This window comes from Streptomyces coelicoflavus, assembly GCF_045041415.1.
GTDB lineage: Bacteria > Actinomycetota > Actinomycetes > Streptomycetales > Streptomycetaceae > Streptomyces > Streptomyces coelicoflavus.
This window is the reverse complement of sequence record NZ_CP108218.1, coordinates 1,308,160-1,536,692: the sequence shown is the minus strand read 5'-3', so window position 1 is coordinate 1,536,692 and position 228,533 is coordinate 1,308,160. Positions and strand designations below refer to the sequence as shown.

The following is a 228,533-nucleotide window of genomic DNA, read 5'->3' as shown; positions in this document are numbered from 1 at the left end:
CGCTCGACGCGAGCCGTCACGTGACGTTCGACTTCGTCGTCCTCAAGGGCCGGGATACGGCTGCGGAACACCGCTCGGGCGTAGCCCTCGGTCTGAAGCAGCCCCGGCAACACCTGGTTCTCGTAGGAGGAGATGACGATTGCCTCCCGCTCCCTGTCCAGATACTCCTCCGCCCACAACGGGACCAGATCCACCTCCGGCATCTTGCTCAACGCGATCGACAACGCCCCCTTGGTCTGAAGGAGTTCGTCGAGCTGCTCGGCGAGATCCGGCTTCAGCGGGCGTCGGCCCTGTTCGATCGACGCGATCTGCTGCTCGCCGATGACGAAGCGATCACCCAGGGACCGCTGGGTGTGCCCCGCCGCCTGCCGGTAAAGCGCGAGCAGCGCGCCCACCATCTTCATCGCGGAGGCGTTCCTCCGTGTCGTCGTGCCCATGAGGTCGAACTCCCCACCCGCGCGCGTACGTTCACCAACGCGCACCCGTACAGCCCGGATGTACGGCCATGCGCACTGTCCCATCATGACCACGGAGCGTGACCCTCGTCACGTGAACAGTGAAACTCCACCCTCGTCCCCACGCGAACGCCTCTACCGCCGCGAGCGCCGGTCCGTCCCCGCCGCGCGGGCGTTCGCGAGGGAGACGCTCGCGGACTGGGGCGTGCGCGGGCGCGCGGACGACGTGGTGCTGTGCGTCAGCGAACTGGCGACCAACGCCCTGCTGCACGGCGTACCGCCCGGCCGGGGCTTCCTGCTGCGGCTGTGGCTGCTGCCCTGCGGGGACGGTGTACGCGTCGAGGTCCACGACAGCGGGGACGGTGTGCCGGCGGTGCCGCTGGAATCCGGCGGGTCGGACGAGGGCGGGCGCGGGCTGCTGCTGGTGTCGGAGCTGGCGGACAAGTGGGGCGTGACGGAGCGGGAGCCCGGCAAGGCCGTGTGGTTCGAGTACGGCGTCCCGGCGGACTGACGGGGCACACCCGTCTGCCCTCGGGGGCCTTCACCGGATCTCCACGCTCCGTCACGTGCGACGCGTCAGGCCCAGCAGCCGTTCACGGTCGCGGCGAGCCCGTCCATCGCGTCCTTGATGTCGCTCGGGTCGGCCGTCGAGTTGTTCTCGATGAAGGAGAAGATCCGCCAGTCGCCGTCGTCGGTCCGGGTGACGCCGCTCAGGGCGATGGCGCCCGTCAGCGTGCCGGTCTTCGCGTGCACCTTGCCGACGGCGCACTCGGAGTTGGGGTCGTCGAAGCGGCCCCACTCCGGGCCGAGGCTGGCACCGGCCTCGCCGGAGACCGGCAGGCCCTCCAGGATCGAGCCCAGGGCGGGGGACTCCGTGATCGCGTCGAGGAGCTGCGCGAGGGTCGCGGCCGGGATGCGGTCGGCGCGGGAGAGGCCGCTGCCGTCGTGCATCTCGAAGTTGTCGAGGGAGATGCCGTACGAGCTGAGCACCTGGCGGACCAGCGCGGTGCCGGCCTCGAAGGTGCCCGGCTTGCCCAGCTCCACGGCCGACATGCGGAGCAGGGTCTCGGCGATGTTGTTGTCGCTGGTCTTGAGCATCTTCTTGACGATGTCCGACAGAGGCGCCGACTTGTGCTGGGCCACCGGCACGTCGGACTGCTTCGCCGTCGTGCGCGACACCTCGCCCTCGACCGTGATGCCCTGCGCGGCGAGCTTCTTCGCGAAGACCTTGCCCGCGTCGATCGAGGTGTCCTGGACGGCGGCACCGTCGACGACGAGGGAGCGGACCGGCGCGACCTCGGTGGGGTAGTAGCCCTCGTTCCAGCCCTCGGCGAGGCTCGGGTCGGCGAACAGGCTGTCGTCCACCCGGACCTGGACGTCGGTGCGGCCGGCCGCCTTGAGGCCGTCGGCGGCGGTCCTGGCCAGCTCGGCGACGTCGTCGCCCGTGAGGGTGCGGTCACCGCCGCCGACGAGGGTGAGGGTGCCCTCGCCGTACACGACCTTGGTGGTGAACTCGTGGTTGGCGCCCAGCAGCGTCAGGGCCGTGGTGGCCGTGGCGAGCTTGGCGTTGGAGGCCGGCATGAGGGCGGTGGAGCCGTTGTGGTCCCACAGGGCGGTGTCCGAGTCGGCGTCGAGCACGACGCCGCTGACATCGTTGCCCAGACGCTCGTCGGCGAGGCGCTCGTTGAGGTTCTCGACCAGCTGCGCGTCGTCGGCGGCGAGGTCGTCGACCGAGATGCCCTGCTGCTGCGGGGCGCTGCCGTCGGCGGCGAAGGCGGAGGTCCCGGCCAGCGTGGCGGAGGCCACGGGCACGGCCATCGCGAGCACGAGGGCCCGGCGTGCGCCGACGCGGCTCACTCTTGCTTTGCGGTGCCTGCGCCGCCCGCCGGGGGCGAATGTGTGCGTGGGGGTCTCGTCCGGCGTACCAGTCATGAAGTGAAATCCAAAGATCGGTTACTTCGTTCTGTGGGGGTGAAGCGCTGGGCACGCTACCAGCGCCATATGAAGGGCACGGACGGAAACTGACGGGATGTGAAAGTCCTGCGACCGAATCGCGGAACGGCTGTCCAGGGGATCGCGTGAAAGGGGATCCCCCGGCGCCGGACGGGCAGTGCCGCTGCCCTTCAGGGCGCCGGGACACCGGATTCCGGGGCATCGCCGCGCCACCGCGCCCGCACCGCCCAGCCACCGGCCACCGTGAGGGCCGCCACCGCCCCGGCGGCGATCAGCCGTCCGAGCCCGGAGCCGGTCCCGCTCACCGGCACCGCGGCGGCGGCCGCCACGACGCCCGCTCCCGCGCAGGCCGCCAGCGCCTCGAACCACGCACGTGCGGTCCCGCGGCCCCACCGCCACGGCCACGTCTCACTCGTCACCAGGTAGGCGACCAGCAGTACGACCACGCAGCCGGCCTCCCACCAGGCCGGATCGCCGAACGCCGCGACCACCACCACGCCCGCCGCGAGCAGCGTCGTCCGGTGGCGCAGCAGCCGGGCGGACCAGCCGGCCGCCACCGACGGCCGCCGGTCGAGCGAAGGAGCCGCCCACGCCGCGAAGGCGATCGCGCCGACGAGCGGCACCGCCTGACCCGCCGTGGTCACCGTCGCCCACGGCCGCCACGCCAGCACCACGGCAGCCACCGCGATCACCCGCACCGGCACGGTGCCGATCCAGTACCCCAGGTACTCCCGAAGGCCCACCCGGGACTCCAGCGCCGTCATCCCGCGCGCCCCCTTCCGCCGACCCGCCCCGACAGCAGCGGCGCCAGCGCCAGATCCAACGACTCGCCCGCCGTGTGGCGGAGCACCGGCACCCCGCTGTCCCGCAGGGCGAACCGCATCGCGTCGCGCTCCGCGCGCCACAGCCGCAGGCCCAACTCGCCCGTCTCGTCCCCGGGTTCCACCCGCGGGTCGCCGCTCGGGATCTCCACGACGACCGGGCGGCGCCCGCGCGCCTGGACGTCCCGCAGCACCGACAGGATCCGTGCGTCGCTGAGCGGGGTGAACACGTACACGAGGGCGCCCTCCGGCAGCGCGGGCGGCGGGACCCGCTCCAGCCCGTCACCGCCGAAGGTGCGGTCCTTGCGGACGTCGAGGACGCTCTCGACGATGCGGTAGAACGCCGCGTCCCCGGTGCCCGGCGTCAGCCAGCGGGTGGTGCCGCCGGTCGAGACGACCCCCACCCGGTCATGGGCGCGCAGATAGGCCCGGGTGAGTCCGGCGGCGGCGCGTACCGTCTCGTCCAGGGAGGACAGCCCGGTCACCGGGTCGACGACGTCCCCGAACGCGTCGAGCAGCATCACGGTGTCGGCGGCCCGCTCGGCGGCGAACCGGTGCAGCTGCACGGCGTCGCGCCGGGTCGTCGACGGCCAGTGGATGCGCCGTTGCCGCTCCCCGGGAACCCAGGGCCCCACCCCGACGACCTCGACGCCCTCCCCGGGCTGCGGCGAGGCGTGCTCGCCGAGCCGCTGCGGCAGCCGTACCGGGATCGGGGTGAACCTCGCCTGTGCGGCGTGCGGGAACACCGACACGTCGGGGGCCTCGACCCGCACGGTGCGGCGCACGGTGCCGCCGGGGTCGTACACGTCGAGGTCCACCGGGCCGAGCGACCAGCGGCCCCAGGTCGACGCCGTATGACGCAGCGTCACCGAGGACCGGCCGACGGCCACCTCGTCGAGGCGCAGGCCGGGACCGAGCGTGACGCCCGGGTCGAGGCGCACGGCGTTGCCGTCGTGGGCCACCTCGACGCGGACGGTGACCGTGTCACCCTCGAAGCAGCGCCTAGGCTCGACGGTCACCGACGTCTCGACGCGGCGGGCGGGGGCGCGGGGCAGCGCCAGCGCGAGCAGGACCAGCGGCGCCGCCGCGAGTGCGAGCAGCCAGCCCCGGCCGGTGAGCAGGGCGGCGGCCAGCGCCACGGCGGCCACGGTCAGCAGGCGCAGCGTGCGCTCGCCCGGACGCGGACCCCCGGCCGGCCGGGGCGGCGGGGGCGTCGGCGCGGTGCGGCCCTCCAGGGCGCGGTCCACCAGCGCGTCCGGCCGGGGATCCGGTGCCGGTACCGCCTCCGGTACCGTCCCCGGTGCGGACGGGGTCACGACGGCACCGAGGCCGTACGCCGTGTCGTCGGCGTACCGACGCTGTCGACCAGCTCGCGCAGCACGTCGTCCGTGGACAGCTCGCGCACCCACAACTCGGGTCGCAGCGACACCCGGTGGGCCAGCGCGGGCACCGCGAGGTCCTTGATGTCCTCCGGGACGACGTAGTCGCGGCCGTCGAGCACGGCGCGGGCGCGGGCGAGCTGGACCAGGGCGAGTCCGCCGCGCGGCGAGGAGCCGATGCTGATCTGGGGGTGGCCGCGGGTCGCGCCGACGAGCGCGACGGCGTACTCCAGCAGGTCGTCGTCGATCTCCACCCCCTCGACGACCGCCCGCCACGCCAGCACGTCCTCCGGTCCCGCCAGCCTTTCGAGTACGGCCTCGGGCGCGGCCCGGTCGATGCGGGCCCGCAGCATCGCCAGCTCCTCCGGGGCGGTCAGGTACCCCATCCGCACGCGCAGTTGGAACCGGTCGAGCTGGGCCTCGGGCAGCGAGTAGGTGCCCTCGTACTCCACCGGGTTGGCGGTCGCGATCACGAGGAACGGGTCGGCGAGCGGCCGGGTCTCGCCGTCCACGGTCACCTGCGACTCGGCCATCGCCTCCAGCAGCGCGGCCTGCGTCTTGGGCGGCGTCCGGTTGATCTCGTCGGCGAGCAGGAGGTGGGTGAAGACCGGGCCCGGGTGGAACACCATCTCGCCGGTGCGCTGGTCGTACAGCGGCGTCCCGGTGACGTCGGAGGGCAGCAGGTCGGGCGTGAACTGGATGCGGCGGAAGTCCAGACCGAGGGTGGTGGCGAAGGAGCGGGCGAGGAGCGTCTTGCCGAGACCGGGCAGGTCCTCGACGAGGACGTGACCGCCCGCCAGCACGGCCAGCATCACCTGCTCGAGGGCGTCCTGCTTGCCGACGACGGCACGGCCGATCTCGCGCAGTACGGCACCGGCCTGCTCGCCGACCTGCTCGGCGGTGCGGAGCGGGGGCGTGGAGGTAGTCGTCACTTCGCTTGGTCCTTACCGGTACGGGAGGTGCGGGTGCGGGTGCGGGTGCGGGTCGGGGCGTGGTCGCGGGGTGCGCCGAGGGCTACGAGGCGGTCGACGAGGCGGCGCAGTACCTCGACGGGTACCGCGCCCCCGGGGCCGCTGTCCGGCGGCACGGGCCCCAGCCACGGCCACAGCTCGGGGCCGACCAACTCGGCGGCCCGCTCGGGCTGGTGCTCCAGGGACACGTGGTGGTGCTCGGCGAGCGCGGCGGCGTACAGGCGGCGCAGTTCGATGCGGAGCACCGCGCGGTAGTACAGGGCGCCGTCGGGTCCGGTGGAAGTCTTGACGTTGCGCCGCCACTCGCCCATGCCCGGGGCCCGGGTCCGCAACAGCCGCACCTCGTCCCGGTACGCGGAGTCGACCGCGCCCGCCCCGGTGACGTACCGGACGACGAGCACGGCCACGGCGACGATCAGCGCCACCAGCGCACCGGCCGCCGCGGGGCCGTCGAGGAGCAGGACGAGCAGCAGGCCCGAGCCGGCGACCGCGCCGCCCAGCAGCCCCAGCCGGGACAGCGTCAGCATGTCCTGCCCCGGACCGTCCTCCAGGAACCGGTTCACCGCTCGGCCTCCCCGTCCCGGACCGGGTCCGGTGCCCGGTCCCCGAGCAGGGACGCGATCTCCTCCAGCGCGGCGGCCGCGGCCGCCCGGTGCGCGCCGTCCATCGGGTGCGAGGAGTAACGGGCCTCGCGGAAGAGGGCGGTGAGGCGCGGCCCTGCCGGGCCCGGGGCGAAGCCCGCGTCGGCGGCACGGGTGAGCAGGTCGGCCGGACTGTCGGAGGCCTGCCGCCGCACACCGGACGCGGCGAGGGCGTCCTCCATCGCGGCGTAACAGGCGATGACGGCGGCCCGGGCGTCGTCGTCGGTGCCGGCCAGGGCGCGGCGGCCCGAGTGCACGGCGGACAGCAGCAGTCGCGCGTCGTCGTCCTGCGGCTCGGTGCTCCCCAACGGGCCCGGACGGTACGGCAGGCTCAGCCGGTACCTGCGCAGCCGCCGTACGACGGCCACCACGACGAGCACGACGACGACCGCGGCCAGCACGACGAGCACGAGACGCAGCGGCAGGGAGGAATGGTCCCCCGAACCGGGCGGGCGCTCCTGGGGCGGGGGAGTGGCGAACGTCGGTTCGGGGACCGGCTCCGTCGCCAGGGGCGGCGGCGGGCCGGGCGTGCCGTCGCCGGTGGAGAACCGGTGCAGGACCAGGGCCAGTACGCCGACGACGGCCGTCGCGGAGAGCAGCAGGGGCGCGGCGGCCTCCCGCAGCCGTTCCTCGACCGGCGGCAGGTCCATGCGCTCCGCGCCGAACCGGGGGCGAAGGCGCCGGACGGCCGTCCAGACCCCCGCCGTCCAGGCGGCGGACGCCCCGATCGCGACGATGCCCCACTGGCCGAGCGGCCCCCGGCCGGAGTGCAGCAGCCCCTCCGCGGGCCGCAGCGCGAGCGCCGCGACCGCCAGGGCACCGACGACTCCGACGGCGACCACCGCCCCCGGCGCCGCGCGGTGTCCGGTCCGCCCGCCCCGACCCATGCCGTTCGCTCCCCCCGCTGCCCCGTCGAACCCGTCGCCCCCGAACGCCTGTTCAGCGCCATCTTGGCACATGCCGCACCGGCCTCCCGGGGCAGCGCCTCCGCGGCCGAGGCGATCGACCGCGGCGCTCCCGGCGGCGGCCCGTGCCGGTCAGCCCCGGTAGCGGGCGCGGCCCACGGCGGCGGCCACCGTCAGCGGGACGGTGAGCACCGCCGCGGTGAGGAACAGGCCGTGGTAGGCGTGGCGTTCCGCGGGACCGGCGGCGACGGCGCTGGCCAGGGCACTGCCGACGTAGAGGGCCACCCCGAACATCGCGACCCCGGTCGCACGGGCCGCCGGGGACAGCACGGTGGCCCAGGACTGGATCGTGGAGTGCATGAACGACCAGCCGCCGCCCAGCAGCAGGGCGCACACCACCAGCGCGGGCACCGACCGGTCGGCCGCGGCACAGCCGAACGCCACCGTCATCTGCACCCCGCCGGCCACGATCAGCCGGACCGGCGTCCACCGCCCGACCAGCCGCTTGACCAGCTGCGCCGCGGCCATCGAGCCCACGCCGTACAGCGCGGTCACCGCACCGGCCAGGGCGGCCGAGGCACCCTGGGCCTCCAGCGCCGGCGCGAGGTACGTGAGGAAGCCCAGCAGCACGGCGCCCTCGAACAGCGCGACGGCCATGACGTACCACTGCCAGCGGGAGCGCAGGACGACGGCGAAGGGGGCGAACAGCGCGCCGGGCTCCGCGCGCGGCGGTTCCGGCAGCCGGCGCAGGGCGACGACCAGATAGGCGGCGATCAGGCCCGGCAGGGCGAAGACCACGCGCCAGCTCGCGTAGTGGGCCAGTACCCCGGCGACGACGGTGGCCACGGCGGTGCCCAGCGCGAAGGCGGTCATCAGCTCGCTGAGCGGCCGCTGGCGTACCGCGGCGGGCACCGTGTCGCCGACGTAGGTGATGGACGCGGCGATGGACGCGGCGAAGCACGCCCCGGCCACGACGCGCGCCACGATCAGCACCGTCGCGCCGGGCGCCAGCACCGAGGCGAGCGCGGCGACGGCGGCCCCGGCCAGGGAGATCCGCATGACCCGCACCCGGCCCAACCGGTCGCTCGCCAGGCCCCAGACCGGCTGCATCAGGCCGTAGGCGAGGAAGTAGCCGCTGGCGGCGAGCATGACCGTGGTCAGCGGGACGCCGAGCCGGGTGCCGATGACCAGCAGCATGGGGGTGATGCAGAACCGGTCGAAGTTGCTGACGAACCCGGCCGTGCGCAGGAGCCGCAGGGTGGCCGCGGGCATGGGCGCCGCCGGGCGCGCGGAGGCCGGGTCGGCGGGGCCGGCCGGAGGCGGTGCGGAGGTGGTCGGTGACGAGTCGGCCGGGTCCATGGGAGTGCTCCTCGGGTGGTGGTCGCCGGACGGTCCGACCGGCCTGTCCAGCTCATCACCGCGGCCGGCCCGCCCGGCCCCGCAGCCGATTACCCTTGCTCACAGCCTGGGGCGCGGTGCGTCGCGCCGGCCCGGGCCGGTGGCGCGGGGAGAACCGAGGAGGACCGAGGACGTGAACGGCGGGGGAGCCGGCGACCCGCGGCGCGAGCTGGGAGCCTTCCTGCGCTCCCGCCGGGAGCGGCTCGGGCCGGCCGACGTGGGGCTGCCCGGCTCACCGCGACGGCGCACCCCGGGCCTGCGGCGCGAGGAGGTCGCCGGGCTGGCCGGCGTCAGCGCGTCCTGGTACGCCTGGCTGGAGCAGGGCCGGGTCCGTACGTCGGAGCAGGTGCTGCGGTCGTTGGCGCGGGCCCTGCGGCTGAACGCCGACGAAACCGCGCACGTGCTGTCCTTCGTCGAACGGGCCGCGCCGGCCGGGCCGCCGCCGGGATGGGTGTCGCCGAACCTGCTGTCGCTGGTCGAGTCGCTGGCACCGCATCCGGCCGCAGTGCTCGACCCGCACTGGGACCTGCTGGCCTGGAACGCGGGCTACTCGGGACTGCTGACCGACCTGGCGCGGCTGGCGCCCAAGCAGCGCAACCTGCTGTGGCTGGTGTTCCGCTGGCCGCCCGCCCGTACGCTGCTGGCCAGTTGGGAGTCCGAGGCGCGGAGTCTGCTCGGCCAGTTCCGGGCGAAGGCGGCCCGGCACCCGCAGGACGGCCGGTACGCCGAGATCACCGGGGAGCTGCTGCACGACCCGGACGCCGCCCGCTGGTACGGCCGCCGGGAGACGGCGGCGTTCCACCCCGCCGTCCGCCATTTCCGGCACCCGGTGGCCGGTGATCTCCGCCTGCGGTACGTCAAACTCGCTGCCGTGGACGAGCCCGGCCACCACCTGCTGGCCTACCTGCCCGACGACCGGGCGACGGAGGAGGGGCTGGAGCTGCTCGCAGGGCAGCGGTGACGGCCCGGCCGCGCGGGGGGCGGCTGCCGGGCCGTCGGGTGCACCGGGACGGGCGGCGTCAGGACGTGAGTACGGCCTTGATCACCGACCCGTCGGCGACCGCGTCGAGCGCGTCGGCGTGCCGTTCCAGCGGGAACGGCGTCACCAGCCCAGCCAGGCCGAACCGGCCGGTGAGGGCGGGCAGCAGCCGCACGTACTCGACGAGATGGGCACCGGTGAAGGCCCAGGAACCGACCACGTCGAGTTGCCGGTGGACGATCTGGTGCGGGTTGAGCGTGGTGTCCCCGGCGTCGGTGTACTGGCCGATGACGAGGTAGCTGCCGCCCCGGCGCGCCAGGCCCAGGCCCTGGCCGACGGCGGCCGGCACACCGGCGCACTCGATCACCAGGTCGGCGCCGTCCCCGCCCACCGCGGCCCGCGCCCGACGCAGGACCTCCGCGGGGTCGTCGGCACCCGCGATGTCCAGGTGGACGTCACCGATACCGGCGTCGGCGGCCCGCTCCAGCCGGCCGGCCGGGCCACCGACGACCACCACCTTCGCGGCCCCGGCCAGCTGCGCGAAGGCGGCGGCCGCCAGCCCCACCGGACCGCTGCCCTGCACCACCACGGTCTCCCCGAGCCGCACCGGCCGCCTCTCGAACAGCGCGTGCGCCACGGTGGGCCCGGCGCAGGCCAGCGACATGGCGGCCAGCGGGTCCGTGCCGTCGGGCACCTTGATCACGGCGGTGCCCGGCTGGAGCACGATGTGGTCGGCCCAGGCCCCGGACAGCTCCGGCCCGTCGGCCAGGGCCCGGTTCACGCCGTAGGTGCGGCGCCGCTCGCACAGGGTCGGCTCACGGTGCAGCCGGCAGGGCGGGCAGACCCCGCAGGAGATGGAGGAGGCCCACATCACCGTGTCACCGGCCGCCAGTGGTGTCCCGGCGGCGTCCCGGTCGGTGCCGGGCCCCAGCTCCCGTACGACACCCAGTCCCTCGTGGCCCAGGACGAGGGGGACCGGGATGTCCAGGTGGCCCTGGCACAGGTGCAGGTCGGTCCCGCAGACACCGCCGTAGCCGCAGGCCACGACCATGCCGCCGGCGGGCGGCCCGGGCAACGGGAACGTCCGCAGCGACAGCGGCCTGCCGAACTCCTCCAGGACGACGGCGCGTCCGGTGGCGGCGGACGTCGCGGCGCGGGCGGTCACGACGCCACCGCGCACGGCACCTGGGAGAACGGGGCCGCCAGCGGGCGCAGCGGCGCGGTGTCCCGGCACACCACGTAGTCCGGACGGGGCTCGCCCTCCGGCCGCGGAAGGTTCCCGGTGTCGTTGTAGGTGGCGATCAGCAGCCGGCGTGCGAACGGCGACATGTTGGGGGACGAGCCGTGCACGATCTCCGGGGAGAACAGCACGACGGAGCCGGCCGGACCCTTCGGGCTGGTCATGCCGTGGCGGTCCACGTACTCCGCGAGCTGCCCCGGCGACAGCGATATGTCGTCCGGGTCGAGGTGCTGCTCGGACCTGGCGGACGCCGACCGGCCCTCCCGGACCAGTCCGCGCCGGTGCGAGCCGGGCAGGAAGATGACCGGGCCGTTGAACTCGGTGACGTCGTCCAGGAAGACGCCGATGTTGACCTGGCGCGGGGCGGGCAGACCGTCGGCGATGCGCCACGCCAGGAAGTCCTGGTGCCAGGCCCACTTGTCGCCGCCGAAAGGCGGTTTGGCATTGATCTTGAACTGGTAGACGTAGACGTCGTCGCAGAGCAGTTGACGCACCGGTGCCAGGATCCGCGGGTCGCGGACCAGTCCGGCGTACTCCTGCTGCCGCTGGTGCGAGGAGTAGACGGCGCGGACCTCCGTGCCGCCGTCCTCGGTCACCACCTGCGGCCCGGGGACCTTCGCGTCGCGCTCGAAGGCGGCGCGCAGTGTCTCCACCTCCTGAGCGTCGAGGAGGGATTCGAGCATGAGGAAGCCGCGCTCGTGGTACTCGGCGGCCTGTTGCTGGGTCAGTCGCATGCGCTTCTTCTCCTGGTTGGTCGGGGGACGGAGGACGGGGGGACGGGGGACGATGCGGAGGTCATCCCATGAAGTGGCCGCCGTCGACGACGAGTTGCTGCCCGCTGACGTAGCCGCTGTGCGCGCTCACCAGGAACTCCAGGGCGTCGGCCATGTCCTCGGCCGTGCCGAGCCTGCCGCGCGGAATGGTGTCCAGGACGGCGCCGAGCCGTTCCGGGTCGTCCAGGCGGTAGCGCTCGGTCACCTCCTCGGTGTCGGTGAACCCGGGCAGCAGGGCGTTGACCCGGACGTGCGGGGCGAGTTCGAGGGCCAGGCACCTGGTGAGCTGGAGCAGGCCCGCCTTGCTCGCGCAGTAGTTGGCGCCGTCGGCGCGGGGCCGGATGGCCGTGGTGGAGGCGACGTTGACGACGCTGCCCCCGCCGGCCTCCACCATCGCGGGGGCCAGTGCGCGGGTCAGGTGGAAGGGGCCGGAGAGGTTGGTGGCCAGGACCGTGTCCCAGTCCCGGTCGGTCATCGACAGGAACGGTCGGTCGCGGTTGACACCGGCGTTGTTGACGAGCACGGAGGGTGCCCCGTGGCGGGTGGTGAGCGACGCGCAGACCGCCCGGACCTCCTGCGGCCGGGCCAGGTCGCAGCGCAGCGCCTCGATCCGGCCGTCACCGGCCTTCTCGGTCCGCCGCGCGGCGTCGTCGTCACCGCGGTAGAGGGCGACCACCCGGTGGCCGAGGGCGGCGAGCCGGAGGCTCAGCGCCCGTCCGATGCCGCGGGTGCCGCCGCTGACCACGGCGAGGGTCATGACACCTCGGCGACGAGGTCGCCGCGCTTGAGACCCGAGCCCGCGGGCACCTCGGCCGGGTCCGAGCCCAGGCCGGCGACGGCGTTGTGCTCGTCGACGAACACGACGTCGGGGACGAAGGAGGCGGCCTCCTCGTCGGTCATGGCGGCGTAGGCGATGAGGATGACGAGGTCGCCGGGGCTGATGAGCCGGGCTGCGGCTCCGTTGATGCCGAGGACGCCGGTGCCGGCCGGGCCCTCGATGACGTACGTGGACAGCCGGGCGCCGTTGTCGATGTCGACGATGTCGACCTTCTCGCCGGGGAGCAGGCCGGCGGCGTGCATGAGGTCGGAGTCGACGGTGACCGAGCCGACGTAGTGCAGGTCGGCCTGGGTGACGGTGGCGCGGTGGATCTTCGACTTCATCAGGGTGCGGTACATGCGGACTCCTTCACGGGGCGGGGGAGACGGACGGAACGGTGCGGGCCGGGGAGGCCGGGTCAGACCGGCCAGGTCGCGTAGCGGCGCATGCCGTACAGCAGGGGCGCGGCCTCGGCGGCCGGGACGTGGGTCTCGGTGTGCAGGACCTCGCCGATCACGATGGTGTGGTCGCCGGCCGGGACCGTCCGCGCGACGCGGCACTCGGCGGTCGCGTGGGCGTCCTGCGGCAGTACCGGCAGTCCGGTGAGCAGCCCGGGCCGCCAGGGGACGGTGGTGAACCGCTCGGCGGCCGGACCGGCGAACGCCTGGGCGGCGCGTCGCCCGCTGCCGTGCAGGAGGTTGACGGTGAAGGCCCCGCGGGCGGCGAGGACGGGCAGGGTGCTTCCGCCGGCCGCCGCGCACACCAGCAACTGCGGCGGATCGAGGGAGACGGAGCACAGCGCGGTGCAGGTGAAGCCGTACGGTGTGCCCCGCGCGTCGGCCGTGGTGACGACGGCGACCCCGCCGGGGTGCGAGCCCATCAGGGCCCGGAAGGCGTCGTGCGGCACGGCGTGTTCGTCTTCGGCACGGGGCGCGGGGGGCATCGAGGCCGTGGTGCTCGCGGGGGTCACCACGAGAAGGTCCGGGCGTCGTAGAGGTTGACGCCGGTCGCGGCCTTTCCGAGGTACTCCAGGCACTCGTGCGGCTTGGCCGGCATCACGTGCGCGAACTGGACCTCGCGGATCAGCCGTTCCAGCGTCTGACCGCGGCTGACGGCGGCCGAGCCGCACAGCCTGAGCGCGTCCTGGGCGAGTCGCGGGCCGGTCTCGCCCACGACGTACTTGGCGGCGTGCACCATGGCGTTGGCCTCCAGGCTGCCGCGTTCCGCGGTGACCAGGTCACCGGCCTCGTGAACGAGGGCGCGGGCGGCCCGCAGACGGGCGGACATCCGGCCCAGTTCCTGCTGCACGACGGGTGAGCCGGCGCGGCCGGGGGCGGCGGTGACACGGTCCACGGTGTGCCGGTAGAGGGCCTCCGCCATGCCCAGGTAGGCGCCGGTGTAGCCGGCGAACATCCAGTGGGGTTCGCGCACCACCTTGAACAGGGACATGCCCTCGACGCCGAGGTAGAGGCGGGAGCGGGGCACGATCACCTCGTCCAGCGTCATTGGCGCGGTGCTGGTGCCGTACATCGCCGACATGTGCCGCACCGGGCCGAAGCCGACGCCCGGGTCGTCGGCGGCGACGACGAAGTGCGAGACCTCGGCGGTCTCCTCGGCGTCCCCGTCGGCGGCGGCCACGACGTAGTAGTCGGCGGCGCCGGCCAGGGACACGAAGTCCTTCCTGCCGTTGAGGACGTAGTGTGTGCCGTCGTCGGAGCGGCGGTAGCGGGTCCGCATGCCGCGGAGCTTCGCGCCGCGTCCGGCCTCCGAGGTGGCGGAGGCGAACATCTTGCGCCCGTCCACCACCTCGCCCAGCATCCAGGTCCGGAAGGCGTCGGCGGCAGGGGACAGCCGGGTCCCGGCGGCTTCGGCGAGCGCGCCGATCACCACGTGGTGCATGTTGAAGCCGAGGGCCGCGGCGCCGTGGTGCGCGCCGAGTTCGGCCAGCACCCGCCAGTAGTCGCCGAAGCCGAGGCCGGCGCCGTCGGCTTCCCGGGGCACGAGCAGGGCGAGCAGCCCGGACTCGCGCAGGACGCGGTAGGCCTCGTGGCCGTCGTCGTCCGCGGTGTCGGTGCCGGCGGCGAGCGGGGCGATCGCGGAGCCGGTGTCGGCGGCGAGTTTGAGGAGATCGTCGAAGTGGGTCGGCAGCGTCATCGATGTCCTTGGGGGGTCGGTTCCCGGCCGGTGGGTGGGTCGTCGGCCGGTCGGGTCTCGATCGGGCGGTTGCCGACCGGGTCGGATGCCGGCCGGTCGGGTGTCGGGCCGGTCGGATGCCGGCCGGTCGGGTGTCGATCGGCCGGTTGACGGGTGAAGGGCCGTCGTCCCGTCAGTTCTCGACGGGCAGGCCGAGTTGCCGTGCCACGGCCACCCGCAGCAGGTCGTTCGGACCGGCGTAGGTGAGGGCCGCCATGGGGCTCGACAGGTCCGCGGCGAGGTCGAAGCCGGGCAGGAAGGCCCGGACTCCGGACAACGCGGTGGCGTGCTCGGTCATCCGCACGTAGTCCTCGGACACGGAGATCTTGGTGAGGGCGGCCTCGGCGGCCAGCTGCCGGGCGGGAGTGCCGGCGTCGAGCCGGGCGGCCATCGCGTACAGCTGGACGCGGGAGCGGTGCAGCGCCAGGGCCATGTCACTGACGCGTGCGGCGACCTGGTGACTGGCGCCCATGCGCCGGCCGAAGTGGTCCCGTCCGGCGGCCCACTCGACGGTGCGCGTCAGCAGACGGTGCATCGGGCCGAGGGCGTACCCGAGGATGACGGAGCGCTCCCAGGCGGTGGTCGAGGCCATCACCGCCAGCCCGGAACCCTCCTCGCCGAGCAGCGCGCCCGCGGGCAGCCGGGCGCCCTCGAAGATCAGCTCCCCCATCGGCACGGTCGGCAGCGCGGTCTTGGCGAAGGTCTCACCGCGCCGGACCCCCGGGAGATCGAGGGGAAGGAGGAACGCCGACAGCGCGAACGGTGAGCGTCCCCGGGCGGTACGGGCGAAGACGATCGCCCGGTCGGCCACGGGCGCCGCGGTGATGAACGTCTTCGCGCCGTCGAGCACGAAGCCGTCGGCGTCGCGCACGGCGCGGGTCTCCATCGAGAACGGGTCGCTGCCGCCCCCGCGTTCGGTCAGCGCGTGGCAGAGCAGGGTCCGGCCGTCCTGGACGTCGGCGACCGCGTCCCAGGCCGCTGCCGGGAGCGTGGCCCGCAGCGGGAACTGCATCCCGAAGACCTGGGAGGCCAGCGCGTAGCACAGGCCCGGGTCGACCCCCGCCAGCCCGATGCCCTCGATCACGGCGAGCGCGCGGGTGACCGGACCGGGCGCCGCGGCGTCGGGCGGGGCGAGGCGGAGCACACCGAGGTCCGCCATCGCCCGCCACCCGGCGGTGAAGTCCGCGTCCCGGATCCGCTCCGCCACCGGCGCGGCCAGGTCCCGGTGGGCGTCGACGACCGCTTCGGTCTCCGGTGCGCACGAGCGCGGTGCCGCGATGGTCGTCGCGCTCATGGGCGGCCCTCGACGGCGAGGCTCTCGATCGCGGCCCACAACGCCTTGGGGCTGCGGAAGTTGGCGGCGACGATCTCGGTGTCGGGCAGGGTGACGCCGGCCTCCTTGTCGAGCGCCGCGACGATCTCCATGATCGCCAGCGAGTCGACCAGGCCCATCTCGAGGAGCGGGGTGTCGGCGGTCAGGGAGCTCGCGTCCTCGCCGGGGCCCCAGGTGATGCGGCTGCCGATCAGGGCGCAGAGTTCTTCGACGCTGTTCATACGGTGACGTCCTCCGGGTGCGCGGGGCCGGCCGTGCCGCTCAGGGCGCGGCGGTCGACCTTTCCGCTGGTGGTGGTGGGCAGGGTGGTGAGCGGTACGACGCGGTCGGGCAGCATCCGCTTGGGCAGTACGCCGCGCAGCGCGGCCAGGACCTCGTGTTCGGTGGCGTCCGTCTGCGCGTAGGCCCAGATCTCCCCGGTGCGGGAGCCGTCCGGACCGTCCGGGCCGTGGGAGCCCTCCTTGGCGACGACGGCGGCGGTGACCACCTGCTCCAGCTCCAGGACGGCGTTCTCCACGTCCATCAGATCGATGCGGTGGCCGCGCCGCTTGACCTGGTGGTCGCGCCGGCCGCGCAGCAGCACCTGTCCGTCGGGCCGCATCCGGCCGAGGTCACCGCTGGCATAGGCGCGGCGGGCGACGCCGTCGCGGAAGACGGCGGTGACGGTGGGGTCCTCGGGCGCCCCGCCGCGCAGGTAGCCCTGGAAGACGACGGGCCCCGCGATGTGGATCTCGCCCTCGCCGTCCGTGGGCCGGCCCTCGTCGTCGAGCACGTCGACGTGGACGCCGTCGATGCCCCGGCCGATGGGCAGTTCCCGGCCGGCCGTCCAGTCGGCCGGCACCCGGTAGTAGGTGCAGGCGTTGGTCTCGGTGGGGCCGTACAGGTTGTAGAACGGCACCCCGTCGAACAGCCTCAGGTACCGCTCGAGCAGTTCGGGGGCGAACGGCTCCCCGCCGAAGGCCGCGATCCTCAGGGTGGCCGGCGGGGCGTCCGCGACACCGCCCTGCTGGAGCATGGCGTGGTAGAGGGACGGTACGGCCATGAAGGCGGTGACGCGCTGTTCGGTCAGCCACGCGACGACGTCCCGCGGGAAGACCCGCAACGGGTCCGGCATCAGGACCGTACAGGCTCCCGCGGCGGCGGCGCTGAACAGGTCGAAGGTGGTCAGGTCGAAGGTGAGGGCGGCCTGCGAGCCGATCCGGTCGTCCGGGGTGAGCCCGAACTCGCGCGCGGCCCACAGCGCGTAGTGCGCGACGTTCTCGTGCGAGAGCAGGACGCCCTTGGGCCAGCCGGTGCTGCCGGAGGTGAACAGGATGTAGCCGCCCCGGTCGGCCGGCGGGGGCAGTGGCGCGGGCCGCTCGTCGGGGCCGAGGCAACGCAGCAGGTGCAGGCCGTGGTCGAGGGCCTCCGCGGTGGCCGGCGCGTCGTCGCGGGTGCGGCCGTCGCGGGCGCGGACCACGGCCCGGCGGGCCCCGGTCAGGGTGCGGTCGACGGTCAGCAGCGCCGACAGACCCGCGTTGCGGATCATCCGGGCGGTTCGCTCCGGCGGGTCCGCGGTGTCCAGCGGTGCGGCCACCGCGCCGGCCCGCAGCACCGCGTACAGGGCGACGACGGTGGCGGGGGTCTTGGGCGCGTGGACGCCGATCCGGTCGCCGGGGGCGACGCCGGTGGCGGCCAGCCGGGCGGCCAGCGCGTCGACGGCCCGCTCCAGCCGGGCGTACGTCCAGCTCTCGCCGGCGCCCTCCAGGGCGGTGCGCCCGGGGTGGTCGCGTGCGGCGCGGGCCAGCAGGGCGTCGAGGCGGGGCGCGGTCGTCGCGGTCACCGGCCGGCTCCCGCGGACGGTATCCGGTCGGTGTGCGCGGTGTGCGCGGAGGGGGCGGCGGCGGCGAAGGTGGCGGGTTCGGCGAGGAACCCGCGGACGGCGTCGACGACGAGTCCGGGCCGGACCAGATGGGGGTAGTGGTCGCAGCCTTCGGGGACCAGGCGTACGAACGGGCCGTCCACCGCGCGTTCGACCGCGTCGACCTGGGCCAGGGTGCCGTACTCGTCCGCGTCGCCCTGGATCGCCAGCACCGGTGCGGTGACGTCGAGTTCGTCCTCGATGGACCAGTCGCGGAAGGCGGGCGACAGCCAGACCCCGCTCCAGCGGTCGAACACCCCTCGGGGGTCGTCGTGCACCATGGCCAGCTTCCGGGCGAGCGGACCCGCCGCGTAGGAGGCGCGGGCGTTCTCGATGCCCCGGCGGTTCTCCTCCTCGAAGTACAGGTGCGGGCCCATCCCGACGACGGCCCGTACCGGGTGCGCCGACGCGTGCAGCAGCGCCATGGAGGCGCCGTCGCTGTGGCCGACCAGGACGGGGCGGCGCATGCCCAGCGCGTCGAGCAGCTCCGGCAGCACCTCGTGGGCGTGCTCGTGCATGTAGCGGTCGGTGCGGGGGAGCGGGTCGGGTCCGCTGCCGCCGTGGCCGTGGCGGGAGTAGACGAGGGCGCGGCGTCCGGTGGCGGCGGCGAGCTGGGCGGGGAATCGTCCCCAGGCCGCGAGGCAGCCGAGTCCGCCGTGCAGGAAGACCAGGGGGGAGAGGTCGGAATTGCCGTCGATGACGACGTGTTCCAAGGGACCGTTGCGCATGGTGATGACCGGCACAGCACAATCCTTCTCAGTGTTTACGGTGGCGGAGCGGGCATTCGGGCAGGGCGCGCGGACGGCGCGCCGTGCCGGGACCCGGTGACGCGGCCGAGGCCCCGGCAATGCGCCGGGAAGCCGAACGGAAATAGTTGAGGGAATAACCATCGGGGGTGGCGGACATCGCGTCCGCAGGACGGCCGGGACGCCGGTGCCTTTACTCGCCCTTTGGTCGATCTTTGCGCCATGTCGATTGACGGTGCGCGTCAATATCGCTGCACAGTAACCCCGTTGCCGTCGAGCGCACGGTCCGCCCGGCGGCACCACGAAGACTAGACGCCGCGCAAGGTGTGGGAGAAATGACGTTACCGAACCACCTATACGCTCAACGAATGAATGTCGAACTGCGTCACCTCCGTTGCTTCCTGGCCGTTGCCGAGGAGGGGGGTTTCACGGCCGCCGCACACCGGCTGCATCTCGCCCAGCCGACCCTGACGCGCAATATCAGGACACTTGAGGAGTCTTTGGGCGTGCGGCTTTTCGAGCGCACCACCCGCAGAACGGAACTCACCGGCAAAGGGGAGGCCCTGCGGGAAGCCGTCGTCCCGCTCCTGCGTCAACTCGACTCCGCGCTGACCGACCTGCGCAACGGGGACACACTGCGCGTCGGGTTCAGCTGGGGACTGCCCGAGGGCCTGTCGCGGCTCGCCGCCCGGTTCACGGAGGCGACCGGCACCGGGGTCGAGTTCATCCGCTGCGACACCCCCCGGGCCGGACTCGACACCGGCCGGGCGGACGTGGCCCTGCTGCGCAGCACGCCGCTGCCGAAGGGGCTGCGGGGTGTCCTCCTCTACGAGGAGCCGCGCAGTGCGGCCGTCCCCGCCGGCTGGAAGCTGGCCGAGCGCAGCGAACTCGACTGGGCGGAGCTGGCCGGGCTGCCGCTGATCGTCAACACCGTCAGCGGCACCACCTTCCCCGACATGTGGCCGGCCGGCAGCCGGCCCGTGGTCGGCTCCGAGTGCCGCAACTTCGACGAATGGCTGGAGCAGGTCGCCGTGGGCCTCGGCGTGGGCACCGCACCCGTCTCCGCCGCCCGCCGCTACACGCACCCCTCCGTGCGCATCATGCCGCTGACCGGCGCACCCACCGTGCCCGCCTACCTCACCTATCCCTCGCACGGTGCCCACCCCCAGGCCGCCCGCTTCACCGACCACGCCTGGCGCGCCGCCGAGGAGTTGCAGTCGGCCTGACCGGCGGCCGGGACACGGGGCCGCGTCCGCGGCCCCCGAGCGGCGTCTCATCACGATTCGTGATCGTGGCCAGAGCGAACTGCGTCTTGGACGGCCCCGCACCCGGTGCTGGACTTGGACCACAGCGACTCCCCGGCCCACGGCGCCGGGGCGTACGCCGTTCGTCCGCAGTCCAGAACGAGCCCCGGAGCACGTCATGCCCCTGATCCACGTGCAGCAGACCCCCGGCAAGACCGCCGAGCAGAAGAGCGAGCTGGTGCGCGCCCTGACCGACGCCTATGTGAGCGCCACCGGCAGCAAGCCGGAGAGCGTGTGGGTGACGGTGCAGGAGATCGCCACCGACAGCTGGTCGATCGGCGGGGACACCCTCGCCGCCCGCGCCGCCAGGAGCTGACGGCCCGCAGCCGCCGTTCCCGCCGGGAACCGTCCCCCTCGTTCCCGCCGGGAACGGCGTTCCCCTTCGCAGAGAGTCGCCATGAGAACCGCATCGACACCGGTACCGAGACCCGCGCGGACGTCCTACGGGCTGCTGCTGGCCGTGCTGTGCTCGCTGAACGCCGGTGGTCTGTTCGCCTCCGACATCAACCTGCCGGGCGTGCCCGACACCGCGCAGGCCTTCGGTGCCCCGGTCGCGTCCGTGCAGTGGACGTTCAGCGCGTTCATGATCGGCATCGCCGTCTCGCAGGCGGTCTACGGTCCGATCTCGGACGCGTACGGGCGCAAGCGCGTCATCGTCTTCGGGCTCGGCCTGTTCGTCGCCGCGTCCCTGGTCTGCGCGGCGGCCCCCACCATCGAGGTCTTCGGGGCGGGCCGCCTGCTCCAGGCGCTCGGCGCCGGGTCCGGCATGGTGCTCGGACGGGCCGTGATCAGCGACCTGTACGAGGAGAAGGACGCGGCGAGGACCTTCGCCACGGTCATGCCGATCGTGGGTGTCTCCCCGTCCGTCGCGCCGTTGATCGGCGGCTATCTGACCTCGTACGTCTCCTGGCGGGCGCCGTTCGCGGTGACCGCGCTGATCGGGCTGGCGACGCTGGTCGTGATGGTCGCGCGCATCCCGGAGAGCCTGCCGCCGCAGCGGCGCAGCAAGCACCTGGCGGCCACGCTCAAGGGCTACCCCGGCCTGCTGACCCGCCCGCTGTTCTGGGCCTACACCGTCAACCTCGCTGTCGCCTACGGCGGTTACTTCGGCTACCTGGCCGCCTCGCCGCTGGTCTTCCAGAAGATGGGCCTGGCGACCGAGACGACCAGTTACTGCTACATCACCGTCTCCGTCGCCTACGTGGCGGGGAACCTGACCTCGCGCGCCCTGGTCCGCAGGCGGCGCATCGACGAACTGCTGTGGGCCGGCCACGGGTTCTTCCTCGCCGGCGCGCTGCTGATGCTCGGGCTGGGACTGAGCGGCGCGGGCGGGCGGTGGGGCCTGCTGGTGCTGGTCTTCATGCCGGTGATGACCTTCGGCAACGGCTTCCTGCTCCCGCTGTCGATGAGCGCCGGGGTGACGGCCTTCCGCACGACGGCCGGCTCGGCGTCCGGGCTGATGGGTGCGCTGCAACTGCTCGGCGCCTCGCTCGGCATCTACCTGACCAGCAGGCTGCCCGCCGGTGACCTCCTCGCGCTGGGCTGGTTCGTGCTGGCCGCGTCGGCGGTGGGCGTCGTCCTGTTCGCCCTGTTCCTGTGGCTCGCGGCCCAAGGACGCGCGACCGGGAGCCCCCGGTCCGACGACACCGCGACCGCCCCGCCGGTGGCGACCGCCGCGACCGGCGCGGGCGAGCGTCCCAAGGAGGTTCAGGAGGCCGTCGCCGAGTAGAAGGACCGGACCGGTTCCGTCGCGGCATCGGCGAAATCCTCACCGAACCGCCACCCGAAGAACCCGTCGTGTCGCGCTCCGCCGTGAGCGGCCCTCCTGGGGGAGGTGCCGCTCCGCGGTATGCGAGGATTTCCCTCGCGGCGCCCCCACCCGCCTGTGTTCGGCATATTCCGTAAAGGGGTCGCCGGCCGCAGAGGGGGACACCGTGGAACTGCGTCAGATTCAATACTTCGTCGCGGTCGCCGAAGACCTGCATTTCGGCCGCGCGGCCGAACGCCTGCATATCGGCCAGCCCGCGGTCAGCCAGCAGGTGCGCCGCCTGGAGCGCGAGCTGAGCGCCGAGCTCTTCGACCGCTCGGGCCGCACCGTCACCCTCACACCCGCCGGCCGGGCACTGCTGCCCGAGGGCCGTGAGGTGCTCAGGGCGATGGACTCCTTCGCCGCGACGGCCCGGCGGCTGGCCGCCCAGGGCGACGCCACCTTCCGCGTCGGCATCAGCTCCGCCCTCGGCCGGCGGCTCGACGACTTCCTGGACGCGCTGCCCGACCGGGGCGCCGGGACCCGCTTCGAGTTCCAGACCCTGGACGCCCACACCCGGCTGGAAGAGGTGCGTGCCGGACGCCTCGACGCGGCCTTCGTCCGCGGCCTCGAAAGCGCCCCTGGCCTGCTGCTTCTCAGCCTCTGGCAGGACCCGCTCGTGGTGGCGCTGCCCGCCGCGCACGCGTTGGCCGGCCGGGACCGGCTGCGCCTGGCCGACCTGGCCCGCCTGCCGCTGCGCATCGCCCCCCGCGCCGAGAACCCCGTGCTCTTCGACACGGTGGTCCTCGCCTGCCGCAAGGCGGGTTTCGAGCCCTCCCTCGGCCCGCCCTCGACCGGTCTCCAGGAGACCCTCGCCGAGATCGGCGCGGGGGCGGGCGGCTGGATTCCGATGTACCCGGCGGCGGCCGGCACCGTCTCCTCGCGCCGCGTCGCGGTGCTGCCCCTCGACGGCGAGCCCGTCGCCATTCGCATGTCCCTGGCCCTGCGGGCGGACGCGGATCCCGAACGGCTGAAACTGCTGACCGAAACCAGTGCACGCGTGCGCGGGAAGTCCGCGGGTAAAGAGACCTCCGCCTGATTCTTTACCCGGGCATTAAGGTCGCGCTCGCATCGTGGGATAGCGTGTCCCGTGTCGAAGAACTTCCTTCAGCATGACGCTGGTTGAATACCGAAGTTCTTCGCGGTTTATCAACGGGGTGATGCGGAGCGGGTCCATCGGGACCCCCCGCAACAGAATGAACGGTTTCCCAATTCTTTGTCGGCCCGCGCGGAAAGCCGCGCGGGCCGTCGCCCCGCCTGCTGCATGCGCCATTCATGGAGGGGTAGAAATGGTCATCAATCTTGATGTGACGCTGCGCGACGGCGGCTACCGCAACAACTTCGACTTCCCGCTCGACTACGCACGCCACCACGTCCGGGAGAGCGTCGCGGCCGGCATGGAGTGGATCGAGATCGGCTACCGCAACGGCTCGTTCAAGCCGCGCCCGGGCATCGGCCGGACCGGACTGGGCGCGGACGACTACATACGCGCCCTCGCCGAGGTCGTCCCGCCGGAGCACCTGTGCATGATCGTGCACCCGAAGAACATCACCGAGGAGGACCTGCCGCGCATGTACGAGGCGGGCGCGCGCATGGTGCGCTTCTGCCTGCCCTCCGGTGCGCCCGAGGCCGGACTCGCCCTGCTCGCCCAGGCCGTGGACCTCGGGTTCACCACCACCGTCAACATCACCCGCGTCAGCCAGCTCGACGGCCGCCGCCTGGCCGAACTGGCCGCCATGTCGGGCGACTCGGGCGCCGACGTCGTCTACCTGGCCGACTCCAACGGCAGCATGCTGCCGCGCGAGGTCTCCCGGCTGGTGACCCTGGTCCGTTCGGTGACCGACGCGGCCATCGGCCTGCACGCCCACAACAACCTCGGACTGGCCCTGGCCAACGCCATCGCCGCCGTGGAAGCGGGGGCGACGTGGATCGACTCCTCCGTCCTGGGCATGGGCAAGGGGCCGGGCAACCTCGTCACCGAACAGTGGCTGGCCTACCTCGGCCGGCGCGGGCGCACCGAGGGCCACGACCTGGGCCGGATCCTCGCCCTCGCCCACCGCATGGAGGGCGAGTTCGCGGAAGCCGCCCCCTCCCTGCCGCTGCCCGACCTGGTCCTGGGCCACTTCGACCTGTCCGTCGAGGAGCGCGCCAAGCTCCCCCAGGGCCGTATCTCGGACGCCTTCTCGGCGGCCCGCGAACTCACCGCCACCGGCGCCCGGTGACCCGGCCCGGACCACCGTCCGAGCCCACGCACGACACGGCGCCGGTCCCGGCCCACGCCGTGCTGGGTCCGGCCGGCGCCCCGCGCCACGCGATCGTCCTCGCCCCCGTCCTCGCCCGGTGGGACCACGGCGCGTTCTTCCGGCGGATCGCCGGCCCGTTCCTCGACTCGGGCCACCGGGTCACGATCCACGACACCCTGTCCCTGCTGCGCGACGGCGACGACCTGGGGAGCCTCGTGCACCGCTGGGCCCGGTACCTCGCACCGCGGGAGGACCCGGGCCCGGCGTCCGGCGCGCACGGTCCGTCGGGGCACGCGCCCCCGGACGTCCTCGTCGGCAACGCCCTGGGCGGCGCCGTCGTCCAGGGCATGCTCGGCGAGGAGTGGACCCACCGGGCCAAGGTGCTGCTGCTCTCCGGACCCACGGTCGCCGACCACCGGCTGAACACCACACTCGAACGCATCGCCGCGACGGCCGACGCCGAGGGCCTGCCGGCGGCCACCCGCCTGCTGGAGGACGTGGTGCGCGGACCCGACGAACCGGCCGCCGCCGCCCACCGGCGGCCCGCCGCGCCGAACGCCCCCGCCCGCACCGCCGCGCCGGCAGCCCCCGCCCGCCCCACGGCGGCCGACGAACCGGCGGCGGCCCGCCGGCTGGCCGCCGGACTGCGGCTGCTGCACGACGCCGACGCCCGGCACCCCGTACGGGACTTCCCGGGCCCGCTGCTGCACGTGTACGGCGAACGGTCCCGGCTCGTCGGGCGCGAACACCTGGCGACGGGACCGCTGCCGCACCACCGACTCGTCGCCGTACCGCGGGCCGGGATGCGCCCGCACGCCGACCGGCCGGACCTCGTCCGGCACACCCTCACCCGCTTCCTGGGAGCTGAACTCACATGAACCGCAAGACCGTCGCCGTCCTCCCCGGCGACGGAATCGGACCGGAGGTGCTGGACGCCGCGTTGCCGGTGATCGACGCCCTCGACCTCCCCCTCGACCTCGAATTCGGCGACATCGGCTGGGAGTGCTGGCGCGCCGAGGGCACCCCCGTCCCGGACCGCACCTGGGACCTGATCGACCGCAGCGACGCCGTACTGCTCGGCGCCACCACCACCAAACCGCGCGGCGAGGCACTGGCGGAACTCGCCCCCGAACTGCGCGCGAGCGCACCGCGGTACGTCTCGCCGATCATCCAGCTCCGCCGCCGCCTGGACCTCTTCGCCAACCTGCGCCCGGTGGAGAACTACCTCGGCGGCACCACCCCGTACCGCTACTGCGTGGTGCGGGAGAACACCGAGGGCCTGTACGCGGGGCTGGACTTCAGCCCCGTGCCCGACGCGCTGTGGCCGCTGGTCGCCGACCACCCCAACGTCCGCCGCTCCACCCGCACCGGGGCCGCCGCCTCCGTCCGCCTCCAGACCGCGCACGGCCTGGACCGCATCCTGCGCTTCGCCTTCGAGACCGCCCGGGCCCACGGCTACGGGCGCGTCACCCTCGCCGACAAGCCCAACGTCCTGCGCGACTCCAGCGCGTACGTCCTGAACCGCCTCGAAGACATCGCCGGCGACTACCCGGAGATCCCGTACGAGGTGCTCAACGTGGACGCGGTCGCCCTGTGGATGACCCGGCGCCCGGAGCGGTTCGGCGTGATCGTCGCCGAGAACATGTTCGGCGACATCCTCTCCGACCTCGGCGGCGGCGTCATGGGCGGACTCGGACTGGCGCCCAGCGCCAACATCGGCGAGAACGGCAACTACTTCGAACCGGTGCACGGCAGCGCCCCCGCCCTGGCGGGCCGGCAGCGCGCCAACCCCACGGCCGCGTTCCTCACCGTCGGGCTGATGCTCGACCACCTCGGGTTCACCGAGGCGGCGGGCGCGGTCAAGGACGCCGTACGGCACGTCACCCGCCGGCGCGACCGGGTCACCTACGACCTGGGCGGCACGGCCACCACCGCCGAGGCGGCCGAGGCGGTCGTCGACGCCTGCCGCGCGCTCCCGCAGGCCCCCACCGCGGCCGTCGTCACCGTCGGCGACGAACTCCTGCGCGGCGACCTGGAGGACTCCAACGCGGGCCACGCCTCCCGCCTGCTGGCCGAACGCGGCATCCCGGTCCGCGCCCGGCACACCGTGGGCGACGACGAGGCCGGCATCGCCGACGCGGTCCGCTCCTGCCTGGGCCGGGACGACGTCGTCGTGGTCATGGGCGGACTCGGCCCCACCTCCGACGACGTGACCCGCGCCGCCGTGGCCCGGGCGCTCGGCCGGCCGCTGGAACACCGGGAGGAGGCCTGGCAGGCCGTCGTGGCCCGCCTGACCCGCTTCGGCGTCGCCGTCCACGACGACAACCGCCGCCAGGCGCTGTTCGCCGAGGGCGCCGAACTGCTGCCCAACCCCAACGGCACCGCCTGGGGCTGCCGCGCCGAGACGCAGGGCAGCACCGTCTTCATGCTCCCCGGCCCGCCGCGCGAATGCCTGCCCATGCTGGAGGAGTCGCTGCGCGACGGCCTGCCCCACATCCCCCGCCCGCCCGAGACCACCACCCTCTTCCGCCGCACCCTCGGCGTCATCGAGGCGGACGCGGCCGCCCTGGTCGACGCCCTGGTCAAGGAGTACGGCGGCCCCGCCAGCACCGCCTACCGCTGGCACTACCCCTACGTCGACATCCGCGTCACCTGCCCGCCCGAGGACGCCGCGGACCTCGCGCGGCGCCTCGACGCCACGCTGGCCCGCCACGTCGTCACCGACCGCGACCGCACCGCCGTCCAGGAGCTGGCGTCCGTGCTGGACGAGCACGACGTCGTCCTGGACGTGGACGACCGGCTGACCGGGGGCCTCTTCGCCGCCGAACTGGCCCGCGCCCGCGCCACCGGCGACGGCTCCCGCTCCCTGCGGGTCACCCTGTCCGGCCGATGGGACGGCGGAGACCGGACGACCTACACCGGCACTGTCGCCCTGGACTGCACGGTGCACGACGGGACGGACGAGCGGACGGACACCCTGACCGTCCCCAACCGGGGCGCCGAAGTCACCGCCTACGCCGCCCAGTACGCCGCCTGGACCCTCACCCGGCACCTCACCGGCCACCCCCACCCGAAGGACCCCGCATGACCACCGCCACCGCACCCTCTGGTGACACCGGCGAGCTGCGCCGGAGGCTCGCGCGGCTGGACACCGCCGCCCTCTCCGACGCCATGGACAGCCTGCGCACCCCGCCGTGCGTCCTGCCGGGCATCCGCCCGCGCACGCCGGGCACCCTCGCCTGCGGCCCGGCCTTCACCGTCCGCTACCGCCCGCTGGACCCCGACGCCCGGGGCTTTCGCAACGCGGCCGACTACATCGACGAGGTACCGGCCGGCTCCGTCGTCGTCGTGGACAACGGCGGCAGCCTCACCTGCACCAACTGGGGCTCCCTGCTCAGCTCCGTCGCCCTGCACCGCGGCGTCTCGGGCACGGTCGTCCACGGCTCGGTGCGCGACGTGGCGGAGAGCCGCGCCGCCGGCTACCCCCTGTTCAGCACCGGCGTCACCATGGTCAGCGGCAAGAACCGGGTCGTCCTGGACCGGACGGGCGTGAGCGTGGACGTGGCGGGCACCACGGTCGACCCCGGGGACTGGATCGTCGCCGACGACAACGGCGCGCTGCGCGTGCCCGCCGCGCTGGCCGGAGAAGTCCTGCGCCGCGCCGAGGCGGTCGACCGCACCGAGGCACGCATCCGCGCCGCCGTGCTCGACGGCGACCGGCTCGACGGGGCCCGCGCCCGCTTCGGCTACGCGCGCCCGTGGGAGGACGAGGACGGGGGCCGCCATGACGGCCGCTGACGGCGGGGCGCGGACCGCCCGCTTCGTCGACGTCCACTACCACTGCGGCCCCGACGCGTATGTGCGCCGCCACACCGCGACGGCCGCGGCCGCGCGCTACGCCGAGCACGGCGGCTGGGTCGTCCTCAAGAACCACCTGGGATCCACCGCCGCCCAGGCGTGGGAGGCCCGGCAGCAGGGCCTGCCGGTCTCGGGTTCGATCGTCCTCAACGACCTGGCCGGCGGCTTCGACCCCAGGGCGGTGGAACAGGCCGTCGTCCAGCACGGCGAGGACAGCGGCCTGCGGCTGATCGTCCACCTGCCCACCGTCACCGGCCGGGCGCACCGCAGCCGCCTGACCCGCACCCCCTCCCACCCCCTGCTCGCCGGCGGCCAGCGTTCGCTCACCGTCACCGACGACAGCGGCACGCTCCGTCCCGACGTCCGTGAACTCCTGCGCGCCGCCCGGGACCTCCCCGTGGTCGTCTCCACCGGACACGCCGACGGCCACGAGGTGCGGCTGCTGATCGAGGAGGCCGTACGGCTCGACCTGCCCCGTCTGATGCTCAACCAGCCCGCCAACCCGATGACCGGGCTGACCTGCAAGGACCTCGCCGATCTCGTCGGCGCGGAACAGGTCTTCACCGAGCAGACCGCCCTGACCCACCTCCTCGGCTACCAGCCCTGGAGCGATCTCGCCGACGTCCTGACCCTGCTGCCGAGGGTCGTCTACAGCTCCGACCTGGGCCAGCCGTCCCAGCCGGACATCACCCCCTGGCTGACGCAGAGCGCCGAGTGGTTCGAACGGGCCGGCCTGACCCCGCGACGCGTCCAGGAGGTCACCCGGGACACGCCCCTGGCGATGCTCTCGCTGTGAGTCAGTACGAATCCGAGGAGGGCGCCGACGCGATCGACCTGATCGCGTCGGGCCCCACCCGGCAGCACCCCCCGACCAGCCGGGCCCCGGCCGCCCGCCACTCCCGCACCAGCCGGGGCGCGAACAGGGAACGCCCCCGCCAGGCCCGCGCCCGCGCGTCCCAGACCTCCCCGCTGTTGGGGTAGGCGACGACCGGCTTCCCGGTGACCCGGGCGGCGGTCCGGACCGCGCCGGACACGTCCCCGGGAGCACAGCAGTTGACGCCGACCGCGACCACCTCCTCCGCGTCGGCGGCCAGGGCGAAGGCCTCCTCCAGCGGCCGGCCCGCGCGGGTACGGTCCCCGTCGACGGTGTACGACAGCCAGGCGGGCACCCCCAGACCGCGCACCGCCCGCAGCAGCGCCACCGCCTCGTCGGTGTCCGGGACCGTCTCCAGCGCGAGGACGTCCGGCCGTGCGGCGGCCAGGACCTCCAGACGGGGCCGGTGGAAGCGTTCCAGCTCGCCCACGTCGAGCCCGTACCGACCCCGGTACTCGGAACCGTCCGCGAGCATCGCCCCGTACGGTCCCGCCGACGCCGCCACCCACCGGCGGCGGCCCGCCCGGCCCGCCGGGCCCACCCGCGCCCGGCGGGCCGCCTCCCGGGCCGACTCCACACTGAGCGCCAGCAGTTCGGCCGCCCGCTGCCCGCCGATGCCGCGCCGGGCGAAGCCCTCGAAGGTGGCCTGGTAGCTGGAGGTGATCACCACGTCGGCGCCCGCCTCGAAGTAGGCGAGATGGGCCCGCGTGATCGCCTCCGGGTCGTCGGCGAGCAGCCGCGCCGACCACAGCGCGTCGCCCAGGTCGTGCCCGGCCGCCTCCAGCTGGTTGGACAGCCCGCCGTCGAGCACGAGCGGGCCCGAGGCGAGGGCGTCGGCGAAGTCGCTGGTCATGCCACGAGGCTACGACGAGCCCACCCGGGTTCCGGGCCCTTGTCCCCCGTGCGAGCTACACACAGGTGTCCACCGTGAGGTGACGATCTCCGGCCGCCGGATCCGTAGCGTCCATGGCAGCCCGCGGCACTCGAGTCACGGGCCCTACCAAGGAGTTCCCGTGAGATTCGTGTGGCAGTTCCTGGCCGTGCTGGCGGCCTACGCCCTCGGCGGCATCGCCGTCCAGGCGGTGAAGGACAACGACTGGCTCACGCTGGTGGTCGGTCTCACGTCGGCCGCGCTGGTGGTGTTCGTGTACGCCTGGGTGGTGCGGCGGACCGAGCGCCGGCAGGCCCTGGACGTGGCCCGGGAGGGCGCCGCGGCCAAGGCCGGCTGGGGGGCACTGATCGGCTTCGGACTGTTCGGGGCCGTCATCACGAACCTCTTCGCCTCCGGGTACTACGAGGTCGACGGGCTCGGCTCGGTGCAGGGGGCGATCGGGCTGGTCGGGTTCATGGCCGCCGCCGCCGCGACCGAGGAGGTCGTGTTCCGCGGGGTCCTGTTCCGGATCATCGAGGAGCACATCGGCACGTACCTCTCGCTGGGCCTGACCGGCATCGTGTTCGGCCTCATGCACCTGCTCAACGAGGACGCCACCCTGTGGGGCGCCCTGGCCATCGCCGTCGAGGCCGGCTTCATGCTCGCCGCCGCCTACGCCGCCACCCGCAACCTGTGGCTGGTGATCGGCGTGCACTTCGGCTGGAACTTCGCCGCGGGCGGCGTCTTCAGCACCGTGGTCTCCGGCAACGGCGACAGCGAGGGCCTGCTCGACGCCACGGTGTCGGGCCCGAAGCTGCTCACCGGCGGTGACTTCGGCCCCGAGGGCAGCGTGTACTCGGTGGGCTTCGGGGTGCTGCTCACCCTGGTCTTCCTGTGGCTGGCGCACCGGCGCGGGAACATCGTGGCGTTCGGCTCGCGACGGCGTGCCGCGGGTGTCGACTCCGCGGCTACACTGCCCCGGTGATCGATCGCCGAGGGATCGTGGAGCGGTGGCACCGGCTCGACGTCACGGTCCGGGACCTCCCGCTCGGGATGCTGCTGCTCCTCGCGTCGCTGGTGCCCTCGCTCCAGGGGCAGGGCACGGAGATCGGCGGCCTGCCGACCCGCCCCGCCGACGCGCTGGCCGGGGTGGCGGCCGTCCTCCAGTCCGTCCCCCTGGCCGTGCGGCGCCGGTGGACACTGGTCTGCCTCGCCCTGGTCTCGGTCGGCTTCGCCCTCGACCAACTCCGCGGCTACCACCTGTTCGCGGGCGCCGCGCTCCCCATCGTGCTGATCAACGCCGGCTCCCACCAGGAGAAGCACCGGCGTGCCACGCAGATCGCCGGCACCCTGGCCTACGTGGCCATGGCCGTCGGGCTGAACGCACGCGGCGGCGACGAGACGCTGGTCGAGTACGTGACCTTCTACCTGATCCTCGCCCTGGCATGGGGCGTCGGCGCGTGGATGCGCTCCGCGCGCGCCGCGGAGGACGAACGCCGCAGGCGGGTCGCCGAGGACGCCCGCACCGCCGAACGCACTCGCATCGCCCGTGAGTTGCACGACGTCGTGACCCACCACGTCACGGCGATGGTCGTCCAGTCCGAGGCGGCCCGCTACCTGACCGCCGCACCCGACCGGCTCGACGAGACGCTGGCCGCCGTCAGCGACACCGGCCGCCGCGCCATCACCGACCTGCGGCACCTGCTCGACCTCCTCAACCCCGACCACGGCACCGCCGAGCCCAGGACGCCACCCGTCGGCCGGGTGCTCACCCTGGTCGAGCAGACGCGCCGGGCCGGGCAGCCGGTGGAGTTCACCGAGGAGGGCACCCCGGCGGCGGCCACCGGCAGCTCCGACCTCGTGGCCTACCGCGTCGTGCAGGAGGCCCTGACCAACGCCCTCAAGTACGACCACGGCGCCCAGACCTCCGTCCTGGTGCGCCACGGAGAAAGAGAGATCACGGTGGAAGTGGGCACGGACGGCTCCGGCACGGGGGCCGCGTCCCCCGGCGGCAGCGGGCGGGGCCTGGCCGGCCTGCGGGAACGCGTCGACGTACTGGGCGGCGAGTTCAGCACGGACCGTCCGGGGGGCGGCGGATTCGTCGTCCGGGCCCGGATACCCGGGGGGAGCACGGCATGAGCGCGCCGGTCCGGGTCGTGATCTGCGACGACCAGGCACTGATCCGCACCGGCCTGGCGACGATCGTCGACGCCCAGCCCGACCTGGAGGTGGTCGGAGAGTGCGGGGACGGGCAGGCCGGGGTCGACCTGGCACGCGAACTGCGCCCGGACGTCGTGGTGATGGACATCCGCATGCCGGTCCTCGACGGCCTCGAAGCGACCCGGCTGCTGGCCGGCGCCGGGGTGCAGCACCCCGTCAAGGTGCTCGTGGTCACGACGTTCAACCTCGACGAGTACGTCTACGAGGCGCTGCGCGCGGGCGCCAGCGGCTTCCTGCTCAAGGACGCGCCCCCGGACCGGCTGCTGCACGGCATCCGCACCGTGGCCATGGGCGCGGCGCTCCTCGACCCCGACGTGACACGCCGCCTCGTGGGCCGCTACGCCGCCCGGATCCGGCCCGCCGAGGGCGGCACGACCCGCGACATCCCGCTCACCCCCCGGGAGATGGAGGTCCTGCGCCTGATCGCGGACGGGCTCTCCAACAGCGAGATCGCCGCGGCCCTCGTGATCAGCCCCGAGACCGTCAAGACCTTCGTCTCCCGCATCCTCACCAAGCTCGACCTGCGCGACCGCGTCCAGGCGGTCGTCTTCGCCTACCGGCACGGGCTGGTGACCTGAGGCCCCTACCGGCCGCTCAGCCCTGCAACCTGCCGCGCATCTGCGACAAGCGCCGGTCGAAACGCGCGTTGTACCAGGCCAGCCAGCCCAGGAAGACGACCCCGAGGCCTAGCATCATCGTTCCGGCGCCGACCGAGCCGGAGACGTACCACAGGGCCGACGTGCCGAAGAAGATGAGGGCCAGCACGGGGAACGCCCACCAGCGGTGGCGCCGCAGCCGCTCCTGACGCGAGTCGACGAACGCCGCCATCGCCCGCCGCCGCTCCGGGTCCCGGGGTGCCGGCCCGCCCTTGAGGATCCGCCGCTCCATGGCGGGCACGTCCTCCGGTTCCGTACCCACCCTTCCGGCGTCGCGCACCCGCCGGCGGCGCACCCACCACACGATCCAGGCGGCGGCCGGCACCGCGCCCACCAGGGCCGACGGCCACGCCGTCACGCCGTGCAGGACCAGCTGGACCCCGACGCCCACGGCCAGGGCGGTCCCGCCGATGCCCCACAGGCTGTCCTGCCACCGCAGCCGCGGACGGTCTTCGCTTCTCTCTTCGCTCGCCATGTCACCTTCCATGGAGAAGACGTGCACGTACAGTGCCGACCGGGTACCCGTGTTCCCCCGGAACACTTCGGCCGGCGCCGAACCAACCGGGCCCTAGCGTGCGGGACATGAACCACACGCCAACCGTCACGACCCCCCGCACGCCCGCCGCCGCGGTCACCGGCATGGTCGACCACGTCCTTGCCCTGGCCGCCACCTGGACCCGCTGGGACGGTCGGCCCGCCCACAGCGACGGGCGCGTCCACACCCCGCACAAGGCGATCCGCCGGGTGGCCGACCACATGATCGACCACCTCGCGGAACTGGAGGCCCGGCTGGCGGGGGAGGAGACGCAGCCCGACCACTGGCACGCCTCCGCGGTCACCACGGACGCCGACCGCGCCCGCTTCACCGGCGAGGACCTCGACGAGGCCCGCAGCCGCCTCACCCGGCTCGCCCGGATCTGGGCCAACCGCCTCGACGCGCTCACCGACGAGCAACTCGACCACTCGCCCGGCGAAGGCTGGAGCTTCCGCGAACTCGCCGTCCACCTGACGGAGTCCGTGTACTACGCCGACTCGGTGGGTGACCTGTCGTGACCGCGTTCGGCCGGCTCCACCGCCCCGGCGAGCCGTTGCTCCTCCCGTGCGCCTGGGACCACGCCTCCGCGCTCGCCCTCGCCGGGCAGGGCTTCCGCGCCGTCGGCACGACCAGCCTCGGCGTCGCGGCGGCGGCCGGGCTGCCCGACGGGGCGGCGGCGACCCGCGACGAGACCCTGCGGCTGGCCCTCACCCTCGGCTCGGCCCCCTTCCTGCTCTCCGTCGACGCGGAGGACGGGTTCAGCGACGACCCCGACGAGGTGGGGGAGTTCGCGCGGCAACTGGCCGCGGTCGGCGCCGTCGGCATCAACCTGGAGGACACCCTCGGGCCCGCCGCCCGGCACGCCGCGAAGATCGCCGCGGTCCGCCGGACCGCCCCCGGCCTGTTCGTCAACGCCCGTACGGACACGTACTGGTCGGGCGACGGCGACTGGTCCGACACTCTGCGGCGCCTGGACGCCTACCGCGAGGCCGGAGCCGACGGCGTCTTCGTCCCCGGCCTCACCGATCCCGCCCGCATCGCGTCCCTCACCGCCCGCTTCGACGTCCCCCTCAACCTCCTGTACACGCCCGCCGGCCCCGCCCTCGCGCACCTCGCCGACCTCGGCGTGGCCCGCGTCAGCCTCGGCTCGCTGCTCTACCGGCGGGCGCTGGGCGCCGCCCTGGAAACGGCCGCGGACCTCCGGGCGGGCCGGGATCCGGGCGGTCCGGCGCCGACGTACGACGAGGTGCGGGCGCTGACCGGCTAACCGGCGGCCCCCTCGCACTCCCCGTCCCCTTCCGCCCGCGGCCAGTTCTCCAGCGCCACGTGCAGGGCGTCGACCGCCTTGTCCCAGGACGCCCGCACGTCGCGCGGGGCGCCGAAGCCCCCGGAGGCCTCCAGCGCGCAGTAGCCGTGGAAGGTGGAGCGCAGCAGGCGTACGGCGTCGGTGAGGTCGGGTTCGGTCAGGCCGTAGGCGCGCAGCATGCCGTAGGTGATCTCGGCGGTGCGGCGCAGGGCGGGGGAGTCGGCCACCAGGGCCTGGTCGACGCGGATCTGGGTGGCGGCGTAGCGGCCGGGGTGGCGCAGGGCGTACGCCCGGTAGGCGCCGGCGAAGGCGGCCAGCGCCTCCTTCCCGGCCCGGCCTGCCACCGCCTGCGCGATCTCCTCGATCAGCTCCCCGCCGGCCAGCAGGGCGACCCGGACCCGCAGGTCCTGGAGGTTCCTGACGTGCGTGTACAGGCTGGCGTCGCGCACGCCGAAGCGCCGGGCCAGGGCGGAGACGGTGACGCCGTCGAGGCCCTGCTCGTCCGCGAGATCGGCGGCGGCCGCGACGACACGCCCGGTCGTGAGGCCGAGTCGGGGCACGGGACCACCTCCCCAGTGACGGCGCCTCCGGCCGACCGGGCGAGGAGGCGGAAGACCCGGACCCGAGGGGCTCCGGGTGCCACCCTATTACGCCGTCCCGGCACGTCCCCCTTGTTGCCCGCCCGGACCCGGCGCGGCTAGTTTTCCCGGCACCGTGTCCCCCTCCGCCCCCACGTTCGGAGCCGTGCATGACCGATCCCGTCCTCCGCCGCGCCGAGGCCCCCGTTCTGGTGGGGCGCACGGGAGAACTGCACGCGGTACGGGACGCGCTCGCGCATCCCCCGGCGGTGGTGCTGGTGGAGGGCGAGCCCGGCATCGGCAAGACCCGGCTCATCCGGGAGGCCCTCGGGCACGCCTCGGTACGCGGCCGGACCGTGCTGGCCGGGGGCTGCCACCCGCTGCGCGAACCCTTCCCCTACGGGCCGGTGTTCGAGCTGCTGCGCCGCCTGGAGGGCCGCCTGCCCTCGGGACTCAACCCGGTGTGCGGGGCGCTGCGGCCCTATCTGCCCGAGCTGGGCGACCGGCTGCCGCCCGCGCCCGAGCCGCTCGCCGACCCGGGCGCGAGCCGGCACCGGCTGTTCCGGGCGGTGCGGGCGCTGTTGGACCGGGTCGGCGGCGCCGTGGTCGTCGTCGAGGACCTGCACTGGGCGGACGAGGGCACCCGGGACCTGGTGCGGTTCCTGGTGGACGACCCGCCGGCCGGACTCGGCGTGGTGCTGAGCTACCGCCGCGAGGAACTGCCCGGCACCGGACTGCCGCTGGGCCGCGCCTACCGGCAACCGCCGGGCACCACGGCGGTCCTGGTACCGCTGGGCCCCCTGGACGTACCGGCCGTGCGCAGCATGACCGCGGCCCTCACCGGCAACGCCCGGATACCGGCCGCCCTCGCCGAGGCACTGCACGAACGCACCGCCGGCATCCCCTTCGTCCTGGAAGAGGTCGTACGGTCCCTGCCGGGAGGCCTGGACGGCGCGGACCCGCTGGACGCCGTCGGCGTACCGACCCGGCTGCACGAGGCGATGGCCGACCGGATGGCCCTGCTGTCCCCGGCGGCCACCGCCTGTGTGCGGGCCGCCGCGGTGCTGCGCGTCCCCTCCGGCGAGGAGCTGATCGCGACCGTGACCGACGCCGGGACGGACCGGGACGGCGAGCCCTGGGCGGGGCCCGCGCTGCGCGAGGCGCTCGCCGCCGGCGTGCTGCACGAACTGGGGCCCGACCGCTACGGGTTCCGGCACACCCTGGCCCAGCAGGCCGTCTACCGCAGCATCCCGGGACCCGCCCGCCGCGCCCTCCACCGGCGGGCCGTGCGGGCCCTGGACGGCGTCCGGCCGCAGCCCGTCGTGCACCTCGCCTACCACGCCAAGGAGTCCGCCGACACCGCGGAGTGGCACCGCTACGGAGAGGCGGCCGCGCGGGCGGCACAGCGCATGGGGGACCTGGCCCTCGCGGTCCAGCTGCTGGAGGACCTGCTGGCCGACGCCCGCCTGGCACCCCTGGCGCGGGCCGAACTGGCGACCCGGCTCAGCCGCGCCGCCGTGCACAGCGTCTCCCACCGGCACGCCGCCGAACTGCTGCGCCGCATCGTGCAGGACGACCGCCTGCCGGACCCACTGCGCGGCGAGATCCGGCTGAACCTCGGCCTGCTGCTGCACAATCACGCCGGCGACTACGAACAGGCCCGCGCCGACACCGAGATCGCCGTCGAGGAACTGCGCGCCCGCCCCGCCCTCGCCGCCCGCGGCATGGCGGCCCTCGCGCTGCCCGGCTGGGGCGACCACCCCTACCCGGTGTACGAGCGGTGGGTGACCCGCGCCGAGGCCCTCGTCGCCGAGGAGGCCGAGGAGGCCGGTGAGGCGGACGCGGGACTGCGGATGGCGGTGCGCGGCAACCACTTCACCCTGCGCGCCGGCCGCGGCGACCCACGCGTCTGGGAAGAGGCCGAACAGGCCCTGCGGGAGGGCGAACGCACCGGACCCGAGGTCCGTATGCAGGCGGCCCGCACCTGGGGCAACCTCGCCGACTACGCGGCCTGGCTGGGCCGGGACACCCTGGCCCGCCGCTACTGCCGGGAGGCCGAGCGCCTCGCCGACGAGCAGGGGGCGACGTTCGTCGCGGGCATCGCGGCCGGCACCGGACTGCGCCTGGACTGGCACGGCGGCCACTGGCGGGAACTGTCCGCGCACGCCCACGGCATCCTGCGGGACAACCCCGGGGTGGCACCCGTCGCCGCCGACGCCCAACTCGTCCTCGGCCAACTGGCGCTGGCCCGGGGCGAGTGGGAGGAGGCGGCCGCCCGGCTGGACGCCGCCGGTCTCGCCGACCCGGACAACGCCCCCGCACCGGTCCTCGCGTCCGCGTCCGGCGCCCGCGTCCGCCTGCTGCTCTCCCGCGGGCAGACCCACGCCGCCTGCGCCCTGGCCGACCGGGCCGTGGCCCGCGTCCGGCGCAAGGACATCTGGGCCTGGGGTGCGGAACTCACGCCGATGGCGGTGGCCGCGTACGTGCGGGACGGGCGCCGCACCGAGGCGGAGGGGGTGGCCGGGGAACTGGCCGCCGGTGTCGCGGGCCTGGACGTGCCGCTCGGCCGGGCCGCCGTGGACGCCTGCCGGGGCATCCTGGCCGCCGCCGGCGGACGGCACGAGGACGCCGCGCACGCCTTCGCCGCCGCCCGTGCCGGATACGCCGCGCTGCCCCGGCCGTACGCCGCCGCCCGCGCCGGAGAGGCCGCCGCCCGGGAGGCGCTGGCACTGGGCGACCCGGACACGGCGCCGGACATGGGCGTCGTCGCCGAGGAGTTCGCCGCCCTCGGCGCCACCCGGGACGCCGCCCGCTGCCGCCGGGTGCTGCGCGGCACCGGCGTGGTGACGCCCTCCCGGCGCGGACGGCGCGGCTACGGCGACGCCCTCTCGCCCCGCGAACGCGAGGTGGCCCGCCTGGTGTCCCTCGGCCACACCAACCGGGAGATCGCCGACGTGCTGTTCCTGTCGCCGCGCACCATCGAGCAGCACGTCGCGAAGGTGCTGCGCAAGCTCGGCGTCTCCTCCCGGGCCGACGTGCCGGCCGAGGTACCGGCCGACGTGCGGGCCGGCGGCGCGTCGAATACGTAGGGGATACCTACCGCTCCACGGATTGTTCGCGCACCCCGCCCGGCGGAGGGTGAGCCCGCCCGGTTCCGGCGGCTCCCCCCTCCGGAACCGTTCCCCACCCTTACCGGAGGAGCAGAGGTATGCGCACAAGGAGAAGGCAGCTGTCCGCGCTGTGCGTCGGAGCGGCCGCGGCGACGGTACTGGCGCTCGCCGGACCGGTCGCCGCCGCCCCGGCGGACGGGCCGTCCGCCGGGGGCACGATCCGGAACGCGGACGCGGCCGGCGCGGTCCAGGGCCGGTACATCGTGGCCCTGGAGGGCCGGGCCTCCGTGCAGGCGGGCGCCGAGGCCGACGTACGGGCCGACGCCCGGGCGCTCGCCCAGCGGTACGGCGCGCAGGTCCGCCAGGTCTACTCGGCGGCCTTCCGGGGCTTCTCGATATCCGCCACCGAGGCCGAGGCGAAGCGGCTCGCCGCGGCGGACGGCGTCGAGTACGTGGAGGCCGACGGCACCGCCCGCCTCACCGGCACCCAGCCCGACCCGCCCTCGTACGGCATCGACCGCGTCGACGGCGCACTCGACGACGCCTACACCTACCCCAACACCGGCTCCGGGGCCACCGCCTACGTCATCGACACCGGTGTCGACATGGACCACCCGAACTTCGAGGGCCGGGCCGCGAGCGGTTACGACTTCAGCGACAACGACCCGGACGCGAGCGACTGCCAGGGCCACGGCACCCACGTCGCGGGCACCGTCGGGTCGCGGGACTACGGAGTCGCCAAGGACGTCGACATCGTCTCCGTGCGGGTACTGAACTGCCAGGGCACCGCCCCGTGGTCGACGGTCATCGACGGCATGGACTGGGTGGCGCGCAACGCCTCCGGCTCCTCCGTGGCCAACATGTCGATCGGCGGCGACCCCAACTCCTCCGTCGACCAGGCAGTCCAGGGCCTGATCAACGCCGGCGTCACCACCGTCGTCGCGGCCGGCAACAACAACCGGGACGCCTGCACGTACAGCCCCTCGCGCACCGCCGACGCCATCACCGTCGGCGCCACCACCAGCAGCGACACCCGCTCCAGCTTCTCCAACTACGGCCGCTGCCTCGACCTGTTCGCCCCGGGCAGCGACATCGTCTCCACCCGCAACGGCGGCGGCCAGACCTCGATGAGCGGTACGTCGATGGCGTCCCCGCACGTCGCGGGCGCCGCGGCCCTGTACCTGTCGGCCCACCCCGGCGCCGCACCGCAGGAGGTCCGCGACGCCCTGGTGAACGGCGCCGACCAGGGGGAGGTCGGCAACCCGGGCAGCGGCTCGCCCAACCTGCTGCTCAACGTGTCCGGCCTGGGCGGCGACGGCGAACCGCAGCCGGACGAGCCCACGGCGGCCTTCACCGCCGACTGCTCCTCGACGGAACCGAGCTGCGCCTTCGACGCCTCCGGGTCCACCGACCCGGACGGTGACATCGCCTCCTACGCCTGGGACTTCGGCGACGGGAAGACCGGCACCGGCGCCACCCCCTCGCACACCTACGCGGCGGCCGGCACCTACGAGGTCACCCTCACCGTCACCGACGGCGCGGGCAACTCCGACACCGCCACCCGCTCCGTACGGGCCGGCGCGCCCCCGGCGGGCGACACGCCCAACGCGTCCTTCACCGCCTTCTGCATGCAGACCGGCTGCGACTTCGACGCCTCCGGCAGCACCGACCCCGACGGTGACATCGCCTCCTACGCCTGGAGCTTCGGCGACGGCCAGAACGGCAGCGGGGTGACCGCCTCGCACCGCTACCCGGCCGCCCAGGAGAACTTCACCGCCACCCTCACCGTCACCGACGGCACGGGCCACTCCGACACGGCCTCCCGCACCATCCAGTGCTGGAGCTTCGGCTTCTGCTTCGCCAACTGACCGGCCTCCGCCGGCCGTCGGTCCCCGAAGGGCGCACCCGGACACGACCCGGGTGCGCCCCGCCCGTCTCCCGGCCGTCAGCCCGTCAGCCCGTCAGCACTCCGCGCACGAACGCGTTGGTGAACTTCCCCGCCGGATCCAGCTCCTCTGCCAGCGCCCGGAAGTCGCCCAGCCGCGGGTACAGCGCACGCAGCCCGTCCGCCGGAGTCGCGAACACCTTCCCCCAGTGCGGGCGGGCCGCGAAGGGCGCGAGCGCCTCCTCCAGCCGCCGCACCACCGGCAGCACCGCGGCAGTGTCCTCGACCCAGGTGAAGTGCGCGGCCACCGTGTCCCGCCCGTAGGCCGGGCTCATCCACTGGTCGTCGGCGGCGACCGTGCGGATCTCGCAGGTCTGGAGCACCGGCGCGAGCACGTCGCGTATCGCGTCCATCGCGTGCAGCGCGGCCGGGGCGTGCTCCCGGGGCATCAGGTACTCCGACTGCAACTCGGCACCGCTGCTGGGCGTGAACTCGGCGCGGAAGTGCGGCAGCCGCTCGTGCCAGGGCCCCGGCACCCCGAACTGCTCCGTGCAGTTGACCGCGGGCATGCCCGGCACCGGATGCATCTTCTCGGCGGCGGCCTCCGCGTACGGGAAGCCGTCCAGCGGCTGGTCGGTGCGCCGCTTCAGCCACACCTGCCGGAACCCGGGCGCCCGCCAGTCCGTGAACAGGCTCACGCTGTACGCCGCCGCCATCACGGTCTCGAACGTCGCCGTGTCCAGGCCGTCCAGCGGCAGCTCGGTGAAGACGTGCTGCTCCACCTCGTAGGCCGGCTCCAGGCCGAGGGTGAGCGAGGTCACCACGCCCAGGGCGCCCAGCGAGGTCACCGCCCCGCCGAACCGCTCGTCACCGCGGGCGATCACCACGGTCGAACCGTCCGCCGCGACCAGCTCCACCTCGCGCACCACCGACGCCAGCGGGCCGTTGCCCACCCCGGAGCCGTGGGTGCCGGTCGCCACCGACCCGGCGACCGAGATGTGCGGCAGCGACGCCATGTTCGCCAGCGCCAGCCCCCGCGCGTGCACCGCCCGGGCCAGCTCCGCGTACCGCACACCGCCGCCGACCCGCACCGTACGGGCCGCCGTGTCGACGTCCACCTCGGACGGCAGGTCCGCCAGCGACAGCAGGACGCCCTCCGCGCCCGGCTCGGCGATCTCGTTGAAGGAGTGCCCGCTGCCCAGCACCCGCACCCGCCCGCTCCCGGCCACCAGGGACCGCAGGGCGTCCAAGGAGTGCGGCCGGAGCAGTTCCTTGGCGGTGTACGTGATGTTGCCGGCCCAGTTGGTCACCGTGATGTCGCTCATGGCCCGGAAACCTACCCGGCGCGCCTGGAAGGGGCCCCGGGCGGGAAGCCGCCGTCGCGGGGGCATACCGTGAGAAGTCGAACGCCGCAGCTGGGAGGAGACACGGGATGGACAGCCGTACCGCGCTGGTCGAGGATCTGATGGAGCGGTTCCCGAACGTACCGCGCGAGGCCGTCTTCAAGGAGGACCTGCTGCGCGGCGGCGTCGCCTTCGACCCTTCCGCACTCAGTGACAACGAGAGCGGCGAGGTCAAGCCGAAGTCGTACTTCATCTTCTCCTTCGACCACGGCACCCTGCCCGAGCTGGGCGAGGCCGCCCTGCGCCGCCCGCCCGAGGAGATCATCCTCACCGGCGGCCCCTACGACCTGCGCCGCACCGTCGTCTCGGTCCGCGTGAACCCGGCCTCCCCCTACCGCGTCGCCGCGAACGAGGACGGTGTCCTCGGTCTCTACCTGGACGGCAAGCGGATCGCCGACGTCGGTGTGCCGCCCATGCCCGAGTACTACCGGCACAAGCTCTCCAACGGGAAGTCGGTCATGGAGGTGGCCCCGACCATCCAGTGGGGCTACCTGATCTACCTGACCGCGTTCCGCGTCTGCCAGTACTTCGGCGCCAAGGAGGAGTGCCAGTACTGCGACATCAACCACAACTGGCGCCAGCACAAGGCGGCCGGGCGGCCGTACACGGGCGTGAAGGACGTCGACGAGGTCCTCGAGGCCCTGGAGATCATCGACAAGTACGACACCGCCAAGATCTCCACCGCGTACACGCTCACCGGCGGCGCGATCACGTCGAAGGTCCAGGGTCTGGACGAGGCCGACTTCTACGGGCGGTACGCCAAGGCCGTCGAGGAGCACTTCCCCGGCCGCTGGATCGGCAAGGTCGTCGCCCAGGCCCTGCCCAAGCCGGACGTCCAGCGCTTCAAGGACTACGGCGTGCAGATCTACCACCCCAACTTCGAGGTGTGGGACGAGTACCTGTTCAAGATGTACTGCCCCGGCAAGGAGCGTTACGTCGGCCGCGACGAGTGGCACCGGCGCATCCTCGACTCCACCGACGTCTTCGGCGCGCGCAACGTCATCCCCAACTTCGTCGCGGGCGTGGAGATGGCGGAGCCCTTCGGCTTCAAGACCGTCGACGAGGCCATCGAGTCCACCACCGAGGGCCTGCGCTTCTTCATGTCGCACGGCATCACGCCCCGCTTCACCACCTGGTGCCCCGAGCCCACCACCCCGCTCGGCAAGACCAACCCCGACGGCGCCCCGCTGGAGTACCACATCCGGCTGCTCCAGGCCTACCGCCAGACCATGGAGGACTTCGGTCTCTCCTCGCCCCCCGGCTACGGCCCGCCCGGCGCCGGCAACGCGGTCTTCTCGGTCAGCTCCTTCATGGACAGCCTGCCGGCGGACGCGCCCGTGGAGGTGTGAGCGGACGGTCCGCGGTTAATCGGTGGCGCGGCCCCCGGGTGCGCGTCTAAGGTGACGGATGTTCGAGCGCGGCGGTCTCAAGGGCCGCCGCGACAGGGGATTCTCAGAGGAGGTGTCGACCATGGCTGTCACTGTGACGGGCGCTGCCCGCATCCAGGAGCCCATCGAGTCCACCTCCTTGGCCACCGGCTGATCTCAGCCGCTCCCTGAGATCCCGCACCGGGGCCGCACCCTGAAGGGTCACCCCCTTGACTTCCACGTCATCCACCTCCGCCCACTCCGCCCTGACCTCCTACGGCTGGGACGACGACTGGGCCGACGCGTTCGCGCCGTACGCCGCCGAAGGGCTGCTGCCCGGACGGGTCGTCCGGGTCGACCGCGGGCAGTGCGACGTCGTCACCGCGGACGGCCTCGTGCGGGCCGACACCGCGTTCGTCACCCCCAACGACCCGCTGCGCGTGGTCTGCACCGGCGACTGGGTCGCCGTGGACCCCGAGGGCGGCACCCCCCGCTACGCACGGACGTGTCTGCCGCGCCGTACCGCCTTCGTGCGCTCCACCTCCTCCAAGCGGTCCGAGGGGCAGATCCTCGCGGCCAACGTCGACCACGCGATCGTCGCCGTGTCGCTCGCGGCCGAACTGGACCTCGCCCGGATCGAACGGTTCCTCGCCCTCGCCTGGGAGTCCGGGGCGCAGCCCCTGGTCGTCCTCACCAAGGCCGACCTCGTGCCCGACCCGGTGACCCTGGCGTACCTCGTCCAGGACGTGGAGACCGCCGCGCCCGGCGTGGCGGTGCTGTCCGTCAGCGCCGAGCAGGGCGAGGGGCTCGACGTGCTCGCCGCCGTCGTCTCCGGCGGCACCGCCGTGCTGCTCGGACAGTCCGGCGCCGGCAAGTCCACCCTCGCCAACGCGCTGCTCGGCGAGGACGTCATGGGCGTCCAGGCCATCCGCGACGTCGACGGCAAGGGACGGCACACCACCACCACCCGCAACCTCCTCGCCCTGCCCGGCGGGGGAGTACTGATCGACACCCCCGGGCTGCGGGGCGTCGGGCTGTGGGACGCGGGCACCGGCGTGGACCAGGTGTTCGCCGAGATCGCGGGGCTGGCCGAGGAGTGCCGGTTCCACGACTGCGCCCACGAGAGCGAGCCGGGCTGCGCCGTCCTCGCCGCCATCGACAGCGGCGCACTGCCCGAGCGGCGGCTGGAGAGCTACCGCAAACTCATGCGGGAGAACCAGCGCATCGTCGCCAAGACCGACGCCCGGATGCGGGCCGAGATCCGGAAGGAGTGGAAGCGCCGGGGCGCCATCGGCAAGGCGGCGATGGAGGCCAAGAGGGGCGGCCTGCGGTAGCCGACCGGCCCTCCGGACCCCTCCAGCGCGATGTCCGATTTCCGCCAGCCCGGATGTCCGGTCTGGCGGAGACTGGAGGGCGTGACACCGACAGCGGAGTACGAGAAGACACGCGAAGACGGCAGGTACGAGGCCGTGCGGAGCCGGGACGCCCGGTTCGACGGCGCGTTCTTCTTCGCCGTCGAGACGACCGGCATCTACTGCCGGCCCAGCTGCCCCGCGGTCACCCCGAAGCGGCACAACGTGCGGTTCTTCGCGACGGCAGCCGCCGCGCAGGGCTCGGGTTTCCGGGCCTGCCGGCGGTGCCGTCCCGACGCCGTGCCGGGCTCCGCCGACTGGAACGTCCGCGCCGACGTCGTCGGCCGGGCCATGCGGCTGATCGGCGACGGCGTCGTCGACCGCGAGGGCGTCGCCGGACTCGCCGGACGGCTCGGCTACAGCGCCCGCCAGGTGCAGCGCCAGCTCACCGCCGAGGTGGGCGCGGGGCCCGTGGCCCTGGCCCGCGCCCAGCGGGCGCACACCGCGCGCGTCCTGTTGCAGACCACCGGACTGCCCGTCACCGAGATCGCCTTCGCGTCCGGCTTCGCCAGCGTGCGGCAGTTCAACGACACCGTCCGGGCCGTGTACGCGGCCACCCCGAGCGAGCTGCGTGCCGCCGCCCCGGCCCGCGACCGGGCCGCCCGGCACACGGCCACCCCCACCGCCGGCGTCCCGCTGCGCCTCGCCCACCGGGGCCCCTACCAGCCCGGCCCGGTCTTCGACCTGCTCCAGCGGGAAGCCGTCGCCGGGGTGGAGGAGGTGAGCGGCGACAGCGGCCGACGCGTCTACCGGCGCACCCTGCGCCTGCCGTACGGCACCGGGATCGTCGCCGTCCAGGAACGGACGGGGCGGACGGGGCGGCCCGGCACCGGCTCCGGCGGCTGGCTGGAGGCCCGCCTCCACCTCACCGACCTGCGCGACCTGACCACCTCCGTACAGCGGCTGCGGCGGCTGTTCGACCTCGACGCCGACCCGTACGCCGTCGACGAGCGGCTCGGCGCCGACCCCCGGCTCGCCCCGCTGGTCGCCGCCCGCCCGGGGCTGCGCTCACCGGGCACCGCCGACCCCGACGAACTGGCGGTACGGACCCTGGTGGGGCGCGCGGAGGCCGAGCGGCTCGTCCAGCGTTGCGGCAAGGCCCTCGACGCGCCCTGCGGCACCCTCACCCACCTCTTCCCCGAACCGGCCGTCCTCGCCGAGGCCGCGCCGGACGGCACCCCGGGCGCGCTCGCCGCCGCCCTCGCCGACGGCGCCGTACGCCTCGACCCGGGCGCCGACCGGGACGACGCCGAGCGCGCCCTGCTCGCCGTGCCCGGCCTGGACGCCCGTACCGTCGCCGTCGTGCGCACCCGCGCCCTCGGCGACCCGGACGTCGCCCCGCCCGGCACCGCCGTGCCCGACACCTGGCGCCCCTGGCGCTCGTACGCACTGAACCACCTGCGCGCCGCAGGAGACTGGGAGAACGACCGATGACCACCCCGACCTACTGGTACGAGACCGACAGTCCCGTCGGGCGGCTGCTCCTCACCGCCGGACCCGACGGGGCGCTCACCTCCCTCTCGGTGCCCGGGCAGAAGGGCGGCCGGAGCGTCCAGGACGGCTGGCTGCGCGACGCCGGGCCCTTCCGGGCGGCAGCGGAGCAGCTCGCGGCCTACTTCGCCGGGGAGCTGACGGAGTTCCGGCTGCCGCTGCGCGCCGAGGGCACCGCCTTCCGGGAGCGCGTGTGGGCCGCCCTGGACGACGTGCCCTACGGGGCGACGACGACGTACGGCGAGATCGCCGCCCGCATCGGCGCCTCGCGGCCGGCGGTCCGTGCCGTCGGCGGCGCGATCGGCGCCAACCCGCTGCTGATCCTCCGTCCCTGCCACCGGGTGATCGGCGCCGACGGCTCCCTGACCGGGTACGCGGGCGGTCTGGAACGCAAGACGCGGCTGCTGACGCTGGAGGGCGCCCCGGTCAGCCGGCCAGCACCGCTCCCAGCCACGCCCCGGTGATCAGCAGACACGCGAACAGTTCCGTCAGCAGATCGGCGCCGCCGTGGCGCATCGCGGTCCGCAGCGACGCCATCGCCTCGCCGTGCCGCCCGAGCCGCAGCCGCTCGGCGAGGTAGATGCCGCCCAGGAAGCCGGGGATCGCGCCCAGCACGGGGACGACCACGAAGCCGAGGACGGCGCCCGCGCCCCCGTACGAGGTCAGCCGGCGCATGGCCTCGTCCCGGCGTCTGCGGCGGGTCGGCAGCGCCCAGCGCACCGCCCGGGAGAGCAGCAGGACGACGGTGGCGCCGACGAGGACCGCCCACGCCAGCGGCCGGGGATCCTTCAGCGCCCACCACAGGACCCCGGCCCACACCAGCCACGACCCGGGCACGCCGGGGAGCAGGACGCCGCACAGCCCGAGCAGAACGACCAGGCCGGTCAGGAGGAGGTCCCACGCTCCCATCTGTCCAGGGTGCAGGAGTCCGGCCCGGTCCGCAGAAGTCCGGCGCGGCGGACAGGGCTCCTCCGGCTCCTCCCGGCGCCGCTCAGCGCTCTCCGTGCTCCCCGTGCTCCCCGGGCTCTCTGGCCACCCAGTCCCGCTCGTAGGCGTGCCAGCCCAGCTGGAGCCGGGTGGTGACCCCGGTCAGCTCCATCAGGCGCTTCACCCGCCGCTGTACGGTGCGCAGGCCCAGGTCGAGCTGCTTGGCGACGCTCGCGTCGGTCAGACCGGCGAGCAGCAGGGAGAGGATCTCCAGGTCGGTGCCGTCCGGACCGTCCGGGCCGTGCTCGGTCACGCCGGCGGCGCCCAGGCGCAGCGGGAGGGCGTCCCGCCACACCGCCTCGAAGAGGCCCGACAGCAGCTCGAGCAGTCCGCTGGCGTGCACGACCAGCGCGGCGGGCTCCGAGGAGCGCGCGGTGAGTGGCACCAGGGCGAGGGAGCGGTCGGCGACGACCAGTTTCGTCGGCACCCGGTCCACGACCCGGACCTGCTCGTCGCGGCCCAGCGCGGCGGTCAGCTCCGTGACGCCGGTCGGCAGGTCGAGCACCGACCGCTCGACCACCACGCGGTAGCGGACACCGCGTCCGGTGGCCTGCTCCTCCGCGTCGTTCTCCATGCCGGTCACGGCGACCGGTCGGTCGGTGACCAGCGCGCAGACCTCGTCGTTCGCGCCGAGTTGCAGCTGGAGGAAGCGCCGGGCGACGGCCGCGGCGCCGGTCACCACCTCCACCAGGTCGTGCACGGCGGGCTCGGCCGCCGCCGCCCGGTACTCCTCCGCCAGCAGGGCCGCCGCCAGCTCCGCCCGGTCCAGTTCGTGCCGCTGCTGGGTGAGCAGGGCGCCCAGCGCGACGCCCGGCGGGGCCGCGACCCAGCGTCCCGGGCGGGCCGAGGACTGGGCGGCGAGCCCGTGCTGCTCCAGCCTGCGCAGCGCGCGCTCGGTGTCCTGCTCGCCGAGCTCCAGCCGCCGCGCCAGGTCGGACACGTCGGCCGCCCCCACCGACACCAGCGCGCGGTACGCCGACTCCTGCGCGTCCTCCAGCCCCAGCACTCCCAGCATCAGGCGTCGCCCCTCCCCGGAACCATGATCAACTCTGTCGGCGGGGACGTCCGTGGCGGAAAACGGCCACGGCGTAAACCCGCCCGCGGACATCATCGCCGTACCGCCGGTCACTCTGCCAAGGTGGCGTCGCCGAGCGGTCCTCCCGTGGGGGGTGGGGCCGCTCGGCCACCCCACCGCGCACAACCGTTCGACGCGTCCCCCGACACGCCGCCCGGCGCGCGCCGGTCCGCCCGAATTTCCCGATGCCCCGTTTTCATATGGCTCCCTCGGTGGACAATCAGGAGCATGAGTCAGCAGGGGGGAAGGCCCACCGGTCCCACCGGTCCCACCGGTCCTGAGGACGACTGGTGGGGGCAGCTGTACGACGACTCCACCGACGACACCGGCCCCACGGCCGCACCCGATTCCCTGGACGACCGCTTCGCCTCGGCGTCCGGAACGGTGGCCCGCCGTCCCGGCCCCGACGGCCCGACGGCACCGCCCCCACCGGCCCCCGCCCCGCCCGGACCCAGGGCCCCTTGGTGGGCGTCGGCGAACCTCCCGGGCGGCGGCGTCCCCGGCCCCCGCACCGCGGGGCCGTCCGGGCCCGGAGACGAGCGCCCGGGTGCCGGCGGGCCGCCGCGTCCAGTGGGCCCGCCGGGGCTCGGCGACGACGGCCCGCGTGGTGCGGGGCCATCGGGTCCTGAGCGCCCGTCGCAGGCTGGTGACGGTGGCTCGGGTGACAGTCCCGTGGACTTCCCGCCGGGGCCCGCACGGCCCGGCACCACACCGCCCGCCGCGGCTCCGCGGGCGTCCGGCGCCGCAGAGCCACCGTCACCGCCGTCACCGCCGCCCCCGCCGCCGTCCCCGGCATCCGGTGGCCGGAGCCGGGGTGGTGATCCACGCGGGCTCACCACCTCGGGGAGCGGCGCCGCCGACCTCACCGAACCGCCCGCCGCCGTTCCGCCGCCCCGGACCCCGTCCGGCCTGCCCCCGCTGCCGTCGTCGTTCGTCCCCTCGCCGCCCGCCGGACCGGACGGCGCCGACCGCGACTACGTGGGCAGCGGACCGCCCACCTACGACGCCGAGCCCACCGCGCTGCCGCCCGCCGATCCCGACGGCCTGGACGGGCTGGTCCCCGACACCGTGCTGGAAGGGGCCAGGTACGGCACGTGCACGCTGCGGGCCGTCTCCGTGCGCGGGGACTCCGCGCGCTACCGGGGGGAGCCGCGGCGCGACGCGCTGCTCGTGGCCCGGTTCGGTGCCGGCGAGCAGGCGCTGGTCCTGGTGGCGATGGCGACCGGCGCCCGCGCGACCGCGGGGGCGCACCGGGCGGCGGCCGAGGTGTGCCGGTGGATCGGGCGGGCCGTGGGGCGCAGTCACGCGCGGCTCGCCGAGGACCTGCGGGCCGCCCGGCGCGGCGACCTGAAGTCCGGCCTGCACCGCCTCACCGACCGCAGCCTCGGCCGGCTCCGGGCCGGCGCCGCCGAACAGGGCCTCGCCCCGGACGAGTACGCGGCCACCCTGCGCTGCCTGCTGCTGCCCGCCGACCCGGAGTGCCGCACCCGCGTGTTCTTCGGCGTCGGCGCGGGCGGACTGCTGCGCCTGCGCGACGGCACCTGGCGGGAAATGGAGCCGGACACCGGTGACGTCACCGGCGAACCTGTCCTCGGCTTCGGCTCCCCGCCCCACGACGCGCCCCACGACGCGCCGAACGACGCGCCGAGCGAGACGCCCGACGGCGACCGGCTCACCATGGACCTCGGCATCACCACGGCCCCGGGGCCGTACGACGGCCCGACCGCGGAACCGCCCCGCGCGCCCTTCCGCTTCCGGGCCTCCGTAGCCCGCCCGGGTGATGTGCTCCTGATGTGCACCGCGGGCCTCGCCGAACCGCTGCTGAACGAGCCCGGGCTCGGTGAACTCCTCGCGCGGAGATGGGCCGGCCGCCCGGCGCCCGGACTCGGGGAGTTCCTCGCCGACAGCGGCGTGCGGGTCAAGGGATACGCGGACGACCGTACGGCCGCCGCCGTTTGGGAGGCGTGAGGCCGCCCGCTGTGGCATAGCTGGAGCCATGGCCAAACAGAACGTCGCGGAACAGTTCGTCGACATCCTCACCCGCGCCGGGGTGGAGCGCCTCTACGGAGTCGTCGGGGACAGCCTCAACCCGATCGTGGACGCCGTGCGCCGCCACTCCGGCATCGAATGGGTGCACGTGCGGCACGAGGAGACCGCCGCCTTCGCCGCCGGCGCGGAGGCACAGATCACCGGGAAGCTGGCCGCGTGCGCCGGCTCCTGCGGCCCCGGCAACCTCCACCTCATCAACGGGCTCTACGACGCCCACCGCTCCATGGCCCCCGTCCTCGCCCTGGCCTCGCAGATCCCGTCCAGCGAGATCGGCCTGGGCTTCTTCCAGGAAACCCACCCCGACCAGCTGTTCCGCGAGTGCAGCCACTACAGCGAGCTGATCTCCAGCCCCAAGCAGATGCCCAGGCTGCTCCAGACCGCCATCCAGCACGCCGTCGGCCAGGGCGGCGTCAGCGTCGTCTCCCTGCCCGGCGACATCGCCGACGAGCCCGCCCCGGAGAAGGCCGCCGAGACGGCCCTCGTCACCTCCCGGCCCACCGTCCGGCCCGGCGACGAGGAGATCGACCGCCTGGTGCGGATGATCGACGACGCCGAGCGGGTCACCCTGTTCTGCGGCAGCGGCACGGCGGGCGCGCACGCCGAGGTCATGGAGTTCGCCGGGAAACTCAAGTCCCCGGTGGGACACGCCCTGCGGGGCAAGGAGTTCATCCAGTACGACAACCCGTACGACGTCGGCATGAGCGGACTCCTCGGCTACGGCGCCGCCTACGAGGCCACCCACGAGTGCGACCTGCTGCTCCTGATCGGCACCGACTTCCCGTACAACGCCTTCCTCCCCGACGACGTGAAGATCGCCCAGATCGACGTCCGGCCCGAGCACCTGGGCCGGCGTTCCAAGCTGGACCTCGCGGTGTGGGGCGACGCCCGGGAGACGCTGCGCTGCCTGATCCCGCGGGTGAAGGAGAAGAAGAACCGCCGCTTCCTCGACCGGATGCTGAAGAAGCACGCGGACGCGCTGGAGGGCGTCGTCAAGGCGTACACCCGCAAGGTCGACAAGCACGTCCCGATCCACCCCGAGTACGTGGCCGCCGTGCTGGACGACCTCGCCGACGACGACGCCGTGTTCACCGTCGACACCGGGATGTGCAACGTCTGGGCGGCCCGGTACATCTCGCCCAACGGCCGCCGCCGCATCATCGGTTCCTTCTCCCACGGCTCGATGGCGAACGCGCTGCCGATGGCGATCGGCGCCCAGTTCACCGACCGGCGCCGGCAGGTCGTCTCGATGTCCGGCGACGGCGGATTCACCATGCTGATGGGCGACTTCCTCACCCTCGTCCAGCACGACCTGCCGGTGAAGGTCGTGCTCTTCAACAACTCGTCGCTGAGCATGGTCGAGTTGGAGATGCTGGTCGCCGGCCTGCCCTCGCACGGCGTGGCCAACAAGAACCCGGACTTCGCCGCCGTCGCCGAGGCCTGCGGCGTCTTCGGGGCGCGGGTGGAGAAGCCCAAGGACCTGGCGGGGGCACTGAAGGCGGCGTTCAAGCACAAGGGGCCCGCCCTCGTCGACATCGTCACCGACCCCAACGCCCTGTCCATCCCGCCGAAGATCAGCGCCGACATGGTCACCGGCTTCGCCCTGTCCGCCTCGAAGATCGTCCTGGACGGCGGCGTCGGACGCATGGTCCAGATGGCCCGCTCCAACCTGCGCAACATGCCCCGGCCGTGACCGCACGGACCCCCGGCTCGAAACTCGATGACTGCCGGGGGCCCGAACGGGCAAGGCTTTCCCCGTGAAGATGTTCGACCCGGACGGGACGAACCGGACAGACAGGGGGAAGCGACATCAGCGCGCCGACGGGGGACATGAAGGAGGAGGCGGTGTCACAGCTCAGGCGACTGCTCGGCCGGGCCGACCTGCGGGCGGTGCCCGAGGCCCGGCGGGCCCTGCGCGAGCTGCTGCGGCACTGGGGCGGGCCCGGACAGTCGGAGGTCGCGGAGCTCCTCACCAGCGAACTGGTCACCAACGCGCTCGTCCACACCGACGAGGGCGCCGTCCTGACCGCGACGGTCGGGCCGCGTGCCCTGCGGGTCGAGGTCCGGGACTTCGTGGGCCGCGGCAGACAGCCCCGGCCGCGCGCCCCGCAGGAGGGGAGCACCAACGGCAGGGGGCTGGTCCTGGTCGAGTCGCTCGCCGACGACTGGGGCGTACGGCCCTGCGAGGTGGGCAAGTCGGTCTGGTTCGAACTGGGCGCGGAACCGGACGAGGAGGCAGGCGCGGAAGCGGCCTGAGGCGCCGGGGCGACCCGGCGCCTCAGCGCATCGGTGCGGTGCGCCCCTTCTAGCCGAACTGCTGCTCCAGGTCCTTGAGCTTGCGCTCCAGGGAGTCCAGGCGGGGCAGGGCCTGGGTGTCGTCCTCCGCGGTGAGGTCCACGGTCTCCACGGCCATCGGCTCAGACCCGCTCCGCACGGGCTGGAGGGAGGGACGCCGGCTTCCTGCGGGCAGCTGCTCCGGGGTCGATATGGCAGGCTCCGCGGTGGCGCGTTCCGAGCCCCGCTCGACCTGCTGCACCTCCACCTCGACCTGACGGCCGCCACGGCCCGGGAAACCGCGGTGGCCGTGGCCCCGGCTGATCGCCTTGAGCTGCGCCCGCTCCAGCCGCTCCTGCTCGCGCCGCCGCAGCTTCTTCTCCTCCTTCTCGCGCCGGTCGTCGCGCACCTCCTCGACCGCCTCGTCCAGGCTGCGCACGCCCTCCAGGAGCATCAGCGACCAGGCGCGGTACGTCTCGCGGGGCGCGCGCAGCCAGCGGACCATGCGGATCTGCGGCAGCGGACGCGGCACCAGGCCCTGCTCGCGCAGGGCGGCCCGGCGGGTCTGCTTCAGCGCCCGGTCGAACAGCACCGCCGCCGACAGGGACATGCCCGCGAAGAAGTGCGGGGCACCCGCGTGCCCCAGGCCGCGCGGCGCGTGCACCCAGTTGAACCAGGCCGCGGCGAACGCGAAGGCCCACACGAGTATCCGCGAGCCGAGCGCCGCGTCACCGTGGCTGGCCTCGCGCACCGCGAGGACGGAGCAGAACATCGCCGCACCGTCGAGGCCGAACGGGACCAGGTACTGCCAGCCGTCGCTCAGGCCGAGGTTCTGCTCGCCGAAGCCGACCAGACCGTGGAAGGAGAGCGCCGCGGCGACCGCGGCACAGCAGAAGAGCAGGACGTAGGAGAAGGTGCCGTAGAGGGCCTCCTTGCGCCGGCGGCGCTCCTCCATGCGCTCCCACGAGTCGTCCGCGCCCGCGTCCTTCCCCGAGGAACGCTTGCCGCGCGCGAGCACCGCCACCGCCGCCAGCATGCCCAGGAGCAGCACGGCGCCCGGAAGCAGCCAGTTCAGCGATATGTCGGTCAATCTCATCTGGGGTCCCTTGCAGTGGGATAGGGCGTAACGCCCGCCATGGTGGCCCAAACCCAGCGGCCCTCAGGGGGTTTCGGGGCAAGAGGCCGCCAAGGGAGTGCAGAGGGAGTGCCCAGGGCGGCGTTCTGCTCGAACTGCCGCGTGAGGGGCGGGAGTTGAGTTCGATTAAGACTACCCGTACGGGTGGTTCCACGGAAAGTTCCCGCCACGCGTGGGGGAGTTGTGGAACAACGCGGACGATCTTAGCTGACGGCCACTCAGCCCGCTGCGGCGAGCAGCTTGTCGACGCGGTCGGCGTCGCAGGTCCGCGGGCAGGTGGCGCAGGTGTCCTCGGGGCGCAGGGTGTAGAACATGCAGCAGCTCGCCCGGTCCCGGGTGTGCAGCGGGGTGCCGTCGGGTCCCTTGAGCTCGCGGAAGGCCGCGTCCCCGACGTAGGGCCTGGTGGCGCCCGGCAGCAGCAGCTCCAGCTCGTGCCGTGCCCGCTCCTGCTCGCCGAGCAGGTGGGCGACGTACCACAGGCCCTCGACGATCTCGTCGGTCGCCATGCCCCACAGGGCGCGTCCGCGCCGCCGCATCCGGGGGCCGAATCCGGCCAGGACCGGCTCCAGATGCTCGGCGACCGCGGCCCGTACCTCGGCGCGCAGCGCCTCCTCGTCGGCGACCACCCGGGCGCCGGGCAGGGCGGCGGCGGGATCGCCGGGCAGGCAGGCGAACGAGGCGGCCCGTACGGCCATCCGGCCGAGGGGGAGACCGGCGGCCGTGCGGTCGTAGGCCACGCCGGCCGCGGGGAGGCGGGGCACCCGGCGGTGCAGGAACCAGGGCACGGTGATCAGCAGGCAGGCCGGCCACGCGTACCGGTGCAGGCCGAAGCTCGCGATCACGTCCGGCCGGGCCCGCTGCCCGTAGTCCCGCAGCACCTGCGCCTCGTCCCAGGCGAGGAACGCGGCCAGCTCCGGACCGCCCGCGGCGAGCGAGGCGGCCGTGACCCAGCCGTCGCCGCCCGGGATCCCGTCGGCCGCGGTCGGTTCGGTGACGCCCAGCCCGGGCAGGACCTCGGACAGGCGCGCGTAGGCGTCCGTGAAGGCCGTACGGGCGACAGGCATGCGGGACCACCGATCCACGTCGGAACAACGGGCTGCTTAAAGGTAAGCCTTACCTTACCCATGATCCTTCGGATTTGAACTGACGCCCCCTGCGCTTATGGTGCTTGACGGACGGGTGACAAGCCGCCGTAATGACCTCAAGTACCGACACGTCCCGCAGGAGGACCCGTGGAGTACAGCGCGCAGGGCGCCGCAGGAACGGGTACGGGGGCGGGTACGGCGGACGAGGCGGTGCGGATCCCGGTGCAGCCGGGAGCGGCGGACCGGGCACGGGACCGGGCCCCGGGCACCGGGGAGCCGGACGGGCCGGCGCGCGGCGAGCACACCCACGGCGAACCCCCGGCGCCCCCCGCGCGCGCCCTGGTCCGGCGTTCCTCCGTGCGCGGGCAGATCCTCGACGCCCTGCGCACCGCGCTGGTCACCGGTGAGCTGCGGCCCGGCGAGGTCCACTCGGCGCCCGTGCTCGGCGAGCGGTTCGGGGTCTCGGCCACCCCCGTACGGGAGGCCATGCAGCAGCTCGCCCTGGAGGGCGCCGTCGAGGTGGTGCCCAACCGCGGCTTCCGTGTCGTCGAACGCGGCGACCGCGAACTGGCCGAGCTGGCCGAGGTCCGGGCCCTCCTCGAGGCCCCGGTCTGGCTCCGCCTGGCCCGTACGGTGCCCGCCGGGCACTGGGCGCGGCTGCGTCCCCTCGCCGAGACCACCGTCCGCGCCGCCTCGTCGGGCTGCCCGGCCACCTACGCCGAGGCCGACCGCGCCTTCCACCGCGCGGTGCTCGCGCTGGCCGGCAACGAGCAGCTCCTCCGGATCGCCGGTGACGTGCACCGCCGCGCCCAGTGGCCGCCGGCCGGCTCGCCCTCCGTGCGCGGCCGGGCCGACCTGGTCGCCGACGCGCACGAGCACACCGCGCTCCTCGACGCGCTGATCGCCGGCGACCAGGACGTGGTGCGGACCCTCGTCGGGCAGCACTTCACCGACGCCCGCTGAACGCGGTTGTCCGGTGGTGCGGTCGCCCGGTGGTGCGGTCGCCCGGTGGTGCGGTCGCCCGGCGGTGCGGCCGCCCGGCGGTGCGGGCGCCCCCCCCTGAGCGAGGACGCCCGTACTGCCGGGCCGGGCCGGGTGGGTCCTAGAGCACCTCCTGCCGTTCCGCGCGGCTCGCCGGTACCTGCTTCCCCGTTTTGCCGGGCTTCGCCGCGCCGCGCCCCTTGCCGCCCTTGCGGCGCGCGGACCGGGACCCGGCGTCGCGGTTGTGCAACTCGATGGCGAGCGGGGAGGCGGTGAAGACCGAGGAGTACGTCCCGACTCCCACGCCGATCAGCAGCGCGAGCGCGAAGTCGGTGAGCGAGTCGTCGGCCAGGACCGCCAGCGAGGCGAGGATGAGCACCGCGCCCATGCCCGTGTTGACCGTGCGGGGCAGGGTCTGGAGGATCGCGTCGTTGGTGAGCCGGTCGAACGGTGTCTTGCGTTCCTTGCCCATCAGTTCCCGGACGCGGTCGAAGAGCACCACCGAGTCGTTGACCGAGTAGCCGATCACGGTCAGCAGCGCGGCCAGGAACACCCCGTCGATCGGCTTGCCCAGCCAGGCGAACACACCCACCAGGATGACCACGTCGTGGGCGAGCGCACTGACCGCCGCGGTGCCGAACAGCAGGCGGAAGCGGACCGCGAGGTACGCCAGCTGGGCGGCCAGGGCGAGGCCGAGGGCGATCAGGGCGTCCCGGCGCAGCTCCTCGCCGAGGCTCGGGCCGATCAGCTCGTCGCGGAGCTTCTCCGTCTCACCGCCCAGCTCGGAGACGGCCTTGGTGACGGTCGCCGCCTCGGCGTCGGTCAGCTCCTCGGTGCGCACCGTGAGGTCGCTGTCGCCGGAGGACTGGACGACGGCGCGCGGGAAGCCCGCGTCGGACAGCGCGTCCCGGGCCCGGTCGGGATCGACCCGGTTCGCGGTGGAGTACTCGATGAGCCGGCCCCCGGTGAACTCGATGCCGAAGTTCAGGCCGCGCACCAGGATGCCGGAGCCCGCCACCACCATGACGATCAGGGAGGCCGCCAGCCAGCGGCGCGGCCGGCTCATCAGGAACGGGTTGCGGCGCAGCAGGCCGTCCCGGACCGGTCCGGTGGACGAGATACCGGTGATGCCGGGACGGCGGAAGACCGCCGGGCGGCCCGCGGCGAACTCGGCCAGCACCCGGGTGATCACCAGGGCGCTGACCATCGAGGCCAGCACGCCGATGCCGAGCGTGACGCCGAAGCCCTTCACCGGGCCGGAGGCGAGGAAGAACAGCAGGGCCGCGGCGATCAGGGTGGTGACGTTGGAGTCCGCGATCGCGCTGAAGGCGCTGCGGAAACCGGCGGTCAGCGCCGACCGGGTGCTCGGACGGGTCCGGGCCGCCTGTTCCTCCCGGGCCCGTTCGAAGACAAGGACGTTGGCGTCCACCGCCATGCCGATCGCCAGGACGAAACCGGCGAGGCCGGGCAGCGTCAGGGTCGCGCCGACCGCGGCCAGGGCGGCGTAGGAGATCAGGCCGTAGCAGAGCAGGGCCACGGTCGCCAGGGCGCCCATCAGGCGGTAGACGAAGATGATGAACAGCGCCGTCAGCGCGGTGCCGATGACGGCGGCCCAGGCGCCGGCCGAGATGGCCTCGTCGCCCAGGGTGGCGCCGATGGTCCGCTGTTCGATGGTCTCGACCGGCACGGGCAGGGCGCCGCCCTTGATGAGCAGGGCGAGGTCGCGGGCCTCGGCGGCGTCGAAGGAGCCGGTGATCTGCGTGGAGCCGCCGGTGATGCCCCCGCCGCAGGACACGGAGGGGTCGACCTGCGGCGAGGAGATGATCTTGTTGTCGAGGACGATGGCGACCCTGCGCTGGGGATCGCCGGCCGGGTGACAGGCCGCCTCACCGGTCACCTTGGCCCACCGGTCGCTGCCGGCGTCCTTGAAGTCGACGGTGACGGTCCAGCCCGCGCCGTTCTGCTGGTCGAAGCGGGCGTCGGCGCCCTTGACGTCCTGCCCGGTCAGCGTGGCGTCCTTCAGCCGCAGGGACAGCCCGGACTCGTCCGGCAGCACCCGCTCGCCGTCCTTGGCGGCCTGGCCGTCCTCGCCCTCCTTTCCGGTCTCGCCGGGCGGGGTCTCCGTCGCGCCGAGCACCGAGTGGACGGTGAGCTGGGCGGTGCGGCCCAGCACGTCGGCCGCCTTCTTCGGGTCCTGTACGCCCGGCAGCTCGACGACGACGCGGTTCTCGCCGGAGCGGACGATGGTCGGCTCGGCGACACCGAGGGCGTCGATGCGGCCGCGCAGCACCTCCACGGTGCGGTCGGTGGCCTCCCGGTCGGCCTTGGTGGTCTCGGTGGACCGGGTCTCCAGCACGATCTGGGTGCCGCCGCGCAGGTCGAGCCCCAGGCGGACCGGCATGGTCAGGGCGATGGCCACGGACACGGCCAGCACGGCGAGCGCGAGGAGCGCGCGGACGTTCAGGGAGCCGGAACGCGAGCGCGAACGGGTGCGGGAAGGGGGACGGGAGCGTTTCAACACGGGCCTCCGGCGGGCACACCGCGGCGGCGGCCGAGCGCGGCCGCGGCGGAAGAAGGGGAAAGGTCGGGTGTGGTGTCTCAGATGCCGGAGGAGACGGGTGGCGCCCGGCCGCTGTCGTGGCTCGCGCGGCCGGGGGAGACCGGCACCGGGCCGGGCGCGAACGACGTCCGTGCGTGGCCGCCGGGGGCGGCGCAGCCCTCGGGGTGCGCGGTGGTCGCCGGGTGCTGGTCCGGTGCCGTCGGACGACCGGCCGGCAGGTCGTGCCGGGCCCGGGGCTGGGCGGCGCAGACCGGTGTGCAGCCGTCGTCGGCGTGGAGGTCGAGGGCCGGATGCGGCACGGCCGTGGCGGCGGCCGCCGCGAGGGGGCCGCGGGCACCGGCGTGCGAGCCGGCCGCGGGCCAGGCCGGGACCAGGGGCAGCAGGACGGTCAGCAGGACGGTGAGCACGGCCGCGAGCCGTCGGCGCATGCACCGTCCCCTTTCGTGGTGGATCAGCGGGCCTGGGGTGGGGGAAGCCCGGGGCTCCGGCCGGGGAGTGGGCGGCCAGAGCCACGGGCGGTTCATGGGGTCCGTCAGGGCTCGATCAGCCCGGCCCGGATGGCGTACCGGGTCAGCTCCAGGCGGTCGCGCAGCCCGAGCTTCTGGAGCAGGTTCGCGCGATGCCGCTGGACGGTCTTGATGCTGATGAAGAGGATCTCGGCGATCTCCTTCGACGAGTGGCCCTCGGCGACGAGCTTGAGGACCTCCTCCTCGCGCGGGGTGAGGATGTGGTCGGAGGTCTCCTCGCCGTGCCGTACCCGGTCGAGGTAGTTGCGGATGAGCGCCGTCACCGCACCCGGGTACAGGAACGGCTCGTCGCGCATCGCGGCCCGGCAGGCGGCCACGAGGTCCCGGTCGGCGACGGACTTGAGCACGTAGCCGCAGGCACCCGACTTCAGCGCCTGGAACAGGTACTGCTCGTTGTCGTGCATCGTCAGCATCAGGATGCGCAGCCCCGGCTTCAGCGCGGCCAGTTCGCGGGCCGCCTGGAGTCCGGTGAGGCGGGGCATCGCGATGTCCAGCACCGCGAGGTCGGCCTCGTGGGTCCGCGCCATGTCGATGGCCTCCGCGCCGTCGCCGGCCTCGGCGACCACCTCGAGGTCCGGCTCGCGGTCGAGGATGAGGCGCACCCCGCGGCGCACCAGCGCGTGGTCGTCGGCGAGCAGAATGCGGATCTTCGCCGGGGCGGACGCCTGGGACGGGCCGTACGCGGACGCCGTGGACGCCGACGCCGACGTCGCGGAGGCCGCGGCGGCCGCCGAGGACGACGCCGTCGTGGCGGCGGGGCGGCCGGAGGCGGACGGCTCGGGCAGGGACGGGTCGGACATGGTCGGGGCTACTTCCTGGGAAGGGGTGCGGTGAGCCGGATGCGGGTGCCGGCGCCGGACGTCGACGTGATGTCGAGGGCGGCCCCGATGAGCAGGGCCCGTTCACGCATGCCGCGGATGCCGGCGCCCTCGTGCGCCGCCTCGATGCCGCGGCCGTCGTCGGTGATGGTGAGCGTCACCGCGTCGTCCGCGCGGGCCAGACCCACCTCCAGCCGTTCGGCGTCCGCGTGGCGGGCCGCGTTGGTCAGGCTCTCCTGCGCCACACGGTAGAGGACCAGCTCGGTCTCGTGGTCCAGGGCCGGCAGATCGGCGTCGAAACGGCGCACCACCCGCAGACCGGTGTGGGTGGCGAAGTCGTGCGTGAGCGAGGACAGCGCGCTGATCAGACCGAGGTCGTCCAGAACGCCCGGCCGCAGCCGGCGCACCAGGCGGCGGACCTCGTCCAGGCTCTCCCGGGTGATCTCCTGCGCCTGGTGCAGCTCGTCGCGCAACGGCTCGTCGGCGTCGTCCGCCGCACGGCCCAGGACCAGCAGGATCGCCGTCATGCTCTGCCCGACCTCGTCGTGCAGCTCCTGCGCGATACGGCGCCGCTCCGCCTCCTGGGCGAGCAGCACACGGGCACTGCTCGTGGCCCGCTCGGCCTCCAGGCGGTCCAGCATCGCGTTGAAGGTGCGGATCAGCTCCGGGACCTCGCCACCGCCGGAGATCGGCAGCCGCTGGCCGGGACGGAGCAGGTCGACGGTGGTCATCAGCTTGGTGAGCCGCTCCAGCGGGGCCAGCCCCCAGCGCAGCAGCGCGCCGTTGGCCACCAGCATGACGCCCATGCCGAGCACGAGGACGACGGCCTCGGTCAGCAGGATCGGCACGGAGACGGTCACCGGAGCCCACAGCAGCAGCGCCGTGGCGAAGCCCAGCACCACCGAGTTGAGCCCGAAGATCCGCCAGAACAGGGACACCGGGGGTACGCCTCCTTCAGCGACGTGTCGACTTGGTACGCCTCTACTGTCGGTCATCGCGCACCCTCGGTGGGAGCTGCGGCCCAGGTAGCGACCGAGCAAGCGACCAGCGTGCCCCTCCCGGACCCGTCCGGTCGATGGGGCCCGACCCCCATTTCCGGCTCGCGGCATACCCATACGGCCGCACCGGCGCACCGTCGAGTGGATCCCGCGCCCCCACGCAAATGGGTCCTGCGCCCGATGGGTTTCCCGGCGCGGCCCGGCCAGGGTTGAGGATGACCGGGCCCCATCGGCCCGGCGCTCGGCATACCCGCGGAACCTGCGCGATGCCGCAGAAGCCCGCGCTTGCGCAGAACCTTCCGAGAACCCGCAGAACCTTCCGAGAAAAGGACCCTTCACCGTGTCGCTCGACGCCTCCCGCATCGAACCCCGCCCCGAGCGGCTGACCGCTCACGAGGCGCGCCAGCGTCTCGAACACGCCCGCAACACCCGCGTCACCCAGTTGCAGGCCCTCGCCGAGAGCGGCCAGGCGGACGACCAGCTCATGTCCGCGCAGAAGACCGCGATCGAGCGGGTGCTCAAGGAGATCGACGAGGCCTTCGCCCGGGTCGAGGACGGCACCTACGGCACCTGCCTGGGCTGCGGCAAGCCCGTACCGGGGGAGCGCCTGGAAATCCTCCCCTACACGCGGTACTGCGTCGCCTGCCAGCGCCGCGCCGCCACCTGAGCACGCCCTCCCGTCCCGTACCAGTCCCTCCCGCCCTGCCCAAGGGGTGAAGTGGTGAACAACCAGATCATCGACGACCGCGACACGCGTCTGTCGCCCCTGTCGCCCGAGGACCTCGCCGCGCTCCGGGACAACCTCCAGGAGCAGCGGCTGTTCCGCGAGGACCAGCTGCGGCAGATGGCGGCGGTCCCGTCCCGCACCGACGAGCTGATCCAGCGGCGGTCCGCCGCGCAGACCGAGGTCCGGGTCAAGCTGGCGGCCTCCGCGCGCATGGTCCTCGCCGACGTCGAGGCGGCCCTCGACCGCATGGACGAGGGCCGCTACGGCCGTTGTCACCTGTGCCGGCGCACCATCGACCGCGACCGGCTGATGATCGTGCCGCAGGCCCGCTACTGCGCCCGCTGCCAGCAGGTGCGGGAGGCCGGACGATGACCCTGCTCCGGCGGCCCCGCGCCGTGCTGTCCCGGCACCGGCCCTGGCCGCTGTGCCGGCAGTGCAGCGGCGTCGCCCTCGACATGGGCAGCGCCCGTACCCGCGCCTGGGTCTCCGGACGCGGGATGATCCTCGACGTGCCGACGGTGACCTTCCCCGGCGCGGGCGCGGTGTACCCCATCCAGCGGGGCTCCATCGTCGACACCCAGGGCACGGCCCGGATGCTCGACCGGCTGCTGGGACACCGGCTGCCCCGCTTCACCCGTCCGGTGGTCGTGGTCACCGCGCCGGTACTGGGCGGGCCGGCCTACCGGACCGAGGCCCGTACGGCCGTGGAGGTGCTGCGCCCGCGCAGTGTGCTGACCGTTCCCAGCGCGCGGGCGGTGGCCCTCGGGGCGGGCGCCGACCTGTCCCGGCCGCTGCTCGTCATGGACATCGGTGCCCATCTCACGGAGGTGGTGCTCCTGGTCGACGGCGCCGTCTTCGACGCCCGCCGTACCGCGCTGGGCACCGGGGACATCGACGACACCACCCCGTCCGCGCGGATCGGGGAGGCGCTGGCCGACATGACGACCTCGATGCTGCGGCAGGACGGCACGTCGCTCACCCTCGACGCGCTGAGCCGGGGGCCGCTGCTGGCGGGCGGCGGCGCGCTGCGCCCCGAGATCACCTGCCGTCTCGCCGACCGGCTGCACGTACCGCTGCGCGCGGTGCCCGCGCCCCACACGGCCGCCGTGCGCGGCGCCGCGAAGCTCCTGGAGGCCGCCCACACCCACCCGTCGACCACGGGCACGGACCCACCGGCGGGCCACCCGCACTGATCCGGCGCGGGCCGGCCCCGGTACGCCGGAGCACGGGCCGGGCCCTCCGGTGCCGGCCGTCCACCCGGAGGGCGGACCCGGAACCGGGGCGGCCGGTCCACTGCCCGGCCCCGTTGCCGGTACGCGGGCGGGGGCACCGCGCGGTCCGTGCCAGTCCACCCGCGGACACGGGCCCGGCGGTGGGCCACCGGCGCCAGGCCGGTCCGCCGCCCGGTCCCGGTTCGGGGCCAGGTGCACCGGTACGCGGGTCGGGCACCCCGGGGCCGGCCGTCCCCCTCCGGAGGCCGGGCGCGGGCGGACCCACCGGGGGTGCACCCGCGCCCGGCCGGTCCGCCGTCCCGGTCCCGGTCCGCCTCCCGGTGGAACGCCGGTACGTGGGCCGGGACTCCGGAGCCCGCTCCCGCTCCCGGCTCCGGAGCCCGCCCCCCCCGGCGCCGGACGCCGGACGGGTCGGGTGCGGTCCTCGGGACCCGGGGGTCCGCCCTCCTCCCGGCGATCCGCCCCTCCAGTGGTCCGGGGCCCGGCGGTCACCGGGGCGCCGCTCGCCCCGGCCCGACGTACCGGAAAATGCCGCGCCCGCATCTCCCACATGCCGCCCCCGTCCCCCGATCCCCGCCCCGACCCCCGACCCCCGCCCGCCCCGACCCCCGACCCCCGCCCGCCCCGTCCGCCGATCCCCGCCCGCCCCGTCCGCCGATCCCCGCCCGCCCCGTCCGCCGATCCACACCCCCCGTTCGTACGGCCGGCGCCCGCCCCGGTGTCGGCCGTACTCCGCGTCCCGCGCGCGTGACCTCGTGGCCTCGACCCGACAGGCCGCCCCGTCCCAGGAAGGAGACACACCATGGCCGGAGAGATTCCTCCCGCCCAGCCGCCGCCCGCCGGTCCCAGCCCCGACCCCGGGCCCGACCCCGCGCGGCACCCGTACCTCCTGATGTGGCGGTGGCGGCGCAACCCCCTGCGGCGGTTCAGCGACCGGGTGCGGGCGTGGGTCTCGCTCGGGATCCTGCTCGCCGTGCTGGTGGCCGCCCCGGCGGCGATGTTCGGGGTCGGCGACAGCGCCTACCGGCACTACCGGAGCACCGCCGAGCACGAGGAGCGGACCCGGGACCACCGCCCCGCCGTCCTGACCCACGACGCCCCGCGCCACCCCGAGCCCGGCTCCGACGAGGCGAAGGAGACCCGCTACCCGGTCCCGGTGCGCTTCACCGGCCCCGACGGGGTGAGCAGGACCGGGACGACCGAGGTCGAACCGGGGCTGCCGGCCGACAGCACCGTCCTGGTCTGGGTCGACCACGAGGGTCGGATCACCGAGCCGCCGCTGTCCGCGGAGCAGATCCGCAGCCGCACCATGGGCTGGGCGATCCTCGCCTTCCTCGGCGTCGTCGTCACCGGTCTCGCCGCCCACGCCGCCACGGGACTCGTGCTGTACCGGCGCAACCTCGCCCAGTGGGACGCGGCCTGGGCCAACACGGCCCCGCGCTGGAGCAGACTCCCGTGACGCCCGACCGGGGGCGTGCCCCTCACGCCGTCGCCGCACCCGCCGCCGGCGGCGCCAACTGCCGGGCCAGCCACGTCGGGACACCGCCGAGGAGCCGGAACAGCCGCCGCGCCTCGTCCCGCAGCCGGGACGCCTCCGGCTCCGACTCCGCGTCCGCCAGCGAGGCCAGCGCGGGCGCCGTACCGACGAGGTACCCCAGCTCCTCGCGGATGCGCAGCGACTCGGCGAAACCGTGCCGTGCCTCGGTCAACTCCCCCTCGCGCAGCGCCAGACCGGCCAGATGCCGCCAGGTGAAGGACAGGAGCAGCGGCTCGGCGTGCGCCGTCGCGCCGGCGTGTGCGCGCCGGTACGCCGCGCGGGCCGCCTGGGGGGACCGGGTCAGGTTCTCTGCGAGCAGCCCCCGCCGGAAGTCGAGCAGCGCCCGTCCCGCCGCCCCCGGCGCGATCAGCGCCGCCGCCCGGCCCAGCGCGGCCCGCGCCTCGTCGGCCCGGTCGCGCACCCCGTGCACCGTGGCGGCGTACGCGAGTTGACCCCGTTCACAGGCGGCGGCCCCGCGTTCGTCGTCGCTGTGGGCCAGGGCCTCCGCGGTGCGCAGCGCGTCCTCGGCCTCGGCCCAGCCCTGCTCGGTGTACAGGCACCGCTCCACGAGCAGCGCGGTCCGCTGCAAAGCGGTGTCCGCGCTGACCGGCTCCAGCAGGGCCGCAGCGTCGGCCCAGCAGCCGCGCGAGCGCAACCGCCATACCGCGGTCTGGAGCGGATCGTCACCTTCGGTCGTTCCCCAGCCAGAACCAGCCATGGCGGAATGCGCCACGTCGCCCTCCCCTTAGCACGCCATCGAGCTCTCGAGTGGTGGCCGCATCTCAGCACGGATCCGGCGGCCCGGCCAAGAGGATGGGTGAAACTTTTCACAAAGTCGTGGTCTTCGTGCCGTCGAGGTTTGGAACCGCCCGGACCGCCCCCGGACCGCCCCGCACTGCCCCCGGACCGCCCCACACCGCCCCCGGACCGCCCCACACCGCCCCCGGACCGCCCCACACCGCCCCCGGACCGACCCCGGGCCCCGACGCGGCCTCCGCGCGCCCCGGACCTCAGCTCATGCGCAGGGCCAGGAAGAAGTCGAGCTTGTCCTCCAGCCGCGACAGGTCACGCCCCGTCAACTGCTCGATCCGCCCGACGCGGTAGCGCAGCGTGTTGACGTGGAGGTGCAGCCGGTTCGCGCAGCGCGTCCAGGAGCCGTCGCTGTCGAGGAACGCCTCCAGCGTCGGGATCAGCTCGGCGCGGTGCCGGCGGTCGTAGTCCCGCAGCGGGTCGAGCAGCCGGGCGGTGAAGGCCCGCCGCACGTCGTCCGGGACGAAGGGAAGCAGCAGCACGTGCGAGGCCAGCTCCTGGTGGCCCGCCGCGCAGACCCGGCCGGGGCGCGCCGCGGCGACCCGGCGCGCGTGCCGGGCCTCCTCCAGCGCCCCGCGCAGCCCCTCCGCCGAGTGCACGGCCGCGCTGACGCCCAGCGTGACGCGCCCGTCCCCGTCGAGACCGGCCGACAGCGGTTCCCGTACGGACTGGAGCAGCGCGTCCGCGAGAACCCCCGCCTCGGAGCCGTCGTGCTCGCTGGAGACCGCCGGCAGCGGTACGAGGGCGACCGCCTCCTCACCGGTGTGCGCCACGGCGATGCGGTCCGACTGCTCGGGGCCGGTGGCGTGCGGGTCGACGAGGATCTCCTCCAGCAGGGTCTGCGCGATGCGGCCGGTCTGCCCGTCGCCGTCCGCCCACTCCACCCGGGCCACCACGACCTGCCAGTGCGGTGCCGCGCCGAGGCCGGGCAGCAGCACCGGCGCCGCCACCCGGAGCCGAGCCGCGATCTCGGCCGGCGCGGCGCCCGTCTGCACCAGCTCCAGCACCTCCTGGGCGAGCCGCCGCCGCACCGTGCGCGCCGCGTCCCGCCGGTCCCGCTCGACCGCGATCAGCTGGGTGACGCCGTACAGCAGGTCGAGCCGCTCCTCGGCCCACTCCCCGGCGTCCGCCTCGACCACGAGCAGCCAGTCGGACAGCACCGTCTCGCGCACCTCCCGGCCGCCCGCCGCCGCACCCTGCGGGACACGCGGCGCCGCGGCCGCCGACGGGAGCTGCCCCCGGCCCCGCACCGGGAAGAGGCTGTACGTCGTGGCGCCCACGGAGACCCGGTGCGGCGCGCGCCGGCCCGCGCGGGTGGCCGCGAGGTGCTCCGCCGCGAGCTTGGCGCACACCTCGGCCGGGAGGGCGGGCTCCGCGTCCTTCGGTCCCGCGACCTGCCGTCCGGTGGGGGAGAGGACCCAGGCCCGCAGGTCGAGGTCGGAGCCGAGCAGGTCCAGGACCACGTCGGGGCCGCCGCCCGCCGGTCCCGAGGTCATCATCCGGCGGTGCCGGTCCACCACGGCCGCGAGGTCCCCGGCCCGCTCGCCGGACACCTGGCGCACGACGTGCTCGGTGATCGTCGCGAAGGCCACCGACTCGTGCACCGCGAACAGCGGCAGCCGGTGCCGGGCGCAGGCCACCACCAGGTCCTCCGGCACGCTCCCCAGCTCCGCCTCACCGGCGGCCAGCGCGGCCACCTGGGCCTGCACCAGGAGACGCACGAACGGCTCGGAGTCGGCGGCGCCCCGGCGCCAGGCCAGGCCGGTGAGGACCAGCTCGCCGCCCGAGAGGTAGCGGCTGGGGTCCCGCAGGTCGGTGGTCATCACGCCGCGGACCGTACGGTCCAGCTCGTCCTCGCCGCCGAGCAGCTTGAGGCCCAGCGCGTCGGTGTCCAGCAGTGCGCGCAGCCGCATTCTCGTCGCCGCCGTTCTTTGTCTCGAAGTGTTCCAGGTCACGCGGCTGTGTCGCCCGATTCCGGAGAAGAACAGGGAGGCTCCCGAGCACCTCCGTTCATACGAATCTACAAGATGCCCGCCCTGGCCAGCCAACTCCTTCATGGTTTCTGCGACTGACCCCGGTGGAGCACACGGCGGTGTACTGAGGCCATTCCACGTGAACAGCACATGAACGAGCCGGGCCCCCGGTACCCGCGTGTGGCTCAATCCGTACGCCCCCGATCGACCCCTTACCCCCGATCAGACGAGGAAGAGAGCCGGTCATGGACTTCCTTCGCCCCGCCAGCTGGGAGGAGGCGCTCGCCGCGAAGGCCGAGCACCCCACCGCTGTGCCGATCGCGGGCGGTACCGACGTGATGGTCGAGATCAACTTCGACCACCGCAGGCCCGAGTACCTCATGGACCTGAACCGTGTCGCCGACCTGACCGAGTGGGAGGTCGGCGAGGACTCCGTACGGCTCGGTGCCTCCGTGCCCTACACCCGGATCATGGAGGACCTCCGCACCGAGCTGCCGGGTCTCGCCCTCGCCTCGCACACGGTCGCCTCCCCGCAGATCCGCAACCGCGGCGGCGTGGGCGGGAACCTCGGCACCGCCTCCCCGGCCGGCGACGCCCACCCGGCGCTGCTCGCCGCCGGCGCCGAGGTCGAGGCCGAGTCGGTGCGCGGCACCCGGCGCATCCCGATCGACGCGTTCTACACCGGCGTGAAGCGCAACGCGCTGGCGCCCGACGAGCTGATCCGCGCCGTGCACGTCAGGAGGGCCGACGGACCGCAGCAGTTCTCCAAGGTCGGTACCCGCAACGCCATGGTCATCGCCGTGTGCGCCTTCGGTCTCGCCCTGCACCCGGACACGCGCACCGTCCGCACCGGCATCGGCTCGGCCGCGCCGACCCCGATCCGCGCCACGGCCGCCGAGGAGTTCCTGAACGCGGCGCTCGAGGAGGGCGGCTTCTGGGACAACGGGAAGGTCGTCACCCCCTCGGCCGTCAAGCGGTTCGCGGACCTGTGCGCCGCCGCCTGCAACCCGATCGACGACGTCCGCGGCACCGCCGCCTACCGCCGCCACGCGGTCGGCGTCATGGCGCGCCGGACGCTCACCTGGACCTGGGAGTCGTACCGCGGCGCCCGCCGCACCACGGAAGGAGCCGCGTGATGCGTGTCAACCTCACCGTCAACGGGCGTCCGCAGGAGGCCGACGACGTCTGGGAGGGCGAGTCCCTGCTGTACGTACTGCGCGAGCGGATGGGCCTGCCCGGCTCCAAGAACGCCTGCGAGCAGGGCGAGTGCGGCTCCTGCACGGTCCGCCTGGACGGCGTGCCGGTCTGCTCCTGCCTCGTCGCCGCCGGACAGGCCGAGGGCCGCGAGGTCGTCACCGTCGAGGGCCTCGCCGAGTACGCCCGGCAGCGCGCCGAGGGCGGCACCACGACGGGTGCCCGGGCCGGCGAGAGCGCCTCGCTCGACGCGGCCCGGCGGTGGCAGGCCCGGGGCACCGACTCGCAGACCGGCGAGAACATCGAACTGGCGCCGATCCAGCAGGCCTTCCTCGACGCCGGCGCCGTCCAGTGCGGCTTCTGCACACCAGGACTGCTGGTCGCCGCCGACGAGATGCTGGAGCACCACCCGGACCCGACCGACGAGGACATCCGCGAGGCGCTGTCCGGCAACCTGTGCCGCTGCACCGGCTACGAGAAGATCATGGACGCGGTCCGTCTGGCCGCGGCCCGCCGTTCCGAGGGGGCCGGAGCATGACCGCCAACGGCGCACCCGCCGGCCTCACCCAGGGCTCCACGACCAGGGGCGGCATCGGCGAGTCCACGCTCCGCCCGGACGGCGTCCTCAAGGTCACCGGCGAGTTCGCGTACGCGTCCGACATGTGGCACGAGGACATGCTCTGGGGCCAGATCCTGCGCTCCACCGTCGCGCACGCCGAGATCGTCTCCATCGACACCGGCGAGGCGCTCGCCACCCCCGGCGTCCACGCCGTCATGACGTACGACGACCTGCCCACCGACGTGCGCCACTACGGGCTGGAGATCCAGGACACCCCGGTCCTCGCCCACGGCAAGGTCCGCCACCACGGCGAGCCGGTCGCGATCGTCGCCGCCGACCACCCGGAGACCGCACGCCGCGCCGCCGCGAAGATCAAGGTGGAGTACCGGGAACTGCCCCTCGTCACCGACGAGGCCTCCGCGACCGCCCCCGGTGCGGTCCTCGTCCACGAGCACCGCGACGACCACCACAGTGGCCACGTCCCGCACCCCAACATCGTGCACCGCCAGCCGATCGTGCGCGGCGACGCCGCCGCGGCCGCCGCACGCGCCGACGTGATCGTCGAGGGCGACTACCACTTCGGCATGCAGGACCAGGCCTTCCTCGGCCCCGAGTCGGGTCTCGCGGTGCCCGGCGAGGACGGCGGCGTCGACCTCTACATCGCCACCCAGTGGCTCCACTCCGACCTGCGCCAGATCGCCCCCGTGCTCGGCCTGCCCGAGGACAAGGTGCGGATGACGCTGTCCGGCGTCGGCGGCGCCTTCGGCGGCCGCGAGGACCTGTCGATGCAGATCCACGCCTGCCTCCTCGCGCTCCGCACCGGCAAGCCCGTCAAGATCGTCTACAACCGGTTCGAGTCCTTCTTCGGCCACGTCCACCGCCACCCCGCCCGGCTCCACTACGAGCACGGCGCCACCCGCGACGGCCGGCTCACCCACGTGAAGTGCCGCATCGTCCTGGACGGCGGCGCCTACGCCTCCGCCTCCCCGGCGGTCGTCGGCAACGCCGCCTCGCTCTCGGTCGGACCGTACGTGTGCGAGGACGTGGACATCGAGGCCCTCGCCCTCTACTCCAACAACCCGCCCTGCGGTGCCATGCGCGGCTTCGGCGCGGTCCAGGCGTGCTTCGCCTACGAGGCGCAGATGGACAAGGTGGCGGCCGAACTCGGCCTGGACCCCGTGGAGTTCCGCCGGATCAACGCCATGGAGCAGGGCACGCTCATGCCCACGGGACAGCCCGTCGACTCCCCGGCGCCGGTCGCCGAACTCCTGCGCCGCGTCAAGGCGATGCCGATGCCGCCGGAGCGCCAGTGGGAGTCCAGCGAGGGCGCCGACGTACGGCAGCTGCCCGGCGGTCTGTCCAACACCACCCACGGCGAGGGCGTCGTCCGCGGCGTCGGCTACGCGGTCGGCATCAAGAACGTCGGCTTCTCCGAGGGCTTCGACGACTACTCCACCGCCCGGGTCCGCCTGGAGGTCGCCGGAGGCCGGCCCGTCGTCACCGTGCACACCGCGATGGCGGAGGTCGGCCAGGGCGGCGTCACCGTCCACGCGCAGATCGCCCGCACCGAACTGGGCGTCGCCGAGGTCACCATCCGGCCCGCCGACACCCGGGTGGGCTCGGCCGGTTCGACGTCGGCCTCCCGGCAGACCTACGTCACCGGCGGCGCGATCAAGCACGCCTGCGAGCTCGTGCGCGAGCGGGTCCTGGAGATCGGCCGCCGCAGGCTCGGCCCGTACCACCCCGCCTGGGCCACCGCCGAACTGCTCCTGGAGGGCGGCAAGGTCGTCACCGACGGCGGCGAGGTCCTGGCCGACCTCGTGGACGTCCTGGAGGACGAGGTGGTCGAGGTCGAGGAGGAGTGGCGGCACCGGCCGACCGAACCGTTCGACCTGCGCACCGGCCAGGGCAACGGTCACGTCCAGTACTCCTTCGCCGCGCACCGCGCCGTCGTCGAGGTCGACACCGAACTGGGCCTGGTCAAGGTGATCGAGCTGGCCTGCGCCCAGGACGTCGGCAAGGCGCTGAACCCGCTCTCCGTGGTCGGCCAGATCCAGGGCGGCACCGTCCAGGGCCTGGGCATCGCGGTGATGGAGGAGATCGTCGTCGACCCCGTGACCGCCAAGGTCAGGAACCCGTCCTTCACGGACTATCTCCTCCCCACGATCCTCGACACGCCGGCCCTACCGGTCGACGTGCTCGAACTCGCCGACGACCACGCGCCCTACGGGCTGCGCGGAGTCGGCGAGGCACCCACCCTGTCGTCCACCCCGGCGGTCCTCGCGGCCGTCAGGGACGCGACCGGGCTGGCGCTCGACCGCACGCCCGTACGACCGGAACACCTCACCGGCACGGCGGCGGACCAAGACCCTCCGGGCGGCGCACGGAACGTCACACCCTCCGCGCCGCCCGGAGCACCGACCAAGTCCCGCTCCGCTCGCGGTACTTGAAGTACCACCGTTCCACCGTTCCACCGTTCCACCGTTCTGAGTAAGACCACATGCGTTCGTCTCGGGCCGTCCCCCGGGTCGTGCATATCCCAAATCCCGCGGCCGCCCCAGCGGCCGGACGGGTGCACCTATGAACCTTGGGAGACGGCCCCATGACCCAGCAGTCAGTGGAGCCCAAGATCACCGCCGAAGACGCGGGCGCGGGTTCCCGCGTCCCCGGCGGACGGTCTTGGCTCGACCGGTACTTTCACATATCCCACCGGGGATCGACGGTCGCGCGTGAGGTGCGCGGCGGCATCACCACCTTCATGGCGATGGCGTACATCGTCCTGCTCAACCCCGTCATCCTGTCCGGCAAGGACGCGGCGGGCGACACCCTGGGCCAGAAGGCCCTGATCACCGCGACGGCCTTCGCCGCGGCGCTCACCACGCTCCTGATGGGCTTCGTCGGCAAGGTGCCGCTCGCCCTGGCCGCCGGGCTCTCGGTCTCCGGCGTGATCGCCGGGCAGGTCGTCCCGCAGATGACCTGGCCGCAGGCCATGGGCATGTGTGTGATGTACGGCGTGGTGATCATGCTGCTCGTGGTCACCGGGCTCCGCGAGATGATCATGAACGCGATCCCGCTCGCCCTCAAGCACGGCATCACCATGGGCATCGGCCTGTTCATCGCCATCATCGGCCTGGTCAAGGGCGGCTTCGTCCACGCGGGCAAGGCGACCCCGCTCACCCTCGGCCCTGCGGGCGAACTCGCCGGCTGGCCCGTCCTGCTCTTCGCGGGCACCCTGCTCCTGATCTTCATGCTCCAGGCCCGCAACATGCCCGGCGCCATCCTGATCGGCATCGTCACCGGCACGATCGTCGCCGCGATCCTGAACGCCACCGGGGTCATCGACCCCAAACAGTGGGCCAACGGCGCCCCCGAGCTGCACGGCAGCGCGGTCTCCATGCCGGACTTCTCGCTCTTCGGCAGCCTGGAGTTCGGCGGCTGGGGCGACGTCGGCGTGATGACGGTCGGCATGATCGTGTTCACGCTGGTGCTCGCCGGGTTCTTCGACGCGATGGCCACCATCATCGGCGTCGGCACCGAGGCCAAGCTCGCCGACGACAAGGGCCGCATGCCCGGACTGTCGAAGGCGCTGTTCATCGACGGCGCCGGCGGTGCCATCGGCGGTGTGGCGGGCGGCTCCGGCCAGACCGTCTTCGTCGAGTCCGCGACCGGAGTCGGCGAGGGGGCCCGCACCGGGCTGGCCTCCGTCGTCACCGGCCTGTTCTTCGCGGCCTGCCTCTTCTTCACCCCGATCACCGCGATCGTGCCGCAGGAGGTCGCCTCGGCGGCCCTGGTGGTCATCGGCGCGATGATGATGATGAACGCCCGGCACGTGGACTGGGCCGACCGGGCCACCGCGATCCCGGTCTTCCTGACCGTGGTCCTGATGCCGTTCACGTACTCCATCACGGCCGGTGTCGCCGCGGGCGTCATCTCCTACGTCGCCATCAAGGTCGCGCAGGGCAAGGCGCGGGAGATCGGCGCGTTCATGTGGGGCCTGACGGTGATCTTCATCGTCTACTTCGCGCTCAACCCGATCGAGAGCTGGATGGGCGTGCACTAGCCGCCACGACGGGAACCCTTCACGTACCCGTTGTCCGAGGAGACCGGAAGGTTCGAGGAGGACCGGAGGACCGGAGGGCCGTAAGGACCGAGGAGGGCCGACAGATGCTGGACATCGCCGACGAGCTGCACCGGTGGGTCGAGCAGGGGCGCGACTTCGCCGTGGCCACCGTGGTGGCCGTCGGCGGCAGCGCCCCCCGGCCCACCGGCGCCGCCCTCGCGGTGGACGCCGACGGCACGGCGGTCGGCTCGGTCTCCGGCGGGTGCGTGGAGGGAGCCGTGTACGAGCTGTGCCGACAGGCCCTCCAGGACGGCGAAACCGTTGTGGAGCGCTTCGGGTACAGCGACGAGGACGCCTTCGCCGTGGGCCTGACCTGCGGCGGGGTCATCGACGTCCTCGTCACCCCGGTACGGGCGGCGGACCCCGCCCGCCCGGCCCTGGCCGCCGCGCTCGCCGCCGCCGCACACGGGGAGACGGCGGCCGTCGCCCGGGTCGTCAGCGGCCCGGCGGAGCTGCTGGGTCGCGCGCTGGTCGTCCGGGCGGACGGCTCCCGCACCGGCGGCCTCGGCGGCCACCCCGAGCTGGACCGCACGGCGGCCGCCGAGGCGGGCGCCTTCCTGGACGCCGGGCGCACCGGCACGCTGGAGATCGGTGAGCAGGGCTCGCGCTGCGGAGCACCCCTCACCCTGCTCGTCGAGACCTCCGTCCCGGCGCCCCGCATGATCGTCTTCGGCGCGATCGACTTCGCCTCGGCACTGGCGCGGGTCGGCACGTTCCTCGGGTACCACGTGACCGTGTGCGACGCCCGCCCCGTCTTCGCCACCCCGGCCCGCTTCCCGGACGCGGACGAGATCGTCGCCGAGTGGCCCCACGAGTACCTTGCGCGCACCGAGGTCGACGCGCGCACGGTGCTGTGCGTCCTGACCCACGACGCCAAGTTCGACATCCCGCTGCTCCGGCTGGCGCTGCGCCTCCCGGTGGCCTACGTCGGCGCGATGGGCTCCCGCCGCACCCACCTGGACCGCGAGGCCCGGCTGCGCGAGGCCGGCGTGAGCGACCTGGAGCTGGCCCGCCTCAGGTCGCCCATCGGCCTCGACCTCGGCGCCCGCACGCCGGAGGAGACGGCCCTGTCCATCGCGGCCGAGATCGTCGCGGCCCGCCACGGCGGCACGGGCGCCGCCCTGACCGGCGCCCACACCCCCATCCACCACGACGGCCCGGCGGCACCGGCGGGGCGCGTCGGGCCGGTGGCACAGGTTCCCGTGCGCGGCGCGGGCCGGTGGCTCCGCCGAGCCCGAGCCGGCCTCAGCCCCGGCCGGGCGCCCTCCTGACCAGCGACACCTCCGCGACCACCGGCCGGTGGTCCGAGGCCGTGGGCTCCTCCGGCACCGCGACGTCGCGCACCCGTACGCCCTCGCCCACGGTCACGTAGTCGATCCGCTTCACCGGCGCCTCGGCGGGATACGTGGCCGGGGTCCCGGTGCCCGCGTCCCGCAGCTCCTTCCACAGCGGTGCCAGCTCGGGTGCCGAGGGCTCGGCGTTGAAGTCGCCGAGCAGGAACTGGCGGGCACCCGGGAGCTCCGCCCGCTCGCGGGCCATGATCCGCCGGGTGTCGGCGACCTGGGCCGCGCGCACCGCCGGGTCCGCCCGGTAGTCGAGGTGGGTGACGAACACCTGTACCGGCACGCCGCGCACCTTGAGCGTCACCTCGCCGAACCCGGGCGCGGGGGCCGGCACCGGGTTCTCGTCCTGCGTGGACAGGCGCGTGATCTCGTGGTTCGTCGCGGAACGGACCGGGAAGCGGGACAGCACCGCCACGCCGTACTCGCGCCGGGGCTCACCGGCCGTCACCGGGTCGAGGCTGTAGATCGGCGCGAACGACACCCGCATGCCGAGCCGTCGCGCCAGCTCCCCGGCCACGTCGAGCCCCTGGCTGCGGGCTCCCCAGTGCACGTCGACCTCCTGGAGGCCGATCACGTCCGCGTCGAGGGCGCGCAGCGCGGCGGCCTGCCGGTCGAGGTCGAAGACGCCGTCCGAGCCCGCCCCGGCGTGGATGTTGTAGGTGGCGATGCGCAACGGGACCGAGTGGCCCCGGTCGGCGGCGGAGGCGGGCGGTGCCGTCACGGCCAGGGTCAACAGGGCGCCGGTGACGGACAGTTGGATGAAGGTGCGCGCTCTCGGAGACATGTCGGCACGGTACGCGGGAAACGGCGTCCGCAAGGCCCGCGGCGCGAACTCGTCCGCGGCCCGTCCCCCGTCCGCAACCCCCGGTTCACGGGCGCCGCAGCAGATGGTCGACCGTGCGGCCGAAGACGAGGCGCCCCGAGCGGGCCAGGACGCCGTCGAAGAGGGCCGGGAGGAGCCGGACGTCCAGCTCCTCGCGCCACACCACCCGCGCCCGGCCGCCGGGCCCCGTCCGGACCTCGATCTCCGCCCAGCCCCGGACCACCCGGCCGCGCTTCTCCAGCCGGCACCGGCCGGGGGCCTCTCCCCGGGGCGGCTGCCAGACCGTCACCTCCATCGCGTCGTCGAAGGCGAGCAGTCCGGCGCCCGTACGGGCCACGACCAGCGTGCCCCGGCGGGTGGGTCCGGGCGGGCGGGCGGTGACCCGGGTCAGCGGCACGGTGTCGCCGTGCCGCCCCCACCGGGTGAGCCGGCGCCAGGCCTCGTCCGGGGCGAGCGGCACGCTGCGGTCGATCGAGAAGGTGGCCACGGGGCGATCGTGGCACGTCCGTCAGCGGTACACCTTGCCCGGCTCGGCCTTCCCGGGGGCCATCAGCTGGGGGACCGTCACGAAGACGTAGCCGCGCTTCTTGAGCGCGTCGATGATGCCGGGTACGGCGGGCACGGTGCCGTCGTAGATGTCGTGCAGCAGGATGATGCCGTCCCGGGACGACTGGTCCAGTACCCGCTCGGTGATCAGGTCGGAGTCGTTCGTCTTGTAGTCCTTGGCGGTCACGCTCCACAGCACCTCGGCGAGACCCAGCTCACGGCAGATGTCGTGCACCGTGTCGTCCGTGCGGCCCTGCGGCGGGCGCATCAGCGTGGGGCGCTTGCCCGTGAGGCGCTCTATCTCCTTGTTCGGGCGCTCCAGCTCGTCCCGTATCTCGTCCGGGTCGGCGTCGGTGAGGATCTTGTGCGTCCAGGTGTGGCTGGCCACCTCGTGGCCTTCGTCGGCCATGCGCCTGACAAGTTCGGGATAGGTGTCGATGTGGCGCTTGCCCAGCAGGAAGAAGGTCGCCGGGACCTGCTTCTCCTTGAGTATGTCGAGCAGCCGCGCGGAGTTCTCGCTCGGTCCGGCGTCGAAGGTGAGTGCGATGCACTTGGTGTGCGCGCAGTCGACGGTGCCGAGCGAGGTCGACCGGGCCTGGGTGTCGGCGGCGTTCCGGACGGAGCTGGGAGATTCGGTCTCCAGCTTGGTGCAACCGCTCAGCGCGAGGGTCAGCGAGGCGGCGGCAGTGAAGGTCGCGAGCGCGCGCAACCTGGTCCCCGTTTTTGTCATCTTCCTGGTCAGCGAAAGCATGCGAGGACTATACGCAGCGAGTATATACGCTGTTTATAGCGCCCCCGAGGCGTGCTTGCGAATGACTGTTCGAGGTAGTGGCGGGTCGGCCGGGCTACTCAAACCGACACATGCGTGACGTTTTGAGAGCGAGGAGGACCCCGTGAGCGAGACCCCCGTGGACGGTCACGTCTGGCGTCGGGCACTGGTGACCGGCGGAGCCGGATTCGTGGGATCCCACCTGTGCGGTCGCCTGCTCGACTCCAGCACCGACGTCGTCTGCCTCGACAACCTGGCCACCGGCTCCCGCGCCAACGTGGCCGACCTGGAGCGGCGGCGCGGATTCCGGTTCGTCCGGGCCGACGCCACCGACCCGGCGGCCCTGCGCGGCCTGCCCGGCCGGTTCGACCTGGTCCTGCACTTCGCCTGCCCCGCCTCGCCCGCCGACTACCTCCGGCTGCCCCTGGAGACCCTCGACGTAGGCAGCACCGGCACCCGCAACGCCCTGGAGCGGGCCCACGCCGACGGCGCCCGCTTCCTGCTGGCCTCCACCTCCGAGATCTACGGCGACCCGCTGGAGCATCCGCAGCGCGAGACGTACTGGGGCAACGTCAATCCGGTCGGGCCGCGCAGCGTCTACGACGAGTCCAAGCGCTTCGCCGAGGCCCTGGTCACCGCGCACCGCCAGGTGTACGGCACCGACGCCGCCATCGTCCGGATCTTCAACACCTACGGCCCCCGCATGCGCACCGGAGACGGCCGGGCCGTCCCGAACTTCATCGCGCAGGCCCTGGACGGCATGCCGCTCACCGTCGCCGGAGACGGCGGCCAGACCCGCTCCCTGTGCTACGTCGACGACACCGTGGCGGGCGTCCTGGCCCTCGCCGCGTCCGGGGAGAGCGGGCCGATGAACATCGGCGGCGACGACGAGATCACCATGCTGGAACTGGCCCGCCGGGTCGTGGACCTCACCGGCTCCGGCTCCCGCATCCGCTTCGTCGAACGCCCCGTCGACGACCCGGGCCGGCGCAAGCCGGACACCACGCTGGCCCGGGAGCGGCTGGGCTGGCGGCCGGTCGTGAGCTGGAGCGAGGGGCTGGAGCGCACCATCGGCTGGTTCGCGCACGCCGTCGCCGCCTGAGGCAGGCGCAAAAGGGCTACTTAGGGTGATACATCCGCCTTTCTCCGGAAGTGCCCTGTCTCCAAGTGTTTGAGGCAACCGCCCCGCGGCACCCACGACACCGAGAGAGGAGCCCGCCCCATGCGCATCCTTGGTGTCAACGCCCTGTTCCACGACCCGGCCGCCGCGCTCGTCGTCGACGGCCGGACCGTCGCGGCCGCCGAGGAGGAGCGGTTCAGCCGGCGCAAGCACGGCAAGCGCCCGGTGCCGTTCTCCGCCTGGGAGGTCCCGGAACTGTCGGCGCGGTGGTGCCTGGAGCACGCCGGGGTGCGGCCGGGGGAGCTGGACGCCGTCGCGTACTCCTTCGACCCCAAGCTCGCCCGGCCCGCCCGCGACCTGGGCCTGGACGACCCCTGGGACCCGCTGCGGCTCGAATACGCCCGCCGCGCCCCCGAGTTCCTCGCCGAGGCGCTGCCCGGCCTCGATCCCGACCGGGTCGTCTTCGTCCCGCACCACGTGGCGCACGCCGCCTCCGCCGGACCGGCCTCACCGCACCCCGACAACGACGTCCTCGTCCTCGACGGCCGCGGCGAGTCCGCCTCCCACCTGGCCGGCCGCTACCGCGACGGCAAGCTCGACGTCCTGGCCACGCAGGCGCTGCCGCACTCGCTCGGCCTGGTCTACGAGGAACTGACCGAGCACCTCGGCTTCCTGCGCAGCAGCGACGAGTACAAGGTGATGGCCCTCGCCTCCTACGGCACCCCCCGCCACCTCGACCGGCTCCGTGAGCACATCCACGCCACCGGCGACGGCGGCTTCCGCGCCCACGGCGTCGACTGGGCGGCCCTCGCCCCGCCGCGCGCCAAGGGCGAGGACTGGACGAAGGACCACGCCGACCTCGCGGCGAGCACCCAGGCCGTCCTCGAGGAACTGCTCCTCGAACTCGTCCACTGGCTGCACGGCGAGGCCGGCGGCGAGGCCCTGACCATGGCGGGCGGCGTCGCGCTGAACTGCGTCGCCAACTCCGAGATCGCGGCCCGCGGTCCGTACCGGCACGTGTGGGTGCAGCCCGCCGCCGGTGACGCCGGCACCGCCCTCGGCGGAGCCCTGCACGTGGCCGCCGCCCAGGAGGGCGCATCGCCCGAGCCGATGCCCGGCGCCGACCTCGGCCGCGGCTGGAGCGACGACGAGATCCGCGCCTGGCTGGAGACGGCCGCGATCCCCTACGAGGAGCCGGACGACATCGCCGTGACCGTCGCCGAGGAACTGGCCCGGGACGGCGTCGTCGCCTGGTTCCAGGGGCGCAGCGAGTTCGGGCCGCGCGCCCTCGGGCACCGCTCCCTGATGGCCCACCCCGGCCGTGCGGAGAACCTCGAACGCCTCAACCACGTCAAGGGCCGCGAGGAGTTCCGCCCCGTCGCGCCCATGGTGCTCGCCGACCGCGCCGCCGACATCTTCACCGGGCCGATGCCCAGCCCGTACATGCTCTTCGTGCACGACGTCGCCCCCGTCTGGCGCGACCGCATTCCGGCCGTCGTGCACGTCGACGGCACCGCCCGCATCCAGACCGTCGAGGAGCGCCGCGAGCCGCTCGTCGCGCGGATGCTGGCCGCCTTCGAACGGCGCACCGGGCTGCCGGTCGTCGTCAACACCAGCCTCAACACCGCCGGGCGGCCCATGGTCGACGACCCGCGCGACGCGCTGGAGTGCTTCGGCTCGGCGCCCGTGGACCTGCTGGCCATCGGCCCCTTCGCGGTGCGCCGGGGACGGGCGTTCCGATGAGCGCCGCCCCCGGGACCGGCGGCCCGCGCACCGGGTACGCCGTCGTCGTCCCCACCCTCGTCCGCGACACGCTGGCCGACTGCCTGGCCGCGCTGGTCGCCGCACACGGACCCGACCCCGACGAGATCGTCCTGGTCGACGACCGGCCCGACCCCGACGCCGACCCGGACGCGCTGGAGCACGCCCTGACCGTCCTCGGCGACCTGCGCGAACGCACGGTGGTGCTGCGCAGCGGGGGACGCGGTCCCGCCGCCGCCCGCAACACCGGCGCCCGCGCGGTCACTTCGCCCTGGACCGCCTTCCTCGACGACGACGTCCAGGTCGGCCCGCACTGGTGCGACCAGCTGATCCAGGACCTCGCCGAGGCGGCCCCCGACACCGGCGCCGTACAGGGCGTGATCGCCGTACCGCTGCCGGGCGAGCGCCGCCCCACCGACTGGGAGCGCGGCACCGCGGGCCTCGCGCGCGCCCGGTGGATCACCGCCGACATGGCCTACCGCACCGACGTGCTCAAACAGGTCGACGGCTTCGACGAACGCTTCACCCGCGCCTTCCGCGAGGACGCCGACCTCGCGCTGCGCGTCCTCGACGCGGGCTGGCGCATCCGGCGGGGCCGCCGCACCACCCGCCACCCCGTACGCCCCGCCGCACGCTGGGTCTCCCTGAAGCAGCAGCGCGGCAACGCCGACGACGCCCTGATGCGGCGTCTGCACGGCCCCGACTGGTGGGCCAAGGCGGTCGCGCCCCGGGGCCGCATCCGGCGCCACGCCGCGATCACCGCCGCCGGTACCGCGGCCCTCGTCCTCGCCGCGGCCGGGCGCCCCCGGGCCGCCGCCCTCGCCGGGGCCGGCTGGGCCGCGGGCACCGCCGAGTTCGCCTGGGCCCGCATCGCGCCCGGACCGCGCACCCGGCACGAGATCACGACCATGCTGGTCACCAGCGCGCTCATCCCGCCCGCCGCGACCTGGCACCGGCTCAGCGGACTCTGGCGCCACCGGGCCGCGCCCGCCTGGCGGGAGGTGGCCGCATGAGCCCCGCCGGAAACCGGGTGAAGGCCGTCCTCTTCGACCGCGACGGCACCCTCGTCCACGACGTCCCCCACAACGGCGACCCGGACCTGGTCCGGCCCGTCGACGGGGCCCGCGAGGCGGTGGCGCTGCTGCGCGAGCACGGCATCGGCGTCGGCGTCGTCACCAACCAGTCCGGCGTGGCCCGCGGCCTGATCAGCGACGGCGACGTCCGGCGCGTCAACCGCCGCGTCGACGAGCTGATCGGCCCCTTCGACGTCTGGGCGGTCTGCCCGCACGGCCCCGACGACGGCTGCCACTGCCGCAAGCCGCAGCCCGGCATGGTCCTGTGGGCCGCCGGACGCGTCTGCGCCGGCCCCGCCGACTGCGTCGTCGTCGGCGACATCGGGGCGGACATGGAGGCCGCCGAACGCGCCGGCGCCCACGGCATCCTCGTCCCCAACGACCGCACCCGTCCCGAGGAGACGGCCGCCGCGGCCCACGTCGCCCCGGACCTCCTCACCGCCGTACGGGCGATCCTCAACGGCCCGCCCAAGGGCCGGGTCCTGGCCGACGAGCGGCCCATCGAGGCGGCGTACGGGCCGGCCGCGGAGACCGGCGGCCCACGGGCCGCAGACCCCCCTGGACCCGCGACGATCCCCCCGGCCACCGCCCCCGGGCGCGGCGCCTTCACCCCCGGGGCCGGACGTGTCCGGGCCGTCGACGACAGCCCCGGGAGGCCGGAATGAAGGTGCTCGTCACCCGGCTCGACAGCTTCGGCGACGTCCTGCTCGCCGGACCCGCCGTGCGCGCCGTCGCCGCCCGGGCCGACCACGTGACCATGCTGTGCGGGTCGCGCGGCGCGCCCGCCGCCCGGCTGCTGCCCGGCGTCGACGAGGTGCTGGTGTGGGAGGCGCCCTGGGGCGGGTTCGCGCCGCCCGACGTCAGCCGCGAGGACATCGACGCGCTCGTGAACCGGATCGACGCGGACGCGGCCCTCGTCCTCACCTCCTTCCACCAGTCCCCGCTGCCCACCGCCCTGGTGCTGCGCCTGGCCGGTGTCCGGTACATCGCCGCGGACAGCGTGGACTACCCCGGCTCGCTCCTCGACCTGCGCCACCGGCGCGCCCCGCACGCCCACGAGACCGAGGCCGCGCTCGACCTCGCCGAGGCGGCCGGGTTCCCCCGCCCCGACGACGGACGGCTGCGCGTGCACCCGCCGCCGTCCGCCGCCGCCCTCACCGGCCCCGGCCCCTACGTCGTCCTGCACCCCGGCGCCAGCGTCCCCGCCCGCGCCTGGAGCCCCGAGCGCGCCGCCGAGGCCGTACGCGAACTCGCCGCCGCCGGACACCGCGTGCTGGTCACCGGCAGCCCCGGCGAGCGCGACCTCACCGCACACGTCGCCGGCCGGCACGGCACCGACCTCGGCGGCCGCACCGACGCCCCCTCACTGGCCGGAGTCGTCGCGGGCGCCCGGGTGGTCGTCACCGGCAACACGGCGCCCGCCCACCTCGCCGCCGCCGTCGGCACCCCCGTCGTCTCCCTGTTCGCCCCCGTCGTCCCGGCCGAGCGCTGGCGCCCGTACGGCGTCCCCTACGTCCTGCTCGGCGACCAGGACGCGCCCTGCGCCGGCAGCAGGGCCCGGGACTGCCCCGTCCCCGGGCACCCCTGCCTGGACACCGTCACGGCCACCGACGTGGCCGCCGCCGTCGAGAAGCTGATGGCCGTCGAGCATCCGATGGGGGAGACATGAGGATCCTGATCTGGCACGTGCACGGGTCGTGGACCACCGCCTTCGTGCAGGGCCCGCACACCTACCTCGTCCCCGTCACCCCCGACCGCGGACCCGACGGCCTCGGCCGCGCCCGCACCTGGGACTGGCCCGGCTCCGTGGTCGAAGTACCGCCGGAGCGGCTGCGGGACGAGGACATCGACCTCGTGATCCTCCAGCGCCCGCACGAACTCGGCCTCGTCGACCGCTGGCTGGGCCGCCGCCCGCCGCTGGTCTACCTGGAGCACAACGCGCCCGACGGCGACGTGCCCCACACCCGCCACCCGGCAGCGGACATCCCGGGCGTCACCCTCGTCCACGTCACCCACTTCAACCGGCTGATGTGGGACGCGGGCCCGACGGACACCGCCGTCGTCGAGCACGGCATCGTCGACCCCGGCCACCGCTGGACCGGTGAACTGGAACGCGCCGCCGTCGTCGTCAACGAGCCGATCCGGCGCGGCCGTACGACCGGGACGGACCTGCTCCCCGTCTTCTCCCGGGCCGCCCCGCTCGACGTGTTCGGCATGCGCACCGAAGGCCTCGCCGAGCACGTCGGCGTCGCCCCCGACCGCTGCCGCACCCAGGACGTCCCCCAGAGCGACCTGCACACCGAACTGGCCCGCCGCCGCGTCTACGTCCACCCCGTCCGCTGGACCTCCCTCGGCCTGTCCCTGCTGGAGGCCATGCACCTGGGCATGCCCGTGGTCGCCCTCGCCACCACCGAGGTCGCCGAGGCCGTGCCCCCCGGCGCCGGGGTGGTCTCCAACCGCATCGACGTACTGACCGACGCCGTACGCGACTTCCTCGCCGACCCGCTGCACGCGCGGACCGTCGGCGACGGGGCCCGTGCGGCGGCCCTGGCCCACTACGGGCTGCCCCGCTTCCTGGACGACTGGGAGCGGCTGCTCAAGGAGGTGACCCGATGAGGATCGCCATGGTGTCCGAGCACGCGAGCCCCCTCGCCGCGCTCGGCGGCGTCGACGCCGGTGGACAGAACGTCTATGTGGCCCGTCTCGCCGAGGAGTTGGCGGCGCGCGGCCACGACGTCACCGTCTACACCCGCCGGGACGCCGTCGACCTGCCCGCCCGGGTGCCGCTGCCCGGCGGGGCGGTCGTCGAACACGTGCCGGCCGGACCGCCCGTGCCGATCCCCAAGGACGAACTCTTCCCGCACATGCCCGCCTTCGGCGCCCACCTGGCCCGCGCCTGGGCCCGCGAGCGGCCCGACGTGGTGCACGCCCACTTCTGGATGTCCGGCATGGCCTCGCAGATCGGCGCCGGCCCGCACGGCGTCCCGCTCGTCCAGACCTTCCACGCCCTCGGCACCGTCAAGCGGCGCCACCAGGGCATGCGGGACACCAGCCCGTACGAGCGCATCGGCATCGAGCGGCAACTCGGCCGCGGCTGCGCACGGGTCCTGGCCACCTGCACCGACGAGGTCGTCGAACTCGGCGACATGGGCGTCCCGCCCCGCCTGGTGTCCGTCGTGCCCTGCGGCGTGGACGCCGAGCACTTCCACCCCGCCGCCGACACCGGCCGCACCCCCGAACGGCGCCTGCCGCACCGGCTGCTCGCCTGCGGACGGCTCGTCCCCCGCAAGGGCTACGACCAGGCCATCCGCGCCCTGGCCCACATCCCCGACACCGAACTCCTCATCGCCGGGGGCCCGCCCGCCGGCGCCGTGGAGGCCGAACCCGAGGCGCAGCGCCTCACCGGTGTCGCCCGCCGCGCCGGCGTGGCCGACCGGGTCCGGCTGCTCGGCGCGGTCGACCCGGACGACATGCCCGCCCTGCTCCGCAGCTCCGACCTGGTGCTGTGCACCCCGGTGTACGAGCCGTTCGGCATCGTGCCGCTGGAGGCCATGGCGTGCGGCGTACCCGTCCTCGCCACCGACGTCGGCGGCCACCGCGACTCCGTCGCCGACGGCGTCACCGGCCGGCTGGTCGCCCCGCAGGCCCCCGAGGCGGTGGCCGGGGCCGCCCGCGCACTCCTCTCCGACGAGCGGCTGCGCCGCCAGTACGGCAGGAACGGCCGCGAACGCGTCCTGCGGCACTACACCTGGGCACGCGTCGCCGACGGCGCGGAACAGGTGTACCGCCTGACCCGCACCGACCACGCCGTGTCCACGGAGGTGGCGTCATGACCGTGCACCCGCCCGTCGTCGGGCACTGCGACGAACTCCAGCACGCGCTGGGGGCGTTCCGCGCCTCCGCGCACACCACCCAGCGCTGGGGCGAGCGGCTCGCGGCCGTGCTGAGCGGCGGCGGCCGGCTGCTCGCCGCGGGCAACGGCGGCAGCGCCGCCCAGGCCCAGCACCTCACCGCCGAACTCGTCGGCCGCTACCGCGACGACCGCCCGCCGTTCTCCGCCATCGCCCTGCACGCCGACACCTCCTCCACCACCGCCATCGCCAACGACTACGGCGTCGACGAGGTGTTCGCCCGCCAGGTCCGTGCCCACGGCCGCGACGGCGACGTCCTGATGCTGTTGTCCACGTCCGGCGCCAGTGCCAACCTGCTCTCCGCGGCCGACGCCGCCCGCGCCGCCGGCGTACGGGTCTGGGCGCTCACCGGATGCGCCCCCAACCCGCTCATGGCGGGCAGCGACGAATCCCTGTGCGTCGAGGCCCCGTCGACGGCCACCGTCCAGGAGATCCACCTCGTCGCCGTCCACATGATCTGCGCGGCCTTCGACGCGGCCCTGGAGCGGGGCGTACGGAGCACACGTGCCGCCGGGCGTGCCGGGCGTGCCGGGCGCGCGGCGCAGCGGAAGCGGAGGTGACGGGACGGATGGCTGCCGCCAAGGCCCACAGGACCCCGCTGGTGGTGGTCGGCGACGCGCTGCTCGACCGCGACCTGACCGGCTCCGCCGACCGGCTCGCACCGGACGCGCCGGTCCCGGTCGTCTCGGAGTGCGCCGAACGGATCCGCCCCGGCGGTGCCGCCCTCGCCGCGTACCTCGCCGCCCGCGACGGCCGCGAGGTCACGCTGATCACGGGTGCCGGCGACGACCCGGCCGGCCGTGCCCTGCGCGAACTGCTCGCACCCTGGCTGCGGTTGGTCCCGCTGCCGCTGTCGGGCACGCTGCCGGAGAAGACCCGCGTCCTCGCGCAGGACCGCCCCGTCGTCCGCCTCGACCGCGGCGGCGGCCGGGTCCGCGAAGCCACCGACGAGGCCCGGGACGCGCTGCGCTCCGCCCGGGCCGTCCTGGTCTCCGACTACGGCCGGGGCGCGGCGGACGCCCTGCGCGACGTGCTCGCCGCCCGCCCGCCCCTGGTCTGGGACCCGCACCCGCGCGGGGGCGCACCGGTCCCCGGCACCCGCCTGGTGACACCCGCCGAGAAGGAGGCCCACGGCTTCGCGCCGGACCGGGGCCGGCCGGGCGGCGGACTGCGCGCCGCCGCGCTCGACGCCGGAACCCTCGTACGGGACTGGCGGGTGGCCGCGGTGGCGGTCACCCTCGGCCCGCGCGGCGCGCTCCTCTCCTACGGCGAACACCCCCTCCTCGTCCCCGCGCCCGCCGCCCACCACGGCGACTCCTGCGGCGCGGGGGACCGGTTCGCGGCCACCGCGGCCGGGCTGCTCGCCGACGGGGCACTGGTCGGGGAGGCCGTCGAGGGCGCGGTGAGCGCCGCCACGGCCTTCGTCGCGGCGGGCGGCGCGGCCGCCGTGCCGCCGGCCGGCTCCGACCGGGCGCTCGCCGCCCTGCCCGACACCGACGACCCCGGCGCCCTGGCCGCCCGGATCCGCGCCGAGCACGGCACGGTCGTCGCCGCCGGCGGCTGCTTCGACCTCCTGCACGCCGGACACGTCGGCCTCCTCCAGGCCGCCCGGCGGCTCGGCGACTGCCTGGTCGTCTGCGTCAACTCCGACGCCTCGGTACGGCGCCGCAAGGGCGGCGGCCGCCCCGTCAACCCGCTCGCCGACCGCGTCCGCGTCCTGCGCGCCCTCGCCTGCGTCGACGCGGTCGCCGTCTTCGACGAGGACACCCCCGAACGCCTCCTCGGCGAACTGCGCCCCGACGTCTGGGTCAAGGGCGGCGACTACGCCGGCGCCGACCTCCCCGAGGCCGCGCTCCTCCAGGAGTGGGGCGGCCAGGCGGTCCTCCTGCCCTACCTCGACGGCCGCTCCTCCACCGCCCTGCTGGCCCGCGCGGCGGAGGGGCCCCGATGAGGCCCGGAGCCCCGGCACCCGTCGGCGCCGCGCCGGTGACCACACCGCCGCCCCCGGCCCCGGCGCTCCCCTCACCGGGGGCGGAGCCGGCCGGCCGCGGAACACGGCCCGCGCCGAACACCGCGCACGACCCGCCACCGCCCGGCCCGGGCAGGCCCGCCACGGCGACGCCGGTGACCGGCCGGGAGTCCGGCGACGGGCCGCCCGCCGCCACGGGAGGGCGCGCACAGAGCGGGGGGACGACGGCGTCACCTACGGGACCGGTCCACGGGGGACCAGCGGCCGTGGACGGCCCGGTCGGCCCGGTCGGCCCGGTCGGCCGGGTCGGCGCGGTCGGAGTGGCGGGCGGCGGGATCGTCGGTGTCGGGCGGCCGGTCGGGGACCGGGCGGAAGTCGGCCGGGTGCACGCCGCCCGCGCCGCTGCCCGCGCCGCTGCCCGCGGCGAGGAGGGCCGCGGCGGTGCGGTGACCCCGGTCCGGCCGGTGAACGACGGTGCTGCCGGCCCTCCGGGCAGCCGGCCGGACGGCGCGGGCGCGGTGGCGGCCGCCCGGCTCGGACCGGGGCCCGGGGAGGGCGGCCTCGCGTCGCCCGGGTCGGCCGGTGGGCCGGTGACCGGGGACCCCGTGCATCCGCCGGTCGCCGGAGCGGGACGGACCGGCGCGGCCGGGGCGCCCCGGGGCGGACCGGAACCGGTGCGGGGCGAGGGCGGGGACCGGCCCCGTGTGCTGGTCCTGCGCGCCCTCGGACTCGGCGACCTGCTCGCCGGAGTACCCGCCCTGCGGGCGCTGCGGCGGGCGTACCCCGGGCACGAGCTGGTGCTGGCCGGCCCCGCCGAGCTGGCCCCCCTAGCGGCCGCGACCGGTGCCGTGGACCGGGTGCTGCCCGCCGCCGCACCCGGCCGGGCCGTGCCGCGCACCCTCGACTGGGCCGGACCGCCCCCCGACGTCGCCGTCGACCTGCACGGCAACGGGCCGCCCAGCCACCGCCTCCTGACCCGCCTGCGGCCGCGCAGGCTGCTGGCGTTCGCACACCCGGGAACACCCGAGGTGGACGGCCCGGTCTGGTACGCCGAGGAGCACGAACGGGAGCGGTGGTGCCGGCTGCTGCGCGCGTACGGCATCGACGCCGACCCCGCCGACCTGCGGCTGCCGCGCCCGGACGCGCAGTCCCCGGCCCCCGGCGCCGTCGTCCTGCACCCCGGCGCCGGCGCCCCCTCCCGCTGCTGGCCCGTGGAACGGTACGCGGCCGTCGCCGGGACGCTGCGCGCACGCGGGCACCGGGTCGTCGTCACCGGGGGAGCGGACGAGGCGGACCTGGTGGCCCGGCTGGCCAAGCTCGCCGACCTGCCCGACACCGACCTGTTCGGCGGCGGCCTGCCCTACGACCGGCTCTCCGCCCTGGTCGCCGGCGCCCGCGCCGTCGTCAGCGGCGACACCGGCGTCGCCCACCTCGCCGTCGCCCACGCCACGCCCTCCGTCACCCTCTTCGGCCCGGTCCCGCCCAGCCGCTGGGGCCCGCCTCCCCACCCCCGTCACCGCGCCCTGTGGCACCACGGCCCGGACGGCGACCCGCACGGCCACGCGACCGACCCCGCGCTGCTGCGGATCACCCCCGGCGCCGTACTCGAAGCGCTGGACGCGCTGGACGCACCCGACGCCCCGGACCTCACGCACACCCAGGACGCCCCGGAAGAGGCACCATGAACCACGCCGCGCCCCACGGCCCGACGACCACCCGCGAACGGCCCCGCCCCGACAACCCCACGCGGCCCGCCCCCGTCGGCATCGTCATCGCCACCCGGGACCGGCGCGCGAGCCTCGCCGTGACCGTGCGCCACCTGCTCGCCCTGCCCGAGCGGCCCGAGGTGCTCGTCGTCGACAACGCCTCCACCGACGGCACCCGCGCCATGCTGGCCCGCGACTTCCCCCAGGTCCGCGTACTCGCCCTGCCGTTCAACCGGGGCGCCCTCGCCCGCACCCACGGGGTCCGCGCCCTGGACACCCCGTACGTGGCGTTCAGCGACGACGACTCCTGGTGGGCCCCCGGCTCCCTGGGCGCCGCCGCCCGGCACTTCGACGAGCATCCCCGGCTCGGCCTGCTCTCCGCCCGCACCCTCGTCGGGCCCGACGGCACCGCCGACCCCCTCAACGACCTGCTCGCCGACTCCCCGCTCGGCACCGCCACCGACCTCCCCGGCACCCAGGTGCTCGGCTTCCTCGGCTGCGCCGCCGTCGCCCGCCGCACCGCCTACCTCGACGCGGGCGGCTACCACCCGCTGCTGTTCTTCGGCGCCGAGGAAACCCTGCTCGCCTACGACCTGGCGGCCCGCGGCTGGGGCGTCACGCACTGCCCCGACGTGGTCGCCCACCACCACCCGGACCCGCGCCCCCGCACCGGCCGCCCGGCCGTCGTACGCCGCAACGAACTCCTGACCGCCTGGCTGCGCCGCCCCCTCCCGTACGCCCTGGCCCGCACCCGTGCCCTCACCGCCGACGCCCGCCGCGACCCGCCCGCCCGGCACGCCCTGCGCGAGACACTCACCCGCCTGCCCGCCGCCCTGCGCGCCCGCAGGCCCCTGCCCCCGCACGTGGAACGGGCCGCCCGCCTCCTCGACGCGGCGGCCGGAGCCGACGGAGCGGCCTCATGACGGACACCCGGACCACCGTCGTCGTCATCACCCACAACCGGTGCCGCGAACTCCTGCGCACCCTGGACCGGCTCGCCGAACTCCCCGAGCGGCCGGAGGTCGTCGTCACCGACAACGGCTCCACCGACGGCACCGCCGCCGCCGTCGCCCGCCACCACCCCGGCGTACGGCTCCTGCGCCCCGGCCGCAACCTCGGCGCCGTCGGCCGCAACCTGGCGATCCGCCAGGTCCGCACCCCCTACGTCGCGTTCTGCGACGACGACTCCTGGTGGGCGCCCGGCTCCCTGTCCGGGGCCGCGGACCTGCTCGACCGGTACCCGGCGGTCGGCACCGTCACCGCCCGCATCCTGGTCGAACCGGACGGCACCGAGGACCCGATCGTCGAGGAACTGCGCGACTCGCCCGTGCCCCGCCCCGGCTGGCTCCCGGGACCGGCGCTCGGCTCCTTCCTGGCCGCCGCGACCGTCCTGCGCACCGACGCCTTCCGCGCCGCGGGCGGCTTCCACCCCCGGCTGTGGCTCGGGGGCGAGGAGGAGCTGCTCGCCGCCGACCTGGCCGCCGACGGCTGGTGGCTGACGTACGCCGACCACCTGACGGTCCACCACCACCCGTCCCGGGCCAGGGACTCGACGGTCCGGCGGTCGCACGGCATCCGCAACACCCTGTGGTTCACCTGGCTGCGCCGACCGCTCGGTGTCGCCCTGCGCCGCACCGTCCACCTCGCCCGCACCGTCCCCCGCGACGCCGCGTCCCTGCGCGCCTTCGCCGAGGCGACCGCCGCGCTGCCGTGGGTGCTGCGTGAACGCCGGGTGCTGCCGCCGGAGGTCGAGGCCCGGCTCCGTGCGCTGGAACCCGCCCAGCGCGACTCGACGGCGCGCAGCTACACCGGTTGAACCGGAACCGGAACCGGAACCGGAAGCTGATCTGGAACCCGTACGACGTACGAGGCCCTAACCCTCCGTCCGCCGGCACAACAGCCGGAACACCGCGAACAGCGTCACCGGCCACACGCCGGCGAACGCCCAGATCACACCGGGCGCGGAGGTGACGATGCCGACGACCATCAGCGTCACCGCCACGGCGAGCAGCAGGAGCACGGTCGGGGTGCGCGGGCGGTACGCCGCCACGCGGGCGATGTCGGGGCAGCGGCGCAGCCGCAGCGTGCGCAGGCGCCGGTCGAGGCGGCGGTCGCGACGCAGGGCCCGTTCGACCTCGTCGAGTATGCGTTGCTCGTGATCGGGGAGCCGGCCGATGGACACGATGTTTCCTCCCGGGGGCGGACCGACCACCGCCGAGTGCCCCCGCCGTCCCGTGACTAACCGTCCGCCCGGGCCGTCATCGCCCCGTCCCGGCCTCCGAAGCCGCCCGCAACGCCGCCACCAGGCCGTCCGCCGCGTCCGGCACCGATTCCCCTGCCGCGTCCGGTACCGCGTCCGGATCGGCGCGGAACCCGGCGCCGATCCGCGCCGCCTCCGCCCGCCCGTCGGTCAGGCACCAGTCCCACCAGCGTCCCAGCAGCCCCTCCGCCCCTGCCCCGGCCGCTGCCCCCGTGAGGCGCTCCGCGGGCACGAGCGCCGGCCAGCCGCAGGCGCGGGCCTGGGCCGTCACCTTCGCGCCGCCCTCGACCGGATCCGCCGCCAGCACCGGCACGCCGGCCCGCAGCGCGAGGACCAGCCCGTGCAGCCGGTCGGTGACGACCAGATCGAGCCGGGACAACACGGCCTCCAGCTGGGCCGGCGTGCCGCACAGCCGCCAGTCGTGCGCGTCGAGCCGGGTCTCCAGCTCCAGCCGGGCACAGTCCCGGCCGGCCAGCCAGCCCGTCAGCGCGGCGGCGACCTCCTCGTGCCGCCGGCGTCCCCCGTACTCGTGCTGCCCGTGGGTGAGCACCACCCCGACGACGGGCACCGGGGGGAGCGCAGGAGCGCGGGCCGCGAGATCCAGCCCCGGGCCGCTTCCGGCGGCGTCCCGGGCCAGCACCCGGTGGAAACCGGTGACGGCGGGGGAGTGCGGGTCGACCACGGAGACGCCGACGGCGATCCGCACGCAGTGCGCGAACCGCCGGTGCAACTCCTCGACCTGCGTCCCGTGCACCGGCCCGCACACGAACACCAGCCGGGAGTACGCCGCCGGGTCCACGTCCGCGAAGTGCGTGCCGTCGGCGCGGAACCCGGGGCTCCACACCACGTCGTACGCCAGCCCCGCGTCCCGCAGCACCCGCTCCACCCGCGCCAGCGCCAGCACGTCCCCGGCCGTCGCCTCCCCGTGCAGGAAGCTGAACCAGCCGGTCACCAGGATCCTGTCGCGCTCCCGTTCGTACACAGTGCCCCCGGGTGCCCCGCCGGCGCCCGGGCAACCACCGGTGCGGCGGCCATCCGCGACGGCAGCGAGCCGACACCCGGTCATTCCCCGGGTTCCACGTCGCCGTCCCCGCTGCGGGCCCGCACGTACGCCTCGGCGGCCGGCCGGTACAGCAGGACCACGCCCGGGACGGCGAGCAGCGCGGCGAACAGCAGCGTGGTGCCGCCGTACAGCGGATCGTCGAGGGCGAACGGCGCGGCGACGACGAGGATCGCCGCGGTCAGACAGCTCACCGCGGTCCGGTCGGTGCGCCGGCCCCGACCCGCCCCGACCGCGAACCAGAAGCAGACCGCCACCAGCAGCAGCACCAGCGTGGCCGCCCCCTGCGGGCCGGCCGCCGTGGTCGCCGCGACCAGGGTTCCCAGCATCACCAGCACCACCGCCAGCGTCACGCTCCACGGCCGACGGGTCGCGTCGCTGGTCATCGGATCACTTCCTTCACGTGTTTCGCGGGCAGGGGGGCACGGGTGCGGGGTGGCGCGACCGCGAAGGACCCGACGGCCGTGCCGCCCCGCACTCCCCCGGCCACCGATTCCACCGCGCCGCACCGTTGTTCAGCAGCCCGCGCGCCGCACTGAACAATGCGGAATACGCGGCGGAGCGAGCGGGAGGCTGCGGACCTCGCGTGAAGGCGCCGTGAACTCCCCGTGCGCCACCCCCCGGTGAGCAGCCGCGCGCTTGCCGCCCGCTCCCGCGGCTCCCTACCGTGGGCGCCCGGACGGGTACCGGGAGCGACGGCGGGGCGGGGCACACGTGGGCGGAAACGGAGTGGGGCGCCGGGAGCGACGGCTCGACCCCGGGGCCGGACCGGTACAGCGGTTCGCCGCCGAACTCCGCGCCCTGCGGGAGTCGGTGGGGCGCCCGACGTACCGGACGATGGCGGACAAGGTCCCGTTCTCGGTGACCGCCCTGTCCCAGGCGGCGGCCGGACGGCAGTTGCCCACCCTCGCGGTGACCCTCGCCTACGTCGACGTCTGCGGCGGCGACGCGGAGGAGTGGGAGCGGCGCTGGCGGGCGGCGAGCGCGGAAGCCGCCGCACTCGCCGGCCCCGACGACGGCACGCGCCCGCCCTACCGGGGCCTGACCCGCTACGAGCCGGACGACGCCGCCCTGTTCTTCGGCCGCGACCGGCTGGTGGAGCGGCTGGACGGACTGACCCGCGCGCACCGCTTCACCGCCGTCTTCGGCCCCTCGGGCAGCGGCAAGTCCTCCCTGCTGCGGGCCGGACTGATCCCGCGCCTGCGCGCCCCCGCCCCAGCCCCCGGCGCGGGCGCGGGCGCCGGTGCCGACGCGGCCGCCGCCCCCGCGGCCGTACGCGTCCTCACCCCCGGCGCCGCACCGATGACCACCCACGCGGACCGCCTCGACCCCGTGCCGGACACGGACGCGGACACCTGGCTGATCGTCGACCAGTTCGAGGAGCTGTACACCCTCTGCGGCGACCCGGCCGAGCGGAACGCCTTCGTCGACCGGCTCCTCACCGCCACCGCCACCGCCGCCGACAGCCGGCTGCGCGTCGTGGTCGCCGTGCGCGCCGACTTCCTGGGACGCTGCGCCGAACACCCCGGCCTCACCGCCGCGTTGCAGGACGCGACCCTGCTGGCCGGCCCGATGAGCCGGGAGGAGCTGCGGGAGGCCGTCGTCCGGCCGGCCGCCGCGTCCTCACTCGTCGTCGAACGCGCCCTGACCACCCGGCTGCTGGACGAGGTCGCGGACGCGCCGGGCGGGCTGCCGCTGATGTCCCACGCGCTGCTGGAGACCTGGCGGCACCGCACCGGCCGCACCCTGACCGTCACCGGCTACGAGGCGGCCGGGGGACTGCGCGGCGCCGTCGTCCGCACCGCCGAGGAGGTGTACGGCGAACTCACCGCCCCCCAGGCCGGCCTGGCCCGCCGGATCCTGCTGCGGCTGGTCGCCCCGGGCGACGGCACCCCCGACACCCGGCGCCCCGCCGGGCACGCGGAACTCGACCTCGGCGACCCCGACGGCACCCGCGCCGTACTGGACCGGCTGGTCGCCGCCCGGCTGCTCACCCTCGACGACGGCACCGTCGAACTCGCCCACGAGGCCCTCATCACGGCGTGGCCCCGGCTGCGCGGCTGGATCGACGCCGAACGCGACCGGCTCCGCGTCCACCGCGCCCTCTCCGAGGCCGCCCGCACCTGGCTGGCCCTCGGCCGGGAGAACGCGGCGCTGTACGCGGGCTCGCGGCTGGCCGCCGCCCGCGAGGCCTTCGCCCACGATCCCCGCGGCCGGGAGCCGGCGCCGGGGGAGCTGACGCCGTCGGAGCGCGACTTCCTGGCCGCCTCGATCCACCGGCGGCGGCGCGCGGTGCGGCTGCGGCGCGGACTGTCGGCCGTCCTCGCCCTGCTGGTCCTGGTCGCCTCGGGCACCGCCGTCGTCGCGCTCAGGGCACGGGCCACCGCCCAGGCCGAGCGGGACGACGCCGTCTTCGGCCGGATCACCGCGGAGGCCGACCGGGTGCGCGAGACCAACGCCGCCCTCTCCGCCCGGCTCGACGTCGCCGCGCTCGGCATGCGCACCACCCCCGAACTGCGCACCGCGCTCACCACGGACGCGGGCCGGGTCCTGTCCACCCGGCTGCCCGGACACGACGACATCGGCAGCGCCGTCGCCTTCGCCCCGGACGGCCGCACCCTCGTCAGCGGCGGCCACGACGGCACCGTACGGCTGTGGGACACGGCCGGGTCCGGCGGGCAGCTCGGCGAGCCGCTGCGGATCACCGGCGCACCGGTGGGCGCCGTGGCGTACGCGCCGGACGGCACCGTGCTGGTGGCGGCCGGGCACGGCGGCGGCATCCGGCTGTGGGACACCCGGGACCGCACCCGGCCCCGGCCCCTGGGCGACCCCCTCGTCAGCCACGCGGGCGAGTCCGTCACCTCCGTCGCCTTCGCCCCCGACGGCCGTACCCTCGCCACCGTCGGCGACGACGGCACCCTGCGCCTGTGGGACCTCACCGACCCGGCCCGGCCCGCACCGGTCGGCGCACCGGCCCGCGCCGACGCGCGCAGCGTCCGTGACGTCGCCTTCGCCCCGGACGGCCGCACCCTGGCCACCGCCGGCCACACCGGGACCGTACGGCTGTGGGGCCCGGACGGCACCGACGGACCCGTCCCGCTCGGTGCGCCCCGGCACGCGCACGACGCGGCGGTCTGGTCGGTGACGTTCTCCCCGGACGGCGGCACCCTCGCCACCGCCGGCTACGACGACACGGTGCGCCTGTGGGAGGTGGCGGACACGGACGGGACGGGCACGGACGGGGCGGGCCCGGGCGGGCCGGCCGACGGCGGTCTGCGCCCGCTGGGCGAACCGCTGACCGCGCACACCGCCGCCGTGTGGTCGGTGGAGTTCAGCCCGGACGGGCACACCCTGGCCAGTGCCGCGCAGGACGACACCGTCGTCCTGTGGAACGTGGCCGACCCCGCCCGTCCGCACCGGATCGGCGAACCGCTCACCGGGCACACCGAGGGCCTGTGGGACCTGGCCTACGGCCCGGACGGCCGCACCCTCGCCACCACCGGCGCCGACCACAGCGTCCGCGTGTGGCACCTGCCGGACAGCGTCCTGACCGACTTCACCGACCCGCTCACCTCCGTGGCCTACGACCCCCGAGGCAGACTGCTCGCCGCCGCCGGCACCGACGACGCCCTGGTCCGGCTCTGGGACGTCGGCCGTCCGGGGCCGCCGCGCCCGCTGCCGCGCCCCCTGTCCGGCCACGGGGCACCCGTCCGGGCCACGGCCTTCGCGCCCGACGGCCGCACCGTCGCGTCCGGCGCCGAGGACGGCGCCCTCCGGCTGTGGGACGTCTCCGACCCGGCCCGGCCCGCCCCCGCCGCCACCGTCCCGGACGCCCACCCCGGCGGCGTCCTCACCGTCGCCTTCTCGCCGGACGGCGGCACCCTCGCCACCGGCGGCGTCGACGGGCGGGTCCGCCTGTGGGACGTGCGCGACCTTGGCGGCGTGCACCCCGTGGGCACGCCCCTGACCGGCCACACCGACTGGGTGGGCTCCGTGGCCTTCTCCGCGGACGGTCGCACCCTCGCCACCGGCAGCCAGGACAAGACGGCCCGGCTGTGGGACGTACGCGACCGCGACCGGCCCCGCGCCGTCGGCAAGCCCCTCACCGCCCACGGCGACTGGGTCAACGCGGTGGCCTTCGCCCCGAAGGGCCACGTCCTCGCCACCGGCGGCCGGGACCGCACGGTACGGCTCTGGGACGTCACCGACCCCGGCCGGGCCCGCCCCCTGGGCGGCGAGCTGACCGGTCATCGCGGCGGCGTCACCTCGGTGTCCTTCGCGCCGGACGGCCGCACCCTCGCCAGCGGCGGCGAGGACCACGCGGTACGGCTGTGGAACGTGGCCGACCCCGCCCGTGCCGAGGCCTTCGGCGACGCGCTCACCGGCCACCTGGACACCGTCACGTCGGTCGCCTTCGCCCCCGGCGGAGACACCCTCGCCTCGGTGGGACACGACCTGACGGCCAGGATCTGGACACTGGACACCGACCGGGCGCTCCGCCGGGTCTGCGACCGCACCGGCGGCGACCTCACCCCCGCCCGCTGGCGGGAGCTCCTGCCCCGGCTGCCCTACCGGCCCACCTGCTGACCGGGCCGCCCGCCGCCCGGACCCCGCCGGCTCCCTGCCCGCTCCTCACACCGCGTTGGTCACGGTCACCGTCACCTGCGCGCCGGGCGCCGCCTCGGACAGCGCGGCGGTCACCGCGTCGCGCACCGCGCGGGCGACGTCCACCGCACGGTGGTCGCGGTGGACGACGATCTGCACGTCCACCTCCCACGGTCCCGCCCCCGAGGCCCGGCTCACCCGCACACCCGCGGGCGTGTCCCGCGCGGCGGCCCGCGACGCGGTGCGGGCGGAGGAGCGGAACAGGTCCGCGAGGCCCGGCCGCAGAAAGGCGACGCCGGGGACGCCGGCGGCGACCCGCGCGACGGTGCCGGCGACGGCGTCACGGCCGGTGGCGGCTGCGGTCACGGCTGGTTCCCTTCTTCCGTACCGGCCGGAGGCTCCGGGTCCGTCCCGGCCGGTTCCGTCACGTCGGTGATGTGGACGTCCACGTGGTCCACCGGCAGTCCCAGGGCGTCGTCCGCCGCTCCGTGCACCCGCCGCCGCACCTCCTCCGCGAGGTCGCGCAGCCGCGGCGCGAGCGGTACGACGACCTCCAGCCGCACGCGGACGGGTCCCCGCGAGGGGGAACCGCCGGACTCGGCGGGCCGGATCAGGCACGAGCCCGCCCGCACCCCCGGCACGGTCTCGGCGGCGGCCCGCAACGCCTTGGCGGCCATCGCCTCGCGCACCCACAGATCCTCCGCGCGCTCCCCGAGCGGCAGCGGCCTGCCGGGCCGCAGCTCCAGCCGCACGACGTCCATGACCCGTTCGGTCAGCGCCCCCGTGTCCCACTCCGGTTCCCGGCCGCCGCCCGCCTCGCGCACCGCGACGCCGAGCAGGTCCAACTGCCGCACGGCCGCCGAGCAGTGCGGGCAGGCGCGCAGATGCGGATCCCGGTCCGGATCACCGGCCCCGTCCTCCCACGCCTCCCACACCTCGGACAGCAGCCGCCCGCAGGCCAGCCGTTCCTCGTCGGCGGACCCGCCCGCACCGCCGGATCCGGGTCCGGCTCCGGGACCGGTGCCGGGCCCGGGCAGCTCCGCGCCGCTGTTCATCGCCATGCGGTCATCGCCTCCGTCAGGCAGCGTCGTGCACGGAACACCCGGCCGCGGGCAGCCTCCGGGCTGATCCCGACCGTCTCCGCGATCGTCTCGTACGACTGGCCCTCCAGCTCTCTGAGCACCCAGCACACCCGTTGCTCGGGGGAGAGCTCGGACAGCGACCGGCCCAGCGCCACCGCGGCGGCGTGCGACTCGGCGGCCCGCGCCGGGGAGACGGCGTGGTCCGGCGCCTCGGGTTCGGGCACGCTGTCGAGGTCGGTCACCGGATGCCGGGAACGCAGCATGTTCAGGCACCGGTTGACGACGATGCGGTGCATCCAGGTGGCGAAGGCCGACTGCCCGCGGAACCCGGGGAGCCTGCGCCACGCGCTGACGAACGCGTCCTGCACCGCGTCCTCCGCCTCCGAAGGGCTGCCCAGCATGCTCGCCGCGAGCCGCAGCAGCCCCGGCGCGTGCCGCCGCACGAGCACCTCGAAGGCCTCCTCGTCGCCCTCGGCGGCCCGCACCGCGAGCAATCCGTCGTCTCCCGGCACGCGCGCCCCTCTCCACTCCACACCGTTCCCATCGTGGGACACACCGACCGCCCCCGGCGTTACGCGAGCACTGGGAAAAAAGAAATCCCCGCAGCGGCGTAACGACCGGGCGGCCGTCCGTGTCCAACGCCCAGAGAACCGAACGACCACGGTTGACGGAGGACACCATGACGACGGCAGCACAGACGGCCACCATCGAGACGAAGTCCGAGCAGAAGAACGGCACCACCGGCACGGCCGGCGGCACCGGGCGGAGCACGCAGGGCGGCGCGACGACCGTGAGCGGCGGCTCCGCCGGTGCCGCCGAACCGGCCGCGACGCGGGGCCGCACGTCCATCGCCGACGTCGTGGTCGTCAAGATCGCGGGCATGGCGGCGCGCGAGATCCCCGGCGTGTACGACATGGGCGGCGGCCTGTCCCGCACCATCGGCGCGGTCCGCGACCGGGTGCCCGGCGGCCGGCCGAACGTCGGCCGGGGCGTCAAGGTCGAGGTCGGCGAGCGGCAGACCGCGATCGACCTGGACCTCGTCGTCGAGTACGGCGTGCCCATCGCCGACCTCGCCCGGGACGTCCGGGAGAACGTGATCGACGCGGTCGAGCGGATCTCCGGCCTGGAAGTCGTCGAGGTCAACATCACGGTCAACGACGTCCACCTGCCGGACGAGGAGGACCCGGAGCGCCCGGCGGAGGCGCGCGTGGAGTGACGGACGGTTTCCCGGGGCTGGTTCCGAGGCGGAGGTGAGTGATGAGCAGAGCGGTGATCGGCATGCTGGTGGGCATGGCGCTGGCCTTCGCCGGCTGGTTCGGCGGCTTCGGCGCGTTCCTGCTGGTGGCCGCGCTGGGCACGGTCGGCGGGGTGCTGGGGCGCCTGGTGGACAACGGCACGGACTGGCGCGAGTTCCTGGCCCCCGGCGACCGGAGGCCCCGATGACGGGCACACCGGACGCCGGTGCGGCGCCGGGTGCCGGGGGAGTCGCCGGTGCGGCGCCGGGTGCCGGGGGGCATGCCTCCGGGGCGCCGGGTGCTGGGGAACACGCCCGTACTGCGCCGACTGACGCAGGGCCCGTCGCTGCGGCGCCGGCTGCCGAGGGACACGTCGGTGCGGTGCCGGGCGCCGGGGGATCCGCCGCAACGCCGCCCGTCGCTGCGGGCCTCGCCGGGACGGCACCGGCTGCCGGGGGATCCGCCCGCACGGCGGCGGGCGGCGGCCGCACCGCCCGTACGGCACCGGCCGAGCGTGGCCGGACCGTCGTCGCCGACCGTGCCGTGCGCCGGATCGCGGAGCGGGCCGCCGCCGAGACCGACCTCGCCGGGCGGCGCGCCCGGGTCACCCACGGCGCGGCCACGGTGCACGGACGCCGCGCCGACGTCTCGGTCGACGTGCGGCTCCCGTACCCGGCGGTGCTCGGGGAGGCCGGGGAGCGGGTCCGGGGCCGGATGGCGGACCGGGTGGCGGAACTGAGCGGCCTCACGGTGCGGGCGGCGACCGTCCGCGTCCACTCCCTGTCCCCGGACCGGGCGGCCCCGCAGCCGCCCCCGGCCCACGAGGACGCCCCGTCCGCCGGCCGGACGGCCCGGCGCCCCTGGTCGGCCCGCCGGGCCCCGGCCGCGCTCGTGGCCCTGGTGGCGTCGGCAGCGTGCGCGTTCCTCCTGTACGACGTCCTGTCGGTGCACCTCGCCGGCCGGCGTCCGGCGGGCCCGCGCACCGAGGCGGTCGACTGGCTGGCGACGCACGGCCCCGAGGACACCGCCGTCGTCGCGGGCGGCGCCGTCGCCGCCGTGCTGGGCGCCTGGCTGCTCTGCCTCGCCCTCACCCCGGGCCTGCGCGGCGTCCTCCCCATGGCGCCGGTACCCGGCCGGGACGGTCAACGGGCGGTCCTGGACCGCGCCGCCGCGGCGGAACTCGTGCGGGACGCCGCGTCGGCCGTCCCCGGCGTGACCCACGTCCGCGTGCGCTGCGGCCGGCGCCGCGTGCGCGTACGGGCCCGCCTGGCCTTCGGCGACCGCCCCACGACCCGCACCGCCCTGCGTACCACGACCGACGCCACCCTCACCACCCTGGGCCTGTCCCGACGCCTGGTACCCCGGATCACCCTCCGCCCGGACCCGCACTGGCGCCCACCCGGCGCGGAGCCCGCGGCCGGGGAGTCGACCGCGGCGGACGGTGACGGTGGGCGCGGTGCCGGTACCGGCACCGGTGAGGGCCGGCCTGCCGGGTGGGACACGGTGAAGGAGAGGGAATCGTGAACCCGTTGCGCAACGCGGTCAACCGCACGCTGCTCGCGCTGACCGGGGCGGCCCTGCTGGCCGGCGGCGCCTGGCCGGCGCTCACCTCGGACGCGCTCGCCGGTCGGCTGCCCGGATGGTGGCCCGCCCCGGACACGGGCACGGTGCTGCTCGACCGCGCCGGCCTCGTCGGCCTGCGCGGGCACGGCTGGTGGACGCCGGTCGTCGTCGCGGGCACGGCGTGCGCCCTGCTGCTGTGCCTCGCCTGGCTCCTCGCCCAGTTCCGCCGCGGCGGCGGGCGCCGGCTGCCGCTGGCCGGGCCGCCCGTCACCCTGCGTTCCCGCGCGCTGGCCGACGTCGTGGCCCGGCGCGCGGAGGCGGCCGACGGCGTCCACCGCGCCCAGGTGAGCCTGCCCGCCGGGAAGAAGCGCTCCCGGGCCCGGGTACGGGTGCTGCTCGAACCCGGAGCCGAGCCGGGCCCCGTCCTGCGCCGGCTCACCCACGGCGCCCTCGACGAGGCCCGCGCCTCCCTGGCCCCGCACCCGCCGGCGGTCCGGGTCCGCATGAGCGTACGGACCGCGCGCGAGCGACGGGCACGATGACGGGCAGCATCACGGACAGGACGGCGGACAGGATGGCGGACAGAATCTGTCCGCGTTCCCCGCTACCGTGCCCCGCATGACCACCAAGGCAGCGACGACCGCCCCCGTCCTCGGTATCCGGGCCCTCAACCGCGCCACCCTGGCCCGGCAGTTGCTGCTGCGCCGCGCCGCGACGACCGCCGAGGCCGCCGTCGCGCATCTCCTCGGACTACAGGCCCAGAACGTGAAGCCCCCGTACTACGCGCTCGCCGCCCGCCTCGACGGCTTCACACCCGAGGACCTGTCCGCGCCGATGGCCGACCGCCGCGTCGCCCGGCTCGTCACCATGCGCTCGACCATCCACACCCACACCGCCGACGACTGCCTCGCCCTGCGGCCCCTGGTCCAGGCCGCCAGGGAACGGGAGTTGCGCGCCTTCCGCAAAGGGCTGACCGGCGTCGACCTGGACCGGCTCGCGGTCCTCGCCCGTGCGCTGGTCGAGGACGAGCCGCGCACCATGGGGCAGTTGCGCGAGGCGCTCCTCGCCGAGTGGCCCGACGCCGACCCGCAGGCCCTGTCCGTCGCCGCCCGCTGCCGGCTCCCGCTCGTCCAGGTGACGCCCCGCGGACTGTGGGGCAGGAGCGGCCAGGTCACGCTCACCACCGCCGAGCACTGGCTCGGACGCCCCGCGCGGCCGGCGCCGGCACCGGACGACACCGTGCTGCGCTACCTCGCCGCGTTCGGGCCCGCGTCCGTGAAGGACATGCAGACGTGGGCCGGTCTGACCCGGCTCCGGGACGCCTTCGAACGGCTCCGCCCCCGCCTCGTCGTCTTCCGGGATCCGAACGGCACCGAACTCTTCGACCTCCCCGACGCACCGCGCCCCGACCCGGACACCCCGGCCCCGCCGCGCTTCCTGCCCGAGTTCGACAACCTGCTCCTCTCCCACGCCGACCGCACCCGCCTCGTCCCGCCCGAACACAAGGGCCGCACCTGGCGGAAGAACCAGGCCTACCGCGTCCTCCTCGTCGACGGCTTCGTGGCCGGACTGTGGAAGCTCGAGGAGGGCGCCCTCGTCGTCGAGCCCTTCGGCCGGCTCGCGAAGACGCAGCGGGACGAGATCGTGGCCGAGGGCGGGCGGACGCTCGCGACGATGCACGCCGGGGCCGCGTACGACGTCCGCTTCGGCACCGTACGCGACTGACACACCGAGACGGAGAACGAGACCGGGACCGGGACGGAGAACCGGGACCGGCACGGGGGCAGAGATGGAGAGGGGGCGATGCGGGCCGCTCGTGGAGGCCCGCATCGCCCCCCGGTCTTGCACCTGAGGGATACTCAGGAGATCGGTGAACCTGCCAGGGCGCCCCCGGGAAGCAGGGGTCCGCCGCACTCACCCTGGCAGGGGTTCATACCGCCGGCGACGGCCGTGGCGGCGACCGGTCTGGAACGGGTGGGCCCGGACATGAGTCTCCTCACGTGGTCGCCGGTGGGGGGTCGCCCGGGCGTGGGGGGTTGGGACGGGGGTCTCGGGACAGACCCCCGTATGCCCGGGCTGGCGGCACGTGTTCACGCTAGAACCGGCGGTCCGGACCACCCAATGAGGGAACCCCCTAAGGGCGGCGGGCAGGGAAAACCCTCGGTTCACCGCCGGTAAACCCGACCGTGCTCAGTCGGGGCGCCGGCCCGCCGCCAGTCGGACGATGTCGACCCGGGAACGGATCCCGAGTTTGCGGTAGACCCTGGTCAGCGTCGCCTCGACGGTCTTGACGCTGACGAACAGCCGCGCGGCGATCTCCCGGTTGGTCGCGCCCTCCATGACGAGCGCGGCCACCTGGCGTTCCATCGAGGCGAGCCCCGCCAGCCCGTCCGGCTCGGCGGACGGCACCGGGGCCGGTCCGGCCGCCCGCGCCGCGACGGCCGCCTCCACCCGCCGCAGCCAGGGCAGCGCCCGGCACCGCCGGAACAGCCGCGCCGCCTCGTCGTACGACGCCGGCTCCGGGGCCCGCCCCGGCCGTTCGGCGTGCAGCTCGGCCAGGGCGAACACCGCCCGCGCCTCCTCCAGGCCGAACCCGAGACCGGCCAGCCGCTCCCGCGCCGACGTCAGCCGGGCGACGGCCGCCCGGTGCTCGCCCCGCGCCGCCCGCACCAGCGCCTCGGACCGGTCCAGGACGGCGAGTACGCTCCCGCGCCCCAGCCGCAGCGCGTGCGACCGGGTGACCTCGATGACGTCCATCGCCTCGGCCGGCTCCCCGGTGCGCACCAGCGCCTCCGCGAGGTCCCCCTGCCAGCGGCCGCGCGCCGGGTCGGTGATGCCCGCCCCCGCCTCCAGCTCCCGCACCCGCCGCAGGGTCCCTGCGGCCGCCGCCGCGTCGCCCGCCACCAGCTGCGCGTGGCCGAGCGCGGCCATCGCCCGCGACAGGTACACGGCGTCGCCGTCCTCCTCGGTGCGCCGCACCGCCTCCCGCGCCAGCTCCAGCGCCCGGTCCGGGCCGCCGCCCGCGGCCTCGGCGAGCGCGGCCTGCATCACGCCGGCGCCCTCCCCGATGCCCGCGTCGCGCGCCAGGGTCAGGCTCTCCCGGGCCAGTTCGAGGGCCCGGCCGCAGTGGCCCGAATGCAGTTCGGTCTCCGAGAGGAAGCGCAGGTAGTGGACCTCGCTCTCGGCCATGCCGCGCCGGCGCACCTCGCGCAGCAGCGCGGTGACGGCGGTCCGCGCCTCGGCCAGCCGGTCGTTGATCACCAGCCACCGGAACCGGGAGGAGCCCGCCCCGTTGTGATGGCACGCCACCCGCGGGTCCTGCGGTTCCTCGAGCGCCCGCCGGATGGTCGCCGCGGCGTCCGGGTGGCCCATCAGGGTCTCCGACTGCGCCTGGAAGGCGAGCGCCAGCAGTTCGGTGCGCCGGTCCCCGCCCCGCGCCGCCAGCCGGGCCGCGTGCGCGGCGTCCTCCCGCCCCTGGGCGAAGTCGCCCTGCACCACCAGGGAGCGCCAGGCCAGCTGGTAGTGGACCAGGGCGAGCAGCCTCGGGTCGTCGCCCGCGTCGGCCAGCGCCTGCGGGAAGACGGCGTCGACCTCGCCGATGGCCTGCCCGGCCGCCTCGATCACCACCATCCACGTCCGTACCCGCTCGCCGGGCGCGGTGGCCCGGGTGAGCACCTCGCGGGCGATGTCCCGGGCGAGGTCCGGCTCACCCGCGGTGATGGCGTCCTCGGCCGCCGTGAGCCGGCGCTCGTCCGGGCCGGGGGCGCCGTCCGCCGGGGTGTGGCGGGCGGCCAGCAGCCCCAGCGAGGCGGCCACCGACGGCGCCCCGCGGTCCCGGGCCAGCGCCGCGGCCTCCGCCAGCCGCGCCGCCACCCGCGGGTCGGTGCCGGTGGTGGCCAGCGCCAGGTGCCGGGCGCGTTCGATGGGGTCGGAGGCGGCCGTGGACAGCGCCGCGTGCGCGGCCCGCCGTTCCGGCGCCGGGGCCTCGGCGTACAGCGCGGCCGAGATCAGCGGATGCGCGAACCGTACTGTCGGACCCTCCGGGTCGGGCGCCAGCAGCCCCAGCGCCGCCGCCTGCGCGGTCTCCGCCTCGGCGTCGTCCCGGCCGGCCGCGTGCAGCAGGGCCGGTGTGGGGCGGGCGCCGGCGCTGGCCACCAGGAGGGTGCGGCGCGCCTCGTCCGACAGCATCTCCAGGCGGGACAGGACCAGGGCGCGCAGCGAGGTCGGCACCGGCAGCGGCTCGCCCGGGCGCGGGGCGGCCGGGCTCTCGGCCAGGGCCCGGCCCAGCTCCAGGGCGAACAGCGGATTGCCGCCGCTGGTGCGGTGGATGTCGCGGACCGTGGCACGGTGCAGACCCGCGTAGCCCCGTTCGTCCAGGAGCGCCGACACCTGGGCGCGGGTCAGCGGCCCCAGGCGCACCGCGCGGGTGTCCGGCGGGGAGGCGCGCAGATGGCGGTCGTACTCGGCGTCCTGCGTCTCGGGTCCCTCGGTGCGCACCGCGCACAGCAGCCGTACCGGGGTGTCGCCCAGCCGGCGGGCGGCGAAGCCGAGCAGTTCCGCGCTGGCCGGATCCAGCCACTGGAGGTCGTCGGCGACGACGAGCGCGGGCCCCGCGACGGCGAGGGCGCGCAGCGCGGACAGGACGGCCAGGCGCAGCGCGAGACCGTCGCGCTGGAGGGTGGACTCGCCGCGGCCGGTGAGCGCCGACTCCAGCGCGGTGCGCTGGGCGTCGGGCAGGACGGGGGACACCTCGTCGAGGACCGGGCCGAGGAGGTCGGCGAGGGCCAGGAACGGGAGATGGGATTCGGACTCGGTGGCCGAGCAGCGCAACACGGTGCGGGCCGTACGGGCATATTCGGCGGCCAGGGTGCGCAGCACCGTCGACTTTCCAATTCCGGCGGGACCGTGCAGCAACACACTGCCGCCCCGGGTGAGTTGCTCTCGTGCCGCCCCGAACGAGTCCTCCCGCCCGATGACCAGGTCGGAGCGGCAACCGGCAGCCTCCGCGAAGTCCCGTGGCACGGTGACCGCTCCCCTCCGTGTGTCGTGTCCGGGCCAATATTAGGCAACGCGGCATTGCATTACGGGGGGTCGGCCGGGTGAGCCGAATAACAAAACATCAAAGCGCTGAAAGCAATCACGGCGGGAAATCTCCGGCAGGGCCGGACGCGCGGCGCGCACCCCCCGACGGGCGGCCCCCGACCCGCGTCCTACGGCAGCCACCCCGTCCGGCGGGCGGCCGCGACGGCCTCCGTGCGGGTGCGGGCGCCCAGCTTGCGCATCGCCGAGCGCAGATAGCTCTTGACGGTCTCCGGTCCCACCCCGAGCCGCTCCGCCGCCGCCCCGTTCGTCGCGCCCGCCGCCACGCAGGCCAGCACGTCCACCTCACGCGGCGCCAGCCGGGGCCCCGGGGCGGGTCCGCTCCCCGCCGCCAGCAGCCCGCACGCGTGCAGCAGCTCGTCCCGCAGCGCCGGGTCCGTGATCCTCGGCGCCAGCGCCCGCAGCGCCGCGTGCGCCTCCCGCACCTGCTCCCAGGCCGCGCCGTCCGCCGGTCCGGGCCCGGCCGCCCGCGCCGACGGGGGCGAGGCCGCCGCCAGCAGCTCGTCCGCCTCGTCGCGCAGCACCAGCGCCTGCTCCGCGTCCCGCGCCGCCGCCACCGCCGCGCCGAGCGTGCGGTCGCCCAGCGGCTGGGCCGTGCGCAGGGCGCCGTACAGCACGCCGCGCACCCGGCGCCGTACGACCACCGGTACCGCGAGGACCGAGCGCAGGCCCTCGGCGGCCACGGGCAGGTCGTACTCGTGGCTGATCTGCCGGGAGACGGAGTAGTCCGTCACCGCGCACGGCCGCGACAGCGCGACCGCCCGGCCGCCGAGCCCGTTGCCGGCCGTCACCGCCAGCGCGCTGAGCGCGGTGGTGGCCGTGCCGCTCAGCTCGCTGATGCGCACCTGGCGCTGCCCGGCCTCGACCAGCCCGCCGAAGGCGACGGGCAGCCCGGTCGTGCGCCGCAGCCGCACCAGCGCGCTGCGGATCTGAGCCGCCTGAGCCGCGTCCACCGCCACCCGTCCGTCCTCCCTCGCGACCACCGTCCCGGGACGCACCCGCCCCGTCCAGGGTCGCCGTCCCGGGACGCACACCCCCGTTCGGGGGTAGTGAGACCCACATCACGGATTAGACGATGGCACAGAGCCGCCCGGCAAGGTCCGGCACCGAGGAGGACAGATGACGACGGCCACGGAGCAGTTCCGCAGCGCACGGGACTACCTGCTGGAACACCGCGAGGACTACACCGCCGCCTACGAGGGGTTCCGCTGGCCCCGCCCCGAGCACTTCAACTGGGCGCTGGACTGGTTCGACGTCATCGCCGACGGCAACGACCGTCCCGCGCTGCACATCGTCGAGGAGGACGGCCGCGAGGTCCGGGTCTCCTTCGCCGAGATGTCCGCCCGGTCCAACCGGGTCGCCAACCGCCTGCGCGAGTGGGGTGTCGGCCCCGAGGACCGCATCCTGGTGATGCTCGGCAACCAGGTGGAGCTGTGGGAGACCGCGCTGGCCGCGATGAAGCTGCGCGCGGTCGTCATCCCGGCCACCACCCTGCTCGGCCCCGCCGACCTGCGCGACCGCGTCGACCGCGGCCGGGTCAAGCACGTGATCGTGCGCGCCGAGGACACCGGCAAGTTCGACGAGGTGCCCGGCGACTACACCCGCGTCGCGGTCGGCGGCAGCGCGACGACGGCGCCCGGCTGGCGGGCCTACGAGGACGTGTACACGGCGTCCGACGCCTTCACCCCGGACGGCCCGACCGCCGCCGACGACCCGATCATGCTGTACTTCACCTCCGGCACCACCGCCCGCCCCAAGCTGGTCGAGCACACCCACGTGTCGTATCCCGTCGGCCACCTGGCGACCATGTACTGGATCGGGCTCAAGCCCGGTGACGTGCACCTCAACATCTCCTCGCCCGGCTGGGCCAAGCACGCGTGGTCGAACCTGTTCGCGCCGTGGAACGCCGAGGCGACCGTCTTCCTGTACAACTACACCCGCTTCGACGCGACCCGGCTGATGTCCGAGATGGACCGGGCCGGGGTGACCACCTTCTGCGCCCCGCCGACCGTGTGGCGCATGCTCATCCAGGCCGACCTGTCCCGGCTCGCCACCCCGCCGCGCGAGGTCGTCGCCGCGGGTGAGCCGCTCAACCCCGAGGTGATCGAGCAGGTCCGCCGCCTGTGGGGGCGGACAATCCGGGACGGCTTCGGCCAGACCGAGACCGCCGTGCAGGTCTCCAACAGCCCCGGCCAGGTGCTGAAGACCGGTTCGATGGGCCGCCCCAGCCCCGGCTACCGCGTCGAACTCCTCGACCCGGTCACCGGCGCGCCCGGCGCCGACGAGGGCGAGATCGCCCTGGACCTGTCCGCGCGCCCCGTCGGCCTGATGACCGGCTACCACGGCGACCCCGACCGCACCGCCGAGGCGATGGCCGGCGGCTACTACCGCACCGGCGACATCGGCGCGCGCGACGAGGACGGCTACCTCACCTACGTCGGCCGGGCCGACGACGTGTTCAAGGCCTCCGACTACAAGATCAGCCCCTTCGAGCTGGAGAGCGCGCTGCTGGAGCACGAGGCGGTCGCCGAGGCCGCGGTCGTGCCCGCCCCGGACGAGCTGCGGCTCGCCGTGCCGAAGGCGTACGTCGTGCTCGCCGCCGGGTGGGAGCCCGGACCGGACACCGCGAAGGTGCTCTTCGAGCACTCCCGCGACACCCTCGCCCCCTACAAGCGGGTGCGCCGCCTCGAGTTCGGCGAACTGCCCAAGACCGTCTCCGGCAAGATCCGCCGCATCGAACTGCGCGAGGCCACCGCTGCCGGTTCCGCGAACGAGTACCGCGAGGAGGACTTCCGGTGACCGCACCCGCGCCCCGGCCGTCGTACGCGCACGGCACCAGTACCACCCCACTCCTCGGCGACACCATCGGCGCCAACCTCGACCGCGCGATCGCCGCCCACCCCGACCGCGAGGCCCTCGTCGACGTCCCGTCCGGACGGCGCTGGACCTACGCCGAGTTCGGCGCCGCCGTCGACGAGGTGGCACGCGGGCTGCTCGCGAAGGGCGTCACCAGGGGCGACCGGGTCGGCATCTGGGCGGTCAACTGCCCCGAGTGGGTCCTCGTCCAGTACGCCACCGCCCGCATCGGCGTCATCATGGTGAACGTCAACCCGGCCTACCGGGCACACGAGTTGGAGTACGTGCTCCAGCAGTCCGGCATCACCCTGCTGGTCGCCTCCCTCGACCACAAGAGCAGTGACTACCGGGCGATCGTGGAGCAGGTCCGTGGCCGGTGCCCCGCATTGCGCGAGACCGTCTACATCGGCGACCCGTCCTGGGACGCGCTCACCGCGGGCGCCGCCGCGGTCCCGCAGGAGCGGGCCGACGCCCTCGCCGCAGAGCTGAGCTGCGACGACCCGGTCAACATCCAGTACACCTCCGGCACCACCGGCTTCCCCAAGGGCGCCACCCTCTCCCACCACAACATCCTCAACAACGGCTACTGGGTGGGCCGCACGGTCGGCTACACCGAGCAGGACCGGGTGTGCCTGCCGGTGCCCTTCTACCACTGCTTCGGCATGGTCATGGGCAACCTCGGCGCCACCTCCCACGGCGCCTGCATCGTCATCCCCGCCCCGTCCTTCGAGCCGGCGGCCACGCTGGAGGCGGTGCAGCGGGAGCGGTGCACGTCCCTGTACGGCGTCCCCACCATGTTCATCGCCGAACTGAACCTGCCGGACTTCGCCTCCTACGACCTCACCTCGCTGCGCACCGGCATCATGGCGGGCTCCCCGTGCCCGGTGGAGGTGATGAAGCGGGTGGTCGCCGAGATGCACATGGAGCAGGTCTCCATCTGCTACGGCATGACCGAGACCTCCCCGGTCTCCCTTCAGACCCGCATGGACGACGACCTCGAACACCGCACCGGCACCGTCGGCCGCGTCCTGCCGCACATCGAGGTCAAGGTCGTCGACCCGGTCACCGGCGTGACCGTGCCGCGCGGCGACGCGGGCGAACTGCGCACCCGCGGCTACAGCGTGATGCTCGGCTACTGGGAGGAGCCCGGGAAGACCGCCGAGGCCATCGACCCGGGCCGCTGGATGCACACCGGGGACCTCGCCGTGATGCGCGAGGACGGGTACGTGGAGATCGTCGGCCGGATCAAGGACATGATCATCCGGGGCGGCGAGAACATCTACCCCCGCGAGGTCGAGGAGTTCCTGTACGCCCACCCGAAGATCGCGGACGTTCAGGTCGTCGGCGTCCCGCACGAGCGCTACGGCGAGGAGGTGCTGGCCTGCGTCGTCCCGCGCGACGCCGCCGACCCGCTCACCCTGGAGGAGCTGCGGGCCTACTGCGACGGGCAGCTGGCCCACTACAAGGTGCCCAGCCGCCTCCAGCTCCTCGACTCCTTCCCGATGACCGTATCGGGCAAGGTGCGCAAGGTGGAGCTGCGGGAGCGCCACGCCCGTCCGTAGCACCGTGACGTGATCCTTCGACGACTCAGCCGGCCGTGGCGTCCAGCGTCACGGCCGGCGCGTTGACCGGGCGCGGTACCCCCGACGGGTCCAGCACGAAGAGCGGCAGGTCCAGCAGGTCCGCGCGGGCGCGGGCGTCCTCGGCGTACCCGGCCAGCGAGAAGTAGACGCCCCGCGCCGACTCCGCCATCGCCGTCAGCCACAGGCACTCCACGTCCCGCACCGAGGCCGGGCCCACCGTCGGATCCACCTGGACGACGATGCCGGGCGCGGCCAGCCCGATGCCGGACAGGGGCCGCTGGTCGGCGCGGCGCACGTCCCGGTGGCCGAGGCCGCGCAGGTACAGGACGGCCGCCGTGACCGCGTCGCGGGCGGTGCGGATCGGCACCGCCCGGTGCGCCGGGACCCGTGACCCGGGGGTGCGCCCGGACCGGCCCGTCGCCGCGGGGTCCACCGGCACGCACAGCACCGTCCCGCAGGGGCAGCCCAGCTCCGGCCGCGGCCACCGGCTCTCCGCCCCGCAGGCCGCACAGCGCACCCCGACCCACTCCTCGTCCCAGGTCCGGTGGGTGACCGCGGTCACCGTCCCGCGCGGGTCCAGCTCGGGGGCGACGGGCGCCCCGCAGGCACAGGGATAGGACGGTGCCGTGTAGCGGTGCCGGCGCCCGCAGGCGGTGCAGCACACCGAGATGGTCTCGGACATGACCCCCATCGTCCTCTCTTGACTGCCTCCGGCTGCCCACTTACATTACTTCCAGATCGTAGAAAACAAATTTCGCTATACGGAAGTTGCTACGGAAGAAGCTCACCGCGGGGCGCGCCGGGAGGGTGAATCCGACAGCCGGAGCAGGAGTACTCGATGGCTCGTATGACCGCTGCCCGAGCGGCAGTTGAGATTCTCAAGCGCGAGGGCGTCACCGACGCGTTCGGTGTGCCGGGCGCGGCGATCAACCCCTTCTACGCGGCGCTCAAGGCGTCCGGCGGTGTCCAGCACACCCTCGCCCGCCACGTCGAGGGTGCCTCGCACATGGCGGAGGGCTACACCCGCACCCACCCCGGCAACATCGGCGTCTGCATCGGCACCTCGGGTCCGGCCGGCACCGACATGATCACCGGCCTGTACTCGGCGATCGGCGACTCGATCCCGATCCTGTGCATCACCGGCCAGGCGCCGACCGCGGTGATCCACAAGGAGGACTTCCAGGCCGTCGACATCGCCTCCATCGCCAAGCCGGTCACCAAGATGGCCGTCACCGTCCTGGAGGCCGCACAGGTCCCCGGCGTCTTCCAGCAGGCGTTCCACCTGATGCGCTCCGGCCGTCCCGGCCCGGTCCTCATCGACCTGCCGATCGACGTCCAGACGACCGAGATCGAGTTCGACCCCGAGACCTACGAGCCGCTGCCGGTCTACCGGCCCGTCGCCACCCGCGCCCAGATCGAGAAGGCCATCGGCCTGCTCAACGCCGCCGAGCGCCCGCTGCTCGTGGCCGGCGGCGGTGTCATCAACGCCGACGCCGCCGAGCTGCTGGTGGAGTTCGCCGAGCTGACCGGCACCCCGGTCGTGCCGACCCTGATGGGCTGGGGCATCCTGCCCGACGACCACGAGCTGAACGCCGGCATGGTCGGCCTCCAGACCTCGCACCGCTACGGCAACGCGACCTTCCTGGAGTCCGACTTCGTCCTCGGCATCGGCAACCGCTGGGCCAACCGCCACACCGGCAAGCTGGACGTCTACACGGCCGGCCGGAAGTTCGTCCACGTCGACGTCGAGCCGACCCAGATCGGCAAGATCTTCGCCCCGGACTACGGCATCGCCTCCGACGCCAAGGCCGCCCTGGAGCTGTTCGTCGAGGTGGCCAAGGAGCTGAAGGCCGCCGGCAAGCTGCCCGACCGCTCCGCGTGGGCCGCCTCCGCGCAGGAGCGCAAGGCCACCCTCCAGCGCCGTACGCACTTCGACGACATCCCGATCAAGCCGCAGCGCGTCTACGAGGAGATGAACAAGGCCTTCGGCCCGGAGACCCGGTACGTCTCCACCATCGGCCTCTCCCAGATCGCCGGCGCCCAGATGCTGCACGTCTACCGTCCGCGGCACTGGATCAACTGCGGCCAGGCGGGACCGCTCGGCTGGACCGTCCCGGCCGCCCTCGGCGTCGCCAAGGCCGACCCGGACGCCCAGGTCGTGGCGCTCTCCGGCGACTACGACTTCCAGTTCATGCTGGAGGAGCTGGCCGTCGGCGCGCAGCACAAGATCCCGTACGTGCACGTCCTGGTCAACAACTCCTACCTGGGCCTGATCCGTCAGGCGCAGCGGGCGTTCGACATCGACTTCCAGGTCAACCTGGAGTTCGAGAACATCAACTCGCCCGAGCTGGGCGTCTACGGCGTCGACCACGTCAAGGTCGCCGAGGGCCTGGGCTGCAAGGCGATCCGGGTGACGGACCCCGCCGAGCTGGGCGCGGCCCTGGAGCAGGCCAAGAAGCTGGCCGCCGAGCACCGGGTGCCGGTCGTCGTCGAGGCGATCCTGGAGCGCGTCACCAACATCTCCATGTCGGGCACCAACGACATCGGCAACGTCATGGAGTTCGAGGAGCTGGCGACCGAGCCGGGCCACGCCCCGACCGCGATCAAGCCGCTGAAGGTCTGACCCGCTCGGCCCGCCGAGCGCCGAGAGCGGCCCGTTCCCCCGGGGGGACGGGCCGCTCTTCCGTGTGTGCGGGGCCCCGGCGGCCCCGGTGCGCACTCAGTCCGCGCCGCCGCCCCCGCCCCCGCCGCAGGAGAAGGGGCCGGGCGCACTGTTCGGGCCGCCCCGCGACGTGTGCCGCCGCGTGTCCCGGTCGGTCACCTCCACCCGTTCGACGAGCCGGGCCCGCAGGGCGAAGCGGGGCAGCAGGACACGCAGCGCGGCCTCACCGTGCAGGGCGACCGCGAGCAGCGTGTCCTCGTCCGTCAGCCCGTGCCGGACCGCCGGCAGCGGGTGCCGCTCCCGCCAGAACTCCACGCGCCGACGGGATCTCCGGTTCGGCCTGAGCCAGGGGCGGCCCAGGAGTCCGTCCTCGGCGAGCGGGATGCGGGTCAGGGCCAGGGCCAGGCGCACGTCCGGGTGCCGGACCAGTTCGCGGACGGTGAGCGGCTCGTGCAGACAGTCCAGGACGGTCCCCTCGAACGGCTCCAGCCCCTCCGGCTTGGGCCCCGACGCGCACAGCGTCCCGCGTGGACCGGTCTCCACGGCGCCCAGCAGGTGCAGGGCGACCACCGCCACCGTGACGGCGGCCCGCGGTCCACCGCCCAGCAGCGCGATCCGGTGCGGCTCCCACCCGGCCTCCGTGCCACCGTCCACGACACGCACCTCCCCCGCGCACCCCCGTGCTGCCGGAGTTGTGCCCGCTGCGGGGCACTCCTACGCGCGTTCAGCCACCGGGGTGCTCGTGCAGTCCCGGCCAGTCCTCCGGGCCGCCGCCCTGCCACTCGACCAGGTCGCTGTCCTCGACGTCGGTGACGTAGAGGTCGGCCAGCCGCAGCAGTTCGGCGACGTCGTCGACGTGCGAGGCGACGCCCAGGGTCTCGTCCCCGGAGGTGACGCGCCGGGAGCCGTCCAGGGCGGGGGAGTGGACGACGATGTGCGGGTGCTCGGGTGGGTGTGCCGTAGCCATGCCTCCAGGCTGCTGCGCGGGCGGGCGATCCGCACGCCGGAGCACGTGGGAACACCTCGGCGAACGCCGAGAAGCGCCGGATGCGGGACCGTCCGCATCCGGCGCTTCTCAGCCGGTGAAGGTTCTTGGTGAGGATTCCCGGTGGGGGTCCCTTCACGTGGAACCCGTCCGGCGGCGCGAGGCTGGGCGCGACAGGTCGTTCGCGTCGCCGGACGGAGTGTGGGGCGCCTCTGGTTCACGAGAGGCGGGTGGCTGGGACCGCGGCGGTGCGACGGGCCGGAACCGCTCCTCCCCTCAGGTCGTAGGAGAAGCGTCCGTGCCCTTCACCACCGCACTGGCTCGCTGGCCGCCGCGGTCCTCGCCCTGCCCGCGCCGGCACCTGGCGGTCACCCCTCATCCGGGCCGCCCCGGTGCCTGCGCGGGCCGCGCACACGGTCCCGGCCTCCCCGCCGGGTCCCGTGCGCGAGCCGGTGGATCAGTCCTCGCGCAGGGCGCGGACCGCCTCCTCCACGCGCTTGCCGTACTCGGGGTCGGCCGCGTGGAAGTGCGCGAGGTTCTTCTCCACGACGTCGTTGCGGGAGACCTGGGACAGACCGCCGGCGATGTTCGCCACCAGGCGCTGCTTCTCGTCCTCGCTCATCAGCCGGTACAGCGCACCGGCCTGCACGAAGTGGTCGTCCTTGGTGTGCAGCGGTGCCTCGTGGGTGCCGGTGTGGCCGGACACCGCGAGCGGGGCCGCCAGCGGGGTGCCGGTCTCGGCCGGGCCGTCGTAGGAGTTCGGCTCGTAGTTCTTGGCGTACCGGCCCTGCGGGTTGGCCGCCATCAGGCCGTCGCGGCCGTAGTTGGCGGCGCCGCCGGGCACGGCCTTCGGGGCGTTCACCGCGAGCTGGGTGTGGTTGACGCCCAGGCGGTAGCGGTGCGCGTCCGCGTAGGCGAACAGGCGGCCCTGGAGCATCTTGTCGGGGGAGGGGCCGATGCCCGGGACGAAGTTGTTCGGGGAGAACGCGGCCTGCTCGACCTCCGCGAAGACGTTGTCCGGGTTGCGGTCGAGCACCAGCCGGCCCACCCGCCTGAGCGGGTAGTCGGCGTGCGGCCACACCTTGGTCACGTCGAACGGGTTGAAGCGGTAGTTCGCCGCCTCGGCCACCGGCATCAGCTGCACGTGCAGCGTCCAGGACGGGTACACGCCCCGCTCGATCGCCTGCACCAGGTCCGTCTGGTGCGAGGTCGGGTCCTCGCCCGCGAGCTTCGCGGCCTCGTCGGCGGTCAGGCAGCGGATGCCCTGGTCGGTCTTGAAGTGGTACTTGACGAAGAAGGACTCGCCCTTGGCGTTCGTCCACTGGTAGGTGTGCGAGCCGAAGCCGTCCATGTGCCGGTACGACGCCGGGATGCCGCGGTCGCCCATCAGCCAGGTGATCTGGTGCGTGGCCTCGGGGGAGTGGGCCCAGAAGTCGAAGACGTTGTCCGGCTCCTGACGGCCCGTGAACGGGTCGCGCTTCTGCGAGTGGATGAAGTCCGGGAACTTGATCGGGTCCTTGATGAAGAACACCGGGGTGTTGTTGCCGACGAGGTCGTAGTTGCCCTCCTCGGTGTAGAACTTCAGCGCGAAGCCGCGCGGGTCGCGGACCGCGTCCGCGCCGCCGAGCGAGTCGGCCACCGTGGAGAAGCGCAGGAAGACCTCGGTGCGCTTGCCGACCGTGTCCAGGAAGTCGGCGTGCGTGAAGCCGGTGACGTCGTCGGTCACCTCGAAGTGGCCGTACGCGCCGGAGCCGCGGGCGTGCACCACGCGCTCCGGGATGCGCTCGCGGTTGAAGCGCGCGAGCTTCTCGATGAGGTGCTGGTCCTGGATCAGGAGGGGGCCGCCGATGCCGGCGGAAGCGGAGTTCTGGTTGTCGGCGACCGGGGCGCCGGACTCGGTGGTGAGCACGCGCTGCGACATCGTGGACCTTCCGTGGCCTTGCAGACGAGGGTTCAGCGGAAACAATCAATGGAAACGTGTTTCCGCTTCGTGGAGCCTAGATTTGGGGCAGTGGCACGTCAACAGTTTGTTGAAGTGGGTTCCGGGCGACGCCGCCGCTCGGGCGCGACGGGACAGGTGTCAGCGGCTGCGCCACCCGGAGGTCATGAGGTGCCGCGTACGGCGGTCAGACCTGGGCGCCGGACAGGCGCTCCACGGCCCGCAGCAGGGCCGAGTGGTCCAGGCCGCCGTCGCCCTGGGCGCGCAGCGACGCGACCAGCTGGGCCACCACGGCGCCGACCGGCAGCGCGGCGCCGACGTTGCGGGCGGCGTCGGTGACGATGCCCATGTCCTTGTGGTGCAGGTCGATACGGAAGCCCGGCTTGAAGTCGCGGCCGAGGAAGTTGTCCTTCTTCCGCGTCAGCACGGTCGAGCCGGCCAGGCCGCCGTTGAGGACGTCCAGGGCGGCCTTCAGGTCCACGCCGGACTTCTCCAGGAAGACCACGGCCTCGGCGCACGCCTGGATGTTGACGGCGACGATCAGCTGGTTGGCGGCCTTCACGGTCTGGCCCGAGCCGTGCGGACCGCACAGCACGATGGTCTTGCCGAGCGCCTCCAGGAGCGGCTTGGCCTCGTCGAAGTCGGCCTGCTCACCGCCGACCATGATGGACAGCACGGCCTCGATCGCGCCGGCCTCGCCGCCGGAGACGGGGGCGTCCAGGACACGGACGCCCTTGTCCTTGGCGGCCTTCGCGAGGTCGACCGAGGTCTGCGGGGTGATCGAGGACATGTCGACCAGGAGCGCGCCGGACTTCGCGTTCTCCAGGATGCCGTCGGGGCCGTAGGCGATGGCCTCGACCTGCGGCGACGCGGGCACCATGGTGACGATCACGTCGGCGTCGCGCACGGCGTCGGCGATCGAGCCGGCCGCGGTGCCGCCGGCGGCGGACAGGCGGTCCAGCTTCTCCTGCTCCAGGGTGAAGCCGGTGACCTGGTAGCCCGCCTTGATCAGGTTCTCGGACATGGGCGAGCCCATGATGCCGAGACCGACCCAGGCGACCTTGGGGAGCGTGCTCATGATGGGTACCTCTCTGGAAAATCTCTGAAGAGTTCTGCGGGTGGCGCTCAGCGGGCCGCGCGGGCCCCGGCCGGCAGCCAGGAGAAGGACTGGGCGCTGGGGTCGTCGCCGGGCTTGTACTCCAGGCCGACCCAGCCGTCGTACCCGGCCTTCGCCAGCCGGTCGAGCAGGTCCTCCAGGGGGAGGGAGCCCGTGCCGGGGGCGCCGCGGCCCGGGTTGTCGGCGATCTGGACGTGGCCGGTCTTCGCGGCGTACGCGTCGATCACCTGCGCCAGGTCCTCGCCGTTCATGGACAGGTGGTAGAGGTCCATGAGGAACTTGGCGTTGCCGAGTCCGGTGGCCTCGTTGACCTTGTCCACGACCTCGATCGCGGCCGGCGCCGACACCAGCGGGTACCGCGGCGACTCGGGCTCGTTGAGCGCCTCGACCAGCAGGATCGCGCCGATCCGGTCGGCCGCGCGGGCCGCGAGGACCAGGTTCTCCAGCGCGAGCCGGTCCTGCTCGGCCGGGTCCACGCCCTCGACGCGGTTGCCGTACAGGGCGTTGAGCGCCGTGCAGCCCAGCGACTGGGCGAAGCCGGCGGCCACGTCGATGTTGGCGCGGAAGCGGTCCGACTCCTCGCCGGGGATCGACAGCGCGCCCCGGTCGGGCCCGGGCAGCTGCCCCGCGTAGAAGTTCAGGCCGGTGAGCCGGACGCCGGCGTCCTCGATGGCCGCCTTGAGGGCGTCGAGCTCGGACTGCTCGGGGGTGGGCGAGTCGATCCAGGGCCACCACAGCTCGACCGCGGTGAAGCCGGCCGCGGCGGCGGCCGCGGGGCGCTCCAGGAGCGGGAGTTCCGTGAAGAGGATCGACAGGTTGACGTTGAAGCGCTGATCTGCGAAGCCCATCGGGTGCCGCGCTCCCTTCCGTTTCGATCGATGTTCCGCATTACGGAAGTTCGTTTCTGCTTGATGGAAGGTTGCCCGGGGAGCGCGGCTGTTGTCAAGAGGGGGCGGCGGAAAGCGGTCACCCCGCGTTAGGTTGACCGCGTGCGATTGAGAGTGGAGTTCACGACCGAACCCTTCGACCTGGACGAGGCCCCCGCCCATGCGCTGGTGGCCCGGGAGGTCGTCGAGGCGGCCGAGCTGGACGCGGTGGACGTCGGTCCCTTCGGCAACACCGCCGAGGGCCGCGCCGACCAGGTGCTCACCGCCGTGGACGCGCTGCTGCGCCGCTCCCTGGAGGCCGGTGCGACCCGGATCTCGCTCCAGGTCAACGTGGTCGGAGAGGGCGCCGGAGCGGAGGGCGAGCGGTGACCGGCCCGGCCGAGGAGCCGTTCATCGCGGCCGTCAAGCCCCTGGTCGACGCCATGGGCGGCGAGATGCTGCCGCCGGACGAGGCCGGCCGGGAGGACGTCGTGCTCTCCTGGGAGGGTGCCGACGTCGTCGCCGTGCGCCTGCCCCAGCTCGCCGACTCCCTGGACCACATCCTGGCCGCCATGGAGCGCCGGCAGGGCCGGCCGCTGGCCGACCTCGACCGCCGGGCCAAGCAGGAGGTCGTACGGGCCCTGGAGGCGCGCGGCGCCTTCGCCGTACGGCACGGCGTGGAGACCGTCGCGGGCGCCCTCGGCGTCAGCCGTTTCACGGTGTACAACTACCTCAACCGCGAGAAGGGCACCTGACCTGCACGGTTCCCCCGCGTCTGAAGCCGCCGTCCGGTAACCGGGCGGCGGCTTTTCTGACCCCGAATTTTCAACAAAGTGTTGACGGCTTGTTTCCGAGGGCGTTAGCTATCGGCACGCCCGCTCAGCACAAGGCCACGGAGGCTCCCGTGACGTCCACTTCCGCGACGGGCCTGGCCCGCTTCAACACCCTCGAGGAGTCCTCGGCACGCGCCGAGCTCCTCGAGGCGTGCGCCGCCACGGCGTGGGCCCGGCACCTGCTCACCGCCCGCCCCTTCGCCACCCTTGAGGACCTGTACGCCGCCGGCGACGCCGCCATGGCCGAGCTGACCGCCGAGGACCTCGCGGAGGCGATGGCCGGGCACCCGCCGATCGGGCGCCCCAAGCCGGGCGACCCGACCTCGTCCCGCGAACAGGCGGGCATGGCCGGCGCCGCCGAGGAACTCAAGGCGGAGATGCTCGAACTGAACCTGGCCTACCAGGAGAAGTTCGGCCACGTCTTCCTGATCTGCGCCACCGGCCGGACCGGTGAGCAGATGCGGGACGCGGTCAAGGAGCGGATCGGCAACTCGCCCGAGCAGGAGCGCGAGATCGTCCGCACCGAACTGGGGAAGATCAACCGCATCCGCCTGACCCGACTCGTCGAACAGGACGCCCGACCATGAGCACCAGCACCACCGCCTCCGTGTCCACGCACATCCTGGACACCAGCGTCGGCCGCCCCGCTGGGGACGTCGCCGTCCGCCTCGCCGCCCGTACGGGCCGCGAGGGGGACTGGCAGACCCTCGGCGGCTCCGCGACCGACGCCGACGGCCGGTGCAAGGACCTCCCGGCCCTGCCGGAGGGCACCACCCACGTACGGCTCGACTTCGACACCGAGACGTACTTCGCCAAGAAACAAGCCGCGGCCCAGCAGGACGCCCCCGCGCTCCGGGACAGCGAGAACGGCCGGCCCGTGTTCTTCCCCGAGGTCACCATCACCTTCGCGGTGGTGCCCGGCGAGCACTACCACGTTCCGCTGCTGCTCAACCCGTTCGGCTACTCCGTTTACCGAGGGAGCTGACCGAATCATGACCCGTTTCGTCCTGGGACAGAACCAGTACGGCAAGGCAGAGAACCGCGTCGTCAAGATCACGCGTGACGGCGACACGCACCACATCAAGGACCTGAACGTCTCCGTCGCCCTGTCCGGCGACATGGAGGAGGTCCACCGCAGCGGTTCCAACGCCAACGTCCTGCCGACCGACACCACCAAGAACACCGTGTTCGCCTTCGCCAAGGAGCACGGGATCGAGAGCGCCGAGGACCTCGGCGTCGCGCTCGCCCGCCACTTCGTGGACGACAACGAGCCGATCCACCGGGCCCGCATCCGCGTCGAGGAGTACGGCTGGGAGCGGATCGAGACCTCCAAGGGCGGCGCCCGCTTCGTCGGCGCGGAGGAGATCGCGCACTCCTTCGTCCGCACCGGCCAGGAGACCCGCGTCGCGCAGATCACCTACGACGGCCACGGCATCCAGGTGCTCTCCGGGTTCAAGGACCTGACCGTCCTGAACTCGACCAACTCCGAGTTCTTCGGCTTCCTCAAGGACAAGTACACGACCCTCCAGGAGGACCACGACCGCATCCTCGCCACCACCGTCTCCACCTGGTGGCGGCACAACTGGGACGGCGTCGACTCGCACGCCCCCGACTGGGACCGCTCCTACAGCGGGGTGCGCAAGCACGCGCTCCAGGCGTTCGCCGAGACCTACTCGTACTCGCTCCAGCAGACCCTCTTCGAGATGGGTGTGCGGGTGCTCAACTCCCGCGACGAGGTCGACGAGATCCGCTTCTCGATGCCCAACAAGCACCACTTCCGCTCGGACCTGTCGCCCTTCGGGATCGACAACGACGCCAAGGACGGCGCGGTGTACTACGCCGCCGACCGCCCGTACGGCCTGATCGAGGCCACCATCCTGCGCGACGGCGCCGAGCAACTCATCCCGGTCGACATGACCAACCTCTGACGCGGGACGCGCGCCACCCGCCCCGCCCCCCGGGGCGGGTGGCGCGCCACACCGGAGGAAACACCATGGCACAGCCTGCAACGGAGCCGGCGAAAGGCTCATGTCCCACCCCGCCACCGGTGCACACCGAGGACGCCGTCACGTCCGTGCACCCGGTCGACGAGAAGCTCCACCCCTCGCGGCTCGTCCCCGCAGCGCTCCAGCACATCGCCGCCATGTACGCGGGCGTCGTCACTCCTCCGCTCATCATCGGCCAGGCCTGCGGACTCGACCTCGAGGGCCGCACCCGCCTGATCGCGGCCTCGCTGCTCATCGCGGGCGTCGCCACCCTGCTCCAGACCCTCGGCGTCAAGGGCTTCGTCGGCAACCGCCTGCCCTTCGTCAACGCCGCCTCCTCGGCCGGCATCGCCCCCATCCTCGCCATCGTCGAGACCAACGCGCAGGGCAGCCAACTCCCCGCCGTCTACGGCGCGGTGATGGTCGCCGGCGTCTTCTGCCTCGCCGTCGGCCCGTTCTTCGGCCGACTGCTCCGCTTCTTCCCGCCGCTGGTCACGGGCGTGGTCATCACCCTCATCGGCGTCACGCTGATGCCGGTCCCGGTCGGCTGGGCCCAGGGCGGCGACAAGACCGCCGCCGACTTCGGCTCGATGCGCAACCTCGCGCTCGCCGCCTTCACCCTCGCGGTCATCCTCGTCATCCAGCGCTTCGGCAAGGGCTTCGTCAAGCAAGTTGCCCTGCTGTTCGGCCTGTTGATCGGCACCCTGGCCGCCATCCCCTTCGGCATGGCCGACTTCGGCGCCCTGGACTCCGCGCCGGTCGCCGCCCTGCCGACCCCCTTCGCCTTCGGCGCCCCCGAGTTCCAGCCCGCCGCCATCCTCTCGCTGTGCATCGTCATGCTGGTCCTGATGACGGAGTCGTCCGCGGGCATGCTCGCCCTCGGTGAGATCTGCGACCGCCGCGCCGACGCCAAGGTCATCACCCGCGGCCTGCGCACCGACGGCCTCGCCACCCTGGTCGGCCCCGTCTTCGGCGGCTTCCCCACCTCCGCCTTCGCACAGAACGTCGGCGTCGTCTCCCTCACCCGGGTGCGCAGCCGCTACGTCGTCGCCGTCGCCGGCGCCACCCTGCTCGTCCTCGGCGCCTTCCCGGTCCTCGGCGCGGTCGTCTCACTGGTCCCGATGCCGGTCCTGGGCGGCGCGGGCATCGTGCTCTTCGGCTCGATCGCGGTCAGCGGCATCCGTACGCTGTCCGAGGCCGGACTCGACGACAGCTCCAACATCATCCTGGTCGCCGTGGCGCTCGGCGCGGGCATCATCCCGCTGGCGGCACCGACCTTCTACGCCGAGTTCCCCGCCTGGGCACAGACCGTGCTCGGCTCCGGCATCAGCGCGGGGGCGATCGTCGCGGTCGCCCTCAACCTGTTCTTCCACCACCTCGGCACCCGGAGCCGTCACCCGGCCCCGGCACTCAAATCCCCCTAGGGTCCTGCCGTGCCCTCCCCGTGGGTACTCGACTCCCCGTCCACGGGCCGCACCGAGAGAGAAGGAAGCAGCATGGCAGCATCAGCGGCAGCCGATCGCACCGTCATCGAGAACTGCGCCATCGCGACCGTCGACGCGGACGACACCGAGTACGCCTCGGGCCACGTCGTGCTCGCCGGCCACCGGATCGAGGCGGTCGGCGCGGGGCGGGCACCCGAGGACCTGGAGAACGTCGTACGCCGGATCGACGCGACCGGACACCTGGTCACCCCCGGCCTGGTCAACACCCACCACCACTTCTACCAGTGGCTCACCCGGGGCCTGGCCACCGACCACAACCTGTTCGACTGGCTGGTCGCCCTGTACCCGACCTGGGCGCGCCTCGACGAGCCGATGGCCCACGCCGCCGCCCAGGGCTCGCTCGCGATGATGGCCCGCGGCGGCGTCACCACCGCCGCGGACCACCACTACATCCACCCGCGCGGCGCCGGCGACCTGTCCGGCGCGATCGTCCGCGCCGCCCGCGACATGGGCGTCCGCTTCACCCTCGCCCGCGGCTCCATGGACCGCGGCGAGTCCGACGGCGGGCTGCCGCCCGACTTCGCGGTGGAGAGCCTGGACGACGCGCTCGCCGCCACCGAGGCCACCGTCCGGGAGCACCACGACCCCTCCTTCGACGCGATGACCCAGGTCGCCGTCGCCCCCTGCTCGCCCTTCTCCGTCTCCACCGAACTGATGCGCCAGGGAGCCGAGCTGGCCCGCCGGCTCGGCGTGCGGCTGCACACCCACGGCTCGGAGACCGTGGAGGAGGAGAAGTTCTGCCACGAGCTGTTCGGCATGGGCCCCACCGACTACTTCGAGTCCACCGGCTGGCTCGGCGACGACGTGTGGATGGCGCACTGCGTCCACATGAACGACTCCGACGTCGCCGCCTTCGCCCGCACCGGCACCGGCGTCGCCCACTGCCCCTCCTCCAACGCCCGCCTGGCCGCCGGCATCGCCCGGGTCCCCGACCTGCTCGCCGCCGGCGTCCCGGTCGGCCTCGGCGTCGACGGCACCGCCTCGAACGAGTCCGGCGAGCTCCACACCGAACTGCGCAACGCCCTGCTGATCAACCGTCTCGGCGCCCACCGCGAGGCCGCGCTGAACGCCCGCAGGGCGCTGCGCCTGGGCACCCACGGCGGTGCCCGGGTCCTCGGCCGGGCCGCCGAGACCGGCTCCCTGGAGGCGGGCAAGCTCGCCGACCTGGTGCTGTGGCGGATGGACACCCTCGCCCACTCCTCCATCGCCGACCCGGTGACCGCCCTGGTCCTCGGCGCCCCCGCACCGGTCACCGCGTCGTTCGTGAACGGCCGGCAGATCGTCGAGAACGGCAGGCTGCTCACCGTCGACGAGGACGCCGTCGCCCGCTCCACCCGGGACGAGGCACGACGCCTGGCGCGGATCGCCGCCGCCGAGGGCTGAGCCGAACACCGCACAGCAGAACACCACTTGATCTCCGGCCGGGAGGGACGGCTCCCGGCCGGTAACCGTGGACCCGAGCGGGGTCCACGGTGGCCTACTCCGGGGTGTGCGCCCCTGCGCGCACGCCCCGGAGCGGTCGCCCGTTCCCCCGAACGGTCCGTCCCGGTCCCGCACGACCACCACCCGCACCACCTCCCTGACACCCACGTCAGAGCCGACGTGTAACCGACCGGAGGAACGCCGCCGTGGCCGACCACCCTGTTGACGAGAAACTCCCGCCACTGAAGATGGCGACGACCGGCCTGCAACACGTGGCCGCCATGTACGCCGGGGTCGTCGCCCCGCCCCTGATCGTCGGCGCGGCCATCGGCCTGAGCGCCACCGAGCTGACCTTCCTCACCGGCGCCTGCCTGTTCACCGCGGGCCTGGCGACCTTCCTCCAGACCCTGGGCATCTGGAAGATCGGAGCCCGGCTGCCCTTCGTCAACGGCGTCACCTTCGCCGGTGTCGCCCCCATGACCGCGGTCGTCGCCTCCACCGACGACAAGTCCGACGCCCTGCCGATCATCTTCGGCGCGGTCATCGTCGCCGGACTCCTCGGTTTCCTCGCGGCCCCCTTCTTCAGCAAGGCGATCCGCTTCTTCCCGCCGGTCGTCACCGGCACCGTCATCACCCTGATCGGCATATCCCTGCTCCCGGTGGCCTTCGGCTGGGCGCAGGGTCCCGCTCCGGCGGCGGACGACTACGGCTCGGCGACCAACCTGGGCCTGGCCGCCCTCACCCTCGTCATCGTCCTGGTCCTGCGCCGCTTCACCCGCGGCTTCGTCAAGCAGATCGCCGTGCTGCTCGGTCTGGTCGCGGGCACGCTCATCGCGATCCCGTTCGGCGTCACGGACTTCGGCCCGGTCGCGGACGCGGACATCGTCGGCTTCCCCACCCCCTTCCACTTCGGCGCCCCGCAGTTCCAGATCGCCGCGATCCTGTCCATGTGCGTGGTGATGGTGGTCTCGATGACCGAGTCCACGGCCGACATGCTCGCCCTCGGCGAGATCGTGGAGCGCCCGGCCGACGAGAAGACCATCGCGGCCGGCCTGCGCGCCGACACACTGGGCTCCGCCCTCAGCCCGTTCTTCAACGGCTTCATGTGCAGCGCCTTCGCCCAGAACATCGGCCTGGTCGCCATGACGAAGATCCGCAGCCGCTACGTCGTCGCGGTCGGCGGCGGCTTCCTGGTCCTGATGGGCCTGTGCCCGATGGCCGCGTCGCTGATCGCCGTCGTCCCGCGTCCGGTCCTGGGCGGCGCCGGCGTGGTCCTCTTCGGCTCCGTCGCCGCCAGCGGCATCCAGACCCTGGTCCGGGCGAGCCTGGACAAGGACAACAACGTCCTGATCGTGGCGGTCTCGCTGGCCGTCGGCATCATCCCGATCGCCGCGCCGGAGTTCTACCACGCGTTCCCGGAGAACGCGCGGATCATCCTCGACTCGGGCATCTCGACCGGCTGTGTGGCCGCCGTCCTGCTCAACCTGGTCTTCAACCACATCGGCGGCCGGGAACGCGAGGCGGAGGACGTCACCCACCCGATGGAGGCGGGCGACGAGATCACCGAGGCGTCCCGGGCGGCGGCGATGCCGTGACACCGGGGACCGGTCGGCGGGGCCGTGGCTAGAGCCCGAACAGCTCCGGCTCCGCCGCCAGTTCCTTGAAGCGCTGCCTCGGGTCCGGCACCAGCCTGCGCTCGCTCAGGTCCATCAGCCCGCCGACGGCGTCGATCTCGGCGGCGACGGTGCCGTCGGCCTTGGTGACGACCTGGCGGATCCGGAAGGTCTTGCCCCCGCCCCACTCGAACACGCAGCTCACCGTGACCTCGTCACCCGCGAGCAGCTCCCGGCGGTACCGGATGGTCGTCTCCAGGGCCACCGGTCCGACCCCGCTCGCGACCAGCCCGGCCTGGCTGATCCCGGCCGCCCGGAGCAGCGACCAGCGGGCGTGCTCCGCGTAGTTCAGGTACACGGACTGGTTCAGATGGCCCTGGGTGTCGGTCTCGTACCCGCGGACGGTCACCGGGACGGAAAACGGCTCGCTCACCGCTGCTGCCTCTCTTCGCACCTGTAGGAACGGACCGATCCTGACATGCGGGCGTCACACCTTCCGCGGGGAGGCCAGCAGGTAACGGGCCCGCGTACGCGGCTCGGTGTGCTCCCCGACGTGCCAGCCCGCCCGCTCCAGCGTCGCCGCGCAGCCCCGCAGCGCGGTGCCGTCCGGCTCGTACACGGCGACGGCCTCCGGCTGCGGCGTCGCCCGCACCCGGTACCCGTCCCCGCCGTCCGGGCCCGCGGGGCGGTGCCCGGCCGCCTCCAGGGCGAGCGCGGCGGCCCGCACCAGGTGCGTCCGCTCCCAGGCGCACGGCCGGTCGGTGCTCCCGTCGGCGTGCGTCATCCGGCGCAGCTCCAGCAGCCCCTGCCAGGCACCGCGCACCTCCCGCAGCCGTGCGGGGCCGGTATCGCCCGGCGCGGCCTCCTCGCCGCCGACCCGCGCGGCGAACACACCCCCGGCGTCCGGTGCGACGGGCGGCTCGGGCGCCACCGCCACTCCGTCCGGCTCGCCGCCCACCTCCCGTATCCGGTGCCCGGCCGGGGTCAGGAAGTGGTCGTGCGGCGGCCGCGGATGCCGGAAGGCGAGCCCGCGCTTCACCAGCGCCGCGAGCTGGGCGTCCGTACCCTTCAGGCGCCCGGTGGCGGGATCGGCCGCGGCGATGACACGCCGCTGCGCGGCAGTGGGCGACAGAGCCACGGCGTCCCTCCTTCCCCCATCGGTCACGCCTTCGAAGACTACGACGGAGGTCTGACATTCCAGGCGGCGATCACCGGCCGCCCGTGCTCGGTACCCAGCCGGCACAGCGTGCCCGTGCCCAACTGGAACAGCGACCCGTGGGATGCCGGCAGGCCCAGGTGCCGGGCGGTCAGCACCCGCAGGAAGTGCCCGTGCGCCACCAGCACCACGCACCCCTCGGTGTTGGCGAAGGCCGCCTCCACCGTGGCCAGCACCCGGTCGGCCCGCTCGCCCACCTGCTCGGGCGTCTCCCCGGGGTGGTCCGGCGGTCCGGGCGCGACCCCGTCCGTGAACAGGAACCAGTCCGGCCGGCTCCGGTGGATCTCGACGGTCGTGATCCCCTCGTAGCCGCCGTAGTCCCACTCGTGCAGGTCCGGCTCGATGCGCACCTCGTGCAGCCCGATCAGCTCGGCCGTCTCCCGGGCCCGCTGGAAGGGGCTGACGAAGGCGGCCCCGATCCGGTGCGACCGGATCAGCGGCACCAGGCTCCGCGCCTGCTCCCGCCCCTTCTCGGTCAGCGGGACGTCCGTCAGCCCGGTGTGCCGCCCCGAGCGCGACCACTCGGTCTCACCGTGCCGGACCAGAAAAAGATCACCCATGCCACCAGGCTACGGCGGGTCCGTCGTCCCGGCCGCTTCCCGGCGTCTGTCGCCTACTGCCGGTAGCCGCTCAGGAAGCGCCCGATGCGCCCGATCGCCGCCTCCAGGTCCTCCGCGTGCGGCAGTGTCAGGATGCGGAAGTGGTCGGGGGAGGGCCAGTTGAAGCCCGTTCCCTGCACCACCTGGATCTTCTCCCTGAGTAGCAGGTCCAGGACGAAGCGCTCGTCGTCGTGGATCCTGTGGACGGCCGGGTCGATGCGCGGGAAGGCGTACAGCGCGCCCTTCGGCTTGACGCAGCTGACGCCGGGGATCTCGTTCAGCTTTTCCCAGACCACGTCCCGCTGTTCGCGCAGCCGCCCGCCGGGTGCCGTCAGCTCGCGGATGGACTGGCGGCCGCCGAGCGCGGCCTGGATGGCGTACTGGGCGGGCGCGTTGGCGCACAGGCGCATGGAGGCCAGCATGGTCAGGCCCTCCAGATAGTCCCTGGCGTGCTGCTTCGGCCCCGTCACCACCAGCCAGCCCGAGCGGAAGCCCGCCACCCGGTAGGTCTTGGACAGGCCGCAGAAGGTGAGGACGACCAGGTCGGGGGCGAGGGACGCGGCCGAGTGGTGCACGGCGTCGTCGTACAGGATCTGGTCGTAGATCTCGTCGGCGAGGACCATCAGGCCGTGCCGGCGGGCGAGGTCGAGGATGCCCTCGACGATCTCCTTGGGGTAGACGGCGCCGGTGGGGTTGTTGGGGTTGATGACGACGACCGCCTTGGTGCGGTCGGTGATCTTCGACTCCATGTCGGCCAGGTCCGGGTACCACTCCGCCTGCTCGTCGCAGAGGTAGTGCACCGCCTTGCCGCCCGCGAGGGTGGTCACCGCCGTCCAGAGGGGGAAGTCGGGGGCGGGGATCAGGACCTCGTCGCCGTCCTCGAGCAGGGCCTGTACGGCCATGGAGATCAGCTCGGAGACGCCGTTGCCCAGGTAGACGTCGTCCACGTCGACCTCCAGGCCGAGCGCCTGGTAGCGCTGGGCGACGGCCCGGCGGGCGGAGAGGATGCCGCGCGAGTCCGTGTAGCCGTGCGCCTGCGGCAGCATCCGGATCATGTCCTGGACGATCTCCTCCGGCGCCTCGAAGCCGAAGAGGGCCGGGTTGCCGGTGTTGAGGCGCAGGACGCTGTGGCCCGCCTCCTCCAGCGCGTTGGCCTGCTCGATGACCGGGCCGCGGATCTCGTAACAGACCTCGCTGAGCTTGTTCGACTGCCGGAACTCCATGCGCGGCTTCCCCTCCGGAATCTGGTGTTGCTTGGTTTTACCAAGTAGCAGCTTGGAAAGTCCAACAACTTGTCTACACTGCGTCGCATGTCACCACGTCCTCGCCGTAGCTACGACCAGTACTGTTCCGCCGCCCGCGCCCTCGACGCCGTCGGCGACCGCTGGACCCTGCTGATCGTCCGGGAGCTGCTCGCCGGTCCGAGGCGCTACACCGACCTGCACGCCGACCTCCCCGGCGTCAGCACGGACGTACTCGCCTCGCGGCTCAAGGACATGGAGCGCGACGGGCTGACGACCAGGCGCCGGCTGCCCCCGCCCGGCGCGGCGTACGTCTACGAACTCACCGCGCGGGGACGCGGTCTGCTGCCCGTGCTGGAGGCGCTCGGCGCGTGGGGCGCGGGCGAGCTGGGGGAGCGGCGGCCCACGGACGCCGTACGGGCGCACTGGTTCGCGCTGCCGCTGCTGCGGGCCCTGCGGGCGGCCGGGGCGGCGGAGGGACTGGTCGAAGTGCGGCTGGAGGAGGGCGACTTCCACCTGTACGCCGACGACCGTGCGCACGGTGCGGGCGGTCCCGTGTACGGCGACGGGCCCGCGCCCGGGGAACCCGACGCCCGGCTCGTGCTGGACGCGGTGACGTGCGTGGCCCTCGGGCGCGGCGAGACCGGCCTGCGGGACGCGGTGCGCGACGGCCGCGTCGAGGTCACCGGCGACGGTCCGGCGGCCAAGGCGCTGCGGGAGGGGTGAAAGGCGCTGCGGGAGGGCTGAAGAGCGCTGCGGGAGGGTGAAACGGCAGAAGGCCCGCCGCGGGCGGGCCTTCTGAGGAGAGGTCGGAGAGGTCGGAGAGGTCAGGCGCCCGGCGGCACCCGGGACGGCCGTCCCGAACCGCGGGTCAGCGCGTAACCGCCGATGCCCGCGAGCGCGGCCAGCACGGCCCCGATCCCGCTCCACACCCAGCGGTCCGACCACCAGCCCGACGACCAGCCGTCCTCCGGCTCGATGGCGGACAGGACGGCGCTCTTCTCGTCCTCGTCGCCCTGGTCGGCACCGGACGTCACCGCGATGCCCGGCACCAGCGGCTCGGCCAGCGAACCGTCCACCGCCGCGGCGCCGCCGACGTCCTTCGACTCCACCCGGACCTCGGCGGAGACCGGCACGCCGAGGTCGGAGGCCGGCACGTTCACCGCCGTCAGCCGGAGGTAGTACGTGCCCGGCAGCGGGTCGTTGGCCCACGGCTCGGACCAGGCGCGCACGGTGCGCAGGACGCAGGCCAGCTCCAGGGAGGAGGTGCCCGCGTCCGCGGTGCGGGTCTGGGCGCCCCACTGGCAGGCCTGGCGGCGGCGCAGCCCGTCGTACACGTCGATCCGCCAGGTCTGGGCGGCGTGCGTCTCGGGCAGCTTCACCGTGGCCTTCACGGTGGGACGCTGTTCCGCGTCGGCGGGGAACGACCAGTACAGGTAGTCGCCGGCGGCGCCGTCGGCCGTGGCGACCTGTCCCTGCTCGAACTCGGCCGCCGTACGGAAGGACGTCCCCGCCGAGGTCGGCGCGTCACCGCCCTCGGACGGACTCGCGGAAGGCGAGGAGTCGGCCGCCGCGGGCGCCGCGGCGAGGCCGAGCAGCACGAAGGCCGCGGTCAACGCTCGGGTGAAACGCATCAGTTGGTCCTCCAGACCGCGAACCGCCAGCGCGAGAGCCAGCCCCACAGCAGACCGGCGACGAAGCCGACCAGCACCAGCAGGCCGAGCAGCCACCAGCCGCGCCCGAGGCCGAAGGCGGCCACGTCGTCGGAGTCGCCCGGACCGTCCACGACGTCGACGGTGAGCTCCAGCGGCAGACCCGGCGTGGTCTTCACACCGGAGGCCACCGAGAAGGAGTTGGTGACCTGGAGGCACACGGCCTCGGCCGGGGCGTCCTCCTCGTCACTCTCCGCCTTCGGGTAGCGCAGACCCGTCGAGAGCACGTCGGTACGGCCGTTGCCCGCCGCCTCGCCGCGCACGATCTCCCGGCCGTGCACGGTCACCGCGCGCAGCAGCACCCCGTAGGACGGGTTCACGGCCCGGTCGGCGCCCACGCTCACGGAGGCGCGCAGTTCCTGGCCCGGCTCCACGTCCACGCGGTACCAGCGCTGCTGCCCGAACTCCTCGCGGTCGGTGTACAGCCCCGACTTGAGCGTCGGCGCCTTCGCGCACGCGTCCGCACCCTCGGTGGCCACCGGCGTCACCACCGGGTCGGCCGCGCGGTCCACCAACTGGTTGACCTTGTCGGTCAGTTCGTCGGTGTGCTCGACCGAGGTGTACGTGCCGCCGGTCGCCTCGGCGATGCAGCTGAGCTGCTTGCGCAGCTTCGTGTTGGGGACCAGGCCCAGGGTGTCGATCGTGACCCCGATGCCCTTGGCGGAGATCTCGCGGGCCACCTCGCACGGGTCGAGCGGGGCGCAGGTGTCCTCGCCGTCGCTGATCAGCACGATGCGCTTGGAGCCGTTGCCGCCCTCGAGGTCGTCGGCCGCCTTCAGCAGCGCGGGGCCGATCGGCGTCCAGCCGGTGGGCGAGAGGGTCGCCACCGCCGTCTTCGCCTCGGTGCGGTCCAGCGGGCCCACCGGGTAGAGCTGCGCGGTGTCCTTGCAGCCGGTCTTCCGGTCGTCGCCGGGGTAGTCGGCACCCAGCGTGCGGATGCCCAGTTGCACCTCTTCCGGCGTCGCGTCGAGCACCTCGTTGAACGCCTGCTTCGCCGCGGCCATGCGCGTGCCGCCGTCGATGTCCCGCGTCCGCATCGAACCGCTGACGTCGAGCACGAGGTCGACCTTCGGCGCGTCCTCACCCGTGGGTTCACCGGCGACCGCCCCGGCCGGGAACGCCATCCCCGCCGCCAGCGCGGCGAGCAGGGCACAGGCACCCGCCGCCAGCCGTGTTCTTGTGATCATCGGCGGATCCTATTGATCAGGGGCGCCGCGTTCCAAAACGAGACCGTGCCGATGCCTCGACTTCACCCGCCACGGCGGCGAGACTTCACCCGCCCCGACGCTGCGACTTCACCCGCCCCGCAGGGGATTGGGCAGCTCTGCCCACAGATCACCCGGCCCCGCCGGTGAAGTCCGCATCAGCGTCAGCGCCTTCACCGGCAGCGGCTCCTCGCGCAGGGCCACGAGGTCCTCGGTGCGCGGAAGTTCGGGCAGCACCGCCTCCAGGGCCTTCCGCAGCGCCGGTCCCGAGCCGGCCGTCGCGGCCAGTGCGCCGCCCACCAGCGAGCCGAACAACTTCCGGCGCAGCGCCGCGGGTTCGTCGGTGAGTACCCGGGCGGGAAGGCCGGACACGGCGATGCCGTGCCGGGCCAGCCGGGACGGGGAGACACGGATGTCGGCCAGGTCGCGGTAGACCAGGCGCAGCGGCTCGCCCGTGGGGGACAGCACGACGAGGAGGTTCTGGCCGTGCGCCTCCAGAGCCACGCCCAGCTCCAGCGCGCGCAGCCCGACGACGAGGGCGAGCCGGGCGAAGGACGCCAACCACGCGGGCGAGTAGGGAAGTTCGGTGGTCGCGAGAGCGGCCACCGGGACGACGTGCTCGCCCGGGGCGGCGTACACCCGCGGCGACTCGCGCAGGACGGCGGCCAGGTCGGGGGAGTGGGCGGTGGCCGCGCCCAGCGTGCGGGTCACGTGGAGCAGGCCGTCCATGCGGGCCGCCAGCGCCTCCCCGAACGACGACAGGTCCGCCGAAGCGGCGACAGAGGCGACCGAGATGTCCCGCACCGAGGACGTCAGCCGAGCACTCAGCGCCGTCTTGACGTGCACCGGTCCCGGCACGGCGAGGGTCCGCAGGGACATCAGCGGATGAGCGGCCGGACCCGGCACGCAGGGCGTCCTGAGCACATGCGCGGCCTGCCACGGATGCACCGGGACCAGCAGCCGGGCCCCGTCCCGCAGCTCCCCCGGCCACACCCCCGTCACCAGGCACTCCGCCGCCGGGACCGGCACCAGGCCAAGGCCCACCACCGGCCCGTGCTCGGGCCCGTACGCGAGCTGCTCCGCCACCGAGAAGCCCGGCCGCGCACGGCAGCCGGGGTGGTACGGATGCCCGTCGACGACCCGCCGCTCCCAGCTCCAGTCGCTGTCCGGCCACGCGTCGTCCGGCCACTCGTCCGGGTGATCTTCCCGCGCCCCCGCTGCCCCGGCCGCCGCCGTCCTGGGCTGCGCCGCCCGCGACAACGCCAACGACGCCGCGCTGTGCCCGAGTTCGGCGGCGAACTCCGCCGAGTGCGGTACGGCGAGGTCGGTCATCAGCCGCTCCGGGTCGTCGTACGCGGCCTCGTCCAGCCGTACGACCGCGACGTACGCGTCCGTGCGGTACGGGTCGGCGGCCGGACCGGTCAGCCGGCGTCCGTCCCTCAGGCGCAGGACGAGCCCGTCCCCGGACCGCTCCCGCCCCTCGATCCACGGCAGCGGTTCGAAGGCGAGGGCACGCCACAGCCGGGTCAGCACGGCCGCGCGGGCGCCGGGCAGCTCGGCGGTGAGGCCCGGGAGCAGGCCGGAACGCACGGCCGCCAGTTCGCGGGCGACCCCGGCCTCGGCGGTGGAAGAACGATGCACGGGCGGGCTCCTCGGGTACGAGTCGGGTACGAGTCGGATACGACTGGGAGGACACGGCACGACACGGCACAGCGACGACGCCAGACATACTGATCGTCTCCGCCTCTCCGCCATGGACAGACCGTAGGGAACGAGTGGAACGCGTGGATTTCCTCCCCCCGCACATCGGCGCCGACGCCGCCCCGCAGAGCGCGGCCGAACGCGCCGACGCCTACGCGGCGGTGCCGCTGCTCAACTGCCTGCTGCGCGAGGTGGCCGAACCCCTGCCGGACCCGGGCCCCCGCCCGGTCTACCGGCTGCCCGGCGGCAGACTGCTGCGGGTCCGCCCCGGCCGCCGCCCCGCCGGGGCCGAGGTCGGCACGGCGGTGGGCGGCTGGCACCCGGTCGGCCACACCGAACTGGTGAAGCTCGTCGCCGAGGAACTGCGCCGCCACACCGGCCTGCCCAACCACGAACTGCCCATCGAGATGACCGACAGCCGGGACGCGGTCGCCGCGCTGCTGACGGTACGCGCACGGGCCACCCCGCCCGCGGACCCGTACCTGCGCTCCGAGCAGGCCCTCGTCACCGGCCACACCCACCACCCCGCCCCCAAGGCCCGCGGCGGCGGCCCGCAGGCGGGCTGGCTGCCGTACGCGCCCGAGGCCCACGCCCGTTTCCCGCTGACGCTGCTCGCCGCGCGCGAGGACACGGTCGTCGACGAGGGCGACACCGCGGCCCTGGACGCCCTGGCCGTGGCCCCGCCCGGCTACCGGGTGCTCCCGGCCCACCCCTGGCAGCTCGACCTGGCCGCGGGCACCCTCGCCCCGGCCTTCGCCGACGGCCGGCTCCTGCGCCTCGGCACGACCGGCTTCTTCGTGTGGCCGACCGCCGCGATCCGCACGCTGTACGCCCCCGACCCCGACCTCTTCCTCAAGTTCAGCCTCGACGTGCGCATCACCAACGACATCCGGCGGCTGTGGCGGCACGACCTGCTGAGGCTGCGCCGCACCGACACCGCCGTGACCGAGGCCTTCGACGCCATCGGCCCCCCGGCGGCCTGGCTTGCCGACCGCGGCTACCGCACCGCGGACTTCGCCTTCGAGGAACTGGCCGTCGTCGTCCGCGACGGACTGCGGGGCCGCGTCCTGCCGGGCGCCACCCCGCTGCTCGCCGCCGCCCTCGTGGAGGGCTTCGCGGGCAGCCCCCTCGAGGACACCACCTCTCCCGGTGCCTGGTGGGAGGCGTACCTCGCCGCCGTCGTGCCGCCCGTCCTGACCGCCTTCGACGACGACGGCGTGGTCCTCGAGGCGCACCTCCAGAACACCCTGGTCGCCGTCGACGCCGGCGGAATGCCGGTACAGGCCCTCTTCCGGGACGCGGAGGGCGTCAAGCTGCTGCCGGACACGCCCCGGGCGGCCGGCTGGGAACGCCTGGTCTACTGCCTGGTCGTCAACCACCTGTACGAGATCGCCGCCGCCCTCACCGAGCACCACCCCGGCCTCGACCCCTGGCCCGCCGTCCGCCGTGCCCTGGCCCGCCACGACCTCCCCGAGATCCCCGCCCTGCTCGCCGCCCCCACCCTCCCCGCCAAGACCAACCTCCTGCTCCGCTGGACCGGCGCGGACGGCGCGGACGCCCGCTACCGGCCGCTGCCCAACCCGCTGTGCGAGGCGCCGGAGTGACGGCCCCGGCCCGCGAGGCGGCACCCGAGGCAGTCCGCGTGGCCCTCGCGCGCGGAGAGGTCGCGCGCCCCGACGGGCCGCTGGTCCATGGCACGTATGCCGGGCCCCTTGCCCCAGCCGGCCAGGTGCAGAAGCCAAGTGGCCAGTGCAGCCGCGACGATGAGGAACAGGCCCACCCACAGCCCCGGGCGCCAGCCGACGAGGCCGAGCCCCGTGACGACCGTTCCCATCGTGCCGAGGGCCGTGCCGGTCCATCCCGCGATGGTGTGCCCCTCGTCGTGGTGCTGTCCGCTCATGTGCCCGCCCCCTGGTGGCGCCGAGATACGATGCCTTAGCAAGTAAGGAATTTATCTCACACGCTAAGGGATCCGCAATGGAGGGCAATTCCCGCCCCGCCGCCTCGACTTCGGACGTGGCCCGCTCGCTGGACCACCTCGTGGCCGCGAGCCTCGTCGGCCAGCAGGAGTTCGCCCGGAACCTGGGCCTGAGCCTCACCGACCTCGTCTGCTTCGCCCACGTGGCGGAGGCCGGAGACACCCCGGTCACCGCCGGTGAGCTGGCGACGCGGGCGCACGTCACGACGGGTGCGGTGACCGGCATCCTCAACCGCCTGGAGCGCGGCGGCTTCGTCCACCGCCGACCGGACCCCGCCGACCGGCGCCGGGTCCACGTCGTCGCCGTCCCGGCCGCCGCCGAGCGGGTGCGAGCGGTCTTCGGCCCCTACCACCGGCTCCTCGCCGACTCCCTGGCGGACCACACACCGGACGAGGTCGCCCTGATCGCCGGCTGGCTGGACCGCGCGGTCGCACTGACCCGCACGTACGTCGAGGAATCCTGTTGAGGTGGAGGAGACTTCCCGCATGACTGACTCGGAAGTGACCGCGGAGCGCAGCCGGGGGGCCGGCGTCTGGCCCTCGATCCACACTCAGCGGGCGGCGCTGGCGGCCGACCTCGATGCGCTGACCGACGAGCAGTGGGCAACGCCCGCGCTCTGCACCGGCCTGACGGTGCGTGAGGTACTGGCCCACCTCACGGCGGGCGCGAGTCTCAACACCGTGCGGTGGCTGGCCGGGGTGATCCGCTGCCGGTTCGACTTCGACAAGCAGGTGGCCGTGCGGCTGGCCGAGCAGATGGGGGCGGATCCCACCGAAACGCTGGAGCGGTTCCGGCGCGTCGTCCCGAGCACCACCAAGCCGCCCCTGCCCGCCGTCGCCATGCTGGGCGAGACGCTCGTGCACGCCGAGGACATACGGCGCCCGCTGGGCATCCGCCACGCCTACCCGATCGACGTCGTCACACGGGTGGCCGAGTACTACCGGGGCTCGGACATGGTGGTCGTCGCCAAGAAGCGCGTCGAGGGCCTGCGACTCACCGCGGTCGACGGCCCGTTCACGACCGGCTCCGGGCCCGCGGTGTCCGGCCCCACCATCGCGCTGGTGATGGCCATGACGGGACGCGCGGTGTACTGCGACGACCTCGACGGCGACGGTACGGAGATCCTTCGCGACCGCTGCGGGGCGGCGTGACGGGCTCGGCCGGCGTCATACGCTTACGCCGTGATCAACAGCCCCGGGGCGTCCGCCGCGTGGGCTACGGGTTAGTGCAGGGGGGACAGTCTTGAGGAAATACGCAGTGGCCGCGGTGGCCCTTTTCGCCGCCCTCTTTCCGCAGCAGGCCCAGGCCGACGGCGCGCCGCCGACGGTCTCGGTGCCCGAACTGACCGTTGTCTCCTGGAACATCTGCGGGGAGGCGGGCGGGCAGCGCGGCCAGGCCGGGTACTGCCCGTACCGCAACGAACCGGCGCAGAAGATCGAGCAGCTCGCCCAGGTGGTCGCCGAGCGGCAGGCGGACGTGGTGATGCTCCAGGAGGTCTGCGGGCAGGCGCCCGGCAGTCACATGGACCTGCTGCAACAGAAACTGGGAAGCGCCTGGTCGATCCGCCACGCGGTCGGCGCGCGCCCCGACGGCCGCACCGACTGCCGTGGCGGGCTCACCGGGGAACTGGGCGTCCTCATCGCCGTCAAGGGCACCGTCACCGCCACGTTCGCCGAGAACACCCTGCCGGCCGGTGCCGACCAGCAGACCCTCCCCGCCCTGTGCGTGAAGGTGCAGGGCTGGGCCACCACTCCGTGCACCACCCACCTCCTGCCCGGCGACGAGACCCGCGCCGCCGGACAGGTCCGGAACGTCAAGGCGTTCCTGGCCGCCCACGCGCCCGGCGACACCATCCTCGGCGGCGACCTCAACCGCAATGCCGACGCCGCCGCCCTGCGCCCCCTGACGTCCACCATGGAGCGCTGCATCGACGACAACACGTACCACGGCTGGAACAGCGACACCCAGCAGCACTCGTACCACAAGCTCGACCACCTCCTCGTCTCCCGCCCCTCCTACGGCACCCGGTTCGTGTCCTGCGCGGTCGACACCTCCCGCATGGACCAGACGCCGAACGAGCCCACCAGCGGCCCCCCGAGCGGCTACTCCGACCACGCGCCCGTCATCGGCACCTTCCGCGGCGCCCCCGTCCCGGGTGACATGACGGGTGACGGGCGTCCCGACCTGGTCGCCGTCGACACGGCCGGCCGGCTCCGGCTCTACGACGGCCTCGGAAACGGCGGTGTCACCGGCGGGCACCGCGTCATCGGCACCCGCGGCTGGCTCAACACCTCCGTGACCCACCGCGGTGACTTCACCGGCGACGGTCGCGAGGATGTCGTCGCACGCGTGGGCGGTGAACTGCGGGTCTACCCCAACACCGGGAACGGGGCCCTGACCTCGCCCACGGTGATCCGTTCCGGGCTGCCCGCCGATGCCCGCTTCGTCGGCGTCGGCGACGCCACCGGCGACGGCCACCCCGACCTGGTCGCCACCTACGACGACAAGCTCTGGCTGTACGCGGGCGACCCCGCGGCACGTCCCGGCGTGCGGGCACCCGTCGAGATCGGCAGCAGGGGCTGGAACGCCATGACCCTCACCGCCCCCGGTGACGCCGACGGCGACGGCCGTCCCGACCTGCTGGCCCGGGACACCGGGGACGCGCGCCTGTGGCTCTACCGCGGCCTGCCGGGCGGCGGCTTCGACGACCGCACCGAGTACGGCCACGGGTACGACACGACCACCCGCCCCCTGCTCGCCGGTGCGGCCGACGCGGACGGCAACGGCGTCGCCGACATGTGGACCACCACCGACTCGGGCACCGGGACGCTGATGTTCTACGCGGGCGGGACCGACACGGCCGGGAACCCGACCGACGGCGCCCGCAGCACGGTGGGTGCGAGCGGCTGGGACTCCATCGTGCTCATCGCCTGACACACGGGCGCGGAAGGCGGACGCCCGACCGGGCCGACGGTGGCTGGTGTGTGTGGTGCGGCTCGGGCGGCGGCGGTGCCGCCGTCGGCGACGAGGTCCATGCCGTCGAGTAGTTGACCCGGCACTCCGTACCGGGTCCGCTCAAACGTGCCTCGATGCGGCATCGCCGCCGAGCTGCCACATCTCGTAGTTCCCGCATTCCGCCGTGATCCCGGCGGCCGACCGAGCCGCGGTGACGAAGTCGTCCACCACAGGCGAGGTGTTCGACGCCGCCACGGCGAGACACACCTGATCGGGCACCAGCTCCGGGATGGGCACATAGACGACGTCCGGATGCGTGTAGAACACGGACGCCGAACGGGCCAGGAAGGAGATGCCCCGTCCGGCCCCGACATGCTCGAGCGTCTCGTCCACCCCGCGCACCGGGTACCCGGCGTCGGGGAACGGGTACTTGGAGGGCTGCGTGCTCGGGTCACCGTGCCAGAGCAGCCGTTCGCCGGCCAGGTCGGCCTCGGTGACCTCCGCCTTGCCGGCGAACCGGTGCCCCGCGGGCAGTACCGCCACCCGGGGCTCGGCGTAGAGCGGGGTGACGCGCAGACCCGACTCGTCGATGGGCAGCCGCACATAGCCGACGTCGATGCGGCCGTCGAGCAGCATCGCGGCCTGGTCGTCCCCCTCGATCCGCTGCACGTCCACGACCACGTCCGGGTGCCGTTCCTCAAAGGCACGGGTCGCCGGGGTCACTGCGACGCCCGCTCGGAAACCGACCATCAGCCGCCGCTTGCCGCCGGCGGCCGCCGACACCCGGCGGCGGACCGCGTCGGTCGAGGCGAGCAGCGGACCTGCGTCGGCCAGCAGTTGCCGGCCCGCGTCCGTCAACTCCACTCCGTGGCGGTCCCTGGTGAACAGCGAGGCGCCGAGATCCTGCTCGAGCGCGCGGATCTGCCGGCTGAGCACGGGCTGGGCGATGTGCAGCACTTCCGCGGCGCGGCCGAAATGCAGCAGGTCGGCCACGGCGACGAAGTAACGCAGCTTGCGCAGGTCCAGATCCATGGAACCCCCAGCCCGGTGATACCTCCAGGCTATCACCGCGACCCGAAGAGGTCTTGGACACCGACTCGCGCTCGATGGCAGCCTGAGAGCAGGGAAATTGAGGGCGTCGCGTGAATTCGACACGGAATTCGACGCCGGAATTCGACACCAGGGCCGAAGCCCGGAAAGCAGGAACACCGATGAGCGGCATCAGCATTGTCGGAGTGGGAAACATGGCCCGTGCCTTGGCCGGGCGGGCGCTCGCCGGCGGCAACGCCGTCGAGATCATCGGCCGCGACCGCGTCAAGGCCGAGGAACTGGCCGCCACGCTCGACGGCGCCACGGTCGGCACGGCCGGGGCCGCCCCGGCCGGGGACATCGTGATCCTTGCCGCGCCGTACGCCGGCGCCGCGGAGGTCGTCAGGGAGTACGGGGACGCGCTGCGCGGCAGGATCATCGTCGACATCACCAACCCCGTCGCCCCCGACCTGCAAGGACTCGTCGTCCCCGAAGACAGCTCCGGTGCTCAGGAGATCGCCGGGCTGGCTCCCGAGGGCGCCCACGTCGTCAAGGCGTTCAACACCGTGTTCTCCCACGTTCTGGCGGCCGGCCCGGCCGAGGGCCGTCCGCTGGACGTGTTCGTCGCAGGTGACGACGCGCAGGCGAAGGCACGTGTGTCGGCGTTCGTCGCGGGCATGGGGCTGCGCCCCTGGGACATCGGGGGACTGGCCATGGCGCGGGCGCTGGAGAACGTCGCCCTCGTGGAGTTGGGCCTCATGAACCACTCCGTCAAGCACACCGATTTCTCCCTCGGTATCACTCTTCTCCGCTGAGCACAGCCCCACCGCCGTCTCTCGTGCCGCATTGCGCCCATTCGCCTGCCGGCCCGAAAGGACCTTTCACCCACTCCCGCAAGGAAAGCCGAATGCGCGTATTCGTCGCCGGGGGGACCGGCCACTCCGGTTCCTGCATCATCTCCGAGCTCCTCGCCGCCGGGCACGAGGTCACCGGCCTGGCCCGGTCGGACGCCTCCGCGGCGGCCTTGTCCGCCCTCGGCGCGAAGACGCGTCGCGGCGACCTCCAGGATCTCGACGGGCTCAAGGAGGCGGCCTCGGACTCCGACGGCGTCGTCCACGTCGCCCACAGACAGGACCTGCTGCCCTCCGGCGGGATGGACGCCGTGGCCGCCGCAGAGCTCCCGATCATGCTCGCGTACGGCGAAGCACTCGCGGGAACCGGAAAGCCGCTGGTCACGGCGGGAAGCATAGGCTCGCCAGGGAATCCGGGGCGGCCGGTCACCGAGGAGGACCCGGCCCTCCCCGTCGGCGAGGGGCACAAGGGGACTTTGCGGGTCCGCAACATCGTGGAAAGGGCCGTCGTCGACCTCGCCGAGCAGGGGGTGCGATCCTCGGTCGTGCGGATCGCCAACATCGCGCACAGCACGACCGATCGGGCCGGCTTCCTCCCCACGCTGATCGCGCTCGCCAAGGAAAAGGGCTTCGTCGGCTACCACGGCGACGGCGCGAACCTGTGGAACGCCGTGCACGTCCGTGATGCCGCCACCCTGTTCCGCCTGGCGCTGGAGAAGGGGCCGGCCGGGAAGTACTGGCACGCAGTCGGGGACGGGGGCATCCCGTTCCGCGACATCGCCGAGGCCCTCGCGAGCCGCCTGGGCCTGCCCGCCGTGAGCGTTCCCGCGGACGCGCTGATGACGCCTGGCTACTTCGGGTTCCTCACGAACATCGTCACCCAGAGCTACCCGGCGTCCAACGTCATCACCCGCAGGACCCTCGGTTGGGAACCCGCCCAGCCGGGCCTGCTCGCCGACATGGACAACGGTCACTATTTCCCCGCCGGCTGACGGCGGGAGTGGTCCTGTCCCGGTGTCAGGCGTCGGTCGTGTACGTGAGGAAGCGGGTCCAGGCCGCGGGGGAGACGACTCGCCCGGCACCTCGCCCTGTACCAGCTGGACGCGTGGGGCGTCCCGTACGGCTCGGCGGTGTCCGACACGGCCGCGCTGCTCGTCGCCGAGCCGGCGGCGAACGCCGTGACGCACGGGCGGGTGCCGGGGCGGGACATCGAGGTGCTGCTGCGGCTCGACGTGTCCGACAGTCGGGGGAGCGGCGCCGGAGGGCGAGCACGGGCGCGGGCTCCTGCTCGTGGACGCGGACCGGCCACGACGAGAACCCGCTACAGCGGCCAGGGCCCCCGGTCATATGCTCACCCCATGCCCGAGGCGATGTTGAAAGAGGTCGTGGCCACCCGCTACGTCGAACCCCTGCGCTCCGGCGGCTCCGTGCCCGCCGTCGTCGAGGCCGACGACCTGGGCACCTACGTCCTGAAGTTCACCGGCTCCGCGCAGGGCCGCAAGGCGCTGGTCGCCGAGGTGATCGTCGGGGAACTGGCCCGGGAGCTGGGGCTGCGGGTGCCGGAGCTGGTGCTCGCGCACTTCGACCCGGCGATCGCGGACGCCGAACCGCACCAGGAGGTGCGGGAGCTGCTGCACGCCAGCGCGGGGCTGAACCTCGGCATGGACTACCTGTCGGGCGGCGCCGACTTCACGCCCGAGCTGGCCGAGGTGTTCCCGGTGGACGCGCGGGAGGCCGGGCGCGTCGTCTGGCTGGACGCGCTCACCGTGAACGTCGACCGCACCGTGCACAGCTCCAACCTCATGGTCTGGCCCACCCTCGGCACCGTGCCCCCGCGCCTGTGGCTCATCGACCACGGTGCGGCCCTCGTCTTCCACCACCGCTGGGGCGCCTCACCGCCCGAGAAGGCGTACGACTTCCGCCACCACGCCCTCGGCCACTACGCGCCCGACGTCCCGGCCGCCGACGCCGAGCTGGCGCCGAAGGTGACGGAGGAGCTGCTGCGCGACGTGGTGGGGCGGGTGCCGGAGGCCTGGCTGACCTGCGAGGGCGACCTCGACACGCCGGAGAAGGTGCGGGCCGCCTACGTGGACTACCTGCACGCGCGCGTACGCGCCTCCCACGCGTGGCTGCCCACCGGCTTCCCGAGCCGCGAGGAACTCGCCGCCGAGAACGCCGCCCGCGCGGCGCGCACCCAGCGGGGCCGGCCCGACTGGCTCAAGCGCGTCCCCGACCTGCACGGCAAGCCGCCCGCCGAGCAGGACTGGTCCGTCCACCTCGGCTGACACACGTCCGTGCCCCTGATGCCGATGCTCGGCGTCAGGGGCACAGACGGGTGCGTGCGGCTTCAGCCCTTCAGCTGCTCGTACGCCGGCAGCGTCAGGAAGTCGGCGTAGTCCTCGTCGAGCGACACCGTGAGCAGCAGGTCGTGGGCCTGCTGCCAGTTGCCGGCCGCGAAGGCCTCCTCGCCGATCTCGCCGCGGATGTTGGCCAGTTCCTCGGCGGCGACCTTGCGGGCCAGGTCGGCGGTGACCTGCTCGCCGTTGTCCAGGACCACCTCCGCGTTGATCCACTGCCAGATCTGCGAGCGGGAGATCTCGGCGGTGGCCGCGTCCTCCATCAGGTTGAAGATGGCGACCGCGCCGAGGCCGCGCAGCCACGCCTCGATGTAACGGACGCCGACCTGCACCGCGTTGACCAGACCCGCGTACGTCGGCTTGGCGTCGAGCGAGTCGACGGCGATCAGGTCGGCGGCCTTGACGTCGACGTCCTCGCGCAGGCGGTCCTTCTGGTTGGGCTTGTCGCCGAGGACCTTGTCGAAGGACTCCATGGCGATCGGGACCAGGTCGGGGTGGGCGACCCAGGAGCCGTCGAAGCCGTCGCCGGCCTCGCGGTCCTTGTCGGCGCGGACCTTCTCGAAGGCCACCTTGTTGACCTCCGCGTCCCGGCGGGACGGGATGAACGCCGCCATGCCGCCGATCGCGTGCGCGCCGCGCTTGTGGCAGGTGCGGACGAGGAGTTCGGTGTACGCCCGCATGAACGGGGCGGTCATCGTCACGGCGTTGCGGTCCGGCAGGACGAACTTGGCGCCGCCGTCACGGAAGTTCTTGACGATGGAGAACAGGTAGTCCCAGCGGCCGGCGTTGAGTCCCGAGGCGTGGTCGCGCAGTTCGTAGAGGATCTCCTCCATCTCGTACGCGGCCGTGATCGTCTCGATCAGGACGGTGGCGCGGACGGTGCCCTGCGGGATGCCGACGTAGTCCTGCGCGAAGACGAACACCTCGTTCCAGAGGCGGGCCTCCAGGTGGGACTCCGTCTTCGGGAGGTAGAAGTACGGGCCCTTGCCGAGGTCGAGCAGGCGCTGGGCGTTGTGGAAGAAGTACAGGCCGAAGTCGACCAGGGCGCCGGGGACCGGGCGGCCGTCCACCTGGAGGTGGCGCTCGTCGAGGTGCCAGCCGCGGGGACGCATGACGACCGTCGCCAGTTCGGCGTCCGGGCGCAGGGCGTACGACTTGCCGGTGCGCTCGTCGGTGAAGTCGATGGCGCGGGTGTAGGCCGAGGCCAGGTTGAGCTGGCCGAGGACCACGTTCTCCCAGGTCGGCGCGGAGGCGTCCTCGAAGTCCGCGAGCCACACCTTCGCGCCCGAGTTGAGGGCGTTGATGGTCATCTTGCGGTCGGTGGGGCCGGTGATCTCGACGCGGCGGTCCTGCAGCGCGGCCGGAGCGGGGGCCACCTTCCAGGAGTCGTCCGCGCGGACGGCGGCGGTCTCCGGGAGGAAGTCGAGCGTGGAGGTGCGGGCGATCTCGGCGCGGCGCTCGGCACGGCGGGCGAGGAGCTCGTCACGCCGGGGCGTGAACCGCCGGTGCAGCTCGGCCACGAAGGCGAGCGCCGCATCGGTGAGGACCTCCTCCTGCCGGGGCAGGGGCTCGGCGTCGACGATGGCCAGCGTGGACGGCGCTGGTGCGGACATGAGCTGTCACTTCCTTCAGCGGTGGCACCGGGTGCCAGAGGGTGCGTATGGGGCATTACGCACTCGCCGTGCAGCGGAGTGCTTCTGGTCAGTGGATAGTAGTTTCCTCATCGTGGAACTTCAATGGTTTGTTGATGTCGAGATTCTCCGGGTCGAGGAAAGGTGGCGCTCGGTGCCACCTTCCTCACTCAAGGTGGACCAGGTCCGCCTCGGTGTCGATGTCATAGGGCCGGGCCACGTCCCCGCACTCGACGAGGGCGATCTCCGCCTCGTGTTCCCTCAGATAGGCGCGCGCACCCCGGTCCCCGGTGGCGGTCGCCGCGATCCCCGTCCAGTGCGCGGCGCCCAGCAGTACGGGATGCCCGCGCACGCCCGCGTACGCCGCCGAGGCCAGCGACGTCTCGTCCCGGTGTCCGGCGCGCACCCGGGCCATCGCCTCCGCACCGATGCCGGGCTGGTCCACGAGGCAGACCAGCGCCGCCCGCGCCCCGGTCCCGGCCAGTGAGCGGAGCCCGGCCCGCAGGGACGAGCCCATGCCCTGTTCCCAGTCGGGGTTGTCCACGAGGACGCAGCCGTCGAGCGCCGCCCGCGCGCGTACCTCCTCGGCGCGCGCTCCCAGGACGACGTGCACGCGGGCGCAGCCGGCCGTAGGCATCATGTCGGCCACGTGTTCGACGAGTGGGTGTCCGCGGTGTTCCAGTAGCGCCTTGGGGCGGCCGCCGAGCCGCCGGCCGCCCCCGGCGGCCAGCAGCAGCCCCGCCACCGGGCCCCCCACCTGCTCTTCTGCCTGCGCCTCGTTGTCCGTCATGCGTCCTGCATACCTGACGGGCCGCCAAACGCCTTGGCGCGCGGGACATTTCCGGAAACTTTCCGGAGACTGAATTTCGGTCCGCGCGGTGGCGCGTCCGGCGTGGGGTGGCGTTTACTGGCCCGCGCACGACGGGGTCGCGAGGGGGAGGGCGGGGAGGGCTGTGTTGCGGAGCTTGGGGCAGAGGCGCGTGACGGTCGGCGACGAGGACGTGAGGGTGGTGGCGCTACGGACCGCGGTGTCCCGGTTGCGCCGCCAAATCGCTCTGCTGACCGCCGATTTCCCCGACCGCCAGATCGCCGAGGACGAACTGGCCGACCTCGCCGCGATGGCGGGCCACGGCGTCCCCGAGGTGCCGCGGCTGCGCCGCTCCCTGCTGCTGATAGCCGGTGCGATCGGCTCCGTCAGCGCCCTCAAGCCGGGGCTGACGGAGGTCCGTCACGCCGTGGAACTGTTCGGGGATCCGCCGCGCCGCTGAGCGCCGCGCAGGCGGGAGGGCCTCAGGCGACCGGGCCGCCGTTCGAGCCGTTCGCCGAACCGTTCGAGGTCAGCAGGGCCTCCGACAGCTCCGCCGCCACCTGCTGGAGCAGGGGCACGATCCGGTCGGTCGCGGCCTCGGTGACGCGGCCCGCGGGGCCGGAGATCGAGATGGCCGCGGCGGTGGGGGAGTCCGGAACCGAGACGGCCAGGCAGCGCACGCCGATCTCCTGCTCGTTGTCGTCGATCGCGTACCCCTGGCGCCGCACCTCCTCCAGCGCCGAGATGAAGCCGTCCGGCGTGGTGATCGTCTTGTCGGTCGCGGCCGGCATGCCGGTACGGCCCAGCAGGGCCCGCACCTCGTCCGCCGGGAAGTCCGCGAGCAGGGCCTTGCCGACGCCCGTGGAGTGCGGCAGCACCCGCCGGCCCACCTCGGTGAACATGCGCATCGAGTGCTTCGAGGGCACCTGGGCGACGTACACGATCTCGTCCCCGTCGAGCAGGGCCATGTTCGCCGTCTCGCCGGTCTCCTCGACCAGGCGGGCCAGGTGCGGGCGCGCCCAGGTGCCGAGCAGGCGCCCCGCGGACTCGCCGAGGCGGATCAGGCGGGGGCCGAGGGCGTAGCGGCGGTTGGGCTGCTGGCGTACGTATCCGCAGGCCACGAGGGTGCGCATCAGGCGGTGGATGGTCGGCAGGGGCAGCCCGCTGCTCGCCGAGAGCTCGCTCAGGCCGACCTCGCCCCCCGCGTCCGCCATCCGTTCGAGCAGGTCGAAGGCGCGCTCCAGGGACTGGACGCCACCGGTCGCGGACCTGGCGGAGTCGGTGGTGCTGGCGCTGGACGTCGGCACGGCACGTTCCTTTCGGGGCTGGCGGGAGGAAAGAAGCGTACCCGGCACCCGGTTGACTACCGGCTTGTACGTAGCTACGTTCTGCTTGCTGGAATTCTAATTCCGCTTTGTGGAAACGTCCAGAGCGGGGTCATTGGGCATGCCGGCACAAAGGGTGCCTCTTGACGGCCTCGGAGCGGGAGTGAAGACTCCTTCAACAGAACGTTGAATTTCGACGGCAGAGACGTCGGCAGAGGCAGACAAGCAGAGGCAGAGAAGGGGTTCCGGGTGTCCGAAGCTGAACTGGTGCTGCGCTCGACGCGCGTCATCACTCCCGAGGGGACCCGCGCCGCGTCCGTCGCGGTCACCGGGGAGAAGATCACGGCCGTGCTCCCGTACGACGCCCCCGTCCCGGCGGGCGCCCGGCTGGAGGACGTCGGCGACCACGTCGTCCTGCCCGGCCTGGTCGACACCCACGTGCACGTGAACGACCCGGGCCGCACCGAGTGGGAGGGCTTCTGGACCGCCACCCGCGCCGCGGCGGCCGGCGGCATCACCACCCTCGTCGACATGCCGCTCAACTCCATCCCGCCGACCACCACGGTCGAGAACCTGCGCACCAAGCGCGAGGTCGCCGCCGACAAGGCGCACATCGACGTCGGCTTCTGGGGCGGCGCGCTGCCGGACAACGTCAAGGACCTGCGCCCGCTGCACGAGGCCGGGGTCTTCGGCTTCAAGGCGTTCCTTTCGCCGTCCGGCGTGGACGAGTTCCCGCACCTCGACCAGGAGCAGCTCGCCCGGTCCCTGGCGGAGATCGCCGCCTTCGACGGCCTGCTGATCGTGCACGCCGAGGACCCGCACCACCTGGCCGCCGCCCCGCAGCAGGGCGGCCCCAAGTACACCCATTTCCTCGCCAGCCGCCCGCGCGACGCCGAGGACACCGCGATCGCCACCCTCCTCGCGCAGGCCAAGCGGTTCAACGCGCGCGTGCACGTGCTCCACCTGTCCTCCAGCGACGCCCTGCCGCTGATCGCCGAGGCCCGCGCCGACGGTGTGAAGGTCACGGTCGAGACCTGCCCGCACTACCTCACGCTCACCGCCGAGGAGGTGCCGGACGGGGCCAGCGAGTTCAAGTGCTGCCCGCCGATCCGCGAGGCCGCCAACCAGGACCTGCTCTGGCGGGCGCTGCCGGAGGGCACGATCGACTGCGTCGTCACCGACCACTCGCCCTCCACGGCCGACCTCAAGACCGACGACTTCGCCACCGCCTGGGGCGGCATCGCCGGCCTCCAGCTCAGCCTGCCGGCCATGTGGACCTCGGCCCGCGAGCGCGGTTACGGCCTGGAGGACGTGGTGCGCTGGATGTCGACGCGCACGGCCGCCCTGGTCGGGCTGGACACCCGCAAGGGCGCCATCGCGGCGGGCCACGACGCGGACTTCGCCGTCCTCGCCCCCGACGAGACCTTCACCGTCGACCCGGCCGCCCTCCAGCACCGCAACCGCGTCACCGCGTACGCGGGCAAGACCCTGTACGGCGTCGTGAAGTCCACCTGGCTGCGCGGCGAGCGCATCGTGGCGGACGGCGCGTTCACCGACCCGAAGGGACAGCTCCTCGACCGGGCCTGACGTGCCCGGACACTCCCTGAACCCAGTACCCCCCGAACAGCCCCGAAAGGAACACCTGATCACCGTGACGGCCCAGCAGAACACCTCGTTGGCCAGCTTCACCGGCGACGCGAACCCCTACGGGGGCGGCGACCCGTACGCGGACTACCGCACCGCCGACCTGCCCTTCACCCAGTACGCCAACCTTGCCGACCGGCAGCTCGGCGCGGGTGTCGTCGCCGCCAACGACGAGTTCTTCGCCCAGCGCGAGAACCTGCTGGTGCCTGAGCCCGCCGAGTTCGACCCCGAGCACTTCGGGCACAAGGGCAAGGTCATGGACGGCTGGGAGACCCGCCGCCGCCGCGGCGCCTCCGCCGAGCAGCCCTGGCCCACCGAGGAGGACCACGACTGGGCGCTGATCCGCCTCGGCGCCCCGGGCGTGATCCGCGGCATCGTCGTCGACACCGCCCACTTCCGCGGCAACTACCCGCAGGCCGTCTCCGTCGAGGGCGCCTCGGTCGCCGGCTCCCCCACCCCGGAGGAACTGCTCGCCGACGACGTGAAGTGGACGACCCTCGTCCCGCGCACCCCGGTCGGGGGCCACGCCGCCAACGGCTTCGCCGTCTCCACCGAGCAGCGCTTCACGCATCTGCGCCTCAAGCAGCACCCCGACGGGGGCATCGCCCGCCTGCGCGTGTACGGCGAGGTCGTGCCCGACCCGGCGTGGCTCACCGCCCTCGGCACCTTCGACGTGGTCGCCCTGGAGAACGGCGGCCAGGTCGAGGACGCCTCCAACCTCTTCTACTCACCGGCCACCAACACCATCCAGCCGGGCCGCTCCCGCAAGATGGACGACGGCTGGGAGACCCGCCGCCGCCGCGACCGGGGCAACGACTGGATCCAGTACCGCCTGGTGGACCGCTCGCAGATCCGCGCCGTCGAGATCGACACGGCGTACCTGAAGGGCAACAGCGCCGGCTGGGCCTCCGTCTCCGTCAAGGACGGCGACGAGGGAGAGTGGCGCGAGGTGCTCCCGCGCACCCGCATGCAGCCCGACACCAACCACCGCTTCGTCCTGCCGGAGGCGGCCGTCGGCACGCACGCGCGCGTGGACATCTTCCCCGACGGCGGCATCTCCCGCCTGCGCCTGTTCGGCACCCTGACCGAGGACGGCGCGGCCCACCTCGCGGCCCGCCACCAGGAGCTGGGCGGCTGACCCGCCGCCACACCGACCCGCGGGGCGCACCGGTAGGACAGCACCGGTGCGCCCCGCGCGTACGCCGGTGGCGGCTGCGCGGCGGTGGCTGCGTGGCGGTTGCGCGGCGGTGGCGGTTACGCGGCGTGGCCGCCGTCCACCGCGTACTCCGCGCCCGTGACGTACGAGGCGGTCGCCAGGTACGCCACCGTCGAGGCCACCTCGTCCGCCGTGCCGAAGCGGCCCAGCGCCGTCAGGGCCGCCTGTCCGTCCGCGTACGGGCCGTCCGCCGGGTTCATGTCGGTGTCGATCGGCCCCGGGTGCACGATGTTCGCCGTGATCCCGCGCGGCCCCAGCTCCCTCGCCAGGGCCTTGGTCAGCCCGATCAGCGCCGACTTGCTCATCGCGTAGAGCGTGCCGCCGGGTCCCGGCACCCGCTGGGTCATGCAGGTGCCGACGGTGATGATCCGTCCGCCCTCCGTCATGCGGGCCGCGGCCGCCTGGGAGGCCAGGAAGACACCGCGGACGTTCACCGCCAGCAGCCGGTCGACGTCGGCGGGGGAGAGGCTCTCCAGCGGGCCGAGCAGCCCGAGCCCCACGTTGTTGACCAGTACGTCGAGGCCGCCGCCGAGTGCCGTGGCGGCCCGCTCGACCGCCCCCGCCGCCTCCTCGGCGTCGGCGGAGTCGGCCCGCAGCGCCACCGCGCGGCGCCCCAGCGCCTCGACGGCCCGTACGACGTCCTCCGCCGCGTCCTTGCCGTTCACGTAGGTGAGGGCCACGTCCGCGCCCTCCCGGGCCAGCCGCAGGGCGGTCGCCGCGCCGATGCCTCGGCTGCCGCCGGTCACCAGCGCGGTACGGCCGGCCAGCGGAGCCGGGGCGGGGACCAGGGGGTTCGTGTGCGTGTGCGTGTTCGTGTTCATGGGTCCATCCCAGCCGGGCCGCCGGGCCCGTGCTGGCGGTGAACGGACGTCGACCTGACCGGCGGCCGGGTGCCCGCACCGGGGACGACGTCGATGTCGTGAACACGCGGAAAACACATATGACGTCCCGGGAAACTCCACGCCCTTGTCATTGACATGCCAGTGTCTACGCGCGTCATCATGAGTCATGCGATTCCCCCCACGCGCCGCTCGGCTCGGCGCAGCAGCCGCAGTCCTGTCCGCCCTCCTCGTGGGCGGCACCGTCTCCGCGACCACGGCCGGCGCCACCCCCACGGCGGTCGGCGACATCTGCTACGGCGACCTCCCCTCCCAGGCCCACGACACGCTCGACCTGATCGAGCAGGGCGGCCCCTTCCCCTTCGAACAGGACGGGACCGTCTTCCAGAACCGGGAGGGCATCCTCCCCGGCCAGTCCTCCGGGTACTACCACGAGTACACGGTGATCACCCCGGGCTCCGACACCCGGGGCGCCCGCCGGATCGTCACCGGTGAGCAGAACCAGGAGGACTACTACACGGCCGACCACTACGCGTCGTTCGACCTCGTCGACTACGGCTGCTGAGGCGACCGTTCACGCGGACCCGCGGCTCTCGGCGGCGGCGAACAGCGCGCCGCCGAGGGCGAGCAGGGCCACGCTCGCGTAGACCTCGTAGCCGTCGAGGAAACCGATCCGCCGCACCAGACCCACGTTCCAGTCGGTGAACTCGTGCACCAGGCCCATCACGCCTTGGAGCGCGGTGACGAATCCCAGGAACTCCAGCAGTTTCTTCATGATCCCGACTCTCGCCCCGCGGTCCCCCCACACACATCGGCCGCGGGGCGAGCCCTGCCCGACGGAAGGCGCGTCGCACGGGCCCCGGCGCGCCGAAAGTCGCCGGTCGCGCGACTTCGGTCGACGGCCGCTGCCGAACGGCCGTCCCGGCCACCCGTCCCGCATAGATTTGTCGACTGTGAACAGTGACAAGCAGGCCACGGTGCCCCCGGCCTTCGCGAAGCGGCGCTGGGTGCTGCCGGCGGCGCTGGTCGAGGACCTGTACCCGCAGCCCCGGCGGCCCGGCGGCCGGCCCCGGCGCACCGCACGCGACTGGGCCGTCGACTTCGCCTGCTTCCTGCTCGCGGTCGGCATCGGCCTGCTGGCCGCCGACGTGCTGGACCAGGAGCCGGACCTCTCACCGGCCATGGCCGTCGCGGACCAGGTGATCGGAGCCCTGGCCTGCGCCGCCGTCTGGCTCCGGCGCCGGTGGCCGGTCGGGCTGGCCGTCGCGATGCTGCCCGTCTCCCTCGTCTCCGCCACCGCGGGCGGCGCTGTCCTCGTCGCCCTGTTCACGCTCGCCGTGCACCGGCCCTTCCGGTACGTGGCCTGGATCGGCGGCGCCAGCCTCGCCGTGGCGCCCCTGTACTACTGGATGCGCCCGGAACCCGGGCTGCCCTTCCTCGCCTCCCTCGTCATCGCCCTGCTGCTCGGCGTCACGGTGCTCGGCTGGGGCCTGCTGGTCCGCTCCAAGCGCCAGCTCCTGCTCAGCCTGCGCGACCGTGCCCGGCACGCCGAGGCCGAGGCGCGGCTGCGGGCCGAGCAGGCGCAGCGGCTGGCCAGGGAGGCCATCGCCCGCGAGATGCACGACGTCCTCGCCCACCGGCTCACGCTCCTCAGCGTGCACGCGGGCGCCCTGGAGTTCCGGCCCGACGCGCCCCGGGAGGAGGTCGCGCGGGCGGCCGGCGTCATCCGGGAGAGCGCGCACGAGGCCCTCCAGGACCTGCGGGAGATCATCGGCGTCCTGCGGGCGGCGGACGCCGACGACGGAGGCCGCCCCCAGCCGACGCTCGCGGCGCTCGACGCGCTGGTCGCCGAGTCCCGCGAGGCGGGCATGAAGGTCACCCTCGCCGAGCGCGTCCCCGATCCCGGCGCGGTCCCCGCCTCCGTCGGCCGCACCGCGTACCGCATCGCCCAGGAGGCGCTGACCAACGCGCGCAAGCACGCCCCCGGCACCGAGGTCACCGTCTCGGCCGCCGGAGCGCCGGGCGACGGCCTCACCCTGTCGGTGCGCAACGCGCCGCCCCGCGGCGAGGTGCCCCGCGTACCCGGCTCCGGGCAGGGCCTGATCGGCCTGACCGAGCGCGCCACGCTGGCGGGCGGCACCCTGGAGCACGGGCCCACACCCGAGGGCGGCTTCGAAGTGCGGGCCAGGCTGCCGTGGGGGGAGTGAAGACGGCGGCCGGCGGCCGCCGTGGCCCGGGGACGCCGCCGGGGCGGCGAAGTCGGCCCCGGCGGACGTGATTACGTAGGTCCCATGACTGCGATCAGACTCGCCCTCGTCGACGACGACCCGCTCGTGCGGGCCGGACTGGCCCTCATGCTGGGCGGCGCCGAGGACGTCGAGGTCGTCGGGGAGGCGGCCGACGGGGACGAGGTGGGTGCCCTCGTCGAACGCACCCGCCCGGACGTCGTCCTCATGGACATCCGGATGCCGGGCGTGGACGGCCTCACGGCGACCGAGCGGCTGCGCGCCCGTGCGGACGCGCCCCAGGTCGTCGTGCTCACCACCTTCCACGCGGACGAACAGGTGCTGCGCGCCCTGCGCGCCGGCGCCGCCGGGTTCGTCCTCAAGGACACCCCGCCCGCGGAGATCCTCGACGCGGTGCGCAGGGTCGCGGCCGGCGACCCGGTCCTGTCGCCCGCCGTCACCAGACGGCTGATGGAGCAGGCGGCCGGTACCGCCCCCGGTGCCCGGCAGGCACGGCACGCACGCGCGCGGGCACGCGTGGACGCCCTCAACGACCGCGAACGCGAGGTCGCCGTCGCCGTCGGCCGCGGCATGGCCAACGCCGACATCGCGGCGCACCTCTACATGAGCGTCGCCACGGTCAAGTCACACGTCTCCCGCATCCTGGCCAGGCTCGACCTCGACAACCGGGTCCAGATCGCCCTGCTGACCCACGACGCGGGGCTCCTGGACGAGTACGGGGACGACGAGTCCTAGGGCGCTCCTTCCGGACCGGGGCAGTGGGCTGTTGGCCGACGCCCGCGGCAACGAGACCGCGCGGGGGCCGCTTTCGGCCACGGCTGACTCATGTGCCATACTCAGCGCCGCTCGTAGCACTATCGGACCGGGGGGCCGCAGCCGCATGCACGCCGTATCTCTGCAAGCCCCTTACCTGGATACGGCCGCGGATCAGCTCTGCTTCTCTCTGGACCTGACCGAACGGCCGGCGCTTGCCGAACGTGAGGTGTTCGTGGGAGGGCTCGCCGTACGACTCAGGCTGCTCGGCGCGTCCCACCAGGTCTTCGCGGGCCCGGTACGGGAGACCGTGGCGTGCCTGCCGGAAGCGGTCAGGGGACTGCCGACGACGCACAGCCGGCGGCCGGCGGGGTGGACGTACGACTTCAGCGCCGTCACGGAACGCCTCGGACCCGAGGAGTTCAGCGCCCGGGTCGCGGACGCCCTGAGCCGCGCGGACGCCGCGGAGCACAGCCTGTGCGGGGTCTTCCCCGGGTCTCCGGAAGCGGTGACGGCGGTCGTCGTCGAGGCGTGCGACGAGCGGTCCGGCGCGGGACTGGCCTGGCGCACCTGGCACAGCTACCCGCAGGACGGGCACATCGTATCGACGCACAGCCGGCTGGAGGCTCGATGAACAGCACCCGACTCCTACGCGGGGCGGTGGCGGCCGTGCTGGTCACGGTCCTGCTCTCCGCCTGCTCCAGCGACGGGGAGGACGGCGTCCCGCGCAGCTGGATCGGCAAGACGTACACCACCGGCGGGAGCGGGTGGCTCGACAAGAACAGCTCCCCGGTCAAGGTCGCCGACGCGATCGACGGCCACCGCGACGCCCTGGACCGGGCGTCCGGCGGCGGCAAGGAGTTCCTGCGCTACGGCGACGACATGGTGACCGTCTCGCCGTACCGGAGCGGCAGCACGATCGAGATCGAGGACTACCGCAACGGCTACCGCCGGCACCACCAGCACCTCACCTACTGGCCCAACCCCAGCAGCTTCCGCGGCGGCGGCCCCGGCTCCGGCAAGTGACGCCAGGCGCGCCCCGAACCCGACGACGCCCTCCCCACACGCCTCCACAGTCGCCCTCCAGAAAGGCAACGCAGTGACCGATATCTTCGAGTCGGCCGGGCAGGCCCTGCTCTACGGGGTCGTGGGCCTCGCGGTGATGGCCGTCGGCTTCGTCGCCCTCGACCTCGTCACACCCGGCAAGCTCTTCCACGTGGTGTGGCGGGACCGCAACCGCGGCGCCGCCGTGCTCCTCGGCAGCCAGTCCGTCGCGGTCGGGCTGGTCATCATGTCGGCCATCCGGGCCAGCGAGTCCGAAGAAGGCCTCGGGTACGGCCTGTTCAGCACGCTCCTCTACGGTCTGGCCGGGGTGCTGGTGATGACGCTGGTCGGCATCGTCCTCGGCATGCTGACGCCGGGTCAGATGGGCGCGGTGGCCCTCGACGACGGCGACGACCGTCGCCCGCATCCCGCCGCCTGGGTCCAGGCCGGCATGTACCTGGGCACCGCCGCCATGGTCGGCGCGGCCCTCTCCTAGGAGCACCCCTCCTAGGAGCACCCCCTCCCAGGACCACCACGAGGACCACCCCCCCATGAGCTCCACCCTGGACGACCGCTCCACCGAGGCACCCCCGCGCCCCCCGGCCGACCGCCACACCCGGGGGGCGCGGTTCCTGCTGCTGCTCGCCGTCTTCCTCTGCGCCGCCTGCGGCCTCGTCTACGAACTGGCCCTGACCGCGCTGGGCAGTTACCTCATCGGCAACTCGGTGCTCCAGACGTCCGTGGTCATCTCCGTGATGGTCTTCGCGATGGGTGTGGGCTCGCTGGCCGCCAAACCGCTGCGCCGCCGTCCCGTCGTCGCCTTCGCGGTGGTGGAGGGCGTGCTCGCGCTGGTCGGCGGCCTGTCCGTCCTGATGCTGTACGCGGCCTTCGCCTGGCTCCAGCTCTACATGCCCGCGATGATCGTCGTGTCCCTGGTGGTGGGCCTGCTCATCGGCGCCGAGATACCGCTGCTGATGACACTGCTCCAGCGCATCCGCAAGCAGGAGGCGAGCAGTGCCGTCGCCGACATGTTCGCCGTCGACTACATCGGCGCCCTCGTCGGCGGCCTGTGCTTCCCGCTGTTCCTGCTGCCGACCTTCGGCCAGTTGAAGGGCGCCCTGGTGGTCGGCGTGGTCAACGCGGTCGCCGGGGTCATCGTCGTGGTGTTCATCTTCCGCCGCCAGACGGGCCGGCTGGCCAAGGCCGGGCTGCTGGCCGGCGTCACCGTGGTGCTCGCCGCGCTCGGTACCACGTACGTGCTGGCGGACGACCTGGAGGTGACGGCGCGGCAGCACATGTACGCGGACCCGATCATCCACTCCGAGACCACGCAGTACCAGGACATCGTGGTCACCCGCTCCACCGCCTTCACCGGGAAGCCCGACGTACGGCTCTTCCTCAACGGCGACCTCCAGTTCAGCTCGGTCGACGAGTACCGCTACCACGAGTCGCTGGTCCACCCCGCGCTGTCCGGCCGCCGCTCCAACGTGCTGATCATGGGCGGCGGTGACGGGCTCGCGCTGCGCGAGGTGCTGCGCTACCAGGACGTCCGGCACGTCACCCTGGTCGAACTCGACCCGGCGATGACCCGGTTGGCGCGCACCTTCGAGCCGCTGCGCAAGCTCAACCGCGGTGCGCTGGACGACCCGCGGGCCAAGGTGGTCAACGCGGACGCCTTCACCTGGCTGCGCGAGGCCCGGCAGCAGTACGACGCGGTGATCATCGACTTCCCGGACCCCGACTCGGCGTCGCTGGCGAAGCTGTACTCGGTGGAGTTCTACGATCTGCTCCGCCGCGTGCTGGCGCCGCACGGCCAGGTCATGGTGCAGAGCGGATCCCCCTTCTTCGCCCCCAAGACCTACTGGTCGATCGACAAGACCATCGAGACGGCCGGGTACGCGACGACGGAGTTCCAGATCGACGTGCCGAGCTTCGGCAACTGGGGCTTCGTCCTCGCCACCCCCGGCACCGAGGCCCCGCCGCTGCGGCTCGCCCCGGACACGCCGAAGCTGCGCTACCTGGACGAGGCGGTGCTGAAGGCGGCCACCGTGTTCCCCGTCGACCGCCGCCGCACCGACGTACGGCCGAGCACCCTGATGGACCCCGCGGTGCTCGAATACGTTCTGGACGAGTGGCGCGACTACTGAGGCGCCCCGGCGGCTAGGTGGTGAGCGCCTCGGGGATCTCCGCCAGCCGTACGGGCCGGCGCTCGCGGCGGGAGATGTCGCAGGCCTCCGCGATCCGCAGGGCCCGCAGTGCCTCCCGCCCGTCGCAGGGGTTGGCCCGCTCACCGCGCACGACCTGCACGAACGTGGTCAGCTCGGCCTCGTAGGCGGGACCGAACCGCTCCACGAAGCCCGTCCACGGCTTGTCCGCGGCCGGCGGCCCGGTCGGCTCGGTGGACGCGATCGGCGTACGGTCGTCCAGGCCCACGACGATCTGGTCCAGCTCCCCGGCCAGCTCCATGCGGACGTCGTACCCCGCCCCGTTCAGCCGCGTCGCCGTCACCGTGGCCAGCGTGCCGTCGTCCAGGGTGAGCAGGGCCGCGCCGGTGTCCACGTCGTCCGCCGCGCGGAACATCGGCGGGCCCGCGTCGGACCCGGCGGCGTACACGTCGACGACCTCCCGTCCGGTCACCCAGCGCAGCACGTCGAAGTCGTGGATGAGGGTGTCCCGGTAGAGCCCGCCGGACTGCGGCAGGTACCCGGCCGGCGGCGGAGCCTGGTCGCTCGTCACCGCCCGTACGGTGTGCAGCCGGCCGAGCCGCCCCGACCGCACCGCCTCCCGGGCCCCCGTGTAGCCGGTGTCGAAGCGGCGCTGGAAGCCCATCTGGAGGATCGTCCCGGCGGCCTCCACCTCGCCGATCGCCTGTAACGTGCCGGGCAGGTCGAGGGCGATCGGCTTCTCGCAGAACACCGGCAGCCCCGAGCGGGCCGCCCGGCCGATCAGTTCCGCGTGGGCCGGCGTCGCCGTGGTGATCACCACCGCGTCCACGCCCCACTGGAAGATCTCGTCCACTCCCGGCGCCGCCGTCTCGCCCAGCCGGTGGGCCAGGTCCTGGGCCCGCCCGAGGTCGGCGTCCGTGAGGATCAGGGACCCGACGTCGCGGTGGCGGCTGAGCGTGTTGGCGTGAACGGTGCCGATGCGGCCCGTACCGATGACCCCGATGCGCATGGAAACAAAGTGGGCTCACAGCCCGCACCCTGTCAATCCGTATGTCCGGACAATCGGACCGCACAACTTCCCGTCACCTGCGCACAGAGCTACGCTCGGCGCGTGCCGAAACCAGAAGTGGACCCGACCGTGGCGCTGGACCTCAGCGTGGATCGCAGCAGCCCCGTGCCGCTGTACTTCCAGCTCGCACAGCAGCTGGAGGCGTCGATCGAGCACGGCGCGCTGACCCCCGGCAGCCTGCTCGGCAACGAGATCGAGCTGGCCGCGCGGCTCGGTCTGTCCCGGCCCACCGTCCGCCAGGCCATCCAGTCGCTCGTCGACAAGGGCCTGCTGGTGCGCCGCCGGGGAGTCGGCACCCAGGTCGTGCACAGCAAGGTCCGGCGCCCGCTGGAGCTCAGCAGCCTCTTCGACGACCTGGAGGCGGCCGGACAGCGCCCGGCCACGAAGGTCCTGGTCAACACCGTCGTCCCCGCGACCGCGGAGGTCGCCGCCGCGCTCGGCGTGGCCGAGGAGAGCGACGTGCACCGCGTCGAACGGCTGCGGCTGACGCACGGGGAGCCGATGGCGTACATGTGCAACTACCTGCCGCCGGGCCTCCTCGACCTGGACACCGGACAGCTGGAGGCCACCGGCCTCTACCGGCTGATGCGGGCCGCCGGGATCACCCTGCACAGCGCCCGGCAGACCATCGGCGCCCGCGCGGCCACCGACGGCGAGGCGGAACGGCTCGGCGAGGACGCGGGCGCGCCGCTGCTGACCATGGAACGGACCACCTTCGACGACACGGGGCGCGCGGTCGAGTTCGGTACCCACACCTACCGGCCGTCCCGCTACTCCTTCGAGTTCCAGCTGCTCGTGCGGTCCTGACGCGGTTCCTGTCCGGCGTTCTCCGGCGAGGCTCCCGGCGGCGGCTTCCGTCGTGCGGGTTCGTCGCAATGTCCGGACAATGTGACCGTCGGCCGATCCCCGGAGGCACGTGCTCCGCTTGTGTGTCGGACAATGGAGCGTTTGGGGTTTCCAGAACCCGGCAGCCGGGCCTCCCGTGTCCGGCGCGCACGCAACGCACAGCACGACCAGCACAGCACGGCAAGAAGGGCACGGCCTCGTGGCACGGTTTCGGACATGGGTGGGCATCGCGCTGGCAGGGGCACTGTCGGTGTCCCTGGCCGGCTGCAGCAGTACCGGCGGCAAGCGCGCCGAGGACGCCCGCAAGGCCGCGTCGGCCGAGGGCAGGGCGGCGGTGAACACCCCCCGCTGGACCTTCGCGATGATCACCCACTCGGGCGACGGCGACACCTTCTGGGACATCGTCCAGAGCGGCGCCGAACAGGCCGCGGTCAAGGACAACATCAACTTCCTGTACTCCCACGACGACGAGGCCCAGCAGCAGGCGCAGCTCGTGAATGCCGCCATCGACAAGAAGGTCGACGGCATCATCGTCACGCTCGCCAAGCCCGACGCGATGAAGTCCGCCCTCGCCCGCGCGCACAAGGCGGGCATCCCGGTGATCACGGTGAACTCCGGTTCCGAGGAGTCCAAGGAGTTCGGCGCCCTCACCCACGTCGGCCAGGACGAGACCATCGCGGGCGAGGCCGTGGGCGAGGAGCTGAACGAGCGGGGCCGCGAGCAGGCGATCTGCGTGCTCCACGAGCAGGGCAACGTCGGCCACGAGCAGCGCTGCGACGGCGTCGAGAAGACCTTCGACGGCAAGGTCCAGCGGCTCTACGTCAACGGCACCAGCATGCCCGACGTGCAGTCCGCCATCGAGGCCAAGCTCCAGACCGACAAGTCCGTCGACGCCGTCGTCACCCTCGGCGCCCCCTACGCCGACACCGCCGTCAAGGCCAAGCAGGGCGCCGGCAGCAAGGCCGAGATCGACACCTTCGACCTCAACGCCAAGGTGGCCGCCGGGCTCGAGGACGGCACCCTCGGCTTCGCCGTCGACCAGCAGCCCTACCTCCAGGGCTACGAGGCCGTCGACCTGCTGTGGCTGTACCGGTACAACGCCGACGTCCTCGGCGGCGGCCGGCCGGTGCTCACCGGCCCGCAGATCATCACCAAGGACGACGCCGCCGCGCTGGCCGACTACACGAAGCGGGGCACGCGATGAACGCCACGCAGGTGAAGGCGGCTGACGAAAGGATTCTGCACACCTCTGTGCTGCGGAGACTCCTCGGCCGCCCCGAGCTGGGCTCCGTCGTCGGCGCGATCGCCGTCTTCGTCTTCTTCGCGTTCCTCGCCGACAGCTTCCTGCGCGCCTCCAGCCTCAGCACGGTGCTCTACGCCGCCTCCACGATCGGCATCATGGCCGTCCCGGTGGCGCTGCTGATGATCGGCGGCGAGTTCGACCTGTCCGCGGGCGTCATGGTCACCTCCTCGGCCCTGGTGTCGTCGATGTTCAGCTACCAGATGACCGCCAACGTCTGGGTCGGCGTCGGCGTGTCGCTCCTGGTCACCCTGGCCATCGGCGCCTTCAACGGCTTCATGCTCACCCGCACCGAACTCCCCAGCTTCATCATCACGCTCGGCACGTTCCTCATGCTGACCGGCCTGAACCTGGGCTTCACCAAGCTCATCGACGGCACCGTCTCCACCAAGTCGATCGCCGACATGGAGGGCTTCCCCTCCGCCCACGACGTCTTCGCCTCCACGATCACCGTCGGCGGCGTCGGCTTCAAGGTCACCATCCTGTGGTGGTTCGCCCTGGTCGCCGTCGCCAGCTGGATCCTGCTGCGCACCCGCGCGGGCAACTGGATCTTCGCGGTCGGCGGCAACAAGGACGCCGCGCGCGCGGTGGGCGTCCCGGTCACCAGGACCAAGATCGGCCTCTACATGGGCGTCGGCCTCGGCGCCTGGATCTCCGGCCAGCACCTGCTCTTCTCCTACGACGTCGTCCAGTCCGGCGAGGGCGTCGGCAACGAGCTGATCTACATCATCGCGGCCGTCATCGGCGGCTGCCTGATCACCGGCGGCTACGGCAGCGCCGTCGGCTCGGCGGTCGGCGCGTTCATCTTCGGCATGACCAGCAAGGGCATCGTCTTCGCCGAGTGGAACCCCGACTGGTTCAAGTTCTTCCTCGGAGCGATGCTGCTCCTCGCGACCCTGCTCAACGCCTGGGTCCGCAAGCGCGCGGAGGCCACCAAGTGACGCGGAACGAAGACCGTACGGCGCTCGTCGAGCTGTCCGGCGTCAGCAAGAACTACGGCAACGTACGCGCCCTCGAAGGCGTGTCCCTGGAGGTCCGCGCCGGCGAGATCACCTGCGTGCTCGGCGACAACGGCGCGGGCAAGTCCACCCTCATCAAGATCATCTCCGGGCTGCACCAGCACGACGGCGGCACGCTGAGCCTGGACGGCGAGGAGACCCGCCTCTCCTCCCCGCGCGAGGCCCTGGACCGCGGCATCGCCACCGTCTACCAGGACCTCGCCGTCGTCCCCCTCATGCCGGTCTGGCGCAACTTCTTCCTCGGTTCCGAGCCGCGCAAGGGCGTCGCCCCGTTCAAGCGCATGGACGTCGACCACATGCGCCGCACCACCCACGCGGAACTGCTGCGCATGGGCATCGACCTGCGCGACGTCGACCAGCCCATCGGCACCCTCTCCGGCGGCGAGCGCCAGTGCGTGGCCATCGCCCGCGCCGTGTACTTCGGCGCGAAGGTGCTGGTGCTGGACGAGCCGACGGCGGCACTGGGCGTGAAGCAGTCGGGCGTGGTCCTGAAATACGTGGCGGCGGCCCGCGACCAGGGCCTCGGCGTCGTCCTCATCACCCACAACCCGCACCACGCGTACCTGGTGGGGGACAGGTTCGTCCTTCTGAAGCGCGGCACGATGGTCGGCAACCACGAGCGGGACGCCATCACGCTGGACGAGCTGACACGCCAGATGGCAGGCGGAAACGAGCTGGACGATCTACGCCATGAGCTGCAACGGACCCAGGGGCGCGGGGAACGGCGCGAGTAACCACGACGCACCCGCACCCGGCAACGAACCGATCACGCCACCCCCTGTCCCATTCGGCACCCGGCGGAGCCGTGCGGCACAATCGCACCCGATGAGCACCTACCGCGACTTCACCGCCCCCATCGGCTCCCGCCGCGCCCCGGTCCTGCGCACCGTGGGCACGAGGGAACGCCGCTCGCACCTCACGGCACCCCGCGTGCCCACGGTCGGCATCGACATCGGCGGCACGAAGGTCATGGCGGGCGTCGTCGACGCCGACGGCAACATCCTGGAGAAGCTCCGCACGGAGACCCCGGACAAGTCCAAGAGCCCCAAGGTCGTCGAGGACACGATCGTCGAGCTGGTCCTGGACCTCTCCGACCGGCACGACGTGCACGCCGTCGGCATCGGCGCGGCCGGCTGGGTCGACGCCGACCGCAACCGCGTGCTGTTCGCCCCCCACCTGTCCTGGCGCAACGAACCGCTGCGCGACCGCATCGCCGGCCGGCTCGCCGTCCCGGTCCTGGTCGACAACGACGCCAACACCGCCGCCTGGGCCGAGTGGCGGTTCGGCGCCGGCCGCGGTGAGGACCACCTCGTCATGATCACGCTCGGCACCGGCATCGGCGGCGCGATCCTCGAGGACGGCCAGGTCAAGCGCGGCAAGTACGGCGTCGCCGGCGAGTTCGGGCACATGCAGGTCGTCCCCGGCGGCCACCGCTGCCCCTGCGGCAACCGCGGCTGCTGGGAGCAGTACAGCTCCGGGAACGCGCTGGTCAGGGAGGCCCGCGAGCTGGCCGCCGCCGACTCGCCGGTGGCCTACGGGATCATCGAGCACGTCAAGGGCAGCATCGGCGACATCACCGGCCCGATGATCACCGAGCTGGCCCGCGAGGGCGATGCCATGTGCGTCGAGCTGCTCCAGGACATCGGGCAGTGGCTGGGCGTGGGCATCGCCAACCTCGCCGCGGCCCTCGACCCGTCCTGCTTCGTGATCGGCGGCGGGGTCAGTGCCGCCGACGACCTGCTGATCGGCCCCGCGCGCGACGCCTTCAAGCGCCAGCTCACCGGCCGCGGCTACCGCCCCGAGGCCCACATCGTCCGCGCCCAGCTCGGCCCCGAGGCCGGCATGGTGGGCGCCGCCGACCTGTCCCGGCTGGTCGCCCGGCGGTTCCGCCGCGCCAAGCGGCGCCGGGTGGAGCGGTACGAACGCTACGAGCGGTACGCCGAGGCCCGCCGATCGTCCCAGGAGTCGCTGTGACGGAGACCCTGCCCCACCAGGCGGCGCCCCCGGAGGAGCCCGGGCCCCCGGGCGAGGACCGCCGGCACATGATCCGCCGCCGTGCGCTCACGCTGCTCATCATCGTGCTGCTCATCGGCGTCCCCGCCGGCTACCTCGCGATCTCCGCCGGCCAGAGCCGCGACAGCGGCAGGGACAAGGAGGCGAAGTACGCGGCGACCGGCATGACCGACGGCTGGCCGTCGAAGTTGCAGCGCCGCATCTACGAGGTGCCCGTCCCGGTCCCGTCCGACGAGGTCGCCTACTACGAGACGAACAACTGGAAGACCAGCCGGCTCTACGTCCAGTTCGAGACCACGAACGCGGGCCTCGACGCCTTCCTCGCGGGGCTGGGCGCCGACCGGGACGCGCTGAGGAAGGACAAGATCGCGATCAGCGACCGCGCCCAGCGGGTCACCGGCTGGGAGTTCGGCGGGTCCGGATCCTGGTGGGGCGTCGTCAACGCGCAGGAGAACCCGGCGCCGACCCAGGACGTCGTCGTGAACATGGACAACCCGGACTACCCGATGGTCTACGTCGTCTCGCACACCGTTCCGTAGGGTCCCGGCGGCCGGAAGCAGGCCGTCGGAGCCGATTGTCAGACCCCGCCCGTAGAGTCGAAGACATCTGATCGGGCAGACGGGCGGGAGGTGACAGAACGTATGGGCGACATGGCCGTGGCGGAGGCGACGCGCAACGGGGGGCCGGCGGCGTCCGTCCCCGTCGCGCTCGCGGCCGTCTTCCTGCCCGCACCGCTTCCGCGCGAGGGACGGATCGCCTTCTGGGACCCCGACGGCGGGCCGGTCGACGCCGCCCTTTCCGGCGACGGATCCACCGGCGGCCCCACCGGAGCCGTGGGCGGGGCCGAGACGGCCGGGGAAGCCGGGGAAGCCGTGGCCGGGCAGGAGGCCGGGGGAGCGGCCGCCGGGAGCGGGAGCGACGGCCGGCCCGTCGGGCCGACGGAGCTGACCGTCGTGCGGCCCCACGGCGCCGGGGCGCGCCGCCGGACCACGCCCGCGGTGTCGCTGCCGCTCGCCGAGGCGCTGCCCCTCCTGGTGCGGGCCCGGCACGACCCGGCCGCCCACCCGGCCACCGCCTGCTGGGGCGCGGCGGCCCTGCACGCCCTGCGGCTCACCGCGCGCGGCCGGCTGCTTCCCGGCCTGACCGCGACCGGGCACGACGCCTGGCGGGCGGGTCCGCTCGACCCCGACGACATCGCGCACCTGCGGGCCGTGGCCGCCGCCCTGCCCCCCGAGGGCCACGCGGTCCCCCTCGACGGCCCGGGACCGATCCGGCTGCCGGAGCCGGAGGCGCTGATCCGCGCCTTCCTGGACGCGGTCGCCGACACCCTGCCCCGTACCCCGGCCGCGCCCCACGCCTCGGGACGCCCGTTCGCCGCCCGCGGGGCCCAGCGTCTGCCCGACGCCCACGACTGGGCCGCGGAGGTCGCCGCGGGCATGGACGCGGGCGTACGGATCTCGCTCCGCCTCGACCTGTCCGCGTACGACCTGTTCGACCGGGACGAGGACGCCGGCGCGGCCGGGGCGGGTGCCGGGAGCGGCGGCGTGCGCAACGCGGGCGCGGCCGTCGTCCAGGTGCACAGCCTCGCCGACCCCACCCTCGTGGCCGACGCCGCGGACCTGTGGTCGGGGACGGCCGACGCGTCGTTCGGCCCCCGCGCGCGCGTGGACGCCGCGCTCGCGGTGCGGCGGGCAGCGCGGGTCTGGACGCCGCTGGACCGGCTCACCGAGCAGGACGTCCCCGACGTACTCGCCCTGTCCGAGGAAGAGGTCACCGACCTGCTGGGCGTGGCGGCCGGCCGGCTCTCCGCCGCGGGTGTCGCCGTGCACTGGCCCCGCGACCTCGCCCAGGACATCACCGCGACCGCCGTGATCAGGACCGCGCCCGGCTCGGCGACCGACGGCACGGGCTTCTTCGAGAGCGAGGACCTGCTCCAGTTCCGCTGGCAGCTCGCGATCGGCGGGGACCCGCTCACCGAGGCCGAGATGGACACCCTGGCGGAGGCCCACCGTCCGGTCGTCCGGCTCCGCGACCGGTGGGTGCTGGTCGACCCGTCGCTCGTCCGCCGGGCCCGCAAGCGCGACCTGGGCCTGCTCGACCCGGTCGACGCCCTCTCCGTCGCCCTCACCGGCAGCGCGGAGGCCGACGGCGAGACGGTCGACGTGGTGCCCGTCGGCGCGCTGGCCGCCCTGCGCGACCGGCTCACGGCGGGCCTGCGCCCCGCCGAGGCACCGCCCGGCCTGCACGCCACCCTCCGCGACTACCAGCTGCGCGGCCTGGCCTGGCTCGACCTCATGACCTCGCTCGGTCTCGGCGGCTGCCTCGCCGACGACATGGGCCTCGGAAAGACCGTCACCGTCATCGCCCTGCACCTCGAGCGGGCCCGCACCGAGCCGACCCTCGTCGTCTGCCCGGCCTCCCTCCTGGGCAACTGGCAGCGGGAGATCGAGCGGTTCGCGCCCGGCGTCCCCGTCCGCCGCTTCCACGGCCCGGACCGCACCCTCGACGACCTGACCGGCGGCTTCGTCCTCACCACCTACGGCACGATGCGGTCCGCCGCCACGACCCTCGCCGGGCAGCCCTGGGGCATGGTCGTCGCGGACGAGGCCCAGCACGTGAAGAACCCGTACTCGGCGACGGCGAAGGCCCTGCGCACGATCCCGTCCCCCGCGCGGGTGGCCCTCACCGGCACCCCCGTGGAGAACAACCTCTCCGAGCTGTGGGCACTGCTCGACTGGACCACCCCCGGACTGCTCGGCCCCCTCAAGTCCTTCCGCTCCCGGCACGCGCGCGCGGTGGAGAACGGCGAGGACGACCAGGCGGTGGAGCGCCTCGCCCGCCTCATCCGCCCCTTCCTGCTGCGCCGCAGGAAGTCCGACCCGGGCATCGTCCCCGAGCTGCCGCCGAAGACCGAGACGGACCACCCCGTCCCGCTCACCCGGGAACAGGCCGCGCTGTACGAGGCGGTGGTGCGCGAGTCGATGCTCGCCATCGAGGAGGCCGAGGGCATGGGCCGCCGCGGCCTCGTCCTCAAGCTGCTGACCTCGCTGAAGCAGATCTGCGACCACCCCGCGTTGTTCCTGAAGGAGGAGCACCCGCCGGGCGGGGGCGACCGGATGACCGCCCGCTCGGGCAAACTCGCCCTGCTGGACGAGCTGCTGGACACGGTGCTCGCCGAGGACGGCTCGGCACTGGTCTTCACGCAGTACGTCGGCATGGCCCGCCTCATCACCTCCCACCTGGCCACCCGCGCGGTCCCGGTCGACCTGCTGCACGGCGGTACGCCGGTGCCGGAGCGCGAGCGGATGGTGGACCGCTTCCAGAGCGGGGCGACCCCGGTCCTCGTCCTGTCCCTGAAGGCCGCCGGCACCGGCCTGAACCTCACCCGCGCCGGCCACGTCGTCCACTTCGACCGCTGGTGGAACCCGGCGGTGGAGGAACAGGCCACCGACCGCGCCTACCGCATCGGCCAGACCCAGCCGGTCCAGGTCCACCGGCTCATCACCGAGGGCACGGTCGAGGACCGCATCGCCGAGATGCTCCAGTCCAAGCGGGCCCTGGCCGACGCGATCCTCGGCTCCGGCGAGGCGGCCCTGACTGAACTGACGGCCCGTGAACTGTCCGACCTCGTCTCCCTGAGGAGGCCGTCATGACCCCCCGGCCCGCCGACGAGGCCCGCCGCGCCCTGCGGGAGGCGCGCGAGCGCGGCGAGGGCACGGGCGCGGACGGGGAGCGCGAGGCGGCGGCACCGGCACCGTCGGCGCCGGCCCAGGGACGGGAGGGCTGCCGTCCGGACCGGGCACCGGCGGAGCGGCCCGCGTCGCGCCCCGGGGACATCGCGCGCGCCGCGCTGCGCAGCGCACGGACCGCACGACACGCGGGGGCGGACGCTGCCGAGGACGGTGCCGACGCCCTCGACGCCCCGGGCACTCCGTCACGTCCGCAGAGCCCTGGGGGCCGGGCGGGTTCGACGGGGCGGGGAGACCCGAGCTCGGAAGCCCCGGGTGCGGGGGACCCGGCAGACGACGGAGAGCCGCAGGACTCGGACAAAACGACGGCCACGGGCGGGAAGGCGGACCGGTCCGACGACATGACCGAGCCGGCCGGCCGGACCGTACCCGACGGGGCGTCCCTTCCCGGCTCCGCCGACCGGGGCGACAGCCGGCCGGCGGACGTGGCGCGCGAGGCGCTGCGGGCGGCCCGCCGGCAGGCGAAGGCGGAAGCGGCGAGCGGGCGCGCGGCGAGCGCACGACGGACGCCCCCTCCGGCCGCGCGTCGGCGTCGGCCGGGCGGCGCGGACACCGCCGACGCCCGCGCCCGCGCCGTACGGGACTTCGCCGCGGACGCGTTCCGGCTGCCCCCGGAGACGGACCCGGCCGGGGACGCGACGCTCCCCGGGGAGGCCCCCGCTGCCGGGAGCCCGGCCGATGCTCCCTCCGGCGCGGACCGGTCGGCCTCGTACCCGGAGCGGGGCACATCGCCCGACGCAGGTCCCGCTACCGAGCCCACGGCCGCCCCGAACGCCGGGGACACGGCGAGCGCCGAGGGCGGGGCAACCGGTTCCGGACAGCCGGGGCATGCTGGGCGCGCGGCGCACACCGAGGGTGGGGCACCCGGCCCCGGGGGGCCGGGGCATGCCGCCCGTACGACGAGCCCCGAGAGCCTGCCCCCCGGCCCTGGGAGGCCTACGCCGGACCATGCCCTGCACGCGGTGAGCCCCGAAGGTCCGCCGCCCGGCCCGGGGGAGCCGGGGCATGCTGGGCGCGCGGCGCAGACCGAGGGTGGGGCGCCTGGCCCCGGGGGGTCGGGGCCGGGACATGCCGCCCCTACGACGAGCCCCGAGAGCCTGCCCCCCGGCCCTGGGACGCCTACGCCGGAGCATGCCCTGCACGCGGTGAGCCCCGAAGGTCCGCCGCCCGGCCCGGGGGAGCCGGGGCATGCTGGGCGCGCGGCGCACACCGAGGGTGGGGCGCCTGGCCCCGGGGGGCCGGGGCATGCCGCCCGTACGACGAGCCCCGAGAGCCTGCCCCTCGTTCCCGAGTGGTCGGGGCATGCTGCCCGTACGACGAGCCTCGAAAGCCTGCCCCCCGGCCCCGAGTGGTCGGGGCATGTCTCGCGCGCGGCGAGCCTCGAAGGGGCGTCGCCCGTTCCCGAGCGGTCGGGGCATCCCCCGCGCTCGGCGAGCTCCGAAGGACCGGTGTCCGCCCACGAGCGGTCGGGACGTCTGCGGTACCCGCGGGACCCGGCGCACCCGTCGGCGGCGGGCGGCCGGGAGCCTCACTCCGCACCGGTCGCGCAAGCCCGCGCCCCCCGCTCGATGGCGGCCCCGGGCCGTGACGGCGATCTCCGGCGCACCTTTCCCGCGCTTCCGCCCCGCAGGGCCGCGGACGAGGGCCTCGCCGGGACCTGGTGGGGCAACGCCTGGGTGCGGGCGCTGGAGGAGGGCGCCCTGGACGTCGCGCGGCTGGAGCGCGGGCGCGGGTACGCCGAGGGGGGACACGTGGACGCCATCACCGTGACGCCCGGGCTGGTCCTCGCCTACGTGCAGGGCAGCCGCGCCCGGCCGTACCGCGTCCAGGTGCGGCTGCGCACGCTCGGCGACGCGGACTGGGACCGGTTCCTGGACGCCGCCGTGGAGCGGCCCGGGCACATCGCCGCCCTGCTCGACAAGGAGCTTCCCCACTCCCTGGCCGACCTCGCCGACCGCGGCGTTCCGCTGCTTCCCGGCCCCGGTGACCTCACCCCGCAGTGCAGCTGCCCCGACTCCGGCCACCCCTGCAAGCACGCCGCCGCCCTCTGCTACCAGACGGCGCGTCTGCTCGACGCCGACCCCTTCGTGCTCCTCCTGCTGCGCGGCCGCGGCGAACGCGCGCTGCTCGACGCCCTGTCCCGGCGGAACGCGGCCCGCGCGGCACGCGCCGCCCAGGACCGGGGACCGGCGCCGCTGCCCGGACTCCGGGCCGGTGAGGTCCTGGCCCGGCGCGCCCTGCCGCTCCTCCCGCCGCCGCTGCCCGCGCCCCCGCATCCCGAACAGCCCCCGGCCTACCCGGCCGCCCCCGGCGGTCCCGACCCGTTCGCCCTGGACCAGCTCGCCACCGACGCGGCCGCCCGCGCCCACACTCTGCTCACCACCGGACGCGACCCGGTCGGCACGCTGACGCTGTGGCAGGACGCCGTCCGCCTCGCCGCGGCGCGCCCCGGCTCAGGGCTCACCGCGGGCACCCGCGCGCTCTACGCGTCCCTCGCCTCGGCCGCCGGGCGCGACACGGCCGAGCTGGCGCGGGCCGTCGCCGCCTGGCGGCAGGGCGGACCCCAGGGGCTCGACGTCCTGGAGGAGCCGTGGGACCCGCCGGCCGGCCGTTTCGACCGCGCCCGCCCCCTGCTGCTCGCCGCCGACCTCCCCGCCTTCCGCCCCTGGCGCAACCACCTCACCCACCCCCGGGGCCATGTCCAGCTCAGACTCGGCCGGTCGGGACTCTGGTACGCGTACGAGTCGGAGCCCGGCCGCGAGGACTGGTGGCCGCGCGGCACCCCGGACCTCGACCCGGTCGGCGCCCTGACCGGCCTGGGTACCCGAGTCGACCTCTGAGCCGAGCTCCCGGCAGACCTCGCAGTCGATCTCTGACTCCCGGGCGCGAAGGGGGCGTTGTCTTCCGCCGACCGGATGTATAGCCTCACTCATGGCATGTGACATTGCACAGACGCGGTGTGGCGCACGGAGGAGGAGCCGTTGACCCTCAAGGTCGTCGTCGTGGGCGCGGGAGTCGTCGGAGCCGCCTGCGCCTACCACGCCGCCTCGGCGGGCCTGGACGTCACGGTCGTCGACCGCGGACCCGTGGGCGCCGGGACGACGAGCCGCGGAGAGGGCAACGTCCTCCTCTCCGACAAGGAACCCGGCCCCGAACTCGCCCTGGCCCACCTGAGCCGCGCCCTGTGGGACGAGGCCGGCCGGGAGCTCGGCCCCGACTCCCTCGAACTCGAGCCCAAGGGCGGCCTGGTCGTCGCGAGCACCGCCGAAAGCCTCACCGCGCTCGGCGAGTTCGCCGCCCGGCAGGAGGCGGCCGGTGTCCGCGTCGAGCCGGTCCAGAGGGTGCGGGACCTCGAACCCCACCTCGCACCCGGGATCCCCGGCGGCGTCCACTACCCGCAGGACGCCCAGGTCCAGCCGGTGCTCGCGGCGGCCGCACTGCTGCGCGCCGCCGTACGGCACGGCGCGCGCTTCCGCACCGGCGAGGTCTCCGGCGCCGTGACCACCCGGGACGGCGGCCGGATCACCGGCGTCCGCACGGCCGCCGGTGACGTCCTGCCCGCCGACGCCGTCGTCAACGCCGCCGGGACCTGGGGCGGCGAGGTCGGCCGGCGGCTCGGCGCCCCCGTCGAGGTGCTGCCCCGCCGCGGCTTCGTCCTGGTGACCGAACCGCTCCCGCCGATGGTCCGGCACAAGGTGTACTCCGCCGACTACGTCGCCAACGTCGCCTCCTCCGACGCGGGTCTGGAGACCTCCTGCGTCGTGGAGGGCACGCGCGGCGGCACGATCCTTGTCGGCGCCAGCCGGGAACGCGTCGGCTTCGACACCACGATGAACACCGCCGTGGTCGCCAGGCTCGCCGCACAGGCGTGCCGGCTCTTCCCCTTCCTGCGCGGAGTCCACCTGATGCGCGCCTACCGCGGATTCCGGCCGTACTGCCCCGACCATCTGCCGGTCGTCGGCCCCGATCCGCGCGTGCCGGGCGTCCTGCACGCCTGCGGTCACGAGGGCGCGGGCATCGGCCTCGCCCCCGCGACCGGCGCCCTGGTGACGGCCCACCTGCTCGGCCGCCCCTGGCGCGGCGCCGACCCGGCCGCGCACACCGGCCTTCTCCCCGACCGCTTCCTCGACCCGGAGGTGCGCCCCAGTGAGTGAGATCACCGTCGACGGTGAGCCGTTGCCGTTCGTCGAGGGACAGACCGTCGCCGCGGCCCTGGTCGCCGCCGGTCGGGTCGCCTGGCGCAGCACCCGTGTCGGACACCGCCCGCGTGGCGTCTTCTGCGGCATCGGCGTCTGCTTCGACTGCCTCCTGACGATCGACGGCACTGGCGGGCAGCGCGCCTGCCTGGTGCCGGCCCGGCCCGGTATGACCGTCACGACGCGGGAGGACGACGATGCGTGAGCCGGCGGATCTCGTCGTCGTGGGCGCGGGCCCGGCCGGACTGGCGGCCGCGGTCACGGCGCTGACCGGAGGACTGCGCGTCGTGCTGGTGGACTCCGGCACCACCGTCGGCGGCCAGTACTGGCGGCACCCGCCCGAGCACGCCCGAGCGGCCGTTCCGACCGGGGACCTGCACCACGGACTGCGTACCTACCGTGCCCTGTGCCGGGCGTTGGCGACGCACCGGGCGGCGGGCCGGCTCGACCTCCTCCTCGGACACCACGCGTGGTCCGCCGTCCGCGAGGGCGACGGTTTCGCGGTCCATGCGGTCGACCGCCGCGACGCGCCGCGGGAGACCGCGGTCGTCCTGCGGGCGCCGCGGCTCCTCGTGGCCACCGGCGCCTACGACCGGCAACTGCCCTTCCCCGGCTGGGACCTGCCCGGGGTCCTGACCGCCGGCGGACTCCAGGCGCTGCTCAAGGGCGGCGGAGTGGCGGCCGGGAGCCGTGTGGCGCTGGGCGGCACCGGGCCGTTCCTGCTGCCGGTGGCCGCCGGTCTCGCCGCGCGCGGCGTCGAGGTCGTCGCGGTGTGCGAGGCGGCCCGCCCGCGGGCCTGGCTGCGGCACCCCGTCCCCCTGCTGCGCAACCCGGGCAAGTGGGCCGAGGGAGCCGGATACGCCGCCACGCTCGCCCGCCACCGCGTCCCCGTCCGCCCGCGCACGGCGATCGTCGCCGCGGAAGGCGGCGCACGCGTGTCGTCGGTGCGGATCGCCTCGCTGGCGCCCGACGGCAGCCCGCGCCCCGGTACGGAACGCCGCGTCGAGGTCGACGCCGTGGGCGTCGGCTGGGGCTTCACACCCCAACTGGACCTGCTGGTCCCCCTCGGCTGCGCCTTCACGGAGTCGGCGGACGGCAACGCGGTGGCCGCCGTCGACGCGGACCAGCGCACCACCGTCCCCGGTCTCTACACCGCGGGGGAGACCTGCGGTGTGGGCGGCGCGGCGCTCGCCCTGAACGAGGGCCGGCTGGCCGCGCGGTCGGTCCTCGCCGACTCCGGCACCAGCCCCGCACCGGCGAACCGGCCCCCGACCGCGCTGCGTGCGGCGGTGGTACGGCAACGCGCCTTCGCCCGGGCGATGGCACTGGCCCACCCGGTCCCTCCCGCCTGGCCCGCGTGGCTCACCGACGAGACCGTGGTGTGCCGCTGCGAGGAGGTGACCGCGGGTGCGGTCCGGGCCGCCCGTGCCGACGGCGCCCACGACCACCGGCAGGTCAAGCAGCTGACCCGGGCCGGCATGGGCTGGTGCCAGGGGCGGATGTGCGGACCCGCCGTGCACTGCCTCACGGCGCCGGGGCGGGCCTACGAGCCCGCGGAACGGCTCGTCGCGACACCCGTCACCCTCGGGGCGCTCGCCGACCTCGACGACGGACCGCGCGCACCACAGGCACCGCAGACGCCACAGGCACCGCAGACACCACAGGCACCGACCGCACGACAGGCACCGACGGCGCCGACGGACAACGGCTCCACCGACAAGGAGTGTTCATGAGCGAGACCCGCAAGCCCTGGCACGGCGTCATCGTCGCGACCAGCCTGCCGTTCCACGACGATCTCTCGGTCGACTTCGGCGCCTACGGCGAGAGCGTCGCCCACCTCGCCGAGCAGGGCATGCACGGCGTCGCGCCCAACGGGTCGCTGGGCGAGTACCAGACCCTCACGTACGAGGAGCGCGACCGCGTCGTCGAGACCGCCGTCGCCCACGCCCCCGCCGGGTTCACCGTCATGCCGGGCGTCGGCGCCTACGGCGGCGAGGAGGCCAGGCGGCACGCCCAGTTCGCCAAGGACGCGGGCTGCCAGGCGGTGATGTGCCTGCCGCCCAACGCCTACCGCGCCGACGACCGCGCGGTACTCGAGCACTTCGAGACGGTGGCCTCGGCGGGCCTGCCCGTCACCGCGTACAACAACCCCATCGACACCAAGGTGGACCTGCGCCCCGACCTGCTGGCCAAGTTGCACGCCGAAGGGTTCGTGGTCGGCGTCAAGGAGTTCTCCGGCGACGTCCGGCGCTGCTACGAGATCTCCGAACTGGCCCCCGGACTCGACCTCATGATCGGCACCGACGACACCGTCCTCGAGGTCGCCCTCGCCGGCGCCAAGGGCTGGGTCGCCGGATACCCGCAGGTCTTCCCCCGGGCCTGCCTCGCCCTGTACGAGGCGTCCGTCCGGGGCGACCTGGAGACGGCACTGCCGCTCTACCGGCGACTGCACCCGGTGCTGCGGTGGGACAGCAAGACGGAGTTCGTCCAGGCCATCAAGCTCGGCCAGGAGCTGACCGGCCGCCGCGGTGGCGGATGCCGACCGCCGCGGCAGCCGCTGGCCCCTCAGACGGAGGCCGTCGTGCGCGCCGCCACCCAGGCCCTGATCGACGCGGGGGTGAACTGACGATGCGTTCGACGGTCTGCTACCACGCCGTCGACTCGCACACCGAGGGCATGCCCACCCGCGTGATCACGGGCGGGGTGGGCGTCCTCCCCGGCGCGACGATGTTCGAGAAGCGGCAGCGGTTCGTCGCGGAACGCGACCACCTGCGCACCCTGCTCATGTGCGAACCGCGTGGTCACGCCTCGATGTCCGGGGCGATCCTGCAACCCCCCACCCGTCCGGACGCCGACTACGGCGTGCTCTTCATCGAGGTCTCCGGCTGCCTGCCGATGTGCGGCCACGGCACCATCGGCGTCGCGACGGTGCTCGTCGAGACCGGCATGGTCGAGGTGACCGAGCCGGAGACCCGGGTCCGGCTCGACACACCGGCCGGACTGGTCACGGCCCGCGTGCGGGTGCGCGACGGCCGCGCCGAGTCGGTGACCCTGGAGAACGTGGCGTCCTACTGCCACGCACTCGACCAGGTCGTCGACGTCCCCGGCTACGGGCAGGTGCGCTACGACCTCGCCTACGGCGGCAACTTCTACGCCTTCGTCCGCACCGACGACCTCGGCATCCCCTTCGAGCGGGCGCACAAGCAGCGGCTGCTCGACGCCGGACTGGCCGTCATGGACGCCGTCAACAAGCAGAACCCGGTGTCCCACCCGGAGAACCCGGAGATCGACGTGTGCCACCACGTCTACCTCGAAGCCCCCGGATCGACCGCCGAGCACTCACGGCACGCCATGGCCATCCACCCGGGCTGGTTCGACCGGTCGCCCTGCGGCACGGGCACCAGCGCCCGGATGGCGCAGCTGCACGCCCGCGGCCTGCTCCCGGCCGGCCGGGACTTCGTCAACGAGTCGTTCATCGGCTCCCGGTTCGTCGGCCGGATCCTGGGGGAGGCGACGGTCGGGGACCGCCCGGCCGTGCTGCCGTCCGTCACCGGCCGTGCCTGGATCACCGGCACCGCGCAGTACCTGCTCGATCCCACGGACCCCTACCCGGCCGGTTTCACCCTCTGAACGGCCAGGCGTACGCCTGCGGCCCGGGGCGGCTTCGAGCCGTCCCGGGCCTTGCCGCGCCGGACGTCCCCGCGCGGGTGACCGTGTCCGGTCAGTAGTCGGTGCCGACGGTGACCCCGTTGAAGCCGTCCACCGCGTACAGGCTGATGTAGTGGGTGCCGGCCGCCGGGTTGTCGACGGTCAGGGTGTGGCTGTTGCCGGTGCCGGTGTCACGCCGCGTGTAGCCGCCGGTGCCGGGCCAGCCGCTGTCGCCGTAGTACAGGTCCGCGTCGCCCGTGCCGCCGGACGTGGTGATCGTCAGCCGGGTGGTGCCGGCCGGGACGTGGAGGTACAGGTAGGCGTAGTTCCCCTTGGTGGCGGACTGGTCGCTCCGCCGGCAGTCCCGGCCCAGTTCCCTGGTGTCGGTGCCGGTGCACTCGGCCCCGGCCCCGGGCCCGGTGCCGGTGCCGCAGTCACCGGCCGCGCAGCCCGCCAGCCAGGTGTACCAGTCGTTGTCGTAGCGGGTGCCGATGGTGGCGGTCAGGTAGGTGCGGGCGGCGTTCCAGTCGCCCGACCGGTAGTGGCCGAGGACGGTGTCCATGTCGGCGCGGTGCCTTTCGAGCATGTACCGGGTGGCGAGGTAGCCCCAGCGGTAGACGCGGGTGGTGTCGTGGCTGTACGTGGTGTCGAAGAGGGTGCTCAGGGCGTACGTGCCGCGGCCCGCCTCGGTCATCGCCTCCGTGTAGGGGACACCGCGGTAGGAGTAGGAGACGTACTCCGCGAAGCCTTCGACCCACCAGATGGTCGGGGTGGTGATGTTGGCGTTGAAGTCGCCGTACATGTCGAAGCGGCCGTCGAGGTAGTGGGTGTACTCGTGGTTGAGGTTCCAGATCTGGAAGTCCGGGCGCAGCCACTCGGCCTCGTAGGCGATGAAGCGCGGCTGGTTGCCGGCCGCCGACGGGTCGCCCTCCAGGTACATGCCGCCGTTGTTGGTGTCGATCCCGTACATGGCACCGGCGTAGGTCTGGTAGTCGGTGCTGGAGTCGAAGACCACGACCTCGATGGTGCCGTTGCGGTCGCCGGCGACAGGACCGTTGTCACGGACGACGTCGTGGAAGTAGGCGTCCTGGCTGCGAAGGCTGCCGCAACTGGCCGCCAGCTCGCCCGAGGTCATCTGCTGGGCCCTGATGGTGATGCTGGAGCTGCACGCGTACGTCACCGGCAGCACCGCCTTCGCCAGCTGCGCCGGCAGGTCGCAGGTGCCGTAGGAGGAGCAGTCGGCCGCGTCGTAGAAGGCGGTCATCTCGGCGACGCCGACCCAGAGCGGGGCGGTGGCGCCGGTGATCGAGCTCGAGTTCAGCAAGCCGGTCGCCAGGGGCCGTACCTTGCTCCGCAGGGTGGAGTGCTGGAGGAACCTGCCGAGTTCACGTCCCGCGTTGGACGTGAGGTACGACTGGTCCGTGCCCAGGAGCGAGAGGTGCCCGGAGGCGAAGCCGTACAGGGCGTCGAGCAGGCCGGGGTCCGACTCGACGGCGGTCACGAACGCGGGCACCTGGTGGCCGCGGAAGGTCACCGTGTAGACGTTGTTGACCGCGTTGAGCATCCACCAGGAGGAGTTCCAGGAGGAGTCGTAGTCCGCCAGCAGCCGTTCGACGACGTGGATGTAGCGGGCGTTCTCCTCGGCACTGTCGATGAGGGTGACGGCCTCGGCGAGCGTCTCGCCGTTGGCGTCGCTGACGTCGCGCGAGTGCGGGGCGGCGAAGAACGCGTCGAGCCCCGCGCGTATCGCGGTCTGCAGAGCGCTGCCGTAGCCGCCCACCGTTCCGGCGTTGTAGTAGTGGACGTAGTAGCCGGCGCGGAGGTAGAGCACCAGCTGCGGCATACCGGTGCCGGCGTTGCCCGGGTACGACGCCGAGCCGTCGCGCAGGGCGTAGGCGACGGAGGTCATCTGCGCCTCGCGGAAGGCCTGGTAGGCGTCGTTCCCGGTCAGGTTGAACAGGGTGTTGACGCAGTCGGTCGTCGACGACTTGATCTGCTGGACCAGCGCGCTGCCGGTGCGGGTGGTGAACGCGGAGACGTCGCAGGCGGCGGCTGCGGTCTTCGTCCCGTCCGCGCCCCGCGGTTTCCGCTGTTCCTCGGGTGCCCCGTAGGACTCCCTGAGCGCGTCCTTGCTCGCCGCCAGCGGCGGAAGCGCCGACGCCTTCAGCCGTCCCTCGCCCACGTGGTCGGTGCCGGCGGTGACGGACTGGGCCACGGGCGGGGGACCGGCGTGCGGGTCGCCCGCGTCCGCGTCGGCGGCCCGTGGCGCGGCGGACACCGGCTGCCCGCTCACGGCGTCGGCCGGCTGCGCCGGCAGCCCGGCGACCATGGCGACGGCCAGGGCGAGCGGCACCGCCGCGCCCAGACTTCGACGGAGAAGTGACTTTCTCACTACGCCTCCCATGAGGGTGGGGACCCCGCGACGCGGGGCCACTTGGAGGATGAGAAGGCCGTGGATCGGGGAGGGCCGCGCCGTCGAACGGACGGGGGCACGGCCGATGCCTACAGATTGACATGACCACGACCTGTGCCATGTACCATTGCACAGGTGACATGGCGCCGGGAAGTGGTCCGACGGAATCCACGGTGACGAATTTCCCCGCCTGCGCCAGTGAACTGCCTTACAGCGGAGGGGACTTGACGGCGGCGCGCTCCGTCAGGCCTCGACGCCCGCCTCGGCGTCCGCCCTGCCGTCCGCCCACAGCGTGCGGACGTGGGTGAGGTGGCGGCGCATGCACTCCTCCGCCTCGCGGCTGCGGCAGGCCGCCATCAGGTCCAGCAGTTCGACGTGCTCCTCGGCGGAAGCGACCAGCCGGCCCGTCTCGTTCAGGCTGCCCAGCCCGAACAGGCGTGAACGCTTGCGCAGGTCGGCCACCACCTCCACGAGATGGTGGTTGCCGGCCAGGGCCAGCAGTTCGAGGTGGAACCGGTGGTCGGCCTCGAGGTACTTGAGGACGTCGTGCTCCCGTGCCGCGGTGACGATCTGCCGCGCCAGCGGACGCAGGGCCTCCAACTGCTCCGCGGTCGCCGTCGCGGCGACCCGGCCCACGGTGGGAACCTCGATCAGCGTGCGGATCTCGGTGAACTCGTCGAGGTCCCGCTCGGTCATCTCGGTGACCCGGAAACCCTTGTTGCGCACCGCCTCGACCAGGCCCTCCCTGGCCAGGTCCAGCATGGCCTCGCGCACCGGAGTGGCGGAGACGCCGAGTTCCGCGGCCAGAGTGGGGGCGGAGTAGATGACACCCGGACGCAGGTCACCCGCGATGAGGGCGGCCCGGAGCGCGTTGGCGACCTGATCGCGCAGATGGGTCTGGACGGAGATCGCCTGCGACTTGAGATGCGGCATCCGTGCTCCTGCGTCCGACCAGCCAATGACCTCCCACCATACAATGTCACGTTGCGTCGGCAGCCGGTGCGGGGAGTGCGGGGCGTGCGGGGTCTGCGCCGCGGTCAGCGCAGTGACGCCATCCAGCTCTCCACCTCGTCGGCAGCGCGGGGCAGTTCGGACGACAGACACCGGGCCCCGTCGGCCGTGACGAGGAAGTCGTCCTCGATCCGTACGCCGATGCCGCGCAGTTCCGCGGGCACCGTCAGGTCGTCGGGCTGGAAGTACAGGCCGGGCTCGACGGTGAGCACGTGCCCGGCCTCCAGCACACCGTCCAGGTAGGTCTCCCGTCGGGCCCCGGCGCAGTCGTGGCAGTCGAGCCCCAGCATGTGACCCGAACCGCACAGGGTGTACCGCCGGTACAGGTCGGACTCGGGAGTGCTCGCCGTCCTGCCGTACGGCCGCAGGCCCCACGCGTCGAGTCCCTCGGCGATCACGCGCATCGCCGCCGCGTGGAAGTCGCCGTACCGGGCGCCGGGCCGCAGCGCGGCGATGCCCGCGGACTGAGCCGCGTGCACCAGGTCGTAGACCCTCCGCTGGACGTCGCTGAAGCGGCCGCCGACCGGCAGTGTCCGGGTGACGTCCGCGGTGTAGAAGGAGTCGGCCTCCACCCCGGCGTCCAGGAGGAGCAGGTCCCCCTCCCGCACCGGGCCGTGGTTGCGCGTCCAGTGCAGGACGCAGGCGTGTGCCCCGGCGGCCGCGATGGTCTCGAAGCCCAGCCCGTAACCCCCGAGCCGGGCCCGCCGGTTGAAGGTGCCCTCGATCCAGCGTTCGCCCCGGGCGAGCTGTGCGGCCCGGGGCAGTTCGCCGACGACGTCCTGGAAGCCGGCGGCCGTCCAGTCCACGGCCGTACGCAACTGCGTGACCTCCCACTCGTCCTTGACCAGTCGCAACTCCGAAAGCACGCGGTCGAGTTCGGCGTCGGCGCGGGCATGGGGCGCCACCAGTGCGTCGACGTGCGCGTCCACACCGCGCAGCACACGGGTCGGGACCCGCCCGCGCAGGGCCCGCTCCAGGTCCTCGCGCGCGGCGGCCTCCACGCCGAGCGCGGCCGTCGTCTCCGGCAGCGTCCGGCGCCGGCCGGTCCAGAACTCGCCGTACCGTCGGTCGCTGTGGAACTCCGCGCCGTGCGGACCACCGTCGCGCGGCGAGCGCGGCCGGGTGAACAGGGTGACCGTGTGCCCGGTTCCGGTGGGCTCGAAGACCAGGACGCTGTCGGGGACCGCGTGCGTGCCGAGTTCGGCGGTGAGATGGACGAACGCGGAGTGCGGCCGGAAGGCGTAATCGAAGTCGTTGCTCCTGACCTTCAATCCGCCCGACGGGACGACGACGCGTTCACCGGGGAACCGCTCGGACACCGCCGAGCGCCGCTTGGCCGCGTACGTGGCGCCCGCCTGCAACGGCGGTCTGCGCTCCGTGTCCGCCCACCCGCCTTCGAAGGCGCCCTGCTCATTCATCCTCAGACTCCTCTGCCGTGGGGGTGGACGGGTGCGTCGGGGAGACGACGAACCGGGCGGCGGCAGCGGAGGTGCGGCCGGCCGTCCGGCCTCCCGCGAGATTTCCACGACGGGTCCGCGGGGACAACGGGCCGGGCCATAAGAGAACACGCGGCCCCCGCATAACGTCCGGCGCCGAGCGGGGAGAACCGGCCCGGGGCACCGGACGGCCGGAAACATCGCCCGCATAATGGACGCCCCTGCCCGCCGCACAGCGAGGTGTACCGATGGAGCTGGAGCTGTGCCACCTGCGTGTGCTGTGCGCGATCGCGGATTCCGGGAGCGTCGGCAGGGCGGCCGCGGCGCTCGGTTACACCCAGCCGGCACTGAGCACCCAGCTGCGCCGGATCGAACGACTGCTCGGTGAGGGGCTGTTCGTGCGCGCCAGCACGGGCGTGGAGCTGACCGCCTACGGTGCCGAGGTCGTCAGCCAGGCCCGCGAGATCCTGATGCGCGCCGACGCCCTCGGACGACGGCGGACGGCCGGCTCGCCCGGGCCGGTCAGCAGGCTCCGGCTGGGCGTCACCAACACACCGGTGGTGCCGGCTCTCCTGGACGCCCTCCGCGAGGCCTGCCCGGACCTCACCGTCTCCGTCAGCAGCGTCTACGCCACCGGTGACCTCCTCCGGCTCCTGGAGACCGGCGAGCTCGACGCCGCCCTGGGCGTCGACTACCCGGGGCTGCCGGTGCGGCACTCCGCCGCTCTCGCGCACCGCGCCATCAACACCGTCCCGGTCTTCGTGGCGATCCACGCCGGCCACCCGCTCGCGCACCGCATCGAGGTCCCGCTGGAGGAGCTGTCCGAGGACACCTGGTTCGTCGCCTCCGACGACGGGGTGGGCTGGCCCGGCGCCTTCTACGACGCCTGCCGGGCCGCGGGGTTCCGGCCCGCCGACACCCACGAGTTCCACGTACTCGACCAGTTGCAGTCGATGATCGCCAAGGGCCTCGGGGCGGCCCTCGTCCAGCCCACCGTGCGTCCCGTCGACGGGGTACTGGTCAAGCCGCTGGCGGGAGACCCCCTGTGGCAGCGGCACCTGCTCCTGTGGCGCCGCGAGCAGGTCGAGGCACCCGTCGCCGAGGTCGTCCACCACCACGCCGTCCACACCTACCGGACCCTGCTGGCCGGGGCTCCGCATGTGCAGAAGTGGGTGACGCGCGGCTACACGTCCGCGCGCGGCCCCTTGCCCCCGGGAAAGTGATCCGGCCGCCGACCGCACCCTGTCCGGTTTTCGACGGTCCGCCGTAAATGCCTGGACCGTGACCCCGGCCTGACGGGAGACTGCCGACTTCCGAACCACCGGGAGTGTGATGGGGACCACAGACACGCGGGGGCCGGCGCCGGGCAGGAGCGCGGTCGTCCTGGCGCTGCGCCACTACCTCCGGGAGCTGCTGCGACTGCGCCGGCTCGCCCTGCCCGCACTGCTGCTGCCGGCCGTGGGCAACATCGGCATCCGCTACGTCGCGCCGCTGCTGATCGCCAAGCTGGCCGGCCAGGCCGCCGAAGGCGACGGTCTCGCCCTCGGCCCGGCACTGCCGTACGTCCTGGGCTTCGGCGTGACGCTGCTGCTCGCCGAGGCCGTGTGGCGGGTCGGGCAGCACTGCCTGAACCGGGTGGACGCCCTCGGAATGGAGCACCTGTACGTGCGCGGCATGGACGAACTCCTCGCCAAGGACGCCGCGTTCTTCCACGACAACTTCGCGGGCTCCCTGACCAAACGCGTGCTCAGCTTCGGCAAGCGCTTCGAGGACTTCGTCGACACGGTGACGTACCGGATCGTGGGCAGTGTCGTCCCCCTGCTCTTCGGCGCCGTCGTGCTGTGGACCTACGAACCGATGCTCGTCGTCGGCCTGTTCCTGATGATCGCGCTGACGGTGGTGGCGGCGACACCGCTGATCCGCCGCCGGCAGCGGCTCGTCAACGACCGGGAGGCGGCGATCGCCCGGGTCTCCGGCCATGTCGCCGACAGCCTCATGAACATGGAGACCGTCCGGGCGTTCGCGGCCGAGCGGCGGGAGGGCGGCGAACACCGCAGCCGGGTCGCGGAGTCCCGGCGGCTGACGCTGAAGTCGTGGGACTACGGCAACCTGCGCGTCGACACCCTGATCGCGCCGATGTCCGTACTGACCAACGTGCTGGGCCTCGTGGTCGCCCTCGCCCTCGGCGGTCCGGGGCAGGGGGTCGAGGAAGTCGTCGTCGCCTTCACCTACTACTCCAACGCCACCCAGATCATGTTCGAGTTCAACCAGATCTACCGGCGTCTCGAAAGCTCCATGACCGAGGCCGCGCAGTTCACCGAGCTGCTCCTCGACCCGCCCACCGTGCTGGACGCCGACGAACCCGAACCGCTCGCGCCGCGGGACGGCGGCGTCCGCTTCGAGGCCGTGACCTTCGCCCACGCCGGGGCCGAGCCGATCTTCCGGGCGCTCGACCTGGACGTGCCCGCGGGAGCGCGGATCGGTCTGGTCGGCAGGTCCGGCGGCGGCAAGACCACGCTCACCCGGCTGCTGCTGCGGATGTCGGACATCGAGAGCGGACGCGTCCTGATCGGCGGCCAGGACATCAGCCGCCTGCGCCAGACCGACCTGCGCTCACTGATCGCCTACGTCCCGCAGGAACCCGCCATGTTCCACCGCAGCCTGCGGGACAACATCGCCTTCGCCCGGCCCGGCGCCACCGACGAGGAGATCCGCGCGGCCGCCGCGGCCGCCCACGTCACGGAGTTCGCCGAGCAGCTCCCCGAGGGCTTCGCCACCCTGGTGGGGGAGCGCGGGGTGAAACTCTCGGGCGGTCAGCGCCAGCGCGTCGCCCTCGCCCGGGCCATCCTGCGCGACGCCCCGATCCTGCTGCTCGACGAGGCGACCAGTGCGCTCGACTCGGAGAGCGAACTCCTCGTCCAGGACGCCCTGTGGCGGCTCATGGACGGACGCACGGCCCTCGTGGTCGCCCACCGTCTGAGCACCGTCGCCGGCATGGACCGCCTCGTCGTCCTGGATCGCGGACGCGTGGTCGAGCAGGGCACCCACGAGAAGCTGCTCACCGCGGACGGCGCCTATGCCCGGCTGTGGCGGCACCAGTCCGGCGGCTTCCTGGGCGGACCGGCCGATCCGGTGCCGGTGGTGTGACGGGCGCTCGGCGCCGCGAGTGCCCCGGGATGACCGAACGAGTGACCGCCGTCCGGTTTACCGGCGTGGCGGGAAGGCACTCCAGGAGTGTTCTTCCACGCCTGCCCGGGAGCCCCCGATGACGCAAGTGTCCGACCACGTGCTGCGACGGCTGCCCCAGTGGGGCGTCAAACGGGTGTACGGCTGTCCGGGTCGGCTGTCGTGAGGGGAGGCGGCCCGTCCCCCCTGGACGCGTGCACGGTCGACGCGGTCGACGTGCACGCCTTCGAGGTCCCCACCGACGGCCCCGGCGGCAAGGAGCAGGACGGCACCCTGGAGTGGGACTCCACGACCCTCGTCCTCGTCCGGGTGCACGCGGGCGGCACGACCGGCCTCGGCTACACGTACGGCGACCTCTCCGTCGCCACGTTCGCGCACTCCGCGCTGGCCCCCCTGATCCAGGGCGCGGGCATCGGCTCACCGGCGGCGCTGAGCCACCGGATGGCCGCGCGGATGCGCAACGCGGGCCGTCCCGGCGTCGGGGCCATGGCCCTGTCCGCCGTCGACGTGGCGCTGTGGGACCTCAAGGCCCGGCTGCTCGGACTGCCCCTGGTCCACCTCCTGCCCGCGTGCCACGACCGGGTGCCCGTCTACGGCAGCGGCGGCTTCACCAACTACCCCCTGGACCGGCTCGCCGGCCAGCTCGCCGGCTGGGTCGGGCAGGGCATTCCCCGCGTGAAGCTGAAGACGTCGCGGGAGCCCGAGCGTGACGCCGAACGCCTCACCGCCGTACGCGGGGCGATCGGCGACGGGCCCGAGCTGTTCGCCGACGCCAACGGCGCCCTCGGCCGCAAGGAGGCCCTGTACTGGGCGCACCGGTTCCACGACGCGTGGGACGTGCGCTGGTTCGAGGAGCCCGTCGGCTCCGCCGACCTGGAAGGGCTGCGGATGCTGCGCGAGCGGGGACCGGCCCGGCTGGAGATCACCGCGGGGGAGTACGCCTTCACCGCCCAGGACTTCGCCAACCTCGTCGAAGGCCCCGCCGGACCCGCCGTCGACTGCCTCCAGGCCGACGTCACCCGCTGCGGCGGCATCACCGGCGTCCTGGAGATCGCCGGTCTGTCGGCCGTCCGGCACCTCGACCTGTCCGCGCACTGCGCCCCGGCGATCTCCGCCCACGCCTTCTGCGCCGTGCGCCGGCTGCGGCACCTGGAGTACTTCCACGACCACGTGCGCGTCGAGCACCTGCTGTTCGACGGCACCCTGTCGCCCGAGGGCGGCGCCCTGCGCCCCGACACCGGCCGGCCGGGACTCGGCCTCGACGTCAAGTGGGCCGACGCGGAGCCGTACCGCGTCCACGGCACCCGCCCGTCCTGACCGGGCATCGACGTCGGGAAACCGGAACGCGCCCTGCGCGGGGCGGTCGACGGCGAGGTCCGCTCCGACACCGGCACGCTCGCCCGGTACGCGGCGTCAGGACACGGCGGCGATGGAGCGACCCGCCCAGTCCGGGGCCGGCTCCGTCAGCTCGGTGAAGCGGCGCCGGACCGCCGCGGGGAACCCGGCGGCCCGGCCCGCCTGCCGGTCGACGTGGACCGCGAGCAGTTCGGTCGTCGCCACCGGGGCCGCGTCGGGCGCCGGTTCCGCCTCCGGCCCGGGCACCACGTACATCTCGTGCACGAAGCGCGCCTTGCGCGCCGCCGCGCCCAGCACGCGGGTACGGAGCGCCAGATGGGCGGCCTCGGGCACGTCCCGGAGGAAACGGATGTGGGACTCGACCGTGTAGAGGGAGCAGCCCGTGGACTCGCGGTAGCCGGAGTCCAGGCCCGTCCCGATCATCAGCGCGTCCGTGGCGTGACCGAAGACGAGGACGTAGAAGGCCTCGCTCATATGGCCGTTGTAGTCGATCCACTCCGGGCGGACCGTGCTGCGGAACAGCGGGAGCCCTGTCATCGGGAGGAACCCTTCTCGCGGTCCAGGCGCCCGGTGGCGCGCAGTACGTCGATGACACCCCGGTCGCGTTCGCCCACCAGGTCCGCGATGGAGCGGCCGTCCGCCGCCTCGTCGCAGCCCGCCACCACGGCGTCGTACAACTCCTTGTCCAGCTCCGGTGCTTCGAGACGCGTCCACGGCGACTTCAGGGACGGGCCGAAGTGGTCCAGCATGTGCGCCATGCCGCCCTCACCTCCCGCGAGCGCGAAGGTCAGCATCGGTCCCATCACCGCCCAGCGCAGCCCGGGTCCCTCGGTGATCGACAGGTCTATGTCCCGGACCGTCGCCTCGCCGTTCGCGACCATGTGCAGCGCCTCGCGCCACAGGGCCTCCTGGAGGCGGTTCGCGATGAAGCCGGGAACCTCGTTGTCCATCGTGATGACGGACTTGCCCGCCGCCTCGTAGAAGCGGGCGGCCCGGGCGACCGCCGCGGCGTCGGTGCGCTCGCCGCCGACGACCTCGACCAGCGGGATGAGGTAGGGCGGGTTGAACGGGTGGCCGACGACCAGGCGCGACGGGTCCGCGGCCGACGTCTGCATGTCGGTCATCGGGTAGCCGGAGGTGGAGGAGGCGATGACGACGCCGGGCGGTGTCGCCGCGTCCAGGCGGGCCAGCAGGTCCTGCTTGAGGCCGAGCTTCTCGGGCGCGCTCTCCTGCACGAACTCGGCGTCCGCGACGGCCTGTTCGAGAGTGTCGGCCACGGTCAGCCGGTCGGTCGAGGCGCCCTCGGCGAGACCGATCGAGGTGAGCGCCGGCCAGGCCGCGTCGACCAGGCGGCGCAGCCTGCGTTCGGCGTCGGGCGCGGGGTCCCAGGCGGTCACGTCGTAGCCGCGGGCCAGGAAGTGGGCGACCCAGCCGCCGCCGATGACCCCGGCGCCGACACAGGCGACACGGCGGACGTCCTCGGGCGAGGTCGTCTCTGATGCGTTCATGAGAGGGGCTCCTTCGTCGTCGCGGCGGGTCACTTGCGCGGCTTGAGACCGAGGGCGGCGCGGGCCTCGTCCGGGGTCGCCACGCGGGCGCCGATCGACTCGGTGATCGTGACGGCCCGCTCGACGAGCTGGGCGTTGGTCGCCTTGTTGCCCTTGCCGAGGTACAGGTTGTCCTCCAGGCCCACGCGGACGTGCCCGCCCAGCAGGATCGACTGCGCGACCCACGGCATCTGCATCCGGCCGAGCGCGAAGCTCGCCCAACGCGCCCCGTCCGGCAGCATGTTGACCATCGACTGGAGCACTCCGGGGTCCGCGGGCGCGCCCCACGGGATGCCCATGCACAGCTGGAAGACGGTCGGATCGTCGAGCAGGCCCTCCGCGAGCAGTTGCTTGGCGAACCAGAGCTGCCCCGTGTCGAAGATCTCCAGTTCGGGCCGCACTCCCAGCTCCTGGATGCGCCGGGCGCCGGCGCGCAGCATGTCGGGCGTCGAGACGTAGAGGTTCGAGCCGTCGCCGAAGTTGAGCGAGCCGCAGTCCAGGGTGCAGATGTCGGGCAGCAGGTCCTCGACGTGCGGCAGGCGCTCCAGGCCGCCGACCAGGTCGGTGCCGGGGAGGTGGGTGAGCGGGTCGTCCGGGTCGATGACCAGGTCGCCGCCCATACCGGCGGTGAGGTTGATGACGACGTCGGTGCCGGTCTCCTTGACGCGCTCGACGACCTCCCGGTACAGCTTCGGGTCGCGGGACGGGGCGCCGGTCTCCGGATCGCGTACGTGGATGTGCACCACGGCCGCCCCGGCGCCGGCCGCCTCGACGGCGTTCCTCGCTATCTGCTCCGGGGTGACGGGGACGTGGGGGCTCTTGCGGACGGTGTCGCCGGCGCCGGTGAGCGCGCAGGTGATGATGACGTTGTCGGTCATGGGCATGCGGGGGCCTCCCGAAAGGTTGCCGGTCAGGGCTTGGTGTCAGGGCTGTCGTCAGGGCTTGGTGTCAGGGCTTGTTGCTCGGGCTCGTCGCTCAGGGCCTGCCGTTCGGGGCCCGCCGCTCAGGGCGCTCAGGGCCTGCCCCTCAGGGCCGGGGAGCCAGGATCGTGTGGGTGATGTGGGCGGTCAGCGCCGTGTGCATCGCGTCCGCGGCACGGTCGGCCGACGGGCCGCTCACGGACAGGACGTGCGTCGCCAGGCCGTCGATCAGCGCGGTCAGCGTCAGCGCCGCCGCCTGCGGATCGGTCCCGGCGCGGAACACGCCCTGGGCGACACCCCGGCGTACGACGTCGGCGACGGTCTCCCGCCACTGCCGGTAGTACTCGGAGTGCAGCCGGCCCACCGCCGTGGAGCGAGCGGCCTCGGCCCACAGGTCGAGCCACACCGCCCACTGGCGGCGCTGCTGCGCGGTGCGCGGCGTCTGCAGCGCGACGAGCTGGCGCAGCTCCGCCGCCGCGTCGTCCGCCTCGGCGATCAGGGCGGCGCGGTGCGCGGTGTCCTCGTCCATGCACCAGCGCACGGCCGCCTCGAGGAGTTCGGCGCGGCCGGGGAAGTGGTAATGGATCGCGGCGCTGCTGGTGGCGCAGGCGCGGGCGATGTCGGCGACCCGCACCGCGTGGAAGCCGTGCTCGGCGATCAGCCGCACCGTCTCCCGGACGATCTGGAGCGGCCGCCCGCCCTCGACACCGACGGCCGGTGCCGTGGCCTTCTCGCGGGGCCGGGCGCCGAGCAGCCGGCCCACGTCGACCCGGCCCTCGTCGGCGATCCGCGCCAGCTCCGCGGCAGTGAAGCGACGGGTGCCGCTCAGCGAACGCGAGAGCTTGGACGGATCCATCACGACACGGCGCGCGAACTCGCGCTGGCTGACGCCCGCCGCCGCGATGACCTCGCGGACGCGGGCGGCGGTGTCGGCGGTCGGTGCGCCGTCGGGGACGTCGTCGGTTTCCACGGGCCACGACCCTAGGCGTGTGTTGCGGAAAACTCAACATGAGATGGCGAGAAAACTAAGGAAGAGCAGGTCATTGTTGTGCTGACTGGCGTGTCAGTCAGATGCGCAACAGTCCGAGAGGGCGACGCGGAGACAGGGGCGGTCCGTTCCATCACGGTTCAGTACCGAGCCCGGAACTGTGGCTTCCATCACGGCTGACGTGATCATGTCCTGATGAGATCCCCGGATGCTCGGTTTCCTCATCCGTCTCCTGCCCTTCTGGGTCCGCGAGCCCCTGCTCATCGTGGTCGGGTCGGTGTTCGGCGCACGCCTCCTGTATCTCGGCGGCGTCGAGCAGAGTTGGACCCTGGCCGGAATCGGAGCCCTCTTCCTGGTGTTCACCGCGGTGCGCGTGCACACGGTGGTCCAGGCCCTGCGCGCCCGCCGTAACCCCGCTCCGGCCGCCTCCGAGGACGGGACGAGGCCCGACACTCCGGTCCCGGCGCATCAGGGTCCCGCTCCCGCCGCTCCCGCCGCGCGGGAGAAGGAACCCAACGCGTGGGGCCAGGCGTTCGCGGCCGTCGCGGTGTTCGCCGCACTCGGGGCGGCGGCGTTCCTCGGGCCCAAGCTGCTGCCCTCCGAGGCCCACGGCACGCCGCATGCCGTCTCGTGTCCGGGCGGGCAGGAAACGGAGCTGCCCAGCGCCTACAAGTCGCCCCGCACGGTGACCGGCGCCGAGCTGTGCGAGGCGCTCAACACCCCCGATCTGGCCCGGCTCCTCGGAACCCCGACGGAGACCGCGACCGGGGCGTCCGCCTCGAACAACACCGCTCCCCTGACCGACGGGAAGGTCGCCCTGCCGGAGGCCAAGGTCGAGTTCGACACCTACACCGTGAACGTCGCGGTCACCTACAACCACCTGTCGATCGCCCAGTACGTGAAACTGATGGACTACGGGAACGAGATCGACGTGAAGAAGGCCGAGGTCCTCGGCCGGCCCGCGGTCTTCTCCTCCGACCACACCATGCGGATCGAGATCGATTTCGGCAGCGGCGGGTCCGGCGGACCGGTCGGGCAGGGCCCCCTGGCCCGAACGCTGGCCGTGGCCCTTGACGCGGAGGACCGCGGCGGCTACTACGAGATCACCGTGTGGAGCACGTCCGGAGCCTTCCCCGACGACGACGTCCTCCTCGGCATCACCGAGAAGGTCCTCCCGGCCGTCCCCGAGCGCACCATGTGACACGGCGCCCGCCGATACGCCGTCGCCGTCGTCCGGCGTGTCCCGGAAGCCGTAACGGGCACTGGGGGAACGATGCATGTTCCCGGGCAGTGCGCGGCGGGGCCGGAGCGGAGGACACACGTGGAACAGCGGGACGCGGCCGAGCGGCACGGCGAGAGGGTGGCGGCGGGTCCGAGCGGTGCCGTCGAGACCGGCGAAGCGGCGCACGCCCTGCCGGACGCACGGCGGCGCATCCCCCGCACCGACGCGCTGCTGCGCGACCCCCGCCTCCTGGACGCGGCGGACCGGCTCGGTCCGGAACGGGTCAAGTCGGCGGTCCGCGGCGCACAGCAGCGGGCCAGAGAGGGTGCCGTGCCGCCCGACGCGGTGGCCGACGCGGCGATCGCCCTCCTGCCGCGGACGGCGTGCGGACTCCGGCCCGTGATCAACGCGACGGGAGTGCTGCTCCACACGAACCTCGGCCGGGCACCCCTGTCCGCCGCCGCCCGGCAGGCGGTGCAGGACGCCGCCGGACCCACCGACGTCGAACTGGACCTGGAGACCGGCGTACGGGCCCGCCGCGGCCGGACCGCGCTGGCCGCGCTGCGGGCCCGGGTGCCGTCCGCCGCCGCGGTGCACGTCGTCAACAACGGGGCCGCCGCGCTCGTCCTCGCCGCCACCGCACTGGCCGCCGGCAAGGAGATCGTGGTCAGCCGCGGGGAGATGGTGGAGATCGGGGACGGCTTCCGGCTGCCCGACCTCCTGGTGTCCACCGGCGCCCGGCTGCGCGAGGTGGGCACGACCAACCGCACGACCGTCCAGGACTACGCCGGGGCCATCGGCCCCGAGACGGGCTTCGTCCTGAAGGTGCACCCCTCCAACTTCCGGATCACCGGCTTCACCCGCGCCGCCGGCGTCTCCGAACTGGCGCCGCTCGGTGTCCCGGTGGTCGCCGACATCGGGTCGGGTCTGCCGGCCCCCCACCCACGCCTGCCGGAGGAACCGGACGCCCGGACCCAGCTGGAGGCCGGAGCCGCCCTGGTCACCGCCAGCGGGGACAAACTGCTCGGCGGGCCCCAGTGCGGACTGGTCCTCGGCCGGGAGGACCTGGTCCGCGCCATGTCCCGTCATCCGCTCGCCCGGGCGCTGCGGGTCGACAAACTGACCCTGGCCGCGCTGGAGGCCACGCTGACCGGCCCGAAGACGCCGACCGAACAGGCCCTGGACGCCGACCCGGAGCAGCTCGCCCGCCGTGCCGAGCGGCTGGCGGGCGAGCTGCGGGCGGACGGCGTCGACGTGCGGGCGGTCGCCGGCCGGGCCACCGTCGGCGGGGGCGGCGCGCCCGGCGTGACACTGCCGAGCGCCGCGCTGTCCCTGCCCGAGCCGTACGCCACCGCGCTGCGCGGGGGTGCCGTTCCCGTGGTCGGACGGCTGGACGGCGGGCGGTGCCTGCTGGACCTCGCATCGGTGCCGCCCGAGGACGACGAGCGGCTGGCCGAGGCCGTGCGCAGCGTACGGGCGGGGGAGAGGTAGGGACATGCGGGTACTGGCCACCGCCGGGCACGTCGACCACGGCAAGTCCGCCCTCGTACGGGCCCTGACGGGCATGGAACCCGACCGCTACGAGGAGGAGCGCCGCCGCGGCCTGACGCTCGACCTCGGCTTCGTCTGGACCCGGCTGGACGCGGACGCAGCGGACGCAGCGGACGCACCGGACTCACCGGACGCACCGGACGGGGCGGACAGCGCGGGCGGTGCGGGCAACGCCGGCGGCGTCGGTGGCGAGCACCTCGCCTTCGTCGACGTACCGGGCCATGAACGCTTCGTCGCCACCATGCTGGCGGGCGTCGGCCCGGTGCCCGGCGTGCTCTTCGTGGTCGCCGCCGACCAGGGATGGCAGCAGCAGTCCCAGGAACACCTGGAGATCCTGGACGCGCTCGGCGTCCGGCACGCCGTGCTCGCCGTGACCCGCGGCGACCTGGCCGACCCGGCACCCGTCCGGGCGGACGCCGTCGAACGGCTGGCCGCCACCTCCCTCGGCACCGTGCCGTCCGTCGCGGTCAGCGCGGTGACGGGCACGGGACTCGACGCACTGCGCGGCGAACTCGCCCGGCTGAGCGCCGCGCTGCCCGACCCGCCGGCCGACGCCGACGTACGGCTCTGGCTGGACCGCGCCTTCACCGTGCGCGGCCACGGCACCGTCGTCACGGGCACCCTGGGGGCCGGCACCCTGCGCGTCGGCGACCGGCTGGTGACGGGCGACGGCACGACCGCCCTGCGGGTGAGGGGACTGCAATGCCTGCACGAGGAGCGGACGTCGGTCAGCGGCGTGGCCCGGGTGGCGGTCAACGTCCACGGCGGCGCCGACACCCCGCTCGGCCGGGGCGAGGTGCTGCTCACCCCCGACCGCTGGCTGCCCACCACCGTGACCGACGTCCGGGTGCACGGAACACCGGTGGCGGAGCTCCCCCGGACGGTCACCCTGCACATCGGGACCGCCGCGGTACCGGTGACCGTCCGGCCGCTGGGCGAGGACACCGCCAGGCTGACCCTGACCCGTGGGCTCCCGCTGCGGGTCGGTGACCGGGCCGTCCTGCGGGAGGCGGGCGGACGGCGCACCCCGTGCGGCCTGACCGTGCTGGACGTGGCACCGCCGGGGCTGACGCGGCGCGGGGCGGCCCGGACCAGGGCGGCCGAGCTGACGCCCATGACCGGCCGTCCGGACGGTGCCGCCGAACTGCGGCGCCGACGGCTCGTCCGCCGCCCGGACCTGGAAGCCATGGGCATCACCGCTCCCGGCCCGCCCGTCACCGGCGACTGGCTGGCCGACCCCGCGCACTGGGCCGGACTGCGCGACCGCCTGGCAGCAGAGGTGGAGCGACACGCCGAGCGGCAGCCGCTGGACCCCGGGCTGCCCACCGAGGCGGCCAGACGCCTGCTCGGCCTGCCGGACCGCGCCCTCGTCCTGGCCCTCGTCGACACGCCCGGCGGGGTCGTGCTGAGTCACCGTCAAGGGCGCCTGCACGGCCCCGGTGACACGCGGCCGTCGCTGCCGCCCGCGGTCCGCAGGGCCGTCGACGCCCTGGGGGAGGATCTGCGCCGGTCGCCGTTCCGCGCTCCCGAGGCCGGCCGGCTGGCCGAACTGGGGCTGGACCACCGGACGCTGGCGGCCGCCGTCGCGGCCGGCGCGCTGCTGCGGGTCACCGAGGGCGTCGTGCTGCTGCCCGGCGCGGACACGGAGGCCGCCGCCGTACTGCGGTCGCTGCCCCGGCCGTTCACACTGAGCGAGGCGCGCCGCGCCCTGGACACCACGCGCCGGGTCGCCGTGCCCCTGCTGGAGCTGCTGGACCGGCAGGGACACACCGAACGCGTGGACGACCAGCGCCGGCGCTGCCGGGAGACCGCGGGAAGCGGAGGCGCACAGGAATCGAACCTGCCTGCCCGAGATCCTCGGACACCTCGGTTTTGAAGACCGGGAGGGCCACCAGGCACCCACACGCCTCCACCGCCCGGCCAGGCTACAGGAGCGCCGTGTCCCCACCACGACCGAAACCGACCCACCGGAAAGGCCAGTTATGACGACCGTCCGCGACACACCCGTACGGCTCACGCAGTTCGCGCACGGCGGCGGCTGCGCCTGCAAGATTCCGCCGGGTGAACTGGAGGACGTGCTCGGCGGCCTCGTCCGGCCGGGGACGGCGTCCGCGGACGGATCCCTGCTGGTCGGGCTGGCCACCGGCGACGACGCCGCCGTGGTCACCCTGCCCGCGCCGGGCGGCGGTCCGGCCCGGGCGGTGGTCTCCACGGCGGACTTCTTCACGCCGGTCGTCGACGACGCCTACGACTGGGGCCGCATCGCCGCGGCCAACGCCCTCTCGGACGTCTACGCGATGGGCGGCCGGCCGCTCGTCGCCGTCAACCTGCTGGCCTGGCCCCGCGACGTACTCCCGTTCGAGCTCGCGCGCGAGGTGCTGCGCGGCGGACTGGACGTCGCCGCCGAGGCCGGCTGCCACGTGGGCGGCGGGCACAGCGTCGACGACCCGGAACCCAAGTACGGCATGGCCGTCACCGGCGTCGCGGACCCGGAGCGGCTGCTGCGCAACGACACCGGCCGCCCCGGACTGCCGCTGTCGCTCACCAAGCCCCTCGGCCTCGGCGTCCTGAACAACCGGCACAAGGCCACCGGCGAGCGGTTCGAGCAGGCCGTGGCGACGATGGTCGCGCTGAACCGGGACGCGTCCGCGGCGGCCCTGGCGGCCGGGGCCACCTGCGCCACCGACGTCACCGGTTTCGGCCTGCTCGGTCACCTGCACAAGCTCGCCCGCGCCTCCGGGGTCACCGCGGTGCTCGACACCGCCGCCGTGCCCTACCTCGACGGGGCCCGGGAGGCCGTCCGGGACGGGTACGTCAGCGGCGGCACCCGGCGCAACCTGGAGTGGGTGGCCCCGTTCACCGACTTCGGCGACGCCGACGCCGACACGCGGCTGCTCCTCGCCGACGCGCAGACCTCGGGCGGACTGCTGGTGGCGGGCGAGGTGCCGGGCGCCCCCGTCATCGGCGAACTGGTGCCGAGGGGAGCCCACTCCGTCGTCCTCGGATGACCGCGGCACCCCCTGCTGCTCGGTCCCTGCTGCTCGGTGCCTACGGTTCGGTGCCGGTGTTCTCGTCGATGCCGGCCCTGGCCCGGTACTCCCGCACCAGCTCCAGTGCGGCCGGACCCCTCGGGCGACGGCCCACCCTGATGTCGACGGCGAACGCCTTGGCCTCCTGGATGTGGCTGTTGGGATCCAGGGACAGGTGCAGCAGCTCGTTCGCCGCGTCGCCGGTGGCGTAGCCGTTGGGACCCCAGTGGTAGGGCAGGCCGACCTGGTGCAGCCGTCGGCCCTGCACGGTGAGCGGCGCCATGCGGTCGGTGACCAGCACCCGCGCCTCGACCACGCCACGGGCGCTGACGATCGTCGCCCAGCCGGTGTGTTCCAGCCCGCGCGAGGCGGCCAGCTCGGGGGAGACCTCGCAGAAGAACTCCGGCTGGAGCTCCGCGAGATAGGGCTGCCAGCGGGACATGCCGCCCGCGGTGTGATGCTCGGTCAGCCGGTAGGTGGTGGCGACGTACGGGAAGACCCCGGAGCCGGGCTCGGTGCCGCTGGGCTGGTAGCGGTTGTCCGGGTCCGGCGGCAGCAAGTGGCGGACCGGGTTGCGCTGCTGGCCGTACAGCAGGTTCGGGAAGGGCGAGTCCTGCGGCTCGTAGTGCGTGGGCAGCGGGCCGTCGGTGAGGCCGGACGGCACGTACAGCCAGGCCTTGCCGTCCGCCTGCATGATGAACGGGTCGGTGCCGGAGAGCGCCGCCGGGCCCCTGGCGTCCGGCGGCGGCCGGTGGTCGGGGGCCTTGTCGGGCTTGAAGTCGGGAACGTCGTGGCCCGTCCAGGAACCCTCGTCCGCGTCCCACCACACCAGGGCCTTGCGCTCGCTCCAGGGCCGGCCGTCCGGGTCCGCCGAGGCGCGGTTGTACAGGATCCGGCGGTTGGCGGGCCAGGCCCAGCCCCACTCCTTCGCGACCCAGTCCTGCTCCCGTCCCGGCTTGCGGCGGGCCGCCTGGTTGAGACCGTCCGCGTAGACCCCGCAGTAGATCCAGCAGCCGCAGACCGTCGACCCGTCGTCCTTCAACTCCTCGTACGACGACAGGGGGTTGCCGTCGGCGTCGTGGCCGTTGATCTCGGCGAGGACGGCCTCCGCGTCCGGCTCGGCGTGCTCGCCCTTGGTGGGGTAGCCCCAGGTCAGGTCGAGCAGCGGCCGGTCCATCTCGTCGGTGGACGCCGCGAGCTTCTCCCGGATGATCCGGCCGAGGTGGAAGGCGAACCAGAGGTCGCTGCGGGCCTCGCCGGGCGGCGGCACGGCCTGGTGGTGCCACTGCAGCAGGCGCTGGGTGTTGGTGAAACTGCCGTCCTTCTCGGTGTGCGCGGCGGCCGGCAGGAAGAACACCTCCGTGCCGATGTCCTCGGTGCGCAGCTCGCCCGTCTCGATCTCCGGGCCGTCCTTCCACCAGGTGGCCGACTCGATGAGGGAGAAGTCCCGGACGACCAGCCAGTCCAGGTTGGCCATGCCCAGGCGCTGAAGCTTGGCGTTGGCGGAGCCGACGGCGGGGTTCTCGCCCACCAGGAAGTAGCCCTTGCAGACGCCCTCCAACTGGGCCATGACCGTCTCGTACGTCGAGTGCGAGCCGGTCAGCCGCGGGAGGTAGTCGAAGCAGAAGTCGTTGGCGTCGGTGGCGGTCTCGCCCCAGTACGCCTTGAGGAGACTGACGAGGTAGGAGCGCATGTTGCCCCAGTAGCCCTTGCGGGCCGCGTCCGCCTCGACGAAGGTGTCGAGGTCCTGCTGCTGGTGGGCGTGCGGCATGGGGATGTAGCCCGGCAGCAGGTTGAACAGCGTCGGGATGTCCGTGGAGCCCTGGATGGAGGCGTGGCCGCGCAGGGCGAGGATGCCGCCGCCCGGCCGGCCGATGTTGCCCAGCAGGCTCTGGAGGACCGAGGCCGCCCGGATGTACTGCACCCCCACCGTGTGCTGGGTCCAGCCGACCGCGTAGGCGAACGCCGTGGTCCGGTCCCGTCCCGAGTTCTCCGTCACCAGCTCGCACACCTGGCGGAAGACGTCCTGCGGCACGCCGCAGACCTGCTCGACGACCTCCGGCGTGTAGCGGGCGTAGTGCCGCTTGAGGACCTGGAAGACGCAGCGCGGATGGGACATGGTCTCGTCCCGCTCCGGTTCGCCCTCACCGATGTCCGCGCCGCCCGAGCCGTGCGCCTCGCCGCGGGCGGCCTCCGTCACGCTGCTGCCGCCCTTGGTCCGCTTGTCGTACTCCTGGTCGCGCTGGCCCGAGGCCGCCTGCATCTCCGTGCCCTCGTACTGCCAGCTGCCGTTGTCGTAGCTGCGGCTGTCCGGGTCGAGACCGGAGAAGACGCCGTCGAGGTCCTCGGTGTCGCGGAAGTCCTCCCTCAGGACGACCGGGCCGTTGGTGTAGGCGACCACGTAGTCGCGGAAGTAGCTCCCGGTCCGCAGGACATGGTTGATGATCCCGCCGAGGAAGGCGATGTCCGACCCCGCGCGCAGCGGCACGTGGACGTCGGCCAGGGCGCTGGTGCGGGTGAAACGCGGGTCGACGTGGATCACCTTCGCGCCGCGGGCCTTCGCCTCCATCACCCACTGGAACCCGACCGGATGGCACTCGGCCATGTTCGAGCCCTGGATGACGATGCAGTCGGAGTGCTGAAGGTCCTGCTGGAAGGTGGTCGCGCCGCCGCGGCCGAACGAGGTTCCCAGACTGGGAACGGTGGAGGAGTGTCAAACACGCGCCTGATTCTCGATCTGTACCGCGCCCAGGGCGGTGAACAGCTTCTTGATCAGGTAGTTCTCCTCGTTGTCCAGCGTCGCCCCGCCGAGGCTCGCGACCCCGAGGGTGCGCCGGGTACGGGTCTCGTCGACCTCCCACTGCCAGCCGGAGCGCCGCGCCGCGATCACCCGGTCGGCGATCATGTCCATCGCCGTGTCCAGGTCCAGCCGCTCCCACTCGGTGCCGTGCGGGCGCCGGTACAGGACGTGGTGCTCGCGGGCGCCGCCCGTGGTGAGCTGGAGGCTGGCCGAACCCTTGGGGCACAGGCGGCCGCGGGAGATCGGGGAGTCGGGGTCGCCCTCGATCTGGGTGACGCGGCCGTCCTCGACGTAGACGTTCTGTCCGCAGCCCACCGCGCAGTAGGGGCAGATCGACTTGACGACCCGGTCGGCGGAGGCGACGCGCGGGGTGAGACGCGCGCTGTTCCCGCTCTTGGCGGCGGCCCCGCGGCCCAGCGGATCGGTCCCCTTCAGCTGGCGGTAGACCGGCCAGGAGTCGATCCAGGTGCGTACGCCCATCACCCCTGCCCTTCTCGTCGTGTCCCGTCGTATCCCGGCGTGTCCCGTCGTGGCGGTCGTCAGCGCGAGTGCCCCACCGGGCCCGGGCCAATCACCCGGAACCGCCGGAGCCTGCGCGGGACCGTCCGATCGCGGACCGTCCGGCAGGTCCGTAGAGTCCGTGGAGTCGGTCGGACACGGCCCGGAGGGGAGGCGACCGCAGTGCGCGGACCCGAGGTCCTGGTCTTCGACGTCAACGAGACCCTCACCGACCTGTCCGCGCTCGCGCCCCGCCTCGCGGACATCGGTCTGCCGGGCGGGCTGCTGCCGGAGTGGTTCGCCGGCGTCCTGCGGGACGGCATCGCGCTGACCCTGGCCGGCGGCCGCGCCGACTTCGCCACCGTGGCGCGGGACGCCCTGCTCACCCACCTCGCCCGGGAAGGCATCCCGGTGGCCGACCCCGGGGCCACGGCGGCCCACGTCCTGGGCGCGCTGCCGGAACTCCCCGTCCACCCGGACGTCCCCGAGGGCGTACGGGCCCTGCACGCGGCCGGACACCGCCTGGTCACCCTGACGAACGGATCGGCGGACACCAGCCGTGCCGTCCTGCGCCGAGCCGGACTGGCCGAGTGCTTCGAGGCCCACCTCGACGTCCAGGGAGCCGACGGGTGCTGGAAGCCGGCGCCGGACGCCTACGCGTACGCCCTGCGCGAGACCGGAGTCCCGGCCGCCGCGGCGACGCTGGTCGCGGTGCACCCCTGGGACATCGACGGCGCGGCACGAGCGGGACTCGGCACGGCGTGGCTGCGGCGCACGCCCGTCCCGTACCCGTCGGCACGGCGGCCCGCCGACCGTACCGCCGGCTCGGTGGCCGACCTGGCCCGGCAGCTGGGCGCGGGCTGACTCAGGCCGCCGGGGGAGCACCGCCGGGCTCTCGGGACCGCGCCGCGGCCGCCAGCCGCTCCCGCTGGGGCAGCACCGTGTACTTGGGGTCCTCCGCCGACGCGATCCCGGCGTGGAAGACACCGAACCGCAGGGCGGCGGAACCGGTGAGGAGGGCCACGCCCGCGACCGCGGCGACCGCCCGGTTGCGCCCGCCGGGGCCGGCCCCGATCGCGGCGCCCACGGAGGTGAGCGTCTCGGCCGCGCGGAGCAGCGTGCGGGCCCTGCCGTTCTCGAAGGGCTCCGCGGCCAGCCCCATGCGCCGCTTCATCAGCCGGAACGACCCGAGTTCGAGGAGGGCGCCCAGCACGGCCATGCGCCGCGCGGGGCCCGTCTGACCGGCCGGTGCGCAGACCAGCGCGAGCCCGGCGGCCGCGGTGGCCCCGGACCCGGCGAAGACGTACGGGAGCTCCCGGTGTCCCTCGTGCCAGGACGGCACGGCCGTGTCGGAGACCAGCACGGCGGTGTAGGTGGCGACCGCGGGGCCCAGCACGGCGGCGGACACGGTGGCGGCGGTGCCCACCGGGCGGTACCGGCCGGCGACGTCGGTGGCGGCGGCGACGACGGTGAGCGGCGCGTAACCGGCCAGCAGCCACGAGCCCACGCTCATCGGGGAGGTGGGCTTGAAGACCCGGAGCATGTTGAGGAAGCGGCCGGGACGGCCCAGGTCGTGCACCAGCGCGGCCAGGGACAGGGAGACGGCGCCCGCCGCCCCGAGCCCGGCCGTCCGGGCGAGCGCGGGCCGCGCGGTGGCGCGCGCGCCGGCGGCCAGCAACGAGGAGGCGCCCGCGAGTCCGCCGAGGTAGAGGTAGCCCGCGATGTCGAGGGGCTTCCACGTCGGCTTGTTGAGGATCGGTTTGCCGTAGTACGAGGAGAACTCGGCGTCGGGCACCATCGCCCGCTCGCCCCGGCCCCGCCCCCTGCGCCGCCGACGGCGGCCGGCCTGGGCCCCGGTGAGGGCGTCGCGGCCGGGGCGGGCGCCCTCGACGCCGTCGCGGGTCACGTCGGAGCCGCTCATCGCGGCCTCCTGGCGAAGCTGACGACGGCGAGCGCGGCGAGCGAGGCGGCGGCCGTCGCCGCGTGCCGCCACATGGCGGGCAGGTCGCGGGTGGTGACGACCGGGTCCGGGGGCAGGCCGTACACCTCCGGTTCGTCGAGCAGCAGGAAGAAGGCGCCGTCGCCGCCGACCCCGTCGTCCGGGTCCGCGCCGTACAGGCGGGCGTCCGCGACCCCGGCGGAGTGCAGCCGGGCCACCCGGTCCGCCGCCCGCTCGCGCAGTTCGTCCAGCGGGCCGAACTGGATGGAGTCGGTCGGACAGGCCTTGGCGCAGGCGGGTTCCATACCGACGCCGAGCCGGTCGTAGCACAGCGTGCACTTCCAGGCCCGTCCGTCGTCGGGGCGCTGGTCGATGACGCCGTACGGGCAGGCGGGCACGCAGTAGCCGCAGCCGTTGCAGATGTCCTCCTGGACCACGACCGTGCCGAACTCGGTGCGGAACAGGGAGCCGGTGGGGCAGACGTCCAGGCAGGCGGCGTGGGTGCAGTGCTTGCACACGTCGGAGGACATCAGCCAGCGCAGTTCGGTACGGCCCTCCGGCGCCACGGGGGAGATCTCCCCGGCGGGCGCGGCGGCCGGCGGCCCGTCACCCGGCGCGTCGGCGGATCCGCCACCGGGCGCGGGAGCGGTCGCGCCGGGACCCGGCGAGGACGGGGAGGTGCCCAGCGCACCGGCGGCGGCGAAGACGTCGACGGCTTCGTGGCCGACGCCGGGTTCCTGCCCGCCCAGTGGCTTGCGCTGCTCGATGAAGGCCACGTGCCGCCAGGTGTCCGCGCCGAGCCCCTGGGTGTTGTCGTAGGACATGCCGGTCAGCTCCAGGCCGTCCTCGGGGATCGCGTTCCACTCCTTGCACGCCACCTCGCACGCCTTGCACCCGATGCACACGGAGGTGTCCGTGAAGAAGCCCATGCGGGGCGGCGCGTCCGGGTAGCCGGCGGCACGCGCCACCTCCGGCTGCGGCCCGGAGAGCCGGTTCGCGCCCGGCCCGCCGGCCGGAACCTCGGTGTTGTCGGTCATCTCCGGGGCCTCCTCGCCCTACGCCGTCGCCCGTGTGCCGTCGAGCCGGCCGGGGCCTGAGTGCCCCGGAGCCGTCCGGCCAAACGACGGCGCGAGGACCCGTGGACCACCTCCGCGATCCGAGGCCTTCCATACCACCCGGGGGTACAGTGGCAGGACGCGTCCGACCCTTGGAGGACCCCGATGTTCCTCATCGAGATCGCCTGCCCGCGCGGTGCGTTGACCGCTGACGACCGCGAAGAACTCGCCGCCGACGTCTGCCGGGTGCTGGTCGGCGCGGAAGAGGGCGTAGCGGAGGAAACCATGCGTCGTGCGCGCGCGATGACGCACGTCGGCTTCCGCGAACTCGACGGCTGGACCACCGGCGACGGTCCGTGGCGGCCCGGGAGCGTGCCGCCGCTGTGGGTCACGCTCACGGTGCCGGAGGCGTGGCGCACCGAGATGTCGCGGACCACCATCGGCATGGTGCGTCGCGCGGTGCGCCGCCTCGACCGTTCGTACGGGTGGCAGCGCCCCGAGGGGCACCTGTGGATCAACGTCGTCGGCATCGCCGACGGAAGTATCGGGATGGACGGCAAGCCCGGCACCGCCGATGAGGTCGTCGGCCGCATGACGGCGGAGTACCGGGCGCGAACCGATGCCGCCGGTGCCGACCTTCCCGAAGGGGCCACGGTCGATCCGATGTGCGGCATGCGTGTGCGCCTGGGGCGGGGGGCCGTCACCCTCGAGCACGAGGGCCGGACCGTGGGGTTCTGCGCGAAGAGCTGCCGTGCGGCCTACGCGCGCCGGCACGGCCTGCCCGTCCCCGCGTAAGGACACGCGCTGTCCGCCCCTGCCGTCGCCGCGGCACGGCGAACGGGCCCGTGCTCCACCCGGCGCGGGGTGGGCACGGGCCCGTTCCTGAGGAGCCGGGCCGTGTGAGCGGTCAGACGGTGGTCTTCACCGGCTCCTGGTCGTCGTCGCCGTCACCGGCGTTCGGGTCTGCTTTGCGGGCGCGGACGAACTCGAGGAAGGTGCCGAGTTCGCGCTTGACGACGGGGGCGAGGAGGTAGAGGCCGATGATGTTGATGACGGCGAGGGTGAAGAGGAAGGCGTCGGCCATGTCGATCAGCGTCTGGAGGGTGAGCAGCGAACCGGCGACGGCGAAGACGGTGTAGACGACCTTGTAGGTCACTTCGCTGGCCCGGCTGCGGCCGAAGAGGTACGTCCAGGACTTGAGGCCGTAGTAGCCCCAGGTCAGCACCGTGGAGACGGCGAACAGCAGCACGGCGACGGTGAGGATGTACGGGAACCAGGGCAGGGCCGTCTCGAAGGCGTCGGACGTGATCGTGACACCGCCGATGTCCTCGCCCGCGCGGGCCTCGCCCCAGCTGGCGGGGTTGGCGATGACGATGGTCAGCGCGGTCATCGTGCAGACGACGACGGTGTCGATGAACGGCTCCAGCAGGGCGACCAGGCCCTCGCTGGCGGGGTGCTTGGTCCTGACCGCGGAGTGGGCGATCGGGGCGGAGCCGAGGCCGGCCTCGTTGGAGAAGGCGGCCCGCTTGAAGCCGATGATCAGTGCGCCGAGCACACCGCCCGCGACTCCTTCGGGGTTGAACGCGCCCTCGACGATGGAGGCGACGGCGTCCGGGACGGCGGTGATGTTCACCAGGATGACGATCAGGCACGCGACGATGTAGATGCCGGCCATGGCGGGCACGAGCCTGCTGGTGACGTTGGCGATGGAGCGGATGCCGCCGAGCAGGACGATGCCGACGAGTGCGGCGATCAGGATGCCGAAGAACAGGGCGCCCGCCGAGGAGCCGAGCGCGCCGTCCTCGCCGCCGGTGACCGAGACCAGCTGCGCGTAGGACTGGTTGACCTGGAAGAGGTTGCCGCCGAAGAGGCCGAAGAACAGGATCAGGAAGGAGGCGAGGACCGCGAGGACCTTGCCGAGGATCTTGCCGTTCTTGCCGAAGCGCTCGGTCAGGCCCTTGGGGAGATAGTGCATGGGGCCGCCGGAGACGGTGCCGTCGGGGTGCACTTCGCGGTACTTCACCCCGAGGGTGACCTCGACGAACTTGGTGGCCATGCCGAGCAGGCCGCACAGGATCATCCAGAAGGTGGCGCCGGGGCCGCCGATGGAGACGGCGACGGCCACACCGGCGATGTTGCCGAGGCCGACCGTGCCGGAGACGGCCGCGGTCAGCGCCTGGAAGTGGTTGACCTCGCCGGTCGACCCCTTCTCGTCGTACTTGCCCCGCACCACGTCGACGGCGAGTTTGAACTTGCGGAGCTGGATGAGGCCGAACCAGCCGGTGAAGACGAGGCCGGCGACGACGAGCCAGGCGACGATGAGCGGGAGATCGGTCCCGCCGACGGGGACGGTGTAGAAGACGACTTCTCCCAGCCATTTGGCTATGGGCTCGAAGAATCCGCTGACTGCTTCGTCGACGGACTGGGTGACGGAGTCGAGTGACACGGTGGTTACCTCGGTGACGCTGGTCGGGCGGGGTGGGGTGTCTCGCCTGGTTGAGCGGTCTCTGGGCGAACGTCGTTGTCCGGTGAGCGGACCCGGGGTGCACGGAACGGTGTCGCACCGTGACCGGGCCGGGATGAAGCGGTGTGCAGGTCGACAACAGGTCGGCTCTTCGCCGTCGATGCCTGGCCGATCGACCTGCGAAGTTGCGCTGTTGTACCACGCCTTTGCCGAACTTTTAGTGACGTATCTCACGTCACTGCTCGTGACCAGGGGATGTTCCGACAGGTGAGACCCGACCGTTATCCGGACCCGGGATGCGTGCCGTGTGCACCTATGCGGGCGCTCTCCGGCACGGTCGTGCGCCCGAGATCACTCGGCTCCGCGACTCCCGTGGCTCGGGGGCCACTGCCGGTGCGCTTCAGATGCGTGGTTCTTCGGGGAGGAACGTGACCTGCGGGGCGCCCGTGCGCGGATGAGTGACGACTTCTGCCGCCACTCCGTAGACCTCGGCCAGGAGTCCGGGGGTGAGGATCTCGGCGGGTGGTCCGGAGGCGGTGACTTCGCCGGCATGCAGGACGTAGAGACGGTCGCAGTAATAGGCGGCCAGATTGAGGTCGTGCAGGGCCAGCAGCACGGTCGTGGGCAGGCGGCGCAGGGTGCCGAGCACCGACAACTGGTGCCGGATGTCGAGGTGGTTGGTGGGTTCGTCGAGAACCAGGAGGGTGGGTTGCTGGGCGAGGGCGCGCGCGATCAGGACGCGTTGGCGCTCGCCGCCGGAGAGCCGGTCGAAGGGGCGGTCGGCCAGATGGACGGCGTCGACCGCGAGGAGTGCGCGGTCGATGAGGTCGGCGTCGTCAGGGGTGTCCCCGGCGAGGAGGCGTTTGTGCGGGGTGCGGCCCATGGCGACGACCTCGCGAACGGCCAGGTCGAAGTCGGCGGCCGAGTCCTGGACCACCGCCGCCACGGTGCGGGCCAGTTGCCGCACCGGCAGCGTCCAGGCGTCGTCTCCGTCGACCTGGACCCGGCCGGTGTCGGGGCGCAGGACGCGGTAGACGGCGCGCAGGAGGCTGGACTTGCCGCTGCCGTTGGGGCCGACGAGGCCGATGGTCTCGCCGGGGCGGGCGGTCAGGGAGACGTCGCGCACCAGGTGGCGGGCTCCGGCGGTGAGTGTGACGCCGTCGACGCTCAGTTCGGCCGGGGTCGTGCCGGTCGCGGTCATGCCACTCCTCGGTCGGTGCCGCGCCGGGCGTCGCGGCGCATCAGCCACAGGAAGAACGGTCCGCCGCACAGGGCCGTGAGCACGCCGACAGGTATCTCCATCGGTGCGGCTATCGTCCGTGCGGCGATGTCGGCCCAGACGAGGAAGACCGCACCGCCGAGTGCCGCCGTCGGCAGGACCCGGCGGTGGTCGCCACCGACGAACAGGCGCACGATGTGGGGCATCATCAGGCCGACGAAGCCGATCGGTCCGGCCGCCGCGACCAGCACGCCCGTGACGAGGGAGAGCAGGACGAACAGGCGGGCGCGAAAGCGGGCCACGTCCAGCCCCATCGTGCTGGCCGCCTCCTCGCCGGCCAGCAGCAGGTTCAGGTTGCGGGCCTGCACCATGAGGACGCCGATGCCGAGGAGCAGGGCGGCACTCGGCAGCCACAGCGTGCCCCAGTTGACGCCGCCGAGACCGCCGAGGGTCCAGGCGAGGACCGCGCGGGCCTCGTTGCCCCGGTCGGTGGTGAGCAGGAGCAGATCGAGTACCGCGGTGAGTACCGCAGCGATAGCCACTCCGGACAGCACGAGCCGCGACGAGGTGATGCGTCCGCCGGTGCGCGCGGTGGCGTACACGAGCACGAGTGCGCCCAGGGCGCCCAGGAAGGCGGCCACCGACAGGGAGGCCGGTCCGAAGAGGGCGAACCCGAACACGATCACCGAGACCGCACCGAGTGAGGCCCCGGAGGAGACGCCGAGCAGGTACGGCTCGGCGAGCGGGTTGCGCACCAGGGCCTGCAGGGCGGTGCCGATCACCGCGAGGCCGGCGCCCGTGACCGCTCCGAGCAGCACGCGCGGTGCCCGCACGTCCAGCACGATGGTCTCCCGGGCCCGCGACCAGTCCGGCTCCTGCCAGTCGGCGCCCAGCGCGTGCGTCACGATGCCCCACACCTGGTCCGGCGGTACATGCACGGAGCCGATCGCGAGGCCCGCCGTGGCGGAGACGGCGAGCAGGGCGGTGAGTACGAGCAGCGTGACGCCGAGCCGCGTACGGCCCTGTCCTGGTCCGGTGGACTCACGCCGTCGCAGCGCCCCTTCGGCGGGCGCGCCGGTGGCGGCCTGGGTCACCGGAAGCTCTCCGGGTGCAGCCCGCGGGCCAGGTCGTCGACCGCGTAGGCCGAGCGGATGCCGACCAGGGTGGCGGTCAGCGGCAGGACGACGAACCGCTTGTTCCTGATGGCGGGTACGTCGGCGAGCGCGGGCTGGGAGAGCAGGTACTTCTTCTTCTCCTGGACGCTTCCGGCGCCGGCGTAGTCATAGATGGCGATGACTTCCGGCCTGCGCTCGACGACCTGCTCCCAGGAGACGTCACCGAAGACGTCGTCCAGGTCGGCGAAGACGTTCCTGCCGCCGGCCAGTCGGATCAACTCGGTGCCCAGGCCCTTGCCGCCCGCGGTGAAGGCGCTCTTGTCGCCGCTGTCGTAGACGAAGACGGGCACCTCGTGCTCGCCCTCGACCTCGGCTGCGGCCTCCGCGACGCGGCTTCGCAGGTCGGTGACCAACTTGTCGGCCCGGTCCGGGACTCCGAAGATCTTGCCGATGGTCCGGATCTCGTCGTAGGTGTCCTTCATCGTCACCTGCCCTTTGCCGCAGTACTCGCGGTTGAGGTAGGTATCGATGCCGGCGTCGGCGAACGCCTTGCGGGACCGGCCCTCCTTCTCGGCGAAGGCGCTGCCGTAGCCGCCGTAGACGAAGTCGGGTTCGGCGTCCAGGATCTTCTCGAACGACGGTTCCCTCTCCGCCAGTTCGGGGATCGCCTCGTAGTCCTTCTTCAGCTCGGGCAGCACGGCGGAGTCGGGGAAGGCCGTGCCGACCATGCGGTCCCCGAGGCCGAGCGCGAGCATGAGCTCCGCCGGGTGCTGGTGGATGGTGACCACCCGCGACGGCGGCCTGTCGTACGTCGTCCTCACGCCGCAGTTGTCGATGGTGACCGGGAAGCCCGCGGGCGCGGCAGCGGTGGCCTTCGCGTCCCGGTCGCCGTCGTCGGACGCACCGCATGCGGCGGTCAGCAGCACTGAGGAAAGGGCCACGGCCGCGGCCGTGGCACGAAGGAACCCGCGCGTGCGGGCAGGGGTGAGCAAGGGGGACACGTGAAGCCTCCTGGAGTCCGCGCTCCTCGGATCGGGCCCGCGACGGACCAGTGTCCTGACTCCCGGATCGACGTTCCCTCCGCCTTCCCGCGCGGTGCGCAGTGGCATGTCGGAGGGGCGCTCCCCGGTCACAGTGGCGGGACCGTGCCGGAATCGCACCGGCTTCCTGTCTCCCGTCGCGGCGATGACCAGGTGATCCTACGGTCCCCCGAGCCGACGGCGAAAGGGCTGCCGAACCCTGCCTGCTCGGCCGTCCGCCGCAGCTCCACCGCGCTGTACACGAACCACGCCAAGGTGGCCCGAGTCACCCGCTCGCCCCGGACCAGCACCCACTCGCTGCGCAGCCGCGCCCGCTCGTCCAGCACGGTGTCGGTCTGCCTGTCACGTACGGCGGCCTTGTCCCGGGTCAGCCGCAGGACGGCTGGGGGCTGCTGTTCCACGTCCTGCTGTACGGAACCGACGTCTGGTACGGGGAGTGGCCGCGCACCGTCCTGTGGCCGCTGCGACTTCCCGTCGAGGTCCTGCTGTTGCTCCGTCTGGCGGAGCCGCGCGATGGGATGATGTCCGACGACAGGGCGACGGCGGACGAGGAAGCCGGTGCGAATCCGGCGCGGTCCCGCCACTGTGATCGGCGAGCGAGTCCCGACAGGCCACTGCCCGGCAGCGGGTGGGAAGGCCGGGACGAGCGTCGACCCGAGAGCCAGGAGACTCACGCGGTCGCCTCCTCGACGGACCACCGGGGCGGATCTCCCCGGAGAGAGGGACGGCACCGCATGCCCGCAACGCCGACCGGACGAACGACGCACGACGCGAGGACCGAGGCGGGGGCCGGCGACGTGCCGTGCCGCATCGTCGTGTGCCGCGACTGCTGCTGCGGCACCCGCAAGGTGACCGGCGTCGACCACGCGGCCCAGACCGAGCACCTGCGCACCGCGGCACCGGTACGCGTCTCCGACTGCCTCGACGTCTGCGACCAGGCCAACGTCATCGTCGTACTGCCTTCCGCCGAAGGCCGTGCCGCCGGTGCCCGTCCCGTCTGGCTCGGACTGGTCAACGACCCGGACGCGACCGAGGACATCGCCGCCTGGGCCCGCGCGGGCGGACCCGGCGTGGCACCCCTGCCGGACATCCTCGACCTGTACGCCATCACGCCGCCGCGACGGCGTACGGCCTCCTGACCGCACGGACGAACAGCTGGAAGGAGGGCCAGAAGCGTGCACGGAGCCCGTGCCTCAACCGCGTCCGTCACCGCCGCCCTGCACGACGTGGCCGGCCTCGGCGGTTTCTTCGCCCTGCAGACCGGCGGCCGGGACGACGGCTGGTATCCGGTCGCCCGCTCCTACGTGGCGGGTTTCACCGACCTCGCCGAAGCCGTCGCACGCCGCCACCGCACTCCGGAACCCCGCGTCGACGCCTCCATCGCCCAGCTCGGGCACGCCGCCCGCCTCTGGTCACCGGCCCTGGCCTGCGTCGTCCTGCACGGGATCGTCCTCGATCTGGAGGGACTGCAGCGGGCCGACGACGGACCGGCCCTCCGGGTCCCTCACCCGGCCGGCTGGTACGCCGACCGGCTCGACGGCGGTGCCCGCGCCCTGTATGAGCAGGTGACGGGCCACCTGTCGGCACTCGCCGACGGACTGCGCGTCAAGATCGCTCCACGCCTGCTGGACGGCAACTCGGCCTCGGCGCTCGCCGGTGCGGCCCACGCCCTGCTCGTACTCCGTCCAGCCGTCCGCGGACCGCTCACCGATCTCACGACCGCGCTGCTGGACACCGGACGCCTGGCGGGCACCGGAGTGCTCACCGGCCCCGACCTCATGTTCCGCCGCCGAAGCTGCTGCCTCTACTACCGCGCGCCGGACGGCTCGAAGTGCGGTGACTGCGGGCTGGCCGATGGTGTGCCCCGCCGAGCCCTGCGATGAGGTACATGCGTTCCGGGCTGTGCCGCTCACCGGGCCGGAAGCCGTGTGCCCGGCCCGGTGAGCCGGGGGTCAGGAGCGGGACAGCTCGTCACGGACGGTGCGGGCGGCGGCCACCAGGTGCTCGAGCGAGGCACGGGTCTCGGGCCAGGCGCGGGTCTTCAGGCCGCAGTCGGGGTTGACCCAGAGCCGTTCGGCGGGGATGGCCTCGAGGCCGGTACGCAGGAGTTCCGCGGCCTCGTCGGTACTCGGGACGCGCGGGGAGTGGATGTCGTACACGCCGGGTCCGGCCTCGCGCGGGTAGCCGTGGGCGGCGAGTTCGCGGGCGACCTGCATGTGGGAGCGGGCGGCCTCCAGGCTGATGACGTCGGCATCGAGGTCGTCGATGGCCTGGACGATGTCGCCGAACTCGGCGTAGCACATGTGGGTGTGGATCTGGGTGTCCGGGCGGACGCCGGACGTGGTGAGCCGAAAGGCTTCGGTGGCCCAGGCCAGGTATCCGGCCCGGTCGGCGGCGCGCAGCGGCAGGGTTTCGCGCAGAGCGGGTTCGTCGACTTGGATGACCGACGTGCCGGCCGCCTCCAGGTCGTGCACCTCGTCGCGCAGGGCGAGGGCGACCTGGCGGGCGGTGGCGCCGAGGGGCTGGTCGTCGCGGACGAAGGACCAGGCGAGCATGGTGACCGGACCGGTGAGCATGCCCTTGACCGGGCGGTCGCTCAGCGACTGGGCGTAGGACGTCCAGCGCACCGTGATCGGCTCCGGCCGGAAGACGTCCCCGGCAAGGATCGGTGGCCGGACGTAGCGGGTGCCGTAGGACTGGACCCAGCCGTGCTGCGTGGCGAGGTAGCCGGTGAGCTGCTCGGCGAAGTACTGGACCATGTCGTTGCGTTCGGGCTCGCCGTGCACCAGGACGTCGATGCCGGTCTTCTCCTGGAACGAGATGACCTCCTGGATCTCCGCCTTGATGCGCTCCTCGTACCCGGCCGTGTCGATCCGGCCGGCCCGCAGGTCCGCGCGGGCGGTTCGCAACTCGCCGGTCTGCGGGAACGAACCGATGGTCGTCGTGGGCAGCAGCGGCAGACCCAGGTGGGCGCGTTGGGCCGCGCTCCGCTCGGCGTACGGCTGGGAACGGCGGGTGTCGGCGTCCGTCAAGGCCTCGGCACGGGCGCGCACCGCCGGGTCACGCGTGAGGGGCGATCCGGCGCGGGAGGCGAGGTCGGCCCGGTTGGCGGAGAGTTCCGCGGTGATGGTGCCGGTGCCCCGGGCGAGGCCCTTGGCGAGGGTGACGATCTCGGCGGTCTTCTGCCGCGCGAAGGCCAGCCACCGCAGGACCTGCGGGTCGACGTCCCGCTCGGCCGCCGTGTCCAGGGGGACGTGGAGCAGGGAGCAGGAGGCGGCGACGTCGACACGGCCGGCGAGCCCGAGGAGGGTGCCGAGGGTGGACAGCGACTTCTGCAGATCGTTGATCCAGACGTTGCGGCCGTTGACCACGCCGGCGATCAGCCGCTTGCCGGGCAGTCCGCCGACGGCGGCGAGGGCGTCCAGGTTGGCGGCGGCGGCCTCGGTGAAGTCCAGCGCGAGGCCCTCGACGGGTGCCTTGGCCAGGACGGGGAGCGCGTCGCCGAGCCGGTCGAAGTAGGAGGCGACGAGCAGTTGGGGCCGGTCGGTGAGGGCGCCCAGGTCGCGGTAGGCGCGCTCGGCGGCGTTCAGGTCGGCCGGGGTGCGGTCCTGCACCAGGGCGGGCTCGTCGAGCTGCACCCACTCGGCGCCGGCCGCGCGCAGATCGGCGAGGACCTCGGCGTACACGGGGAGCAGCCGGTCCAGGAGGGTCAGCGGCTCGAAGTCGGCCGGCGCGCCGGGGGCGGGCTTGGCGAGCAGGAGGTAGGTGACGGGGCCGACGAGGACCGGCCGGGCGGTCGGACCGAGGGTGAGGGCTTCCTTCAGCTCGGCGACCTGCTTGGCGGAGTCCGCCGTGAAGACGGTGTCGGGACCCAGTTCGGGGACGAGGTAGTGGTAGTTGGTGTCGAACCACTTGGTCATCTCCAGTGGCGCGACCTCCTGGGTGCCGCGGGCCATGGCGAAGTAGCCGTCGAGCGCGTCGGCGTCGACGGCGGCGCGGTGCCGTTCGGGGATCGCGCCGACCATGACGGTGGTGTCGAGGACGTGGTCGTAGTACGAGAAGTCGCCGGTGGGCACCTCGTGGACGCCGGCTTCGGCGAGCTGGCGCCAGTTGCCGCGGCGGATCTCGGCGGCGGTGGCCCGGAGGGCGTCGGAGGTGACGCTGCCCTTCCAGTAGCCCTCGATGGCCTTCTTCAGTTCCCGGTTCTGGCCCTGGCGGGGATAGCCGTACACGGTGGCCCGTGCTGCCGCGGCTGCGGACTTCGCTGTCACGGAGATCTCCTTCGCGAGATGAATCCCTGAGATCCCGGAGACGGGACGAGAGCGCGAAGGGAACGACGAACCGGAGGGAAACGACCCCGCGCGGCACAAGCACGGTTTCGTCCGTCTGGTGTGTACGCCGACCCGCCCTCGAGGTCACCGGGATGTCCGCGCACGGAAGGGTCCGCACGCGGGCAGTTGGCAGGTCTTCGGACTTGCGAGCACGCCCTCCTTGCCGGAGGACACCTAGTGGCCGTCGCTTCCCGGGCCCGTACGTCGGACCCAGTGCGTATGACGGCGGTCGTTCCCGCTCACCGCTGCGGGGCAGTCCCGGATTCCCACCGGGTTCCCTCTTGCGACACCCCGCCTGGATGACGGGGCGAACCAGCTGCTCCAGTCACCCTACGGGGTGGCGCTGCGAATGGAAGAGCGCCGTCCGTCATCCGGAGGGCGGGTCGGGCGTTCGGCGGGTGGCAGCGGTGAGGGGTGGTGAGCGCCGCACTCGCGCTCACCGCCCCTTCCCGTCGTCACCGTCAGCCCTGTCGTCGTGAGTGCCGGCTCGACCGTCGGCGCACGGTGAAGACGCAGGCGTTTCCTCCAGGAGGAGGGGTGGTCGTCCCAGTGCCAGCCGGGTCACGCGAGGCCAGTCGGCCGCTGTCCCACGGGGCTTCGGCCTACCAGGGCGGTGGCGCGGCACGCGGACCCGTAGGGCTCGGGGCGCGCTGCGGCACACCACGGGACAGGGCAGAACGACGTGTTCACCGTCGATACCGACCGGCATCGTGGCGGTGTCGGTCTCGACGGTGACCTCACCGGCACTGAGCCGGACGAGGCCGCCGGAGCGCGGCCGGCTCGCCAGGCGTGCCGCTTCGGCGGTGCTGCCGACCCGGACGCACACCACTCCCAGGAGCCCCGTGTCCAACCTCTCCCTGCGCGCCGGGTGGGCCACGTCAATGGCCCGCCCGTAGGAGTTGTTGCCGACGAGCACGGCCTGAAGGCCGGTGATGTGTCGTCCGTCGGCTGTCATCCGCAAGGCGGGCGCGGCCTCGCCGGTGAGCGGTCCGGGGAGGTTCCGCAGGATCGTGCGGGTCTTCGCGCCCCGGTAGGCGGGATCGTCGACGACGGACGCGTACGTGCCGAACGAGGCGTTGTTGACGAAGACGCGGTCCGCCGCGTACCCGAGGTCGACGCGAAGTTCCACACCTCCGGTCAGGGCTTCCAACGCCGCCACCGGATCGTCGCGGTCGAGGCCGAGGTCGACGCGAAGTGGTTGCGCGTGCCGGCCGGGATCACCGCGAACGGCACGTGATGGCGGGCGGCGACGTCGGCGACCAGCGCCTGGGTGCCGTCGCCGCCCGCCACGCCCAGCAGGTCCGCGCCGTCGGCGACCGCCTGCCGGGCCAGCGTGGTGACGTCCTGGTCGCGGTCGAGTACGTGCACGCGGCAGGCCGCGTTCCGTGCCTTGTCGACGAGGGCGAAGCGGTCCACCTTGCCGCCGCCGGATCGGCGGTTCACGAGCACCCAGGGGTGGTGGGGAGCCGCGGCGACCTGTTCGCCGGTGGTGGGAGCAGGGGCGAGGGCCCAGCGTGCCGCGACGACGGCCAGGGCCAGTAGGCCCAGCGACAGCAGGGCGGGGCCCAGCAGGCCGGACGTGGCGCAGAGCGCGAGGACGGCGACCGGCGTGGCCACCGACAGGAGGGCTCCGGCGACGCGGACGACACCGGAGTGCGCCAGGGCCCACCACACGCCGATGGCCGCGAGCGCGAGTCCCGCACTGCCGAACAGGGCCCACGGCACACTGCGCAGTCCGGCGGCCATGAGTGGCGCCAGGACGGCGCCCAGCAGGAGCAGCAGGGCGACGCGGGCGCGCGCTGCACTGTGGCCGCCCCGCCCGCCCGTCGTGCCCCGTCCGCCCGACGCGCGCGGCTCGTCACCTCGTGATGCCACCGGTCGGCCCCATTGCTCGTCCTCACCCCTGCGGCGACTGGCGTTCCCCGGGCAGGTCGTACCGGTTGCCGCCACGCCCCACCACGCACAGGGCCCAGATGATGAAGCCCGAAATGGTGATCATGACGACGGACCACACCGGGTAGTACGGCAGCGAGAGGAAGTTGGCGATGATCACCAGCCCGGCGATGGCGACCCCGGTGACGCGTGCCCACATCGCCGTCCTGAGCAGCCCGGCGCTGACGACCATGGCGAGCACGCCCAGCGCGAGATGGATCCACCCCCACCCGGTGAGATCGAACTGGAAGACGTAGTTGGGTGTGGTGACGAAGACGTCGTCCTCGGCGATGGCCATGATGCCCCGGAAGAGGCTGAGCAGCCCGGCGAGGAAGAGCATCACCGCCGCGAAGGCGGTGAGACCCGTCGCCCATTCCTGCCTCGCGGTGTGTGCCGGGTGGTGGGTGTGTGTCGCGGTCATCTCGGACCTCGTTTCGTGGAATGCGGATGTCTCAGCGAGCGGAGGCGCCGGTGCCCGTCGCGCCCGCGTGCCCTGCCGGGCCGTGACCGGACAGGACCAATTCCTTCGCCCTGCGGAACTCCTCGTCCGTGATGGCACCCCGGTCTCGGATCTCGGAGAGCCGGGCCAGCTCGTCGACGCTGCTGGACCCGCCGCCCACGGTCTTCCTGATGTAGGCGTCGAACTCCTCCTGCTGAGCCCGTGCCCGCGTTGTCTCCCGGCGGCCCATGTTCTTGCCGCGGGCGATCACGTAGACGAAAACGCCCAGGAAGGGCAGGAGGATGCAGAACACCAACCAGCCTGCCTTCGCCCAGCCACTCAGTCCGTCGTCCCGGAAGACGTCGGTGATGACGCGGAAGAGCAGGACGAACCACATGATCCACAGGAAGATCATCAGCATCGTCCAGAAGGCACCCAGCAGTGGGTAGTCGTACGCCAGGTAGGTCTGTGCGCTCATGTCCGTCCTCCGTCCTCCGGGGCGCGGCCCGGCGGCCCTCGTTCCGTACTGACATCAGGGTGGTCACGGGACGCACCGGTCGGCATCACCCGGCACGGGTGAGTGGGGCGCCGGGGCCGTCGTGGTCAGGCCCGGGACACCGGTGTGACCCTGGTAGAAGGAAGCGGGCACGGCACTCCGGCCGGACCAGGACCAGGACGCCCGGCACCAGCGTGGCGAGGGCCGATGCCGTGAACCAGGTCCAGGAACCCCCGAGCCTGGCGGCACCGAGGGCGTGGATCACCCGTCAGGGGTGATCCGGGCATGCCGTCGTGGCGGTGAGGTGGGACACGGGAACGATCGGCCCACGGGGGACCGGACGAGACGCAGACACGTGAGATGAGCGATACGAACTCGGGCGGCGGGGGCCGGGCCGCTTCCGCGATGGCCCAGACGACGGGAGGTCTACTGCCCGTCGGAGTCGCCGCCCGGGTGCCGGCGGGCGCAGTGCGGGCGGGGCTGAACCGACAAGGCCGGGAACCGGAGCTGTCGCCACGCTCCGGTGCCGCGGAGGAACCGGAGGCCGGACCATGACCGTACCCGGAGGTTTCACCGCCTCCCTGCCGCCGGCCGAGCGAGCCGCGTACGGCAGGAAGGCCCGCAAAAGGGCCTCACGTTCGTGCCACGGCCGGTACGAGCCGGGGCAGCGGCGGCCCGACCCCGTCGACCTGTTGGAGCGCCAGTCCGGCGAGCGCGTCCCGGCACTCGTGCCGATCCGCTACGGCCGCATGCTGGAGTCGCCGTTCCGCTTCTACCGCGGTGCGGCAGCGATCATGGCGGCGGACCTGGCACCCCTGCCCAGCAGCGGACTCCAGGTGCAGTTGTGCGGGGACGCGCACCCGTTGAACTTCCGGCTCCTGGCCTCACCGGAGCGCCGGCTGGTCTTCGACATCAACGACTTCGACGAGACGCTGCCGGGCCCCTTCGAGTGGGACGTCAAACGGCTGGCGGCCGGATTCGTGATCGCGGCCCGGTCGAACGGCTTCTCGTCCAAGGAGCAGAACCGCACCGTACGGGCCTGTGCGCGGGCCTACCGGGAGCGCATGAGGGAGTTCGCCGTCATGCCGACCCTGGACATCTGGTACGCCCAGGACGACGCCGACCACGTCCGGCAACTGCTGGCGGCGGAGGCCGGAGGCGAAGCGGAGCAGCGGCTCAGGGACGCGGCTGCGAAGGCCCGCACACGCACCCACATGCGGGCGTTCGCGAAGCTCACCCGCGTCACGGCCGAGGGCCGGCGCATCACCCCCGACCCGCCGCTGATCACCCCACTCGGCGATCTGCTCACCGACCCGGCCGAAGCCGGCCGGGAGGAGGAACTGCGGTCCGTCGTGAACGGCTACGCACGGTCCCTGCCGCCCGAGCGCCGGCACCTGCTGCGTCACTACCGGCTTGTGGACATGGCGCGCAAGGTGGTCGGCGTCGGCAGCGTCGGCACCCGTTGCTGGGTACTGCTCCTGCTCGGCAGGGACGACGACGACCCGCTGCTGCTCCAGGCCAAGGAAGCCTCGGAATCGGTGCTGGCGGCCCACACGGGCGGCGAACGCCACGACAATCAGGGCCGCAGGGTCGTGGCCGGCCAGCGTCTGATCCAGACCACCGGTGACATCTTTCTCGGCTGGGCGCGCGTCACCGGCTTCGACGGAAAGGCCCGGGACTTCTACGTGCGTCAACTGTGGGACTGGAAGGGCATCGCGCGGCCGGAGACCATGGGGCCCGACCTGCTCTCCCTCTTCGCCCGGCTGTGCGGTGCCTGCCTGGCGCGGGCCCACGCCCGTTCCGGTGACCCCGTCGCGCTCGCCGCGTACCTGGGTGGCAGCGACCGCTTCGACGGCGCGCTCACCGAGTTCGCCCAGTCCTACGCCGATCAGAACGAACGCGACCACGAAGCCCTGCGGGCGGCCTGCCGCTCCGGCAGGGTCACGGCCGCCCGTCTGTGAGGCCGGCCCGGGAAAGGCCGGCGGGTCGGCACACACCGCCGGTCGACGTCATTCCGGAAGCTGCCGCATCTCCAGGACGCGCAGACCCAGCGACTGGCAGCGGGTGAGCAACCCGTACAGATGGGCCTCGTCGATCACCGTGCCGAACAGGACGGTCTGGCCGGACATGACGACGTGTTCCAGCTCCGGGAACGCGTTGGCCAGCGTCTGTGACAGGTGTCCCTCGACGCGGATCTCGTAGCGCACGAGCGGTCCTTCCACCGTACGGGCTCGGGACACCGCCCGGGCTCCGGGTCGGACGGTGCTCTTGGTGACGATCCTGCGCCTCGTCGCCCTCCGGTGCCCTCACCCGGCACAGGTGACTCCAACCGCAGTGCCAGTGCCTTTCAGTGCGTCACTGTGATCTTGACGACGACGATCACCAGGCCGAGCAGTACGTTGACCGTCGCGGTGGTGGCCACCAGCCGCCGCGAGGCGCCCGCGCGGTGTGCCGCGGCGACGGACCAGCCCACCTGACCGGCGACGGCGACGGACAGCGCCAGCCACAGGGTGCCCGGGACGTCCAGCCCCAGCGCGGGGCTGACCGCGATGGCCGCGGCCGGAGGCACGGCGGCCTTGACGATCGGCCACTCCTCGCGGCACACACGCAGAATCACCCGCCGGTCCGGAGCGTGCCGCGCGAGACGCGCTCCGAACAGTTCGGCGTGGACGTGAGCGATCCAGAACACCAAGCTGGTGAGCAACAGCAGAAGAACCAGTTCGGCGCGGGGGAACGAGCCCAGGGTGCCGGCGCCGATCACGACGGAGGCCGCGAGCATGGAGCCGTAGACACCGCCGGTGTAGTCCGCGTGGGCCCGGTGAGCGGCCCGCCGCTCCCGCCGGTTCGTGGGCCGCCGTGCACCGGTCTCGTCCGCGGTCACCTGTGCCTCCTCCGTGCTCAGCCCGTCGGCCCGGTCGGCCCGGTTGTCCGGGTCCCGGCACCGCGTTCAGGTTCGGGGTGGGGCGGATGGCCTGCCCGGGCGGTCGGAAGACGCGCGGGTGTCGAAGTCCTCGACCAACCGGCTGATCGACACGTTCACAGTCGTCTCACCTCGCCGGGTCGAAACGGTGCGCCGCGGCATGTTCCTCCCATCGCACCCCTGCGGTGGCACCGCGTGCCTCACCCCTCGCGGGGGAGGTCACAGGAGACCGAGGTCGCGCGCCCGGCGTACCGCGTCGCCGCGCCGGTTGACCGCCAGCTTCCGGTAGGCGCTCTTGAGATGGGTCTTCACCGTGTTGACCGACACGTACAGGTCAGCAGCGATCTCCTCCGTCGACATCATGCGGGCCAGTCGGCGCAGCACATCGCGTTCGCGTCCGCTCAGCTCCACGGGCACCAGGAGCGCGGGGTCGGCTCCGGGCCGTACCGGTTCGCCGTCCGCCGGTGGTCCGCCGGACGGAAGCCAGCCCTCGGCGAGTTCGCGCAGCGGGGCCGTGGCCAGCAGCGGCTCGATCCAGTCTCCTGCCTGGAGGAAAGGCCGCCGCAGACGCTCGCGCCGGGCGTCGAGCAGGGCACGTGCGACGAGCCGGCGGGCGGTGACGGTGTCTCCCGACTCCTGCGCCACCCGGGCCCGCACCAGCGCCACCCCCACGCTCACCGCGGGGCCGGCGCGTCCCTCGGTACGAACGGCGCCGAGCAGTTCGGCCGCCGCACGGGGGCGCCCCGCGGCGACCTGGATCCCCGCCGCTTCCACGGCGCACACCGGCTGGTCACCACCGACGCCGTGGAGAAGGCGCACGGCTTCGTCGGGCCGTCCGTCGGCGAGGCAGGCGGCGGAGCGGACGACTGCCGCCCGACCCTCCGCCCAAGGGGACACCACCGCCGTGGACACGGCCGGCTCCGCCGCCCTGGCGGCGGCGTCCGTTTCACCGTCGTCGAGGAGAAGGCGTGAGACGGCCAGGGCCCGCCCCGCCGTCGGCACCGGATCGTGCTCTCGCGCCGGAAGCCGGGCCGTCTCGTCGAGCAGGACCCGAGCCCTGCCCAGGTCCTGTCGGTCCACGGCCACCGCGGCCAGGACCAGCCGGCCGAGGCCCGCGCCCGGAGGCCGGGGCAGGCCCGCCCGCTCGGCCTCGGACACCGCGGCCAGAGCTCGGCGTTCCGCCCGGCCGAGCCAGCCGGTCAGGTAGTCGAGCAGGGCCAGGTGCCCCATCGACTCCACTCGGGGCAGAACCGTGGTGAATCCGCCCGGGGCACCGGCCACACGGGTGAGCACGGCGCGTGCGTCGTCGAAGCGTCCTTCCCACAGACGGGCCGAACCCACGTGTGTCATCAGCAGGGCGGTCAGTTCCGGATGCTCGTCCAGCAGGTGATCAGGCAGGTCGTGGCGCAGTTCCTCGGCCGTCGCGGCGGCCTGCTCGGCCCGCGAGGGACATCCGGTGAGCCGGGCGGCGAGCGCCTCCAGCAGGGCGCAGCTCAGCCGGGCCGCCGCCAGACCCGGGGAGTCCTCGGCGTCGGACAGCTCGTTCCGGGCTTGCCCCAGCCGGTTCATACCCTGAGCGAGGTCCCGACGGGCCAGTGCCCGGGCCGCCCGAACGAGGTCGCTCGCCGGGCTCCGCGCTTCGGGGCCCATGCCGGCGAAGAGCTGAGCCAGAGCGTCCGAGCGCAGACCCGTGAAGAGCTGCCCGATCGCCAAGTCGTCGACGAGCGCGCCGGCGGCCAGGTCGAAGTCACCCCCTGCGGCTCCATGGGCGAGCGTCTCCGGGAGGAAGCCGGAGCGGCGCAGCCACCGCGCGGCCCGCAGGTGCAGCTCCGGTTCCACACCGGGCAGGCGTTCGCGCAGGTGAGCCCGGAGTATCTCTCGGAACAGCGGGTGCAGCCGGTACCAGGAGTGCCCCAGCCGCTCGATGAACGCGTTCTCCCGGTGCAGCCCGGCCAGCAGGAGCCCGGCATCGGTCCGCAGCGTGAGGGCGTTGGCCAGGTCCGGGCAGAACCGGTCCAGGACGCTGACTCGCAGGAGCAGGTCCTGTTCCTCAGGCGTCCTCCCCTTGAGGACCTCCGCCAGCAGGAAGTCCGCGACCGTACTGTGGTCCGCCTCGAACTCCTTCAGGTACTGCTCGGGGTCGGTGCTCTCCCGGGCCGCCAGAGCGGACAGGCGCAGCCCGGCCGCCCAGCCGCGGGTGCGATCCACCAAGGCGGACGCGGCGCGCTCGGGAAGCTGCAATCCGTGCAGTCGCAGCAGCGCGCCGGCTTCCTCCGGGGTGAAGGACAACTCGGAGCCGCGGATCTCGGTCAGCTCGCCCGAGGCCCGGTAGCGGTGCAGCGGGAGCAGGGGCTCGGTGCGGGTGACGAGGACGAGGCGCAATCCCTGTCCTGCGTGGTGCAGGACGAACTCCAGCTGCTCCGCGATCTCACGGCCGGTCATCCGGTCGTACTCGTCGAGCACGAGGACCACGGGACGGTCGAGGGCGTTCAGCTCGGCGGCGAGCGACGCCAGCAGCCTCTGTCCCACGCCGCTCGGGTCCGCAGGCGCCCCGGGGGTGCCGCCCGCGCGGGCTCCGCACACGCGCAGGGACTCGAAGACGTAGGCCCAGAAGACACCGGGCGGCTGGTCTCCGGTCTCCACGGTCAGCCAGGCGGTCGGCAACCGCAGCCCCCTGGCCCAGTCGGCCGTCAGGAGTGTCTTGCCGGCGCCGGCCGCACCGTTGACCACCGTCAGCGGCGTGCGCAGAGCCTGATTCAGGTGCACGATGAGCCGTTGCCGCGCCAGGAACGTGGCAGGCCGAGCAGGAAGGGCGAACCGTGTGCGCAGGTACGGACCGCCGAGCGGGTCGGTGCCCGTGTCGGCCGGTGACCGCCCAGTGCCGTCGGAAGGGCCCACGTCCCTCACGCCCAACAGCGCATCGTGACGCCCCCTTCCGGCGGCGACCGCGCCGCCGCGGTGACCGGCAGTAGGATCTCCCGAGACCCAGGAAAGCGTGGCAGGCGCCGTCCTGCGGCTGGTACCAGTATCGCTTCCGGCAGCCGTCCGGGCATGCGGACGGGGACCCGAGGCGAAACCGTCCACTCCCACGCTCAAGAAGCCGCTCATCACTCCTCCTTCCGCCTCACGGTCTCTTGAGGTCCGGAGGACTCTTCCCCGGCCACGCCCCGACATCGGGTCCTCGGGCCCCTCGAGGCTCGGCTCAGCTGGCCGTGCGTCCCCACTGGGATCCGATCTGCCGCCACTCGTCCTCCAGCGCCGTGCGACGCCGACGGTTGAGGACCAGCCTGGCCCCGTAGTAGCCGGCAGCCGCCGCCGTGACGACGGCGAACGACGAGGCGGCGCCCATGAAGGCGGCATCCACGCCTGCCTGTGTCGCGGTCGGGGGCGCGGGCGTCAAGTGGTTCTGCCGGTCCGTCCAGACCGACACCCGGGAACCCGCCTTGAGTCCTCCGTCGACCGCGGCCTTGCCCGAGTGCCAGGTACCGTCGGACGCGGCCCAGCGCACGGTCGCGTCGATGCGGCCCCCCGTCGTCCCGTCGGTCAGAGCGTTGTGGGGCACGTCCGACACGAGCGTGGCGGTGACGGCTTGCCGTTCCATGCGTCGCTGCGCGGCGCTGTGTGCGGAGACCTGTGCCCCGAGCACTCCTGCGACGGGGCCCACCAGAGCGATGACGAGCCAGACGATCAGCAGGATCCATGCCTCGAGCACGTCCTCGCGACGACGCAACGGATTGCGGCGCCAGCGCCACAGAGACCGTCGAACGGTTCTGTTCCCGCGCATCGTGACCACCTCCGGCTGTCGTCTCCAGCCTCACGCCGTGGCACCCCGTCCGACAGGGCCCTTCGGGCACCGCCCGAGTTCCTCATGGGTCGTCCGGCCCTGATCGTTCGCGGTGCTCCGGAAGACGTCTGCGAGGTGTCGACGTGCGGACGGCCGACGAGGAGAGCGCCTCGAACGGTGGGCGACCGGCCGGCCGGGTGCCTCCCCGTCCTTGACCGTCGTGGCGCCGGAGCTGCCGTCGGACGGACTGGCTGTCCTGCGTGCGGTGGTGTCCCACTGCACGGTGACGAACTCGCTGGCCCCCGAGAGGGCCCCTGCCGCGGCGGCCGTCCCACACGTGGATCGCCTCCACGACACCACCGACGGTGCGCGCGTACCGATCCGCCCGCCGCAGCGCGGCGTAGGGGGAAGGGGACCCGTCCACGACCACGCGTGCTGGCGTACGCGCCAGCCGACTACATCGGGGGTTGGCCACGCCGTGTATCGCCGCGGCTCGCGGGGCCGAAGGTCCCTGTTGTGGACCCGGCAGTCCCTGCCACGTCGGCCGTGGCGGTGCGACCGTGGAAGTGGCAAGCCACGCCGCACGAGGTGGCTGGAAGAGAGAAGGCGGTGGGGATGATGGCACTTCCCCTGGTTGTGGGCGTCGACGGGTCGGACGGCAGTGTTCTGGCCATCGACTGGGCGGTGGACGAGGCGATGCGTCTACGGCTTCCGCTGCGCCTGGTCTACGCATCCTTGTGGGAGCGGTACGAGGGCGTCCTGCCGGCCGTGAGCCGGGAGCGCTCCTCGGAGCAGGTGATGGCGGACAACATCGTCGGAACTGCCGCCGAACGTGTCCGGCGGTACGACCCCGGCCTGGAGGTGTCCACGGACACGGTGCCTGCGGAAGCGGTGTCGGCGCTCCTGGCCGAAGGGATGCACGCCACCGCCGTGGTCACCGGATCACGAGGCCGCGGTGAACTGAAGGGAGCGTTGCTCGGCTCGGTCAGCCTGGCCGTCGCCGCCCGGTCCGCCTGCCCCGTGATCGTCGTCCGAGGTGACAAGTCCGCGTTGTCGGGTGCTCACGAGCGTGTCCTCCTGGGCGCAGGCGACCCCGGCACAAGCCGGGAGGCGGTTCGCTTCGCATTCCAGGCGGCCGAAACCAGGGGCTGCGAGCTGGACGTGGTACGGGCCTGGCGGTGCCCGGAGTACGAGAGCGCTGACGCCGGGGATCCAGCCGGTTTCGAGCACCAGCACGAGGAGCGGGCTTCCGCCCTGATCGACACCTTGATCGCCGAAGCGGTGACGGCACATCCGAGCGTGCGAGCGCGCAGAGCGACGATCGAAGGGCCGGCCCGAAAGGTGCTGGTGGCTCGGTCGGCCGCCGCCGATCTGGTCGTCGTGGGTGCCCGGCACCGGTCGGGCCACTTCGGCCTCCAGCTCGGCCGCGTCACTCACACCCTGCTCCAGCACGCGGCCTGCCCAGTCGCAGTGGTCCCGCAGGCGGCGTGACACCTGCCAAATCATCCGGTGCGCGGTGCCGCAGACCGGCGCCGCGCCGCCTCCTTGAGGAGTGATCGATGATGGACAGCGAGCCGGCCGGCCGGGCGACCGCGATCAAAGTCTTCCTCCTTGACGATCACGAGGTCGTCCGGAGGGGCGTCCACGACCTGCTGGACGACGAACCGGACATCACCGTGGTCGGTGAGGGGGCCACCGTCGAGCAGGCGCTGGTGCGCGTTCCCGCGCTGCGTCCGGACGTGGCCGTGCTGGACGTGCGCCTGCCGGACGGCGACGGGGTGAGCGTCTGCCGGGAGCTGCGGTCGGGCATGCCAAACCTGGCCTGTCTGATGCTGACCTCGTTCGACGACGAGGAAGCACTCCTCGACTCCATCATGGCGGGCGCGGCCGGGTACGTCCTGAAACAGATCGAGGGCTCCGACCTGGTCTCCGCCGTGCGCACCCTGGCCCGCGGCCAGTCGCTGCTGGATCCGAGCGCCACGGCGAAACTGATGGCGCGGCTGCGCGGCGGTGAGGAACAGAGGGAGGAGCCGGGAGCGCTGCCCGGTCTGACCGAGCGCGAGCGGGACATCCTGGCCCTCATCGGAGAGGGCCTGACCAACCGGCAGATCGGCCAGCGCCTGTACCTGGCCGAGAAGACCGTCAAGAACCACATCTCCCGCCTGCTCGCCAAGCTCGGTGTGGAGCGGCGCATCCAGGCCGCCGTCATCGCCACCCAGGCGCAGGACCGCATGCGGGCCGAAGGCCGCTGAGCGCCGTCGCGAGCCCTCCGTTCCGCGATCTCTTGCCGGACATGAGCGGTGGCGAGCTCCCGTGTCATGGCCGCTCCGCAGCCGCTACCGTGGCACGTAGGCGGCCGGAAAGCCGCACTGTCCCTGGGCGTGGAGGCCGGCGGTGGACGAGTCCGAGGAGCCGCGGGAGGCCAGTGTCCGCTTGCCGCAGCTGCGGCTGGACGAGCTGCTGGGCGAGTTGCAGGCCAGGCTGGACGCGGCCCGCGGCACTCGTGACAGGGTGCACAGCCTGCTGGAAGCGGTGCTGTCGGTCGGCAGGGAACTGGACCTGAGGCAGGCTCTGCGCGGCATCGTCGAGGCCGCGGCGACGCTGGTCGACGCCGAGTACGCCGCGCTGGGCGTGATCGGCCCGGACGGCAGACGGCTGTCCGCCTTCCACACGGTCGGAGCCAGCGAGGAGGAGATCGCCCGCATCGGGCACTACCCCGAGGGACACGGCATCCTGGGTGAGCTGATCAGGAACCCGGAGCCGTTGCGTCTGGCCAAGCTGTCCGAGCACCCCGCTTCCTACGGGTTCCCGGCGCACCACCCGCCGATGAACAGCTTCCTGGGTGTGCCCATCCGGGTTCGCGACCACGTCTTCGGCAATCTGTACCTGACGGAGAAGCGCGGTGGGCAGGAGTTCGACGAGGACGACGAGTCGGTGCTGTCCACCCTGGCCGTGGCGGCCGGCGTGGCGATCGACAACGCCCGGTTGTACGAGGAGACCCGACTGCGTGAGCGCTGGCTTCAGGTCAACGCCGAGATCATGCACACGCTGATGTCCGGCGCCGAACAGGGCGGCGCGCTGCGGCTGATCGCCGAACGGGCCCGGGAGATCACGGCCTGCGCCCTCGGCGTGGTGGCCCTGCCGGTGCCGGGTACCGACGAGCTGGCGGTGGAGCTGGCGATCGGACGCGAGGCCGGGTCCTGGCGCGGACGGGTGCTGCCCGTGCGCGGCAGCCTCATGGGAGAGGCGTTCGCCCGGAGCGTGCCCGTGAGCAGTCAGGACGTGTCGCACGACGAACGGATCACAGCGGGTCCGCCGCGGTTCGCGGGCCTCGGGCCGGCGGTGGCCGTCCCCATTGGCGCAGACGAGCACGTACGCGGCGTGGTGCTGCTGATCCGCGAGGCGGGCGGGCCCGTGTTCACCGAGAAAGAAACGCAACCGCTGCAGGTGTTCGCCGCTCAGGCGGCGGTGGCGATGGAACTGGCCGAACGCCGCCAGGACGCGGAGCAGATCGCATTGTTGGAGGACCGCGACCGCATCGCCCGCGACCTGCACGACCTGGCCATCCAGCGGTTGTTCGCCACGGCCATGACCCTGCAGAGCGCAGGGCGGTTCATCCAGCACGACAAGGCGGCGGAACGCGTGCAGCGTGCGGTGGGCGACCTGGACGAAACGATCAAGATCATCCGTTCGACGATCTTCGGCTTGCGTACCAGGCAGGACGACCCGGCGTCGTCCACACTGCGGGCCCGCGCGGTGCGGGCGGTCGCCGAGATGGCACCGGTGCTGGGCTTCGCGCCCGGAGTCCGTATGGAGGGCCTGCTCGACACACACGTACCGAAGGACACCGCCGACCAACTCGTCGCCGTCATGACGGAGTCCTTGACCAACGTCGCCCGCCACGCCCGCGCGAGCCACGCCGACGTCGCGCTGGAGACCGACGGCAAGTGGGTCCGGCTCACAGTCTCCGACAACGGCGTCGGCATCCCGCCCGGTGGCCGCCGCAGCGGACTGCGCAACATGGAAGAACGCGCGCAAAAGCTCGGCGGAGAACTGCGACTGGAGCGCCCACAGGACGGAGGCACCCGCCTCGTGTGGCGGGCGCCCGTGGATCAGGCGGAGGGGGAGGACGCCGGAACGACGCCGTGATCGTGGAGGCCGGGCGGGGATGAGGACCGAGCTGCGGGTGCCTCTCGAAGGGGTGGGCGGACAGGCCGTCCGGACGGCGATAGGCACTGAAGTCGCCTAGGGGGAGACGGTCCGAGGCGTCCTGCGGGCCCACCGCGCCCGGAGACAGGCCCGTTCCCGAAGCACCGGACCGCAAAGCGGCCCGGGCCGGCGGGGTGCAGGTGCCTGTTCCGGGCCGAAGCGCCGGGGCCGGGTGCTGTGCGGGGACGGAGCAGCTACGGCCGCGGCAGGGTCGGCCCGGCCACAGCGGGAGCTGACCGCTCCGAGTCGCTGAAGCCGCCGAACGGCCCTGTGGAACAGGGCTCTTGGTCCCCGCATCGCGGTCCCTCCGGCGCCCGGCGCCGCGCCCGGTCTGCCGCCAGAGTGAGTGCCGTCCGGAACCGGCCGGACTTTCCCTGGAGGGGACACACCATGGCCGTGCATGAGCACCCTCGCCGGACTACGGGCTTCCACCTGCCGTCCTTCCGGAGGAGCCGTACCGCGTCCGTACCTGCCGCCGCACTGGCGGAAGGTGCCGGTGAACGAAGCGCGCGGGCCTGTGTCTTCGCCTCGGCGCGCCTGCTGATGGGCTTCGTCTTCCTGTGGGCCTTCCTGGACAAGACGTTCGGCCTCGGCTACGCCACACCGTCCGGCAAGGGGTGGATCGACTCGGGCTCGCCGAGCGAAGGCTTCCTCGGCCATGTCGCCGTCGGCCCGACGGAGTCCACCTTCCACGCGTGGGCCGGCGCGGCGTGGGCGGACTGGCTGTTCATGCTGGGCCTGCTCGGCATCGGTGTCGCGCTGACCGCCGGGGTGGCGCTGCGCCTCTCGGCCCTCGCCGGCACCGTCATGATGGCGCTGATGTGGATGGCCGAGTGGCCGCCCGCGCGGCACCTGTCGGACGGCTCGCCCAGCATGTCGACGAATCCGTTCGCCGACTACCACCTCGTCCACGCGACGGTACTCGTCGCCCTGGCCGCTGCATCCGCCGGCGACGCACTCGGCCTCGGTCGCCTGTGGGCCCGCCTTCCCGTCGTCCGCGACCGGAAGTGGCTGCGCTGAACACGGCCGGTGGGACGGGCCCGGCGACGGCCCCGCCCTACCGGCCGGCCGAAGGGGACTGTCGGCCGCGACCGGGGACCAGCGGTCCCTGTTCCTGGGAGCGGGCGCGGGACACGCTGAAATCAGAAGACCGATTCGGGAGGTGGGCAGCATGACCCGCACGATCACGGTGGGGATCGACGGTTCACCCGAGAGCCACGCTGCCGCCGAGTGGGCGGCCCGCGAGGCCGGGCTGCGCGACCTGCCGGTACGGCTGCTTCACGTGTGGGAGCCGGTTCCGGCGCCCATGGCCGAGGACCCGATTCTCGGCACCGAATCCCACCAGTACTGGACCGAGCATGTCCCACGGAAGATGGGCGAAGGGCTCCGGCTGCGCCACCCCGGTGTCGAGGCGAGCTGCGACCAGCGGTCCGGCCCACCGGCGAACACACTGGTCGAAGCCGTCGACGAGGCGGAACTGCTCGTCCTCGGTTCACGCGCCCTGAGCGGACTCGGCGGATACCTCGTCGGCTCCGTCGGACAGGCCGTGATCGCCCACACCGAGATTCCCGTCGTCCTCGTACGGGCCGGTGAGATGGCCGCCGACGAACACGTCATGGATCCCGCCGGGATCCCGTCAGCGGCCACCGCTTTCCGGCCGGTCGTGGTCGGCATCGACATCGACGACCCCGACGACGACGTGCTCGCCTTCGCCTTCGAGGAGGCACAGCGCCGCAGGACGGCGTTGCACGTGGTCAGCGGCTGGCAACTGCCGCCCTACTACCCCTACGTGCCGGCCGCCGGCTCCGTGCCCGACGAGGGGGTGGCCCGCAGGAAGGCGGCCGACCTCACTCGGGTGATCCTGCCGTGGCGGCAGAAGTACCCGGACGTCGAGGTCGTCGAGGTGTCCCGTTCCGGCAGTCCCGCCCGCCACCTGGTCGACGTCGCACACTACGCGTCCCTGGTGGTCGTCGGCAGGCGCATCCGCCGCAACCCGTTCGGCGCGCACGTCGGCGCCGTCACCCACGCGGTGCTGCACCACGCCACCGCGCCCGTCGCCGTCGTCGCGCACCCCTGACGGTCCCCGTCGCAAGGAGGAGGCGTCATGTATCTGCCACTGGTGGTCGGCGTGGACGGCTCCGAACCCAGCCTGCGGGCCGTCGACTGGGCGGCCGACGAGGCTGCCCTGCACGGAGTGCCCCTCATCGTGCTCTACGGAGCGCTGTGGGAGCGGTACGAAGGGGCGGCGCTCGCACGTGAGTTGGGCAAGCCGTCCGCTCAGGTCAGGGCCGAGGACATCCTCCGGGCCGCCGCCCGGCACGCCCGGCGTCGGCATCCCGACCTCCTCGTCACCACCGAGACGGTGCCCCACGAGGCCGAGCACGCCCTGGTCTGCGCCGGACGCAACGCGTCCATGATCGTCGTGGGCAGCCGCGGCCGCAGCGGCGTCACGGACAGGCTGCTGGGGTCCGTCAGCCGGACCGTGGCCGCCGCGAGCGACTGCCCGGTCGTCGTGCTGCGCGGCAACCACGACGACCGAGCCGTCACCGGACGGCACGGCAGGATCATCGTCGGTCTCGGCGAGGCACCTGCGTCCGTCCTGCGGTTCGCCGTCACCGAGGCACGCCTGCGCCACGTGCCACTGACCGTCGTGCGGACCTGGCGCTGCCCCGCCCACGAGACGGTTGATCACCCCTTGCTGACGGGGGAGCCCGACCGGCTGTACGAGGAGCGGGCAGCCAAGGAGCTGGAAGCAGCCCTGGAAGACGCACCGTCCGACATCGCCGTGCGCCGGTGCACCGCCGAGGGGCCGGCGCGCGGCGTGCTGCCCGCTGCCTCCGCCGAGGCCGACCTGATGGTGATCGGCCGTCGAAGCCATGGACGGCTCGGCCGGGTCGCCCACTCCGTACTGCACCGCTCGGCCTGCCCGGTCGTCGTCGTGCCGGAGCAGAGGTGAGCCCGATGCCCGGCTCCCAGGCCGCCGGCACCGCGGCGGTGGAGCGACGGAGGACCGGTCGGCGCAACCCGGCCCCGGCGAGAGGAGAGAACGATGACGGACGACCCGGGACGCCCCGCCATCCACGCCCTGCTGACGGACGGCACCACCGTCCGCATCCGCGCTGTGGAACCCGAGGACCACGCTCGACTCCACCGCCTCCACGAGACGACGTCACCCGACAACCTGCGGATGCGCTTCTTCGCCGTGCGGCCGCACTCCGCCGCCGTCGCCGCAGACCACGCCTGTGAGCCGCCCCGCCCCGGCCACCGGGCACTGGTGGCCGGGCCGAGGGGTCGGATCATCGGCCTCGCCGCGTACGACGGAGGGGAGGAACAAGGTTCGGCCGAGCTGGCCGCCGCCGGTCTCGGCGCTCTCGGGGACCTCGGTCTCCGCCGCCCGGACAACGACGTACGCGACCCCGTACTCGTCACGGGCCTCCATGCCAGCCGCACCCACGAGCTCACCGCCGGTGAGAAGGAGGCCAACCGAGTCGTCGCCGTCGGACGTGCGCCGCTCGAGCACGGCTCCGTCCACCTGAAGAACGGGCGAAGCCCCGCCGAGCCCCGCATCGGTCCCGCCCGCGCCACCCAGCCCCCGCGCGCCCTGCTCGTGCCGACGAACCTCGAAGTCGAACGCTGCTTCCCAAGCGTCAGGGAAGTACCGGATGCCGGGTTGCGGCGTTCACTCCCGGACGGTCGTTCGTGAACCAGTCGCGGATCAGACCCGCGACGGCCTCGGCGGCTCCGGGACCGGCCAGGTCACCCGCGGCACCAGGCACCACCGTGACGTGATGCGGACAGCTCATCCAGTCGGCAGCGAGCCGGCTGAGGCCCGCGCCCTGCGGATCCAGGCCGCCGACCACGAACAGGGACGGCGCCCGCACCCGGGCCAGCGCCGCCGGGCCGGCCAGCTCCGGTCGGCCGCCCAGGGAGACGACGGCTCGGATCTCGTCATCGGCCGCTGCCGCCCGCAACGCGGCAGGCGCACCCGCTTCGCTCCCGACGTACCCCACGGGCAGTCCGGTCTCCTGGCGCAGCCACTGCGTTGCCGTTTCCAGGCGCCGGGCCAGCAGCACCACGTCGAAGAGCTTGTGCCGGTCACTTCGCTCCTCCTCGGTCAGCAGGCCGAGCAGCAGAGCGCCGATCCCGGCGCGGTGGAGGCGAGGGACGGCGTACTCATACCACGGGCCAGGGCCACCGTCTCCGGCACTGTGTGCGAAGGCCAGCACGACGCGGGGCATGGCGGGCAGGACGAGCCGCGCGGTCAAGTGCGTCCGACCGGCGGGCACCACCACCTGTTCCTCCCGCTGTCCTTCGGCGGGCCACGTCGGCATCGGCCCGTGCGTAGCATCCGGCCACGTGGTGCGGGGCCGGAGGAGTTCGAGCCGCTCGACGTCGCGAGTCGGGCGCCGATCGGCTTCCGTGCGACTCGGGGAGCGCATGACGTACCTCCCGGCTTGCGGTGGGTCGGTGGCGGCTGCCACCGCCTGCACGGTCATTGCACCGCGCACTCGTCGGGCGGGGCAGAGTCGGACGGTCCCGACCGGCAGGGTCGACCGGCCCGGTCCGGAGGCCGACGGGGCTGGACGCGGCCGGAGCTCGTCCGGTGGCGGCCGGCCATCCGGAGGTGGCACGCGCGTCGGTCCCGGGCCGGGGCCGACAGGCGGGGCGCGGGGGCCGACCGGCCCAAGCGCGGGCGCGAAACCCGGGAGAGTCTGGAGTTGTGGAGCAATCCGCGTCGTACCGACGGTCGAGGGCCCGCCCGGCGAAGGCCGGTCAGCGGGCTCCGGATGCTCCCGAGCGCAGAGAGGGTGAGCATCGCGATGAAGGGTTACGTGTTCCACGGTCCTGGCCGGTCCGCGTGGGAGGACATACCCGACCCGGACCTCAAGGAGCCCACCGACGCCGTGGTCCGGGTCGACGCCGTCACCATCTGCGGGACGGACCTGCACATACTGAAAGGGGACGTTCCCGAGGTGCGCCCCGGAACCGTCCTCGGCCACGAGGCGGTCGGCGAGATCGTCGAGGTCGGCACGGACGTGCGCACCGTGCGTCCCGGAGACCGCGTCCTGGTGTCCTGCATCACCGCCTGCGGCAGGTGCCGCTACTGCCGGGAGGGCGTGTACGGCCAGTGCCTCGGCGGAGGCGGCTGGATCCTCGGCCACCTGATCGACGGCACACAGGCGGAGTACGTCCGCGTTCCGTACGCGGACCTCTCCGTGCACCCCCTGCCCGGCGCGGTCACCGACCAGGACGCCGTACTGCTGGCCGACATCTTCCCTACCGCCTACGAGGTGGGGGTGCTCAACGGGTGCGTCCGCCCCGGGGACACGGTCGTCGTGGTGGGTGCCGGGCCCATCGGACTGGCCGCCGTCGCCACGGCACGGCTGTTCGCGCCCGAGCGCATTGTCGCCGTGGACGTGGCCGGCGCCCGGCTGGAGGCCGCCAGGAAACTCGGTGCCGACGCGGTGGCCGACGCCCGGGAGACCCCGGAGCAACTGGTCGCCGACCTGACCGGGGGACTCGGCGCCGACGTCGTCATCGAGGCCGTGGGCATGCCGGAGACGTTCGAGATGTGCACCCGCATGGTGCGCCCGGGCGGACACGTCGCCAACGTCGGCGTGCACGGCACGCCGGCGACCCTGCACCTGGAAGACCTGTGGATCAAGAACGTCACGATCACCACCGGCCTGGTCGACACCCGGACCACGCCCACGCTGCTGCGCATGGCGGCGTCCGGACGGCTCCCCACCGCCCAGCTGGTGACCCACACCTTCCCGCTCGAGCGTATGGAAGAGGCGTACGAGGTCTTCGCCGGTGCCGCGGACACCGGAGCGCTGAAGGTGGTCCTCGGCGGTCCGCGCCGGGAAGTCGTTGCACCCAGGACGGTGTGACACGGCCCGTTCCGCACGAGACCCACGAGCGAGAGACGGCGGGTTGATGTACCGCAACGACGGGTTCCGGGAACTGAGCCGGCAGGAGTGCCTGAGGCGGCTGTCAGAGGCCGACGTGGGCCGTGTCGTCTTCACCCGCGCCGCTCTGCCGGCCGTGCTGCCGGTCAACTTCCTGCTGGAGCCGGACGGCGCCGTGCTGTTGCGTACCTCGGCATCGTCCGAGATGGTCCGCGCCGTCGACGGGGCCGTGGTCGCCTTCGAGGGGGACGCGTTCGATGCGGCGGCGCACGCGGGCTGGAGCGTCGTCGTCACCGGGCTCGCTTCCGTGGTGACCGATGCCACCGATCACGACCGGCTGACGAGGAGCGGTCCCCGCTCGTGGGTGGCCCGGCCGGACGAGGTCTTCGTCCGCATCGAGCCCGAACTGGTCACCGGACGCGAACTCCCGGGCGGCCATTCCATGTGCGGAGTGCCGGTTTCACCTTGAGCGGCGTCGGCGAAGGCCGGCCGGTCGGCGCGCACCGCCTACCGAGTACGTGCGCGGCCGGACGCTGCGTGCATCCGGCCGGGCACGCCGTAAGCGGTCTTGTCAGGGCTGAGTAGCCGCGACGGTCTCACGGGGCCCGTCGCGCTCCACCCGGCACTCGGCGGCGACGACGCCCTCCACGGCGCGGACCAGACGGTTGGCGACGGGAACCAGGGAGGTGTCCCGGAACGGGCCGGTGAGGGTGACCACGCCGTCGGAGACCGCCACCCGGACAGGCTGAGAGGGAGCCGGGAAGAGGAACGGCACGATGTCGCGATCGACCTCCTCGGCGATCTCCTCGTCCGGGCGCAGGAAGACGCGCAGCAGGTCACCCCGGCTCACGACGCCCTCCAGCAGACCCTCGGAGTTGACCACCGGCAGGCGCTTGACCTTCCGCTGCGCCATGATGCGGGCCGCTTCCGCCAGCGTGGCGTCGGGGTGGACGGTGACGGCCGGCGCGGACATCACGTCGGCGGCCGTCAGCCCGCCTGCCTTGGCCAGGTCGGCCAGGCGGCGCATCTGGGTGAACCGGTCCGGGTCGCTGTCGCGGAACTCCTCCTTGGGCAGCAGGTCGGCCTCCGAGACGACGCCGACGACACGGCCCTCGCCCGCGAGCACGGGCAGGGCGCTGACCTTCCACTGCTGCATGAGGGTGACGATGTCCTTGAACGGTGCGTCGCGGCCCACGGCCACGGCGGTGTGCGTCATGACGTCACTCACGACGCGCGGACTGCCGTACAGCATGGTGTTCCTCCTCTCGGGGTACGGGCGATGTGCCCAGGTCACAGCAGCACTCCGCTTCCGTGCGGGCCGTACAGGTCGAGCAGCCGGGTCCGGGCGGCGTGCAGCCGGTGGGCGACGACGTCGCCGACCCAGGTGGCGACCGCACGGCCGAAAGCCGGATCCTGGGCACACAGGGCACGGACGGCCTCGGCGTCGAACTCCCAGGCCCGTACCGGGGTCATCGCCTCGGCGCCCAGATGCCACAGGTAGGACGGGAAGTGCCAGGACCAGCCGACCAGTTCCCCGTGGCCCAACGACTCGATGACGGCGGCCCTGCGGCCGGGGACGCGGAGATCGAGGGTGACGGTGCCGGTGCGGACGATCCAGAACCGGTCGGCACGCCCGCCCTCCTCGAACAGTCGCGCGCCTGCCACGCAGGACACCTCGCGGGCGACTCGCATCAGCCGTTCACGGTGCTCGACCGGGAGGCCCGCGGTCAGTGTGGTGGTGGAGGTCATCGTTGCGCTCCCTACTTCTCGGGGCACGCGGCAAGACAACGTTCAGCGGTGCCTGCGACCCGGACGTGAACCGGGTGGCGCGTCCCTCGCTGATTCCAGGCTGGTCCCGACCGGAGCCGGAAGCCATGGGCCGTCCGGGCCGATCGCCGGCCGTTCGGCCCTCACGTGCACCGGGGAAGTCTTTCGACAGGGCCGCTACGGCGTGTCCGCCTCATCTGCCGTCGCTCGTCCCGGCCCCGTCCAGCGCGGCCCGCCCGGCCTCCAG

The 228,533-nt window shown here is 73.7% G+C and carries 201 protein-coding genes, 2 tRNA genes, 7 pseudogenes and 2 riboswitches (2 of these 212 only partly in view); of the genes and pseudogenes, 116 read left to right on the top strand and 94 right to left on the bottom strand.

Features of this window, described 5'->3' with window-relative positions:
* A protein-coding gene (locus tag OHA99_RS06840) for a helix-turn-helix transcriptional regulator (RefSeq protein WP_228126079.1) crosses the window boundary here: on the bottom strand, nucleotides 1-437 show its 5' portion. Its footprint begins 382 nt before the window's first position; only the first 437 of its 819 coding nucleotides appear in the window; its start codon is at nucleotides 435-437; its stop codon lies beyond the left edge, outside the window.
* 85 nt (nucleotides 438-522) lie between these two features.
* Here OHA99_RS06840 and OHA99_RS06835 point away from each other — a divergent pair, with 85 nt between their 5' ends.
* Nucleotides 523-966, top strand: a complete 444-nt coding sequence (locus tag OHA99_RS06835; RefSeq protein ID WP_366471205.1) for an ATP-binding protein — start codon at nucleotides 523-525, stop codon at nucleotides 964-966.
* 65 nt (nucleotides 967-1,031) lie between these two features.
* Here OHA99_RS06835 and dacB read toward each other — a convergent pair whose 3' ends face one another.
* The 7 genes from dacB to OHA99_RS06800 all read right to left on the bottom strand — a co-directional run bounded on the left by dacB (nucleotide 1,032) and on the right by OHA99_RS06800 (nucleotide 8,484).
* On the bottom strand, nucleotides 1,032-2,387 hold the full coding sequence (dacB, locus tag OHA99_RS06830) for a D-alanyl-D-alanine carboxypeptidase/D-alanyl-D-alanine-endopeptidase (RefSeq protein ID WP_381502907.1): 1,356 nt from the start codon (nucleotides 2,385-2,387) through the stop codon (nucleotides 1,032-1,034).
* A gap of 191 nt (nucleotides 2,388-2,578) precedes the next feature.
* Nucleotides 2,579-3,172 (bottom strand): hypothetical protein, encoded by a 594-nt coding sequence (locus OHA99_RS06825; RefSeq protein ID WP_405694701.1) that lies wholly within the window; start codon nucleotides 3,170-3,172, stop codon nucleotides 2,579-2,581.
* Nucleotides 3,169-4,545 (bottom strand): DUF58 domain-containing protein, encoded by a 1,377-nt coding sequence (locus OHA99_RS06820; protein WP_405694699.1) that lies wholly within the window; start codon nucleotides 4,543-4,545, stop codon nucleotides 3,169-3,171. Before OHA99_RS06820 ends, OHA99_RS06825 begins: the two co-directional genes overlap by 4 nt.
* The gene (locus OHA99_RS06815; RefSeq protein ID WP_366471207.1) at nucleotides 4,542-5,540 is read right to left on the bottom strand and encodes a MoxR family ATPase; all 999 of its coding nucleotides are present in this window, start codon (nucleotides 5,538-5,540) and stop codon (nucleotides 4,542-4,544) included. The genes OHA99_RS06820 and OHA99_RS06815 overlap by 4 nt, the downstream gene beginning before the upstream one ends.
* Entirely contained in the window at nucleotides 5,537-6,142 is a 606-nt protein-coding gene (locus OHA99_RS06810; protein ID WP_405694697.1) for a hypothetical protein, read from the bottom strand. The genes OHA99_RS06815 and OHA99_RS06810 overlap by 4 nt, the downstream gene beginning before the upstream one ends.
* Nucleotides 6,139-7,107 (bottom strand): DUF4129 domain-containing protein, encoded by a 969-nt coding sequence (locus OHA99_RS06805; RefSeq protein ID WP_405694695.1) that lies wholly within the window; start codon nucleotides 7,105-7,107, stop codon nucleotides 6,139-6,141. Before OHA99_RS06805 ends, OHA99_RS06810 begins: the two co-directional genes overlap by 4 nt.
* A gap of 150 nt (nucleotides 7,108-7,257) precedes the next feature.
* Complete coding sequence (locus OHA99_RS06800) at nucleotides 7,258-8,484, bottom strand: MFS transporter (RefSeq protein WP_405694694.1); 1,227 nt, start codon at nucleotides 8,482-8,484, stop codon at nucleotides 7,258-7,260.
* A gap of 172 nt (nucleotides 8,485-8,656) precedes the next feature.
* Between OHA99_RS06800 and OHA99_RS06795 the strand changes: the two genes are divergently transcribed.
* Nucleotides 8,657-9,484, top strand: coding sequence for a helix-turn-helix domain-containing protein (locus OHA99_RS06795; protein ID WP_228126077.1), 828 nt, complete (start codon nucleotides 8,657-8,659; stop codon nucleotides 9,482-9,484).
* Nucleotides 9,485-9,542: 58 nt separating this feature from the next.
* On the opposite strand, the gene OHA99_RS06790 is transcribed toward OHA99_RS06795, so the two are convergent.
* From OHA99_RS06790 to OHA99_RS06745, 10 genes are all read right to left on the bottom strand, one after another.
* Nucleotides 9,543-10,667, bottom strand: coding sequence for a zinc-binding dehydrogenase (locus tag OHA99_RS06790; protein WP_405694692.1), 1,125 nt, complete (start codon nucleotides 10,665-10,667; stop codon nucleotides 9,543-9,545).
* Nucleotides 10,664-11,476: a phytanoyl-CoA dioxygenase family protein gene (locus OHA99_RS06785; RefSeq protein WP_153177313.1), complete on the bottom strand. Its 813-nt coding sequence runs from the start codon at nucleotides 11,474-11,476 to the stop codon at nucleotides 10,664-10,666. The genes OHA99_RS06790 and OHA99_RS06785 overlap by 4 nt, the downstream gene beginning before the upstream one ends.
* A gap of 61 nt (nucleotides 11,477-11,537) precedes the next feature.
* Nucleotides 11,538-12,272, bottom strand: coding sequence for an SDR family NAD(P)-dependent oxidoreductase (locus OHA99_RS06780; protein WP_282882579.1), 735 nt, complete (start codon nucleotides 12,270-12,272; stop codon nucleotides 11,538-11,540).
* On the bottom strand, nucleotides 12,269-12,691 hold the full coding sequence (gene panD, locus OHA99_RS06775; protein WP_087789120.1) for an aspartate 1-decarboxylase: 423 nt from the start codon (nucleotides 12,689-12,691) through the stop codon (nucleotides 12,269-12,271). The genes OHA99_RS06780 and panD overlap by 4 nt, the downstream gene beginning before the upstream one ends.
* 59 nt (nucleotides 12,692-12,750) lie before the next feature.
* Entirely contained in the window at nucleotides 12,751-13,302 is a 552-nt protein-coding gene (locus OHA99_RS06770) for a flavin reductase family protein (RefSeq protein ID WP_405694689.1), read from the bottom strand.
* Complete coding sequence (locus OHA99_RS06765) at nucleotides 13,299-14,486, bottom strand: acyl-CoA dehydrogenase family protein (protein WP_405694687.1); 1,188 nt, start codon at nucleotides 14,484-14,486, stop codon at nucleotides 13,299-13,301. The genes OHA99_RS06770 and OHA99_RS06765 overlap by 4 nt, the downstream gene beginning before the upstream one ends.
* Nucleotides 14,487-14,658: 172 nt before the next feature.
* Complete coding sequence (locus OHA99_RS06760; RefSeq protein ID WP_366471212.1) at nucleotides 14,659-15,819, bottom strand: acyl-CoA dehydrogenase; 1,161 nt, start codon at nucleotides 15,817-15,819, stop codon at nucleotides 14,659-14,661.
* Nucleotides 15,816-16,079 carry an acyl carrier protein gene (locus OHA99_RS06755; RefSeq protein ID WP_087789116.1) on the bottom strand — a complete coding sequence of 88 codons (264 nt, stop codon included), beginning with the start codon at nucleotides 16,077-16,079 and terminating at the stop codon, nucleotides 15,816-15,818. The genes OHA99_RS06760 and OHA99_RS06755 overlap by 4 nt, the downstream gene beginning before the upstream one ends.
* On the bottom strand, nucleotides 16,076-17,680 hold the full coding sequence (locus tag OHA99_RS06750) for an amino acid adenylation domain-containing protein (RefSeq protein WP_405694683.1): 1,605 nt from the start codon (nucleotides 17,678-17,680) through the stop codon (nucleotides 16,076-16,078). Before OHA99_RS06750 ends, OHA99_RS06755 begins: the two co-directional genes overlap by 4 nt.
* On the bottom strand, nucleotides 17,677-18,501 hold the full coding sequence (locus tag OHA99_RS06745) for an alpha/beta fold hydrolase (protein ID WP_405694681.1): 825 nt from the start codon (nucleotides 18,499-18,501) through the stop codon (nucleotides 17,677-17,679). Before OHA99_RS06745 ends, OHA99_RS06750 begins: the two co-directional genes overlap by 4 nt.
* Nucleotides 18,502-18,839: 338 nt before the next feature.
* Between OHA99_RS06745 and OHA99_RS06740 the strand changes: the two genes are divergently transcribed.
* The 9 genes from OHA99_RS06740 to OHA99_RS06700 all read left to right on the top strand — a co-directional run bounded on the left by OHA99_RS06740 (nucleotide 18,840) and on the right by OHA99_RS06700 (nucleotide 28,512).
* Nucleotides 18,840-19,730 carry a LysR family transcriptional regulator gene (locus tag OHA99_RS06740; protein ID WP_153177307.1) on the top strand — a complete coding sequence of 297 codons (891 nt, stop codon included), beginning with the start codon at nucleotides 18,840-18,842 and terminating at the stop codon, nucleotides 19,728-19,730.
* A 196-nt stretch (nucleotides 19,731-19,926) separates the two neighbouring features.
* Complete coding sequence (locus OHA99_RS06735) at nucleotides 19,927-20,124, top strand: 4-oxalocrotonate tautomerase family protein (protein ID WP_164382398.1); 198 nt, start codon at nucleotides 19,927-19,929, stop codon at nucleotides 20,122-20,124.
* Between the two features lie 81 nt (nucleotides 20,125-20,205).
* Entirely contained in the window at nucleotides 20,206-21,537 is a 1,332-nt protein-coding gene (locus OHA99_RS06730) for a multidrug effflux MFS transporter (RefSeq protein ID WP_164382396.1), read from the top strand.
* 205 nt (nucleotides 21,538-21,742) lie between these two features.
* Entirely contained in the window at nucleotides 21,743-22,654 is a 912-nt protein-coding gene (locus OHA99_RS06725) for a LysR family transcriptional regulator (protein ID WP_405694678.1), read from the top strand.
* A gap of 250 nt (nucleotides 22,655-22,904) precedes the next feature.
* Nucleotides 22,905-23,837 (top strand): 3-hydroxy-3-methylglutaryl-CoA lyase, encoded by a 933-nt coding sequence (locus tag OHA99_RS06720; RefSeq protein WP_164382394.1) that lies wholly within the window; start codon nucleotides 22,905-22,907, stop codon nucleotides 23,835-23,837.
* Entirely contained in the window at nucleotides 23,834-24,736 is a 903-nt protein-coding gene (locus tag OHA99_RS06715; protein WP_405694676.1) for an alpha/beta fold hydrolase, read from the top strand. Before OHA99_RS06720 ends, OHA99_RS06715 begins: the two co-directional genes overlap by 4 nt.
* Nucleotides 24,733-26,946, top strand: coding sequence for an isocitrate/isopropylmalate family dehydrogenase (locus OHA99_RS06710; protein WP_405694674.1), 2,214 nt, complete (start codon nucleotides 24,733-24,735; stop codon nucleotides 26,944-26,946). The genes OHA99_RS06715 and OHA99_RS06710 overlap by 4 nt, the downstream gene beginning before the upstream one ends.
* A complete protein-coding gene (locus OHA99_RS06705) occupies nucleotides 26,943-27,656 on the top strand; it encodes an RraA family protein (RefSeq protein ID WP_366471217.1) in 714 nt (237 codons plus the stop codon). Before OHA99_RS06710 ends, OHA99_RS06705 begins: the two co-directional genes overlap by 4 nt.
* Complete coding sequence (locus OHA99_RS06700; protein WP_381499553.1) at nucleotides 27,643-28,512, top strand: DUF6282 family protein; 870 nt, start codon at nucleotides 27,643-27,645, stop codon at nucleotides 28,510-28,512. Before OHA99_RS06705 ends, OHA99_RS06700 begins: the two co-directional genes overlap by 14 nt.
* 1 nt (nucleotide 28,513) lies before the next feature.
* On the opposite strand, the gene mmuM is transcribed toward OHA99_RS06700, so the two are convergent.
* Complete coding sequence (mmuM, locus tag OHA99_RS06695; RefSeq protein WP_405694671.1) at nucleotides 28,514-29,443, bottom strand: homocysteine S-methyltransferase; 930 nt, start codon at nucleotides 29,441-29,443, stop codon at nucleotides 28,514-28,516.
* Nucleotides 29,444-29,603: 160 nt separating this feature from the next.
* Between mmuM and OHA99_RS06690 the strand changes: the two genes are divergently transcribed.
* The 3 genes from OHA99_RS06690 to OHA99_RS06680 are packed head-to-tail and all read left to right on the top strand — an operon-like array spanning nucleotide 29,604 to nucleotide 32,259.
* Nucleotides 29,604-30,446, top strand: coding sequence for a CPBP family intramembrane glutamic endopeptidase (locus tag OHA99_RS06690; RefSeq protein ID WP_164382384.1), 843 nt, complete (start codon nucleotides 29,604-29,606; stop codon nucleotides 30,444-30,446).
* Nucleotides 30,443-31,600, top strand: coding sequence for a sensor histidine kinase (locus tag OHA99_RS06685; protein ID WP_405694670.1), 1,158 nt, complete (start codon nucleotides 30,443-30,445; stop codon nucleotides 31,598-31,600). The genes OHA99_RS06690 and OHA99_RS06685 overlap by 4 nt, the downstream gene beginning before the upstream one ends.
* Complete coding sequence (locus tag OHA99_RS06680; RefSeq protein WP_153177295.1) at nucleotides 31,597-32,259, top strand: response regulator transcription factor; 663 nt, start codon at nucleotides 31,597-31,599, stop codon at nucleotides 32,257-32,259. The genes OHA99_RS06685 and OHA99_RS06680 overlap by 4 nt, the downstream gene beginning before the upstream one ends.
* A 16-nt stretch (nucleotides 32,260-32,275) precedes the next feature.
* Here the strand turns inward: OHA99_RS06680 and OHA99_RS06675 are convergent, their stop codons facing one another.
* On the bottom strand, nucleotides 32,276-32,812 hold the full coding sequence (locus OHA99_RS06675) for a hypothetical protein (protein WP_405694668.1): 537 nt from the start codon (nucleotides 32,810-32,812) through the stop codon (nucleotides 32,276-32,278).
* Nucleotides 32,813-32,919: 107 nt separating this feature from the next.
* On the opposite strand from OHA99_RS06675, the gene OHA99_RS06670 reads away from it, so the two are divergent.
* A complete protein-coding gene (locus tag OHA99_RS06670; protein WP_164382380.1) occupies nucleotides 32,920-33,390 on the top strand; it encodes a hypothetical protein in 471 nt (156 codons plus the stop codon).
* Complete coding sequence (locus OHA99_RS06665) at nucleotides 33,387-34,139, top strand: isocitrate lyase/phosphoenolpyruvate mutase family protein (RefSeq protein ID WP_282882570.1); 753 nt, start codon at nucleotides 33,387-33,389, stop codon at nucleotides 34,137-34,139. Before OHA99_RS06670 ends, OHA99_RS06665 begins: the two co-directional genes overlap by 4 nt.
* On the opposite strand, the gene OHA99_RS06660 is transcribed toward OHA99_RS06665, so the two are convergent.
* A complete protein-coding gene (locus tag OHA99_RS06660) occupies nucleotides 34,136-34,738 on the bottom strand; it encodes a TetR-like C-terminal domain-containing protein (protein WP_153177291.1) in 603 nt (200 codons plus the stop codon). The two genes, OHA99_RS06665 and OHA99_RS06660, sit on opposite strands and share 4 nt — an antisense overlap.
* 188 nt (nucleotides 34,739-34,926) lie before the next feature.
* Between OHA99_RS06660 and OHA99_RS06655 the strand changes: the two genes are divergently transcribed.
* On the top strand, nucleotides 34,927-37,845 hold the full coding sequence (locus OHA99_RS06655) for an ATP-binding protein (RefSeq protein WP_381499538.1): 2,919 nt from the start codon (nucleotides 34,927-34,929) through the stop codon (nucleotides 37,843-37,845).
* Nucleotides 37,846-37,964: 119 nt separating this feature from the next.
* Nucleotides 37,965-39,734, top strand: coding sequence for a S8 family serine peptidase (locus tag OHA99_RS06650; protein ID WP_366471221.1), 1,770 nt, complete (start codon nucleotides 37,965-37,967; stop codon nucleotides 39,732-39,734).
* Between the two features lie 85 nt (nucleotides 39,735-39,819).
* Here OHA99_RS06650 and OHA99_RS06645 read toward each other — a convergent pair whose 3' ends face one another.
* Nucleotides 39,820-41,076, bottom strand: a complete 1,257-nt coding sequence (locus OHA99_RS06645; protein WP_366471222.1) for a D-arabinono-1,4-lactone oxidase — start codon at nucleotides 41,074-41,076, stop codon at nucleotides 39,820-39,822.
* A 107-nt stretch (nucleotides 41,077-41,183) separates the two neighbouring features.
* Here OHA99_RS06645 and OHA99_RS06640 point away from each other — a divergent pair, with 107 nt between their 5' ends.
* From OHA99_RS06640 to OHA99_RS06625, 4 genes are all read left to right on the top strand, one after another.
* The gene (locus OHA99_RS06640; protein WP_381499534.1) at nucleotides 41,184-42,503 is read left to right on the top strand and encodes a radical SAM protein; all 1,320 of its coding nucleotides are present in this window, start codon (nucleotides 41,184-41,186) and stop codon (nucleotides 42,501-42,503) included.
* 248 nt (nucleotides 42,504-42,751) lie between these two features.
* Nucleotides 42,752-43,855: a ribosome small subunit-dependent GTPase A gene (gene rsgA / locus OHA99_RS06635; protein WP_381499531.1), complete on the top strand. Its 1,104-nt coding sequence runs from the start codon at nucleotides 42,752-42,754 to the stop codon at nucleotides 43,853-43,855.
* A 30-nt stretch (nucleotides 43,856-43,885) separates the two neighbouring features.
* Nucleotides 43,886-45,367 carry a bifunctional transcriptional activator/DNA repair enzyme AdaA gene (locus OHA99_RS06630; protein WP_228126073.1) on the top strand — a complete coding sequence of 494 codons (1,482 nt, stop codon included), beginning with the start codon at nucleotides 43,886-43,888 and terminating at the stop codon, nucleotides 45,365-45,367.
* The gene (locus tag OHA99_RS06625; protein WP_108987690.1) at nucleotides 45,364-45,888 is read left to right on the top strand and encodes a methylated-DNA--[protein]-cysteine S-methyltransferase; all 525 of its coding nucleotides are present in this window, start codon (nucleotides 45,364-45,366) and stop codon (nucleotides 45,886-45,888) included. Before OHA99_RS06630 ends, OHA99_RS06625 begins: the two co-directional genes overlap by 4 nt.
* Here OHA99_RS06625 and OHA99_RS06620 read toward each other — a convergent pair.
* Complete coding sequence (locus OHA99_RS06620; protein WP_153177286.1) at nucleotides 45,851-46,333, bottom strand: DUF456 domain-containing protein; 483 nt, start codon at nucleotides 46,331-46,333, stop codon at nucleotides 45,851-45,853. The two genes, OHA99_RS06625 and OHA99_RS06620, sit on opposite strands and share 38 nt — an antisense overlap.
* 82 nt (nucleotides 46,334-46,415) lie before the next feature.
* Complete coding sequence (locus OHA99_RS06615; RefSeq protein WP_381606045.1) at nucleotides 46,416-47,426, bottom strand: helix-turn-helix domain-containing protein; 1,011 nt, start codon at nucleotides 47,424-47,426, stop codon at nucleotides 46,416-46,418.
* A 732-nt stretch (nucleotides 47,427-48,158) separates the two neighbouring features.
* Here OHA99_RS06615 and OHA99_RS06610 point away from each other — a divergent pair.
* The 3 genes from OHA99_RS06610 (at nucleotide 48,159) to OHA99_RS06600 (ending at nucleotide 51,788) form a co-directional block, all read left to right on the top strand.
* Entirely contained in the window at nucleotides 48,159-49,454 is a 1,296-nt protein-coding gene (locus OHA99_RS06610) for a protein phosphatase 2C domain-containing protein (protein ID WP_381499528.1), read from the top strand.
* Nucleotides 49,455-49,482: 28 nt separating this feature from the next.
* On the top strand, nucleotides 49,483-51,225 hold the full coding sequence (locus OHA99_RS06605) for a pyruvate dehydrogenase (RefSeq protein WP_153177283.1): 1,743 nt from the start codon (nucleotides 49,483-49,485) through the stop codon (nucleotides 51,223-51,225).
* Between the two features lie 152 nt (nucleotides 51,226-51,377).
* A complete protein-coding gene (locus OHA99_RS06600; RefSeq protein ID WP_153177282.1) occupies nucleotides 51,378-51,788 on the top strand; it encodes an ATP-binding protein in 411 nt (136 codons plus the stop codon).
* Between the two features lie 49 nt (nucleotides 51,789-51,837).
* On the opposite strand, the gene OHA99_RS06595 is transcribed toward OHA99_RS06600, so the two are convergent.
* Both OHA99_RS06595 and OHA99_RS06590 read right to left on the bottom strand, forming a co-directional pair.
* On the bottom strand, nucleotides 51,838-52,902 hold the full coding sequence (locus OHA99_RS06595) for a DUF2637 domain-containing protein (RefSeq protein ID WP_153177281.1): 1,065 nt from the start codon (nucleotides 52,900-52,902) through the stop codon (nucleotides 51,838-51,840).
* A gap of 257 nt (nucleotides 52,903-53,159) precedes the next feature.
* The gene (locus OHA99_RS06590; protein WP_164382356.1) at nucleotides 53,160-54,005 is read right to left on the bottom strand and encodes a (2Fe-2S)-binding protein; all 846 of its coding nucleotides are present in this window, start codon (nucleotides 54,003-54,005) and stop codon (nucleotides 53,160-53,162) included.
* A 168-nt stretch (nucleotides 54,006-54,173) separates the two neighbouring features.
* On the opposite strand from OHA99_RS06590, the gene OHA99_RS06585 reads away from it, so the two are divergent.
* Complete coding sequence (locus OHA99_RS06585; protein ID WP_405694662.1) at nucleotides 54,174-54,989, top strand: GntR family transcriptional regulator; 816 nt, start codon at nucleotides 54,174-54,176, stop codon at nucleotides 54,987-54,989.
* A gap of 139 nt (nucleotides 54,990-55,128) precedes the next feature.
* Here the strand turns inward: OHA99_RS06585 and secD are convergent, their stop codons facing one another.
* From secD to OHA99_RS06565, 4 genes are all read right to left on the bottom strand, one after another.
* Nucleotides 55,129-57,525, bottom strand: a complete 2,397-nt coding sequence (gene secD / locus OHA99_RS06580) for a protein translocase subunit SecD (protein WP_405694660.1) — start codon at nucleotides 57,523-57,525, stop codon at nucleotides 55,129-55,131.
* Nucleotides 57,526-57,605: 80 nt separating this feature from the next.
* Nucleotides 57,606-57,995 (bottom strand): hypothetical protein, encoded by a 390-nt coding sequence (locus tag OHA99_RS06575; RefSeq protein WP_405694658.1) that lies wholly within the window; start codon nucleotides 57,993-57,995, stop codon nucleotides 57,606-57,608.
* Nucleotides 57,996-58,099: 104 nt separating this feature from the next.
* Nucleotides 58,100-58,894: a response regulator transcription factor gene (locus OHA99_RS06570; RefSeq protein WP_366471229.1), complete on the bottom strand. Its 795-nt coding sequence runs from the start codon at nucleotides 58,892-58,894 to the stop codon at nucleotides 58,100-58,102.
* A gap of 8 nt (nucleotides 58,895-58,902) precedes the next feature.
* Nucleotides 58,903-59,850: a sensor histidine kinase gene (locus tag OHA99_RS06565; RefSeq protein WP_164382351.1), complete on the bottom strand. Its 948-nt coding sequence runs from the start codon at nucleotides 59,848-59,850 to the stop codon at nucleotides 58,903-58,905.
* 400 nt (nucleotides 59,851-60,250) lie between these two features.
* On the opposite strand from OHA99_RS06565, the gene OHA99_RS06560 reads away from it, so the two are divergent.
* From OHA99_RS06560 to OHA99_RS06545, 4 genes are all read left to right on the top strand, one after another.
* Nucleotides 60,251-60,577 carry a TraR/DksA C4-type zinc finger protein gene (locus tag OHA99_RS06560; RefSeq protein ID WP_054099719.1) on the top strand — a complete coding sequence of 109 codons (327 nt, stop codon included), beginning with the start codon at nucleotides 60,251-60,253 and terminating at the stop codon, nucleotides 60,575-60,577.
* A gap of 51 nt (nucleotides 60,578-60,628) precedes the next feature.
* A complete protein-coding gene (locus OHA99_RS06555; RefSeq protein WP_153177275.1) occupies nucleotides 60,629-61,009 on the top strand; it encodes a TraR/DksA C4-type zinc finger protein in 381 nt (126 codons plus the stop codon).
* Nucleotides 61,006-61,830, top strand: coding sequence for a rod shape-determining protein (locus OHA99_RS06550; protein WP_366471230.1), 825 nt, complete (start codon nucleotides 61,006-61,008; stop codon nucleotides 61,828-61,830). The genes OHA99_RS06555 and OHA99_RS06550 overlap by 4 nt, the downstream gene beginning before the upstream one ends.
* An 841-nt stretch (nucleotides 61,831-62,671) precedes the next feature.
* A complete protein-coding gene (locus OHA99_RS06545; protein ID WP_405694654.1) occupies nucleotides 62,672-63,328 on the top strand; it encodes a hypothetical protein in 657 nt (218 codons plus the stop codon).
* Between the two features lie 22 nt (nucleotides 63,329-63,350).
* Here the strand turns inward: OHA99_RS06545 and OHA99_RS06540 are convergent, their stop codons facing one another.
* Nucleotides 63,351-64,139 (bottom strand): hypothetical protein, encoded by a 789-nt coding sequence (locus OHA99_RS06540; protein WP_282882555.1) that lies wholly within the window; start codon nucleotides 64,137-64,139, stop codon nucleotides 63,351-63,353.
* A 277-nt stretch (nucleotides 64,140-64,416) separates the two neighbouring features.
* On the bottom strand, nucleotides 64,417-66,129 hold the full coding sequence (locus OHA99_RS06535) for a PucR family transcriptional regulator (RefSeq protein WP_153177272.1): 1,713 nt from the start codon (nucleotides 66,127-66,129) through the stop codon (nucleotides 64,417-64,419).
* Nucleotides 66,130-66,434: 305 nt separating this feature from the next.
* Between OHA99_RS06535 and OHA99_RS06530 the strand changes: the two genes are divergently transcribed.
* From OHA99_RS06530 to OHA99_RS06510, 5 genes and pseudogenes are all read left to right on the top strand, one after another.
* Nucleotides 66,435-67,325: a xanthine dehydrogenase family protein subunit M gene (locus OHA99_RS06530; RefSeq protein WP_153177271.1), complete on the top strand. Its 891-nt coding sequence runs from the start codon at nucleotides 66,435-66,437 to the stop codon at nucleotides 67,323-67,325.
* On the top strand, nucleotides 67,325-67,921 hold the full coding sequence (locus tag OHA99_RS06525) for a (2Fe-2S)-binding protein (protein WP_405694651.1): 597 nt from the start codon (nucleotides 67,325-67,327) through the stop codon (nucleotides 67,919-67,921). The genes OHA99_RS06530 and OHA99_RS06525 overlap by 1 nt, the downstream gene beginning before the upstream one ends.
* The gene (locus OHA99_RS06520; RefSeq protein WP_405694648.1) at nucleotides 67,918-70,392 is read left to right on the top strand and encodes a xanthine dehydrogenase family protein molybdopterin-binding subunit; all 2,475 of its coding nucleotides are present in this window, start codon (nucleotides 67,918-67,920) and stop codon (nucleotides 70,390-70,392) included. Before OHA99_RS06525 ends, OHA99_RS06520 begins: the two co-directional genes overlap by 4 nt.
* 152 nt (nucleotides 70,393-70,544) lie before the next feature.
* Nucleotides 70,545-72,002 carry an NCS2 family permease gene (locus OHA99_RS06515; RefSeq protein WP_007445472.1) on the top strand — a complete coding sequence of 486 codons (1,458 nt, stop codon included), beginning with the start codon at nucleotides 70,545-70,547 and terminating at the stop codon, nucleotides 72,000-72,002.
* Nucleotides 72,003-72,106: 104 nt separating this feature from the next.
* Nucleotides 72,107-73,255, top strand: a pseudogene (locus OHA99_RS06510) (XdhC family protein); the annotation flags it as partial.
* 52 nt (nucleotides 73,256-73,307) lie between these two features.
* Here OHA99_RS06510 and OHA99_RS06505 read toward each other — a convergent pair.
* From OHA99_RS06505 to OHA99_RS06495, 3 genes are all read right to left on the bottom strand, one after another.
* Nucleotides 73,308-74,189 carry an endonuclease/exonuclease/phosphatase family protein gene (locus tag OHA99_RS06505; RefSeq protein ID WP_194279879.1) on the bottom strand — a complete coding sequence of 294 codons (882 nt, stop codon included), beginning with the start codon at nucleotides 74,187-74,189 and terminating at the stop codon, nucleotides 73,308-73,310.
* An 85-nt stretch (nucleotides 74,190-74,274) separates the two neighbouring features.
* Nucleotides 74,275-74,715, bottom strand: coding sequence for an SRPBCC family protein (locus OHA99_RS06500; protein ID WP_405694645.1), 441 nt, complete (start codon nucleotides 74,713-74,715; stop codon nucleotides 74,275-74,277).
* Between the two features lie 21 nt (nucleotides 74,716-74,736).
* Complete coding sequence (locus OHA99_RS06495) at nucleotides 74,737-75,525, bottom strand: polysaccharide deacetylase family protein (RefSeq protein WP_405694644.1); 789 nt, start codon at nucleotides 75,523-75,525, stop codon at nucleotides 74,737-74,739.
* Nucleotides 75,526-75,682: 157 nt separating this feature from the next.
* On the opposite strand from OHA99_RS06495, the gene OHA99_RS06490 reads away from it, so the two are divergent.
* From OHA99_RS06490 to OHA99_RS06435, 12 genes are all read left to right on the top strand, one after another.
* The gene (locus tag OHA99_RS06490) at nucleotides 75,683-76,645 is read left to right on the top strand and encodes an NAD-dependent epimerase/dehydratase family protein (RefSeq protein ID WP_405698912.1); all 963 of its coding nucleotides are present in this window, start codon (nucleotides 75,683-75,685) and stop codon (nucleotides 76,643-76,645) included.
* A 120-nt stretch (nucleotides 76,646-76,765) separates the two neighbouring features.
* Nucleotides 76,766-78,406, top strand: coding sequence for a carbamoyltransferase (locus OHA99_RS06485; protein ID WP_405694643.1), 1,641 nt, complete (start codon nucleotides 76,766-76,768; stop codon nucleotides 78,404-78,406).
* On the top strand, nucleotides 78,403-79,437 hold the full coding sequence (locus OHA99_RS06480) for a glycosyltransferase family 2 protein (protein ID WP_153177265.1): 1,035 nt from the start codon (nucleotides 78,403-78,405) through the stop codon (nucleotides 79,435-79,437). Before OHA99_RS06485 ends, OHA99_RS06480 begins: the two co-directional genes overlap by 4 nt.
* Nucleotides 79,434-80,162, top strand: a complete 729-nt coding sequence (locus OHA99_RS06475) for an HAD-IIIA family hydrolase (protein WP_153177264.1) — start codon at nucleotides 79,434-79,436, stop codon at nucleotides 80,160-80,162. Before OHA99_RS06480 ends, OHA99_RS06475 begins: the two co-directional genes overlap by 4 nt.
* A complete protein-coding gene (locus OHA99_RS06470; protein ID WP_153177263.1) occupies nucleotides 80,159-81,166 on the top strand; it encodes a glycosyltransferase family 9 protein in 1,008 nt (335 codons plus the stop codon). The genes OHA99_RS06475 and OHA99_RS06470 overlap by 4 nt, the downstream gene beginning before the upstream one ends.
* Nucleotides 81,163-82,113, top strand: a complete 951-nt coding sequence (locus OHA99_RS06465; RefSeq protein WP_153177262.1) for a glycosyltransferase — start codon at nucleotides 81,163-81,165, stop codon at nucleotides 82,111-82,113. Before OHA99_RS06470 ends, OHA99_RS06465 begins: the two co-directional genes overlap by 4 nt.
* Nucleotides 82,110-83,330 (top strand): glycosyltransferase, encoded by a 1,221-nt coding sequence (locus tag OHA99_RS06460; RefSeq protein WP_405694641.1) that lies wholly within the window; start codon nucleotides 82,110-82,112, stop codon nucleotides 83,328-83,330. Before OHA99_RS06465 ends, OHA99_RS06460 begins: the two co-directional genes overlap by 4 nt.
* Complete coding sequence (locus OHA99_RS06455; protein ID WP_405694639.1) at nucleotides 83,327-83,968, top strand: SIS domain-containing protein; 642 nt, start codon at nucleotides 83,327-83,329, stop codon at nucleotides 83,966-83,968. The genes OHA99_RS06460 and OHA99_RS06455 overlap by 4 nt, the downstream gene beginning before the upstream one ends.
* 8 nt (nucleotides 83,969-83,976) lie before the next feature.
* Nucleotides 83,977-85,359, top strand: a complete 1,383-nt coding sequence (gene rfaE2, locus OHA99_RS06450; protein WP_366471237.1) for a D-glycero-beta-D-manno-heptose 1-phosphate adenylyltransferase — start codon at nucleotides 83,977-83,979, stop codon at nucleotides 85,357-85,359.
* A 692-nt stretch (nucleotides 85,360-86,051) separates the two neighbouring features.
* Nucleotides 86,052-87,062 (top strand): glycosyltransferase family 9 protein, encoded by a 1,011-nt coding sequence (locus OHA99_RS06445; protein WP_405698910.1) that lies wholly within the window; start codon nucleotides 86,052-86,054, stop codon nucleotides 87,060-87,062.
* Nucleotides 87,059-88,006 carry a glycosyltransferase family 2 protein gene (locus tag OHA99_RS06440; protein WP_153177257.1) on the top strand — a complete coding sequence of 316 codons (948 nt, stop codon included), beginning with the start codon at nucleotides 87,059-87,061 and terminating at the stop codon, nucleotides 88,004-88,006. Before OHA99_RS06445 ends, OHA99_RS06440 begins: the two co-directional genes overlap by 4 nt.
* The gene (locus OHA99_RS06435) at nucleotides 88,003-88,899 is read left to right on the top strand and encodes a glycosyltransferase family 2 protein (RefSeq protein WP_153177256.1); all 897 of its coding nucleotides are present in this window, start codon (nucleotides 88,003-88,005) and stop codon (nucleotides 88,897-88,899) included. Before OHA99_RS06440 ends, OHA99_RS06435 begins: the two co-directional genes overlap by 4 nt.
* 57 nt (nucleotides 88,900-88,956) lie before the next feature.
* Here OHA99_RS06435 and OHA99_RS06430 read toward each other — a convergent pair whose 3' ends face one another.
* From OHA99_RS06430 to OHA99_RS06420, 3 genes are all read right to left on the bottom strand, one after another.
* Entirely contained in the window at nucleotides 88,957-89,265 is a 309-nt protein-coding gene (locus OHA99_RS06430) for a DUF3040 domain-containing protein (RefSeq protein WP_108987725.1), read from the bottom strand.
* Nucleotides 89,266-89,341: 76 nt separating this feature from the next.
* Nucleotides 89,342-90,325, bottom strand: coding sequence for a polysaccharide pyruvyl transferase family protein (locus OHA99_RS06425; protein WP_405694635.1), 984 nt, complete (start codon nucleotides 90,323-90,325; stop codon nucleotides 89,342-89,344).
* A gap of 80 nt (nucleotides 90,326-90,405) precedes the next feature.
* Nucleotides 90,406-90,789 (bottom strand): hypothetical protein, encoded by a 384-nt coding sequence (locus OHA99_RS06420; RefSeq protein WP_405694633.1) that lies wholly within the window; start codon nucleotides 90,787-90,789, stop codon nucleotides 90,406-90,408.
* A 328-nt stretch (nucleotides 90,790-91,117) separates the two neighbouring features.
* Here OHA99_RS06420 and OHA99_RS06415 point away from each other — a divergent pair, with 328 nt between their 5' ends.
* Nucleotides 91,118-94,990: a WD40 repeat domain-containing protein gene (locus OHA99_RS06415; RefSeq protein WP_405694631.1), complete on the top strand. Its 3,873-nt coding sequence runs from the start codon at nucleotides 91,118-91,120 to the stop codon at nucleotides 94,988-94,990.
* Between the two features lie 45 nt (nucleotides 94,991-95,035).
* Here the strand turns inward: OHA99_RS06415 and OHA99_RS06410 are convergent, their stop codons facing one another.
* The 3 genes from OHA99_RS06410 to OHA99_RS06400 are packed head-to-tail and all read right to left on the bottom strand — an operon-like array spanning nucleotide 95,036 to nucleotide 96,602.
* Entirely contained in the window at nucleotides 95,036-95,374 is a 339-nt protein-coding gene (locus tag OHA99_RS06410; RefSeq protein ID WP_282882537.1) for an Asp23/Gls24 family envelope stress response protein, read from the bottom strand.
* The gene (locus OHA99_RS06405) at nucleotides 95,371-96,069 is read right to left on the bottom strand and encodes an Asp23/Gls24 family envelope stress response protein (RefSeq protein WP_405694629.1); all 699 of its coding nucleotides are present in this window, start codon (nucleotides 96,067-96,069) and stop codon (nucleotides 95,371-95,373) included. The genes OHA99_RS06410 and OHA99_RS06405 overlap by 4 nt, the downstream gene beginning before the upstream one ends.
* Nucleotides 96,060-96,602: an RNA polymerase sigma factor gene (locus OHA99_RS06400; RefSeq protein WP_366471242.1), complete on the bottom strand. Its 543-nt coding sequence runs from the start codon at nucleotides 96,600-96,602 to the stop codon at nucleotides 96,060-96,062. The genes OHA99_RS06405 and OHA99_RS06400 overlap by 10 nt, the downstream gene beginning before the upstream one ends.
* Before the next feature lie 167 nt (nucleotides 96,603-96,769).
* Between OHA99_RS06400 and OHA99_RS06395 the strand changes: the two genes are divergently transcribed.
* The 5 genes from OHA99_RS06395 to OHA99_RS06375 all read left to right on the top strand — a co-directional run bounded on the left by OHA99_RS06395 (nucleotide 96,770) and on the right by OHA99_RS06375 (nucleotide 100,613).
* Nucleotides 96,770-97,306 (top strand): Asp23/Gls24 family envelope stress response protein, encoded by a 537-nt coding sequence (locus OHA99_RS06395; RefSeq protein WP_153177250.1) that lies wholly within the window; start codon nucleotides 96,770-96,772, stop codon nucleotides 97,304-97,306.
* 41 nt (nucleotides 97,307-97,347) lie between these two features.
* A complete protein-coding gene (locus tag OHA99_RS06390; protein WP_153177249.1) occupies nucleotides 97,348-97,533 on the top strand; it encodes a hypothetical protein in 186 nt (61 codons plus the stop codon).
* 173 nt (nucleotides 97,534-97,706) lie between these two features.
* Nucleotides 97,707-98,849, top strand: a complete 1,143-nt coding sequence (locus OHA99_RS06385) for a DUF6286 domain-containing Asp23/Gls24 family envelope stress response protein (protein WP_405694626.1) — start codon at nucleotides 97,707-97,709, stop codon at nucleotides 98,847-98,849.
* Nucleotides 98,846-99,430 (top strand): hypothetical protein, encoded by a 585-nt coding sequence (locus tag OHA99_RS06380; protein WP_405694624.1) that lies wholly within the window; start codon nucleotides 98,846-98,848, stop codon nucleotides 99,428-99,430. Before OHA99_RS06385 ends, OHA99_RS06380 begins: the two co-directional genes overlap by 4 nt.
* A 76-nt stretch (nucleotides 99,431-99,506) precedes the next feature.
* Entirely contained in the window at nucleotides 99,507-100,613 is a 1,107-nt protein-coding gene (locus tag OHA99_RS06375; protein ID WP_405694623.1) for a winged helix DNA-binding domain-containing protein, read from the top strand.
* 465 nt (nucleotides 100,614-101,078) lie between these two features.
* Here the strand turns inward: OHA99_RS06375 and OHA99_RS06370 are convergent, their stop codons facing one another.
* Both OHA99_RS06370 and OHA99_RS06365 read right to left on the bottom strand, forming a co-directional pair.
* Nucleotides 101,079-103,910 carry an AAA family ATPase gene (locus tag OHA99_RS06370; protein WP_405694621.1) on the bottom strand — a complete coding sequence of 944 codons (2,832 nt, stop codon included), beginning with the start codon at nucleotides 103,908-103,910 and terminating at the stop codon, nucleotides 101,079-101,081.
* A gap of 188 nt (nucleotides 103,911-104,098) precedes the next feature.
* Nucleotides 104,099-104,947 carry a helix-turn-helix transcriptional regulator gene (locus OHA99_RS06365; protein WP_153177244.1) on the bottom strand — a complete coding sequence of 283 codons (849 nt, stop codon included), beginning with the start codon at nucleotides 104,945-104,947 and terminating at the stop codon, nucleotides 104,099-104,101.
* A gap of 160 nt (nucleotides 104,948-105,107) precedes the next feature.
* Between OHA99_RS06365 and ibuL the strand changes: the two genes are divergently transcribed.
* Complete coding sequence (gene ibuL / locus OHA99_RS06360; RefSeq protein WP_405694618.1) at nucleotides 105,108-106,787, top strand: isobutyrate:CoA ligase IbuL; 1,680 nt, start codon at nucleotides 105,108-105,110, stop codon at nucleotides 106,785-106,787.
* The gene (lbuL, locus tag OHA99_RS06355) at nucleotides 106,784-108,406 is read left to right on the top strand and encodes a linear/branched/unsaturated fatty acid:CoA ligase LbuL (protein ID WP_153177242.1); all 1,623 of its coding nucleotides are present in this window, start codon (nucleotides 106,784-106,786) and stop codon (nucleotides 108,404-108,406) included. The genes ibuL and lbuL overlap by 4 nt, the downstream gene beginning before the upstream one ends.
* Nucleotides 108,407-108,431: 25 nt before the next feature.
* On the opposite strand, the gene OHA99_RS06350 is transcribed toward lbuL, so the two are convergent.
* Entirely contained in the window at nucleotides 108,432-109,118 is a 687-nt protein-coding gene (locus tag OHA99_RS06350; protein ID WP_165684346.1) for a hypothetical protein, read from the bottom strand.
* A gap of 147 nt (nucleotides 109,119-109,265) precedes the next feature.
* Between OHA99_RS06350 and gcl the strand changes: the two genes are divergently transcribed.
* Nucleotides 109,266-111,050, top strand: a complete 1,785-nt coding sequence (gene gcl, locus OHA99_RS06345; RefSeq protein ID WP_153177240.1) for a glyoxylate carboligase — start codon at nucleotides 109,266-109,268, stop codon at nucleotides 111,048-111,050.
* A 96-nt stretch (nucleotides 111,051-111,146) separates the two neighbouring features.
* On the opposite strand, the gene OHA99_RS06340 is transcribed toward gcl, so the two are convergent.
* From OHA99_RS06340 to OHA99_RS06320, 5 genes are all read right to left on the bottom strand, one after another.
* A complete protein-coding gene (locus tag OHA99_RS06340) occupies nucleotides 111,147-111,743 on the bottom strand; it encodes a TIGR04222 domain-containing membrane protein (RefSeq protein ID WP_153177239.1) in 597 nt (198 codons plus the stop codon).
* A 70-nt stretch (nucleotides 111,744-111,813) separates the two neighbouring features.
* The gene (locus tag OHA99_RS06335) at nucleotides 111,814-112,056 is read right to left on the bottom strand and encodes a hypothetical protein (protein WP_007445511.1); all 243 of its coding nucleotides are present in this window, start codon (nucleotides 112,054-112,056) and stop codon (nucleotides 111,814-111,816) included.
* A 475-nt stretch (nucleotides 112,057-112,531) separates the two neighbouring features.
* The gene (locus tag OHA99_RS06330; protein WP_153177237.1) at nucleotides 112,532-113,995 is read right to left on the bottom strand and encodes a catalase; all 1,464 of its coding nucleotides are present in this window, start codon (nucleotides 113,993-113,995) and stop codon (nucleotides 112,532-112,534) included.
* Nucleotides 113,996-114,200: 205 nt separating this feature from the next.
* Complete coding sequence (locus OHA99_RS06325) at nucleotides 114,201-115,091, bottom strand: 2-hydroxy-3-oxopropionate reductase (protein ID WP_054099688.1); 891 nt, start codon at nucleotides 115,089-115,091, stop codon at nucleotides 114,201-114,203.
* 47 nt (nucleotides 115,092-115,138) lie between these two features.
* The gene (locus OHA99_RS06320; RefSeq protein ID WP_153177236.1) at nucleotides 115,139-115,978 is read right to left on the bottom strand and encodes a TIM barrel protein; all 840 of its coding nucleotides are present in this window, start codon (nucleotides 115,976-115,978) and stop codon (nucleotides 115,139-115,141) included.
* Nucleotides 115,979-116,119: 141 nt separating this feature from the next.
* On the opposite strand from OHA99_RS06320, the gene OHA99_RS06315 reads away from it, so the two are divergent.
* The 8 genes from OHA99_RS06315 to OHA99_RS06280 all read left to right on the top strand — a co-directional run bounded on the left by OHA99_RS06315 (nucleotide 116,120) and on the right by OHA99_RS06280 (nucleotide 123,336).
* Nucleotides 116,120-116,386 carry a hypothetical protein gene (locus OHA99_RS06315; RefSeq protein WP_194279876.1) on the top strand — a complete coding sequence of 89 codons (267 nt, stop codon included), beginning with the start codon at nucleotides 116,120-116,122 and terminating at the stop codon, nucleotides 116,384-116,386.
* Nucleotides 116,383-116,751: a helix-turn-helix domain-containing protein gene (locus OHA99_RS06310; RefSeq protein ID WP_102929565.1), complete on the top strand. Its 369-nt coding sequence runs from the start codon at nucleotides 116,383-116,385 to the stop codon at nucleotides 116,749-116,751. Before OHA99_RS06315 ends, OHA99_RS06310 begins: the two co-directional genes overlap by 4 nt.
* Before the next feature lie 149 nt (nucleotides 116,752-116,900).
* Nucleotides 116,901-117,416, top strand: a complete 516-nt coding sequence (uraD, locus tag OHA99_RS06305) for a 2-oxo-4-hydroxy-4-carboxy-5-ureidoimidazoline decarboxylase (RefSeq protein WP_194279875.1) — start codon at nucleotides 116,901-116,903, stop codon at nucleotides 117,414-117,416.
* Complete coding sequence (uraH, locus tag OHA99_RS06300; protein WP_153177234.1) at nucleotides 117,413-117,814, top strand: hydroxyisourate hydrolase; 402 nt, start codon at nucleotides 117,413-117,415, stop codon at nucleotides 117,812-117,814. The genes uraD and uraH overlap by 4 nt, the downstream gene beginning before the upstream one ends.
* Nucleotides 117,815-117,821: 7 nt before the next feature.
* On the top strand, nucleotides 117,822-118,757 hold the full coding sequence (gene pucL / locus OHA99_RS06295) for a factor-independent urate hydroxylase (protein WP_405694613.1): 936 nt from the start codon (nucleotides 117,822-117,824) through the stop codon (nucleotides 118,755-118,757).
* Between the two features lie 65 nt (nucleotides 118,758-118,822).
* Nucleotides 118,823-120,238: a nucleobase:cation symporter-2 family protein gene (locus OHA99_RS06290; protein WP_405694611.1), complete on the top strand. Its 1,416-nt coding sequence runs from the start codon at nucleotides 118,823-118,825 to the stop codon at nucleotides 120,236-120,238.
* Nucleotides 120,239-120,310: 72 nt separating this feature from the next.
* On the top strand, nucleotides 120,311-121,702 hold the full coding sequence (locus OHA99_RS06285; RefSeq protein WP_405694608.1) for an 8-oxoguanine deaminase: 1,392 nt from the start codon (nucleotides 120,311-120,313) through the stop codon (nucleotides 121,700-121,702).
* Nucleotides 121,703-121,947: 245 nt separating this feature from the next.
* Entirely contained in the window at nucleotides 121,948-123,336 is a 1,389-nt protein-coding gene (locus OHA99_RS06280; protein WP_153177230.1) for a nucleobase:cation symporter-2 family protein, read from the top strand.
* A gap of 28 nt (nucleotides 123,337-123,364) precedes the next feature.
* On the opposite strand, the gene OHA99_RS06275 is transcribed toward OHA99_RS06280, so the two are convergent.
* The 4 genes from OHA99_RS06275 to OHA99_RS06260 are packed head-to-tail and all read right to left on the bottom strand — an operon-like array spanning nucleotide 123,365 to nucleotide 126,392.
* Nucleotides 123,365-123,787 (bottom strand): thioesterase family protein, encoded by a 423-nt coding sequence (locus OHA99_RS06275; protein ID WP_164382275.1) that lies wholly within the window; start codon nucleotides 123,785-123,787, stop codon nucleotides 123,365-123,367.
* A gap of 54 nt (nucleotides 123,788-123,841) precedes the next feature.
* Nucleotides 123,842-124,492: a hypothetical protein gene (locus OHA99_RS06270; RefSeq protein ID WP_405694606.1), complete on the bottom strand. Its 651-nt coding sequence runs from the start codon at nucleotides 124,490-124,492 to the stop codon at nucleotides 123,842-123,844.
* Nucleotides 124,493-124,530: 38 nt separating this feature from the next.
* Nucleotides 124,531-125,130 carry a histidine phosphatase family protein gene (locus OHA99_RS06265; RefSeq protein ID WP_153177227.1) on the bottom strand — a complete coding sequence of 200 codons (600 nt, stop codon included), beginning with the start codon at nucleotides 125,128-125,130 and terminating at the stop codon, nucleotides 124,531-124,533.
* Nucleotides 125,131-125,183: 53 nt separating this feature from the next.
* On the bottom strand, nucleotides 125,184-126,392 hold the full coding sequence (locus tag OHA99_RS06260) for a pyridoxal phosphate-dependent aminotransferase (protein ID WP_405694602.1): 1,209 nt from the start codon (nucleotides 126,390-126,392) through the stop codon (nucleotides 125,184-125,186).
* 87 nt (nucleotides 126,393-126,479) lie between these two features.
* Here OHA99_RS06260 and OHA99_RS06255 point away from each other — a divergent pair, with 87 nt between their 5' ends.
* A complete protein-coding gene (locus OHA99_RS06255; protein ID WP_405694600.1) occupies nucleotides 126,480-127,136 on the top strand; it encodes a winged helix-turn-helix transcriptional regulator in 657 nt (218 codons plus the stop codon).
* A 101-nt stretch (nucleotides 127,137-127,237) separates the two neighbouring features.
* On the opposite strand, the gene OHA99_RS06250 is transcribed toward OHA99_RS06255, so the two are convergent.
* The 3 genes from OHA99_RS06250 to OHA99_RS06240 form a co-directional block, all read right to left on the bottom strand.
* Nucleotides 127,238-128,044 carry a hypothetical protein gene (locus tag OHA99_RS06250; protein ID WP_153177224.1) on the bottom strand — a complete coding sequence of 269 codons (807 nt, stop codon included), beginning with the start codon at nucleotides 128,042-128,044 and terminating at the stop codon, nucleotides 127,238-127,240.
* A complete protein-coding gene (locus OHA99_RS06245) occupies nucleotides 128,044-129,309 on the bottom strand; it encodes a VWA domain-containing protein (protein WP_042825510.1) in 1,266 nt (421 codons plus the stop codon). Before OHA99_RS06245 ends, OHA99_RS06250 begins: the two co-directional genes overlap by 1 nt.
* A gap of 108 nt (nucleotides 129,310-129,417) precedes the next feature.
* Nucleotides 129,418-130,968 (bottom strand): IucA/IucC family protein, encoded by a 1,551-nt coding sequence (locus OHA99_RS06240; RefSeq protein WP_405694598.1) that lies wholly within the window; start codon nucleotides 130,966-130,968, stop codon nucleotides 129,418-129,420.
* A 134-nt stretch (nucleotides 130,969-131,102) separates the two neighbouring features.
* On the opposite strand from OHA99_RS06240, the gene OHA99_RS06235 reads away from it, so the two are divergent.
* Entirely contained in the window at nucleotides 131,103-132,632 is a 1,530-nt protein-coding gene (locus tag OHA99_RS06235; RefSeq protein WP_405694597.1) for an IucA/IucC family protein, read from the top strand.
* Here OHA99_RS06235 and OHA99_RS06230 read toward each other — a convergent pair.
* Nucleotides 132,590-132,928, bottom strand: a complete 339-nt coding sequence (locus OHA99_RS06230; protein WP_405694595.1) for an HGxxPAAW family protein — start codon at nucleotides 132,926-132,928, stop codon at nucleotides 132,590-132,592. The genes OHA99_RS06235 and OHA99_RS06230 overlap by 43 nt on opposite strands.
* A gap of 77 nt (nucleotides 132,929-133,005) precedes the next feature.
* Between OHA99_RS06230 and OHA99_RS06225 the strand changes: the two genes are divergently transcribed.
* The 3 genes from OHA99_RS06225 (at nucleotide 133,006) to OHA99_RS06215 (ending at nucleotide 135,941) form a co-directional block, all read left to right on the top strand.
* Complete coding sequence (locus OHA99_RS06225) at nucleotides 133,006-133,473, top strand: MarR family transcriptional regulator (protein WP_164382264.1); 468 nt, start codon at nucleotides 133,006-133,008, stop codon at nucleotides 133,471-133,473.
* A gap of 19 nt (nucleotides 133,474-133,492) precedes the next feature.
* A complete protein-coding gene (locus tag OHA99_RS06220; protein ID WP_405694593.1) occupies nucleotides 133,493-134,158 on the top strand; it encodes a maleylpyruvate isomerase family mycothiol-dependent enzyme in 666 nt (221 codons plus the stop codon).
* A gap of 91 nt (nucleotides 134,159-134,249) precedes the next feature.
* Nucleotides 134,250-135,941, top strand: coding sequence for an FG-GAP-like repeat-containing protein (locus tag OHA99_RS06215; RefSeq protein ID WP_405694591.1), 1,692 nt, complete (start codon nucleotides 134,250-134,252; stop codon nucleotides 135,939-135,941).
* Nucleotides 135,942-136,082: 141 nt separating this feature from the next.
* Here the strand turns inward: OHA99_RS06215 and OHA99_RS06210 are convergent, their stop codons facing one another.
* Nucleotides 136,083-136,994: a LysR family transcriptional regulator gene (locus OHA99_RS06210; protein ID WP_405694589.1), complete on the bottom strand. Its 912-nt coding sequence runs from the start codon at nucleotides 136,992-136,994 to the stop codon at nucleotides 136,083-136,085.
* A gap of 179 nt (nucleotides 136,995-137,173) precedes the next feature.
* Between OHA99_RS06210 and OHA99_RS06205 the strand changes: the two genes are divergently transcribed.
* From OHA99_RS06205 to OHA99_RS06195, 3 genes are all read left to right on the top strand, one after another.
* Nucleotides 137,174-137,806: an NADPH-dependent F420 reductase gene (locus OHA99_RS06205; protein ID WP_153177216.1), complete on the top strand. Its 633-nt coding sequence runs from the start codon at nucleotides 137,174-137,176 to the stop codon at nucleotides 137,804-137,806.
* A gap of 92 nt (nucleotides 137,807-137,898) precedes the next feature.
* A complete protein-coding gene (locus OHA99_RS06200) occupies nucleotides 137,899-138,834 on the top strand; it encodes an SDR family oxidoreductase (protein WP_405694587.1) in 936 nt (311 codons plus the stop codon).
* A gap of 378 nt (nucleotides 138,835-139,212) precedes the next feature.
* A complete protein-coding gene (locus OHA99_RS06195) occupies nucleotides 139,213-140,127 on the top strand; it encodes a HipA family kinase (protein WP_153181692.1) in 915 nt (304 codons plus the stop codon).
* 62 nt (nucleotides 140,128-140,189) lie between these two features.
* Here the strand turns inward: OHA99_RS06195 and aceB are convergent, their stop codons facing one another.
* Together aceB and OHA99_RS06185 are read right to left on the bottom strand one after the other, a co-directional pair.
* Nucleotides 140,190-141,812 (bottom strand): malate synthase A, encoded by a 1,623-nt coding sequence (gene aceB, locus OHA99_RS06190; RefSeq protein ID WP_405694585.1) that lies wholly within the window; start codon nucleotides 141,810-141,812, stop codon nucleotides 140,190-140,192.
* Nucleotides 141,813-141,996: 184 nt separating this feature from the next.
* Entirely contained in the window at nucleotides 141,997-142,620 is a 624-nt protein-coding gene (locus OHA99_RS06185) for an NTP transferase domain-containing protein (protein WP_405694583.1), read from the bottom strand.
* Between the two features lie 163 nt (nucleotides 142,621-142,783).
* On the opposite strand from OHA99_RS06185, the gene OHA99_RS06180 reads away from it, so the two are divergent.
* On the top strand, nucleotides 142,784-143,098 hold the full coding sequence (locus OHA99_RS06180; RefSeq protein ID WP_164382238.1) for a DUF5955 family protein: 315 nt from the start codon (nucleotides 142,784-142,786) through the stop codon (nucleotides 143,096-143,098).
* A 22-nt stretch (nucleotides 143,099-143,120) separates the two neighbouring features.
* On the opposite strand, the gene allR is transcribed toward OHA99_RS06180, so the two are convergent.
* The gene (allR, locus tag OHA99_RS06175) at nucleotides 143,121-143,945 is read right to left on the bottom strand and encodes an allantoin degradation transcriptional regulator AllR (protein WP_007388130.1); all 825 of its coding nucleotides are present in this window, start codon (nucleotides 143,943-143,945) and stop codon (nucleotides 143,121-143,123) included.
* A gap of 267 nt (nucleotides 143,946-144,212) precedes the next feature.
* Between allR and allB the strand changes: the two genes are divergently transcribed.
* Nucleotides 144,213-145,550 carry an allantoinase AllB gene (allB, locus tag OHA99_RS06170; protein ID WP_405694580.1) on the top strand — a complete coding sequence of 446 codons (1,338 nt, stop codon included), beginning with the start codon at nucleotides 144,213-144,215 and terminating at the stop codon, nucleotides 145,548-145,550.
* Nucleotides 145,551-145,614: 64 nt separating this feature from the next.
* Complete coding sequence (gene alc / locus OHA99_RS06165; RefSeq protein WP_153177211.1) at nucleotides 145,615-146,745, top strand: allantoicase; 1,131 nt, start codon at nucleotides 145,615-145,617, stop codon at nucleotides 146,743-146,745.
* A gap of 116 nt (nucleotides 146,746-146,861) precedes the next feature.
* Here alc and OHA99_RS06160 read toward each other — a convergent pair whose 3' ends face one another.
* Nucleotides 146,862-147,644: an SDR family oxidoreductase gene (locus tag OHA99_RS06160; RefSeq protein ID WP_153177210.1), complete on the bottom strand. Its 783-nt coding sequence runs from the start codon at nucleotides 147,642-147,644 to the stop codon at nucleotides 146,862-146,864.
* Nucleotides 147,645-147,831: 187 nt separating this feature from the next.
* Here OHA99_RS06160 and OHA99_RS06155 point away from each other — a divergent pair, with 187 nt between their 5' ends.
* The gene (locus tag OHA99_RS06155) at nucleotides 147,832-148,227 is read left to right on the top strand and encodes a ribonuclease domain-containing protein (protein ID WP_153177209.1); all 396 of its coding nucleotides are present in this window, start codon (nucleotides 147,832-147,834) and stop codon (nucleotides 148,225-148,227) included.
* A 9-nt stretch (nucleotides 148,228-148,236) separates the two neighbouring features.
* On the opposite strand, the gene OHA99_RS06150 is transcribed toward OHA99_RS06155, so the two are convergent.
* A complete protein-coding gene (locus OHA99_RS06150) occupies nucleotides 148,237-148,437 on the bottom strand; it encodes a hypothetical protein (RefSeq protein ID WP_102929235.1) in 201 nt (66 codons plus the stop codon).
* Between the two features lie 169 nt (nucleotides 148,438-148,606).
* On the opposite strand from OHA99_RS06150, the gene OHA99_RS06145 reads away from it, so the two are divergent.
* The 6 genes from OHA99_RS06145 (at nucleotide 148,607) to OHA99_RS06120 (ending at nucleotide 153,852) form a co-directional block, all read left to right on the top strand.
* Nucleotides 148,607-149,869, top strand: a complete 1,263-nt coding sequence (locus OHA99_RS06145; RefSeq protein ID WP_194279874.1) for a sensor histidine kinase — start codon at nucleotides 148,607-148,609, stop codon at nucleotides 149,867-149,869.
* Between the two features lie 84 nt (nucleotides 149,870-149,953).
* Entirely contained in the window at nucleotides 149,954-150,643 is a 690-nt protein-coding gene (locus tag OHA99_RS06140; protein WP_153177207.1) for a response regulator transcription factor, read from the top strand.
* 145 nt (nucleotides 150,644-150,788) lie between these two features.
* A complete protein-coding gene (locus OHA99_RS06135) occupies nucleotides 150,789-151,295 on the top strand; it encodes a DUF2617 family protein (protein WP_153177206.1) in 507 nt (168 codons plus the stop codon).
* Nucleotides 151,292-151,687 carry a DUF4247 domain-containing protein gene (locus OHA99_RS06130; protein ID WP_153177205.1) on the top strand — a complete coding sequence of 132 codons (396 nt, stop codon included), beginning with the start codon at nucleotides 151,292-151,294 and terminating at the stop codon, nucleotides 151,685-151,687. Before OHA99_RS06135 ends, OHA99_RS06130 begins: the two co-directional genes overlap by 4 nt.
* Before the next feature lie 73 nt (nucleotides 151,688-151,760).
* Nucleotides 151,761-152,201, top strand: a complete 441-nt coding sequence (locus OHA99_RS06125) for a DUF350 domain-containing protein (RefSeq protein ID WP_164382227.1) — start codon at nucleotides 151,761-151,763, stop codon at nucleotides 152,199-152,201.
* Nucleotides 152,202-152,256: 55 nt separating this feature from the next.
* Nucleotides 152,257-153,852 carry a polyamine aminopropyltransferase gene (locus OHA99_RS06120; protein ID WP_153177203.1) on the top strand — a complete coding sequence of 532 codons (1,596 nt, stop codon included), beginning with the start codon at nucleotides 152,257-152,259 and terminating at the stop codon, nucleotides 153,850-153,852.
* 13 nt (nucleotides 153,853-153,865) lie between these two features.
* Here OHA99_RS06120 and OHA99_RS06115 read toward each other — a convergent pair whose 3' ends face one another.
* Nucleotides 153,866-154,879, bottom strand: coding sequence for a Gfo/Idh/MocA family oxidoreductase (locus OHA99_RS06115; RefSeq protein WP_366471265.1), 1,014 nt, complete (start codon nucleotides 154,877-154,879; stop codon nucleotides 153,866-153,868).
* Nucleotides 154,880-155,008: 129 nt separating this feature from the next.
* Between OHA99_RS06115 and OHA99_RS06110 the strand changes: the two genes are divergently transcribed.
* From OHA99_RS06110 to OHA99_RS06050, 13 genes and pseudogenes are all read left to right on the top strand, one after another.
* Nucleotides 155,009-155,746 carry a myo-inositol degradation transcriptional regulator gene (locus OHA99_RS06110; RefSeq protein ID WP_153181691.1) on the top strand — a complete coding sequence of 246 codons (738 nt, stop codon included), beginning with the start codon at nucleotides 155,009-155,011 and terminating at the stop codon, nucleotides 155,744-155,746.
* 238 nt (nucleotides 155,747-155,984) lie between these two features.
* Complete coding sequence (locus OHA99_RS06105) at nucleotides 155,985-156,989, top strand: sugar ABC transporter substrate-binding protein (protein WP_153177201.1); 1,005 nt, start codon at nucleotides 155,985-155,987, stop codon at nucleotides 156,987-156,989.
* Entirely contained in the window at nucleotides 156,986-158,026 is a 1,041-nt protein-coding gene (locus OHA99_RS06100) for an ABC transporter permease (protein WP_381498214.1), read from the top strand. Before OHA99_RS06105 ends, OHA99_RS06100 begins: the two co-directional genes overlap by 4 nt.
* On the top strand, nucleotides 158,023-158,838 hold the full coding sequence (locus tag OHA99_RS06095; protein WP_345961682.1) for an ATP-binding cassette domain-containing protein: 816 nt from the start codon (nucleotides 158,023-158,025) through the stop codon (nucleotides 158,836-158,838). Before OHA99_RS06100 ends, OHA99_RS06095 begins: the two co-directional genes overlap by 4 nt.
* Nucleotides 158,839-158,929: 91 nt before the next feature.
* Entirely contained in the window at nucleotides 158,930-160,078 is a 1,149-nt protein-coding gene (locus OHA99_RS06090; protein WP_153177198.1) for an ROK family glucokinase, read from the top strand.
* Complete coding sequence (locus OHA99_RS06085; protein WP_153177197.1) at nucleotides 160,075-160,656, top strand: sugar kinase; 582 nt, start codon at nucleotides 160,075-160,077, stop codon at nucleotides 160,654-160,656. The genes OHA99_RS06090 and OHA99_RS06085 overlap by 4 nt, the downstream gene beginning before the upstream one ends.
* A gap of 102 nt (nucleotides 160,657-160,758) precedes the next feature.
* Entirely contained in the window at nucleotides 160,759-163,770 is a 3,012-nt protein-coding gene (locus tag OHA99_RS06080) for a DEAD/DEAH box helicase (protein ID WP_405694574.1), read from the top strand.
* Nucleotides 163,771-165,377: 1,607 nt separating this feature from the next.
* Nucleotides 165,378-166,706, top strand: a pseudogene (locus OHA99_RS06075) (SWIM zinc finger family protein); the annotation flags it as partial.
* 141 nt (nucleotides 166,707-166,847) lie between these two features.
* Nucleotides 166,848-168,020 (top strand): FAD-binding oxidoreductase, encoded by a 1,173-nt coding sequence (locus tag OHA99_RS06070; RefSeq protein ID WP_153177195.1) that lies wholly within the window; start codon nucleotides 166,848-166,850, stop codon nucleotides 168,018-168,020.
* Nucleotides 168,013-168,267: a (2Fe-2S)-binding protein gene (locus OHA99_RS06065; protein ID WP_153177194.1), complete on the top strand. Its 255-nt coding sequence runs from the start codon at nucleotides 168,013-168,015 to the stop codon at nucleotides 168,265-168,267. The genes OHA99_RS06070 and OHA99_RS06065 overlap by 8 nt, the downstream gene beginning before the upstream one ends.
* Nucleotides 168,260-169,795, top strand: coding sequence for an FAD-dependent oxidoreductase (locus tag OHA99_RS06060; protein ID WP_381498223.1), 1,536 nt, complete (start codon nucleotides 168,260-168,262; stop codon nucleotides 169,793-169,795). The genes OHA99_RS06065 and OHA99_RS06060 overlap by 8 nt, the downstream gene beginning before the upstream one ends.
* On the top strand, nucleotides 169,792-170,688 hold the full coding sequence (locus tag OHA99_RS06055) for a dihydrodipicolinate synthase family protein (protein ID WP_381498225.1): 897 nt from the start codon (nucleotides 169,792-169,794) through the stop codon (nucleotides 170,686-170,688). Before OHA99_RS06060 ends, OHA99_RS06055 begins: the two co-directional genes overlap by 4 nt.
* 2 nt (nucleotides 170,689-170,690) lie before the next feature.
* On the top strand, nucleotides 170,691-171,692 hold the full coding sequence (locus tag OHA99_RS06050) for a proline racemase family protein (RefSeq protein ID WP_381498228.1): 1,002 nt from the start codon (nucleotides 170,691-170,693) through the stop codon (nucleotides 171,690-171,692).
* A 91-nt stretch (nucleotides 171,693-171,783) separates the two neighbouring features.
* Here the strand turns inward: OHA99_RS06050 and OHA99_RS06045 are convergent, their stop codons facing one another.
* From OHA99_RS06045 to OHA99_RS06035, 3 genes are all read right to left on the bottom strand, one after another.
* Entirely contained in the window at nucleotides 171,784-174,102 is a 2,319-nt protein-coding gene (locus OHA99_RS06045) for a M9 family metallopeptidase (RefSeq protein WP_405694570.1), read from the bottom strand.
* Between the two features lie 264 nt (nucleotides 174,103-174,366).
* On the bottom strand, nucleotides 174,367-175,056 hold the full coding sequence (locus OHA99_RS06040) for a GntR family transcriptional regulator (RefSeq protein ID WP_405694568.1): 690 nt from the start codon (nucleotides 175,054-175,056) through the stop codon (nucleotides 174,367-174,369).
* Between the two features lie 104 nt (nucleotides 175,057-175,160).
* Entirely contained in the window at nucleotides 175,161-176,552 is a 1,392-nt protein-coding gene (locus tag OHA99_RS06035) for an aminopeptidase P family protein (RefSeq protein WP_405694566.1), read from the bottom strand.
* A gap of 266 nt (nucleotides 176,553-176,818) precedes the next feature.
* Here OHA99_RS06035 and OHA99_RS06030 point away from each other — a divergent pair, with 266 nt between their 5' ends.
* From OHA99_RS06030 to OHA99_RS06020, 3 genes are all read left to right on the top strand, one after another.
* Entirely contained in the window at nucleotides 176,819-177,793 is a 975-nt protein-coding gene (locus tag OHA99_RS06030; RefSeq protein ID WP_405694564.1) for a LysR substrate-binding domain-containing protein, read from the top strand.
* Nucleotides 177,794-177,902: 109 nt separating this feature from the next.
* Entirely contained in the window at nucleotides 177,903-179,717 is a 1,815-nt protein-coding gene (locus OHA99_RS06025) for an ABC transporter ATP-binding protein (RefSeq protein ID WP_405694562.1), read from the top strand.
* A 201-nt stretch (nucleotides 179,718-179,918) separates the two neighbouring features.
* Nucleotides 179,919-181,073, top strand: coding sequence for an enolase C-terminal domain-like protein (locus OHA99_RS06020; RefSeq protein WP_405694560.1), 1,155 nt, complete (start codon nucleotides 179,919-179,921; stop codon nucleotides 181,071-181,073).
* 96 nt (nucleotides 181,074-181,169) lie between these two features.
* On the opposite strand, the gene OHA99_RS06015 is transcribed toward OHA99_RS06020, so the two are convergent.
* From OHA99_RS06015 to OHA99_RS06000, 4 genes are all read right to left on the bottom strand, one after another.
* Nucleotides 181,170-181,649 carry a thioesterase family protein gene (locus tag OHA99_RS06015; protein ID WP_405694558.1) on the bottom strand — a complete coding sequence of 160 codons (480 nt, stop codon included), beginning with the start codon at nucleotides 181,647-181,649 and terminating at the stop codon, nucleotides 181,170-181,172.
* Nucleotides 181,646-182,620, bottom strand: coding sequence for a 3-hydroxyacyl-CoA dehydrogenase NAD-binding domain-containing protein (locus OHA99_RS06010; RefSeq protein WP_153177185.1), 975 nt, complete (start codon nucleotides 182,618-182,620; stop codon nucleotides 181,646-181,648). Before OHA99_RS06010 ends, OHA99_RS06015 begins: the two co-directional genes overlap by 4 nt.
* A 29-nt stretch (nucleotides 182,621-182,649) precedes the next feature.
* Nucleotides 182,650-183,543 (bottom strand): 3-keto-5-aminohexanoate cleavage protein, encoded by an 894-nt coding sequence (locus OHA99_RS06005; RefSeq protein ID WP_153177184.1) that lies wholly within the window; start codon nucleotides 183,541-183,543, stop codon nucleotides 182,650-182,652.
* Between the two features lie 142 nt (nucleotides 183,544-183,685).
* Nucleotides 183,686-184,549: a TetR family transcriptional regulator C-terminal domain-containing protein gene (locus tag OHA99_RS06000; protein WP_405694555.1), complete on the bottom strand. Its 864-nt coding sequence runs from the start codon at nucleotides 184,547-184,549 to the stop codon at nucleotides 183,686-183,688.
* Nucleotides 184,550-184,775: 226 nt separating this feature from the next.
* Between OHA99_RS06000 and OHA99_RS05995 the strand changes: the two genes are divergently transcribed.
* The 3 genes and pseudogenes from OHA99_RS05995 to OHA99_RS05985 form a co-directional block, all read left to right on the top strand.
* Entirely contained in the window at nucleotides 184,776-185,768 is a 993-nt protein-coding gene (locus OHA99_RS05995) for a DUF6215 domain-containing protein (RefSeq protein WP_405694553.1), read from the top strand.
* 159 nt (nucleotides 185,769-185,927) lie between these two features.
* Complete coding sequence (gene selA / locus OHA99_RS05990) at nucleotides 185,928-187,280, top strand: L-seryl-tRNA(Sec) selenium transferase (protein ID WP_405698908.1); 1,353 nt, start codon at nucleotides 185,928-185,930, stop codon at nucleotides 187,278-187,280.
* A gap of 4 nt (nucleotides 187,281-187,284) precedes the next feature.
* Nucleotides 187,285-189,075 (top strand): annotated as a pseudogene (locus OHA99_RS05985) (GTP-binding protein); the annotation flags it as partial.
* 82 nt (nucleotides 189,076-189,157) lie between these two features.
* Here the strand turns inward: OHA99_RS05985 and OHA99_RS05980 are convergent.
* A tRNA-Sec gene (locus tag OHA99_RS05980) sits at nucleotides 189,158-189,251 on the bottom strand.
* Between the two features lie 71 nt (nucleotides 189,252-189,322).
* Here OHA99_RS05980 and selD point away from each other — a divergent pair.
* A complete protein-coding gene (selD, locus tag OHA99_RS05975; RefSeq protein ID WP_153177181.1) occupies nucleotides 189,323-190,348 on the top strand; it encodes a selenide, water dikinase SelD in 1,026 nt (341 codons plus the stop codon).
* 40 nt (nucleotides 190,349-190,388) lie between these two features.
* Here the strand turns inward: selD and fdh are convergent, their stop codons facing one another.
* On the bottom strand, nucleotides 190,389-193,649 hold the full coding sequence (gene fdh, locus OHA99_RS05970) for a formate dehydrogenase (protein ID WP_405694551.1): 3,261 nt from the start codon (nucleotides 193,647-193,649) through the stop codon (nucleotides 190,389-190,391).
* A 201-nt stretch (nucleotides 193,650-193,850) separates the two neighbouring features.
* Between fdh and OHA99_RS05965 the strand changes: the two genes are divergently transcribed.
* A complete protein-coding gene (locus tag OHA99_RS05965; RefSeq protein WP_405694549.1) occupies nucleotides 193,851-194,531 on the top strand; it encodes a haloacid dehalogenase type II in 681 nt (226 codons plus the stop codon).
* 1 nt (nucleotide 194,532) lies between these two features.
* On the opposite strand, the gene nrfD is transcribed toward OHA99_RS05965, so the two are convergent.
* Both nrfD and OHA99_RS05955 read right to left on the bottom strand, forming a co-directional pair.
* Entirely contained in the window at nucleotides 194,533-195,588 is a 1,056-nt protein-coding gene (gene nrfD / locus OHA99_RS05960; RefSeq protein ID WP_405694547.1) for an NrfD/PsrC family molybdoenzyme membrane anchor subunit, read from the bottom strand.
* Complete coding sequence (locus OHA99_RS05955) at nucleotides 195,585-196,643, bottom strand: 4Fe-4S dicluster domain-containing protein (protein ID WP_153177177.1); 1,059 nt, start codon at nucleotides 196,641-196,643, stop codon at nucleotides 195,585-195,587. Before OHA99_RS05955 ends, nrfD begins: the two co-directional genes overlap by 4 nt.
* 183 nt (nucleotides 196,644-196,826) lie before the next feature.
* Here OHA99_RS05955 and OHA99_RS05950 point away from each other — a divergent pair, with 183 nt between their 5' ends.
* Nucleotides 196,827-197,456, top strand: a complete 630-nt coding sequence (locus OHA99_RS05950) for a hypothetical protein (RefSeq protein ID WP_153177176.1) — start codon at nucleotides 196,827-196,829, stop codon at nucleotides 197,454-197,456.
* A 112-nt stretch (nucleotides 197,457-197,568) separates the two neighbouring features.
* Here the strand turns inward: OHA99_RS05950 and OHA99_RS05945 are convergent, their stop codons facing one another.
* The 5 genes from OHA99_RS05945 to OHA99_RS05925 all read right to left on the bottom strand — a co-directional run bounded on the left by OHA99_RS05945 (nucleotide 197,569) and on the right by OHA99_RS05925 (nucleotide 202,668).
* Nucleotides 197,569-199,107: an alanine/glycine:cation symporter family protein gene (locus tag OHA99_RS05945; protein WP_405694544.1), complete on the bottom strand. Its 1,539-nt coding sequence runs from the start codon at nucleotides 199,105-199,107 to the stop codon at nucleotides 197,569-197,571.
* Nucleotides 199,108-199,525: 418 nt separating this feature from the next.
* Nucleotides 199,526-200,326: an ABC transporter ATP-binding protein gene (locus OHA99_RS05940; protein WP_405694542.1), complete on the bottom strand. Its 801-nt coding sequence runs from the start codon at nucleotides 200,324-200,326 to the stop codon at nucleotides 199,526-199,528.
* A complete protein-coding gene (locus tag OHA99_RS05935; RefSeq protein WP_381498244.1) occupies nucleotides 200,323-201,438 on the bottom strand; it encodes a FecCD family ABC transporter permease in 1,116 nt (371 codons plus the stop codon). Before OHA99_RS05935 ends, OHA99_RS05940 begins: the two co-directional genes overlap by 4 nt.
* Nucleotides 201,435-202,460, bottom strand: coding sequence for an ABC transporter substrate-binding protein (locus tag OHA99_RS05930; RefSeq protein ID WP_405694540.1), 1,026 nt, complete (start codon nucleotides 202,458-202,460; stop codon nucleotides 201,435-201,437). The genes OHA99_RS05935 and OHA99_RS05930 overlap by 4 nt, the downstream gene beginning before the upstream one ends.
* Nucleotides 202,461-202,594: 134 nt before the next feature.
* Nucleotides 202,595-202,668: transfer RNA gene (locus OHA99_RS05925), tRNA-OTHER, on the bottom strand.
* Nucleotides 202,669-203,045: 377 nt separating this feature from the next.
* Nucleotides 203,046-203,171: riboswitch (cobalamin riboswitch) on the top strand.
* A gap of 62 nt (nucleotides 203,172-203,233) precedes the next feature.
* Here OHA99_RS05925 and OHA99_RS05920 point away from each other — a divergent pair.
* Entirely contained in the window at nucleotides 203,234-203,638 is a 405-nt protein-coding gene (locus OHA99_RS05920) for a (2Fe-2S) ferredoxin domain-containing protein (protein WP_153177171.1), read from the top strand.
* Nucleotides 203,639-203,674: 36 nt separating this feature from the next.
* Nucleotides 203,675-204,382, top strand: coding sequence for a (2Fe-2S)-binding protein (locus OHA99_RS05915; RefSeq protein ID WP_405694537.1), 708 nt, complete (start codon nucleotides 203,675-203,677; stop codon nucleotides 204,380-204,382).
* Between the two features lie 69 nt (nucleotides 204,383-204,451).
* Here OHA99_RS05915 and metE read toward each other — a convergent pair whose 3' ends face one another.
* The 5 genes and pseudogenes from metE to OHA99_RS05890 form a co-directional block, all read right to left on the bottom strand.
* Complete coding sequence (gene metE / locus OHA99_RS05910) at nucleotides 204,452-206,770, bottom strand: 5-methyltetrahydropteroyltriglutamate--homocysteine S-methyltransferase (protein WP_405694535.1); 2,319 nt, start codon at nucleotides 206,768-206,770, stop codon at nucleotides 204,452-204,454.
* 170 nt (nucleotides 206,771-206,940) lie between these two features.
* A riboswitch (cobalamin riboswitch) is annotated at nucleotides 206,941-207,162 on the bottom strand.
* Nucleotides 207,163-207,266: 104 nt separating this feature from the next.
* Nucleotides 207,267-208,576 (bottom strand): annotated as a pseudogene (locus OHA99_RS05905) (diacylglycerol/lipid kinase family protein).
* Nucleotides 208,577-208,727: 151 nt separating this feature from the next.
* Entirely contained in the window at nucleotides 208,728-209,183 is a 456-nt protein-coding gene (locus OHA99_RS05900) for a hypothetical protein (protein ID WP_153177168.1), read from the bottom strand.
* A 31-nt stretch (nucleotides 209,184-209,214) separates the two neighbouring features.
* Nucleotides 209,215-209,679, bottom strand: coding sequence for an SHOCT domain-containing protein (locus OHA99_RS05895; RefSeq protein WP_153177167.1), 465 nt, complete (start codon nucleotides 209,677-209,679; stop codon nucleotides 209,215-209,217).
* Between the two features lie 175 nt (nucleotides 209,680-209,854).
* Nucleotides 209,855-209,938 (bottom strand): annotated as a pseudogene (locus OHA99_RS05890) (HdeD family acid-resistance protein); the annotation flags it as partial.
* Between the two features lie 310 nt (nucleotides 209,939-210,248).
* Here OHA99_RS05890 and OHA99_RS05885 point away from each other — a divergent pair.
* Nucleotides 210,249-211,658, top strand: coding sequence for a DUF2252 domain-containing protein (locus tag OHA99_RS05885; RefSeq protein WP_153177165.1), 1,410 nt, complete (start codon nucleotides 210,249-210,251; stop codon nucleotides 211,656-211,658).
* 48 nt (nucleotides 211,659-211,706) lie between these two features.
* On the opposite strand, the gene OHA99_RS05880 is transcribed toward OHA99_RS05885, so the two are convergent.
* From OHA99_RS05880 to OHA99_RS05860, 5 genes and pseudogenes are all read right to left on the bottom strand, one after another.
* Entirely contained in the window at nucleotides 211,707-211,904 is a 198-nt protein-coding gene (locus OHA99_RS05880) for a hypothetical protein (protein WP_121717508.1), read from the bottom strand.
* 140 nt (nucleotides 211,905-212,044) lie between these two features.
* The gene (locus tag OHA99_RS05875; protein ID WP_153177164.1) at nucleotides 212,045-212,578 is read right to left on the bottom strand and encodes a hypothetical protein; all 534 of its coding nucleotides are present in this window, start codon (nucleotides 212,576-212,578) and stop codon (nucleotides 212,045-212,047) included.
* Between the two features lie 258 nt (nucleotides 212,579-212,836).
* Nucleotides 212,837-215,515, bottom strand: coding sequence for a LuxR C-terminal-related transcriptional regulator (locus tag OHA99_RS05870; protein ID WP_405698906.1), 2,679 nt, complete (start codon nucleotides 215,513-215,515; stop codon nucleotides 212,837-212,839).
* A 304-nt stretch (nucleotides 215,516-215,819) separates the two neighbouring features.
* On the bottom strand, nucleotides 215,820-216,401 hold the full coding sequence (locus OHA99_RS05865; protein WP_405694532.1) for a hypothetical protein: 582 nt from the start codon (nucleotides 216,399-216,401) through the stop codon (nucleotides 215,820-215,822).
* Between the two features lie 328 nt (nucleotides 216,402-216,729).
* Nucleotides 216,730-216,852, bottom strand: a pseudogene (locus OHA99_RS05860) (universal stress protein); the annotation flags it as partial.
* 158 nt (nucleotides 216,853-217,010) lie between these two features.
* Between OHA99_RS05860 and OHA99_RS05855 the strand changes: the two are divergent.
* The 7 genes from OHA99_RS05855 (at nucleotide 217,011) to OHA99_RS05825 (ending at nucleotide 224,313) form a co-directional block, all read left to right on the top strand.
* Complete coding sequence (locus tag OHA99_RS05855) at nucleotides 217,011-217,892, top strand: universal stress protein (RefSeq protein WP_405698904.1); 882 nt, start codon at nucleotides 217,011-217,013, stop codon at nucleotides 217,890-217,892.
* Nucleotides 217,893-217,960: 68 nt separating this feature from the next.
* On the top strand, nucleotides 217,961-218,653 hold the full coding sequence (locus OHA99_RS05850; RefSeq protein ID WP_405694530.1) for a response regulator: 693 nt from the start codon (nucleotides 217,961-217,963) through the stop codon (nucleotides 218,651-218,653).
* A 142-nt stretch (nucleotides 218,654-218,795) separates the two neighbouring features.
* Nucleotides 218,796-220,550 (top strand): GAF domain-containing protein, encoded by a 1,755-nt coding sequence (locus OHA99_RS05845; protein ID WP_405694528.1) that lies wholly within the window; start codon nucleotides 218,796-218,798, stop codon nucleotides 220,548-220,550.
* A gap of 450 nt (nucleotides 220,551-221,000) precedes the next feature.
* Nucleotides 221,001-221,630, top strand: a complete 630-nt coding sequence (locus tag OHA99_RS05840) for a hypothetical protein (protein WP_405694526.1) — start codon at nucleotides 221,001-221,003, stop codon at nucleotides 221,628-221,630.
* Nucleotides 221,631-221,781: 151 nt separating this feature from the next.
* On the top strand, nucleotides 221,782-222,687 hold the full coding sequence (locus tag OHA99_RS05835; protein ID WP_405694524.1) for a universal stress protein: 906 nt from the start codon (nucleotides 221,782-221,784) through the stop codon (nucleotides 222,685-222,687).
* 27 nt (nucleotides 222,688-222,714) lie between these two features.
* Nucleotides 222,715-223,566 (top strand): universal stress protein, encoded by an 852-nt coding sequence (locus OHA99_RS05830; RefSeq protein WP_366471284.1) that lies wholly within the window; start codon nucleotides 222,715-222,717, stop codon nucleotides 223,564-223,566.
* Between the two features lie 93 nt (nucleotides 223,567-223,659).
* Nucleotides 223,660-224,313 (top strand): hypothetical protein, encoded by a 654-nt coding sequence (locus tag OHA99_RS05825; protein ID WP_405694522.1) that lies wholly within the window; start codon nucleotides 223,660-223,662, stop codon nucleotides 224,311-224,313.
* Here the strand turns inward: OHA99_RS05825 and OHA99_RS05820 are convergent.
* Complete coding sequence (locus tag OHA99_RS05820; protein ID WP_405694520.1) at nucleotides 224,258-224,941, bottom strand: alpha/beta hydrolase; 684 nt, start codon at nucleotides 224,939-224,941, stop codon at nucleotides 224,258-224,260. The two genes, OHA99_RS05825 and OHA99_RS05820, sit on opposite strands and share 56 nt — an antisense overlap.
* 489 nt (nucleotides 224,942-225,430) lie before the next feature.
* Between OHA99_RS05820 and OHA99_RS05815 the strand changes: the two genes are divergently transcribed.
* Together OHA99_RS05815 and OHA99_RS05810 are read left to right on the top strand one after the other, a co-directional pair.
* The gene (locus OHA99_RS05815; protein ID WP_366471285.1) at nucleotides 225,431-226,501 is read left to right on the top strand and encodes a zinc-dependent alcohol dehydrogenase family protein; all 1,071 of its coding nucleotides are present in this window, start codon (nucleotides 225,431-225,433) and stop codon (nucleotides 226,499-226,501) included.
* A gap of 46 nt (nucleotides 226,502-226,547) precedes the next feature.
* Entirely contained in the window at nucleotides 226,548-226,988 is a 441-nt protein-coding gene (locus tag OHA99_RS05810; RefSeq protein WP_153177155.1) for a pyridoxamine 5'-phosphate oxidase family protein, read from the top strand.
* A 102-nt stretch (nucleotides 226,989-227,090) separates the two neighbouring features.
* Here the strand turns inward: OHA99_RS05810 and OHA99_RS05805 are convergent, their stop codons facing one another.
* From OHA99_RS05805 to OHA99_RS05795, 3 genes and pseudogenes are all read right to left on the bottom strand, one after another.
* Nucleotides 227,091-227,771 (bottom strand): CBS domain-containing protein, encoded by a 681-nt coding sequence (locus tag OHA99_RS05805; protein ID WP_405694517.1) that lies wholly within the window; start codon nucleotides 227,769-227,771, stop codon nucleotides 227,091-227,093.
* A 38-nt stretch (nucleotides 227,772-227,809) separates the two neighbouring features.
* Nucleotides 227,810-228,268: a cyclic nucleotide-binding domain-containing protein gene (locus OHA99_RS05800; protein WP_405694515.1), complete on the bottom strand. Its 459-nt coding sequence runs from the start codon at nucleotides 228,266-228,268 to the stop codon at nucleotides 227,810-227,812.
* A gap of 211 nt (nucleotides 228,269-228,479) precedes the next feature.
* Nucleotides 228,480-228,533 (bottom strand): annotated as a pseudogene (locus tag OHA99_RS05795) (putative PEP-binding protein) (its annotated part continues 201 nt past the right edge of the window); the annotation flags it as partial.

Coding starts and splice junctions, on each gene's coding strand:
- OHA99_RS05885 (WP_153177165.1), top strand. CDS start 210,249: ATGACCGTACCCGGAGGTTTCACCGCCTCCCTGCCGCCGGCCGAGCGA.
- OHA99_RS06755 (WP_087789116.1), bottom strand. CDS start 16,079: ATGAACAGCGTCGAAGAACTCTGCGCCCTGATCGGCAGCCGCATCACC.
- OHA99_RS06470 (WP_153177263.1), top strand. CDS start 80,159: ATGAAGGTGCTCGTCACCCGGCTCGACAGCTTCGGCGACGTCCTGCTC.
- OHA99_RS06245 (WP_042825510.1), bottom strand. CDS start 129,309: ATGATCACAAGAACACGGCTGGCGGCGGGTGCCTGTGCCCTGCTCGCC.
- OHA99_RS05815 (WP_366471285.1), top strand. CDS start 225,431: ATGAAGGGTTACGTGTTCCACGGTCCTGGCCGGTCCGCGTGGGAGGAC.
- OHA99_RS06615 (WP_381606045.1), bottom strand. CDS start 47,426: ATGCTGGGAGTGCTGGGGCTGGAGGACGCGCAGGAGTCGGCGTACCGC.
- OHA99_RS06465 (WP_153177262.1), top strand. CDS start 81,163: ATGAGGATCCTGATCTGGCACGTGCACGGGTCGTGGACCACCGCCTTC.
- OHA99_RS06135 (WP_153177206.1), top strand. CDS start 150,789: ATGCACGCCGTATCTCTGCAAGCCCCTTACCTGGATACGGCCGCGGAT.
- OHA99_RS05820 (WP_405694520.1), bottom strand. CDS start 224,941: ATGCCGACGTGGCCCGCCGAAGGACAGCGGGAGGAACAGGTGGTGGTG.
- OHA99_RS06625 (WP_108987690.1), top strand. CDS start 45,364: ATGACCACCCCGACCTACTGGTACGAGACCGACAGTCCCGTCGGGCGG.
- OHA99_RS05825 (WP_405694522.1), top strand. CDS start 223,660: ATGACGGACGACCCGGGACGCCCCGCCATCCACGCCCTGCTGACGGAC.
- OHA99_RS06350 (WP_165684346.1), bottom strand. CDS start 109,118: ATGGGGGTCATGTCCGAGACCATCTCGGTGTGCTGCACCGCCTGCGGG.
- OHA99_RS06525 (WP_405694651.1), top strand. CDS start 67,325: ATGCGTGTCAACCTCACCGTCAACGGGCGTCCGCAGGAGGCCGACGAC.
- OHA99_RS06825 (WP_405694701.1), bottom strand. CDS start 3,172: ATGACGGCGCTGGAGTCCCGGGTGGGCCTTCGGGAGTACCTGGGGTAC.
- OHA99_RS05900 (WP_153177168.1), bottom strand. CDS start 209,183: ATGACCGCGACACACACCCACCACCCGGCACACACCGCGAGGCAGGAA.
- OHA99_RS06090 (WP_153177198.1), top strand. CDS start 158,930: ATGAGCACCTACCGCGACTTCACCGCCCCCATCGGCTCCCGCCGCGCC.
- OHA99_RS06455 (WP_405694639.1), top strand. CDS start 83,327: ATGACCGTGCACCCGCCCGTCGTCGGGCACTGCGACGAACTCCAGCAC.
- OHA99_RS06250 (WP_153177224.1), bottom strand. CDS start 128,044: ATGCGTTTCACCCGAGCGTTGACCGCGGCCTTCGTGCTGCTCGGCCTC.
- OHA99_RS06030 (WP_405694564.1), top strand. CDS start 176,819: ATGGAGCTGGAGCTGTGCCACCTGCGTGTGCTGTGCGCGATCGCGGAT.
- nrfD (WP_405694547.1), bottom strand. CDS start 195,588: ATGAGCGGCTCCGACGTGACCCGCGACGGCGTCGAGGGCGCCCGCCCC.
- OHA99_RS06640 (WP_381499534.1), top strand. CDS start 41,184: ATGGACAGCCGTACCGCGCTGGTCGAGGATCTGATGGAGCGGTTCCCG.
- OHA99_RS06530 (WP_153177271.1), top strand. CDS start 66,435: ATGGACTTCCTTCGCCCCGCCAGCTGGGAGGAGGCGCTCGCCGCGAAG.
- OHA99_RS06055 (WP_381498225.1), top strand. CDS start 169,792: ATGAGCGAGACCCGCAAGCCCTGGCACGGCGTCATCGTCGCGACCAGC.
- OHA99_RS06605 (WP_153177283.1), top strand. CDS start 49,483: ATGGCCAAACAGAACGTCGCGGAACAGTTCGTCGACATCCTCACCCGC.
- OHA99_RS06515 (WP_007445472.1), top strand. CDS start 70,545: ATGACCCAGCAGTCAGTGGAGCCCAAGATCACCGCCGAAGACGCGGGC.
- OHA99_RS06080 (WP_405694574.1), top strand. CDS start 160,759: ATGGGCGACATGGCCGTGGCGGAGGCGACGCGCAACGGGGGGCCGGCG.
- OHA99_RS06005 (WP_153177184.1), bottom strand. CDS start 183,543: ATGCCCATGACCGACAACGTCATCATCACCTGCGCGCTCACCGGCGCC.
- OHA99_RS06325 (WP_054099688.1), bottom strand. CDS start 115,091: ATGAGCACGCTCCCCAAGGTCGCCTGGGTCGGTCTCGGCATCATGGGC.
- OHA99_RS06705 (WP_366471217.1), top strand. CDS start 26,943: ATGACCACCGCCACCGCACCCTCTGGTGACACCGGCGAGCTGCGCCGG.
- OHA99_RS06730 (WP_164382396.1), top strand. CDS start 20,206: ATGAGAACCGCATCGACACCGGTACCGAGACCCGCGCGGACGTCCTAC.
- OHA99_RS06535 (WP_153177272.1), bottom strand. CDS start 66,129: ATGCGGCTGCGCGCACTGCTGGACACCGACGCGCTGGGCCTCAAGCTG.
- OHA99_RS06390 (WP_153177249.1), top strand. CDS start 97,348: ATGAGCAGAGCGGTGATCGGCATGCTGGTGGGCATGGCGCTGGCCTTC.
- OHA99_RS05850 (WP_405694530.1), top strand. CDS start 217,961: ATGATGGACAGCGAGCCGGCCGGCCGGGCGACCGCGATCAAAGTCTTC.
- OHA99_RS05920 (WP_153177171.1), top strand. CDS start 203,234: ATGCCCGCAACGCCGACCGGACGAACGACGCACGACGCGAGGACCGAG.
- panD (WP_087789120.1), bottom strand. CDS start 12,691: ATGTACCGCACCCTGATGAAGTCGAAGATCCACCGCGCCACCGTCACC.
- OHA99_RS05830 (WP_366471284.1), top strand. CDS start 222,715: ATGTATCTGCCACTGGTGGTCGGCGTGGACGGCTCCGAACCCAGCCTG.
- OHA99_RS06570 (WP_366471229.1), bottom strand. CDS start 58,894: ATGTCCGACCCGTCCCTGCCCGAGCCGTCCGCCTCCGGCCGCCCCGCC.
- OHA99_RS06595 (WP_153177281.1), bottom strand. CDS start 52,902: ATGAGATTGACCGACATATCGCTGAACTGGCTGCTTCCGGGCGCCGTG.
- OHA99_RS06435 (WP_153177256.1), top strand. CDS start 88,003: ATGACGGACACCCGGACCACCGTCGTCGTCATCACCCACAACCGGTGC.
- gcl (WP_153177240.1), top strand. CDS start 109,266: ATGGCTCGTATGACCGCTGCCCGAGCGGCAGTTGAGATTCTCAAGCGC.
- OHA99_RS06200 (WP_405694587.1), top strand. CDS start 137,899: ATGCGCGTATTCGTCGCCGGGGGGACCGGCCACTCCGGTTCCTGCATC.
- OHA99_RS06590 (WP_164382356.1), bottom strand. CDS start 54,005: ATGCCTGTCGCCCGTACGGCCTTCACGGACGCCTACGCGCGCCTGTCC.
- OHA99_RS05865 (WP_405694532.1), bottom strand. CDS start 216,401: ATGCGCGGGAACAGAACCGTTCGACGGTCTCTGTGGCGCTGGCGCCGC.
- OHA99_RS06505 (WP_194279879.1), bottom strand. CDS start 74,189: ATGTCTCCGAGAGCGCGCACCTTCATCCAACTGTCCGTCACCGGCGCC.
- OHA99_RS06210 (WP_405694589.1), bottom strand. CDS start 136,994: ATGGATCTGGACCTGCGCAAGCTGCGTTACTTCGTCGCCGTGGCCGAC.
- OHA99_RS06760 (WP_366471212.1), bottom strand. CDS start 15,819: ATGAGCGCGACGACCATCGCGGCACCGCGCTCGTGCGCACCGGAGACC.
- dacB (WP_381502907.1), bottom strand. CDS start 2,387: ATGACTGGTACGCCGGACGAGACCCCCACGCACACATTCGCCCCCGGC.
- OHA99_RS06765 (WP_405694687.1), bottom strand. CDS start 14,486: ATGACGCTGCCGACCCACTTCGACGATCTCCTCAAACTCGCCGCCGAC.
- OHA99_RS06150 (WP_102929235.1), bottom strand. CDS start 148,437: ATGAAGAAACTGCTGGAGTTCCTGGGATTCGTCACCGCGCTCCAAGGC.
- OHA99_RS06680 (WP_153177295.1), top strand. CDS start 31,597: ATGAGCGCGCCGGTCCGGGTCGTGATCTGCGACGACCAGGCACTGATC.
- OHA99_RS06260 (WP_405694602.1), bottom strand. CDS start 126,392: ATGGAGTTCCGGCAGTCGAACAAGCTCAGCGAGGTCTGTTACGAGATC.
- mmuM (WP_405694671.1), bottom strand. CDS start 29,443: ATGACCAGCGACTTCGCCGACGCCCTCGCCTCGGGCCCGCTCGTGCTC.
- OHA99_RS06710 (WP_405694674.1), top strand. CDS start 24,733: ATGAACCGCAAGACCGTCGCCGTCCTCCCCGGCGACGGAATCGGACCG.
- OHA99_RS06140 (WP_153177207.1), top strand. CDS start 149,954: ATGACTGCGATCAGACTCGCCCTCGTCGACGACGACCCGCTCGTGCGG.
- OHA99_RS06460 (WP_405694641.1), top strand. CDS start 82,110: ATGAGGATCGCCATGGTGTCCGAGCACGCGAGCCCCCTCGCCGCGCTC.
- OHA99_RS05800 (WP_405694515.1), bottom strand. CDS start 228,268: ATGACCTCCACCACCACACTGACCGCGGGCCTCCCGGTCGAGCACCGT.
- OHA99_RS05810 (WP_153177155.1), top strand. CDS start 226,548: ATGTACCGCAACGACGGGTTCCGGGAACTGAGCCGGCAGGAGTGCCTG.
- OHA99_RS06230 (WP_405694595.1), bottom strand. CDS start 132,928: ATGAGCGGACAGCACCACGACGAGGGGCACACCATCGCGGGATGGACC.
- OHA99_RS06550 (WP_366471230.1), top strand. CDS start 61,006: ATGACCCTGCTCCGGCGGCCCCGCGCCGTGCTGTCCCGGCACCGGCCC.
- OHA99_RS06440 (WP_153177257.1), top strand. CDS start 87,059: ATGAACCACGCCGCGCCCCACGGCCCGACGACCACCCGCGAACGGCCC.
- OHA99_RS06290 (WP_405694611.1), top strand. CDS start 118,823: ATGGCACAGCCTGCAACGGAGCCGGCGAAAGGCTCATGTCCCACCCCG.
- OHA99_RS06395 (WP_153177250.1), top strand. CDS start 96,770: ATGACGACGGCAGCACAGACGGCCACCATCGAGACGAAGTCCGAGCAG.
- OHA99_RS06115 (WP_366471265.1), bottom strand. CDS start 154,879: ATGCGCATCGGGGTCATCGGTACGGGCCGCATCGGCACCGTTCACGCC.
- OHA99_RS06025 (WP_405694562.1), top strand. CDS start 177,903: ATGGGGACCACAGACACGCGGGGGCCGGCGCCGGGCAGGAGCGCGGTC.
- OHA99_RS05835 (WP_405694524.1), top strand. CDS start 221,782: ATGACCCGCACGATCACGGTGGGGATCGACGGTTCACCCGAGAGCCAC.
- uraH (WP_153177234.1), top strand. CDS start 117,413: ATGAGCACCAGCACCACCGCCTCCGTGTCCACGCACATCCTGGACACC.
- OHA99_RS06015 (WP_405694558.1), bottom strand. CDS start 181,649: ATGACAGGGCTCCCGCTGTTCCGCAGCACGGTCCGCCCGGAGTGGATC.
- OHA99_RS06155 (WP_153177209.1), top strand. CDS start 147,832: ATGCGATTCCCCCCACGCGCCGCTCGGCTCGGCGCAGCAGCCGCAGTC.
- OHA99_RS06120 (WP_153177203.1), top strand. CDS start 152,257: ATGAGCTCCACCCTGGACGACCGCTCCACCGAGGCACCCCCGCGCCCC.
- OHA99_RS06485 (WP_405694643.1), top strand. CDS start 76,766: ATGCGCATCCTTGGTGTCAACGCCCTGTTCCACGACCCGGCCGCCGCG.
- OHA99_RS06040 (WP_405694568.1), bottom strand. CDS start 175,056: ATGCCGCATCTCAAGTCGCAGGCGATCTCCGTCCAGACCCATCTGCGC.
- OHA99_RS06255 (WP_405694600.1), top strand. CDS start 126,480: ATGTCACCACGTCCTCGCCGTAGCTACGACCAGTACTGTTCCGCCGCC.
- OHA99_RS06010 (WP_153177185.1), bottom strand. CDS start 182,620: ATGAACGCATCAGAGACGACCTCGCCCGAGGACGTCCGCCGTGTCGCC.
- OHA99_RS06285 (WP_405694608.1), top strand. CDS start 120,311: ATGGCAGCATCAGCGGCAGCCGATCGCACCGTCATCGAGAACTGCGCC.
- OHA99_RS06720 (WP_164382394.1), top strand. CDS start 22,905: ATGGTCATCAATCTTGATGTGACGCTGCGCGACGGCGGCTACCGCAAC.
- OHA99_RS06225 (WP_164382264.1), top strand. CDS start 133,006: ATGGAGGGCAATTCCCGCCCCGCCGCCTCGACTTCGGACGTGGCCCGC.
- OHA99_RS06620 (WP_153177286.1), bottom strand. CDS start 46,333: ATGGGAGCGTGGGACCTCCTCCTGACCGGCCTGGTCGTTCTGCTCGGG.
- OHA99_RS06035 (WP_405694566.1), bottom strand. CDS start 176,552: ATGAATGAGCAGGGCGCCTTCGAAGGCGGGTGGGCGGACACGGAGCGC.
- rfaE2 (WP_366471237.1), top strand. CDS start 83,977: ATGGCTGCCGCCAAGGCCCACAGGACCCCGCTGGTGGTGGTCGGCGAC.
- OHA99_RS06655 (WP_381499538.1), top strand. CDS start 34,927: ATGACCGATCCCGTCCTCCGCCGCGCCGAGGCCCCCGTTCTGGTGGGG.
- OHA99_RS06335 (WP_007445511.1), bottom strand. CDS start 112,056: ATGGCTACGGCACACCCACCCGAGCACCCGCACATCGTCGTCCACTCC.
- OHA99_RS06405 (WP_405694629.1), bottom strand. CDS start 96,069: ATGGCGATGAACAGCGGCGCGGAGCTGCCCGGGCCCGGCACCGGTCCC.
- aceB (WP_405694585.1), bottom strand. CDS start 141,812: ATGTCCGCACCAGCGCCGTCCACGCTGGCCATCGTCGACGCCGAGCCC.
- OHA99_RS05955 (WP_153177177.1), bottom strand. CDS start 196,643: ATGACCGACAACACCGAGGTTCCGGCCGGCGGGCCGGGCGCGAACCGG.
- OHA99_RS06670 (WP_164382380.1), top strand. CDS start 32,920: ATGAACCACACGCCAACCGTCACGACCCCCCGCACGCCCGCCGCCGCG.
- OHA99_RS06375 (WP_405694623.1), top strand. CDS start 99,507: ATGACCACCAAGGCAGCGACGACCGCCCCCGTCCTCGGTATCCGGGCC.
- OHA99_RS06800 (WP_405694694.1), bottom strand. CDS start 8,484: ATGGACCCGGCCGACTCGTCACCGACCACCTCCGCACCGCCTCCGGCC.
- OHA99_RS06185 (WP_405694583.1), bottom strand. CDS start 142,620: ATGACGGACAACGAGGCGCAGGCAGAAGAGCAGGTGGGGGGCCCGGTG.
- OHA99_RS06520 (WP_405694648.1), top strand. CDS start 67,918: ATGACCGCCAACGGCGCACCCGCCGGCCTCACCCAGGGCTCCACGACC.
- OHA99_RS06220 (WP_405694593.1), top strand. CDS start 133,493: ATGACTGACTCGGAAGTGACCGCGGAGCGCAGCCGGGGGGCCGGCGTC.
- OHA99_RS05995 (WP_405694553.1), top strand. CDS start 184,776: ATGCTCGGTTTCCTCATCCGTCTCCTGCCCTTCTGGGTCCGCGAGCCC.
- OHA99_RS06700 (WP_381499553.1), top strand. CDS start 27,643: ATGACGGCCGCTGACGGCGGGGCGCGGACCGCCCGCTTCGTCGACGTC.
- selD (WP_153177181.1), top strand. CDS start 189,323: ATGACGACCGTCCGCGACACACCCGTACGGCTCACGCAGTTCGCGCAC.
- OHA99_RS06835 (WP_366471205.1), top strand. CDS start 523: ATGACCACGGAGCGTGACCCTCGTCACGTGAACAGTGAAACTCCACCC.
- OHA99_RS06060 (WP_381498223.1), top strand. CDS start 168,260: ATGCGTGAGCCGGCGGATCTCGTCGTCGTGGGCGCGGGCCCGGCCGGA.
- OHA99_RS06160 (WP_153177210.1), bottom strand. CDS start 147,644: ATGAACACGAACACGCACACGCACACGAACCCCCTGGTCCCCGCCCCG.
- OHA99_RS06650 (WP_366471221.1), top strand. CDS start 37,965: ATGCGCACAAGGAGAAGGCAGCTGTCCGCGCTGTGCGTCGGAGCGGCC.
- OHA99_RS06735 (WP_164382398.1), top strand. CDS start 19,927: ATGCCCCTGATCCACGTGCAGCAGACCCCCGGCAAGACCGCCGAGCAG.
- OHA99_RS06785 (WP_153177313.1), bottom strand. CDS start 11,476: ATGCGACTGACCCAGCAACAGGCCGCCGAGTACCACGAGCGCGGCTTC.
- OHA99_RS06320 (WP_153177236.1), bottom strand. CDS start 115,978: ATGGGCTTCGCAGATCAGCGCTTCAACGTCAACCTGTCGATCCTCTTC.
- OHA99_RS06780 (WP_282882579.1), bottom strand. CDS start 12,272: ATGACCCTCGCCGTGGTCAGCGGCGGCACCCGCGGCATCGGACGGGCG.
- OHA99_RS05950 (WP_153177176.1), top strand. CDS start 196,827: ATGTTCCTCATCGAGATCGCCTGCCCGCGCGGTGCGTTGACCGCTGAC.
- OHA99_RS06645 (WP_366471222.1), bottom strand. CDS start 41,076: ATGAGCGACATCACGGTGACCAACTGGGCCGGCAACATCACGTACACC.
- OHA99_RS06475 (WP_153177264.1), top strand. CDS start 79,434: ATGAGCCCCGCCGGAAACCGGGTGAAGGCCGTCCTCTTCGACCGCGAC.
- OHA99_RS06420 (WP_405694633.1), bottom strand. CDS start 90,789: ATGACCAGCGACGCGACCCGTCGGCCGTGGAGCGTGACGCTGGCGGTG.
- OHA99_RS06330 (WP_153177237.1), bottom strand. CDS start 113,995: ATGTCGCAGCGCGTGCTCACCACCGAGTCCGGCGCCCCGGTCGCCGAC.
- OHA99_RS06805 (WP_405694695.1), bottom strand. CDS start 7,107: ATGGGTCGGGGCGGGCGGACCGGACACCGCGCGGCGCCGGGGGCGGTG.
- OHA99_RS05840 (WP_405694526.1), top strand. CDS start 221,001: ATGGCCGTGCATGAGCACCCTCGCCGGACTACGGGCTTCCACCTGCCG.
- OHA99_RS06050 (WP_381498228.1), top strand. CDS start 170,691: ATGCGTTCGACGGTCTGCTACCACGCCGTCGACTCGCACACCGAGGGC.
- OHA99_RS06100 (WP_381498214.1), top strand. CDS start 156,986: ATGAACGCCACGCAGGTGAAGGCGGCTGACGAAAGGATTCTGCACACC.
- OHA99_RS06740 (WP_153177307.1), top strand. CDS start 18,840: ATGACGTTACCGAACCACCTATACGCTCAACGAATGAATGTCGAACTG.
- OHA99_RS05805 (WP_405694517.1), bottom strand. CDS start 227,771: ATGCTGTACGGCAGTCCGCGCGTCGTGAGTGACGTCATGACGCACACC.
- OHA99_RS06675 (WP_405694668.1), bottom strand. CDS start 32,812: ATGGCGAGCGAAGAGAGAAGCGAAGACCGTCCGCGGCTGCGGTGGCAG.
- OHA99_RS06205 (WP_153177216.1), top strand. CDS start 137,174: ATGAGCGGCATCAGCATTGTCGGAGTGGGAAACATGGCCCGTGCCTTG.
- OHA99_RS06130 (WP_153177205.1), top strand. CDS start 151,292: ATGAACAGCACCCGACTCCTACGCGGGGCGGTGGCGGCCGTGCTGGTC.
- OHA99_RS06495 (WP_405694644.1), bottom strand. CDS start 75,525: ATGCTTTCGCTGACCAGGAAGATGACAAAAACGGGGACCAGGTTGCGC.
- OHA99_RS06195 (WP_153181692.1), top strand. CDS start 139,213: ATGTTGAAAGAGGTCGTGGCCACCCGCTACGTCGAACCCCTGCGCTCC.
- OHA99_RS06630 (WP_228126073.1), top strand. CDS start 43,886: ATGTCCGATTTCCGCCAGCCCGGATGTCCGGTCTGGCGGAGACTGGAG.
- OHA99_RS06545 (WP_405694654.1), top strand. CDS start 62,672: ATGGCCGGAGAGATTCCTCCCGCCCAGCCGCCGCCCGCCGGTCCCAGC.
- OHA99_RS06265 (WP_153177227.1), bottom strand. CDS start 125,130: ATGGGTGATCTTTTTCTGGTCCGGCACGGTGAGACCGAGTGGTCGCGC.
- OHA99_RS06480 (WP_153177265.1), top strand. CDS start 78,403: ATGAGCGCCGCCCCCGGGACCGGCGGCCCGCGCACCGGGTACGCCGTC.
- OHA99_RS05895 (WP_153177167.1), bottom strand. CDS start 209,679: ATGAGCGCACAGACCTACCTGGCGTACGACTACCCACTGCTGGGTGCC.
- ibuL (WP_405694618.1), top strand. CDS start 105,108: ATGACGACGGCCACGGAGCAGTTCCGCAGCGCACGGGACTACCTGCTG.
- OHA99_RS06575 (WP_405694658.1), bottom strand. CDS start 57,995: ATGCGCCGACGGCTCGCGGCCGTGCTCACCGTCCTGCTGACCGTCCTG.
- pucL (WP_405694613.1), top strand. CDS start 117,822: ATGACCCGTTTCGTCCTGGGACAGAACCAGTACGGCAAGGCAGAGAAC.
- OHA99_RS05940 (WP_405694542.1), bottom strand. CDS start 200,326: ATGACCGCGACCGGCACGACCCCGGCCGAACTGAGCGTCGACGGCGTC.